Genomic DNA, 230,686 nt, shown 5'->3' with positions numbered 1-230,686 from the left:
ATCAGCAGAACCGTCGTCGCCAGGCTTCGGTCCAGGAGTGCCCTTATCGTCGGAGGGATCGACTGGGTTTGTGCCCTTCTCAACTTCCTTGCCATCGTCGACGCCGCCGCCGTCGGTATCAGCCTTGTTCGGGTTCGTTACAACGCGAGTGCCTGTGGTCGGGTCCAGCTCATCACCGTCGGTGAGAGTATCGCCGTCGGAATCCTTCTTCGTAGGATCCGTGTTGCCTGGCTTGCCCTCCGGATCAGCCTTTTCGTTCTTGAACGGGTTGCGGCTGCCGTTGACCTCGTCGCCATCGTTGAGGCCATCGTCATCAGTGTCCGGGTTGTTCGGGTTGGTGACAATCCGGCTACCCTCACTCGGGTTCAGCTCATCGCCGTCGGCGAGACCATCACCATCGGTGTCCTTATTCATCGGGTTCGTATTACCCTCAGGACCGGTAGGATCCGCCTTGCCAGGCTTATCGTTCCTCGAGCCGTTAACTTCCTCACCATCGGTAAGACCGTCATCATCCGAATCCTTGTCGTTCGGATCGGTAACAACATGGCCAGCCTTGTTCGGGTCAACCTCGTCACCATCGGTGAGACCATCACCATCAGTGTCCGGGTTCGTCGGATCCGTATTGCCGACGTTGCCGTTGGGATTGAACTTGCCTGGGAACGGGTTCTTCGTGCCCTTTACCTCGTCACCGTCTTCGATGCCGTCGCCATCGGTGTCCGGGTTGTGCGGATCCGTGCCGAGCTTTTCTTCTTCCTCGTTAGTCAGACCATCGTGGTCGTCATCCTTAATCGAGGGACCTTCCGTCGCCTTCTTGAGCACACTTTCAAGATCGATGACTAGGACGCGAGCAGGAGTGTTCTGAGCATGTCCTTTCTTCTTGAAGCCCTGCGGGACAACAACCTCGAGCTCCGGAGCACCTGCGGGAACCTCAACGTCCTTAACGTGCTGGAAATTCACCACATCGCGACCGGCCTCATCTTGGGTGGAAAGACTGTAACCAGTCCACTGCTGGAACTCATCACGACCTGTCCTACCCGGGAAGGCCCAATCAACGAGCTTCTTTTTACCATTGTCGCCCGAGCCAAGCAGGATCTGCAGAGCAACGAGCTTGCGGTTTGCAGCAGAGAAGTCCTCGTTGACATAGTCATCGAGGTACATATCGAGAAGCTTCCTCGCAGCGTTCTTCCGAGCTGGCTCAATTGAACCCCACTTCGGTGCTCCCGCAGTACCATAAGCAGTACGGGGGCCAAAGGTCTCTGTCAGAGGCTGAGAAGCTTTATCCCATAGCTTCCAGTCCTTGGAAAATGTCCCGAGGGAAGCATTTCCGTTGTAGACTTCCGGCATTTCGAAGTTGTAGTCGATCGGCAGCGCATAGCGCCCCTGCGGGATCGCAACTACGGTTCCGCTCCTCTCCAGTGCCCTGGCATAGAATCCCCACGTTTCCTGATCCTTAAAGGATGCAGGCCTGTTGAGTGCGAGTGGCGGCTCCGCCGCATCAGCCACAGTTACCACTGGGCTATGGGGCGCTACAGTCACCCCCGCAATAACTGACAATGACGTGGCTGCAGCCACAGCAATGCGGAACCCAGTGCGCTTCAGCACCTTCTGGGTTCCGCTGGATGAAGAACTCATGTTACCTCCAGTCCGACACCGGCATAAATTATATTTCAATCATGAAATTAAGTCGGCATTAAGGTTTCTTAAATTTCGCACTTAATAAAATCACATCTTCCGTACCTGCGCAACACATACAAAGGTAAGTCTATGAAATATTCAATTCGCAGGTTATTGGAGTTTGTCCCGCCAACCACACAGCCACCCCCTTACATTCCCCCATTTGACGTGTGCACTTACAGGAATCGCTACTACCTCAGGTTGCTCAGTTTCTTGTAAGTTTTCGTCGCAAAACCAATTACTTATGTTTGCCCCGAAAATTTACCCCTGTACGCCCTATTACCCCCGAATTACCCCCCACGAAGCAGATGTGCTTCACATGCACACCACAGGTACCAAATACAAGATCTCCTCAGCGGCCGTCCAGATTGGAGCTCAGGTGTGCACCACTCCCCTCAAAGCCCCACAGTGCATCTTCGCCCACACGCTAAATTCCGGTGGATGAATTCTCCTTAAGGATTACTCACCTGTCTCTTACATCGCAGGTCCTTACGCGCGATCGAATACCCCCTGTCGTTTAGCCAGACTCAGACAAGAGAGGATTCTCCGGTGAGCACGAGGACAGGATAAATTCCAACAATTTTCCTCACCAGTTAAATGTTAAGCAGCTCACCAGTTAAATGTTAAGCAGTGTGTAAATGCGGTGGATAGCGTAAGCGACTACCGCGCATTAGCGGATGAAGCGGTCAAGCTCGTACGCCGTGCGGTATGCCTCCGCTCCACCTCGCGCCCAAATATCAAAGACTCCCCTGTCCTGTCCGAGCTCACTACAGACGCGCTCGAGTTCATCACGATTGGCAGACACAGCACAGTGGCCACCTGCATCGGCTAACTCTTCGAGTGCTGTACCCGCAGCATCAAGTTGTGCGGAATTGGTGACGAATGCCAGATCGATCAGCGCCCCCTCACTTGGCATTACGTCCCATTGCGGGGCGTACCCGATCTGGTTGATTACGGGAACATAGGCTACCTGCTCGTCGACAGCGGCACGCACGGCCTCGTAAGCAGGAAACAAAACTCGCTGTAGCTCGTCGACCGGCACCGGGCGGAGAGTGTCGAAATCGGATGTCCCCGGCACTGCCCCTGCTCGGATGGACCCAAGATACGGCTCGTCGAATTGGACCACGATGCGAGAGGAGGAAAAGCGCCGCGCAATGTCTTTCGCATGAGCAACAAGACCTGCAGTAAGAGCCTCAGATATGTCAATGGTCGCCGACCTATCGCTCAGCACGCGGTGCCCGTTGGCAAGCTCCATCTTCGTGGCCAAAGACCACGGCCCGAGACAATGTACCTTCACCGTATCCGCATGGGACGGCCAGAGCTCCTCCACCGTATCGATATCTCTGTCAAGACCGTCTTTGGCCCGATTAGCAGCGCGACTGCCGCGTGGCGTGACTACCCAACCACGGGAGCGAACGTCGACGTGAAGGCCGTCGACAAGCGCGGTCGTTCGGCCGACCGGATCGTACCAGGGTCCGCGAGCGGAAAGCTGCGGGATGTGCGGGAGATCCCCCGTCTCACTAATGACGATATCGCAGGCTTCAGCAAAGGTGGCGGCGGTAACTTCACCGACCCCTAGGGCAACCATCTAGTGCACCGTCCCGCAGATCGTGCCGGAACCGAGGACGATGTCACCGGCTTGGTCTGGAAGGTAGACAACTGCCGCCTGACCACGTGCAACGCCAGACAATGGTTGCTTGAGCGTCAGCGTCATAGTATCGCCCTCAATGTGCGCAGAACACGGCACAACCTCCCCATGCGCACGGACCTGCACCTGGCACTCCACATCTCCATTGAACGCAGGATGCAGTTGCTTGAGGCGGTCAGCGATGATCGTATGGACTGCCAGGTGCTCGCGCGGACCAACAGTTACGGTTCCGGTTGCTGCATCAATGTCCGTCACATAACGCGGCCGTCCGTCAGCTGCGGGAACGCGGATGTTCAGTCCCTTGCGCTGACCGATGGTGTAGCCATAGACACCGTCATGGTCCTGGAGCTTGTTGCCGTCTTCATCCACAATTACGCCGGGGCGCATACCGATGTGCTTACCCAAAAAGGCCTTCGTGTTGCCGTCGGGAATGAAGCAAATGTCGTAGCTGTCCGGCTTTTTTGCCACGGAGAAACCGTGCCGAGCGGCTTCTTCCCGGATCTGGGGCTTCTCTGTATTGCCCACAGGGAAGTAGCAGTGTGCAAGTTCATCGGCGGTCAGCACACCAAGCACGTAGGACTGATCCTTCTTGGGATCTACCGATCGCCGCAAATAGCCGTTCTCATCGATGGTCGCGTAGTGTCCAGTGGCGACAGCATCGAAGCCGAGGGCGATGCCACGCTCCAGCAGTGCCCGGAACTTGATCTTCTCGTTGCAGCGCAAGCACGGGTTGGGTGTTTCCCCCATCGCGTAGGATTCGACAAAGTCGTCGATGACGTCTTCTTTGAAGCGGTCGGAAAAGTCCCACACGTAAAACGGAATGCCCAGCTTGTCGCACACGCGACGAGCGTCTGCAGAATCTTCAAGAGAGCAGCAGCCACGGGAGGATTCCCTAACGGATTGTGGGTCTCGCGACAGTGCCAGGTGCACGCCTACAACATCGTGGCCTGCCTCAACAGCTCGCGCTGCGGCGACGGCACTGTCCACTCCTCCACTCATTGCTGCAAGAACTCTCATGGCTATTCTCAACACTTCCCGCGTTCGTCTTATTCCCACCCGTGGACGAACGAGCAGGTTGATAATCGGCTACCAGTAAACAATCGGCTAGTCAGTATAGGACCTTTGTCCACGTGTAGGAAACGCCTACTTTGTTTAGGCCATACCAGCCAATCGTGCACGCTCAACCACGTCGGCGGCATGAGCGAGAAGGAAGTCCACGTCCTCCTGGGAGGTCGTCCGGCCCAGGGTGAAACGAATAGCACCGCGGGCAACTTTCTCTTCAACTCCCATCGCTAGGAGAACGTGCGATGCCCGGTTCACGCCAGACGAGCATGCCGAGCCTGCGGCAACCTCGATTCCAAGGGAATCGAACAGCATGATGAGAGAATCCGCCTCAGCACCAGGGAAACTGACGAAGAGGTGTCCGGGCAGGTTCGGCTCGCTCGTGTGCACGACGAGCTTGTCGACGCTTTCCTTCAGGCCGTCCCGCAGCCGTGCGGTGAGACTTTCCAACCGTGCGCGTTCGCCATCCATTTCGGTCACCGCTTCCCTTAATGCCACCGCAGTTGCCATCGCTCCGGCGGCATCAGGAGTTCCCGGGCGGATTCCCCGCTGCTGGCCTCCCCCTGTGATGACCGGTGAGGGTACCGGTGAACGCTTTGCCAGAAGAATTCCCACTCCTCGTGGCCCGCCGAATTTGTGAGCGCTGGCTGCCATCGTTGTCGCCCCCAGTGCGGAAAAATCCACGGGAAGGTGCCCAACCACTTGAACGGCATCGACGTGGAGGGGAGTTTCGGTTTCCTGGCATTTTTCTGCCACCTTGGTGATCGGCTGGATGGCCCCGGTCTCGTTGTTTGCCCACATAACCGCCGCAACGGTGGCAGGCAAATCCAGGAGTTCAAGGTCTTCGATGTGCCCCGACGAGGTGACCGGCAGGTAATCCACCTGAACGTGTGGCATCCGCGTAGCCAGGGATGACACCGTCTCTTTGACGGCCGGGTGCTCGATCGGTGTGGTGACGATACGTAGCGTTTCTTCTCGGTCCACTGCATTTTGAAGGAGTCCACGGACAGCCAGGTTATCCGCTTCAGTACCAGAACCCGTAAAGATCACCTCAATCGGCTCGCAGCTAAGCGCATCAGCGATGATCTCCCGTGCCTCAGCGAGCACCGCCTGTGCTCGCCGTCCCGATGCGTAGCTGCCTCCGGGGTTCAGGACATCGGAATTTTCTCCCCACGCATCGACCGCTGACTGCCGTATAGGCGTTGTGGCAGCGTGATCAAAATAGTGGGAAGTGGTTCGAGTCGTCCGAGTGCTCATGGTGAAAACAATACTGTCATCGCCCAGCACGCCAGCTAGTAGGGCGGATCATCCACGGTCACCCCAGAGTAGCGACATATCCAGCCCTGTAAAGGACAATCACTGAAACATGTGTCGGCTACGTCCACGCCATGTCCAGAAATCATCGCCCATCTCTCTGATTGAAGGCTGTGTGCACGTTTTCCACTTCTCTCCATCTTCCCTTCCCCATTCACTCCCCCTTTCTAAACGTTTCCCTTCCCCATTCACTCCCCCTTTCTAAACGTTTCCCTTCCCCATTCACTCCCTCCTAAAGTTTCCTTTCCCGCTTCGTTTCCCCCTTCTTACCTTTCTCATCGCTTGTCGACGCTCCACTGGTTACCCGTTACCCCGCCCCTCGGCATCGCTACGATGGGCGCACCTCTGTGGCGACGGGGTTGCTGTCCCCATGGCACTGTTATTCCCCAGTCGCACCGCTGAATACCTGTTGTGCCGCCGTGTCCCAGCTACGCCACCAACTGTGAACATCCTCGCTACCACTGCACGGCCCGATGGCATCTACCAGTCACCTTTACGTGTACCGGCCACCGTTACTAAGCCAGTTAGGAGCGCGCCCATGCACCGATGGTGCCTGGAACCATGGGTGGTACCTCTCCGAGGATCGCCTTGGTGTTGGCGTCTTGCTCCAGCTCGGAGAGGACGGTCTTCACCGGTCTGGTCGTCTTCTTGTCCTTACTCGCCCCCATGTTCATGGGCATCACTCCACGGCCATACCCGCCTGTTGCTCGACTACCAGAGGCCGGAACCCCCACGTTTCCTCCATGGGCCGTACCAGCGCGGACTGTACTACCTGTGTGAGACCCGCTGTCAGGAATTGCCGGTAGCTTGCTGAACCCCACTCCACCTAGGCCACCGGCGATATTCCTGGCAGCAGTCCCACCACTGATGGCACCAAAAGCACTACCAGCAGCAATTCCACTACCGCCCTGGTGTTTACTGCTACCTGCAGCAGATGGCAATCGTTTGCCAGCTGTGGTGCCGCGTTGACCACCGTTTCGACCCACACCTGCTGGAGCCACGGTCGACACCGGGTGTGTCTCCGACCTATCGACGCAGGATCCACCCCTAGCGTTAGCTCCTCCAACACCGCTGTTTACTGCTCCCACAGGCACCGCAGCCCCGCCCTCGATACCTTCGCGCCCGAGATCCCCAGGCACAGACGAAATCACTGGCATACCGGTCCCAGCCGGGGAGGATCCCACTGGGGTGAGCCCACCACCATGTCCACCAGCTAATGGCACGGTCAATCCCTGCGGAGCGGTATGCGACTGACCAGCTAACACTGGAGTCTCCTCAAGACGCGCACCCGGTGAAGCCTCGACCTGTTGGCTGACCGACCCATCGTCGGTGGCGTGCTGTAACGCACGAACAAGCACGGGATCCGGGTTACCAGACCGGATCCTTTCCAACTGGCCATCGAAGTCCTTCTTAGATCCACTCACCAGCTCATCCATCTCTGCCTCCCACGCCCCACCAGTAGAGGGTGGTACAACGGTATCGAGGAGTGAACCCACTCGAGGTTCTGCCAATGACAGCAATGGAGGCATTGCCACCCGGGCATACGCCACAAGTGCCAACTGCTCTTGTAGCTGACGCGCACCTGGAATCGGGTTTGCCAACACGGAACCATTGATCGCACCGGCCGCAGCAATTCCCAACTTATGTGTCAGCCCGATTCGCCCCGACCACCTGGCCATCGCTTCCGCATTCGTCCCAAAGGACTCCGTCGCCTCACTTGTAACCCGCAACTTGTCAACAATCGCATCGATAACCTCACCGCGGTTGGCGTCCACAATTCCGTTAGCAATACTGCGCAACCGACCAGTTACCTCCACCATAGAAGTGTGCAACCCCTTCCACGCCGAGGCCGCCTCTCCAATAGCAGAAGTGTGGGTGGTGAAATAATCCCGCAGCAATTCCAGCACACTCCCCGCTGGCACAACCACCTTCTGTCCCACCACAACGGGCACCGGTGCCACGTGCTCTGGAAGAGCAATCATTCCCAGCTTCTCAGCCGGCACACCACCTGATTCACCGCCACAAATTCCCGGACTAGAGCCCGCATCATGCAAGCGATCTAATGATCGAGCAAACACATCTTCCTGCGCCTCAAACCCATGCACAGTCGCCTGTAAGCCACGCGCAAGCCCACTGATCACTTCCCCCAACCCCTGAGCTACAACCCTCGCAGACCCCGGCCCCGTATCCAATACGCCTGCATGCTCCCGACCCAACTGATCTAATCCAGAAACACGGGTGAAACTACCGAGGTTGTTGTTAAGAGCAATTTTCGATGCCAACCGTGATGAGTGTTCGCCAACTTCGCCCAGTGCCCTGGAGCAATCAAGCAATTGGTCCGGATCAATTTTTACGGTACTCATTGAGTTTCTCCCCGATCAATAAATCAAAGTAATTTTCAGCCTGCGCGCACTGCTCCGGCTCCGATAGATCAACCTCAAATGAAGGTTTGAAGTGAACCTCTACAGTCCCGCGCGGGGTCTCGGCAGCTATGTTGCAAGAATCGTCTGATCCATCTTGTTTGTATGCAAGAGCCGGATGTTTAGATTCCTTAGGCGAGTAGTCGAGCGTCAACCACCTCCGTGTCACAGCTGCGAGTTTGTAAGCGCCACCAGACATGATGACCATTCCACCGTCTTCAGTGTCGAAGGAACAGGAGTCGAGACCTTCACGGTCGGGGATCCCCGTTTCATCTGGCAAACGCATTAGCCCTAGCTCCGCTAGTCTCTCCTCTGTCACATCCGCACACGGCTGAGCCAGATGGAAGTTAGGATCCCAGCGATCGAAAAGGTATGGCTCATCCTCCGGTGAGAGGCCTTGGTCAGCTCCCAGAAATTGAGCACATCCGGAGAGAAAAAGAATTGACAGCAGAGTAAAGACGAAACCGCTCCTGACGGTTGAAAAACCTGATGCTTTACTTCGATCCATACTATTCCTCCTTTCAGCAGACGTTGTGCATCTCCACTACTTAGACGCGATGAGCAGTTCATCTGGTTCCGTAACTAGCGAAGCTTTTTCCATCGCGTCCAAGCCACCAACCGCTAACAGAAAAACACGCACGCGGACACCAAATTGTGCGCCTGCTGGCCCACTGCACCGGTAGACACCTGCAGTGAACCACGCCCCGGCACTGCGCGCACTCCGTCCGTGCACAACCCAGCGTGAACTCCCCCAATATGCGGGGTGCCTCGTACCGCCAAAAAAGATCGATCACATTAAGTGGCCGCATCTGTGTAGAGCAGCTCTGCGGGCATCTACACATAACTTGTCAATATCCCACACAAAAATGTGGCCTGGTGAGAAGTTGCTCACCAGGCCACAGCGGAACGAGTCGGGTCTAACCGGCTCCTGCGGTGTTTACTTCCTGTTCTTGCAGTACGTCACCGCGTTGAGGAAGATGTCCTGCGAATAGATACCGGGGATGTTCTTCATCAAGCCCGGGCGGAAACGCTCTGGGTGCCCCATCTTGCCCAGGATCCTGCCGTCGGGAGAAATGATGCCCTCGATGGCGTAGCTCGAGCCGTTCGGGTTGGCCGGCGCCTCCATCGTCGGAATTTCATTCTCATCCACATACTGGAACGCAACCTGGTGGTGAGCAAACAGCTGCTTGGCATCTTCCTCACTGACGACGAACCTTCCCTCACCATGGGACACGGGTACAAGGTGGGTTTGGCCAGGGGTAAAGGTCGCAAGCCACGGCGAATCCACAGAGGCAACACGGGTCGTGGCAATCCTGGAGACGTGCCGTAGCTGGCGGTTGTGGGCCAGCGTGGGCGAGGTCTCTGTCAGCTTGGAGGGATCACCGTAGGGCAGGAAACCACTCTTGACCAGAGCCTGGAAACCGTTACAGATGCCGAGGACAAGGCCATCGCCAGCAACGAAGCTGCTCACTGCCTGCGCTACCTCCGGGGTGCGCAGGAATGCGGCCATGAACTTTGCGGAACCATCTGGCTCATCGCCGAGGGAGAACCCGCCGGAGAAAGCGAGGATATCGGCTGTGCCGAGCTTGTCGATGAATACCTGCGTGTCCTCCTCCAGCATCTGCGGAGTGAGGTTGCGAATGACGAGGAACTCGGTTGTAGCACCGGCAGCCCGGAATGCCTCGGACATGTCGTACTCGGAGTTCGTTCCGGGGAATACCGGCAGCAGCACGTGGGGCGCTGTGCCCTCCGCCGCGTCGGAGTGGTCACCGGAAACGGCGGTGGCCTCGGCCGGGGATTGCGCCTCGGGAAGCTTCGTGGCGAAGTCTGGCAGGTCTTCACCAGCGGCATCGTTTAGCGGGAAGACGCTGCGGTAACGCTCCTCCGCAATGTCCAGTGCCTTGTCGACGCTCAGGTGTTCAGCACCGAAGCTCAACTCACCGTCATTGGTGGTCTGGCCGAGAAGACGTGCCGATTCGGGAACGGTTACCCCCTCCGAAACAGCGAAAACGATGCCACCAAGGTGTGCCTCCACCCAGGAGATATCGGCACTGCCGGTAAATCCAAGGCCGTTACCTGCAACCATGTTGACAATCGTTGCACCGATACCGGCTTGGGTGACAGCAGAAGCAGCACGAACCTCACCACGGGCAGCAAGCGCCGTGAAGTCTGCGAAGTTGGTGCGCAGAGCCTCGTAATCCGGCTCGCCGGATTCCAGCGGAGTGTGTGGCAGGAGGTAGAGGGGCAGGCCTGCGTCGGGGATCGCCGCGCTGATAGCGTCTGCCTTATCTATCACGGCGACGGCGAAGGTAACAAGCGTCGGCGGGACGTGCAGTCCGTCACCATACGTACCGCTCATAGAATCCTTACCACCGATCGCGGCGACTTGGAAGGCATCCTGCGCTTCCAGCAAGCCGAGGATTGCCTGGGTAACCTCGCCCCAACGCTCCGGCTCCTGGTCAAGGCGCTGGAAGTACTCCTGCACCGTCAACCACGCCGTAGTGGCATCGGCACCCGCCGCGGTAAGACGGGCAAGTGCCTCCACCACGGAGTAGGCACCCATGAGGAATGGGGACTCACTAGCAAGCTCCGGGCTGTAGCCGTACGTCATCACCGAGGAGGTCGGTGTGCCGCCTGCAACAGGAAGCGACTGGATGGATGCCATCTCGAATGTCTTCTGATGCTTGCCACCGAACGGCATCAATACGGTGGAGCGGCCGACCGTGGAGTCGAACTGCTCAACCATGCCCTCTTGCGAACCGCCTGCCGGGGAAGCAAGCGCCTCAGCAACGCTCGCGGGAGCAGCGTGCGGGGCCTCCATGGGGGCGTCGACAAGCGACACGGACTGGGAACGGGCCGCCCCGTTGGTATCGATGAACGCGCGAGACAAATCGAGGACGAGATCCTCACCGTTGAACATCCGCAGGCGACCAGAATCTGTCACCTCGGCGAGCTGCGTCGCCTCCAGGTTCTCCGTCTCCGCGAGTTCGATGAACCGCGCCGCGTTTTCGGCACGCACAACGACGGCCATTCGCTCCTGAGACTCCGAAATCGCGATCTCACGGGCGTTGAGGCCCGCGTACTTCAAAGGCACGCGCTCCAGATGAATGTCGAGGCTGTCAGCCAACTCGCCGACGGCAACAGCTACGCCACCGGCACCGAAGTCGTTGCAACGAACGATCATCTGCGCAACCTCAGGGTTGCGGAACAAGCGCTGAATCTTGCGCTCATTAACCGGGTTACCTTTCTGAACCTCCGCGCCGGAGGTAGCAAGTGAGGTGTCGTTATGTGCCTTCGACGAACCTGTGGCACCACCAATACCGTCGCGGCCTGTACGACCACCGAGGATGATCACCACGTCACCATGTGCGGGCTCAAGACGCTTTACGTTTTCTACCGGAGCGGCAGCAACAACAGCGCCGAGCTCCATGCGCTTGGCCACATAGCCTGGGTGTACAAATTCGCGCACGTTCGTGGTGGCCAGACCGATCTGGTTGCCGTAACTGGAGTAACCGGCCGTCGCGCGCGCAGAGATGTCCGCCTGCGGCAGCTTGCCTTCCAGCGTCTCTTCGCGCGGGGTGTTGATGTCGCCGGCACCCGACAGGCGCAGCGCCTGGTATACCCAGGAGCGACCGGAGAGGGGATCACGGATAGCCCCGCCCAGGCACGTCGACGCGCCACCGAAAGGCTCGATCTCCGTCGGGTGGTTATGCGTTTCGTTCTTGAACATCAGGAGCCATGGCGACGGTTCGCTTCGCTCACCGTCGCCATGAAGGACATCAGATCGCTCACCGTCGCCATGAAGGACATCAGATCGCTCACCGTCGCCACGAGAGATGTCCACATAGACGGAGCATGCGTTGATCTCCTCCGAGACTTCCTGATCATCCATGACCCCCGTACGGCGAAGCTCGCGGCCCATGATCGTGCCCATATCCATGAGGGTGCGTGGCTTATGCGTCCTGCCGTTCGTCTCGCGGAGCTCATCATAACGACGCAGCGCGCGAGCAAGTTGATCCTTAAAACGACTGCCCTCATTGGCAATGTCCGTGAGCTCAGTGTTGAAGGTGGTGTGGCGGCAGTGATCCGACCAGTACGTATCAAGAACTGAAAGCTCCACATCCGTCGGAGTGCGCCCCTCCTCACGGAAGTATTCCTGAATGGTTTCAAGGTCAGCGAGGTTCATCGCCATCCCGCGCTCAGCGAGAAGTGCTTCGAGGCCAGCCTCATCAAGCTCATTAAAGCCGGGGTACTGGCGCAAGGGCTCAACGGATCCCGTAGCCGGCGCTTGGAGCACCTTCATGTCCTTCTCCCCCGCTTCAACAGGGTTAATCAGGAATGAACGGATGGCAGCGCGGGCTTCGTCAGACTGGGCAGGTTCAAATACGTAAAGAACTGCCGAATAGATTGACGCTTCCGTTTCCGGCTGGACAAGACGCAAAGCCTGGTTGGCTGCATCAGCTCGCTGATCGTACTGACCAGGAAGGGGCTCAACAGCAAGGAAACCCGAGGCCGAATTCAGAATCTCTGTAAGCTCTTCGGAAGTAATCCTGTCGTCGACACGGTCATCGCACACGATCGAGGCGCTCAGTGATTCGATGTCCGATTCCGAAGCGGAAAACACATCGTACAGGTTGAGAATTTGTACGGAATCGAGCTGAACACCCGAGAGATTATTAAGTGTTGCAAGCAGCGCGCGCTCCTCGTCGCGGAACTGGGGCTTGCGGCGAACTGCGAGACGTGCATCCATGAGATGGAGGGGCCTTCCTTGCATTAAATTTGGCTATTTCTTCCGCATTTAGTCTAGTCCAGGTCGATCCTCACTAGATAGTTCCGTGCCAGTTAACAGACGTTCTGCCGACGTTGGTCCCCGCCATCGACTCCTCCCCGTTCCATTTTCCACAACGACAAACGAAAATGCCCTCACGCACGCCCTGCTATGCTCACAGGTTTTTCAAACTACCCCGCACTTCAGAACGCAAGGACAGTTGTTATAACAGGGATTTACGTGCTTAGTTAAGTTTAAATAAGTCAACCTAGTTTTAGGTTAATTCCTTTTCGTCTCGTTTACCAGACTATATATTTTTCGACTAGACAAAGACAGAAAAACGTGTATGGTTACCTGTCGGCTCGGGAAATTGTTCAACCATTTCGGTTCTCCTCAGCCATGCTCGTTTCACGTTACCTACCGGAGGAAAAATGTCTCGTCTGTCGTACATTCTCGGTGGCCTGATGGCAGCTGGCGTACTGTTCCAGTCCGTCCTCATCATGGCAGTCCCCGCCTAACGCCCACTCATGCACTGGTGACCTTCGCCGTCACCCGGTCGGCGTAATCAGTTTCGGCTCGGATTTTTGCCAACCGCTAGTGCGTCCTAACCGCGTCGGATCAGCGCATCCGACGCGGTTTTTTGTGCACGGGTATTCCCCACCCTGACCGAAGAACGATTTGCACCCGGCAGACCGCCACACCCGTGATGTCCTGGTCGCGAAAAAGTACTCGCTGGTTCGCACTGTTCACATCTATTTTCATTCGAACATTTATGTCCAAATATTGATATTCAATGCCTTCTGCAGAGAACAACTCTGTTTTCGATAGTCGAATGTGCTTTGAGAACACAACCAGACAGCAGACAGGGATCGGCGCACTCTGCTGCTTCTACCCGCAAGAAAGCACGTTTCAGGAAAGAGACAGCGGAGCTGCAGTCATCCACCGCGTTGCCCCTACAGGAAGCATCGAATTGCGGATCCCACATACGAGAGGATCACGGGCAAGATCCCCTTTGTCCTCCCGGTTTACGCCAACCAGGAGGCTGTGACGGCACTGCCACTATTCACGCCCACGGGGACCAGCGGTTCCGTTTCCACCTCAACGTCCACACAGTGCTTAACGACATGGAACATTCGGTGAAAACGATCCGGCTGGTCCACCGGCTGGTCCATTGACTGGACCATCCCGCTCTCGCTACTGTTCTCGCTGCTACCTTGTCTCCCGAGGTTGTTGGACTTTACGTAAGGCTCTTCCAGCTCACACGTGCGATTGAGCGAGGGCAACGACGGCGACCGCGTAATCACCATCGTGAGATAAAGAGAGGGATGACGCGAAATTGGGCGAAGAAAGGCGTTGCACTTCACCGTGCAGGTGGAGGTACGGGCGGTCACAGTGGTCACTTCGAACCTCAATGTCCCTCCATACAACGCGTTCCGACGCGATGAGTGGAGGTGCCGGGGCGATAAGCCCACTCCACGCCTTGATGAAAGCTTCTTTTGCAGCCCACCGCGCGGCAAGGTGTTGAAAGACATCCCCGGTCACCGCCATCTTCTTACGCGCTTGCCGAAGCTCGTACGGAGTGAACATACCAGAGATTGTGGTGCCTGGTGCCTCCCACTGCTCACGAAAGCTCGGTATGTGAACGAGGTCAACACCCACGGATGGTGCCCCATGCACAGCGAGTGAACGCACCTGCGCATTTGCATGTGTGGAAACTGACTCGTGCATGGAATACCTCGTTCTCCTCTTTGTGTGGGTTCTCATCTTCGTATGGCGTTGTTTGTGTGCAAACCTCCTCAGCTGGAATGCGTTTAGCTGGGTCTGGTATTTTCCAGCCGGCGTATGTCAACCAGCGTTTGCCAGCCGACGTGCCCGGTGAGCCGGAAACCCCGAGCAGGAAGGAATCCACGACGGAGCGGAATTCCCAGGTAAAGGGGAAGTTCCAAACGATCGGAGTTCCTGCGCACGGGGGTGTCTGCGCACGGGGTGGCGGCATTCACGCCACTGGGGCTCTGCGGAGGCAACTAAAAGGCAGGCTTAAAACCAGCCGTCTGCGCTCAGGCGAGCATCTGGGTCAAGAAGCATGAGCTTTTCCTTCTCAGAAATAGTGTCGCCCTCACGGAACCTCCGGTTGTCGACACCCTCGAACAACGGCCTATTGCCCAGCATCCCCTGGACAAGCCTCCGCTCACCGGCTGCCAAGCGGGCGTTGGCACGCTTCTCCCAGGACGGGTCATCAACCACTGAGGCAAATGCCGCCGGGTGGACAAGAGCAACCAAGCCGGACACATGGCCGAACCCGAGGGAGGTCAGAAGTGCCGCCTTCGGGGCCTCTGCCAACTGGAGGGGCTCGCTCAGCCACGTGAACCACGTGCCGTCCTTCATTTCCGGATCGACGCAGGTGAGCGCAGCGTTACCGGGGATCCTGCCGGTGGCAAAGACATCGGCAATGCCACCAATTTGGAACACCGCTGCACCACCCTTGGCGTGGCCGGTCAGTGTCTTCTGGCTGATGACGTACTGCGGGTTGCCTTCGCTGCGGCCGAGGGCCTCCGCAATATAGGTGTGCAGCCGCGTCTCATTCGGATCGTTTGCATTGGTGGACGTATCGTGCTTCGAAATCACGGAGATATCATCGGCGCCGATGCCCAGCCCCGAAAGAGACTTGGCCAGGCGGGAACGCTGTCCACCGCGAGCCGTTGCCAGCGCTCCCAGCCCCGGGGCAGGAATGGAGGTGTGGGCGCCGTCGCCGTTGGACTGTGCAAAGGCCACCACGGCGAGGACCGGAAGACCAAGATCACGAGCAACCGTGCCTCGAGCAAGGATGACCGTGCCGCCACCAGCACTTTCCACGAAGCCGCCGCGACGGCGGTCATTGGCGCGGGAGTAGAAACGGGGGTCGATCCCCTTGGCAGCCATCGCATCCGAATCTGCGGTGGCGTTCATCATGGCGAAGCCCTGAATCGACTCGACAGAAATATCGTCGATACCGCCGGCAATAACCACATCTGCCTTGCCTAGCGCGATCTTATCCACGCCTTCCTCAACGGACACTGCTGCCGTAGCGCACGCACCGATGGGGTGAATCATCGATCCATAGCCGCCGACATAGGTCTGCATCGTGTGCGCAGCAACAACGTTCGGCAGCGTCTCCTGGAGGATATCCGAGGGAATGTCCGCATCCATGAACCTATCGAGGAAGAGCTTGCGCATGGAGCTCATTCCACCGAAGCCAGTGCCCTGAGTTGTCGCCACATCGGCCGGGTGTACCGCCCGGAGCAGTTCAGCGGGCTCAAATCCGGCAGACAGGAAGGCATCGACGGTAGCAACGAGGTTCCACACTGCGATTCGGTCGATCGACTCCGTCAGGCTTGTAGGAATGCCCCACTTCTGCGGGTCGAAGCCATCCGGAATCTGGCCTCCAACGGCACGAGCCAGAGTAGCTTTCTTTGGCACGCGGGAGGTAGCCCCTGCGCGACGATTCACGCGGATGGAACCGTCCTGGTCTACGCTGACGCTGGTGAATGCGGGATCTGCGTCAACGTACGTGTTCGCGGTTTCCAGGTCATCAACGGTGAAGGTGACATCCTTTTCCAGGAAGAACTGGATCTCCTTGCCGGAGGCACCATCGGAGATGGGGCCGTCGTCGGCAAAGGGGCGCACACCGCAGCGTGCAATGACATCGTCGTGGAAGCGGTCATAGATATCCGATTCATCGACGTAATTGCCATCCGCGTCGTACCACCCGGGGGTGGGGTTGTCTTCCCAGGTAATGAGTCCCATCATCCATGCCAGTTCCGTCACGCCTGCGGGCGTCAGGTCGACATCACCGAGGTGATCGATCCCGTACTCTGCTTCGAAGCGCGTGCGGCCGGAGCCCCACGGGGAGACCTCGCCGAGGCCCACAATGACCACCATCTCCTCCAGAGGGGTGGTTACCTCTGCAGTCCACGGCACCTCGCGGTCGGTCGGTTGGTGCCGCGGGTGTGGTGTGGGCAGTGCGGGAATGGTCGCTACGGAGCTGGTCGCTGTCGGATCATCGCTATTCGACGCTCCGCTGGTCACAGCTTCCTCTTCGGTGCGCGCTGCATCCGCGTACGCCTCAGCGGCGATGGCAGGAAGCGACACCCCGGCGAGTCCACCAGTGAGATCGGCCACCAGCGGCTTTTCTGCAGCGGCCGTGCGCGACGCTTCGCTGCACAGTCCGACAAGTTCCTTAGCGATCGTCTCGGGAGTCCACACGTGCACACCGTGCCGCTCAGCGACAGCAACGAGGCGATCGTTGTGCCCCATGAGGTTCGTCGACTTCACCCAACCAATACGCGGGTGGGCCAGACTCGTACGTTGCCCGAACGGCTCGACGGACCATTTGTTGACGATCGCATCGAAGGCCGCCTTGACCTCACCGTAGGAGCCGTCGCCACCAAAGGTGCCGCGGTTGGGCGATCCGGGGAGCACGACGTGCAGTCGGTGGTTCACGTCCGTGGTCTCGCCGAGGGCGGAGAGCCTACCGATAAGCCGCTCCACACCCCACAGCAAAACACGGGATTCGAACTCGGCGCCGGTTCCGGCATCGGTCAGGTAACCGCGGACGGGAGGTGCAGCGAACGGGAGGAGCAGATCCGGGATCCACGCATCCTTTACCTTCTTCTTGGTGGATCCGACGGTGACGAAGCGCTCGTTTCCAATCCACTCAGATAGGGCATCAATATCGCGGTACGACGCGAGGTTTGCGGGAACAAGCCAGAAAGAGGCCGCACCGGAGGCATGCTCACGGTAGAGCTTGCGAGCCCACTCAGTGCGTTCTGGGGTGACCTTTGACGAGGTCGCGATCACCGTCGCCCCGCGTGAAAGCAGCTCTGCGGCGACGCCGGAGGCAATGGAGTGCGGCGACACACCTGTGACGACGGCAATGGTGCCAACAAACTCGCCCTGATCGGTAGAGCGGGCAGCATCGGCCACATCGGTGAAGCCGTACCACTGTGCCATAGCTGCGACATCCTCTCCAGTACCGGTAAAGGATGCCGTCGCAGGAATCTCCTCCCCAGCTGCGAGGCGAGCAATGTCTTCGCGGGCGGTGGCCCACCGGTCGTCGAAAAGCACAGCCTTTGCCTCGTCGAAGGCGGGCAGAACCCGGCGCGCCCAATCGGAGCCAGCCTCTGCGGTCACCGTTGCGACAAGCTCGTCGGCGTTGTCCGGCTTGCTGGGGGCTACTCCATCGTTGTGCCCGAGGGCGCGGAGGACGTGGTGAGCAGACTCTGCAAGGATTCCCTTCGCGCCGAGGATCTTCTCGGCGAGGTCGTTGAGCGCGCCCGAGTCAACAACCTGGCCACCGGTTTCGCCACCGGTGGGCAGGGCGACGGTGACGCCGTTGTCGGAGGCGACCTGAGCCACAGCAGCGTCGATAAGATCGTTAACTTCCGCGCCGTTGGTCACAGCCGTCGGGAGCAGTGCCAGATCACCACCGCGAGCAGACGAACCCGCGCGCGTTCCCAACGCCACCGCCATGGTGACATGTGCATCCCAGCCAGCAGGTAGCGCCCACGTGCCAGTCACTCGGTTGGAAATGTCTTCCAGCTTGGCGCCGGCGGGGCCGAAGACGCTGCGTACCTGATCCTTGACAAACTTGCCGAGCACCTCGCCGAAGGGCTGGTAGTTCTTGGCGGCGGCGTTTACCGTCGCTGTCAGCGTCTTCATGTCCGCCTCCGATGCGCCTTCCACGGCGGGAAGCGACAGCTCAGCGGACATATCCATGAGTTGCTGGTTGAGACGTGAGGAAACACCACTGGTCAGCGTGCCGATGGTGTCGGCATCGCCCACCTGGTCGAGGCGCATCTTGTTCGCCTGGGCGAGCAAAGCGCGGATAGCATGACCGGCGGTAAAGGGCAGCGGCTGAGCTGTCGATCCCCCGGTAGAGACAGATGCGGCAGATGCTGCTGCGGAAGTTGCGGCTGTTGTAGCGTCGGTAGCAGCGGCGGCGGTGTTCGCGGAAGTCGCGGTGGTCGAGGTTGTCGCGGTGGAAGCTGGTGAGTCCACTCCGCCGGTCGCATGGCCCGCCGACGCTGGTCTTGTCTCCTGCACCTGTCCGTTGGTACCGGATGTTGTGTCGGTGGCAACAGAGCCAGTTTCAGCGTTGTCGGTACCCTCTGGCAGCTCACGCTCATTCACATCAGTGAGGAACACGTAGGTGGCATCACGCTGGACGTTCCTCAAAACAACATCCGAAGCGGCGAAACCGGGCAAACGCAGGGTCTTGGCTGCGAGGTTCGTCAACGTCGGGGAAGCACCAAGACCAACCTCCACGTACTGGTCAAGGTTCGCAGCACGAGATAACAGGAACTCCTGAGTCTCAATCCAGCGCACGGGAGAGGCAAACTGCCAGGCCAGCAATTCAATAAGCAGGCTCCTGGTTACCTCACTGCGGTCGCCATTGAGGTCGAGCTTTTCGACGATAGTTGAGGGCGCAACCTCAAGCACGGCGCGGCGGAACTCCTCGGTCAGCACAAACGGCTTGGCCACCAGGTTCGGAATGTAGTGACCGATGAGGATGTCCGGGTCAATATCGTGCGGTAACAGCGCGTCGAGCTTCTCGCGGAAGTCGTCCACTCCCCCACGCAATACGCGTGAGTGGAACGGGACATCGATGCCGGGAACGAGCATGAAGGGGCTCTTGCCACCGGCTTGTTTCGCCCGGCGCGAGGAATCCTCCTTCAGCGCCTCAATACCCGCAATGGTGCCGGCAATCGCGTACTGCTGATCGCGCAGGTTGTAGTTTACGATCTCCAGCATCTCTCCGGATTCTTCAGCAACACGAGCAACGTAGTCGGCCACGTCCTCGTCCCCCACGCCGAATTGGTTCGGACGCAGCGCACCGAGCAGGTAGTTGGAGTTGCCCTCCGCGTCGCGGGGAACGAGGTGGTGCATGGTGAGACCACGCTGGAAGACGAGCTCCAAGACGGTATCCGGATCGATCACACCGGCGTAGGCGGCCAACGCCGTGTATTCACCTAAAGAGTGACCGGCGAAATACGCACCCGGCACATAGACACCGGCTTCCTTCAGCTGCGCGGTCTGCGCAAGTGCCAGCGTTGCCAGGCACACCTGGGTGAACTGGGTCAGGTTGAGGACACCCTTGGGGTGCCGGTAGGTGACGCCACCAGCAACAACCTCAGTGGGATTGTCGCGAACGATAGAGATGACGGAGAAGCCGAGGCGCTCACGGGTGACGGCATCGGCACGTTCCCACACTGCGGCGGCGGCACGGGAGGCGGTCTGCTCCTGCATCCCCATGCCCTTGGCCTGAATGCCTTGTCCCGGGTACACATAAGCGGTATGGGGTGCTGCCGTCACGGCGGTCGCCTGGGAGACGAGTGTTCCGTCGATGGTGCAGGTCACCTCAATAAGGAGGCCACCTCCGTTGACCGCACCGATGCGATCGATGGTGATATCCACCGTGTCATGGAGGGCAACCATGGAGAACATGCGATACGTCCACCCCGTCAGCGGTGCCTTGACGGTTGCTTCAGCGGCGTGCTGTGCCGTGGCGGACAGCCACATGCCGTGCACGAGCGGGGCGGATAGTCCTGCTACCCGGGCCGCGCGGTGGGAGGTGTGAATGGGGTTGAAGTCCCCGGAGGCCCACGCGAAGGGGGTCATCTCCCCCGGCGCGGTCACGGTGTAGCTGCCGAGATGGGAGCGAGGAGTATCGATAAATTCCGCCGAGTACCCACCGGCCACAGCCGGCTCCTTCGGCGCCTGAGTTCCGAATGCGCGGCCGCGGATGGCGAACCGCTCGGTGAACTCAATGACAGGGGTTGTCTTCTTAGCTTCGGCTTCGTCGGAGGAAACGAATAGCTCCAACTTTACGGTGACAATACGCCCGCTGCGGGACTCTTCGATCGAATCGGCCCAGGAAATTACGGAGATGCGCTGGCCGAGCAGTGAATCGATGGGAACGTGAACGCGAGCCGAGTGGTCAAGATGTACGGCCTGCAGAAGGCCCTCAATGACGGGCATTCCGTCCACGCGACCTGATCCGAGAGCTGCATAAATAGCCGGCCAGCACGGTCCAAGAAGTGCGTCGGTAACGATTTGCTGCTGGTCTTGCCCCAGTGCGGCCCCTGTGGTCGATCCGTGGGTTACGCCGATCTGGCGGGCGCACGTGAAGGCGTAGTGGGCTTCGCCGAAGCGCGAACGCGAAGAGGTCTCGATGGCTGGCAAAACGTCGATGGTGTCGCCTTGGGCGGACACGCCGCCGACGCCTGCGATTCCTGCGAGGAGGTCAAACATTGCGGTAGACAGCCGTTCTGCATCGACGACGGGGCACCCGCCGGTGTGAATGGACTCATCAACGGTGAGCGGGATATCCAGCCTGCGCACCGCATGCGTGTCTACCGCCGTGTGATCCCACGCTGTATCCATGGTGATGCGAAGCGTCCAGGCCTGCCCGCCTTCGTGGATGAGATCCCACCCGGCATCATCCACAACGCGCGTGGGGTTGGTCATCAGTGCCCCCATCCAGCTGATGACGGGGCTGGCGATGATTGCTTCCTCCACCGTTGCGCATAGGCGATTTTCTGGTGTCCCGCTGCTAGTGATGGGCGAAGGAGCGGCGGATGCGAGCGACGATACGGCTGCGGGCGACAGGGCGGACGCGGGCGACGGGGCGGACGCGGGAATAGCGTCGCCTTTACTGTGGCGACCGCTGGATGTTGTGCTTTCCTCAGAAGTGAGCTCGAGGGGCTGTGCACGCAGACGTCCTGCAGGAAATGCCTTCGAGGGCGTACCGGAGGCGGACGCAGGCGCGTGAGCAGCACGGTCGTCGACGGCCCCGAAGGCCCTTCTGCTCACACATTCTGTAGCAGTAAGGCCGCCATCGGAAAGGACACGGGCTGCAGCATCCTCATAGGAGGCAAGAATGTCTGCTACCGGTTCGTTCATTGTGGTGACAAACCCAACGGAGACCGGGCCCGGAATCACACGCACGCTGTCCGCAGAGTAGCGCTCGTCTTGGGATTGCCACAGGCAGTCCTGACCCCACCAGCGAAGTAGATCCTCGTCGAGCGCCGGGACGTAGCCTGTGGGCTTGGGGTACTTGCGGGAGAGGTGAACAAACCACGCCTCATCCACAGGGGTGATCGTGGTCGTCTCCGCCTGCGGGTAGGCAGCGAGGAGGGCGTCCACCGCAGCGGGAGCGTCCGCAACGGAGTCGAGCTCAGCAAAGAGGGTAGGAATGTCACCGCGCTCCTCTTCTGCAAGACGGGCCTCAAAGCGCTGGAGAAGATCTTGCATACGCTGCTGCCAGGAGGGGTCCACGTAGGGGTAATCGAGTTCCACATAGCGCCGGACGACATCGGCGTAGGTCATGGTAGCGAGGTCGCCGAAGTACGGGCGCGCGGTCTTGTTCATCGCCCCAATCAGTTCGTCTTTCCGCGCGGCGATCTTCTTCGTGTCACCGTGTACAGAGGCGATGATGCGTGCACACTCTGCAGCAGCATTATCCACCTCGTGCATGTCGGCGTGCAGGTGACTCATGCCGGAGGTCATCCCACCGACGACCTCTCCACGTGGCACCCATCCACAGTTTTCGTCGATGGAGGTGCCAGGGGTGTTGACAAGAAGTTTCTTGACCGAGTCGGTTGTCTTTGCTTCCTTCGCTGTCATCGCGGGTGTGCCGATGAACACAGCATCGACGGGCATCGCGGGGAGACCATACTTTTCGGACCACGTACCACTCAGGTACGTCGCAGCAAGCGCCGGATCGCCGAGTCCACCACCAACGGTAAGTACAACGCCCGGCGTGTTACGAATCTCAAAGTAAGTGTTAATGAGCAATTCATCGAGGCTTTCCCAGGAATGGTGGCCACCGGCGCGCCCGTCCTCGACCTGGATGATGAGGTTGTCAGTGTAAGAGGCAATGGCCAGGCACTGGCGGATTTGGGCAACGGTTCCAGGCTTCACAGCAACATAGCTAAACCCTGCGTCGCGAAGCTCTGCGAACAAGGCCTCGGCCTCATCGATTTCAGGAATTCCTGCTGTGATGACGACACCATCGATCGGTGCCCCGGAACGGCGCGAGGAGGTCACAAGGTGGGAGTTACCAAAATGGAGGTTCCACAGGTAGCGGTCCATGAACATCGCATTAAATTGTGCGGTACGCCCTGGTTTGAGGAGTCCTTTGAGCTTGTCGACGTTCTGGTTCAGCACCTCGGCTGTCACCTGCCCGCCACCGGCGAGCTCCGCCCAGTACCCGGCGTTCGCCGCAGCCGCAACGATTTCTGGATCTACGGTTGTCGGTGTCATGCCCGCAAGCATGATGGGCGATAGTCCCGTCAACCGGCTGAACTTAGTATCTACCTTCGGTGCGTTGTCACCGGGAAGGGTGATGAGGCGTGGGGCATACTCGGAGTAATCTGCTGGATCCGCCGGCGTGTACCCCGGCGCTGTGAGTTCATCGATCTTTTCTATGCTTCCTGCCGGAACAACGGCTACGCCGCGGCCGCGACAGGCATCACGGGTGACCGTAGCGATGACATCACCAGGGCCGAGACAGACGATGGAGGTAGCGCCCTTGCAGATAGCCGCAAGCACGGTCTCCTGCCAGTTGAGGGGTTTAACAAGCACGTGCGCGGCCAGCTCGTGGGCATTGTACTGTGCAATATTTTCCGGCAAACCGATAACGCTGCACCACCGATCGACCTGGTCGAGAGCCGGCTGCAGGAGGGAATCATGGAAGGGGGCCGCGACCTCAAGATATTCCATGATCGGCGCGATCGTCTCGCCACAGGCCCCGGACTCATCCTGCTTCTTCTTGTGCTCGGCTGCGAGCTTTTCCAAGGCGGTACGAGCTGTCTCAAGCTCCTCCGGGGATCCGGAGAGTACGAACCGACGGAAGCCATTGACAAGTGCGATGGAGATGTTGGTCCCCCGGATGACTCGGCGGATGACGGGTTTGTCCACCCCGCGAACAGAGAGCATGCTGGATATGGATACACCCGGCCGGTGCTTCGTCGTCGCAGCTCCGATAAGGCGCGCGAGCGCAAAAATATTAGCAGCGTCTTCGGTTTCTCCTGCAACCCACCGTTCGACCAAAGCCGCACCCAGAATTCCCTGAGAGTGACCGATGAAGTCTATCGGCGGATGGGACACGATATCGAAACCAGAATTCAGCAGTACGTGAAACAGTCCGAATTGCGCGGCGGTAATGCCGGGAACGGAGTGGACCGGAGATGGATCGTTGGGGACGTCTTCGAGGCTGTAGCGGCCTGAACCGAGAGCAGCTAGCTCAGGTCCAAGCGGTGCCAGGAGGTCATCGGCACGAGAGGTAAGACGGTGGAGGTGTTCGGCGGCGACAGGATCACCGAGGACCTCCATGAGTGCTTTGTGCCATGGGGTCGACTGCCCATCAAAGCTCAGCGCGTAATTGCGGATTGTAGCGGTCATGTTCTTCTCCTTATGTTGCAAACGACCAGAAGCACCTGCGGCTTCGCTGTGAAAGTCAGCGACATATCCGGTGCTCTGCGCGGTTGCTGGTGTTCTTGTTATGTATTCCCCAGGTTGTTTTCCTGGCTGGGGCAGAATAAGAGTTGCGGGTAGTGACAGATGTTGATAGTTCTGATTGCGCCTGGAGTCCTGTGCGGTGCGGTATCCATGAGTTGCGGGATGTCGCTGAGAAAACCGTTCGTGTCGAGGACCGTTTATGTCGAGGACCGTTTATGTCGAGGACCGTTTATGTCTATGTTTTTCGGTCATCGATAAGCAACGAAAGTCTTTCGACAATCGAGGTTCTCCGTGAATTTCATCACCTGCGGATCCTCAGAAACTCTGGTGACACGATTCCGGGTTGGTACGTGACTGGACTTCTCGGCACGACGCTGCACACATGCTGCCTGCAGTTAGCAGAAGCCACATGTGCCAGAGAGCAGATTATGCCCATGCCACCACGGTTTTCCGGGCGCACGACCTCCGTGGTGTCGAGTTCTCAAGACTGCACTGTCTACGGACCGTTTGAGTGCCCTATTGCGGACCGTTGTCGTGCTTGCGATAGGCGGTCGGCTGGTATGGCTTGTTTTTGAAGGTTCGGATCGCTGCACTGATAGTCGAACGCGTTTCCTGGGGTTGGATAATCGCGTCAACAGCGCCAATCTGCACAGCATCGAACGGCCCCATCACTGTGTCGCGGTATTCACAGCGAAGTTGGTCTCGCACTTTTTGACGCTCCACATTGTCCGAGATCGCTTCCAGCTTCTTGCGGTGAATAATGCCCACAGCCGCGTCATCACCCATGACGGCGATCTCTGTTTGTGGCCACGCACAGACAAAATCCGCGCCCAAGGCTTTGGAGCTCATAACGATGAAGGCTCCGCCGAATGCCTTCCTCACTATGACAGTGATGAGTGGCACCGTTGCCATTGCGTAAGCAACGATAAGCTTCGCACCTCTGCGGATAATTCCTTGTTCCTCCTGCTCTGTGCCAGGAAGGTAACCGGGGACATCGACGAGCGTGACGATTGGAAGACCAAAAACATCGCACGTACGGATAAACCTGGCGGCTTTTTCCGAGGCATCGACATCGATGGTTCCTGCATCAACGCTCGGTTGGTTTGCCACAATACCCACAGGGGTACCGTCGATACAGGCGAATCCGGTAACAATATTTTCCGCATAATGCTCACTGAGCTGTGCGAATTCGGAATCATCTACCAGGCAGCGAATGAGATCAACGATGTCGTAGGGAGCGCGGGGATCCGCCGGAACGATTCGGTTCACGGATTCATCTGGGGATTCGACCGCTGGTGTCGCCGGAATGAAAGTTGGGGGTTTATCTTCGCAACGTGTGGGGAGGTAGCTCAGTACGACCCGCGCGTAATCAAACGCATCCCCTTCGTCGGTGGCCTCGTAATGTACTACCCCAGACACTGTCGAGTGCAGCGTGCTGCCACCTAGTTCCTCCGCAGTGACGCTTTCGCCAGTGACTGCTTTGACCACGCTTGGTCCGGTAACGAACATGTGCGATTTTCCTGCGACCATAATCACAACGTCTGTCAGCGCCGGGCAATAGACTGCGCCACCAGCGCATGGTCCGATGATGATGGAAATCTGGGGAACAACCCCGCTCGCAGCCACGGTCTTCCGGAAAATCCTTCCGTACTGGTTCAGACCACGGACACCTTCTTGGATGCGGGCACCACCCGAGTCGACGATGGAGATGATCGGGATACGCAAGGCAATCGCCCTATCCATCAGATCACAGATTTTCTCGCCTTCCATGCTGCCCAGGGTGCCTCCTCGAACGGAGAAGTCCTGTGAATAGCAGGCAACAGGCCGCCCATCGATTTCTCCGATTCCGGTCACCACTGCGGTGAGTTCTTCGGATTCCCGCGTTGCACCGTATGGTTTGCGAGGCGTACCTGTTTCCAGAAACGTCCCGGCATCAAAAAGAGACTCAATCCGCTCGCGAGCAGTGAGCTTTCCGCGCGCGTGCTGCAGCCTCTTCGCTTTTTCTTCAGTGCTGCGAACGAGAATGTCCGTAGCATTGCTATCGATAGTCGCTGTCATGCTCCTCTTTTCGCCTATCTTTTCTGCGAAAACCCGCGCAGTAGATCATCCTTGTTGTATTGTGGAAGAAACTACATACGAGCGCGCGAAGTTTCGCACCAAGTACACAAAATGGAGCGCACTCCATTTTTGTTAGGTGTGAGTGTAGCACCGCGTGAGTTAATTTCGTACACAAATCTTTTTGGTGCGTCGATTTTTCTGCGAATCCAAGCTGAAAATCCTGCCATCACCTGGCTTTATGAAAATTCCCCGAGAGTTTATTTTCTCCCCCACCGGCGTGTCTTTCTTCGCGTATTTTTTGGCGAATATCCCCCGAAGCCCACCGATCACCGGCCGCTCACTTCCCACCTATTCCACAGCCCCAAGTCGACATCGCCCCTGTCCTCACTCAAGGGGCACCCACCCACATTCACTCGCATCCGCCACGCCTGGATGACTCAAACCTCGTGTACGTTGCTCAGTGTGCGCCTAGCTAACCTCTTCCCGCGCCTACCTGCACGCACGTAGGGTCTTCTTCCTGCGCACGCGCCAGCCTGCACGTATGAGTTCTCTGCACACGCTCCGCATGAACTCGCGCTTTGACGACGTACCCGACGCATGGTGTACCAACAAAGGGGCAATTTATCTGGGCGAAAAAAGCCTAGAGTTTCATCCCGTCAGCGATGAACTTGATTTGTTCGTGCAACCGCCCACGCATGTTTTTCACCTCGGAGCTATCGATCGTGACGCGGACGAGCTCCATGTACATGATGGCATATATGCTAGCAGCCACCTGCCGGGCGGCATCCCTACCGATATCGCGCCCGCGTACGTAGGCGTAGATGCGGCGCTCAAAATCGCGAATAAGCTTGATGGCGTTTTCCCGCCGGGGCCCCGTTGACGTGCCGAACAGAACTTCCCTCTGGAAGGCGAGCATATTCCCCCGGGATTCCTCAGTCGCCTCAACGATCGGATCGATGAGCGCGTGTGCACGCTCCAATAGGCCAGCGGATGCCGGAAGGGCTTTCTCAGCAGCGAGACCATGCTCCAAAACTTCTGTGTACACCGAGATGAGAAGTTCGGCTTTAGAGCCTGCGTGCCGGAAAAACGTTCCTGTAGTCAGGCCAGCGGCCTCCGCCAGCTGTGATGTTGTTACCGACTCATAATCATGGGAGAGGAAGACATCCCGGGCTGCCCGCAATACGGCCTGCTCCCGTTTCGCCTTGTTTTCCTCTCGTTTTCCCATGATGAATGTATTCTACCTTGATTGTGACGTGTTATATACATTCGGGAATTAGTTAGTCCACATCACAACACTCGGACATAACAGAAGCAGCGGGTTGCCGAACATCCCTTGCGTGCTCCTACCCCCTTACTCCAACTTCGGATGCAAGAGCGCACTAGCAAAACCTCGACATAGCAAAACTAGACATGGATAATAGACCACAATAAACCCCCTAACCAGTTTGAACCCAGTTAGGGGGCATGCCGTTCGAGTACTGTGTGACCACTCGTGAGCTTCCTTATGCGGACACAGCATAGTCACCGCGGCCGCACCACGTGCCACGCACCACATACCGCACCACTCACCCGCTAAATAAGTACGGCTTAATCACTGCGCAGCACGAAACATGCGCAACACATGCGCACCGCGACCGCGGCCGTCGCTTAGCCTAGGAGCTCAGTCCCTTCGCTTCGCGGCGGGAGGTGATTTCCTTGATCAATGCGGGGACGATATCGTTCACGTCGCCTACCACGCCTACGTCGGCGATCTGGAAGATGGGAGCATCCTCATCTTGGTTGACCACAACAATCCGCTTCGACGTCTGCATACCCGAGGTGTGCTGAATCGCGCCAGACAGACCGAGAGCGATGTAAAGCTCAGGTGAGACTGTGGCACCGGTTTGCCCGACCTGGTATTCGGCCGGGTAAAAGTCATCATCGACAGCGTCACGAGTAGCACCCACCGCGCCACCAAAGAGGTCAGCAAGGGGCTCGACCAGTTCAGCAAATCCCTCGGCTGACCCCACACCGCGACCGCCGGAAACAACCACGTCGGCCTGCGGTAGCGCCGGACGAGCGCCCGGCGCATGGGGAGTATAGCTTTCCACCGTCGGATCGAGCGCACCCGCTTCAGGCAGGGCAAGGTCCATGAGGGTGCCAGCTGCCGGCTGATTCTGCGGTTCAACTACGCCGGCACGCAAAGTGTAGATCGGGCTCGTACCGCCAACAGCGAGCGTGGTACCAATTTTGTCACCGAAGATCGATCCGCGTGCGGTGCCATCGGAGTTGATGGCGACCACGTCAGTGAGAACACCTGAGCTGAGCCGTGCGGCGAGACGACCAGCAATCTCGTTACCCTCCTCAGACTTGGAGATAACAATGGGGCCGGGGGTCTGAGAGGCGAGGATACTGAGCGCATCCACAGCGGGAATGATGACACGCTGCCCGGTGTATGGGGCGCGAATAATGGTCGCAGCCCCCTGCGATGCAAGCGCATCCGTGGCATCGGCAGGTAGAGAGCCGACAACAACCGCAGTGACCTCGCCGAGCGCGCGAGCTGCTGTGATGAGTTCCCCGTTGATCCGCGAGGAGTCTGTTGCAAGAACGTAAACCATTTTTCTAACTCCCTTTCCTAGATCAGGTTTTCTTTCTCGAGGTAATCGGCAATGGCCGCCGCCCCCTGCCCGTGGTCAAAGATAATCTCACCCTGTTCACGTGGCGGGTGCACTTCGGCACTCTGCACGACGGTAGCGGAGTAGTTGAGCCCCACCTGCGTCGGCTCAACACCAAGATCTGCAAGGGTGAGGGTAGGAATTTCTGCCTTCTTCGCTGCAGCAAGCGATTTGAAGTTAGGAAACCTCGGAGAAGCAGCCTTGTCAGTGATAGACAAGATCGCGGGCAGTGAGGAGGAAAGAACCGTCTCACCGGCGTTGGTCACACGCTTTGCCTTCAGCTTGTCACCTTCAATGGATGACTCCACACAGTATGTCAATGCGGGAATCTGACGGTATTCCGACAGCAAACCGGGGATCACACCCATTGCGCCGTCAGAAGACCCAGAACCGCACACGATGAGTTTGGGGTCATTGATCGTGTTCAGCGCGTTGGTCAACACCCACGTGGTGCCGAGCGCATCTGCACCGGCGATTGCTTCATCGGAAACAAGGATGGCGCGATCGCACCCCATGGCGATTGCCTTACGCAGCGCCTCAGTGGAGCGATCCGGCCCCACTGATACAGCCACAACTTCGGCACCCTCAAGCTGATCCTTTAAACGTAAAGCTTGCTCAACAGCAAACTCGTTAACCTCATCGAGAACCTCATCTACTCCCTCACGCTGGAGAGTGAAGTCAGATTCCAATGACTTTTCGGACCACGTGTCCGGCACGTGCTTGACAAGCACTGCAATCGCGGGCATCTTCACACCTTTCGTCCGTTGTAATCGAATATTTTGAAAGCTTGTTGCCTTAGTGAGTGTAACGCGTCCACACACGACTCCTATTATGCACTCACCTATGAGCCGCGAGCGCGTGAACAAATGACATAGTAGACCAACCTGTTGATTTTTAATAGTCAGAGTTGTCTATTATGGCGCACAGGCAACAGCAAGGCCGAAGAGGAGACCGTTACTCACCTACGGCTTTCTATCCAAAAGCCTCTTGTAGTTGGAAGCAAATAGGCGTGTCACTTGACAGCTCCCGCATGCGTTAGCTTTCCCATATATCAGGGAGAGCCACATAACCGTCATGGTCGTCCGTACTGCTCATCCGTACCGTTCGACCGTACCGTTCGACCGTACCGTTCGAACGTACCGCTCGACCGTACTGCTCGACCGTACTGCTCGTCTGTACCGCTTGTCCGCACTGCTTAGCTGCACCACTTTCACGCGAAGACGATCTCCACCCGAAGCACTCGTCACCGTCACAGTCGCTCTCGCCACCGTCACCTTCGCCGTTGAGGTAGGAGAACACCTGTTGCCACCGTTACCCCCACTGACGTGGCGTGCAGATGAATGCATGAGCGGTCTTGCCGATGCGGGTGATGACGATAGCGGCGGGTGTATCACCCTTGAGTTTGAGCTTCTTTCGCAGACTGTCCGGGTTTATATCCACGCCGCGCACGAGGATCTCCGCACTCCCGACGTTGTAGGCACCAAGCGCTTTCTTCAGCTTCTTCAGCGGCACGTCCTCCAGGATGCGGAACCCCGAATAACCGCGTGGAATCGCATCCCCAGTGAGGTGCGCGATTCGCGGGTCGAGCATCCACTGCCCCTCGCGGGCAGCAAAATTACGGACGAGACCTGCGCGAACAATCGCACCGTCGGGGTCGAGGATGAATTCTCCTGGCGCTGCAACCAGATCCTCACCGTCCGGTGGGGTCTCTGCACTGGTCACTCGGTCTACAACGGTACCGTCGCGGATGATGATCGCTTCTCGACGCTCCCCTCCCGCCAATCCTGGCGTGTACAGGCACGCTTCTTTCACGCCTCCATCGACGCTGGCTACGCTCACCAGCCCCTCCCAAGCAGAATAGTCGATCCCCGGCGCGCACTTGATGGCGAGTTCCACGTCACCGTGGGCAGCAACGAGATCCGGCAGCGGAGGAAGAAGATCCTCTGGGCGCGGGATTCTCCGCCCGCCTGCGCGGCGTGCTGGATCCGCAATGATAACCCGTGCGTTCGTCGTGTGTGCCAAAGCGTCGGCCACGAAGACTGGTCGATGTGTATTGGCGTGTGCGCAAGCGACGCGGGTGATATCGAGGTCACTTCCGACAACGGAAGTGCCATGGAAAGGGCTAGACTCTCCGGCCTCACCGAGGTCAGCACGTGTGGCGATCTCCGTTCCAACGGAACACGTCACATCGTGAACCAGCTCATCGGGGAAGAACTCGCGAATTCGTCGTTGTCGCTGCCATACGACCGCAGGTGGCGTCGCCTGCTCGGCGGCTTCCAGCGGATAGATCCATTCGGGGGGAAGCCCCTTCCGCGCCCCAACCCGGCGCGCCCTGAGCAGTTCGCTGACACATCGACCGAAATCTCCGAAGCGTTTGCTGAGGTATGCGGTATCGGCGATGACCGTGGAATCAGTAAGGCCGACGTGATGTTCGGCTTCGTTAATTTCCGCTTGCTGCTGGACAAGGTAGGAGACCTCGGCGCGGGAGAATGCCATCGATACCTTTCTGCTTCTTCATTTCCTTCCTCCGTTACACACCACTGCGCAGCGGAGGTGTCACATTTACTGCACGGGTGAGCGGTGCGTACCGCCACGGCGCAAGCGCCGTGCAAAGTAGCGGCCGTCGATTTTGTCGATGGTAATCGGCTGGTGGAAGCAGGCGGTTAGATTCTCATCCGTCATGACCTCATCGATCGGGCCGTTGGCCACGATCGACCCTTCGTCGAGAAGCAAAGCGTTTGTGAAACCGGCGGGGATTTCCTCTACGTGGTGAGTAACCATTACCACGGCGGGAGCATCCGGATCAGCCGCAAGGTCTGCCAAGAACTGGACGAGATCTTCCCGACCACCGAGATCCAAGCCCGCGCCCGGCTCGTCGAGAAGCAAAAGCTCCGGGTTGATCATCAGAGCGCGAGCGATCATGACACGCTTCTTTTCCCCCTCGCTGAGCGTGCCCCACGTGCGCTCCCGCAGGTGGAGAGCACCGACCTGCTCGAGGATGGCGATGGCCTGGTTATAGTCCATCTCCTCGTATTCCTCACGCCAGCGACCGAGGATGGCATATCCCGCAGAGATGACGAGGTCAGCGACCTTTTCCTTCGGTGGGATGCGCTGCGCGACGGATGTGGAGCTGATGCCGATCTGTGCGCGCAGATCCCGCATGTCCGTCTTGCCGATTTGCTCCCCCATGAGGAATGCCTGCCCGGACGACGGGAATTCGGATGCGCCGGCGAGCTTCATCAGCGTGGTTTTTCCCGCGCCGTTGGGGCCGATGACTACCCAGCGCTCGTCGAGTTCGACCTGCCAGGTAATCGGTCCAAGCAGGGTCTTTCCGTCGCGAGCGAAGGTCACATCAGAAAAATCAATGACTAAGTCCGGGTTGTACTCGTTTGCACCATCAATCACACCTCTATCTTTCCCCAAAACATGTTCGGAATGTGGGTGCACCGCCCGGCCCCTCTTTAGAGCTCCACGAAGTGTAGCTCCCCCAAAGTGACAGCTCCCCCCGATATGAGTGTTCCCCGATGCGAAAACTCCCCCGAAGTGGCAGCTCGCCCGTAGTAATTTCCGTTGCACCTCACACATACATTCTGCGACCAGCCCACGCACACAACCAGCCCACGCACACAACCGGCTCATGCATCCTTCTGTGGCTGATGCCGCCCCGCACATCAACGACTCGCGATACCCCTTGCGTCAACGACCAACGAACCCCCACCCCGTGATGCCACCTCCCCTTTACCCTCCAGAACGGACTGGTTATGGCCACATCCCCCACGGCGCTCCCCCGGTGTGATCATAAACAGGCAGGCAAACACAGAAAAGTGCCCAATATACCCGTGCGGGCAGACAAATTTAACTAGGCTAATAGGCATGACTGGACGCATTGCCATTGATGACATCCGACCCGTTATTAACTGCGGGTCCTATCCAGCGAAAGGCGCTGTGGGCGAAGTGATCCCCATCTTCGCAAACGTGTGGAGGGAAGGTCACGATGCGGTAGGCGCAACCTGCGTCATCACCGATCCCCGGGGCCGGGAGACCGCCATCTCTATGGTTCCCCGCGAAGAAGAACCTGACAAGTTCAACGCCCTATTCGTTCCAGACGAGATGGGGATGTGGAGTTTCCGCATCGAGGGGTGGGATCACCCGTTCAAGACGTGGCGCCACGCGGTAGAAGCGAAGCTGGATGCCGGCCAGTCTGAGGCCGAGATGGCAAACGACATCGAGATTGGTGCACGCCTATGCAAGGAGGCAGGGCACACGGAGATCGTCGAACTCCTCCATTCAGATGCACCACTGGCGGACAAGATTCACAGGGCAATGGCCGCCACGCAGGATTCTGCCCCAATCCGCCGCTTCCTCACCCGAACCTCCGAATACCGGATTTTTGTGGAGCGCCGCAAGGCTCTGGTGAGCTCTTGGTACGAGATCTTCCCTCGTTCCACCGGCGGTGTGGACGAAAATGGTCACCCCATCCATGGCACCTTCGCCACAACTGCAGACGAGCTCCCGCGTATTAAAGAGATGGGCTTCGACACCGTCTACCTTCCCCCGATCCATCCCATCGGCAAGATAAATCGGAAGGGCAAGGACAACACCCTCGATGCGGAGCCCGATGACGTGGGTTCCCCGTGGGCAATTGGTTCCGACGAGGGTGGCCACGAGGCCGTTCACCCCGCACTCGGCACGGTTGAAGATTTCGAAGCGCTGGTCAAACGCGCCGAGGAGCTCGATATGGAGATAGCGATCGACCTCGCCCTCCAGTGCGCGCCCGACCACCCATGGGCGAAGGAACACCCAGAGTTCTTCACGATCCTCCCGGACAACACCATCGCTTTTGCGGAGAACCCGCCCAAGAAGTACCAGGACATTTACCCCCTCAACTTTGATAATGCCCGCAAGACGATCTACTCAAAGATCCTCGACATTGTCCTGCTGTGGATCCGCCGTGGTGTGAAGACCTTCCGTGTCGACAATCCACACACGAAGCCTGCCAACTTCTGGCACTGGCTCATCTCCGAGGTGCACTCGGAGCACCCTGAGGTCATCTTCCTCGCCGAAGCGTTCACCCGCCCGCCGCGTCTGTATGGCCTATCCAAGGTGGGTTTCAGCCAGAGCTACAACTACTTCACCTGGAAGACCACGAAGAAGGAGCTCACCCAGTTCGCCACGGAGATCTCCCAAATGGCGGACATCTCCCGCGCCAACCTGTTTACCAATACCCCGGATATTCTGCACGCGAGCTTGCAGTACGGCGGTCGCGCAATGTTCGCTATCCGCGCCACCCTCGCTGCCACAATGAGCCCCGTGTGGGGCATCTACTCCGGCTTCGAGCTTTTCGAGCACGAGGCCGTGGCACCCGGATCCGAGGAGTACAAGCACTCGGAGAAGTACGAACTCCGGCCACGCGATTACTCGCAGGACAACCTGTCTGGCTACATCGGATTGCTCAACCTCATCCGGCGGAAGAACCCGGCTCTCCAGCAGCTGCGATACATCCATTTCCATGATCTCACCAACGATCAAATGCTGGCCTACTCCAAGGTCGATCCAGAGACCGGCAACACCCTGCTCGTCGTGGTGAACCTCGATTCCCACTATGCGCAGTCCGGCATGCTCACGCTGGACATGGATGCATTGGGGCGCACCGAATCCGATACTTTTACGGTTCATGATCTCGTTTCCGGCGAGGAATACGACTTCTCCAAGGTGAACTACATCCGGCTGGAGCCGTATAAGAACGTAGCCCACATTTTTGAACTTCCACCTGTCGCCCCCGAGCGCCGCGCACACCTTGCGTGGAGATAGATTGAGAGGAATTTTTCACTATGCAATCACTTGCAATCCCCCAAGCCGACCTCGATCTTCTGCGCCGGTGCCAGCACTATTGCCCCCACGATCATTACGGTTTTCACACCACCGACGATGGAGCCGTCGTTCGTACACGACAAGTAGGTGCTGAAGGCGTCTTCTTGCTTATCGACGGCGACAGCGTACCGATGGAATCGCTCGGCGATGACATCTGGGCCATTCACCTCGACGATGGCACACCGCGCGACTACCGCTTCAGCGTGAAGTACCCACTTGTCGATGCTGTAGAGAAAGCCGACCCATACTTCTTCCTGCCCACCCTCGGCGATCAGGATATTTACCTCATCAGTGAAGGTCGCCACGAGCGACTCTGGGAGGTCCTCGGTTCGCACGTTCACACCTACAGGACCGAGCTCGGTGAGGTCACAGGTACTTCATTCGCAGTATGGGCCCCGGCTGCCAAGGGTGTCGCCGTCATCGGCGATTTCTGCAGCTGGAACCCCTCGCAGTATCCAATGCGTGCGATCGGCAGCTCAGGGGTGTGGGAGATCTTTATCCCCGGTATCACTGAAGGCACGGTGTACAAGTACGCCATCCACACAGAAACCGGTGAGCGCCTGGACAAGGCAGATCCCATGGCTCGCCTCGCAGAGGTACCTCCGGCAACCGGCTCCGTGGTCACGTCCTCCTCGTACGAGTGGAAAGATGACGAGTGGATCTCCTCCCGCGCGGACGAGTTTCCTACTACCGAGCGGATGAGCATCTATGAGGTGCACTTGGGCAGCTGGAAGCAAGGCCTCAGCTACCAGCAGCTCGCCGATGAACTCGTCGATTACGTCGATGGCATGGGCTACACCCACGTCGAGTTCCTGCCTGTGTCCGAGCACCCCTTCGGCGGTTCGTGGGGCTACCAGGTCACCGGCTACTATGCTCCTACCTCCCGGTTTGGTTCTCCCGACGATTTCCGGGCGCTTATCGACGCTTTCCACGCCCGTGGTATCGGTGTCATCATGGACTGGGTGCCTGCCCACTTCCCCAAGGACGAGTGGGCACTCGCCCGCTTCGATGGCTCCCCGCTGTACGAGCACCCCGACTGGCGTCGGGGTGAGCAGAAGGATTGGGGCACTTACGTCTTTAACTTCGGCCGCAACGAGGTGCGCAACTTCCTCGTCGCCAATGCACTGTACTGGATTGACCAATTCCACATCGATGGCCTCCGAGTAGACGCCGTGGCCAGCATGCTGTACCTGGACTACTCCCGCGAGGACGGCGAGTGGACACCGAACCAGTACGGTGGCCGCGAGAACCTGGAAGCCGTCCAGTTCCTGCAGGAGATGAACGCCACGGTGCACAAGAACCACCCCGGCATCGTGACCATAGCAGAGGAATCAACAAGTTGGCCCGGCGTTACCGATTTCACCTCCAACGGTGGCCTTGGTTTCACTTTCAAGTGGAACATGGGCTGGATGCATGACACCCTGGAGTACTTCGGGCACGACCCCATCCATCGCTCCTACCACCACAATGAGGTCACCTTCGCTATGGTGTACCACTACAGTGAGCGCTTCGTGCTGCCGATTTCCCATGACGAGGTCGTCCATGGCAAGGGAACCCTGTGGCAGCGAATGCCCGGCGATGCGTGGAACAAGGCAGCTGGACTGCGCACGCTCCTCGCTTTCATGTGGGGACATCCTGGCAAGCAGCTGCTCTTCCAGGGGCAGGACTTCGGCCAGGTTGGCGAATGGAACGAATCCGATTCCCTGTACTGGGCAGACATGGATGGCTGGGAAGGCGAGTACCACCGTGGGATCCAAAAACTCACCCACGATCTCAACTCTGTCTACACTGACAATGCTGCGCTGTATTCCTTGGACTTCAAGCCCGAGGGATTCCGTTGGATCAAGGCCGATGATGCAGACAACAACATCCTTGCCTTCGTCCGCACCGGTGACGATGGCTCGAAGGTGCTGTGTGTGTACAACTTCGGCGGCTACTCTCAGCCCAATTACACCGTCGGTGTCCCTGAACCCGGCGTGTGGAAGCGCATCCTCAATACCGACGAGGACGTGTACGAGGGGGCCGGCAACTTCCTCGAGTTCGAGGCGCAGTCCGACGAGCGCCCGTGGGATGGTTGCGATCACTCCGTGTGCATCCATATCCCGGCGATGAGCGCCCAGTTCTACGCTTTAGAGCAGCACTAAGATATCTCCGTCACGCGCCTGACTCGCGCGGGCGCGGGGAGATTGGACAACTGCACGCACAAGGTCCGGCTCCGGCCGGACTTTTTTGGTCTTTCACACCACAGCACGAGAAGTGCGCTTCCTTCCAATGTAGTTACGGTCCCGGTTAGCGGGGCTTTCTGGAGCCCCAACGTCCCACACTGACACGTGTCGGCCTGAACTGCCCCAACACACGACAACCGCATAGACGCGGTTCTCTCTGCCATGAACGAAGGGCTACCAGGCACCAGCAGGGCTCACCGCGCTCGTTTCTCCTACAGTTACCTCTCGATTGGAACGTCAGAAAGATTGTGAGAATTAACCGCACATGAGGGTGCAGTGGCACAGAATCCTCCCATGCAACTGGCAAAAAAGCTTTATACTCGGCAGTATGAAATCTAAGAAATTTTCAGCTAAACAGCGCATGCTTGGCCTACTCACGGCCACGTCCCTGGCGCTCACCGGTGCTGTGGTGGCTCCAGCAACGGTTCTACCTCACGCCACCGCACAAAATACAGCGAACGAAAACACCCCCGTGTGGGATGGTGTGAGCTACGCCACGACCACGCTGAAGTTGGAGGGGAAAGACACCCCCGTAGCCACCGTTCAGGCGGGCAAAGATAACGTGCTCAAGCCCACGATCACAAAGCCGCTCCCGGAAGGCTACTACATTACTTTCAATATCGGCGAGGGCGTGGATAAGAATTATCACTGGACCTCGACAACCGAAAACAACGTGGTAACGGTGACGGTTCCCAAGGGAACCGACCAAGGCATGGTGCGGCACTTTGAATTCACCGTCCGAAAGAAAGACCACAGCGTTGTGGGTAAGATTCCGGTGACCGTATACGTGGCCCAGCCGGATAACCCAATGAGTGGCCGCTTTGAACCCGCCAAGGTGGAAAAGGACGTTCAACCCGGTAAGTCGGTCACATTCAGTGTGGCGAATAAGGACTTCCCCGAGGGCACCACTTTCACTGCTGCGCAGGGCAATCTTGAGGGATGGACCTCTCAATTGTCCAAGGATGGCAACTGGACAGTCACTGCCCCCGCCGATTCCGTCGTGGGCACCAAGAAGCCCCTTGCTTTTGTTGTGAAATACCCCGACGGCACGTCGGACACCGCTCTTGCCACTATGACGGTCGCACAGCCCGATAATCCCATCGCGGACAGGGAGAACCCGAAGTACGGTGACGTATCGGTGCTCCCCGGTGGCAGCGTAAAAATTGCGCTGTCCACGCCTCTCACCAATGTACGCGAGGTTCGCGCCCCGCAGGTGAATAAAGGCTGGAAGGTATCCCCAGAAACGAGCAAGGACGGCACATTCACCATTACTGTGCCGGAAACAGTAAAGCCAAATGTGTACTACGAGTGGCATCCAGTCGTTGTCTACACCGACGGCTCTCACGAAGCCGCCACCGTGAAGGTCTCCATTAAGCAGGGCGAAACGGGAAATCTCGCTGCTGAGTACGATCCGTCCTACGGCGAGCTCATCCAGAACGTCAAGATCGGCACATCGTCACCTATCAAGCTGACGTCGAAGGTGCCGCAGGGGACAAAGTTCTCCATCAGTGGAGCCGACAAAGCGAGCAAGTTCAACTACCGCATCAACGAGAACACCGGTGAGATCACTGTCAATCCTGATAAGACCTTGGCCGCCGGCGCGTGGACCCAGCGCACTGTCACTGTCCGCTACAGCGATCACTCAGTGGACCAGATTTCGGTCAAGCTCGTTGCCCAGACTGATCTGACGAAGCCTGTTCCGCCGTACGATAAGGACAAGCCGGAGCAGACGTATGCCAACAATTACGCGCCTGCGTACCCGTCTGAGGTGCAGGTGACTGCCGGCGAAAATAAGCAGGTAAAGCTAGAGGGCGATACGGACCTCCCCGAGGGAACTTCTTTCCACGCCCCGAAGTCTTCTGATCCGACGAAGCTGGATTTCGCCGTTGAGGAGAAAACGGGCCTCATCAAGATCTACCCCTCGGCATCCCTCGGTGATAGCAGTAGCGTGACGATCCCCGTGACCGTTCACTACCCCGATAACTCGACGGACGAAATCAACGTCAAGGTCGTGGTTAAGAAGAAGCAAACAACCACAACCAAGCCGACCGAGCCCACCTCCAAGCCGACCGAGCCCACCTCCAAGCCGACCGAGCCCACCTCCAAGCCGACCGAGCCCACCTCCAAGCCGACCGAGCCCACCTCCAAGCCGACCGAGCCCACCTCCAAGCCGACCGAGCCCACCTCCAAGCCGACCGAGCCCACCTCCAAGCCGACCGAGCCCACCTCCAAGCCGACCGAGCCCACCTCCAAGCCGACCGAGCCCACTTCCAAGCCGACCGAGCCCACTTCCAAGCCGACCGAGCCCACGAGTGAACCGAAGCCTGTTGAGAAGAAGGATACAGATAAGTTTGCACCCTCCTACCCGGCGGAAAACAACGTCACCATCGGCGATAACACCACCATCGACCTTGCTGGTGACACTAAGCTTCCAAAGGGAACCACCTTTACAATCGGCACTCCCAGCCACCCCGAGAACTGGAATTACTCAATCAACCCGGTCACTGGACTCATCACTGTCTCCCCGGCAGTGAACCTCGGCGAAGGCTCCTGGGCAACCACCACAGTTGTGGTCACCTACCCCGACAAATCTACCGACATCATCAAGGTGAAGTTCGTAGCCAAGAAGAAGGACGAACCCACGTCAAAGCCGACCTCCGAACCGATGCCTGACCCCAGGCCCGCCCCAACGACGTCGAACAACTCGAGCGACAAAAATGGCTCGAGCTCCTCAAGCGAGAATGGGGAGCTGACTCCGAGTGCGATCGCAGGAATTGTGATCGGCATCCTTGCGCTTCTCGGACTTGGCGCAGGTGGTTACAACTGGGCCCACTCGCAGGGACTCATCTAGGGCTATCCACCTCAAACTAAATAAAACTGGGCACGAGATTCACCCTCGCGTCCAGTTTTATTTTTTAAAGCTTCCTAGATTTTTCAGCGTCGCATTAAAACAACGCGCTAGCCATCTTCCTCCGAGCATCATCCACTTCCGGCGAGCCCTCAAAGGCCGAGAATAGCTCAATGAGCCTCTTCTTCACGGTCTCTTTATCGTCACCGAAATTGGTCATCAGTTGCCCCAGAAGACGGGAAAACGCGGCCGAAAGATCGCCACCAGCCGCCTCTGCATCCGCCTGAATGAGCTCAGCATCCAAGCCAGTTGCCGCATCAACTTGAGCCTCCGCAACCCTGTGGATGAGGTGCGTACGCGCAAGACCTGATTTGGCTTCCTTGTTGCCAGGCTCCTCTTTGAGGATCTTTTGGAAAGCCGCCTCAGCCTCTGCCACATTTCCTGATTCCAGGAGAGCGTTGGCGTTATCAATGCGCGGATCGGAGGGCTTCTCCTCTCCTGGCGCAATCTGCGACACAAGCTGTTCTAGCACCTGACGCGGTTGTCCGCCCTGGAAGGAGCCGGCGGGGCGTCCGCCGATGAAAGCAACGACGGTGGGGATAGCCTGCACGCCCAAGGCACCGGCAACCTCTGGGGTCGCATCAGCGTCGACGTAGGCGTAGGTGAAGCCGTCGTTGTGCAGCTCGTTGAAGTTCTTCCGCATCTCGTCCGATTCGGGCGAGCGACTAGATCCCACCTGGAGGATCACCGGCTTTTCTTGGGACGAGACCAGCACCTGCTGCACGTTAGCCGCGGTAACCAGTACCTCGTGAGCACCGCCTCCCTGCGACGGCTGAGGGTCCTTCTTCAGCGAGCTGAGGTCAAAAACTCCTGCCACTTAGTTCAACTCCTTCATTGCCTTTTCCATATCCTCAACCTTGCCTGTGAGACGGTTATTCCACCCCGGACGGATGTCGGCCTTTATAACGAGGGATGCCCGCGGACTCACCTCCAACACCGCATCTGTGGCACGTTTCACAACGTCCATAACTTCGTCCCACTCCCCCTCAATGAGGGTGAACATGGCGTTGGTCTCATTGGGCAGGCCAGAATCTCGGACAATTTTAACGGCGCGCGCTACCGCTTCGGACATTTCCTCGGAAACGGGCGCGACTGAGAAAGCAATCATCATAGTTTCCAGAGTAGACTAAAAGCCATGAGTAACGATGTTTCTGGGATCGAAATCCCCCACGAGTATGTAACTTGTCTCGACCACGTTGGCATCGCTGTGCCGGACCTCGACGAGGCTATCGAGCACTACCGCAGCGTCTACGGCTGGGTCTGCCACCATGTTGAGAAGAACGAAGAGCAGGGCGTCGCCGAGGCCATGATCGGCCCGAAGAACATCTCTGAAAAAGAAGGAATGATTCAGCTTCTCGCTCCGCTGTCCCCCGACTCCACCATCGGCAAGTTCCTGGATAAGAAGGGCCCCGGCATCCAGCAGATGTGCCTCCGTGTCAACAACCTTGATGCTCTTACCGAGCACATCAAGGCTCAGGGCATGCGCGTCCTCTACCCCGAGGCCAAGATCGGAACCGGTGGAGCACGCATCAACTTCGTTCACCCAAAGGATGCAGGTGGTGTTCTCCTCGAGCTCACCGAGCCGAAGAAGTAACTAGAACCGCATGGGGAGCCCTTCGGGGCTCCTTTTTGTTTGCAGCTTCTGCCCCGGCCGGCAGCCGCATCCCCGGTAGCCGTTGAAAAAGGACCCCGTTTGCTGGTTCCAATTCCACTCTCCCCGGGCCGTGCCAGGAAACCTGGTGGACGGGTACACCGAACGTCGAAAAGCCGGAGGACAGTTCGAGTTCACCGCAGGCCATCAGGAGGAAAAAACATCCCAACAATGGCGGTGCCAGTGACGGCGATCATCGCCGTCCCGATCGGCATACCACGCCACTACATGGGCGACACCCGGTGGAATATTTTGATGACACCCGGGACAGATGTAAAACTTCGTAGCACGGGCAGAGCCGAACGGACGGACCTTATATTGGACACCGTGCACGTCCACGGTTGAGGTGGGAACAAAGCTCGAACCATCTGGAGGAAGCTGCCTCATTGGGCGGGAAGCGCGCCGGTTTTTCCTTCCCACAGTCTGCCTCCTTCTAGAAAAGGGTGAGTTTGTCTGACGGAATTCCACGCATCGCCTGGTAGTCCAGGATAACGCAGCGAAAACCGCGATCCTCAGCGAGAGTACGGGCCTGCGGCTTTATCTGCTGGGCGGCGAAAACCCCGTGAACGGGGCTCAAAAGGTCATCTCTGTTGAGCAGATCCACATATCGGGTCAGTTGCTCCACCCCATCGATTCCGCCCCGCCGCTTCACTTCCACGGCTACAGTTTCCCCGTCCGCATCCTTGCACAAGAGATCCACGGGGCCGATTGGTGTTGGGTACTCACGCCGGACAAGGCTAAATCCTTCACCGAGCGTCTCTACATGCTCTGCGAGAAGCTGCTGGAGGTGGGCTTCCACGCCGTCCTTCTCAAGCCCCGGGTCAACGCCCAAGTCACGAGAAATGTCCTCGTAGACTTCATGCAAGGTAATTCGGAGCTGCTCGCCTTTTTTGGACTCGACTACCCACAGTTTTTCCCCCGTATCCTCCCCCTCTTCGGAGGCGATGTCCATCTCCTGCAGGCTGCAGGGCGGACTCATCCAGTTCAACGGCTTATACGCTCGGTCATCGGCGTGAACAGAAACCGAACCATCGTTCTTCACAATGACGAGGCGGTCAGCGGGTTCCAAATGGCTTTCCAGCCGGCCGACGTAATCGACTGTGCAATGAGTAAGAATAAGGCGCATTCTTACAAGGTTACCTACTGCGCGCGTCGGGAAATGAATCGCCTGAAACCGGCCTTGTCCACGCTCTGTTGACGCCGGGAAGGAGCGGACTCTAACCAGGACGTAAACGCCATCTCCTCGCTTCGATCGAGGCGCATCTCCAGCTTCATTCGCTCGCTCTGGATAACGTAGATGTCGTTCTTCTTGTCAAGGATGTCGATGGTCACTCGGTTCAGCGAAATATACGGTTCAGATGTGAAAGAGGGAAAAACAAAAATTCCGGCGGTGTCATCCACGTACCTGATCCGCCCTGAGCGGAAATTCGTGTCTGTACCAACGCGCCGGAATCCTACTTGCTGACCAATTCGGTTGTGACGTAGCCACAGCAGAAAGAGAATCACGATCACGAACACACACATGATTGCCATCATTTGATTCTCACTTTCGCTTAGACATCGGAATAAGCTGCGGATCCCTATGAAATCGAAGGCGCACTGTATGCACGCCAATCAGCATAAGCAGTTTTTAATTAAAAACTTGAGCCCTTTCTAGATACTGTAGCGCACCTGGGAAGTTTTGGGAAACGCGCAGAAAGAATCCTTAGAAAGGAAGTGAGCGAAGCGTGAAAACCGCATAATTTCGGACTCCGGATCATTGACCATGTACGGGGAGCATCCACCATCCCTGGATATCGCGACTGCTCCTAACATGCAAAAAGACCCCGCAAAGCGGGGTCTTTGTGCACGTTGGGTTAGATACCCTTGTTCTTGCGTTGGATCGCCTTCACGCGTGCCTCAGCGAGGTTCTTTGTTTCCTCATCCTCGGCGCTTTCTAGCTCGCGCGTAGCCTCCGACTCATCAATGTCGTCGGCCCATTGAGCGTAGTCAGCCAGCACGATCACACCTTTGGCTGTAACCGACAAGAACCCACCCTTGACGGCCGCGACCAGCTTCTCACCATCAACTGGCTTGATGGTGACAACACCGTTTTCCACGAGCTGTCCGAGAATTGGTTCGTGACCGGGCAGGATGCCAATCTCACCTTCGGTGGTCTGTGCGGTAACAATCGAGGCCTCTCCAGACCACAACTTTCCCTCAACAGCGACCAAGTCCGTGGTGATACTAGCCATTGTTCTCGCTCATCTTCTTGTAGTTAGCCTCGACATCGTCCAGACCACCAATACCGTTGAACGCCTGCTCCGGGTAAGCATCGAACTCACCGTCACAGATACGCTCGAACGCATCGATGGTCTCTTCCAGCGGCACGTAGGAGCCGGGGTTGCCGGTGAACTTCTCAGCAACGAAGAAGTTCTGGCCGAGGAAGCGCTCGATACGACGTGCACGCTGCACGGTGATCTTGTCTTCCTCACCGAGTTCGTCCATACCGAGGATGGCGATGATGTCCTGCAGTTCCTTGTTCTTCTGCAGAATACCGATAACGCGCTGAGCAACGTTGTAGTGGCGCTCACCGACGATCGACGGCTCGAGTATGCGAGAGGTCGAGGTCAGCGGGTTCACTGCGGGGTAAATACCCTTCGAGGCAATACCACGGTCGAGCTCGGTGGTTGCATCCAAGTGGGCGAAGGTCGTCGCAGGAGCCGGGTCCGTGTAGTCATCGGCAGGCACGTACACGGCCTGCAGAGACGTAATGGAACGGCCCTTGGTGGACGTAATGCGCTCCTGCAGGATACCCATCTCGTCGGCCAGTGTCGGCTGGTAGCCCACGGCGGACGGCATACGGCCGAGCAGCGTGGACACCTCAGAACCGGCCTGAGTGAAACGGAAGATGTTATCGATGAACAGAAGCACGTCCTGGTGCTGAACATCGCGGAAGTATTCCGCCATGGTCAGGCCCGACAGAGCCACACGCATACGAACTCCCGGCGGCTCGTCCATCTGGCCGAACACGAGGGCCGTATCCTGCAGCACGCCCATCTCTTCCATCTCAAGGAAGAGGTCTGTGCCCTCACGGGTGCGCTCACCGACGCCGGAGAATACCGACGTACCGGAGAACTCACGAGCGATACGGGTAATCATCTCCTGGATGAGCACTGTCTTACCCACACCAGCACCGCCGAACAGGCCGATCTTGCCGCCCTTCACGTACGGGGTGAGAAGGTCAATCACCTTAATGCCGGTCTCGAGGATCTCGGTCTTGCCCTCCAACTCGGAGAACGGCGGCGGGTCGCGGTGGATACCCCACTGCTCACCGTCGCGGCCGAGACCGGGCTCATCGAGGCAGTCACCAAGGGCGTTGAAAACGTGGCCCTTAACGACATCGCCAACCGGAACCTTGATCGGGCCACCGGTGTCTTTCACTTCCGCGCCACGAATGAGGCCATCCGTCGGCGCCATGGCAATGGTGCGCACGAGGTTATCGCCCAGGTGCTGCGCCACCTCCAAAGTAATGGTCTTAGCAACGGCTTCGAGGGTCACGTCGACCTTCAAAGCGTTGTAGATAGCAGGTAGCTCACCGTGGGCAAATTCCACGTCGACGACCGCGCCGATAACGCGGACGACGCGGCCGGTCCCGGCCGGTGCCTGCTTTTTCAGAGCTGTGCTCATAATCTAGTCACTTTCTCCGCTATCGGCGAGCGCGCCTGCGCCACCGACGATCTCTGTAATTTCCTGTGTAATCTGCGCCTGGCGGGCCTGGTTAGCTTCGCGGGACAGCGTTTTAACCAGGTCTGTCGCGTTATCCGATGCCGCCTTCATAGCGGTACGGCGGGACGCGGACTCCGATGCAGCGGACTCCAGATACATGGAGAACAGTGTCCTCGACACGTACTTCGGGAGAAGAGCACCCAGCAGGGTGTCTGCATCTGGCTCGAACTCGTAGTCTGCGACGAAGGTGGACTGAGAATCGGAAACGATGTCCTCACCCAGCTCCATCTCTTCTTCTTTGACTTCGGTCTCCACCGGCAACAACTGCAACGCAGTGGCTGTCTGGCTGAGCATGGACTTGAACTCGGTGTAAATCACGTGCACTTCGTCGAAGCCCTGAACCGGTTCACCCTCGGGTCCGGTGAGGCCTTCGCGCCACTTGGCGGTGCCTTCCGATCCCGCCATGAACCCGTCAATCAGGTGACGGCGAACGTTGTGCGTGATCTTGTAGGTGGGCTCCTGTGAGAAGCCCGTCCACTTTCCTGCGAGTTCCTCGCCACGGAAGGTGTAGTAACCTACACCCTTGCTTCCCGTGACGTAAAGGGCGACCTCTAGTCCACGTTCTTCCAGAAGGTTGCGCAGCTCGGTTGCTTTCTTAAACACGTTGTGGTTGTAGCCACCAGCCATGCCACGGTCGCTGGAAATCACGAGAAGAGCAGCCCTCTTGGGGTTGGCCTTCTTGCTCAGGAGCGGGTGGTCAAGCGATGAGGCCGATGCCAGTTCTGAGATCACGCGGGTGATCTCTGTGGCATACGGGCTCGCTGCCGCCGTCCGCTGCTGTGCCTTCGTGATCCGCGAGGTGGCGATCAGTTCCTGGGCCTTGGTGATCTTCTTGGTAGAGTTCACCGACTTAATACGGCTTTTAAGTTCGCGCATATTAGCCATCTGTCCAGTCGCCTCCTTTCTGTCTTAAAGAACCTTGTGTGAAGATTTACTCGCCCTGCTTCGCCGTCTTGCGTGAAACAGTGATGGTGTTCTTCTTCAGTTCTTCTTCCTTCAAGGGGTCGACAGGAGCCTCGTTGATCACCGGCGTGCCGTCGGTGGTCTGGAACTGGCGCTTGAAGTCCGTAGTCTTTGTAACCAGCGCCTGCTGCGAGTCGTCCGACAGCGGAACGCCGCCGTCGATCTGCTCGTACACATCGCTGGCGTTCTGATGCAGGTACTCCAGCATCTCAGCCTCGAAGCGGCGGATATCCTCAACGGGAACGTCGTCGAGGTGGCCGTTGGATGCGAGCCAAATGGAAACCATCTGGTCCTCAACGGCCATCGGGTTGTTCTCCTTCTGCTTCAGCAACTCAACCAGGCGCTCACCACGGGCTAGCTGCTTCTTGGAAGCGGCATCCAGGTCGGAAGCGAACGCAGCGAACGCCTCCAGGTCGCGGTAGGCGGCAAGGTCAAGACGGAGGTTACCGGAAACCTTCTTCATACCCTTGGTCTGTGCAGCACCACCCACACGGGAGACGGACACACCGACGTTCACAGCCGGGCGCACGCCCTGGTTGAAGAGGTCGGACTCAAGGAAGACCTGGCCATCCGTAATCGAAATGACGTTGGTCGGAATGAAGGCGGACACGTCGTTGGCCTTCGTCTCGATAATCGGCAGAGCCGTCATCGAGCCGGCACCCATGTCATCGGAGAGCTTTGCAGCACGCTCCAGCAAACGAGAGTGGAGGTAGAACACGTCGCCGGGGTAAGCCTCACGGCCCGGCGGGCGACGCAGCAGCAGGGAAATAGCGCGGTAGGCTTCAGCCTGCTTAGTCAGATCATCGTAGATGATGAGGACGTGGTTACCCTTGTACATCCAGTGCTGGCCGAGGGCCGCACCGGAGAAGGGGGCGAGCCACTTGAAACCGGCGGAGTCAGATGCCGGAGCAGCCACGATCGTGGTGTACTCCAGGGCACCATGCTCTTCCAGCGTGCGACGCACGCCGGCGATCGTGGACCCCTTCTGGCCAATAGCGACGTAGATGCAACGGACCTGCTTGGTCTTGTCGCCCGACTCCCAGTTGGCCTTCTGGTTCAAGATGGTATCGATGCAGATCGCGGTCTTACCGGTTTTGCGGTCACCAATGATCAGCTGACGCTGACCACGGCCGATCGGGGTCATCGCATCGATTGCTTTCATACCAGTCTGCAGTGGTTCTTCCACTGGCTGGCGCTGCAGCACGGACGGTGCCTGCAGCTCGAGTGCGCGGTTTTCTTCCGCCTCGATATCGCCCAGGGCATCAATCGGCTGCCCCAGGGGGTTAATAACGCGACCGAGGAATTTGTCCCCGACCGGGATGGAGAGAACCTCTCCGGTCCTCTTGACTTCGTCGCCTTCCTTCAAGATCTCGAAGTCGCCCAAGATCACAACGCCGATGGAATCGGTATCGAGGTTCTGGGCAACGCCGATGACGCCATTCGGGAACTCCAGCAGCTCGTTCGACATAACAGAAGGTAGTCCAGATACCTGGGCAATGCCGTCTGCAGCCGAAATAATCTGCCCGACCTCCTCGCGGGTCGCACCCGGCGAGTAGCTCGAAGTGTAGTTCTCAATCGCGCTACGGATCTCATCGGAGGAGATCGTCAGCTCCGCCATGTTCTTCCTGCTCTCGTAGTAGCTTCCAGCAAAATTTATTATCGATTCTCTAATTAGCCGAGGTTCACGCGCAGACGACGCAGTTTACCTGCTGTGCTGCCGTCGATGACTTCGTCACCGACGCGAATGACCATGCCGCCGAGGAGGCTGGTGTCAACCTCGGTGTGAATGGACATCTCGTGACCGTAAATGCGGGCTAGCTTCTCGGCCAGCGCGTCGCGCTGCTCCGGGGAAAGCTCGCGGGCGGTTTCGACGCGGGCGATATTCTTTCCGCGCATCTCCGCTGCCTGCTCCGCAAGTGACCTGCAATCCGTGATGGGATCCTTCTCAATCCGCCCGATGACCTGAAGCACAAGTGCTTCGGTGGTGTGCGTGACCTTACCGTAGAGCACGTTTGCGAGAAGTTCGCGACGCTTTGCGGGTTCGGTCTTCTTGTCGCCTACCAGGCGGGTAAGTTCAGGATTATCACGGAGAATGCGGCTTAGCCTAAACAGCTCGTCTTCCACCTGGACCAGGTTGCCCTCTGCCTCTGCCCCGATAAACAGGGCGCGACGGCCAAGAAGGATGAGTCCTTGACGGAACTCTCGTGCTGTCGACCACGTCTGTCCGACTGCATCGAGCAGGACAGCAAGCGTGGATTCAGAGACCTTGTCATCCAACAGGTTCCGCGCCAGTCCCTGGCGAGCCTCTGCCGAGGTGGCGGAGTTAGCCAGGGCTACGCGAAGCGTGCGGTTATCATCAAGGCTCTCAACGACATCGAAAAGTTCCGTACCGGTTTGTGCGGCGCGCGCGACCAGCTGACCGCCCTGCTCAAGGTGGCCCTTGAGCGACTCGGTGACCGTAGTCAGCGCCTCGCGGCTAGCTGCGTGCATACCGCTCACTTCCTTACTGTGGATACGTCATCGAGGTCTGCAAGGAACTTGTCGATCGTGCCAGAGCGAGTCAGATCATCGGACAGCTGCTGTCCGAGGAGACGCTCGGCAAGGTCAACAGAGTTGCGCCCCATATCGCGGCGCAGCTCGGAGACAACCTGCTCGCGCTGAGCGGCAAGCTGCTTCTCCCCTGCTTCGATGATGCGGTTGGACTCTTCGGCTGCCTGCGCACGCATTTCCGCCTTGATCTGCTCACCGCGTTCGCGAGCCTCTTCACGGATCTGCTGTGCCTCGGCACGGGCCTCAGCCAGTTGACTGTTGTACTTCTCCAGCGCCTGCTTTGCTTCGGCCTGTGCGGCCTCCGCGCGTTGGATACCACCCTTGATCAAATCCTCGCGCTCCGATAGGACTTCCTGGAACTTCGGGAGTACAAACTTCCAGAATACGAAGAGGATTACCAGGAACGCGACGAGAGACCAGAAGATGTCATACGGCGCCGGCAGGAGGACACTGATCGAATCCGTCAGGGGCAGGTGCGAACCTGGGTCCCCGGCGGACGGTGCCTCCGCTGCGAGATATAAAACGTTCTTCATGGTGTTGCGTAACCTTCTGTTCTACTAGAACAGGAAGCCTGCAACGAGGCCGATGAGGGCCAGGGCCTCGGTGAACGCGATACCGAGGAACATCGTGGTGCGGAGCTGGCCGGCCATCTCAGGCTGACGTGCCATAGCTTCCACGGTCTTACCAACGAGGATGCCGATGCCGAGGCCAGGTCCAAGCGTTGCCAGGCCGTAGCCGATGGTGGCGAGAACACCGAGATCCAGAGCACCTGCGCCTTGTGCAAGAAGCAATTCGTTCATTGTGGGTATGTCCCTTTCTTAATGTGCTGGACGCATTTTCGTTCCTTGCGCCCAGCGGAAATTGTGTAATTTACAGGGTGTCGTATTCAGTTAAAACCGTTTTAGTGTTCGTCCGCATGCAGCGACAGTTCGATGTACACGGCCGTCAGCAGGGCGAAGATGTACGCCTGCAGGAAGATGACCAGGAGCTCGAACAGCGTGAATGCGACCGCGGCAATCAGCGTCAGTCCAGAAACAGCCATCCACCCGTTGAACTGCCAGAAGAAGAAGTTGGTCGCGCTAAACAGCAGGACCAAGATCAGGTGGCCCGACAGCATGTTGGCCATAAGACGAATGGCCAGCGTCGCGGGGCGGAGGATGAAGGTGGAGAAGAATTCGATCGGCACCACGAGGATGTGGAGGAACCACGGGATGTTCGGCACCACGACGGAACTCTTCAGGAATCTGAAGAAGCCGTAGCGCTTTGCACCTGCGTAGATCATGGCAATGTAGCCCATCAACGCCATCACCAGCGGCATACCGATGCGCGCGTTAGGTGAAATGTTGAGGAACGGAATTACCGACGGAAGGTTCATGAAGAGAGCCAGCATGAAAATGGTCGTGATGAGCGGCAGGAACCGCCGACCTTCCTTCTTGCCGAGGATATCTTCTGCGATGTGAATTCTGACGAAGTCAAGAAGCATTTCTGCCATTGACTGGAACTTGCCCGGAACCTTCTTCGGGTTCCGCATAGCAAGGACGAAGAAAACGATGATCGCGACCACACAAAGCAGTCGGACAAACATCAGACGGTCTAGTGCGAACAGGCCTCCGGCGAAATCGGACAACCATAGATTGTGAGAGTCGCCGTTGCCATCTACGAAACCCGGGAAAAATTCATGAAACAAGTCCGGGGCGTGAAACTCGCCCTTCATGGACAAATATGTAACGCTCAGCGTTCTCTCCCGTGTTCATTTACCGCTGTGAGGCAAGCGGTGCGATGGACGTCTGAATTATTACTTCAGCTACTGCGGATTCCAACGCACATCGGCACAGCAACTGAAAGGTATTGCTACCTTTTGAGTACTTTATCAGTGCTGTGATTTTTCGTATGTTTGCCTACCCCCAAATTGACCCCGTTGGGGTTTAAGTCACGAAACAGTGGTGGTTCTAGAACTAAGGATTCCCCAGCTTTCCGCTGCCAAAACAACAATTAGCGCGAGAACAACTGTGAGAAATAGCGCACTGTGGCTGTAAAACGTGAGATCTTTAATAAATGCCAAAATCACGATGAGAGCGATGAGCTTCACCAGCCACCCACCGAGTACCACCGCGGCGGTCGTTGTGGGCGAGGAATGGGCCGTCGACAAGCTCAGAGCAACGGTGATGAGGATAAAACCGCCACCGATAGCGGCTCCGATGAGTGCTCCGTAAAAGCCAGGTTCACCGGCCACGTACCACCATCCGGCGAGAGAGGCGATGGCGACAACAAGGAGTGCTATCCCACCGAAACGAAGTGCCCGGCGCAGGGGGTGTGCTTGGTCTGTAAAGGAGCCCTTCTCCACATAAGGAGTTGCACCTGCTTGTTGGCTCAATTGCTGGTTTCGTGAAATATGGCTGTCTTGGCTGTCTTTAGTCACAGCTCAAAAGTGTAACCCAGCCGGGCGCACGGTGTACCAGACGGCAAACGCAATGGCGACAGCCAGCATGATAAGCGCCCAGGACGGCGGGAAAATGGTGAAGCCAACAGCACCGAAGGCAACGACCCCCACCCAGGTGTAGAGCACCAGCACCACCTGTTTCTGACTGTGCCCCATCCGCAGAAGACGATGATGGAGGTGCTTTCGATCCGCTGTAAAGGGTGACTGTCCCCGCGCCAGCCTGCGCGTCACCGCCATAATGAGGTCCAACATCGGGATGAAAACGCTGGCGAGAACGACAAAAATCGGACTCATAGCGGCGATGAAATCGGCGGTGCCGTACAGGCTCATGTTGATCTTGCCCGATGCAGATGTCGAGGCTGCAGCAAGCAGCAAACCAATGAACATCGCACCCGTGTCCCCCATAAAGATTCTGGACGGTGCGAAGTTGTGTGGCAGGAAGCCCGCACACATACCGACGAGCCCGGCGGCGATAATCGCCGGCGGGTAGGCGGCGACAGCACCACCCTGGTCATGCAGGATGGACAGTGCGAAGGCGAGGGTGGCCAGCCCGGAGATCATCCCCACGCCCGACGCCAACCCGTCGATGCCGTCGATAAAATTGATCGCATTCATGAGCGCGACGGCGAAGACCGTGGTGAGAATGGTCGATTGCGCCCCGTCCAAAATGAGCGTCGTTCCATCACCGATGGGTAGGTACAGGATGGACCACCGGAGCCCCATGAGACTCATGGCTAGCGCCGCCGCCACCTGGCCGACGAGTTTGCTCAATGCGTCGAGTTCGTAGAGGTCATCAATGACGCCGACGAACACGATGATCGCGGAGGCCACGAGGATTGCGTCCATCTCCGGGGTGATGGGGCGGAAACCGCGCGTTAGCGCCGGCAGTTGTTGAGCCAGGTAAACGGCGATGAGGAAGCCCGTGAACATGGCGAGCCCACCCAGCTGTGGTTTACGCACCGTGTGGACATCGCGCTCGCGAATTTCGGACAGGTGCCCGGAGCGAATCACCAGTGAGCGAACAATCCCCGTTGTGAGGTAGGTGAACACGAGGGCAGTCAGAAGGACCACTCCGAGCTCTCGAAGCGGTACGCCTACGCCTGCTGTTCCCACTCGTCTCCTATTCGTTGTTCCTTGGCACCGTGTAAGGCACCGTGTCACCTGCCACAGTGGCAGTTCCACTGTGGCACTGTGTCACTGTGCTGCCTTGTGTGGGCTTTATCCTAGCCCCTCCACGCCCGGTCACCGCGCATCTCGCCCGGTGTTTCCGCTTATCGACGCGCCTTCGTACCGTTTCTACGCACTGCTCGCGCCCTCCACATTCCTGTTGGCGCGAATCGGGATGCACAAAAAGCAATCGGTGACCTCAGCGACTTGGCTGTCAGCAGCGACTCAAGCGTCCATGCCTCATTCAACCGTCGCACGTCGCCACATGTATTTATGCTTGCGCCTTGAGGACCTCAAAGATCTTCTCGCTGGGAATAGCTCCCTCACGCAGGATCGTCGGGGTTGCCTGGGTGAGGTCGATGATGGTCGACGGGGTGCCAATCTCAGCCTGTCCGCCTTCGAGGTATACACTCACCGAATTGCCGAGCTGTTCCTCGGCCTCCCGTGCGTTCAACGCCGGTGGCTGCCCGGAGATATTGGCTGATGAAACTGCCATGGGGCCGGTCTTCTGCAGGAGCTCAATGGCGAGTTTCTGCAAAGGCATGCGCAGCATCACAGAGCCATTGGTATCCCCCAGGTTCCAAGTCAAACTCGGTGCCTGTGGGACAACGATAGACAACCCACCTGGCCAGAACGCCTCGATGAGAACATTCATCTGGCGGGTGTAGTCCCGCGACAGACCGCGCACGGTGTCCCAGCTGCCAACGAGCACCGGCACGGGCATGTCGGGGCCGCGATGCTTGGCCTGCAGGAGTTTATTCACTGCTTCGGGGTTAAATGCGTTGCAACCGATTCCGTACACCGTATCCGTGGGGATAACAACGAGACGTCCAGCCTCCACCGCGTCGGCAGCTGAGTTGAGTCCTACTTCCCGCGTCTTTTCATCCAGACAGTTAAACGTACGCGACACGTGCCGCACCCCTTTTTCTATAGCTTGCGGTTGATTTCAAGTAACACCGCCATATGTTACCCCGCCACCAATCCCTCCATGCGCTCCTGCCACCATCCGCTCCTCCCGCCGTCTTCACCTCCCACTGCCCTCCCTTCCCGCCGTCTTTCCCCCTCAGACCATTGCCCCTCTCCTCACCCATCGTCCGGAAAACACAATCACAGAGGATGCAGGTCATCAAACCCAGAAAGCCCCCTTTGAGAGCACCTGCTGGTAGGAATTATCCTTCGTGGAGCTCTTGTTTTTCCAGGCGGGTGCTTTCGGGTGCACCTGAAGCCGACTCCAATTTGGTACCGGGGATGAACCTACGATACGGTTCAATCTAACATTCCATTGATTTTTGATGTTAACGAAGGAGAACGCCCCGTGCGCCATCGTCTTCTAGCAACCATTGCCACTGCAACCCTCGGCTTTTCACTGGCTGCGTGTGGTAACGGCTCTTCCGATCAGGCTGCCCCCACGACGCAGGACAGTGCGTCCACCACGCATGCCGTCACCATCGACAACTGTGGGTTCGAGACGACAGTTCAAGCGCCAGTCCAGCGCGCGACGACGATGGAACAGGGCTCCACAGACACGCTGCTGCTCCTGGGTGCCAAGGACCAGATCGCCGGATACAGCCACCAAAAAGACGCACCACCAGCGGGTTATTCCTTGGACGGGCTGACAGAGCTCTCCCCCTCCGTGGCCAACTCCGAACAGCTCCGCAATGCGGACACGGACATGATCGTCAGTCCCTTCAAGGAAAGCTGGACAGCCGATGCCGCAGGTGCCCGCGAAGAGTGGCAGAGGCTTGGTGTGGGAACGTACAACTCCAACTCCGAGTGTCCCACCTACGGCGACAATAAGGGTAAGACCAGTTTCGAACTGATCCAGAAAGATCTCACAGACTTGGGCAAAATCTTCGGCCGCGAAGAAGAAGCCAAGGAGCTCATCGCGACCCAGAACGAGGCGCTTGACAAAGCCGTGAAAGCCCCAGAAGGCACAACATTCATGCTCCTGTACTCCTCTGTCGGCGGCTCCCCCTACGTTGCAGGTGGCCCGTCGATTGTGACGGAGATGGGCGAGCACTCAGGGATGACCAACGTGTTTGCCAATCTCAACGAGGAGTGGCCGCAGGTTTCCTGGGAGGCCGTCGCAGAGGCCGACCCCGATGTCATCATCCTCGCCGATCTTCCCAAGCGCGGCGAACCCGGCGACAAGTGGCAAGAAAAGGTGCAAGACCTCGAAAACACCCCGGGAACGAAGGAGATGAAGGCTGTCAAAAACGGTGCCTACGTCGTTGTTCCTGGAGTTGCAACCTCCGCTTCTGCTCGTTCCCACGAAGTCATCGAGGCAATCTCTGCTGCTCTAGATGGCGATCTCGGTACGAAACTGGCCAAGTAGTGTCATCCGTCAAACAATCGAAGTCCCACAAAACACACCACGGCACGACTGGAAAAACGGTTGGCGTGGTGGTTGTGGGGCTGATCGTTCTCGCCGTCGCGATGATTGCATCGCTGACCGTCGGCTCAAGTTCAATGAGCTTCGGGGAGCTGCGCGCGTTTATTGACCCAGCGCTGCCAACCCCGTCTCCTCTCCGGACATCGATCCTCACCGAGCTTCGCATCCCGCGCATCCTCATGGCTGCCTTTGTCGGGGCGATTCTCGCCGTCTGCGGTGTCGTCATGCAGGCCATCACGCACAACGACCTTGCGGAACCCTACTTGCTCGGCATCTCCTCGGGCGCCTCCACTGGGGCCGTCGTCGCAATCCTCTTCTCAACGTGGCAGTACGGGATTATCGTCGGCGCGGCAATCGGTGCGTTGGCCTCCTTCTTCATGCTCATCCTGCTATTGCAGAAGAGCGCTGCGGATGCCACGCGGGTTGTGCTCACAGGTGTCCTCATTGGTTTCCTCTTCCAATCACTGACGTCCCTCATCGTCACGGCGAGCGGAAACGCCGAGTCCACGCGAGGAATCATGTTTTGGCTCCTCGGAGTCTTAAGTGCCGCACGTTGGCATACGTTCTGGGCTGTGGCGATCATCGGCACATTGGGGATTATCCTGCTCTGGTCTCTATCACGATATCTCGATGCACTGTCCCTCGGTGATGCCACAGCCCAGACGATGGGGATCCCTGTCGTTGCGCTTCGCTACACGGTGCTCATCGCTGTATCGCTCATGACAGCCGCTACCGTTGCTTCCGTCGGCGCGATCGGCTTCGTCGGCCTTATCGTCCCGCACGCTATCCGAATGCTCAACGGCCCCCGCCACGTCACCCTCATCCCCCTCTCAGCGCTGCTCGGGGCAATTTCCCTCGTCGTCGCCGACGCGATTGCCCGCGCACTATTTGCGCCACAGGAACTTCCCGTCGGAGTCATCACAGCGCTCATCGGCGTTCCCGCCTTCTTCGTCATCCTGAGGAGGAAGCGCTAATGCTGGAAGTATCCAATCTCCGCGCCGGTTTCGGCGAGCACACCGTACTTTCGGGAGTGTCTTTCACCGCAGAAGCCCCCACCATCGTCGGTCTGGTTGGTCCGAATGGTTCTGGGAAGTCCACCCTACTCAAGTCACTCGCCGGTGTGCACCACTTCGATGGTTCGGTGCTTTTCGACGGCAAACCGCTCACCTCTTACCGCATAAACGAACGCGTTCACCACCTTTCCTACGTCGCACAGCACTCAGGAGCTGCCATCCCCCTCACCGTCCGAGAGGTTGTGCAGTTGGGATGCTCGGCCGGTCGCGGCCCATTCTCCCAAACTCAAGCAGGCGACGAAGAGCGGATCACCCGGGCGTTACATCACTCGGCACTGGAGGATCTGGCCGATGCCAGGCTCAGTGAGCTCTCCGGTGGCCAGGTGCAACGCGCGATGGTGGCCCGCGCGATGGCCCAGCAGGCCTCCACCATGCTTCTCGACGAGCCGACAAACCACCTGGACCTGCATCACCAGTACCGCCTCATGGATCTGCTGTCGCACATCTCCACGCAGCACAATACGGTGATCATCCTGGCTATACACGATCTGGCACTAGCAGCCCGCTACTGCGACCGTCTCCTGCTCATTAACGGTGGGACGGTGGAAAACGACGGCCCCCCGCTCGAGGTCCTCACTGCGGACGTACTTGCTCGAGTATTCCGGGTAAACGGCTCGCTTACGCGTAGTAGCGGTGGCGTTCCTTCGCTTGTGATCGACGGTGCAATTGGCTCACAAGATACTCTTTCCGGTTAAACTACCTGCAGGAGGTAATTGTGTCTCACGAAGTTGACATCGACAGTTGGGCCGGCACGTTTAAGATCCTCGGCGACCCGACACGGCTCGCTCTACTCGCAGCCATCCACTACGCCGGCCAGAACACTCTGACTGTCAGCGAGCTTGCCGAGGAAACTGGACTCAGGGTAGCAACAGCTTCGGCGGCCTTGAGGGCGATGGAAAACAACGGAACGGTTAAGTCGCAGCGCGATGGCCGACGAATTTACTACGGGATTGCTAACGACGACGTTCATGAGCTGCTTCACTGGATCGGTTCTGGCCACAAGGTCTCGGACGATTAGTCAACCACCGCCAGCAATGTAGTTCACAACAGGAGCCAAAAGACGGAACCAGCTTTACGCTGCTTCCGTCTTTTCCTTTTTTTGGAGTCGCCACTGGCTTCCTTTGTGCTAGCACTGGCTAGTACCGGTGTAGGTCGCTAATACTGGCGTAGGTTGATTGGTCCCTGTCCCCTCGTCTTGTCCCGGACAACGTTGGCGGCTGCCTGCACAACCCGCATGAGGTCTTCCGTCCAATCACCGACCGCGCGTAGTACGAATCCCGGAACATCGATTTCTGTGACCGATGCCTTGACGCTGCCTTTACCTTCGAGATGCTGCCGGACGGCATTGCGAACGTCCGCGACAACCTCCGGTGACACATGCGGATCGACGCAGATTGCCGTCGAAAAATGCGTGTGCTCCCCGAGGAAAGAAGAGCGTACCGTGGAGAAAACGTCCTTGGTGGGCTCGATCCGAATATTATCGACGAGTACCACCTCCCCGTCAACCTTCACAGCCGTGCGCAGGTGCGCGTTCTTGTATAGGAACTGCCCACCATCTGGCGACCAACCAGGCGTCACAATATCCGAGATGAACAACGATGACTCTTTGTCCATCTCCACCAGGATTTCCTGCCGGTAATCCGCATCGCGGTAGAGGATCAACTGGTCTGGGATGTACTCCATGACCGCATCGCCGTGCAGCGTAAAAGCGATGTTCTGCACAACAAAGTCATTCGGAGTGCGGTACACCTTTGCTGCAGACTGGTCAGTAAATAGGATCGATGCGCCGGCATCCACTTCAACACCGATGCGGTAGGCGTCACCACCGACGTAGCCACCGCCGGGATTGGCAATGGTGTAGTACACCTGCCCGGAATCGTCCAGATAGTGCGGGCGAATAATCTTGAGAGCACCCTGGTGATACTGCTTCGTAGCGATGGATTTTCCACCGCTGACAGAGATTCCGAGATCGAGCTCTCCCATCTCCTGGTGCGGCGGATCATGCCTAAAAACCGGCTTAGACTCGCCCCACATGCTATTTACCACTGGCCTCGAGATCCTGCATAAGCACATCGCGGCGGAGCCACTGAAGCACCTCGTCGAGGCCCTCATCCGTCTTCAGGTTCGTGAGCACAAACGGCTTGTCACCACGGAAGACCTTGGAATCGTCGGTCATCACCTGGAGATCAGCGCCGACATAAGGAGCCAGGTCGGTCTTATTAATGACGAAGAGGTCAGACTTGATCATCCCCTGGCCTGCTTTACGAGGAATCTTCTCCCCCTGGGCGACATCAATGATGTAAATGGAGAAGTCCACTAGTTCAGGCGAGAACGTAGCGGAGAGGTTATCGCCGCCAGACTCAATGAACACGAGCTCCAGGTCTGGGTGCCGATTCAACAATTCCTCGTATGCGGCCTCGTTCATCGACGTATCTTCACGGATGGCGGTATGCGGACAGCCACCCGTCTCCACACCGATGATCCGATCCTCCGGGAGCACGCCGTCGCGTGCGAGAATGCGAGCGTCCTCAGTCGTGTAAATATCGTTCGTGATCGCCGCCATGGAGATTTCACCTTCCAGGGCGCGCGTAATGCGCTCGATCAATTGGGTCTTACCAGAGCCGACCGGTCCACCGACGCCGACTTTTACAACAGACATTTCTAAATTTTCCTTTCATGTTGTGGAACCTCCCCAGAAAAGGAGGCATCCCTCTTGTGCCACTGTGTGGCTTCTCTATTCCCGTTGGTAGGACATGAATCCCGTTGTTAGGACATGAACATGCGCGAGCGCAGGAATTCGTGTTCCATCTGGGCGATTTCCATATCGGGAGCAGCAACACCCAGGTCGTGAACGGTGTGTTCCATCGCTTGTTGGGCAAACTCCGTCACGAGGCCGTAGACCCCAACGAGCAGACGTTGGCCTGCATCCTGGCCAAGGGGAATAGCGCGGATCGCATTTTGGACCATGGACGTGGCTAACTGCATGAGATATGCCTTCGCTGCCGTGTATCCGTCAACTCCGGCAGCAGCCAGAACGAGGCCGAGAGCGATTCCCGGGTTGCCCTTGTACTCTCGAGCACGCAAACCACGGTCGTACTCTTCTACGAGCATGTCATCTGCGTCAACTATTCGCGCGACCTTGCTCATCCGCTTGCCCATGGAACGCATTGCTGCACGTAGCTCCTTGGGAGTCAACGTTGCGTGTAACAAGCGGTCCAGCTGGTTCAGCCGCGCTACCTTCTCATCCCAGCCAATCGTGGAATTGTGCAACTCCACCGCGAAGCGAACCGCGAGGGCATCATTGAAGGTAGCCTGGTACAAATACCCCTTTAACCACTCTGCGAAGGTATCTGCATCATCAACTGCACCGCTTTGGATATATGTTTCCATACCCGCTGAGTGGGCGAACCCGCCCGTAGGCAATGCGGAATCGGTCAAGTGCCAGATGACCAGCTGCGCCCGCTCGCTCGAGCTGGCTTCCTGGGGCTTAGTGGGTGTGCTCTGCATGACGGAAAGCCTTCGGCATGACGTATTGACCGCGCTCGTAGTTTGTTTCCATGTGATCCAGGAAGTGCTCGACAGTGTGGTCGTAGCGCACAACCATGACGGAGCCAGTGAAGCCAGCCTCATCCTCAAAGAACTGGGCCTGGAGGTGACGGTTACCGAGGGAATGTGCGACTGTCAGTGCTTCCTTGATAGAACCGGGTTTGATGACGAGAACGTCCGTTGGATCAATCTTGGCAACGATAAGTGAATCGCCCTCACGCCACAGGATGTCACCATCGTGAAGTTCGCGGAAGTCGGTATCAAAGCGCAGGCCGATTTCGGTCCCCCCTTCTGACGTTACGCGCTGTACTCGCTTCAGCCGGGATTCATTGTCAAACAGCACAGAGTCTATGGATAGCTCTGCAGGTTCAGATACATCGTGGACGTTTCCGAGAATCTCGGTGACGATCATGATAGGCCTTCCTTGTTTTTGAGGAATTGTCAGTTGATATTTGTGATGGCTTTATCCACGTCATTGTTTGCGTTTCAGCCTACGCCACCCTTCGTTTCCATGATCATGGATTGTCCGTCACCACGGGACGATTTTTGGCGAGGAAATCTGGGCACACTTCGCGGATGTGGGCGCACGTGAAAAAGGTTTTACTTATCGCTATCGGGGCGCAGAAAGATGACGGAGGTAGCGTTCATTACTGCTACCTCCGATCTACTTTTACGCGACGTTCGTACGCCTAGAAGAGGAAGTAGCGCTGTGCCATCGACAGCGACTCCGCATACTCAGACGTAATTTCCTTTCCGTCGACCTTCAGCACATAGGTCTCGGGATCCACGGAAATCTCGGGCGTCTCGGAGTTGTGCTTCATGTCGGCCTTGGAAATGTTGCGCATGTTCTTCGCTTCCACGAAGGCACGCTTGGTGTTCAGGGATGCGGGAACACCAGCCTCAATGGCTGCCGTCGGGAGGAAGGTCACGCTCGTGCGGCTAGCAGCATCACCGTAGGCACCGAAGGAGTAACGCATCGTTCGCGGCTGAGGCGTCGGAATAGAAGCGTTAGAATCACCCATTTCGGAGCGAGCAATGTAGCCAGACTTCAGCACGATGAGCGGCTTCACACCGAAGTGCGCCGGCTCCCACACCACGAGGTCAGCAATCTTGCCTTCCTCAACCGAGCCAACAGCGTGGGAAATACCAGCAGCAATCGCCGGGTTGATGGTGTACTTGGCAATGTAGCGCTTGATTCGGTTGTTGTCGTTATCCTCCGTGTCGCCCTCAAGCGGACCACGCTGCATCTTCATGCGGTCAGCTACCTGCCACGTGCGCAGAACGACCTCGCCCACACGACCCATGGCCTGGGAGTCTGAAGATGTAATCGACATGATACCCATGTCGTGCAGAACATCCTCGGCTGCGATCGTTTCCTTACGGATACGGGAATCTGCGAAAGCAACGTCCTCCGGCAGATCCGGGTTGAGGTGGTGGCACACCATGATCATGTCAAGGTGCTCATCCAGTGTGTTCTTGGTGTACGGCAGGGTCGGGTTCGTCGACGCGGGAAGCACGTTGGAGTGACCCGCAAGTTCGATGATGTCCGGTGCGTGACCGCCACCTGCACCCTCCGTGTGGAACGTGTGGATGACGCGACCGTCGATGGCCTTAATGGTGTTGTCCACGAAACCGCCCTCGTTAAGGGTATCGGTGTGGATCGCAACCTGGATGTCCATCTCGTCGGCAACCTTTAGGGCGTTGTCGATCGTGTTGGCGGTAGCCCCCCAGTCCTCGTGGATCTTCAGGCCAATTGCGCCGGCCTTGATCTGCTCACGCAGGGGGTTGAGGTCGGAGGCATGGCCCTTACCGAGGAATCCAACGTTAATCGGCAGATCGACCGTTGCCTGCAGCATGTGGCGAATGTTCGCCGCGCCGGAGGTGACCGTAGTCGCGTTAGTGGAATCAGCCGGTCCAACGCCGCCACCAATGAGGGTAGTTGTGCCGTTATCCAGCGCAGCTTCCACCTGCCCAGGAGAAATGAAGTGAATGTGGGTATCGACAGCGCCAGCAGTGACGATCTTGCCTTCGCCAGCAATAACCTCGGTGCCTACACCGACGGTGATATCGATTCCATCCTGGATATCTGGGTTGCCGGCGCGACCGATCTTCATGATCTTGCCGTCCTTGATGGCAACGTCAGCCACGTAAACTCCGGTGTAGTCGATCACGAGCGGACCGGTAATCACGAGGTCAGGGATAATGTCGTCACCCTTTACTCGAGAGTTCTGCCCCATGCCGTCACGGATAACCTTGCCGCCACCGAAGTTAACTTCCTCACCGGGGTTGAGGTAGCTCTTCTCTACGCGTGCAATGAGATGGGTATCTGCAAGACGAACACCGTCTCCGGTTGTGGGACCATACAGTTCGGCGTATTGACGCCTGTCGATCTCAAATGACATGTTCTACGTTCCTTTCAGCTTTTCAGTCTTCAGAGTTAGTCGAGCGGGCCGTTGACTGCGCCGTTGAATCCGTAGACCTGGCGCTCACCAGCAAAATCAATGAGTTCTACAGTTCGAGAATCGCCCGGCTCAAGACGCACAGCAGTGCCGGAAGGGATGTCAAGGCGCTTTCCCCGCGCTGCTTCGCGGTCAAATTCGAGAGCGCTATTGGCCTCCGCAAAGTGGAAGTGGGAGCCAACCTGAATCGGACGGTCTCCGGTGTTTTTCACCTCGAGAGTGATCGACTCACGACCCTCGTTGAGGGTAATCTTTCCTTCAGAAATAAAGTACTCGCCTGGAATCATGGGAAACTCCTCTTATCGGATCGGGTTGTGGACTGTGACGAGCTTCGTGCCGTCGGGGAACGTAGCCTCGACCTGCACATCAGATATCATCTCGGGAACGCCTTCCATAACGTCGTCACGAGAGAGGACCTGGATGCCTTCAGACATAAGCTCGGCTACCGACTTTCCATCACGGGCACCTTCAAGGAGGTAGTCGGTGATGAGGGCGACGGACTCAGGGTAGTTCAGTTTGAGACCGCGCTCTTTGCGACGGCGGGCAACGTCTGCTGCAACAACAATCAGCAGCTTTTCCTGTTCGCGTTGGGTTAACTTCATTTCTTCTCCTTCAATTAGGGGGAAATTTCCGGGGGATCACACGGGTGCACCCCGTTCGCTTTCAGAACGGGGCTCCCCATCAATAGCACTGCTTGAGGCCACTACCGCCGATTTAGGATTGTTCCGAAAACAATTCGAAACTCTGACCTAGTCTTTGTGGACACCTAGTCTTAGTGGAACGGTCCGTGGTTGTGCTTCTTGTAGGGGTTATTAGGTACTTCTTGGGGATCGTGGTGGGGCGCTAACCCCTCACGTATCAGTTCTTGATCAAGAGGCTCGTCTGGGTTTCCTCTCTCGTGTTTTCGTTTCGATTTTGTGAACATACTGAACAAACCGTTCTGGTACGCCACTGTACCGAGAATCAGGAAGATACCGAGGACCTGCAGCTTGGAGGGGATCTCACCGAACAGAGGGGCTGCAATGATGACGGAAGTCACCGGGGAGAGCAGCAGAATACCTGCAGACAGCGTCGGATCCAGCCACACGGTGCCGTACTGTACGAACGTCCAGGCAAGTGCCTGACCAAGCACGGCGAGGCAAATCAGGTTGAACCAGTTCCACGCAGTGAGGGGATCACCGACTGTCGTCTCGGGGTTAACAAGCGGAAGTTCGCCGTTCAGGAGAACTCCATTCTTGAAATCGAACCCCCCACGCGGGGAGAAGAAGAAAGCAATGATAGTGGGCGGGATTGCCTGTGCGGCCATCGTGTACATCATCGGCTGAACGTACAGATCCTTACGAGCCGACGTTCCTGCCTTGCGGGACAAGTAGAGGTAGAAGGAGTAGCAGATACCGGAAGTCAGGCCGAAGATGGTTCCGAGCGTAGCTGTCTTAATTCCGTAGATCGTTTCGGGGCCACCCGATGCCTCTGCAGACTCAAACACACCACCAGTGAGCAAAACACCCACGGTCATGATCGGAACCAGAATGAGGAACACTGGCGGAATCTTGTACTTATCAAATACGGCCGTGAGCATCGGGACGATGATCACCTGAAGGTTCAAGAGAATTGCTGCAATGCCGGCTCCCACATAGAAGATGGAGTAGTTCCACGCGGTGAAATCGATGCCGAGGAAGAGTCCAGCAGCGACGGAGAGCATGATGCCTTTCTTCCCCAGACGCTCCTTTTTCCGCATCTCGCGGATTCCAAACGGCACCAACAACAGACATCCGATGACTACTCGAAGGAAGGCCTGAGTGGAGGGGTCCATGTTGGTGGCCTTCACCCACAGGGGAGTTCCCGCGAGGAAGGCGGTACCAGTAGCAAGCACCAGGACGGCACGACCGTGACTAACGTGTTTTATTGGTGGGCCGTCAATAGTGACATTCATGCCCACTTCAGATGTTTTCGACATACCGTCAATCTATCCTGTATTTTATTTTTTGCAAGAAAGTTTTTTCCGCCGTTGCATACATTACGGTCCATTGCAATATTTGCGGAAAAATATATGTAATTTACGGAAAAAATACAGAAACCATTGATATTACCTACCCCCGTTCTAGGGTGACTGCAATTAACAGTATGTCCGTACTGACCAGCGTTTTTTACGATTCCGAATAAGAACTATCGATGCTTCAGTGACACGCCCGACCACTTCCGCATATTCACGTATTCTATTGAATGTTTTAAGGCCTCGAGTTCATTTCATTCCCCTTTACTGGTCAATAATTTATCCACTCTTCCCCGCTAATAATTTTCCCGACTAAAAATAAACGACCTTCTGTGCCGTCCCATATCACACAAGCCTAAAACGATGCCACGATCCAAACATTCGCCCCTAACAGACGAGTCCCCTCCTCCTAAAAACCGAAATTTTATCACCAGGCTCGGGACAGCTCGGTCATCAGACTTCCATCCTCGATTTACCCCACGATCATCCCGTTACAGCAGCGGCACCTAAGACCACCAATCACCAATGTTCAACAAGCATCCACTCACTCACATTCGTTCACCGCATACAAAGACAGGTCACACCATAAATGCCGAAGAGCTGCCCTCGTACAGCATGGGCACACCCCCTCCCGACACGCCTCTTGACTTCCTCCGCGAACACATTCCTTTTCCCACCCTCGCGCCCTCCCCTCTACCCAAAACTTTCCTGCGGTTCCACCCCCTCATCCAGGCGCTTGTAGTACACGACAGCCTTAGAGGTACTCCAAGGGAACACAGAAACAGTCCAATGGCCAACCCACCCCAAAACCCCCTTCTTCAAAGAACCAATTGACTTTTAGAAAACCCTCTCCTACCCTGAGGCCATGATTACAGCTGCGGATCTGTATTAGGGCTCAGAAGGCATCGTCGCCTAGCGACAGTTTGGCTTTTTGGGCTCACGATCGGTCTCGCCATTACTCTCGTGATCAGCGTTGGGCTGGGTTCGGTTCATGTATCCGCTACTGAAACAGTGAGCATCATTTCACATCATGTCTTCGGCACAGATTCCACTGTGGAATCCGTCAAAGACACAATCGTCTGGGACATTCGCGTCCGTCGCGCTATCCTCGGCATGGCCGTAAGCGCTGGCCTTGCCGTAGCTGGTGGCATACTGCGGACTCTGGTTCGCAACATCCTTGCCGATCCCTACATCATCGGGATCAATGGTGGAGCATCGACGGGTGCGGCTCTCGCAATCCTCTTCGGCGCAGGCGCAGCCCTTGGCGACTACGCACTCCAAGGCAGTGCTTTTATCGGGGCGGTCGTCGCGTCGTTTGTTTTGTATGGCGTTGCGCGCTCGCAGGGCAGGTTGACGTCCATTCGCCTCCTCATCGCAGGAGTCGCTCTCGGTTACGCGCTCTCTGCGGTGACGAGTTTCCTCATTTTCGCCTCAGGCAATGCCGAAGGAGCGCGGTCAGTCATGTTCTGGCTTTTTGGCCCCCTCGGCCTTGCGAAGTGGGACATAGCATTAGTGATAACCGTTGTAGTTGTACTTTTTGGGCTCGTCAACGGAGTTGTCTGGGGCCGGAACCTCGATGCACTGGGGATCGGGGACGAAACAGCACTTACAGCCGGGATAAACCCGGAGCGCTTCAGACTCCTGATGCCCATTCTGACCTGTTTAATCGTAGGGGCAATCGTCGCCATGGCAGGATCAATTAGCTTCGTTGGTCTCGTCATCCCGCATCTCGCCCGTCGCACGGTAGGGGGATCTCATCGGTTCATGCTTCCCGTCGCGGCTCTCCTTGGCGCGGTCTTACTCATGTGGGCCGATATTGGGGTCAGGATGCTTCTCGCACCAAGAGAACTATCCATCGGTATTATCACCGCGCTCGTCGGAGCCCCATTCCTCCTCATTCTTGTACGAAACATGCGCGCCACCAGTTAGAGGATCTCACCAGTCACGCTACCAGTTAAAGGATCTCACCAGTCAGAAGAATCACGTCCCGATCTCACCCCAACACGCAGAACTCCATTCACATACGCAGAACTCCGTTTACACATGGGAAATTCCGTTTAGTACGCGGAATGCTGCACATCAGACACATAAGAAAGGAAGACAGAAAATGAAGAAAGTTTTCTCCCGCAGCCTCGCTCTAGCCATCATGGCTGCCGTGAACATGAACCTCGCTGGGTGTTCGTCAGACACCACGAATTCTGCCACGTCATCGCCGGCTGCTGCAGACAGTAGTCATGGCTTTACTTTTGAGAACTGTGGACACGAAATCACGGTAGACGGCGTTCCCCAGAAGGTACTCCTAGTGAACAGGATTGGGGTTGTTCCAACTCTCTATGCCCTGGGCGTGCTATCTGATGTCCACATGCGCGCCGGTGCTTTTGCGCCGGAATATTTCGCTTCCTCCCCCGAGCTGAAGAAAAAGGTGGACTCGATTCCGAACCTTACTGAAAAGGTAGATCCGACCGGACACCTGCAGATCTCCAAGGAGGAAGTTGTCGATGGCCCCAATGCGTTTGTCAAAGCCTATTCTGGGAGCGTGATGAGTGATCTTCCACTGGCTACTGCGGATTCACCGGAACGATACGCCGACATCTTCCGCGCAGCTGGCCTGCAGGATGTGTCTGTCACGTGGCTTCCTGAGATTACTACACTGGACGACACATACGGCACCGCCCCAGGGCACGAGTCCTAGCCCCACTTCATGGTCTGCGGATCAACTCCGGTTTAGAGGGATACGGTGGAGGAAAACAACCGCGCACATCAGCGCGGTTGACTGCCTCGTTAAACGTCAGCGCCGACCGGCTTCACACCGGTGACAAATCGCGGCTTACCGGCGAAATCCTGCATGGGTTCGATGTGGGTGAAGCCTGCCTCCTGCAGGCTCATGCATACGGCGGGCTGGGTCGCATCGTCGTGCTCAACTCCAAAGCAGCCGCCTGGTTTCAGCAACGCGAAGGCGGTGTGGGCCAGCTGCGGGATACAAGACATGCCATCTTCACCAGCGAAGACAGCATCGTGGGGATCGGCTTCGACTTCCGGAGAAACCTCGGCGGCCTCCGGCACGTAGGGCGGATTCGAGACAACTACATCAAACCCATCCCCCTCCGGATCGAGAGCGGAGACACATGCTGCAGTGTTCAGCACGTCTCCACACCACAGGTTATCCACGCCGTTTTCGCGAGCGTAGCGCGCGGCTTCTGTGGACTTCTCCGCCGCAACAACGCGCGCTGCGGGCACATAGTGGGCGATGTAGGCAGCGATTGCGCCGGATCCCGTACACAAATCAGCGTACGTGGCGGCATGTTGCTTTACCGCCCAATCTGCGAGAATCTCTGTTTCCGGACGGGGGATGAATACGCCAGGACCGACGTGTAGGTCGAGGGGACCAAACGGTGCCGTGCCGAGGATCCATTGCAACGGTTCTCGTGTGGCACGTCGGCGGATGAGCTCCCAAAAGCCAGCGGGAACATCGTCGTGGAAAAAGAGCGTTCCCACATCGGTGTGCAACAGGTGAGCGGCGATGAGCCGGGCGTCGACAAGCGGAGACGCGCAACCGGCGGCGGACAGTTCGTCCGCCGCCGACCGTAACGCCTGGGAGAGCTTAATCCTCGGCCTCCAAGCGGGCCTGCCGGTCCGCATCCTGGAGAGCCATCAGGAGCGCATCCATATCGCCGTCGAGCACGCTATCAAGGTTGTTAGCCTTGTAGCCGATGCGGTGATCGGTGATCCGATTCTCCGGCCAGTTGTAGGTGCGGATCCGCTCGGAACGGTCCATGGTGCGCACCTGCGCGTGGCGACCCTCAGCAGCCTCTGCCTCGGCCTTCTCCTCTTCGATCTGCTGCAGGCGCGCCTGCAGGACCTGCATGGCGCGGGCCTTGTTCTGGATCTGGGAGCGTTCCTTCTGGCAGGTCACAATGATGCCGGTAGGAAGGTGCGTCAGGCGGACTGCGGAGTCCGTCGTGTTCACGCCCTGACCGCCCTTACCGGAGGAACGGTACACATCGACGCGAATGTCTTTCTCGTCGATCTCCACCTGGCCGACCTCATCCGGCTCCGGGTACACGAGGACACCGGCGGCGGACGTTTGGATACGACCGTTTGATTCCGTCACGGGGATGCGCTGCACGCGGTGCACGCCGCCCTCGAACTTGAATACACTCCACGCACCGTCCTGGGACGGATTCTTGGAACGGATGGATAGCGTCATGTCCTTGACACCACCGAGGTCCGACTCGGACTCGTCCAGCACCTCGGTGATGAAACCGTGCTTTTCTGCGTAGCGCTGGTACATACGCACCAGTTCGCCTGCGAACAGCGCTGCCTCTTCCCCGCCCGCGCCGGCCTTGATCTCCATGACCATGTCGTCCGGATCGTGGGGGTCACGCGGTGCGAGCATGTCGGCGAGCTTTTCTTCAAGCTCGACAACCTTCGGCTCAAGGCGCTCGACCTCGGCTGTAAACGCGGAGTCCTCGTAGGCGAGTTCCTTCGCGTCGGCAAGGTCAGCACGTGCCTGCTCGAGCTGCGTGTTCAGGTTCACGATGGGCTGCAACTGGCTGTACCGTTTGCCAGCCTTGCGCACATTGTCCGGGTCGTTAGCGAACTCCGGGTCGGCCATCTGAGCCTCGAGACCCTGGTATTCAGCAAGAATGTCGTCTACTGCGGAGACGTGGCTCGCCATTTAGATGTAATCCTCCTCCGTCTCACCCGCTGTCATCGGCGCGGACGTGGCCAGCGCTCGCATAAATTCGCGGTTCGACTTCGTCTTCTTCAGCTGCTTGATGAGCAAGTCAATCGCGGCCTGCGAATCCAGTGCGCTCATGATACGACGCAGCTTGTGCACAAGCTTGGCCTCATCGGGAGCGAGAAGGAGATCGTCCTTGCGGGTACCCGACGGGTTGATGTCCACAGCCGGGAACACACGGCGCTCGGCGATCTTGCGATCAAGCTTCAACTCTGCGTTACCGGTGCCCTTGAACTCCTCGAAGATGACGGTGTCGCCGGCGGAGCCGGTCTCGACCATAGCCGTAGCGATGATCGTCAGCGAACCACCGTTTTCGATATTGCGGGCAGCGCCAAGGAACCGCTTCGGCGGGTACAGGGCGTTGGAATCCACACCACCGGATAGGATGCGCCCGGAGGCCGGTGACGAGTTGTTGTACGCGCGGCCGAGGCGGGTAATGGAATCCAGGAGAACGACCACGTCACTGCCGAGCTCAACCAGGCGCTTTGCGCGCTCAATGGCAAGTTCCGCCACGGCGGTGTGCTCTGACGGCGGGCGGTCAAACGTGGAGGCGATCACCTCGCCGTTGACGCTGCGCTGCATATCCGTGACTTCCTCGGGGCGCTCGTCCACGAGCACGACCATGAGGTGGCACTCTGGGTTGTTTGCGGAGATCGCGTTGGCCACGGTCTTGAGCACGGTGGTCTTGCCAGCCTTCGGCGGGGAGACGATGAGTGCGCGCTGCCCCTTACCAATCGGCATGACAAGGTCGATGAGACGCGTGGTAAGAATGTTCGGCTGCGTTTCCAGGCGCAAGCGCTGATTCGGGTACAGCGGCGTGAGCTTGGAGAATTCCGGACGTTGCTTGGCGTTTTCCGGCGGAAGCATGTTGATCGCATCCACACGCTGCAAAGCGTTGTTCTTCTGGCGACCGCGATTGTTATTGCGACCGCGACCACGATTATTGTGGTTGTTGTTGGAATCCTGGTTCGCGCCCTCACGCGGTGCGCGGATAGCACCCTGGATGTAATCGCCGCGACGCATTCCGTAGCGACGAATCATCTGCTGGGGAACGAAGACATCCTGGCTGCCTGCTTGGTATCCCGTCGTACGCACAAAGGCGATGCTGGAATCGATGATGTCCAGAATGCCAGCGATTTGCTGCATCGGCTGGGATTCCTCGTTCTCCCCTATGTGATCGTTCTTGTCGTTGCGCTCGTTACGGTCGTTGCGCTCGTTACGCTGGCGACCACGTCCACCGCGACGATTGTTGTCACGGTCATTCCGATCGTTGCGCTCGTTCTTGTCCTTGTGCTCGCTACCGTTGCCCTCGTGACGGTCCTCGGCACCTTGGCGAGCATCCGAATCACGGTTGTCAGATCCACGGTTGTCGGAGGAATGACGATTGTCTCCACCGTGCGAATCATTGCGGTGAGAATCGTTCTCGTCGTTGTTCTGGTTGCGACGGCGGTTGTCACTTTTACCACCGTTGTTATCCGCATCGTCACGGCCATCACGGTTGCGACGGTGGTTCATCTTTTGGCGAACCCGGCGCGCACGACGGGCCTGTGACCTCGACTGGTGGGCACCATCGTGGCGGTCAGAAGTGTTGGACTCGCTGTTTTCTTCCTGCGCATCCTGTGTAGAAGATTCTTCTGCAGGAGACTGGTTTTCTGGCTCAGACTCTTCCACGATCGTGGCAGCGGGCTCGGACTGAGCCTTGCCCATGGACTGTGCTTTCCGTGTAGCCCGGCGTGGCTTGGACGCTTCACGCCTGGGCTCACTATCCCCGTTCAGTTCGGCTGCCAGTCGATCGATGAGCGCCTGCTTACGGAGCCCAGATACCCCTTTGATCCCCTTTTCCTGGGCGATCTGCTTGAGCTCGGAGAGCTTCAGCGTTGACAGATCCACATTGTCCGTCATAGACACATATTCCTTTCGTACCGCCTTGAGACTGCGGTAGTTAGAGGTAATTTCTTGAAAAGAAGTTCCGCGATGGGAACGACAAAACTTGGAATATTGCGGGAAGAAGTGAGAACCCGCATCTGTTTCGGGATCTATCCTAACCCATACGCCCATGCCACGACAACATTAGGTTAAAGTTTGTGGTATGCGCGCCACCATGCAAGATATCCCGTTGAATGTCGCCCGAATCCTTGAATATGGAACGACAATTCATGGCGACACGACAGTATACTCCTGGAATCGGGATGAGCTGGAGGAAACCACGTTCGCTGCGATCGGCAAGCGAGCTGCTGCTTTCGCCCATGCTCTCGAAGATGAGCTGGGAATCCTGGGCGACGAACGGGTGGGAACACTCATGTACAACTGCCCGGAGCACCTCGAAGTGCTATTCGCCGCAGCGTGCAAGGGTGCGGTGTTCCAGCCTCTGAATAAGCAGCTGCAAGCCGATCAGATCGCGCACATCATCAATCATGCCGAGGACTCTGTCATCGTCTGCGACCCTCGACTTGTGGACATTCTTGTTCCGATCCTCCCCCGATGTCCCATCGTCCGCGCTGTGGTGGTCATCGGTGACGGTGATCTAGCACCAGTCCTGGCCGAGCTTCCTGCTTCAGTCGCGGTGTACTCCTATGAGGAGCTTATCGACGGCCGACCCACCCACTACGACTGGCCAGAGCTGGAAGAACACACGGCCGCTGCTCTGTGCTACTCGACGGGCACCTCGGACGGCCCGCCGAAGGGTGTCGCCTACTCACATCGCTCCATTTATCTGCACTCGCTTTCCCTGCGCACGCAGGATTCGTTCGCGGTGTCTCACGGCACGCCATTCCTGTGCTGCGTTCCGATCTACCACGTTCTGAGCTGGGGTGTTCCGATCGCTGCTTTTATGTCCGGTGCCCCTCTGGTTCTTCCCGGTCAGGACGTGTCCCCGGCTCGGCTTGCGCGGATCATCGCCGAGGTGCATCCACGCGTAGCAACAGGAGTGCCCACACTGTGGATTTCTCTCATGGTTCACTATCTACATCACCCGCCAGCCAGGATGAGTTTGACGGAAATTATTGCTGGTGGTTCGCCCGTACCTCCTTCGCTCACGCAGATGTGGGAGGAAAAATACGGCGTCGATGTCATCCAGATGTGGGGAATGACGGAAAGTTCTCCTGTTGGCACGGTCGCACGGCCACCGTCCGGCGTATCAGGACAGCAGCGCTGGGCGTACCGCATCTCCCAGGGCAGATTCCCAGCATCCGTGCAGTACCGTGTGGTGACCGATGGTGTCGAAGTTTCCCGTACCGACCGCAACCACGGCGAAATTCAGATCCGTGGCCCCTGGGTAACGGGATCGTACTTCCATTCCGACAATGTAACGACATTCCGGGGCAAGCCTTTTTCAGATGCCGAGGATCAGTTCACAGACGATGGCTGGCTTCGCACAGGCGACGTGGGACGTGTGACCAAGGACGGCTTCCTCACTATCGAGGATCGCGCCCGGGATGTGATCCGCTCCGGCGGTGAGTGGATCTACTCCGTACAGCTGGAAAACCTCGTCATGGCGCACCCGGATGTCATCGAGTGCGCGGTCATTGGCTACCCGGATAAGAAATGGGGCGAGCGACCTCTCGCTGTCACTGTCCTGCACGAGGGTGTTCCGCCGACGAGCGAAACCGCTGAGCGCCTGCGTACCTCCATGAGGGAAACTCTGCCCAACTGGATGCTGCCCGAGTACTGGACGTTCGTCTCCAGCGTGGATAAGACAAGCGTTGGCAAGTTCGACAAGAAGGATCTTCGCGGACACCTTGCCCACCACGAGTTCGAGATCGTCAAACTTAAAGGGCCCGGCGAACGTTAGACTGCCGGACTCTCACCACCGCGATACTGATTTCACGCCACGCTGGTTAGGCGCACGCTGGTTTTTCGCCGGGCCAGTGTTTCGCCAGGCCGGTTTTGCGCACGCTGTATTCCCAAAGCACTTCAAAGGTGTTGAAACCATGCCACGTGACCAGGCGGTGACATCCTCCCCCTCCCCCACTTCCTGGTGTTTTACTGCCAACATCCTGAATGCCAGCTAAAAGCGATAATGCTACGACGAGAAACCTGGCATAACTAAAACAAATGGTAGGTGAGTCGCGACTCATCCCCCGCTTCGATGGCGTTCACGGCGGCTCTAACCCGACAGCTGTTGTTCACCTGGCACGGTTCCCAACATGCGCTAATTTAATGTTCGTTAGCCTTGAATAAAACTTTATACATCCCAGCTACTTGGTTGCTTCTAACAGGATCACGCTACGACGACTTCGTTATGAAGATCTCGTTAGAAAGAAAGCCCTAGAAAGACCGCTTATGCACCACCGTCATCTCTATGCAGTGCCACTCGTCGGCGCGGTGATGATTGGTACGCTATCGGCATGCTCAAGTAGCGTGGCTTCCGATTCCGTCATCACCCCCGAGCCGATTGCCGCCGAAGCGAGTGGCTCCGTATTCTCATCATCACCGATCGATGTGCAAGCACATAGTGGTGGCCGTGGCGAGTACACCGAAGGATCCGAGGCTGCTTTCATCAACGCTCTCGAGGTCGGGGTTACTACCCTGGAGTTCGTCATCACGCTGAGCAAAGACGGGGTTCCCGTTGTGTGGAACGACGCTCGCATCTTCGCGGAAAAGTGCTCCGACACCGCTCCAGTTACACCGGGCGATCCGCAGTTTCCCTATGTAGGTAAGCGCATCGATACGCTTGCCTACGCCCAGGTGCACACCCTGGATTGTTCTAAGCCGTTAGCCGATTTTCCCGAGGCGCATCACCCGCAGGGAAGCACGATTCTCCAGCTCAAAGATGTCTTCAACCTAGCCAAGGATGCACCGTACGTTCGTTTCAATATCGAGCCACGAACTGAGGTTGATTCCGATGAAGCAACGGCTCTACCCCAGGATTACGTCGCGGCCATCCTATCGGAAGTGGAATCATTCGACCTCAGCGACAGGGTCGCTATCCAGTCGTCGGATTGGAGCGTCCTCCCCATGGTCCGGGCTTCGAACCGCGAGGTTTTAACCGTGGCGAAGTATGACGCTGAGACATTCACCGATGGCTCCCCATGGCTAGCAGGAATTCAGTATTCTGCGGTCCACGGAGATCCGATTACAGCGGTCGTCGCCCTTGGTGCCGATGCGATTGCTCCCAATTTCGGAGGCCCGTTGGGAGTTCGCAGAGGGGACACCGGGGCTCGCCCGGAGACCATGGCAGAGTATGTTGATCGGGCTCATGAGCATAATTTACTGGTCATTCCGTGGACGGTTAATGATCCTGCCACCATGGTCGACCTGGTCAACGCAGGTGTCGATGGAATCATCACTGATTATCCGTCACGTCTAGCTGACGTACTCAACGATCAGCGCATCTCGTTGTCGTAGCACTTCTTCGTTCCCCACGGCCGCCGGTGTGAGCCCGGGATAGGTGCGTACGAGAACGATTGCCCCGTTACAACACCCGACGCCGCCCTTGGTTGCCCTAGGTCACCCTACGTCACCGAGCGTCGCCCTACGGTTAAGAAGCGGATACGTGGCGCTGACTACTGTTTTCCCGCACACGGTTTGCCTGCACATAGTTTGCCCACACTTAGTTTGCCCACACGTGGTGCGCCCTGCACATGTTGTGACAGAACTCCGCCTCACCAGCAGTCGCTCATACTCACTTGCTTTCGCTACGACGCACAAATCTCACAGGCTGGACCGGCAACGCTTAAACCCACAAGCTAGACCGGCGAGGCAAACACAAGAATAAACAAGGTCGTACATCTGTTATTAGCTACCGCAGGGTATTTCGACTAGTTTGGAGGGGACATGTCAACACACACTTTATTGGCCGACCGCTACGGCCGCGTCGCCCGCGATCTCAGGGTGTCGCTCACCGACCGTTGCAACCTCCGGTGTACCTACTGCATGCCTGCCGAAGGACTGGAGTGGATTCCCACCCCGGATACGTTGACTGATGAGGAAACGATTCGACTCATCCGCATCGCTGTGGAACAGCTCGGAATCCAACAGGTTCGCTTTACTGGTGGCGAACCCCTGCTTCGCAAATCCCTTCCGGAGATCATTACTGCCACGAAGGCCCTCACACCTTCTCCCTCCACGGCAATCACCACCAACGGTGTGAGCTTGCATCGCCATGCACGAGCGCTGAAGGACGCGGGATTGGATCGCGTTAACATTTCTCTAGATTCCCTTGATAACGACACATACACACGCCTCACCCGTCGCGACCGCCTTGACGATGTGCTCACATCTATACGTGTCGCCAGCGAAATCGGTCTCACTCCCGTGAAGGTGAACACGGTAGTCATGCCGGAGGTCAATGAAGGGGATATCGTACCGCTAGCGGAGTTCTGCCTACAGCATGGAGCACAGTTGCGGTTCATCGAGCAAATGCCCCTCGGGCCCCCTGATAAATGGGATCGTTCGAAAATGGTAACTGCCGATCACATTCTGGACACCCTGCGGACGCGGTTTACTTTGGAGGAGGCAGAAAAACCGCGCGGATCTGCTCCTGCTGCCCTGTGGCATGCCACCGATGGTGCCCTCGATGGGTACGTCGGCATCATCGCAGCTGTGACACACCCGTTTTGTGGCGATTGCGACCGCACGCGTCTGACCACGGACGGCGCCATTCGCAATTGTCTCTTCGCCCGCGAGGAGACATCACTGCGCGACCTCATGCGCACCGGCGCCACAGATGACGAGCTCGCTCGTGCCTGGAGCGAGTGCATGTCCGTTAAGAAGGCTGGACACGGTATTGATAGCCCCCTTTTCATCCAGCCGGACCGGACTATGAGCGCAATTGGAGGTTAACAAGTGACAACTATTCGCTACTTCGCTGCCGCGGCCGATGCCGTAGGCCTCGCCGAGGAACCAGCAAAGGTCGATGAAACGACCACGCTTGCAGAGCTGCGGGAGCAGGTACTACACACACACCCGCATGCACGAGCGGTGCTTGAGCAATGTGCCATTTTCGTCGACAACGCCCAGGCCATTGACCGACGGGCACCGGTCGCCTCGGCACAATCCGTCGATTTCCTGCCTCCCTTTGCAGGAGGCTAAGGCAGATCACAGTTACCCGCGACGCATGTCTTTTTCTGGATCTCGGTACGCATTCACGTCGGGTCCGTATTTCCATCACACCCGTCTTTTTCGTCGACTCACCTGTCCAACGGATCCATAATTCTCATAAATCTATAATGCGTGTTTGCTGCGGTGCATGCTCCCGCGACGGAGAAAGCTTTCATGAACGGCGAGCACTCCCGCAGGACATTTATTCCTAACAATTTATTCCTAACAAACAGGCGCTAAACCGGATGGAGCCAAGGATTGGTTCGCTGCCACACAAGCGTCACGTGCAGCCCGCTGAGCCTGTTCCGTGGCCCCTTCGAGCACTCTATTTGCCTCCTCCTGGGCGGCACTCACCTGGGCATTAACGGCGGCGACAGCCTCTGAAGAACCGAGGCCGATCGTTTCTAACGGAGTTACCACGGGTGCCGGTGGCGGCGCAGGGGCAGGATGAGGATCATTATGCACAGCGGCTACAACATCGGCAGTGTGTGCATCAGGTCCTCCGTAGGTATTGGCCGCCACCGTGAAACCCGGCGCGAATGATACCGAGGCATGGATATCACGACGATCTGCCCACCCGAACTTAGTTCCCTGAACCCCCGGAACCCGGGATGTCCCATAGTTTTGGTGGTAGCCATCGGCAGCAATCGGAGCTACTGTCTCCATCCCACGGATAATCGGTGCGGCGATAGGGTCATTCCTAATCTGTGCAGTGAAGCGAGAGACATCTTCGGTGGACGTGCGGACGCTCCCCCAGTACCCCGTGTAAAACGTTTCTCTTAGGCCAAACTCTGCAATGACACCACTGATGGCGTTCCGATATCGCTGATCGAGGTAGGAGGCGGTGCCGTCCTCGCTGTAGCGAATCATGTTCTCTACCCGCTCCTTATCAGAAGGATCACCGTACTTGAGGACCCAATACCCCAAATACAGCTTGCTCAAAGACAAAGCAGGACGCGCTTCGTGACTGTTACCGGTGGAAAAGGTCAAACCAGAATCTTGCCGGACGGTAATTTGAGTGCGTGGCGGTACCATGCGCGGATCTAGCGTCACTGCCTGCGCTGCTGGCACCACACCACAGGTGAGCACCGTTGCCACACACACTCCGAAAAATTTTTTAACCACTAAATGATTGTATGTGGCAATAAAACAATTACTGTGGAAAAACGACACGGAAGCAAGAGATAAAGATCACAGAGTCTGTCTCAGCGATACGGACGAGGTATGTATTGGTCAGCCTCGAGACCTGCAGAGGATCCAGGAACCTGTGGAGGCCCCAGGAACCTTAGATATCAGGTCACATCTTTTTCGATTCCTGTGCAGGAGCGCCCGTACAGGAACCGCTTGCAAAGGGATGACTGGTTAGGCGCAATTGCTCCACTCATAGGTGCCGTCAGAGAAGAATTGTTGCTTCCAAATAGGAAGCTGGGCCTTAATTTCGTCGACGAGCTCGGCTAACGCCTCAAACGCCTCACGCCGGTGGGATGAGGAGACAGCCGCACCAAGGGCAGTGTCGCCGATGGACAGATCCCCTGTCCGATGTTCGACTGCGATGGAATGGAGGTCGTATTTCTTCCCAATCTGTTCAGCGACCTCAGCGATGATGCGCTCGGCCGCAGGGTGAGCCGAGTAGGTCAGTTTGGTCACCGCGTGGCCGTGATCGTGGTTGCGTACCCGGCCGTCGAACGTAGCGATGGCTCCGGCCTCATCGCAGGCAACCTGCTCGGCAAGAAAGGGGACATCAATAGCGGTGTCGCGGATACGTGAGTAAATCATTCGGGTCAGTATAGTGGGCGTTGTGTTAATCCCCATGAGTGAATACCTGTCCACCATCCAGAAACTCGCAAAACCGCTGGAAAAGCGAGTAACCCTCGCCACCGAGGAGGCTGCAGGTTTCGTCCTTGCTGAGGATGTCACCGCTACATTGCCTATCCCGCGGTTCACCAATTCTGCTATGGACGGATTTCTCGTGCGCACGGAGGATGCTGACGCTACCCGACGCGTAATCGGGGATGTTCCAGCAGGAGCCACGGCGCTCTCGGTCGGCTCGGGGGAAGCCGTGCGGATTATGACGGGTGCTCCAACGGGCGATGACGAGGGGCTTGCTGTTGTCCCCGTGGAGGACACTAACCTCGAGCCTGGGCCACAAGAGCTTCCTCGCACGGTGGAGGTTCACCGTTCTCCAAAAGCACAGGCAAACATCCGTCGGAAAGCAGAAGACGTGTGCGTTGGCGACACCGTCGTCCGCGCCGGGCAGCGGCTTGATGCGTCCGCTATCGCGGCAATCATCTCGGTTGGTGTCCCTACCGTGACGTGCTACCCCCGCCCCGTTGTCGGCGTGGTCTCTTCCGGCGACGAGCTGGCAGCCGTCGACAAGCTAGAAGAAGGGCAAATACCCGATTCCAACGGCCCCATGATCGAGGCGCTTGCGCGCGCGGAGCACTGCGACGTGGTCCGCACCCACCACTCCAGCGACAACCCATCCGATTTCCTCGAAATCCTCGATGATCTTGCCAGCCGCTGCGACCTTGTCGTTACGACCGGCGGGGTGTCAGCCGGCGCATACGACGTAGTCAAGGAAGCTACCGCTGGATCTATCACCTTTGTCAAGGTCGCACAACAGCCAGGTAAGCCCCAGGGCTGCGGGTTGTGGAAGGGCATACCGCTTGTGTGCCTGCCTGGTAACCCTGTGAGCTCCTGGGTGAGTTTCCATATGTACGTTCGCGAAGTGATTGCATGTCTCACCAATACCCCGCGCGAACTGGTGAAGATTCCCATGTCCATCGACGGCCCACTCGACCCGATTGAGGAGCGCACCCGCTTCTTCCCCGTCCGCGTCGAAGGCGACCGCGTGGTGTCGAAAGGCGCGGGATCCCACCGCATTGGTTCCCTCGTTGGAATGAACGGCCTTGCCATCGTCCCTCCCGGACACACCGGCCACGATGCGCTTGTCATGCTGCTCTAGTTCTGACACAACTCCACATACTGGCACCAGTTCGCCAATCATCTCAGTTTCACTACGGGTGTCAGCTGACAGTAGCCTAGGCTGCTGTCGCACAGGAGCCGCCCGTTACCAGAATTGCCATTGGCCTTTCGGCAGATCACAAGGAAAGGACTACAGGACATGAAATTTACGCACCTCAATAACGCCGGCGAGGCGTACATGGTGGATGTCACGGAAAAGACTCCCACAATTCGCAGCGCAACCGCCCAGGGCGAAGTGTACTGTTCCCAAGACATTATCCGAGCCCTGAGAGACGGTACTGTGCCCAAGGGCGACGTCCTTGCCGTCGCACGCATCGCTGGAATTTCCGCGGCGAAGAAGGTTCCAGACCTGTTGCCCCTCGCCCACACAATCGGTATCCATGGAGCGGCTGTAGACCTCGAGATCCGCGATGACCATGTCTTTATCGAAGCCACCGTGCGTACGGCAGACCGCACCGGAGTAGAGATGGAGGCGCTCACCGCTGTATCCGTCACGGCGCTGGCAATTATCGACATGGTGAAAGGTGTTGACCGCTCGGCATACATTCGCTCATGCAAGATTACAAAGAAGTCCGGCGGGCGCTCTGGCACGTGGATTCGGGAGGACTAACAAGTGCGTTCGGGAGACGAAGCTAGCGTGCCCCCTGCATGCGATAGCCCCAGCAGCGGCGAGATTTCCGCCATGGTGCTTGCCGGTGGGCGTGCAACTCGGATGGGTGGCATCGATAAAGCCTGCGCAGTTGCTGATGGCGAGCGGCTCATCGATATTGTTCTCCGCTCACTAGGCCCCGCACCTCGCATCGTAGTCAGTTCACGGCAGCCGGAAGGCCTCCCCGCCGACGTGCAGCTCGTGGCAGAAAATCCTCCCTTCGCCGGCCCCATCGCCGCGATCGCGCGAGGAAGCGAAGAGATCGCTACTCCCTTCGTTTTCATCACCACGGTCGATGCCCCCTTCGCCTCTCGTCTGCTTCCCCGGTTAGCTCGTGTCATTGGTGACCATTCGGCCGCCGTCGTCCGCTCGAGCGACGGTTTTTTGGAGCCACTTATTGCTCTCTGGCGTACCGTTGACCTGCGTGCCGCTATTGCGGAGACAGGGACAGAGGGCGCTGCCAAGCGCCTCTACTCCGCCGCTCCTTCATTCATCGAAGTTCCGGGCGATGGCTCTGAGCGCGACTACGACACGTTGGAGGAGCTCAAATCCTTCACGCATCATTCTGCAGCCACCATTCCGTCGGTACAGAAGTAAACGACGAGAGACTCATCAGATCGTTCCGAATGCGCTGAGAAGGAATGCGTCGGTAGCACGGCGCTCGCGGGAAAATGCAGGGGTAAGTGCGTATGACACGTCCCTCCGCGATAAACAGCACGTGCCTTTGTCATCATGTTGCCTTGCCGGTATCTTTATGATTTTCCGAGCTCTGGCAAGGATAAAGGTGAGAACGCCCCGGTCCAGCTTCGCACTCTGATTCAGCGCTCAGTCAGCGTCGGCAAGCTGAGTTAGCCAGCGCACAGCAGGGGTATGCACACCAAGCGAGTGTGAACGAGTGCGATACAGCCCTATTCACCGTGAGCTTTTCCGGCAACCCCGTCCAGCTGCTCAATTAAATGAGGCAGAAGTGGAATCACAACAGACAGGACATCTTTCACTCCGCCCCTCGAACCCGGCGCGTTGATGAAAACGGACGTGCCTCCGACTCCGACGAGCCCGCGAGACAGCCCGGCCATAGGGGTCTTTTTCAGTCCCTCCAGCAAAATTTGGGTTTCCACGCCGACGAGCTCATGTTCTATGAAAATACGAGTAGCCTCCGGCGTGAGATCACGTTCGGTAATCCCCGTCCCCCCTGTAGTAAAAATCACCCGGGATCCTTTCACTACGGCATCTCTGAGCGCATTAGTAACTGAATCGATTCCATCAGGAACGACAACAGGATCACCGCAGACTAATCCGGCTTCACGGAGAGCAGTAACAGCCAGCGGCCCTGAGGCATCTTCCCGAATGCCTGCGTAGCTTCTATCACTAACCGTGATCACGGTGGCTGTGATATTCGAAGGCTCCATTTTCTACTTCACTTTCCCTTGTCTGTTCCAACGCACATCTGACGTTCACTGAGCTATCGCGAAATAGCGCAAACAACTGCACTGGTTTGCTACCAGTGTGCTTCGCAAGCAGCATCTCACTCAACTGTTGCTCTTATGTTCTCACATCCGATAAGACCGTGCCTGGACAGCTGTCACGCACTTCATGGAACGCTGCCTCGCGGTGTGTGGGTCGCGCACCAAAAGCTCCCCACGCTGAGTCGCTATGGCAGATCAAATCAGCAAGCCAAAGACACAAATCGAGGCTACGCGCCCTTGTCTTTCGACAAAATACTCATAACTCCTATTCGCAGTCCGCACTCTCAACGCGCGAACACAAATGCGCGGCCACAACGCGGGTCGGCAGACGCGGAGCCTCATACCTGCTTTTAGAGTCATGCTGAGAGGTCTAGTACACGCTCTAGAACAATCGAGATGCCCGAATTCTATTGGGAGGAAACTGAGACAAACGTAACGCACCGCGCTCTTCTCGGTTAGGATACATAGCAAAACCATTGTTTTTACTGGTCACAAGAAGCAACGACCGCAGTCCAGAAGCGCCAGGATTGTTCCCCAGTGCACGCCGGTGCGGTGCGAGAGAAGGAGGACATGTCCCGTGGGGCATAAAGCAACAAAACTAGTAGCAACGACGCTGATGGCAGCACTCGCTGTGGCGGGCTGCTCGCAGAGTGCGGAGACCACCTCCGCGTCGAATAGCAGTTCTGCCCAGGCCTCTGATACCCAGAGCCAAGAGCAGATCCTCATCATGGGCGCTGCATCCACCCGCGTGCTCAACGACGCAATCTCCAAGGAATTCCCGGTTGAATTCAACAACGCCGGCAGCTCGACCCTCATTTCTCAGCTTGCAGAGGGCGCCCCCGGCGACCTCCTGATCACCGCTGACCGCAAGGCCATGGATGAGGCAGTCGAAAAGGATCTCGTTGAGGAGCCCACCGTCTTTGCCACGAATGAACTCGTGCTTGTGACAACAGATCCGGAGATCACCTCCATCGACAAGCTGGTGGAAAAGGCCAACGCCGGTGCCACCGTTGTCGCATGTGACCCGCAGGTTCCCTGTGGCCGTGTAACGGAGGCCCTCGTCGGCGATAAGAACATCCCGTTCGCATCCCTCGAGCACTCCGTAACCGATACGCTCGGCAAGGTGACCTCCGGCGAAGCCGATGCCGGCTTTGTGTACTCCACCGATGCTATCTCCGCGAGCGACACAGTCATCACTGTGCCGATCCCCGGCGCGGAGAAGGAAAAGAACGAGTACCCGGTCGCCGTGACCAAGAACACACAGCACCCGGAGCAGGCTCAGAAGGTCAAGGAATTCCTGACCTCCGATAAGTTCGCCGAGGTTCTGGAACAGTATGGGTTCAGCCCGGTTCGTTAAGCCGCTGGCGTGGGTGGGCCTGATCATTTTGATCGGGCCCATCGTTGCGTTAGCTATCCGCGTCCCCTGGCTCCGCTTCCCGGAGATCGTCGTCCGGCCGGAGACACTGGAGATGGTGTCCATCACGCTGTCGTCTGCAGCGTGGTCGACGGTCATCACCACCCTTCTCGGTGTCCCCATCGCGTTGCTGCTGCGGGGGAAGAAACTCGTGCGGATTTTTGTTCTGCTGCCTCTGGCTATGCCACCTGTCGTGGGGGGTCTTGCGCTGACGGCTCTCATTGGTCGCCGTGGTATCACCGCTCCGATCCTTGACGCGCTGGGGTTGCAGTTCGCCTTCGCCTATCCAGGTGTGGTAGCTTCGCATATCTTCGTATCCCTGCCTTTCGTGGTTGTCGCCGTTGACGGCGCTCTACGCACGATGGACAGGGAGATTGAGCGTTCCGCTCTCGGCCTCGGTATGAGCCGGTCGACGGTACTGAACAAGATCACTCTCCCGGCAATCGCTGCTCCCCTAGCAACCGGCGCCGGACTCGCGTTTGCTCGCTCGCTCGGCGAGTTCGGTACGACGATTACCTTTGCAGGCTCCATGCCCGGGAAAACACGCACCCTGCCGCTGGGAATTTACTTGGAGCGCGAGATCGATCCGGATGCTGCCCTCGCTATGGCTGCACTGCTCATCGGCATTGCGCTTGTTGTCCTCGTGTTGGCTACTCTTCCCAGTCTCCTTCAGAAATCGTACAAGCCGACTGTCCGTACCATTGGCGATATCGATGTCGAACGCGTGCGGGCGCTTTCTACCCCTGCGGAAACGACACACGCAGGCGAATTCATCGTGATCATCGGCCCCAACGGTGCGGGAAAGACAACGTACATGCGCACTTTGGACGGTGTTCTCCTCACGCAGAACCCCGGTCTTCCCCGCACATGCACGGTGAAGAAGGCATTGGAAATGGTGACGAAGGATGCGGACGCGTGGATTTCTGCGGCTGGTTTGGCTGATCTTTCCGACGTTCCCGTCCCAGCGCTGTCCGGTGGGCAGGCGGCCCACGTCGCCTTGGTTCGAGCGCTGGCCACTCGTCCTGCCCGTTTGCTTCTCGACGAACCTCTGGCAGCCATCGATGTTGCCCGCGCTTCTGCGTGGCGGACTGTCCTCCATGCTGTTAGCAAGGACAGGCAGACGATGCTTGTTACGCACAACCCAACGGACATTTACGCGCTCGCGACCTCCGTCATCGTCATCGAAGGCGGTAAAGTCGCCGCGCAAGCACCGGTCGAGGAGATTCTGCGCGTACCCCCGACACAATTCGTTGCTGATCTGACAGGTCTGAACCGCATCACCGGGACGATCAACTCGGTACACGATGGAATTGTCACCCTCGGTGATGTCTCCGGCGTGGCAGGCGAGGATGTTCCTTGGGATACTCTTGTTCCCGGGGCCCAGGCCGTGGCTGTTTTCGCACCAGAGGCCGCGATCCTTCGTCTGTACAGCAAGGAACAAAATGGGTCCGGACCACAGGAATCCGCACGGAACCATTGGCTTGGCGTAGTCAGCGGCATCGCCCACTCCGGTGGCAAGATTAACATCAGCGTCACTATTGCAGGAGGCAACGAAGTCACCGTGCCGATCACCCCGGCAAGCTTTGCCGACCTCGCACTCGACTATGGCACACGCGTCAGCGTTGTTGCCAAGGCACTTGCGACCAGCGTCTACCCGCGATAGGCCTTCGTTTCCACTGATCTACAGGAACGCTGAAGGGACACACCGTAGAAAAAGGAAAACTACAGAGGAACGTAAAGCGAAGAAAAATCCCGGCAGTTCACGGTGCCGGGACTTTTGTATTTACCTCACTCTTGCCGTCACTGCTTCACCGCGGGATTCCTTACGGTTTCGCGCATCGTGTCACAGAGCGACATTTAACTGCCCACTGCCCTACTAGCAGTGGCACGATCACTGCCACTCGGTACGGGCACGTTCTTAGACCGTGGTGGTAACTTCCACGGGTCCTGCTACACGAAGGTCCTCCACTCGCAATCCGTCCTCACGGGCAGCGACAATAATGGACTCTGCGATCGGTTCGGTGTGGAGCACCATGACGGTGGGACCTGCACCCGAAAGGTACGCAGCGTACCCACGGTTACGTAGACGGTTAACCCATTCGGCTGTTACTGGAAGCACGTCTGCCCGGTACGGCTGGTGAAGCCTGTCACGGGTAGCTTCCCACAGGTACTCGGGGTGGCTTTGCAGCGCCACGGTAAGCAGAGCCGCGCGAGACACATTGAACCGTGCATCTTGATGGGTGACATCGCTAGGCAATACTTTCCGCACAGCATCTGTTGACGCATGGAAGCTCGGGATGAACGCCGTTGCCTCAATAGATTCGTGAGCATGAATGCCAACAGCATGGAACTGTGGCAGCGTCTGCCCGTCAACGGGGACATCAGTCCAGCTCACTACTGCATCACCAAGCACAGAGGCCGATGCGTTGTCAGGATGTCCTTCGAAGGCGCTCGAAAGCTGAACTACCTGATCCGGGGTGAGGGACATACCTACAAGACCATTTGCTGCAGAGACACCTGCCACTGCAGCAGCTGCGGAAGAACCCAATCCACGCGCCTGCGGGATCGTGTTGTAGCACGTCACTTTCAGTCCAGGTGCCGTGGCATCGGCTGCCTTCAACCCGGCTCGAATGGCCCGCACAACAAGGTGCGAACCATCACGAGGCAGAGTATCGGCCCCCTCACCGTGAATCTCGATCTCGAGACCCGACTCTACGACTTCTACATCTACATCGTCGTACATGGTCAGGGCAATGCCCAGGGTATCGAACCCCGGGCCGAGGTTTGCTGACGAGGCAGGAACACGGACGTGCACCTTCGTCCCCTGCGGAATTTCTACTGCCACAATTACTCCTCCAGGCGGATAACGGATTCAATACCACGCACGGCTTCAAGCTTCTTCAACTCATCGACGACCTCCTCGAGGTCCTGTTCACGCGCGGTGTGTGTGACCAGAATCAGGCGAGCGTGGTCGTCGCCCTGGTGCTGACGCACCGTACGAAGCGAGATGCCATGTTTAGTGAAGATCTTAGCGATATCGGCGAGTACACCAATCCGATCCTCCACCTCCATGTCAACGTGGTAACGGGTGTACACGTCACCAAAGTCTGCGATCGGCAGGTTGGCGTAGGTGGACTGGCCAGGTGCACGGCCACCGTGAACCTTGTTGCGGGCAGCACCAACAATGTCTCCGAGAACGGCAGAAGCGGTGGGCGACCCGCCTGCTCCGTTTCCGTAGAACATCAGGCGACCGGCTGCCTCAGCTTCAACGAAGATTGCGTTGAACGACTTGCTCACGCTAGCCAGCGGGTGGCTGCGCGGCACAAGTGTGGGGTGAACACGTGCGGAAACCACTTCTTTTCCTTCCTGGTTGGTAAACCGCTCGCAGATAGCGAGCAGCTTGATTACATAACCTGCAGCCTGCGCTGCCTTGATGTCATCGGGGCTGATATTGGTGATGCCCTCACGGTGCACATCCTTGGCGTACACCGGGGTGTGGAATGCGATTGATGCCAAGATGGCGGCTTTACTAGCCGCATCAAATCCCTCGACATCTGCGGTCGGATCCGCTTCGGCATACCCGAGTCGGGTTGCCTCGGCGAGCATCTCGTCGTAATCGGCACCGGTGGAATCCATTCCGTCAAGAATGAAGTTCGTCGTGCCGTTAACAATGCCCATTACCGACTTGATGCGGTCGCCTGCAAGCGAGCGGCGAAGGGGGCCAACGACAGGAATTGCTGCGGCAACGGCCGCCTCGTAGTAGAGATCAACGTTTGACTCGTCAGATGCATCTCCCAGTTCCTGGTAATGCGCGGCGATGAGAGCCTTATTAGCGGTGACGACAGACTTCCCAGCTTTGAGCGCGGCGAGGACTAACTCGCGAGGGTAGTCGATCCCTCCGATCACCTCGACAACAATATCTACGTCGTCACGTTGAATGAGGCTGTATGCATCATCAGTGAGCAGCTCAGCCGGAACGGTCTCCCTGTGTTTCTCTATGTTGCGCACGGCGACGCCTTTGACCTCAAGGGGGCCGCCAATGCGGTGTTCGAGCTCGTCCGCGTATTCGTCCATCAAACGCAACACCTGAGCTCCGACAGTGCCGTGTCCCAAAAGGGCGATACCCACCGGGGATCCCTCCCCCTTACCTGAGTTGTACTGAGGTGAAGCAGAGCGGACGTTAGCAGTCATGCTGATCTCAACTTTCTAGTGATGTGGTTAAGCCGTTCCACCCAACTATAGACCAAGCGGTCTAAATTTGCGACCGTTATTTTCCTTCAGTTCATCCCCGCTGCGTATAGCGCTTAAAGGCAGAAGACGATGAGCGAGAGGAATCAAATTCCGCACGGTAGCGAAAATTTCAGGAGATCACCCCCACCGAACCCCACCGAAAGATGAATACCCCACCGAAAAGTTCTAAAAATTCGCGCAACTCTGAGAGTTGGCTGTAAGCTATGATGGTACGCTTGCCACGCAACAGCCACCACATTCAGGTGGTTTGAACTGTTTCTATACAGCTCATCTTATGTGTGCTAGTTTTCAACCTTGTTTATTCCAACAGTCTTCCATAGGAGTTCACATGACCCGCAAAGTAGCTAACACCCTCGTCGCCGGCGCAACCGCCTTCGCCGTCGCCTTTTCCACCGTCCCCGCAGCTTCAGCTGCCGATCCTTTCGGCGGACTTGGTGGCCTCATCGGCAACTCCCTTCCTAAGCCGAAGAACGAAAAGATTGACCAGATCGGAACCCTCCTCAGCTCCGAAGGCAAGGATCCGGTAGAGAACTCCGATCGCCCGATCGAAGGACAGCTGCTCGACATCCTCAGCTCTGAGTCCGAAGCCGACAAGGTAGCAAACGAGGCCAAGAAGAAGGAGCAGGACGAGAAGCTGAAAGGCGCATCCTCCTCCGAGAAGATCGCCTACGGACTCGTCGGCGGTAAGGGCTTCTCCAACACCACTGACGATGCCGCAAAGTCGATCTCCATTCTTCTCGATGCAGGTCTAGCCATCGGCATTGTTGGCATCATCCTCGTCGTTCTCAATTCCGCAGCCTCCCTGGTCACCATTGGCCAGGCACTCCCCAGTTTCGGCCGTTAAGATAGCCTGACACCCGGAACCCGCCCTTTATAGCGGCGAGCTACCGATACGGCCTTGATTCATCAACAAAATGCTCCGGCGACGCATTGCCGGAGCATTTTTATGTACCCACTTTCAGGCCAATACCAGCCGATAACGGCACACAGACCCCCACAGTCCACGGTCACCCGGTGCCGTCGATAGTTTTTGATTCCTTACTTACCCCTCCGCAGATCTGCAGCACACGACTGAATTCGCCGAAATACCCCCAAAAATGCCACCTAAATCACACCTGAAGCATCTATGACATATCTCACACCATACGTTATTTACATAATCACGCAGGCAGCACCATTTCTCTTAATCTTTTCTTAACCATCCTTACCATTTCCCTGTGCGGTAGCTGTTTTTGCACTGCCAATAACTGTTTGATTTCGTAAAATTTAAGCTGAAACCAACCATCGATTGAAAGGAACTTTCATGAGCCTGAAACGATCAGCAATTGCTTCAGCCATGAGCGCTGCACTGGTTCTGAGTGCCGTTCCCGCTACTGCAGATGAAATCATTGTGGAGGACACCTCCAACCGCCAGGCCACGGGTTCCCAAACAGGTACCGCCGTCGCCGAAAATACCCTTAAGGTGATCTACTCTGGTGTGTCCCTGTTCGTTGGCGCTTTGAGCGCGGGTGGCTTCTGGGGAATTATCTACAACGCCCTTGTAAGCCGTGGCATCATCCCTGGTCAGATCGAGCCAAACCTTCCGGTTCTGTAACGGCTCTTAAGAAAGGAATAAACTCATGCGCTCTACACTTTCCCGCAGTTTCCTTGCAGCCGCTACGGCGTGCGCGGTCGCAGTGTCAGGTACCACGGTCGTTTTCGCAGATGAGGCTGCTCCCGCTCCAGAAACCGCAGTTCGCCAGACTGCAGATGGTTCCGCCGCAGCGACAGTCTACGAAGCCGTAGGTTGGACACTGACCGCGATCGGCATTGCAGGATGGATTGCTGAAATCTCCTACGCCTATAACTTCCTCGTTCGCCACGGGACGATTCAGGGCAATCTCATCCCGAACGTGCCGTCTGCATCCTCTGACTTTATGTAGGATCGTCACCTGTTCTTGTACGTCTGCTCAGCGTGGCTACTCCCTCGCTCGTGGGTACTATCCAACGAACAGGTGGCAAACGGAAACGGTCGGTTTCACCACCCTGTGGGTGGTGAAACCGACCGTTTATTGTTGTTGGAGAACGAGGATTCCCACCAAAAAGCTAGCTTGGAGTGTTATGCTCCAGTAGTTGTTGGACACAGAGTCCCGAGACTTTTTGGATACGGTAGGCAGCGCACGCCTTCACGCATCAGGCAAGCATGCACATGTCAGCGCAAGCCAGCGCGTGTTGGCTGATCGCTAGAGCTGGTTTTCGAGCACATCCTCGATCGTCTCGCGCTTCACCATGAGCCGTGCTTTGCCATCTTTGACGGAAACAACGGCCGGGCGCAGCATCATGTTGTAGCGGGAACTCATGGCGTAACAGTACGCACCCGTGGCTGCAGTGGCGACCAAATCGCCGGTGGCGACGTCTTCCGGGTACGCCTCGTTTGTGATCAGGATGTCTCCGGACTCGCAATGCGATCCCACAACACGAGTGGGAATTGGAGCGCCAGAAGCGCTCCTGTTCACCAGGCGCAAGTCATACTCCGCCTGGTAGAGAGCAGGCCGGAGGTTATCACTCATGCCGCCATCCACGGCAACATAGCGGCGCGTCTGTGTATCCGTCACGTGAACATCCTTCACCTGGCCGACTTCGTATACCGTCACCGTCGTAGGACCGGCGATAGAGCGACCGGGCTCCACCATGATGCGCGGGACATCGAGATTGAGTTTCTCGCAGCGACGCTGTACACGGGCGATGAGATCTTCGGCAACGTCCTCCACACGCAGCGGGCGCGAGTGAGCAGTGTAAGCGATGCCGAAACCACCACCGAGGTCAAGCGTGGTGAGAGTAACTCTCCGCTCGTCATGTAGCTTCACAAACAGCGTCAGCACACGCTCTGCAGCCTGGGAGAAACCTTCGGCATCGAAGACCTGGCTACCCACGTGACAGTGCAGGCCGACAAGGTCGAGATGGACTGCGTCCAGGGCCTTTTCACACGCTGCGTAGGCGGAACCGGAGGCCAAAGAAAAGCCGAATTTCTGATCCTCGTGGGCCGTGGCGATCATCTCATGCGTATGTGCCTCGATGCCGGGCTTCACACGCACCATGACGTTCTGTGTCACACCGGCGAGCGCGGCGCGGTCATTGAGCAGCCCGATTTCGCCTGGAGCGTCAAGGACAACCGTTCCCACACCCGAGCTGACGACCTTGTCCATGTAGGCCACGGTCTTGTTGTTTCCGTGCGCGGTGATTCTCTCGGCTGGAAATCCCGTAGCCAGCGCCACTTGAAGCTCACCGAGGCTAGCGACATCGAGGTGGAGACCCTCATCATTGACCCACCGAGCGATTGCTTTGGTGAGAAAGGCTTTAGCGGCATAGTGCACATTCTCCGCACCAAAAGCTGCAGCCATCGCCTGACACCGGGAACGGAAATCATCTTCATCCATGACAAATAGCGGCGTTCCGTACTCGCGGGCGAGATCCGGCAGCCCCACACCGGCGATACTCACCGAGCCGTCATCTTCACGGCGTGCATTCTTTGGCCACACGTGTGAGGGAAGATCGTTGAATTCTTCGAGGGACCGTGGTGCCGGCTGCTGAAATCCGCGATCGTAGGTCTCAGGAATGAGACGGGAATCAACCACGCGCTACATCCTCTCCGGAGCAGTAACGCCAACGAGGCCAAGAGCATTGGCCAGCGTCTGGCGGGTCGCCATCGCAAGCGCAAAGCGAGCAACGTGGATGGGCTCAACCTCTTCGTCCTGCCCAGGAAGGACATGGCAGGTGTCGTAGAATCTGTGGAACGTTGCCGCCAGCTGCTCGGCGTAGCGAGCGATACGGTGTGGCTCACGCAGCTCTGCCGCCGACGCTACGACGGACGGGAACTCCCCCAGCGTACGAATGAGGTCACCCTCGCGCTCGTGAGTCAACAGAGACAGGTCGGCGGAGTCCGTATCAGTCACACCATTGCCGATCCCCTCGGCCTTGCGGGCAAGCGAGCACAGGCGGGCGTGTCCGTACTGGACGTAGTACACCGGGTTATCCGAGGACTGGGCTGCCCACAGATCTAGGTCGATGTCGAGAGTGGAATCCACGCTCGAGCGGATAAGTGAGTATCGTGCGGCGTCGATACCGATAGCCTCCACAAGGTCATCGAGAGTAATCACGGTGCCTGCACGCTTACTCATCTTCACGGCCTTGCCGTCGCGCAGGAGGTTCACCATCTGTCCAATCATGACCTCGACTCGATCAGCGTCGTAGCCAAGCGCTGCCGCTGCTGCCTTCAAGCGAGCGATGTAGCCGTGGTGATCGGCACCCAGCATGTAGATAGCCAGGTCGTGGCCACGGTCGAACTTGTTGGCCACATAGGCGATATCACCGGCGATGTAGGCAGCGTTGCCGTCCGACTTGATCACGACGCGGTCCTTATCATCGCCGTAGTCTGTAGACTTCAACCACCAGGCACCGTCGGCTTCGTACAGCTCGCCGCTGCTCTTTAGCTTTTCGACGGCCTTCTCTACCGCACCAGACTCAAACAGGGAGTTCTCGTGGAAAAACACGTCGAAGTGGGTGCCGAACTCGGCCAGCGACTTCTTAATGTGGTCGAACATCATCTCCACGCCGTGGGCGCGGAAGGTTTCCTGTACCTCTTCATCTGAGCCCTTAAGGGCCGTTGGCACCTCTTTTACCACGGCTGCAGCGATGTCCTTGATGTAATCTCCGCCGTAACCGTCCTCAGGGGTCGGTTCACCCTTAGCGGCCGCGACGAGGGACCGGGCAAAGCGGTCAATCTGCCCACCGTGATCGTTGAAGTAGTACTCGCGAGTCACCTCTGCACCAGAAAACTCCAGCACACGCCCGAGGCTATCGCCCACGGCAGCCCAACGGGTGCCACCGAGGTGAATCGGTCCCGTGGGGTTCGCGGAAACGAACTCGAGGTTGATCTTGGTTCCGGAAAGGACGTCGGAAAAGCCGAACTTTTCGCCGAGTTCCAGTACCCGGGCGACGATCTCACCCTGTGCGGCCGAGTTGAGCCGGAGGTTGATAAAGCCCGGACCGGCGATCTCGGCGGACTCAATCGCAGGGTCCTCCGACAGAGCGTCGGCAAGCTTCTGCCCCAGTTCGCGCGGATTCATACCAGCCTTCTTTGCCACCTGGAGTGCCAGGTTAGTGGCATAATCACCGTGTTCGGGGTTACGGGGACGCTCGACGGTCACCTCCTCGAGCAACACACTCGGATCCGGGAGGATTGATTCTGCGGTTTTCTTTACCAAAGTAGCAAGATCAGCTGGTGTCATGGAGAGTGATCTTACCGCGTAGCTGGCGGTATGACGATTCGGGTGCCCGCCGCCCAGACGGACTCCTGCTCTACCACCGAAACCACATGAAACACGACAAAATCACCTGGCCCAACTCCAGGACTCATCATCTGGGCCACAGACCGCCGTTATTCGACCTCACAGCGTGCACCGACCCGCGCTGCCGAAGGAGTGAGCGGCAATAATTTAGCAACAAGAACGAGGCAACAAGAACGAGGCAACAAGAACGAGGCAACAAGAACGAGAAGAACAAGGGAATAAGAACGAGGCAGGAAGAACGGAGTAGGAAGGCCGAAGGAAGAAGAGCGGTGCAAGAAGAACGAGGCAACAAAAAGTGCCCCGCAACAAGCGGGGCACAGGTAGTTGACGTTTATGCCAGCGAGAAGAGGAACACGACGATGCAGATGTAGGCGAGGAGACCCATCGAATACGGGAACACCTTGCGCATGATCTTGGATTCACCGTTTTCCATGTGCACTGCCGTGGAAGCGATGGTGAGCGTCTGCGGGGAGAACATCTTGCCGATGACTGCACCACCGGAGTTCGCTGCAGTGAGGAGGACCGGGTTCGCGCCGATCTCACCCGCGGCCGTGGCCTGCATCTTGGCAAACAGCGCGTTAGAGCTCGTTGCAGAGCCGGTCACTGCGGTACCGACCCAGCCGAGGATCGGGGAAATAAGCGGGAAGACTGTACCTGCTGTTGCCAGCGCAGCACCGATGGCCGCCGTCTGACCGGAGTAGTTCATGACGTACGCAAGACCCATGACGGAAGCGATGGTCAGCGCGCTGAAGCGCATCTTGTACGCACCCTTGCCCAGGTCGCCGAAGCCTTGGCCAAAGCTCATCGGGAATGCCTTTGACGCGTAGGCCGAGTAGACGGCAACGGTAATCAGACCAGAGATAAACAGCAGCGTGCCAGGGTTGGACAGCCAGTTGAAGTTGTAGAGGGTGCCCGTAACTTCAGAACCATCCGGGTTCAAGAGGTGTCCACCGATGACCGGCCACTGGAACTTCACGTCGGTGGAGGCCAAGGCCTTAGGGATGTTGATGCCGAGCGTCCACAGCTTGGCGATAGCGAAGACAACAACCACGAGGAGGTACGGGAACAGTGCGAGGAACGTGCGCTTGCCGTCCATCTCGTTGGCACGAGAGGTATCGACCTGTGAGGCCTGATCCTCCGGCGTTGTGGGTTTCCACACGCGCAGGAAGCCGATGCCGATTGCCAGGGAAAGGAGGCAGGCGACGACGTCGGTGAGCTCGTAGGAGAAGAAGTTACTTGCCAGGTACTGACCACCGCCGAAGCTCACGCCGAGGACGAGCGCCATCGGCCAGACCTGCTTGAAGCCCCGTACACCGTCCATGACGAAGGTGAGAATGAAGGGAACAATGATCGCGATCATCGCCATGAGGAGACCCGTCATGCCGGCGACCTCACGCTGATCCAGGCCGGTCAAAAGCGCAGCCGTGGTAACCGGAATTGCCATTGCACCGAAGGCGACAGGGGCGGTGTTGGCAACGAGGGTGGTGATGATCGCCTTCATCGGCTTCATGCCGAGGGACAAAAGCATCGCCGCCACGATGGCAACCGGAGCACCGAATCCGGCGAGAGCCTCGAGAAGACCACCGAAGGAGAAACCAATGAGCATGGCCTGCACACGCATATCCCCACGACCAATCTTGGAGAAAATCAACCGGAGATCCTCGAAGCGATTCGATGACACGGTGAGGTCATACAACCACACGGCCATCCAGATGATGAACACCACCGGGAAGAGACCGAAGGCGACGCCCTGTCCCAACGAGGCGATGGAGTAGGACACCGGCATACCAAAGACGAAGATGGCTAGAACCAGCGAGACGACGACGGCACCAATCGCCGAGGTATGGGCTTTCCATTTCAGCGTCATGAGGAAAATAAAGAAGGCAACCAGCGGCAGTGTTCCGACCAGCGCGGTGAGCCACGTGTTGTTCGCCACGGCCAGTGTATCGGCCTGGAAGGTCTGCGCCAGGTGGGCGACAGAGTCCCCCGCTGCGAAGAGGGTGTGTTGCATTTCACGCTCCTTGTTAAAAGTTTCAACGGGTGTACATGATCAATGGCGTCCAACCTGGTTGGCAGCACCGGATGACGCAAATTTAGGGGGTAAGAGCAAACATCAGACGTTTCGATAGCGCGATGTTTTTCCGACTTTTCCTTACCTCCTATTAAACATCACACCAATGTAACGTGAAAGTTTTCGAGCCTAAAATGAGAGATTTTTCACATTTTGGTCTGACGAATAGAAAATTGGACTGACCTCAGACGCTATGAATACAGCCAGCCACCAGCAGTAAACCGAATTACGCAACGCTTTAGTTTCCTAATTCCCGCTGGTGAGGCGGTATATTGAGATGATTTTTTGCCCAGTTTCACACTAGAATCGGATGTGACATTCACTGCACTCCGGATGTCTGACGTACCGTCGACGATTCGCCTACACAGGGAGATGAGCGCCCGGAGTAGCGGTTTCGCTAGCAAGAGTAAGGAGCTGCAATTGCGCGTCGCTCTATTTAATACCTGCATCGGGGACGCAATGTTCCCCGATGTGTTGAAAGCTACGGCGGTCATCCTCTCGCGCCTCGGCTACGAGGTAGTTGTCCCTGAGGAACAGACCTGCTGCGGCCAAATGCATTACAACACCGGTTACCGCAAAGAAGTCGTCCCCATGGTGGAGAACTATGTGGATGCCTTCAGCGACCCATCCATTGATTACGTCGTCGCCCCCAGTGGTTCCTGCATCCACTCGGTGCGTTCTCAGCACCCGCAGGTTGCTGAGAAGTACGGCACCGCCGCATTGCGCGACGGCGTAAGCAAGGTCACCAAAAAGAGTCTGGATCTCAGCGAGTTCCTCATCGACGTAGCACAGACGGACAACGTGGGTGCATTCTTCCCCCACCGCGTCACCTACCACCCCAGCTGCCACGGCAAGCGCATGCTTGGCCTCGGCGAGCGCCCACTGCAGCTCCTGCGCAACGTGGAGGCAATCGACCTCGTCGAGCTCCCCAATGCTGAGGAGTGCTGCGGTTTCGGCGGAACCTTCTCACTGAAGGCCCCGGAGATTTCCGCAGCAATGGTCAATGACAAGACCCGCCACATCCGCGAGACCGGTGCCGAATACGTCACCGGCGGTGATCAAAGCTGCTTGTGGAACATCGGTGGCACGCTATCCCGCCAGCACGCCGGTATCCGCGCCGTCCATATGGCCGAGATCCTCGCTTCCACCAAGGAGCACCCATGGACCCCGACCTCCGCTGTGTACGACAAGGAGAAAATGCTGTGACAACCTTCCTTGGCAAACCCAAGATGCCCCCGTTCGCACCAGATAAGAACGGTGCGCTGCGTGGCGATCATAACTTCCTCGAAAAGGCGCATGAAGACCTGTACAAGGTTACCCAGCGCCGCAACCTGCACAACGCCACAACGACGATCCGTAATAAGCGCCAGCGCGTTGTAGACGAGCTCGATGACTGGCAGCTTCTTCGCGATGCCGGCTCCGCAACGAAACGCGATGTGGGAACCCGCATGGCTGAGCTGCTGGAGCAGTTCGAGGCCTCCGTTACCGCCAACGGCGGACACGTACACTGGGCCCGCAACGCGGAAGAAGCCAACGAGATCATTACCGGCCTGGTCAAAGACACCGGCGCCAAGAAGGTAGTGAAGATCAAGTCCATGGCCACCATGGAAATCGGCATGAACGATGCCCTGAAGAAGGCCGGAATTGCCGCCCGCGAAACTGACCTCGCAGAGCTCATCGTCCAGCTCGGACACGACAAGCCTTCGCACATCGTGGTGCCCGCCATTCACCGCAACCGCGCGGAGATTCGCGACATCTTCGTCCGAGAGATGCCGACCACTGATGAGACGCTGTCTTCCGACCCGCCGGAGCTTGCAGAGGCGAGCCGTCTCTTCCTGCGTAAGCAGTTCATGGAGGCAGAGGTTGCCATTTCTGGCGCTAACTTCGGTATCGCCGAGACCGGCCACGTCACGATCGTTGAGTCCGAGGGCAACGGCCGTATGTGCCTCACCCTGCCGAAGACCCTCATCTCAGTGATGGGCATTGAGAAGATTCTCCCCACTTTCCAGGACCTCGAGGTATTCCTGCAGCTCCTGCCCCGTAGCTCCACGGGTGAGCGCATGAACCCCTACACGTCGCTGTGGACGGGTGTAACCGAAGGCGACGGCCCGGAGAACTTCCACATCGTCCTCGTCGACAACGGCCGCACCGCCGTTTTGTCTAATGAGACTGGCCGCGAGGCACTCAAGTGCATCCGCTGCTCTGCCTGCCTCAACGTGTGCCCGGTGTACGAACGCATTGGTGGCCACGCCTACGGTTCCATCTACCCGGGCCCCATCGGCGCCATTTTGTCCCCACAGCTGACGGGCATCAAGGATCACAACGATCCGAACGCATTCCTCCCCTACGCGTCTAGCCTGTGCGGACGCTGCAACGAGGTCTGCCCCGTCCGCATCCCGATTGTGGAGACGCTCCTTGACCTTCGTAATAAGAAGGTAGAAAAGGACGCACCGCCGATCGAAAACGCTCTCATGCAGATGATGAAGCTGGTGTGGGGCAAGCCACAGCTGTGGAACGCGGTCACGGGAGTTGTCTCCTTCGGACGCATCCTCGGTGGCTTCGACGGCAAGATCAAGCACCTACCGAGCTTCCTGTCCGGTTGGACGGACATGCGCGACAGCGCAGTTCCGCCGAAGAAGTCGTTCCGCGAATGGTTCGACACCGAGGAAGCCCAGGAACTGCTCCGCTCTGAGCGTGAGCACGGCTCAAAGGAGGAGTCTAAGTAATGCAACGCCATCTTGATGCCGCCAAGAACCAAGAGGCAAAGAAGGAAATTCTGAGCCGCATCCACAACGCGAACAAGCTCGCGGGCAAGGCCGAAGAGGCCTACCCCATTCCCCGTGAGTACCACCGCACGTGGGACAAGCCAGCTGAGGAACTGCGCGAGATTCTCATCGGTCGCCTGGACGATTACAAGGCAATCGTCCACGAGGTCAGCGAAGCTGATCTTGCCTCTGAGATTTGCTCCGTGCTGAATGAGCGCGGTGCAAAGGATGTCCGCTACGCACCGGGCCTGGATGCTTCTCTCTTTGAGAAGTTCGACGGCTCTGCTACCCCGGACAGCAAGGACACGGATCCGCGCCTCCTCAACGAGGTCGATGCCGTCATCACCGATTCCAAGGTGTCTGCTGCCCAGACAGGCACCATCTGCCTCGAATCCGGTGACCTGTGTGGCCGTCGCGCGCTGACACTTGTTCCCGACGTTCACCTGTGCATTGTGCGCCCCGACTCGGTTGTGTACTCGGTGCCGGAGATGATCGATCGCCTCGATCACCGCACCCCGATCACCATGGTGTCCGGCCCGTCGGCCACCAGTGACATCGAGCTCTCCCGCGTGGAGGGTGTGCACGGCCCACGTACCCTCATCGTGTTCGTGGTGAAATAGGTTCTCGCACTCTTGCTCCAAGCCCCCGCTTAATGAAGCGGGGGCTTTTGGGTGCCCGGTGGCGCACCCCGCCTGACGTCCACCTCCCTTTCACTCCGTCATCGTGTACCCGCATGCTTGTCTTCTCGGCGCATCAGCACACGTGCCCTCTCAGCGCATCAGCACACGTGCCCTCTCAGCGCATCAGCACACGCGCCCATACAGCTTCATAGGCACTCAGCTACTCGGAACGTGCCACTCTAACCACAGGTACACCCCGCGAAACTCCTCTCCAACTCCCTTGGTGGCGTTTCACCATATTCAATTACTGCCCTCGTCCTTGCTAGCTCTTGCGAATTGCAGAAGCTCAGTCCTAAGAGCATCCCTAGTTCTGTCCGTAGCGCTCCCACCGGGAGCATCTCTTCGCCCCTTTCCCGTGTGTCGGAGACGTCCACACTCTCCTCTTCACCCTTTGGTTGCCTGCAGGCAGCCGAACACTGTCACATGGGTACGCCAGTACAATGGATAAACAGAACCCCCTAACCGACATGAAAGGAATACCTGTGCTCCGTAAACTGGTAGCAACTCTCGCCAGCGCCTCTGCAGCGCTCGCACTCACAGTTTCCGCCTTTCCTATCGCCTCAGCTTCCCCTGTATCGTGGGAAAACTGCCCGGAGTCTGTGATACGCGAAGATGCAACATGCGGACGCACCGATGCTCCACTGCAACGGGAGAATCCAGACGGACCCCGGATCTCAGTGGGCTTCATTAAGCTCCCCGCAACCGGAGCCAAGAAAGGAACTATCTTCTATAACCCTGGCGGTCCAGGCGGGTCTAACTACGCCACACTCGGCGGCAAAGTCTTCACATTCCCCAACGAATTACGCGAACACTATGACATCATCGGCGTGGAACCTCGCGGTTTAGAGGGATCAACGCCGGTCGAGTGTGACTTGCAGGCTGCAGCAGCTGCGCCTATTACCGACCAGCTCAGCTCCAGTGGCGCCATCTCAAGAAACATCTGCAACCCGGACTATGCAACGTCTCTTACCACGGACAACAACGCGTCCGATTGGGAAGCCGTACGGTCAGCCTTGGGTGTCTACCGAATTGATATCATTGGCCTGAGCTACGGCACGGTTCTGGGAAGCCGCTATGCCACGCTGTACCCCGAGCACACGGGGAAGGTCGTCCTTGACTCTGGTTTGCCACCGGAAAAGTTCTGGGGCGATATCCTCCTTGCCCAGTCACCCCGCTACCTCAGCAATCTGAACGCTTTCTTTAGCTGGGTTGCCGAAAATGACGAGATGTATCACCTCGGCGATACACCACTCAAGGTGTACAACGCCTGGTCCAAGAAGGTGTTTAACGAGTCCGGTACCACTCCAACTGTAACTCCACCTCCTGCACAGCCAGGAGATATGGATCCGGCGTGGATCCCGGTGAATAACACGGTCGCACCGCATAAAGCCGTCGCTGACAACTTCTTCAACCAACTGGTAAATGGTGGAAATCAGTCCCAATCGCCAACTCTTGGGCTGTCCCGCATCCTTATGCCCGAGTCGTGGGCATGGCCGTATCTGGCATCCATGATCGGCGGATTCACTCCCACGCCCTCGATGACAGAACTCCAAGGCACCGAAAAAGCCAAGGAGCTTGCTGTTCAGTCACAGCTGGTGCAGGGCTTGATGATCTGCAATGAAAACATGTCGCCCACAGATCCGACCCGCATCCCAGCGTTCCTCTGGAACAGCTTTGTCAACGGGGACATTTTCTGGCTCGCCGCGAATTCCGTTGCATCGGGTATGAGCTGCAATGGGGCAGCCCCCGTAGTCTCCAAAATCCCCATCGACGGCTCGAAGCTGAAGGAACGTCCTCTCCAGATCCAGGGTACAAATGACCCTCAGACACCGTTTGATGTGTACGGACCTCTGGCGCAGCGTATGAATAGTCAGGTAGTTACCGTTGACGGATACAACCACGGCTGGCTCGGATTCAACCACCCGGATGTGGACAAGGTCGTTGTGGATTACTTTGCCACGGGTAAGCCGTCCACGGATCACATCACTGTGGGGTTGCCTACTCCGCTCATCGCTCAGGATTCCTTGGAGTCTTTGCGCGCCCAAGAGCGCTAACAGCCGCCTCATCTCCTCCCCGGGCGGAGGCGCGAAAGGATAACCGTTTGCCTCTCGTCCGCTGGAGAATACGGCTTTTTCCCCCCGTCATTGCGCGAGGATTTTGTTGGCTCCATGGTGGCGACTACAATTTCAAGACGTTGCCCTCGTAGCTCAGGGGATAGAGCGTCGGTTTCCGGTACCGAAGGTCGCACGTTCGATTCGTGTCGGGGGCACAAAAAAATGCACCGCTTTTACGCGGTGCATTTTTGTCTGCCGGCAGAATCACGCAGCGCTTCCCCCTCAATCCAGAACACTTATTTAGCTACGGAATTCCCGGCCTTTGGGTTCCCGACCTCTAATGATGCTGTGGAAAAGGCCCCGGTCGCTGGTGTCGAGACGATTGCACACAGGCATGCGCAGGGGACGTCAAGCATAGAAAGGCGGATCCCGCTCAGCTACTGGAGCGTGAGACCCGGCTATGATGAGGTTGAGGCTTACCCACTGCCTCAGCTATTCCGCGCAGTCTTTTTCCTCGCAGGTTTTCCCCCGCACGGGCGCGCCTGGTCGCGTGTAGGAATCGCGTACGCGGGTGAAGAATCGTGTCAGCACATCGATGTCCTGGTCATCAATATTGTCAAAGATGACCCGACGAACGCTTTCAACATGATCGGGAGCAGCAGCCTCTAGGCGCCGCATTCCATCTTCAGTGAGCTTGACCTCGACACCCCGCGCATCGCCTTCACACTTGCATTTCTCGACAAGCCCGCGACGTTCCATCCTCGTTACCTGGTGCGACGTGCGACTCCGATCCCATCGAAGCTGGCAGCACAAATCGCGGAGGCGCAGCATCCGATCCTCCGCTTCCGACAGCGCGACCAACACTGAGAACTCTGGTGCTGTGATCTGATGACCGGACTGGAGTGTTTCTTCTACGCAACGGTTCGCAGCACGTTCGGCGTCAAGAAGTAGACGCCACAAGTGCTGCTCGTCGTCTGTAAGCCAGCGGGGTTCAGTCATACCCCATACCTTAAGGTCACACCTCACGAAAGCAAAAATTCTACAAATCATTCACTTTTTGTTGATATGTCCCTCTTTTTGTATAAACTTGGAACCACCGCACAGGGAGCCACCGAGAGCGGTACGAACTGCACGGCTCTCTATGCGATGCGAAAAACGTCAATACACCTCAAACACACCAACCGAAGGAGATAAACCATGTCCAATCTGAATGGCAACTACACCATTGACCCTGTTCACTCCACCGTCGGATTCACCGTTCGCCACGCAATGGTGACCAAGGTTCACGGCGTATTCAAGGACTTCGAGTCCAGCTTTACCGTCGCCGATGACACCGTTGAGGGGTCCGCCACTGTCCCCAAGCTGCCTCCATCGATACGGCAAACGAACAGCGCGATGAGCACGTCAAGAGCGCCGACTTCTTCGATGTGGACAATCACCCGGAGCTCACTTTCACGATCACTGGTGCTGAAGTCGGCGATGGCACCGAGGGCACTGTTTCCGGCGACATCACCATCAAGGGTGTAACCAAGCCGGTCACTTTCGATGTCGAGGTTCTCGGAATTCAGGAGGATCAGAACGGCGACACCCGCCTGGGTTTCGAAGCTTCTACCAAGCTCAACCGCAAGGACTTCGGCATTGATTTTCAAGCTCCGCTCAACGGCGGTGGCGTCCTCGTCGGAGAAAAGATTAACATCGTAATCGAGGGTTCTGCGCTCAAGAACGCCTAGCGGCATCATTCCTCGGAGCAGTCGTCATGACTGTTCAAAGGAAAAACACAAGGGGTGGCCTGCAATGCAGGCCACCCCTTTCTGTCTGCGCAAAGCGTTTCCCACGATCACTTCGTCATCCTCTTCACAAGGACAAACAACGCCACCGTTCCCTGTTACCGGTTAGCGCACTTCCCTGTTACCGGTTAGTGCACTTCCCTGTTACCGGTTAGCGCACTTCCCTGTTACCGGTTAGCGCACTTCCCTGTTACTGGTTAAAAGGTGATTTCGGGAGTACGCGCCGTGAGCTCATCGATCGACACGGTGCGAGCATTTCTGACCCCACTGAAGCGTGAGGGGAAACAGGTGAGGATGAAAATTTGGTGTCGGGATGAGATGCGGTTAATCAAGGCAGCCATATCATCCAAACGCTGTTGGTCCGAATGGCCAAGAAAATCATCGATAAAGATCGGTACTTGCTCACCATTGCGCGCAGCAACCTCGGCAAGTGCCAATCGGACGATGAGTGTCAGCTGTTCCCTCGCACCGCCAGAAAGCTGCTCAATACCAATCGCAACTCCGTCTTCAACCCGCTGAGCCAGTTTCATGTTCTCATCCAACGTGAAGTGCACATCAGGACCGAAAATGACGGTGGCTAGGTCGTTGATAGCCTTGGTAAGAGGCTCAGCATACGCATCGTAGGCTTGCTTTTTATGCTGCTCGAGCACGGCAAGCAGGCGGGCGTACACGGTGGCGCGGAAGGAAAGGCGTGCGCTCTTGTCTTCCGCGGCCTTTGCCTCCGCTTCCGCCTCATCGACCTCCTCTGCGAGTCCGCGGGCGCTTTCGACCTCGCTTGTCTTCGCTGCCAATTGGATTTCTGCCTGTTGGCAGCCCGACACGGCATTTTCCACCTTTGAGCGGGCGACGTCCAACCGACCGTCGATGAGCTCAGGTTGAGCGTCGGAAAGCTCAGCCTCCTTGACCCGAACGAACTGTTCGGCCTCGTAGGCTTCCGCAGCTACGGTCGCCGACGACTTTTCCAGATCCGGCAGCGACTGTGCCTCTTCTTCTGCGGCTACCTGCTGCGCAATCCGCTGGTATTCAGCTTCCGAGCGCTCCACCGACTTCTTGTGTACCGCATAATCAACCGGCGCCGTCGAATTTTGCAGGGCGGAAAGTGCAGCTTCTGCAATTTCCAACTGTCTGTCTGCTTCATCGGCTTCGTCGCGCAGCTCCTCAATGCTTTTCTCTGGGCTTGTTTCCCCTCTATCCGCCGCAGCTTTGGTGGTGTCATCAGCGCCACCAGCATCTGTGCCACCTGTGCTCATCGTGGACTCGTCTTCTTCACGCAACACGCGGGTGAGCCTGTCAAGTTCGGCTTGGCTCTGGTCTAAAGGAGAATCTCCGACGATTTCCTTCCTCTGCAGCTCCAGCTTCTCGATCTCACGCAGCGTCGCTTCATCGCGATCATGGATTGCGCGGGCTTCCTCGACAGTGGCACAGTTCACGGATTCCAAAAGCTCAGCGAGCTTTCCCTCCGCCTTCTCGACTGTTGCATTGAGACTGTCCGCCCCGCGTGCCGGTTGCACGCTCGCACGCAGCCCCCGGTAGCGAATAGTCCGCAAGGAGGCGACGGGAAGCGACGAATCTTCTGCGTCGAGGGTAACGTCCTCGTCATCAATGCGAAGCGATAAGGGCTCATCGGTCTCGTTATGTAAGGTCACCGTGGCGGCGGCTGCCTCGCGTGTCGCGCGGGCAACCTCTGCATCGGACTCAGCCTTCTCCAGGGCTCGAAGGTTCGCCGTGGTCACACTAACGGCAGCCAACGTCGCCTTCTTCTCGGCAATGGATTCACTGATTTCGCGAGCCTTTTCTACCACTCGCGCGAGACGATCCCGCTCCTCATGCAGATGTTTCCTTTCGATAGCGCGCTCGGCAACGCGCACTGCGGCACGGGCTTTCTTCGCGCTTTCTTGAGCTCCGGTTTTTCTCTCCTGAGCAGCCGCAACCTTTTCTGCAATGCTCGCGGCTTTCTGCTCCAGATCGGTCAGGATCTCACTGTCCTGGACAAGTGTCTGCTTGCGTTCCTCGGCCTCGGCGATAGCTTTTCGACGCTGTTCACATGCGTTCTTCACGCTATCCGAGCGGTGACGCGCCTCCACCGCCACAGCAGTAGCATCACGGACTGCTTTTTCAAGCTCTGCGAGAGCCTCCTTTTTCTCCTCCCACCCTCGAACATCCTTCTTCAGCTTGGGAAGCGTCTCATGAAACTCGTCGATGGAACGGCGCAGGCGGGCAATCCCTTCAACGGTCTCGTCCATAGCGCGGGCTTTTCGCTTCAACTCCTCGCAGTGCGCCCGCGCGACATCGGCATTCTTTTCCGCATCCTTGACGAATTTTTTAGGCGAACCGGAGGGAGTGAGGTATTCTCTGGCTTCCTCCCACACCGAGGCAACAAGATCAGTCTCCCCTGAGGCAGGCTGTTCTGCGCCACTATCCAACGCCTTTTGAACAGAGGAAATCGCCAACGCATCCACCTGCGTATCAATTGTCCCCTGCTCGATAAACAGCTCGTGGGCGAGGTCTAGGTCAACGTTTTCCTGCAGCAGTTTCTGCAACTCGTCGTGGACATCAGTCCCTGTCGCAGTCGGGCGCAGAGTTCCCGGAAACGCAAGACTCGCCTTGGCACCGCCATTCAGCTTCTTCTTTACAATCGTGTCGATGCCATCAATGTTCATTCCCAGTTCAATACGAATGGACTCCCCCGCACCAGCTGTTGCGAGCGCCTTAATCCAGCCCTTAGTAGAGGTGTGCTTTTCTGTTAGCGCAATCTTTACTGCCTGCATGATGGATGACTTGCCTTTTTCGTTGTCCCCATGAATGATGGTGACACCGGTAGGGCTAATACCGTCCAGTTGAAACGAAGTCAGCGGACCCAGGTACTGCGCCGCAAGTGACGTTAAATACATGTTTTTACCTCGCGTTTGTCAGCCTGTACAGAATTTTCAATGCCTGAGCGTCAACACCATCGCCGAGGCGTGCGCCTTCACGAAGCTCATCAAAGGCTCCACGTGTGTATCCCTTCAGTTCCACCGCATCCATATCTTCAGCGGTCGGCTCAACTGCTAGGTCATGGAGTCGTTCACGTTCATATAGCGCAGCAAACTGTGGAGTCAAACGTTCCAGGGACGTAGCTAAATAGTCGTGATCCGCCAGCGATGCTGCCCCAATGAGGGCGTACTTGATGACGGTATGAGGCTTGTCGGGATAAGCCTCTAGCTCTTCGACAAAGCTTTCCACGTCTGCTGTTCCATCCACGTGACGGGTGATGGCTTCAAAAGTCCACGTTCCTATCGGGATTGTCTCTACTTCCACGTTGACGACCTCAGCCATAGAGCGAGTCCCCGTGGCGTTCGTCGGGTCGTCGGGAACCTCGACGGTGATGAGCAGCACATTGCCCGAGTTGTTCTCCCCGCCTCCGCCAGGCACTTCCTTAAAGTCTGTGGGTTCCGGTGAACCGCTGAACCAGACTCGACCGCGACTGTCTAGCTGGGTCGTGGAGTGGGTATCGCCGAAGGCCACATAGTCCACAACGCGCCTCGATACGGCATCCTCTACAGCGTGCAGGTCAATGAGACCGACATCCTGCTCATTACTACGCGATTCCACCTGCCCATGGGCGAGTAACACGCGGGATAGACACGTACTGCTCTCACCACCCACCGGAATCAGCGCGGAGCATGCTTCGGCAACGAGATCTGTCGCCGCTGCCTTAGATTTCAACGGTGCCCCTACCACTTCGACCCCAGGAATGACTTCCACAGGATCGGCAGAGTCCAAAACAATGACGGCGGTGTTACCAATACTCTCTGACGTGGACAGACGGGCGAGAATTGAGTCCGGGGACGCAGGATCGTGATTTCCAGGAAGTAACAAGAGAGGCACCCCCAAACCGGCGAAAACGGCTTCAGCGCGCCTAAAGGTCATGTCCGACACCATATTTGAGTCGAAGTTGTCGCCGGCGGCAACGATAAAATCGCATCCTCGTTCTCGCGCCAACCTACCCATCTTTTCGATGACATCGATGCGTGCTTGTCCGTAGCGGGCCTGCCCCTCCTCCCCGAGGAACCAGCGTCGCATTCCCAGCTGCCAATCCGAGGTATGGATAAACGAATATTTCACTGCCATCTCCTTTCTCCAGTCTCGCAGTAGCACAGTGGCACAGTGGCACAGTCACACAGTCACACAGTGGCACAGTTCAGAAGCTTCCATCCCACGCCTGTTACTCATGCAATCCACGGGGATGGCACGGGGATGACACTGGTCGTGCACATACGTACACATAAAACACGTACATACAAATAGTAAAGTCCCAAGGCAACTGGGCTTCTGCAGCGTCCGGGTGAATCAGTTTCTGTCCTCCACTACAACTAGTGATCATTGTCTATGTTCAATCGCATTCGGATCTGTGCTTTCCACACTACGCACCGTGTACACGCGACTGCTCGACTTTTCGAACACAAACTGTTTATCTCCCACCCCCTTTACTCCCAGCTACACCACGAGAGATATCGGAAAAGTAAGCAGTGAACGAAATCAGATAAGAACGTGCCCTGGCCCGTCACATTGCGGAACCATACCCACCGCCTATGGGCATCACCGGCAACCCAATCCCTGGAAAACAACCCCCCAATCGGTGGGGATAACACGGGGTCGGCGCGTGCGCACCATACTCCATAGCAGCTTCTGTTCCCCACCAGCTAGAGGGAAATGAGGCAGAAGCAGAGTGCTCATCTGTACCGTCAGTACGGATCGCATTCCTATTCTCTCGGTAAAGACTTAATCCATATCCTTTGTAAGCACGTAGTAGAGATCTTCTAGGTCACTGACCGCCCGCATCTGATCGATGCTGGTATAGGAGATCGCTTTGAATGCCTCACGGAGGAATGTATCGTCACCATCACTGACAGCAGGAGCTTTCCGCGGACGTGGAAGATCTGGCAGTGCGCCACCTTCCCAAAAGGTCTCCGTCGACTCCACGGCTCTCCGCTCAGACAACGTGGCAACAGATGCGGAAACCGATTGTTCGAGCTCACGAACGTCCACTCCGCGGATGTCAAAAACCTTCTTCGGATCGTCATCGAGAATGAGCGCCAGCTGGTGCGCCACCGCGACGATGTGCTTGCAGACGCGGGCAGAATCAGGGCACGTGCATCGGTAGACAAATTCTGAGCTATCCCTGGCTGCAATGATGCCAAGAACCTCACCTTCTAAAACGCCCTCATGCAGCAGCGTGGGACGCGACGCCAAGATTTCAACAAGTCGCGCAATCTCGTCTGGGGAACGGCGAGGGAAAACTATCGCGACATCAAACGGCTCATTCTGGGAGCCCGCTACATACGCGTGGACAGCGCCTGTGTCCAAGCGAATATTCGGGAGAACGCGCCCCTGTTTGGAATAATCCATGCCGCGGACAAAACGGCCTGGTTCGGCGTTCGACTGAACTGCGTCCATAATGAACCGGGCGATCGGCTGGCTCAACTCGTTTTGCGGTGAAGCAGATTTCGCCTCCGCGTACTTATTGGCCAATGCGCGTGCTCGATCGAGAGCCCCATTCTTGCGGAAATTGGCGTAGATGACGTTATCCTGGGACCGTCGATTCCGCCTCGAGCCTGGTCGATTTGCAGAGTAAGGCGGTTCACTAGAATCGTGTGACATCGTGGGCGGTCCTTTCTGCCTCAGAGCGATAGGCCATGAGCTGGCTGAGCTGTTGCGGATCGAGCTCTGTAATCCATCCTTCACCCGTTCCGACGACGGAACCAGCAAGTGCTGTCTTCTCTTCCAGCACCTTCTGGATTTTCTCCTCCAGGGTACCGGCGGCAACCATCTTGTACACGTGAACGTCGCTCTCTTGGCCAATGCGATAGGCACGGTCGGTGGCTTGGTCCTCCACGGCGGGATTCCACCAGCGGTCCATATGCACAACTTCCGTTGCAGCGGTGAGGTTCAACCCCGTTCCGCCTGCCTTCAGGGAGAGAATGAAGATGGGTGGGCCACCCTCGCTCTGGAAGTCGGCAACCATCCGTGTTCTCATCTTCTGAGGCACTCCCCCATGTAAGAAAGGAATGTCAATCCCGGTTCGCTCAGCAAGGTAGTGCTGCAGCATCGTGCCGAACGCCGTGTATTGAGTGAAGATGAGAACTCGCCGTTCACGCAGTAGAGCTGCGTCGACGATCTCCATCAGTTTCTCTACCTTTCCGGACCTGTGCTTCCCGTGATGTGTCATTTCTGAACCATCGCCAAGGAAGTGAGCAGGGTGATTGCAGATCTGCTTAATACGCGTGAGTGATGCAAGAACGATTCCGCGGTACTGGATACCACCCATCTTCTGCTCTTGGAGCTTACGCTGCACATCGTCAACGTAGCTCTTGTACAACGCAGCCTGTTCCGGGGTCATCTTCACGGTGATCACCTGTTCACGTTTCTCCGGCAATTCGTCGATAACGGCGGTATCGGTCTTCAACCTACGCAAAATAAAAGGCTGGGTGAGTGCTTGGAAGCGCCGGGCGAGATCGGAATCCTTATCTCTTTCAATCGGTCGGGCGAAGTGGTTGCGGAAAAAAGTTGCAGATCCGAGGATGCCAGGATTACAAAAATCCAAGATAGCGCGCATCTCCGAAAGCCGGTTCTCCACCGGGGTACCTGTGAGAGCAATCCGCTGTCGTGGATGGATTGACCGCACTGCGCGATGAGTTGTCGTTGACGTGTTTTTGATCGCTTGCGCCTCATCAACGATGACGTGGTCCCACTCTAGCTTTTGCAATTCAAGGAAATCCCGCACCACCGTTCCATAGGATGTGACGAGGATATGCAGGTCCTGAACCTGACGGGCCAGCTCTTCCCCTTTCTTCCTCGAGGAACCGTGGTGGAGAGCCACCTTAAGGCTGGGAACGAATCGCTCAGCCTCCGCTTTCCAGTTACTGATCACACTCGTAGGAGCGACGACTAGCGTGGGCGGGCGCTGCAGATCCTGCTCACGCTCGTAGGCAATAAGACTCAGTACCTGAAGAGTCTTCCCCAGCCCCATGTCGTCGGCAAGCACCGCCCCGAGATTCCTCGAGGACATCCAGGCGAGCCAGGCCACGCCACGTTCCTGGTAGGGGCGCAACGTAGCGGTGACAGTTGGAGGGAGATCGACAGGCTCGGGTGCGACCTGGAAACCTGTACCAACGAGAGACGCAGTCCACGAGTTACCGGTGAACTGCAGATCCTTGTTGTTCGCCTCTTGGAGTGCAAGCGCACGAATTCTCTCGATGGAGCTTTCACCCTCAACGTTGTCTGCGGTGAGCAGATTCTCCAGTTCTTCCTCGGCCTTGTCACGCTCCTTCAACAGGCCTTCCAGCACCGGATTGTGACCGGAGGGGGTCACATTGTCGGGTTTTTTCGCCTCAACAATTTTCCAGTTGAGCTTTTCAATCTTGGCTTGCAAAGCGTCAATATCATGGCCGGCGAGTTCCGCCATATATTCACGTACTCGCCTCAGCGATGCGCCGTCCACGTGCACCCACGAGCCACGGATTTTTACAAGATCCGTGCTCGAATGGATGAGCTCCCGCATCTCCGCATCCGTGAGCTCAGTGTCTCCCACAGACAGATGCCAATCGTAGGCGACAATGTTATCTAGACCGAACTTCGCCGGGCCTGTCACGCGCGCCTCGTCCGAGCTCTGCGTACGAATCTTCGCCTTCACAGATGCACTCGTCCAGGCGCGTGGGAAAAGCACCTCGAACCCGGCCGCCTTAAGCTCGTCTACATCTTCATTGACAAAAGCGAGGATCTCTTCCGTTGTCAGCTGCAGGTCCCAATCGCCATCATCAAGAGTCCGGGCAGTCCCGCGACCGTGTGCAGTGGGGTCCAACAGCGAAGTGATGGCGGTTGCCTTCGAATGCAGTTCTTTTATTTTGCGCTTTGTCCCCTGATCGTATTGGCCGATGCGGACGGGTGAGAGAACTGCGGTCCCCTCCCTCACTTTCGTACGCACGATCCATGGACTGTCACTGAGAGAATCATCCGCCCCCTCTTCTACGAGGAACACCAGTGAGACCGCAGTGGAAGTGAGGGTATCCTTCCACTTATTCAGATTGGTAATGACGTGCGGGCTGAACCGTCCCAGGGGACTGCTTGTGAGAAGCGACTGCAAAAAAGGGTGGAGATCATACGGACGCGCTTTATCCACTTCGTCTGCCAAAGCCGCATTAGTGATCCAGTGGACCCAGTGGCGCGCCACAGTCTCGGCGGCGTTAGTTGGTGTGTTCAAGACGATGATTCCTGGTGCAGCAGCCTGCATGGCGGCAAGCCAGGTGCGTTCTTCGACAGACCTAGTCAGCTCCCATTCTGGCCACCATGCATCGTCTTGGAATGAACACCGAATAACAACGCGGCCTGCATCAACAAAGCGGCCAAGTCCCGCAACCATCGTGGCTAGCCACCACAGGTCAGGTGCCAGCGAATCCTTCTGATCCTTCGGGATGCCTCGGCTTGTCCCCGCCGAGTAGACCTCCTCTAGGAGGAGGATTGCTTCCTTCGGAGCGAGAGCTGCTGTGGGGATCCGCAAACTAACTTTGTTTTCTTTGGGGGTAAGAAGAACCGCGCTGTACAGTCTCGTAAAGGCGTGCCTGGAGACAAGGTTTTCAATCGCTGGCGGAAAAGTCTGGTCTGGAACCTCATCGGGCCTTACCACCTTGTGCCCAATCACCCGTTCAATCCATAGACGGAGCCCACCGGAAGGCTCGAAAAGTCCGTGCAATTTAAAGGCGACCATAGACTCCTTTTTACCAGGCGCGCATCTCACGTCCCGTATCGGTTTAGAACGAATGTACACCGAAGCCATAGTTGGGATTGCCCACATGTGATGCAAGCATTGAGAGCGCTGTTTATCGTGGCGGCTTCCTACGTGCCTGGTATTTGCCATACGTGATCGCTAGGGACCGCACGGTGACTACTCGTGTGCCTGGCTATAGGTCGTTTCCTCCACATACCAAACCGTCGGCTTCGCATACACCCAATGTGGCGTGGCACATGTGGTTGAATTCCCCGCTACGCACTTTGGCCCATGTCCATCATTTATGAACAGAAAAACATGCGGCAGAATGCTTCTTTCCGCATCTTCCCCTTTTTTCCGCAAAACAGTAACAACAGCTGGCGCATCTTGGTCACAATTTGGAAACTTCATTTCACTTAATGAAACTTTCGTGGTTAGTTAGAGTTCTAGAGATCTCTTGTACCCACCAGTAACAGGTGCGCCGCCGAGGAAAGGTTTAGACCCCTATGAACGTCTCAATAACCGAACACACATGGTTTATTATCGCAATCATCCTGTATATGCTCCTCATGCTCGCAATTGGGTATTGGAGCTACCGGCAGACGGATCGCTATGACGAATACATGCTCGCCGGTCGTTCTCTCGGCCCGGTTGTCGCCGCTCTTTCCGCAGGTGCTGCGGATATGAGTGGGTGGCTCCTCATGGGGCTACCCGGCGCGCTTTTTGTCACAGGCTTGTCCGAGATCTGGATTGCCGTCGGTCTCTGCATCGGCGCAGCGGTGAACTGGCGGATGGTAGCACCGCGACTACGCGCGTACACGGAGGTCGCCGGCAACTCGATTACGATTCCCAGCTTCTTGGAGAATCGGTTGCGTGATTCATCGCATGTGTTGCGCATCGTCGCGTCCCTCGTCATCTTGGTGTTCTTTACGTTCTATGTTTCCAGTGGCATGGTGTCCGGCGGTAAGTACTTTGAATCTACTTTTGGCGGGTCGTATCTCGATGGCATGCTCATCATCGCGTTCGTTACGGTGGCGTACACATTTATCGGTGGGTTCCTTGCTGTTAGCTACACCGATACCGTCCAGGGCATGATTATGTTCGGTGCGCTGGTGCTTGTTCCTATCGGCGCGTACGTCCTCATCGGCGGAGATTACGATATCTTCAGCTACGCGACACAACACCCCTACGGTCCGCATCCGAGTGGGAACCCGACGTACTTCTCTTTGTTCAGTGGCATTTCTGCGGCGGCAATCATCGGTAACCTCGCTTGGGGCCTCGGGTACTTCGGCCAGCCACACATCATTGTCCGGTTCATGGCTCTGCGCTCCCCCAAGGAGGCACGCTCCGGGATGTTCGTGACAGTGTTCTGGATGGTCATCTGCGCGCTGGGAGCCGCTGGTACGGCTCTTGTCGGCACGGTCTTCTTCGGTGCATACCCTGACCACACGGTGACGGATCAAACGTCTTACGAGACTATCTTCCTTGACATGGGCCGGATGCTTTTCCATCCGTTGATTGGCGGTCTGGTGCTCACTGCAGTCCTCGCAGCTATCATGTCGACGATGGCCTCACAGCTCCTGGTCGTCTCGTCGGCCCTCATTGAGGACCTATACAAAATCACCACAAAGCGTACGCTTTCCGACGGTCTCCTCATGAACTTGTCTCGCACCGCTGTCGTTGCTGTGGCAATCATCGCAGCCTTACTCGCTATCAATCCCAGCGATTCGATTCTGAGCCTCGTTGGGTTCGCCTGGGCTGGCTTTGGTTCAGCTTTCGGCCCTGTTATCCTCGCATCACTGTTCTGGAAGCGACTGACGGTTCCGGGGGCTATTGCAGGGATGATCACAGGAACGGTTATCGTATTCGCCTGGGGAAATTCGGTTCTCAGCGACTGGCTATATGAAATCGTCCCGGGTTTTATCGGCGCGGGCCTCGTCCTTATCGTCGTGTCTCTTCTCACCAAGTCTCCGTCAACGCACATTCTTGACGAGTTTGACCAGGCTAAGACGCTGGCAGTGTCGGGTGATTTTTGAGGCTTAACACTGCAGCACAGATTCGGTCGCGGAAGGAAAAACTCTACCGCGCGTAGCTCTCGCTGAGCGGGATGGTGGAATACACCACCCCGCCGGAGGGAACCGATAGGTGCCCGCGCATCGTCTAACCGGTGTGAAGATTTTCCGACGCATTTTGCTTACGATCACGCTGGCGCTGACTCTCACTTCATCCGTTCCCACTGCTGTGGTCTTCTCACCGCTTTTCGACGATTCCAACATGGCCACCATTGCTTCTACCAAACAGCAACACAGATTCGATCTTGTCCGTCATCTACCACCCGTACAGGCGACAATAGGCACAGTCAGCACGACACCACCTCGTGTGCATGTCCTTGGGTATTCCCGTGATGAGTTTGGGCATGGCTGGGCTTCAGCGAGAGCCTGCACAACCCGTGAACTTGTCATTGCTGTTTCTATACCCGGCGCTCGTCTCAACAAAAAGACGTGCCAACTCGACGGTGGCAGTAGTGTCGACCCCTATTCGGGAGACCACATTACATCGCGGAGTGCTCTTGAACTCGATCACGTCATTCCTCTATCGGCAGCATGGGACTTGGGGGCCTTTGCGTGGAGCGAACAAAAACGCATCGCATTTGCCAACGATCCCCTTAACCTGGTTATAGTTTCGAAACAGCAGAATCAGGCTAAGTCAGATCACCTCCCGAACGAGTGGCTACCACCAAACAGATGGGCACGATGCTGGTACGCGCGGAGAGTGTCAGCCGTTGCTTCCTCCTACGGTCTTCCCCTCCCGGAAGCAGATAAGAATACTCTTAAGAAGCAGTGCATTATTCGAGATTTTTTACAAATGTCGCTAGAGTGATGGGGTCCAAAACCCACGAGCGTTTTGGGTTAGCAAAATGGTCCAGGCGGAAAACAATGTCGCTCTGGGCTCACAAATCAGAACGAAAGGCCTCTCCGAGTGACCACACTTTTCACTATTCTGCATGTTGTCGCCGCGATCCTATTTCTGGGTCCAGTGACCGTCGCTGTTTCAACTTTCCACAAGTACGCGCTCGAGGCTGACAACGGCAAGGACCGCGCCAAGGGGACTGCTAGTCTCCTGCACCGCATCACCCGCGTTTACGGAATGGGGTCTCTCCTCGTTCCTCTTCTTGGCTTTGCGGTCATGGTCAGTGACTGGGCGACGTACAAGTCCTACTACCTGATCCACACAGGAATTCTGCTCTCTCTTATCGCTTGGGCAATCCTCTTCTTCCTGATACTCCCCCTGCAGACGAAGTGCATTCACCAGCTCGGTCTTGCAGAGGCCGGTTCGGATCCCATTGACCTTTCGGGCTTCCACCTTACGAAGGCTGCGAAGAAGCTTCCGATGTATGGCGGAATCTTCTCCGCTCTCTGGCTCATTACCGCGATCCTGATGTTCTTCTAAAACACACGAATCCATCATGCGGCACGCGCGATGCGTGCCGCTTATTTTTTGCCAGCGTTGAGCCCAGCTACCACTCACCCCAACCATGTCATCGCTGGACTGTGCTCCACCACGCGCACTCTACAGCCACGTGCATGACAGGCCAACCACACAACGGCGAAGTCACAACGGCCACAGCCACGTGAGCAGTGGACCTGCGACTTGCTAGAGACTTGCTAGCTAGTTATGAGCTGTTATGAGCCTGCTCTTACCCGAAGCTACGCATGAACGTTCGTGGGCATTCCTCGTTAATCAGCCACATAGGAGCATGAAGCCTCACGTTTGTTCGGTAGTCTGAATGTGCAGAACGTGAACACAGATGGATGACCTTTCACATTAAACTCGTAACGCGAAGGTAGACATCTACAGGTTCCCGATACGTCCCACTGTGGAGGTAGCTCCTATGGTTACGTGTCGGTCGATAACATAAGCAATCAACGCTCCCACAGCAAGACGCGTACTGTTCGCTTTAGAAACACGCGAACCCACGCATAGGAAAGGATTACGGTGGCTTTTCGTCTCGTCGCCTTGGACATGGATGGCACTCTGCTAACGCCAGAAGGTGATATCCCCGCTGAGTTTCCCGAGCTCGCCCACGAGCTCATTGGCAAAGGAGTAAAAATTGTCCCGGCTTCAGGCCGACAACTCGCAACCCTCCGAGGCCAATTCGAGGGGATTACCGATTCGTTCATTGCCGAAAACGGTGCCGTGGTCGCAGTCGGCGGGCGGATAATCGCCACCCATACAATTCCCGTTGAGTACACACAACGTTTGCTTGCTGCCGTGGAAGACATGGACGATCCAAACTTCGGACTCGTCTTATGCCACCCCTCCACCGCCTATGTCACCCGTAGCGACGAGGAGTTCCTCGCCGAATGCTCCAAGTATTACCGTTCCCTCGAGCTCGCTCCGGAGCTGTCTCGCTACGCTACCGACGATGTCATCAAAATCGCCGTCTACGACTTTGACTCTGCCGAGGACAACACCACCCCACTGATGTCCGAAATTCTTCCAGAGCTGACAGTCGTCACTTCCGGTCAGCATTGGACCGATATCATGACGCCCGGAGTTCACAAAGGAATCGCTATTGCTGACCTATGTGACGCATTGGCTTTGAAGAAAGATCAGGTCATCGCCTTTGGTGACTACCTCAACGATTACGAACTCCTGGCTGCTGCGGGAACATCATATGGCATGGAAAATGGGCACCCGGAGGTCAAGGAGATAGCGACGCACATCGCTCCTTCGAACGCCGACAACGGAGTGATCACTGTTCTACGAAAACTCATGAAGGACGGCGAACTGTGAAGCTTCTCGCCTGCGATATGGACGGCACCCTCCTGACGCCATCGGGGAAATTACCAGATGGGTTCTGGGATCTCATGGACGACATTGCAGAAGAAAACAGGAGCCGCCGTTCAGAAGATGCAATCATTTTCCTCCCCGCCTCCGGCCGTTCCCTGCCTACGTTGAGAGGTTTGTTCACCCCTCCAGGGCAGTCCCCTGCTCTCGACTATTTCCTTGCAGGAAACGGCTGTGTCCTCTCGTCCCATGGAGTTGTGGAAACCGTAGCGAGGATTGAACCTGAAGTCGCCACCAGAGTGCTTGAAGCAGCGGCCTCATACCCTCAGAAACTCTGGGTGATCATGCACTTTCCTGAACGCACCGTAGCCCCCCGCGATCCTGAATTCCTCGAATTTCTCACCCACTACACCACACACCTAGCGGTTGTAGATTCTCTCGCTGATGTCGACCTGAATAACGTTGTGAACATGTCCATTTACCAGCCAGAGGACCCCTCCCATGGTCCGTGGGACTACATCCGCAATGAGTTTCCTGAACTCGAGGTGCTTGAATCCTCCGGAGACTGGTGCGACATCATGCCACCAAACGTAGACAAAGGTACTGGTCTCGAGTTCATCAAAGCGAAGCTGGGTGTGACAACGCAGGAAACCTTCTGTTTCGTGGATTATTTTAACGATGTCGGACTCATAGCTCCCTCCGGAAGATCCTTTGCGATGTCCAATGCGCATCCAGACGTCAAAGCCGCGTGCACCGACATCATTGGTTCCAATGCGGAAGGCGCAGTCATAACCACTATTCGTGACGGAATAAAACAAGGGTGGCTGTGACTCGTCAGGCTTGAGTAACCTTTACACCTTCTCCACATCCCCTCCAATTTTCGCCTGAGCTCGTTTTTCATCTGCATTACCAAGCACCCTCAGTACAGAGTGCCCACTATGCTGAGCAGCACCACATTTCCAGGCGTACAGATTGGAAGAAATTGGTCAAGAAAAGTCTCTGGCGCAATCGATGAATAACCACCGATTACATCCACAACTGAGGTACATCCACCACTGAGGAAAATTCCCTCGAGCGCACGGGACTGGAAGCGCCGGTGGCATCCAACAGCAAAAAGGATCGACTAGTTCAGAACGATGATTCCAGCGGAGGTGGCGGTCTTTATCTTACTTCTGTCCGTGACCGGCGCGGTGCTTGATCACCCGCGCTGATTCTTCCAATTTAGTTTGTACCTCGGCGTATTTCTGGGCGGCTGTGCTAGAACGAGGAGGAGCTTGGATAAAGCGTTCGGAGTCATAACCCATCTGCAGTTCCTTGGCCCGAAGAACCTCAGCATCCAATTTGATGCCGATAAGCAGGAGGATATTCATAATCCAGCAGGCGAAGATCACAGCAATAATCGTTCCGATTGCACCGTAGGCACTTGATCCTGCAAAAAATTGCAAATAGAGGCCAAGCAGCCACCAGGTGATGCCGATCGTTACGACTGAAACAGCGGAGCCGACAGTTAGCCAGCGGAAATGCTGAGGTCGTACATTCGGCGCAAAGTAGTAAAGGACTGCGACGAGGGTAAGAGCGATAAGAGCAATCACTGGAATGCGAATCCACACCCAGATAGGAAGAAAAATTCCGGTGAGAAAATCAAGTTCTTCAACGAGCCCCAGGGGATCTGCAATGGGTTCAAAAACAGCCAGAACCACTGATTGCCGCAAAAGAAGTGCACCAACTATGATGACGGCACCGATGACCATAAGAAATGTGATGCCCCACATCGTCAGCCATGTAGGAATGACGGTCCGTCCCTCTACCCTGCCGTAGATGAAGTTTGCACTGCGCGCAAATGCTCGCACCCAGGCAGACGATGAGAACAGCGCGATAAGAACAGCCAACACCAGGGCCCACGTGCCTTCGGCAGCTGAACCCACAATGACATCCACCACAGCTCTTACATGGTCTGCGATCTCCGACGGCACATACCTTGCGATGGCCTCCTGTGTCAGATTGGTTACCTGACGCTCATTACGAGCAAATATGAGTGTGGCAATGGAATACGCGGCGAGCACAGTCGGAGCGGCAGTGAGGAACATGAAGAAAGCAAGCACAGCCGCGCGGTCCATGATCGCATCGAGGATAAAGTCGCTCCACGTCCTCCTCAACACGAGCTTCCAGCTGTCCTTTGTCAATGTGTTACCGCGCGTTAGAGGGTTACGCCCGGGATCCTGCGGCTCAATCGACTCGACCCTATTGCCGCCCATTGGGACGACAAACTCTAACCGTTGTGTAGTGCCTCTATCAGGCTTGCCGTCCTCACTCGTCATACCTCGTAACACTAGTGGACAGTGCTCGGCCCTGGGAAATGTTTTGCCCAAATCCGCCATTTTAGAAAGCTGGATGGCTACGCATTCCTCATTCACAAGCACTCGGCCAGATGTTAACTGGTCTTAGTACATGGTTCTACTTCGACAACCTTGATGCCCGTGCGCTTTGCGCGCATTTTTGATTGCGTGCAGTTATAAGCGCCAAAAAGACCACAGAGAGACGGCATATCCACCGGCACCTCTGTGGCCCTGAGTTTTTTACTTAGTAGCGATCCCGACCGCGACCGCCTCCACGGCGATCGTTGCGATCACGCCAATTTCCACGACCGTTGCGCCGATCGCTACGCCCGTAGCCACCGCGATCGTTGCGATCTCCGCGGTCACGGCCACCTCGGTCACGACCACCGCGACCGTAGCCACCGCGATTGCCTCGGCCACCACTGCGGTTACCACGAGAGATGTAGCCATCTGGATCCCGACGGATCTCGATGTTGCGACCACCGATTTCTGTGTCAGCCAAGCGATCCAGGACATCGTCGCCAAGCCCCTTGGGAAGCTCTACCAACGAGAAGCTCTGCTGGATGTCGATCCGACCGAAGTCGCGGTTAGACAGTCCACCTTCGTTAGCAATAGCGCCAACGATTGCACCCGGGCGTACGTGATCGCGACGACCCACCTGAAGACGGTAGATTTCAAAATCACTGTCCGGACGTGCAGGTCCGTTGTCACGCTGCCGACGTCCACCGTCGCGGTCTCTATCGCGCCGTTCCCGTCGCTTGTCCTTCGGAGGCTCCTTCATGAGGAATTCCTCGTTGGACTGAGCCTGCGCCGCCAACGCTGCAGCAATGTCCTCGAGTGGCACATCGTGCGCATCCGAGTACTGCTTCACGAGGCTACGGAACAGACCAAGCTGGGAATCTTCCAGCGCCTCCGTGATGGAGTCTGCGAACTTCTCCTTGCGGGACTCATTTACCTCGTCCACTGTAGGAAGTTGCATTTCCTCAAGGGTCGCGTTGGTCACGCGCTCAATCGAGCGGAGCATACGGCGTTCACGTGGCGTGACGAACAGAATCGCCTCGCCGGTCCGGCCAGCGCGGCCGGTGCGCCCAATGCGGTGAATGTAGCTCTCCGTGTCATGCGGAATGTCGTAGTTAAGAACGTGGGAGATGCGATCCACATCCAGACCACGCGCCGCGACATCGGTTGCAACAAGGATGTCCAGGCGACCGTCGCGCAGCTGGTCTACCGTGCGCTCACGCTGCTGTTGCGCGATATCTCCGTTGATTGCCTGTGCGGAAAAACCACGTGCACGAAGCTTCTCGGCGAGCTCCTCCGTCTCGTACTTCGTACGGACGAAGATGATCATCGCCTCAAATTCAGTGACCTCGAGAATGCGGGTCAGTGCATCCAGCTTATTGCGATGAGCGACATTCAAATACCGCTGTGAGATGTTCGTGTTGGTTCGTGTCTCTGCCTTGACCGTGACCTCGTACGGATCATCCAGGTACTGCTGGGAGAGTCGACGAATCGCATTCGGCATGGTCGCCGAAAACAGCGCCACCTGCTTCTTGTCTGGGGTGTCCTCCAGGATGCGCTCAACATCCTCTTGGAAGCCCATGTTGAGCATCTCGTCCGCTTCGTCGAGGACGAGATAGTCCAGGTGCGAAATGTCGAGGGACCCCTTCTTCAGGTGGTCGATGACACGGCCCGGGGTACCCACGATGATGTGCGCACCACGACGCAGGCCTGACAGCTGGATGCCATAGGCTTGCCCGCCGTAAATCGGCAGGACGTTGATTCCGCCTACGTGGTCAGCGAATTCCTGGAATGCATCCGCCACCTGGAGAGCAAGCTCACGGGTCGGTGCCAACACGAGCGCCTGAGGCGATCGGTTGGATTTGTCGATACGGGCAATGATCGGCAACGCGAAGGCCGCCGTTTTGCCCGTACCGGTTTGTGCTAGGCCCACAACATCGCGCCCGTCCAGGAGAGCGGGAATCGTCCGCGCCTGGATAGGTGACGGTGTTTCGAAGCCAACCTTCCTCACGGCTTCGAGGATGTCTGAAGGCAGACCCAGCTTGTCAAAGGATAGGTCAGTGGAGTCGGTGCCCTCAGAATTTTCCGCAGCCCTGGCATCTTCATCATCTGCAGACTGTGTGGAGGAGGCATCATCGGTGGTTTCCGATTCAGTAGATGCCTGGCCCTCTGCGTCCCGCGTATCCTCATTCCCTTCGACGTTCTCAGAAACGATAACGTCCTCCGCAGACACGTCTGCGGTAGGAACATCGTTCTCGGAGTAGTCGGTGGAAGAAATGGTAGCGGTGTCGTCTGCGACGCCATGCGAAGTTTCCTGAGTGTCCGACGAAATTACGTTATCCGGCTCGTTTACGCCGCCGGAGGCGTTTTCGGGATTACTCATTGCCCGTTCACTGTAGTCGTTTGCAGGAAAAATTGAAAGTACAGAGGCGCTCTTGTCATTTTTCCACGAGCCAGCCAACGCTGTGATCCCAACCACCCTGGTGCCGCGCCTTTCATATTTTAGGTGCCGACCAGTTAAGATAATCTCCACGTTTGTCACTTCACAAAAACTTAACTTGGTTGTGATCGCGTTCCTCCCGGCATCGACCAAGACCAAGCTGCACAGGCAACGGCACTTGTGAGTTTTTGGAGATGTAGGAACCAAACGCATGACAGCCAGTTTTTGGATACAACTACGAGCAAGAAAGTGCTTATATGAACCGTAAGGACTCGTCCTCAGTCGGCACATCACGCAGGTATGCGCCTGCCACTTCCATCACGCGTGGATTGAATGCTCGTCATATCCATTTCATCGCGTTGGGCTCCGCCATCGGTACAGGCCTGTTTTACGGATCTGCAGGTGCCATTCAGGCAGCGGGACCATCAGTGCTCCTCGTCTATCTCCTCGGCGGAATCGTTGTTTATTTCATGCTCCGCGCGCTCGGCGAGATGGCCGTAGCTCTTCCCGTATCTGGCTCTTTTGCTGAGTACGCGAGGAAGTATCTCGGTGGCTGGGCGGGCTACATCACTGGGTGGATGTACGCCTTCGAAATGATCATTGTGTGCCTAGCGGACCTCACAGCAATCGGCACGTACATGAAATTCTGGTTTCCCCAATCCGACGCATGGATCTGGGTCGCCGTCACCCTCCTCATCGTTGGTGCTGCCAACTTGGCGAGTTCCCGATGGTTCGGTGAGCTGGAGTTTGGCTTCACGATCATAAAGGTTACGGCCGTAGTGGCCATGATCATCGGTGGCGCACTCATTCTCATTTTCGGCCTCGGCAACGGAGCCCACAATGTTGGCATCGACAACCTCTGGAACGATGGAGGATTTTTCCCCAACGGTGCCAGTGGAATGATCAGCGCATTCATTCTCGTTCTGTTTGCGTTCGGTGGAACGGAAATCATCGGTGTCACTGCTGGCGACGCTGAGCACCCGGAGAAGCACATTCCTCAGGCAGTTAACACTGTTCCTGTCCGCATTCTGCTTTTCTACGTTCTGACTATTTTCGTAATCGTCACGATCAATCCGTGGCGAACCATCACCGGCGAGGAAAGCCCCTTCGTGCAGATCTTCTCCTCACTGGGGGTCAACTGGGCTGCTGCACTACTCAACGTAGTCGTCATCACTGCAGCTCTGTCCGCGATCAATTCCGATTTGTTCGGCGCAGGAAGGATCATGACAGGCATGGCCAAGCAGGGTCTAGCACCTCGCTTTATGGCAAAGGAAAGCCGAGGCGTTCCGGTAGCCACCGTCGGTACGCTCATTGCTGTCCTTATCGTTGGCGTTGCGTTGAACTACTTCGTTCCCGAGTCGCTCTTCTCCAAGATCGCAGCACTGGCAACGTTCGCCACAATTTTCGTATGGCTCATGATTCTTCTCGCACACGTTGCTTCCCGCCGACAGATGTCCCCCACAGAGGTAGAACAGCTAGCATTCCGCGTACCTTTCTGGCCATACGGGCAGTACTTCTCCATTGCATTTATCGTGTTCACCTTCGGCATTATGGCGTGGGAACCCGAATTCTGGAGCGCCCTCGCCGCCGGTGCAGCGTTCATTGTCATCATGACCATCGTCTACTACGCCACTCGCCACAACCACGACGCAGAAGGAACGGAGGATTTCGCCTTCCCAACTGCGTAGGGATACGAATTTCGAGGCGTGAATAGATAAACGATAGACAATCCCCGCCACAGAACCTCTCAGGCTTGAGAGATAGAAGGCGGGGATTTCTCTATCTCTCATGCCCGGATAGTCTTCCGAATGAGCCCTCTTGATGGTTTTTCCTCATAGTGGTGTGCACTCAACCGATGAGGCCGAAAACTTGTGTCGGGGAAGCAGGGTAAGGCGATCCCGCATGAGACATCCCATCACAAATGTCCGCCATGATGGTCCGCCACAATTGCCCGCCGTAACATTCGGTCTCCCCAATCAATTTCCCCTCCGCCCCCTCGTCGTTTGTCCACCTAAAACTAGCAGGCGCCACTGGCGAGAGCGCCGGAGACGCAGTGGTGGAAAAACATAAGCGGCTCGGCAAAACCTAACAGGCTACAGTTGGGTGGAGGAAATGCCCCCTCGTCGAGTTTGATGTGGGAGTGCACAAAACGGGTTTAGAAAGGCTAAGGACCGATGAAGCACACATCTCCTCTCGCTGTCGTCGGCGGGGCGATCCTCCGCGAAAACAATGGTGACATCGAAGTCCTTGCCGCTAAGCGAGGGCCAGGGCGCGCAATGAGCGGCTACTGGGAATTCCCCGGAGGCAAGGTTGAAGAAGGCGAGACAGAAGAGGAAGCACTCTCCCGTGAGCTGCTGGAGGAACTCGACATCACCGTAGCGGTGAAAAGTCACATTGATACATCGCTCTACTCCTATGATTTTGGGGAGATAGCGCTGTCTGTTTACGTGTGCACGATCACCTGTGGCGAGCCGACTGCATCTGAACACCAGTCATTGGATTGGATCCCCGTTCCCGATCTCGTAAACCTCACGTGGGCGCCGGCAGACATACCGGCGATGAAAAAACTCACCGATACTCTCGGTAGTTAAATCTCGACACCGGCCGGGCACTGGAGCAGGCTTACCTACGGCTGATCCGCTTGGATGCAAGTGTCTCTTCGCCCCACATCCACGCCACTGTTGCCAGAACTCCCACGATCGCGCAGGATGCGAACGCCGCCTTATAGCCACTGATGTCCACCAATGTTCCGGCGAGAACTGGCCCAATGATGGAGCCCAAATCTTGAGACATCTGGAAATTAGCTAACACTTTTCCGCCTGAGCGCTTGTTCCCTACCACGTCGGCCAGCACTGCTTGCTGCGATGGATTGAGCATTCCTGCGCCTCCACCGGCGAGAAGCGAGAAAAGAAGGACCTCCCACGATGCTATCGACCAGCCCAAGAGACCAGTAAAAATCAGGTTAACGAGGAGTCCGGCGATAATAAGTGGCTTGCGCCCTATCCGATCCGCACCGCGTCCGGCGAACTGTTGTGCGGTGGCATTCCCAAGCGCGAAGGTGGCAAGAGCGATTCCGGAGACAGCGGCCCCGCGCTCAAATAAGCTCGCAGCAAACAGTGGAAGGATTGCAACCCTGCATCCAATGTTGATCCATCCATTAGCAAATCCCGATGCCAATGATGCCCGATAAGCTGAACTTTTAACCGCCTCTTTGAACTTCATGGGCGGATAGTCGTTGGCGTGTTCTACTGCAGAGATCTTATTCGGATCCAAGAACTTCCACACAACTCCCGCTGCGACGAGAACTCCTACCCCATAGATGAAAAATGGAGCACGCATCCCGATCGCAGAAGCCGCTGCGCCAATGACCGGGCCAAGCACGTTTCCGAGCAAGAAGGCAGTGGCATATAGCGAGCTCGCGCGGCCACGCTTGGATGGCGGTGCCAACCGGACGATGAGCCCCATTGCGGAGACAGTAAACATTGTGGAACCGAATCCACCCAATGCACGGCATAACAGCATGTGCCAGTAATCCTGGGCGAATGCGATGGCACCTGTTGTAACTCCAACGATGATAAGTCCGGTGAGATATACCTTTCGAGAACCAAAGCGATCGATGATCCCTCCGGTTGCCGGAGCGAAGATTAAGCGGGACAGTGCGAAAACACTGATGATGGCGCTGGCAGCAGCCATAGAAACGTCGAAGGAGCGAGCGAACTCGGGGATGATCGGCGCAATGAGTCCGAACCCCAGGGCGATGATGAAAGCTGCGACGACGAGAATCCAGATCTCTTTGGGAATGTCCCCTGAACTCTTCTTCACCCTCGTATCGCTCATGTCTCTCACAATCATTAAGGATAACCAGTTAAGCGGTAAAGCCCAATCCTCATAGCTAAGACCTCAGTATGCAGTGGTGCGACCCTTTGCAGGCGCATGGTCGCATGTTCGCATGCTCATCGCGACTAAGCATTCTCATCATTGCCCCCGTGCTGTCACCCCGTGACAGCGAACCCTTTTTTCGCATTTCCTTTCCCTCAAAAGTCACGCGCGTACCGCAAAGCTCCTGTATATAATTGCAACGCAGCTCCATTTTAGTACATTTGTTCGCATTTTCGACTTCGTCTACACGTTCGTGTGGCTCCTCTCTCCTACTGTGAGAGCCATGTTTAGAAACACTCACGCCGAATCATTGCACTCTGCAACACCGCACGCTATCACCATCCCTAACAAACGCCCCCTCACCTCACTATTCAGCCGCATTCGTGACTGGGGACTTCCATCCGCCGAAGAGCGCCCGGATTCTCACCGAATTGGATACCCCCACCCGCTGAAGAGTTCCCCTCCTCCTCAACCACGAGGAGATTCTGGTAATGACGACGCGCCATCACCCCCTCTACAGGCACGTCGGTCCACGAGCACCCCACAAGACCTCGTGAACGATCTCTACAGTGCGGGCACTGGCAAAGATCTCAATGACGCACTCGATGAAGTGCGCGGCACGATTCATCATCCCCGTTCACTCGCCAGAGCAATAGCGACATGGCGTCCACCGCGCATCCGCCTGCCACTCACCGCTGATTCTCCGGAATTTATTGTGTCCGTTTCGCGCCACCGTGCGGGTGCACGCGTACGCGAATTCGTGCAAGCCTTCGGCGAAGATCGTGAACCTGCCTACCTCATCACCGTGCGCTTCTCTGATCCGACGGGGCGACCAGTACACACGCACCAAGCTGACGCGTGGGTGCGACGTTTCACTCCCGGCGCGCCTGAGCACTGCATCCACGAGCTTCGGGGCGAAGCTACTCCCACGTACTGCTGGCTTGTCGACGGAGCTTTTGCACCCCTTGCTTCACCATCTTCTCTTTTCAAAGAAGAAGGATTCGCTGCTTAGCTCCGTCGAACGGATGGTGCCGGCAACCACTAACCGGAGGCCATGAGATGCCCCGATCAGTTGAACTGATGATGCACAGTCTGACCAGCGAGGTAGGGCTAAAACTCGTCGGAATTAGCGGAGTAATCGCCGTCCTCGTTGCCATCGCCACCGAAGTCGATGTCTTGATAGTCATCAAAGTCGTCGTCATCGAAGGTGAGCAACTGCGATTCCCAATCCTCTGCCTGATCGGCGGCTAGGGACAGTGCCTCGAAAAGCCGATCGAAGTCGGTAAATTTGCCTAGCTCGAGGACCTCAGCGTCTTCGTCGATGTCCTCATCGCTTCCAATCGGCGAGGCCACGAAAAATACCTCAGCGACGGGAATCACATCGTCCTCCGCCTCCACCTCCACGCGGATGACGGAATCTTGGCCGACGGGAGTTGTCACCACGTGCGGGTCGCGATAGCTCTGCTCGAAGTCTAGATCGGCAATTCGTTCGTCGGTTCCTCCAATGAGATCGCGGAGGATGGTAATGATCTGGTCCGTTGCCATGTGACGGCCTACGGCCTTCACCGCATCTTCCACGGAGAACACAACACTCACGAGGACAGCGTCAAAAGAACTATCGCCATCGTCTACGTCTGCATCCGCAATGTAGACGTTGGCCGCAGGTAGCAGCGGATCGATCTCCACAAACTGGATTTCTAGTTCGGAAGTAATAGGTACAAAAAGGGTATCGCCGTCACCGCGGGATTCGATGCCCTCAGCATCAAGTGCTGCAGCTAGATCCTCAAAGAAAGCCATGCCAATTCCTTTCCCAGCCGGGCATATGCCGACATCGGAGTGGTGTGTTGTGGTTTTTGACCCGGAACATTTCCCGTGTCCTCATCGATGGTAGACGAAATGGGACGAACGCATGCGTTTTACTAAACCAGCAGTTGTCATTCCAAAATTCTCTACGCACCAACGGACCTTTTGGCCCAACCAGGAATACTGTATCGGGGCCCTGCACGCATGTCTGCTGGACGGAATACCACACGCTCAGCCCTCCTTTTCCGCGTTTTCACACACTTTCCCCGCTCTCGCGTGTGCCCAGACGGGGGCACATACTCACGGTTGTTACGTGCTCACGGAGGTCACGTGCGTATCTGCTATCGCGCCATGGTTCCAGGTTGCCTTCTTGTACAATCCCCGGACGACCAGCGGAGCGAAGGTGCCGTCTAGGGAGGCGCAGAGCAAGTGACAGGTGTCGAGCTGCGATGGCATCTAGGCGAAAATGCCCCTAAAAGTCCTAAAAGTACTGTGCACGCGCCTGGGCTTCTCGCCGGCGGGTTTTTGCATCCCGGCGCGGGCAGTCCGAGCACAGATCTGCGTCCGGTGACCGGAAGATCTTGCAGCAGGAGCAACGATGATAAAGAAGGAAAACATCATCGTCATCTGAACGTACGTCTTCTTCCGTCCATTCTCCTTCGCGGAGTACCTGGACCGTAAGATCAGGCAAACGGCGACCAGAAGCGTCGACAAGCGCACTGTGGAAGGCACGAGCAAGCGCGTAGCCTTCCCCGGAAGCAAAGTCACGCATGCCGTACCGGATTAAACCATCGACGGGAGAATCAACTGCTAGTGCCCACAACGGCGCCGGCCTAACCTCAGAGACATCTGTGAGAACATCGATGACCGCCGCCACCGTCGACGCGTACGTGCGGGCAGATTCCTCCACGGTAGCGACAGTGTCTTGCGGTTCTATCGTGTACCACAGTGGATCCATCCACGTGATTAAGCAGGATTCGAGGCTCAGGTCAGCGCACACCTCATCTTCGACCATGGCGGCACACGACGGCAGGGAAAGTGCATTGACAAATCGGTAGAACCACACCTGGGTGGCATCGCGAGTGCCGTTCATATGCAAGCTGTCCCCGGTCGCTTTCACCGCAGATGAAAGACGGTCTGGTTGGCAGAAAGCAGAAGGGGAAAGCACATCCCCGCCACGTGGCGCTGTGATGTAACTAGCCAACTCAGGGTGTGCTCCCGCGATGGCCGATAGAAACGACATCGGCTCCAGGCTCCTTTCTTCTTAAACGCTCCGTGCTACTAGCTGTGTCCATCACTGGAGGCTGAGGGGAGGATGGAGTATCTCAGATTTCTACCGCACTACTCGTAGTTGCGCTCACGACTCATGCCCTTTCCACGCGCCTCCGCCTGCTATGTGACGTTGTTACTTCTAGACTATCCGGAAGAGCCTTGTGGCGGGGACGGATCCCAAACCGAATAGTTTTTCTTGCTCACTGATATTTTTGCTGCGTTTTTGCTGCGGTGCATGGCACCCCGAGTGGGTGATTCTCTACAGTGGAAGTCACTATGAGTACACTTCAACGCCCGGTCGCAATCGTCGACAACGAAACCACCTTGTGCATTTCCTTGGCTACCCGCCCCTCCAACCACGGCGTGCGGTTCCACAATTATCTGTACGCCAAATACGGACTGAACTTCCTGTACAAGGCAGTGGCACCACGCACTATTGAAGAGGCTGTGGCAGGCATCCGCGGTCTGGATATTCGCGGTGCAGGGGTGTCAATGCCCTACAAGCAGTCAGTCATCCCTCTCCTCGACGCTGTCGATGCATCGGCTTCCAGGATCGAAGCTGTGAACACGATCGTCAATGACAATGGCTACCTCACCGGGTTCAACACGGATTACATCGCTGTTTCCACGCTAGTTGTGGAACGAGGTATTGAGCCGACAGATGCCGTCGCTGTGCGGGGAAGTGGCGGCATGGCGAACGCGGTCGTCGCAGCCCTGACAGACACCGGCTTCTCCGGTACCATCGTCGCACGTAATCACGAGACTGGTCCGCGCTTGGCCACACGCTACGGGTGGAAATATTCGCCCACCGTGCCTGAAGGTGCTCGAATGCTGGTCAACGTCACACCCCTGGGGATGAAGGGGGAGAATGCGAACGACATGTCTTTCACCACAGAGGAGATTTCGGCTGCTGACATCATCTTTGATTGCGTTGCGTATCCGGTAGAAACGCCGCTTGTCTCCTACGCTACGCAGGCAGGAAAGACCGTTCTTAATGGCGGAGAAATCATCGCGTTGCAGGCCGCCGAGCAGTTTGAAAAATACACCGGAATACGGCCCTCGGCAGCAGATGTCGAGGAGGCAGAAAGCTACACCCGTAACTCAACTGTGGGCTAATCCAGCACACCGCGTCCATCGTATTCGACCTCCCTCTGGAACAGTGTGACACGAGGTATCCCTGCGGGGAAAGCCGGTCCACCGGAATTGATCTCCCGGTTGTAGGAGTGGAGTATGAGGCGCCGGGTTGTGATCACGACGCTACATTATCTATGCGCCAGGCAGCCCCGGAGACATGAGTGGAGAATAATTTCACGTGGTGCGGTGTTGTACGTGTGGAGGTTCACTCGGAGTTGGCACACTAGCTGTAGAAATGACCGCACCGGATTGTTTCCTCGACGCGGAAACAGAAAGCCGTGCAGAACACGATGGCGACGTGCGACACATTGGATGAGCACGGCCGTGGAGGGAAGCTATACGATTGGTCGGAACTGATAGCGTGCCGACCGGGTTCGAACCATGCAACTAACAAGAACGACATAATCCTGCGATAACCTAATAAACTAGCAATAGCTGATAGCGACAGTAAGGACACAAAATGGGCACAATGGATGCAGTAAGCAACTTTTTTTCCAAAGACGACAAGGTCACGGCGAAAGATGGGTCCCGGACAGCCGAGGATCTTACGCATGCTCCCACAGACGCCGCCGTCCTCGAAGAACGCGCCGGCGCTATCGGTCGCATTGTGATTACTGCACTGGATAAGGCAGTGAAAATCCAGGGTGGTGCCATTAAGCAGTATGTGTCATGGCTGAAGAAGAAAAATCCTGATGCCACCCCAGAAGAGCTGCAAGATCTGCTCGACAAACACTTTAAGAGGGTCGCTACTGCCACCGGCGCAGGTTCTGGAGCTGCCGCCAGTATTCCTGGAATCGGTATGGTCTACGGAGCTGTCGCTGTTGGCGCAGATTCGCTCGCCTTCCTCGATGCCGCCGCCGTGTACACCATGGCCAGCGCACTGATTCGCGGGGCAGACATCAGCGATCCGGAGCAGCGTCGCAGCCTCATCCTCATGGTTTTGGCAGGATCCTCAGGCACTGCCATCGTGGACACGCTTCTCGGTGACCTATCCCAGGAAAATGGCGCATCGACGGCGGCTCTCCTCACCCGGTTCTCAGCCCCCAAGCTGAGCGAAGTGAACGAAAAGCTCATGAAATCAGCACTGAAGTCTATGAATAAGCGCTTCCGCCGGGCGTGGCTGGGTAAGCTCATGCCCCTGGGGGTTGGCGCGGTTCTCGGCTCCGTTGCCAACCGGAAGCTCGCCGACAACGTTGTGGACAGCGCCCATGCCTCCCTCGGAGCGCTGCCCCGCGATTTCGCAGATATAGACCCCGTCATCGACGGCGAAGTTCTTTCAGAAACCGTTGTCGAAAACTCCAGTGAGTAATTTTTGCCGCTTGCGGTGCCGTGGAACCCGGCGCTCGTACAGTCCGTGCACTGAACACAAGGGCACCGTACTGCGGTAGACCCACGTGCTGCTCATCTCCCGTTGTATCGGTGTCTCCTTCAGCCGGTGTTCCATCGCTCTTTCACGGTTCATGTGGCACACGAGGATGTCCGTTAGGGATACTACTGATCGCGCAGGCGATACTTGCCGTGAGTGCCTCCCTACGCTCACCTTTGCCGTCGTTCTACCTCCATTTATTTCCACTGCTATTCCCCCCGCCCCATCACCAGTCTCCTGTGCTTTCCTGCTCCAACCGTTTGTTTCTGTATCCCCGATTCAGTCGAGGGCGGACCGCACACGGCACGCAGAAACGCCAGTTCTTCCCCTGGTCGAATCCAGGTAAACAGCGCAATGCTGCTGAGCTCGCGTAGCGTTAGATGCTAAGGCCCCATCAAGAAAGGTGTTCATACCTTGGCAGATGAAACCCAACAGCAATCTGGCAGAATTTCACAGCTCTTCGCCACCATGTGGCAGCGCCCGGTGGTGGCGTTTCTCGCTTTCGCTTCTGCCGTAGTCACAGTGGCGATTGAAACCATTATCCCCTTGTTCACCCGCGATGCCGTCGATGTGGCTACAGGGCAAAAGACATCCGCGTTAGCGACGGATCTTTTGCCCTCACTCCGACCAATTACGGCAATCATTGTGCTGCTTTTGGCATGCGCGGCGGTCCGTTTCTTCTTTCAGGGAGGACGGCGGCTGGCTGCCGGCTTCCTGGCACACGACACCCAGCATCGGATGCGTGTGGCTGTTCTAGATACTCTGCAACAACTGGACGGGCGGAAGCAGGATTCGATCCGAACTGGCCAGGTCGTTTCTCGAACGATCTCGGATCTGACGATGGTGCAGGCTCTCCTGGCGATGTTCCCGATGGCCTTCGGCAACGTAGCCAAGCTCATTTTCACCTTAATCGTGATGATGTTCATTTCCCCGCTGCTTACCGTTGTCGCGCTGGTGAGCGTGCCCATCCTTGTCTGGATCACGGCACACTCGCGTTCGGCGGTTTTCGCCGCAACGTGGTCAGCACAGCAGAAGGCGGCAGATCTCGCGGAACATGTCGAGGAAACGGTGACAGGTGTTCGCGTTGTCAAGGCATTTGCCGGCGAGGAACGGGAAACCGATGAGCTTGAGCGGCGTGGCAAAGAGCTGTACGCCCACCGGATGCGCAACGCTTTTGTCAGCGCTCGCTACATGCCGGCACTTGAGCAGGTGCCCCAGATTGCGCTCATTTTCAACGTCGTGCTGGGTGGTTTCATGGCGATGACCGGATCGATCACCATCGGCACCTTCGTGGCATTTACCACTTACTTGTCCGCGTTAACCATGCTCACACGCAGCTTGGCCAACATGGTCCTACGCCTGTCCATGGGGCTCGCCTCCATCGATCGTATCTACGAGGTCATCGATCTCGCGCCAGAAATGTCAGAGCCCGAAGAGCCCGCTGAGATACCACAGGGTCCATTCGGAATCCGCGCAACTGACGTGGAGTTTTCTAACCCCGATAACGATGTGCTGAACGGCTTCAGCCTTGATGTCCGACCCGGGGAAACTGTTGCCCTCGTTGGTCCCCCTGGAGCGGGAAAGACCATGTTTGTTCAGCTGGCATCCAAGTTTTACGAGCCAATAAATGGTTCGCTTTCACTGACAGTTGCCGGCTCTGATCATGTGTCTGCTGGACGCACAGACGCTCTGACGACACTTCCGTACGACTCGATCCATTCGCGTGATCTGCGCGAAAAACTGACTACCGTCTTCGATGATCCATTCCTCTACTCCGCCACGATCCGACAAAACATCGCGATGGGCGGGGATTACTCCGATGAGGAAATCGAGGCTGCCGCGCGCGCAGCGCAGGCGCACGATTTCATTATGAAGTTAGATGATGGGTACGACGAAGTCGTCGGCGAGCGGGGTCTGACACTATCGGGTGGCCAGCGCCAGCGTATAGCACTGGCTCGCGCGCTCCTCTCGCATCCGTCGATTCTGCTTCTCGACGACGCAACCTCCGCCATCGATGCCAGCACCGAGGAAGACATTTACTCGGCGCTGGAAAAGATGGGAGATGTCACGATTATTGCTGTCGCGCACCGTACCTCGACTATTCAGCTGGCTGATCGAGTTGCGCTTGTAGAAGGCGGGCGGGTGACTGCGATCGGTACGCCGGAGGAAATGGCACGTCACCCGCGCTATGCGGAGCTCATGGACCAGGGATTTGCCGAAATCGAAGCGCCAGCAGATAATCCACTGTGCGTGGACTGCGATGACTCCGATATGCCAACGATGGAGGACCTGTGGCCAGAGTCCAGCCCGGCCAGCGAAGGGGCAGATGGTGGCTTTTCCTCGCGTACCGCCGGCGCGTTATCAGGCATGAACGCGATGCGTCGCGGTGGTGGCATGCGGATGGGTGCCGGCGGTGGTATGGCCGCGTTGGCACCACCGTCGAAGAAGCTGCTGGATGATGTCGCGGCTCTGCCCCCGGCGAAGGAGGATCCCAAGGTGGATTCGGCTGCGGCACGACGAGAGCAGGACGGATTCCGTCTCGTGCCACTGTTCGCATCGGCGCGGTGGCTGATCATCGCCGTCATTGCTCTCCTCCTCGTGTCGGTTGCAGCCGATCTCGTGTTCCCTCACCTTGTCCGTGTTGCGATCGACGATGGCATCGTCGGCAACAACGCCACCAGACTGTACGCCGTCGCCGGTGCAGGCCTCGTCATCATCGCTATTGCTTGGGTCGCGGGTTACCTGCGCCAGATTCTCACGGCGCGTACCGGTGAACGACTGCTGTACACGCTCCGTCTCCGCAGCTATGCACATCTGCAGCGGCTATCTATGGACTTCTTCGAGCGCACGTTGTCGGGCAAGATCATGACACGTATGACCACCGATATCGACGCGCTGAGTTCCTTCCTGCAGACGGGTCTCGCACAAGGTATCGTCGCCATCGCGACCTTGTTCGGCATCATCGGCATGCTCGTTGCCACAGATCCATCTCTATCCCTCGTCATGGTGGTAGTGATCCCGATCATCGTCATCGCCACGCTGGTCTTCAGAGCCGTTTCCTCTCGTCTGTACGGCGTGGCTCGCAGTCAGATATCAGAGGTAAACGCGGAATTTCAGGAATCCATCAATGGCCTGCGCACGGCACAGGTGCACCGAATGGAGGACTACACTCTGAATTCCTTCACTGCGGCCTCCCGCCAGTACCGGCAAACGCGGATCAAAGCACAATTCGCCGTTGCAACGTATTTCCCCGGTATTGGCTTCATCTACGAGGCGACACAAGCAGCAGTGCTCTTCTTCGGTGCCCAGGCGGTCCTGTCCGGTCGGCTCACCGCCGGCGTGCTTGTCGCTTTCCTCATGTACATGGGACTACTCTTCGGCCCGATTCAGGAACTGTCTATGCTTTTCGACGGCTATCAGCGAGCCAAGGTGAGCTTCGGGCGCATCCATGAGCTTCTGACGACAAAACCAACGGTTCGCGATACAGGCACCCTCTCGGTGGAGGAAGTCTCCCAAGCCTCCCACGGGGCAATCGAGCTCCACGATGTGGACTTTGGCTATTCCGAAACGTCTCACCTCGTTGCAGAGGATCTGTCAGTCCGGATTGCCCCGGGCACAACAGTTGCTGTTGTCGGATCAACCGGCGCCGGCAAATCCACGTTGGTTAAACTCCTCGTACGTTTCTACGACCCAGTAGCTGGGACGGTCACCGCCGGCGGAACAGATATCCAGGATTTCCCACTTCGGGTGTGGCGCAAGCACATCGGTTTCGTTCCTCAGGAGGCGCACCTGTTTTCCGGAACAATCGCTGAAAATATCGCTTACGGTAAACCCGACGCAACGCGCGAAGAGATCACAGACACGGCGCGCCGTGTTGGCGCACTAACGGCTATCGCTGCAATCCCAGGTGGCTTCACTCACCACATTGGCGAGCGTGGCCTCGGCCTAAGTTCTGGTCAGCGTCAGCTCATCGCTCTCGCACGAGCGGAAATGTTGCGTCCCCAAATCATGCTTCTCGACGAGGCGACTGCGACGCTGGATCCCGCAACCGAGGCCGCGTTCCTTGAGGCCTCGGATCGTGTAACTCGTGGGCGCACATCAATCGTTGTCGCCCACCGCTTGGCCACTGCAGAGCACGCCGACCGCATCCTTGTAGTCGATAACGGTGTGATCGTCGAGGACGGGACCCACGAAGAGCTCCTACGACACGGTGGCGAGTACGCACGGATGTGGAAGGCGCAAACCCACATCACTGTGTAGCGCTGGCCCCCCTGCACCACGACCCGCTGCCATGCTCGGTGGAGGAAACCAGTGCCCCACCATCTGCCGGCCCCGGACAAGGAACCACGCGGCCCGGCCACGAATGGACAGGTCTATCGCGGACCGTGTCCATCGCGTGCCGTGTCCATCGCGTGCCGTGTCCTCTCCTTTGCGCCTGCAACGACCGAAGAGTGCTAACCCCCCGCCATCGGCCTTCTAGAAAAATGTGACCTCCGCTACGGCCGGGGCTGAAAGGAGCGATTTGTCTCCTGCGTGTCTGTAATTTGAGAAAATCGGACTGACATTTATCTCCTGGAGATAGCCCTCATACGCTTTCACGCCAATTACGACAGCGCAAAAACCACATCAATACAGCGGAAATAATAGGCACTGGGGGTACAGGAGGGGTAAAACCTTACCACACCACCAGATTGACCGCGGTCGAAGTCTCGTGTTTTCTCTCCAGGTTAACCCCCGTTCGCGGGCGGGTGGGAGTTTAAAAAAGGGGCCAAAACTGCCACAATGAAAGGTACACGGATGCGCGTACTCCATTTGTGGTCTTGGCTGCTACAGATCCACCACAGATATCGTTCCGGCGCCATTACACTGGACGGGAAGTACACCATCAAAATTTATCCGCTAGACAAATGAGGCGAGGTTCCTACTGCCGTGACAACCCAAGACTTCGGTGCTAATCAATGGCTAGTCGATGACATGTACCAGCAATACAAGAAGGACCCCACGTCCGTCGATGACGAGTGGAAGGCCTATTTCGAAAAGGGCGGCAATCCCTCCGCTGGTCTCACCGACTCCCCCTCCACCCCCTCGACGACCCGCAAGGCTGACACGCCTGCTGCTGCGAAGGCTTCGTCTGAACAGCAGGCCTCCTCGCCTGAAAACGCCAAGGACGGGCTCGGCATGGAGGAACAGGAAGAACACGTTCAGGTTGCGGAGCACGCATTCGACTCTGCCCCTGAGATTAAGCGTCTCAGCGATGCAGAAGAGGCGCTGTGGAAGAAGAAGCTCGAGCATTCCCCGCTGAGCAAGATCGGCGAGAAGCCCGAGCCTGGCGAACAGGTGATGAAGGGTATCGCCAAGGCAACAGCCAAGAACATGGACATCTCCCTGGAAGTTCCTACCGCGACCTCGGTTAAGGACATGCCAGCGAAGCTCATGTTTGAGAATCGCTCCATCATCAACAACCACCTCAAGCGCACGCGCGGTGGGAAGATCTCGTTCACCCACATCATTGGCTGGGCCATTGTCAAGGCTGTACAGATCCATCCGGCGATGAATGTTAGCTACGAGGAAAAGGACGGCAAACGCTACTTTGTCACTCCTGAGCACATCAACCTCGGTTTGGCTGTAGACACCACGCAAAAGAATGGCGATCGAGCTCTTGTTGTCGCTGCTATCAAGGAGTGCGAGTCTCTCAGCTTCCACGAGTTCGTCGACAAGTACGAAGACATCGTTGCTCGCTCGCGTACAGGTGAACTCGGGCTTGACGATTTCCAGGGAGTGACGATTTCGCTGACCAACCCCGGCGGAATCGGTACCCGGCACTCTGTTCCTCGCCTGACCAAGGGGCAGGGAGCCATTATTGGTGTGGGGTCGATGGATTACCCCGCAGAGTTCCAGGGCGCATCCGCTGACAGGCTCGCTGAGCTCGGTGTGGGCAAGCTCGTTACTATCACCTCCACCTACGATCACCGCGTGATCCAGGGGGCAGAGTCCGGCGAGTTCCTCACCGACCTGTCGAAACTGCTCGTTGACGACGCATTCTGGGACGAGATCTTCCGCGAGATGCAGATCCCTCACTCCCCGATGCGCTGGGCCCAGGATGTTCCAAACATCGGCATCGACAAGAACACTCGCGTCGCCCATCTCATTGAGGCCTACCGCACCCGCGGTCACCTCATTGCAGACACGAACCCGCTGCACTACATCCAGCCCGGTGTCTCCGCTCCAGACCACCGCGACCTCGATATCGAAACCCACGGTCTTACGCTCTGGGACTTGGATCGTACCTTCAACGTCGGTGGCTTTGCTGGCAAGGAGCGGATGACGCTGCGTGAGGTACTGGACAAGCTGTACGCTGCTTACACCCTCAAGGTCGGTTCCGAGTACATGCATATTCTCGACCACGACGAACGCACGTGGCTGCAAGACCGCATCGAGGCCGGCCTCAAGCGTCCGTCCCACGCCGAGCAGAAGTACGTCCTGCAGAAGCTCAACGCTGCAGAAGCCTTCGAGAACTTCCTGCAGACGAAGTACATCGGTCAAAAGCGCTTCTCCTTGGAGGGTGCCGAGGCGCTCATCCCGCTTATGGATGCCGTTATCGATACTGCGGCTGGCCAGGGCTTGGACGAGGCTGTCATCGCCATGCCACACCGTGGTCGCCTCAACGTCCTAGCGAATATCGTCGGGAAGCCTCTGCGCACAATCTTCAGTGAGTTCGAAGGAAACATGGATCCGGCAGCTCCGGGTGGCTCGGGGGACGTAAAGTACCACCTCGGCGCCGAGGGCGAGCACATCCAGATGTTTGGCGATGGCGAGATTAAGGTCACGCTGGCAGCCAACCCGTCTCACCTCGAGGCTGTTGACCCTGTCCACGAAGGCATCGTCCGCGCTAAACAGGACATACTGAACAAGGGTGAAGGCGAGGGTGGCTTCTCTGTCATCCCGATCCAACTCCACGGCGATGCTGCTTTCGCTGGCCTCGGAGTTGTTCAGGAGACGCTCAACCTCGCCCAGCTGCGTGGCTACACGGTTGGTGGTACCGTCCACATCGTGGTGAACAACCAGATTGGCTTCACCACCACGCCGGATTCAGGTCGTTCCAGCCACTATGCCACTGATCAGGGCAAGGCCTACGACTGCCCCGTCTTCCACCTCAACGGCGACGATCCCGAGGCTGTCGTGTGGGTCGGCCAGCTGGCTACGGAATACCGTCGTCGCTTTGGCAAGGATGTCTTCATTGACATGATCTGCTACCGCCGTCGTGGCCACAACGAGGCAGATGATCCGTCCATGACACAGCCTCGCCTGTATGAACTCATCGATAACCACGAGTCCGTTCGTACGACCTACACCCGCGACCTTATCGGCCGTGGTGAGCTCACCGACGACGAAGTGGAAAAGGTCGAGCAGGACTTCCACGACCAGATGGAGACGGTGTTCGACGAAGTCAAGGCCGAAGGCAAGGAGAAGGCGAAGGCCCAGGAGGGCATCACCGATTCTCAGAAGCTGGCTCATAGTCTGGACACGTCTATTACCAAGGAAGAACTCCTCGCCATCGGCCATGCTTACTCCAACGTCCCAGATGGGTTCGAAATTCACCAGCGAGTGAAGAACGTCGCTAAGAAGCGCACCGAATCTGTGGAAAAGGGTGGCATCGACTGGGCTTGGGGCGAACTCATTGCCTTCGGTTCTCTCGCAGGGGAAGGCAAGCTCGTTCGCATTGCTGGCGAGGACACTCGCCGCGGTACGTTCACCCAACGCCACGCTGTTCTGTTTGACCCTAATTCCGGCGAAGAGTGGAACCCGATCGATACGTACGCCCGTAGTCGCGAAAAGGGTGGCAAGTTCCTCGTTTACAACTCTTCCCTGAGCGAGTACGCGGGTATGGGCTTCGAGTACGGCTACTCGGTGGGCAACCCCGATGCTGTTGTCGCCTGGGAAGGCCAGTTTGGCGACTTCGCCAACGGTGCCCAGACCATCATCGATGAGTATGTATCCTCCGGCGAGGCTAAGTGGGGCCAGTTGTCCAAGGTTATCCTCCTCCTGCCGCACGGTTACGAGGGTCAGGGTCCGGATCACTCCTCCGCCCGCATCGAACGTTACCTGCAGCTGTGCGCCGAGGGTTCGATGACGCTCGCCCAGCCTTCCGAGCCAGCAAACTACTTCCACCTGTTGCGTCGCCACGCACTCGGTGAGATGAAGCGTCCACTCGTCGTATTCACACCGAAGTCGATGCTGCGTAACAAGATGGCGGTGTCCAAGCCGGAAGACTTCACTGACGTGAAGAAGTTCCGCTCTGTGATCAACGATCCCCGCTTCGTCGATGTTGATGGCAACGTCACTGGCGAGGTAGACAAGATCAAGAAGGTTATTCTCTGCTCCGGTAAGGTCTACTGGGATCTGGAAAAGGAACGCCAGAAGAAGAAGATCGAAGACATCGCGATCATCCGTATCGAGATGCTGCACCCGCTCCCCTTCAACCGCATTCGCGAAGCTCTCGAGGTGTTCCCCAACTACGAGGAATTGCGCTACGTGCAGGACGAGCCGGCCAACCAGGGTGCTTGGCCATTCATGCAGCTGTATCTCCCCGAGCTCATCGAGGATCTTCCGCGCATGCGTCGTATTTCCCGGCGCGCCCAGTCCTCCACCGCTACCGGTGTGGCAAAGGTGCATCAGTTCGAGCAGAAGGCACTCATCGACGAGGCTCTCAGCTAGCGCGCAGGACATTCGGTTTAGCGCGCACCACTAAACCTGGTCGCCTGCCGTAACAACAAAAGCTCCCTCATCCGAAGTGATGAGGGAGCTTTTAGTTCTATAGTGGAAGTATGTACGAAGAATCGCTTCCCTACGAACAAGGCCATCTAGACGTCGGTGACGGCCAGCACATCTATTACGCCCTATCGGGCAATCCGGATGGAAAGCCGGCCGTGTTTGTCCACGGTGGCCCCGGCGGCGGCGCGCCGCTTGCAGACACGTGCTTCTTTGACCCAAAGAAGTACAAAATCATCCGTTTCGATCAACGTGGGTGCGGAAATTCCACGCCGAAGATTAGCGCCCGTGATGTCGATCTCGAAGCCAATCTCAAAGTCAATACCACCCAACATCTCATTGCTGATATTGAAAAGCTGCGCGAGTATCTCGGCATTGATCGATGGCTCGTCTTCGGCGGCTCTTGGGGTTCCACACTGTCCCTCGCCTACGCAGAAGCACACCCGGAACCCGTGACCGAACTTGTTCTACGCGGTATCTTCCTTCTCCGCCGCACGGAACTGGATTTCTACTACAACGGCGGTGCCGCCCACCTCTTCCCCGATAAATGGGAGAGCTATCTCGAACCTATCCCCGAAGATAAAAAGCCACCGCAAGACGATATCCACGGGCGCACGCACCTTGACGGGGTGGATCTCATCGCTGAATACCACCAGCTGCTCATGTCCGACGATTATGAGAAGGCGCTGCGAGCCGGTGTCGCCTGGTCCACATGGGAAGGCGCGACAAGCCATCTCCTTGTACCAGAGGAACCAGACTACGCGGAACCTGAGTTTGCTCTCACGTTCGCGCGGATCGAAAACCATTACTTCTACAACGGCGCGTTTATGGAAGACGGTGAGCTCCTGAAGAAGGAAAACATCGACAAGATACGCCACATCCCTGCTACTATTGTCCAGGGACGATATGACGTAGTTTGCCCGGCTATTTCTGCATGGCAACTTCATCAGGCATGGCCTGAAGCCGACTTCCACCTCTCCCCTGCAGCCGGGCATGCATCCCGCGAGGAGCAAAATCTCGCTGCCTTGGTGGCCGCCACTGATGCGTATGCAGAACGGTAAAGCCGTCTAGGCTTACAAACTATGAACGCCACCTTCCTTGTTGTCGGCCTGGGCAATCCCGGCGCAACGTACGAATTAACCCGCCACAACATCGGCTTCCTCGCTGCCGACGAGGTAGCCGACGCGCTTGCTCCTGTATACGTGGGTGGCAGTAACTGGAAGGTGGTGTCTAAAATGCGGGCTGTCCTCGCTGAGGAATCTCGCGGAGGAGCCAAAGTACTCGTAGCAAAGCCCCAGACGATGATGAACCTGTCAGGCGAAGCCGTTGGCCTTATTAGCCGGTTCTATTCAATTCCACCGTCGCGTGTCATCGTCATCCACGATGAGCTTGAACGCGATTTCGGTTCGGTGGAAACAAAGATCGGTGGTGGCTTTTGTGGTCACAACGGGCTGAAATCCATCGCCCAGCATCTCAAGACCCCGGATTTTGCGCGGGTTCGTGTAGGAATCGGACGACCACCCGGCCGTATGCGCCCCGCCGATTACGTGCTGCAGAAATTCTCCGCAAAAGAACAAACAGAGCTGCCATTCATTTGCGCTGATGTGGAAGACGCTGTCTCTCGTTGGCTTACAGCAGCGTCGTAAACGGTATCCCGCGACATGAACCGCTCTCGTCTGTATCTACTGCTCTACGGGCTCGACGTGCTCTACGCGCACGATATGCTCGTAGAACTCATGCATCGAAATAGGTAACGGTAGTCCGCTTAGGAGCGAGACGCGTCTCGTGCTCCGCGGATGACAACGTACAGGCGCGGTTCCACGCACAGTGCGTGAATTGTTAAAGTGACAGCTCCGCTACATGTCGTGTGCGCGAAGGTAATCTTGCACCACAACCGATAGGTTCAGGTCTCCATGGGCCTTTTCGGTCAGTTTTTCCACGTCCTGGGTGTCGATCGTTCCCGAGACCCGATTGAGAAGCAGACGCTCATTGCGGTCGAACATCGACGATCGGAAAACGGGAACAATATTCTGTGGAAGAGGCGGGTCGTTGACGTCTTCGCAACCTGTGGCGCTAGACGGATTCCCGGCGGTCGCGTGTTCCGGTAGGTTCGCGACCATGGTTTCGTAAACCTTGTCACGCCACGTGCCGCTATTTTTATCTACTTTCCCAGCTTCCTTATCTGCAAGGTATTCCTGAGAAAGACGTTCCGCTTCCTTTGGGTTCAAAGAAGTGAGTAATTCACCCGTACACCCGAAGATCAGGTCTGCCCGATGCTCGGACAGAAGACGCACTCGGTCGGAATTATTGTACATCCTCTCCACTTGGTACAGCGCGGGAATCTTCGCATTGTTCATCGCGCCCTCGTACAGACCACCAAGCATGATCTGCTGGGGGCGGGTCTGATCGACAATCACGGTCACCGGATCCTCGGCTGTCGGATCGCGATGCGAATGTGGTTCCTGCGCACACGAAGCAGTAAGAGCCGCCACTGTCAATGCGGTGGCGACAGGTGCAATTCGCCGCTTCCAGAAAGTCTGAGACACGGATTGAACTCCTTTCATTCCACCTGCATGCGCTCGTCACGTCACGTGTTTTCCATCCTACAGCGCAGAAAGACATACACTTAAGTTTCACTGGAAGAATAGAGCGGGTACCTTAAAATCCGGACGAAGTAACCTAGGACTAGAAGGGGAGGCCTCATGACCGAACCAGGAAGCAAGATCCATGTCCCCGTGGAGCGAGCCATCGAACGGTGTACGGTGTACAAAAATGGGCATCCTGTTCGTGGCCGGTTTAACCACAAAGAAGCCTTGGAAGAAGTTCGTTCATCCGGGGAGGGCTACGTATGGGTATCCCTTAATGCCCCGGATCAACAGCAGATGGTGTCGTTGTCTGAGACGTTCGGTGTACACGAACTCATCGTCGAGGATGCTGTTTTCGCTCGTCAACGCCCGAAAGTTGAGCGCTACGAGGATCAGCTGTTCATGGTCATCCGTAGCATCGAATACCAAGACATCGACGAGGTAGTCGATACCCGAGAAGTCATTTCCACCGGCGAGATTCAAATGATCATCGGAGCCGATTTCATCATCACCATCCGTCACGCAGCGGCCAACGTGGTTAAAGACCTCCGCCGGCGGGTGGAGGAAGATCCTGAGCTGAATGCATTGGGGCCGGCATACATATCCTGGCTTGTCTCCGATATCCTCGTCGATTCGTACCTCTCCATCTCGCATGAGCTATCCACCGAGGTTGACGAACTTGAAGAGACAGTGTTTACCCCCAACAACGATTTTGATATCGAGGATATTTACACTCTCAAACGAGAGATTCTTGAGATGCGTCATGCCATCGACCCCCTGGCTCCTGCGTTGAAGTCCCTTATCTATCGGCAGAAAGACCTTCTCCCAGAGGAGCTGCGTTCCTATTACCGTGATGTGATGGACCACGAACTGGTTGCGATGGATCTCACCTCGTCGTACGACGAGCGCCTCAGTTCTCTCATTAACGCCGCCGTGGCGAAGGTCCAGATCCAGCAAAACTCCGATATGCGTAAGATTTCGGCTGTGTTTGGCCTCTTGGCTATCCCCACCGCAATCGCCGGCATCTATGGAATGAACTTCGATGTCATGCCCGAGCTGCACTTCACGTACGGATATCCTGCAGTTCTCATCGTCATGCTCTTGACGATCATCATCGTCTACATTTATCTGCGAAAGAATAAGTGGTTGTAGAAGAGCAGCTGGCTGGCGGAAACTAAGCCCCGAAAAGCATAAGTCCGAAAATCAATCTGCCGCTGCACACGAATCACGAAAGCCGTGTCCCTACCTGTGGAAAAGGACACGGCTTTCGCTGTGCGCATCCGCGCACGGATGTCAGCGTTACTGGGTCAGTCGGAAGCTACCGATCCGTCGCCGGTTTCGTTACCAGGTGCACCATTCTTCAGCGCATCCGTAGCCGTCGCGTGCTCCTTGGCCACAGGATCCAGGACTGTTCCTTCGATGTCGTCTCGAGAAGCATCAGAATCCGTGCTCTGTTGGTGCGCAGTTTCATTGTCGTGCGCTACCTGAGGTTGATTCTCTTCTGGCAGCTTCCCTGCTGTTGTCCGTGGACGGACCTTTCCGTACGCCGAAGCGATGAGGTCGCGAGCCTGGGGAGCATCCTTTTCACTGCACAGCACATCGTAACGGGTAGCGACGATGGATGTCGTCGATGTGAAGTCACGCTTGCCATTCGACGCTCCATAGGCAATGGCAGCAAAGACCGCACCGAAGATCGCACCGATCACGAGACCTGATACCAGTGGTGCCAGGAACGTCGCCGAGAACATTCCCATCAGGAGACCGAAAAACAAACCCATCCATGCGCCAGAAGCCGCACCGGTGCCGAGCACCTTGCCCCACGTGAGCTTTCCATGAACATTTTCCACCTGCATCAGGTCGACACCGACGATGGTGAGTGCTTGTACTGGGAAATCCTTGTCCGACAGCATGTCTACCGCTGCTTGGGCTTCAGCATAGGTCTTGAAACTGCCAACTGGCCACCCCGTCGGTGGCATTGGGGCGATGGTTCGTTGAGATCCGGGCATCAGAAAATTCCTTTCAGCTTTACGTAGAAATAGCTTTACTTAGCGAAACACATGTATCGAACTTTTTGTTCCGCTCAATCTGGGCACCGAGCGAACTCCGTGCGTTATCGCTCGATGTATTAAACGCGGAATTTTCCACTGGTCCCTTCCTCCACGCGTCACCGCAGTGCGACTCCGCGTGCTTGCCGTCGGAATGGGAGGAGCATGATTTTCTTACTCCCCATGCGTGTACTTGAGGCATACCGTGGGCACACGCTGCTTCCCACCGACCACTGACAGCCGGTGCTAGCAGGTGCCAAACGTACCAGCTGGATCCAACTGCGGCTCCGGCCTTCATACCGGCTCCCGGCCGGCTCCCGGCCAGCTACCTTGTCCGCCTTCGTTGTCATGAGCAAAGATACGTGCGATGGCTGCACAGATCTCGCTTGTCCTTTAAAAACACCTCCATCACGCACCGATACAACTGCTCGGTATGGTCAGTTACGGTCTGCGTTTTAGTTTTACTTTTCGTTTCTTTCCCGGTAGCCGTAGACTGATCACCATGACTTCTTCTACCCGGGTTTATGCTGGCAGGCTGTCTGGCATGGTCGTTCGAGATCCCGACGCGGATAGCATCGGCCGCGTCCGCGACGTTGTCCTTATGATTCGCCCCGACGGCCAAGATTCCCGGGCTCTTGGGTTGGTCGTGGAAATGGTTAACAAACGGCGAATCTTCGTGCCGATGCTTCGGATCGGAGAGATCACTCCCCAGGACATTATCCTGGTCACCGGATCCGTTTCCATCCGTGCTTACAAGTCCCGGGCCGGAGAGATCACTGTGTGGGACGATCTCATCGGTTCAAAGGTGTCAGTCGATGATCCGGACTACCCCCACCTCCACGGAAAACCCGTGGAAATTGCAGATGTAGAACTCGAACGCACCCGCACAAGGGACTGGATTGTGTCCTCTGTCGCCGTGTTTTCTAAACGCCCGAAATTCGGCCGCCGCCCCACGCTGACAACTGTCCCTTGGATGTACGTTCACGGTGTCTCTGCCAGCGGTGTCGGCCCCCGAGATGAAACGGCGGAGCACATCGCCGAACTCGATGACCTGCGCCCTGCAGATGCCGCCCAGGTATTCAGCGATCTACCTGCTGAGGAACAGCGGGATGTCGCAGATGCACTCAACGATGAACGACTCGCGGACATCCTTCAGGAGCTGTCCGAGGACCATCAGGCGGAGCTCATCGAGGCGCTGGATCTGGAACGCGCAGCCGATGTGTTGGAAGAAATGGATCCAGACGATGCTGCTGATCTCCTCGCCGAGCTGGATGACAACACCGCTGATGTCCTCCTCGAGCTCATGGATCCGTCGGAGTCCGCTCCGGTTCGCCGACTCATGACGTTCTCCCCCGACACGGTGGGTGCTCTCATGACCCCGGAGCCACTTATTGTCACCCCGCAAACGAGTGTGGCGGAAGCACTGGCAATGGCACGTAACCCCGACCTCGCAACGAGTCTGTCCTCTTTGTTGTTCGTCGTCCGCCCTCCTACAGCTACCCCGACAGGCACGTACCTCGGCTGCGTACACCTCCAAAAGCTGCTACGCGAGGCACCAGGGGCCCTCGTCGCCGGAATTCTTGACCCCGACCTGCCACCGCTGTACGCGAACGATTCTCAGGAAACTGCGGCACGCTACTTTGCTCTTTATAACCTCGTGTGTGGTCCCGTGCTCGATGAGGCGGGGCACCTCCTCGGTGCTGTCGCCGTGGACGACCTCCTCGATCATATGCTCCCCGAGGATTGGCGCGAGGGAGGTATCCGCCCTGAGGCCGCGCAGACGACAAAGCCGCAAGTGGGCAAGCTGATTACTGAACGCGCACGCGAAATTCTAAACTCAAAGTCTGCACAACATCCACAGAAGGGAGGCTCGGATCGTGGCTGATCTCAACAGCGATGACCTGTCCCGCGGTGACCTAGATACCCCGGTTGCCGGTCGGCGCAAGAGGTGGTTCCGCATGGATGCCGATGCCGTCGGCGCCGTCGCGGAAAAAGTTGCACGGTTCTTTGGAACAGGCGAGTACCTTGTGTGGCAAACGATCATCGTCGTCACATGGATCCTGCTGAATATCACCGGCCTTGCATTCGCCTGGGATCCTTACCCATTTATCCTCCTCAATCTCGCTTTTTCTACGCAGGCCGCATACTCCGCGCCGCTCATTTTGCTGGCCCAGAACCGCCAGGAAGTCCGGGATCGCCACAGCTTGCAAGAGGATCGGCGACGTGCACAACAAACGAAGGCAGACACGGAATACCTGGCCCGCGAACTGGCGAGCCTTCGTTTGGCCGTGGGCGAAACAGTAACGCGCGATTATCTGCGCGACCAATTAGAGGACTTGCAAGCCGTGCTTGAGCGCTTGGAAGCAAAAATTGATGACGAATCGGCTGCACGCCGTTCGGAGCTTTCTTCCCTCCTCACCGATCCTACTCAGGGTGATCTTGCTCTACCCCGGCGAAAGGATGACTCCCCGACACAGGACAATTCCACCCCCAATTCCCCTACGCGGTAGACCGCGTTGCACCGTGGCACGCCGTTTGTGGATACGTCACAACCATTACGTACAATAGGCCTGACATAACAGAGACGTAGAGCGCCCCACGTGGTGAGGAATCGCCGTGTGATCCAATTGTGCAAGGGCAAAGCGTACTTTCCGCACCGGGCGCCACTATCTAGGAAGTGAAATTACTAAGGCATTTTATGGCTGCTATCACTGAAAATGACGTGCTTCAGGCACTATCTCACGTTGTCGATCCTGAGCTCGATCGCTCCCTCACTGAGCTCGACATGGTCAAGTCTGTTCGTATCGACGGTGCCGACGTCCATGCAACTATCCTCCTCACTATCGCTGGGTGCCCCCTGAAAGGGACGCTTGTCTCCAATTCCGTCGAGGCTATCGAGAAAATCCCTGGCGTAGAAAACGCCTTTGTGGATACTGAACCGATGACAGATGACCAGCGACGAGAACTGCGCATCAAGCTGCGGGGACACGAGCCGGTCATCCCGTTTTCTCAACCGGATTCCACCACTCGGGTGTTGGCTGTCGCCTCTGGAAAAGGCGGCGTAGGTAAGTCGAGCGTTACCGTCAACGTGGCGACGGCACTAGCTAAGCGTGGCTTGAATGTCGGCGTTCTCGATGCTGATATCTACGGTCACTCAATTCCCCAGATGATGGGAGACACCAACGGTCCACACCAGGTCGACGACATGATCATGCCACCGATTTGTCACGGTGTGAAGATCATCTCTATCGGTCACTTTGTCAAGGGCAACTCCCCCGTCATTTGGCGTGGCCCCATGCTTCACCGAGCTATCCAACAGTTCCTAACTGATGTTTTCTGGGGCGACCTCGATGTGCTCCTCCTAGATCTCCCTCCCGGAACGGGTGATGTTGCGATCTCAGTAGCACAGCTCATCCCCGGCGCGGAGCTCCTGATTGTCACCACACCGCAGGCTGCGGCGGCGGAGGTCGCTGAGCGAGCCGGATCAATCAGCCAACAGACGAAACAGAAGATCGCGGGTGTCATTGAAAACATGTCTGCGATGATCATGCCGGACGGAACAACAATAGAGATCTTTGGTTCAGGTGGTGGGCAGACAGTGGCCGACCGGCTGACACAGATCACCGGTGCACGTATCCCGCTGCTCGGTTCCATTCCGCTGGATCCTACCCTGCGCACGGGAGGCGATGCCGGCGTGCCGGTGGCCATTTCTCAGCCTGATTCCCCCGCTGGTAAGGCTCTCAATTCGATTGCCGAAAAGCTTGTCAAGCGCAAGGACTCGCTCCTGGGCAAGACCCTCGGACTCGGTATCGCTCACAAGTAGATACGCTTGTCCTGTGTCCATTGCTGGACGGATCGACACAGTGAAAACGGGAGACCCCGGTTCGTTATCCGGTGGTCTCCCGTATTTTTATCCTGATTACCTGGCCTCACCTGGTACCCATGGATGTCACGAGCGCTTCTAGGCGCACGCGCGCTCGGGGAGTCGGTATCTAGAGAACGTCACTGTAGTCGACGGTTCCCGTACCAGCTGGCCCCTCTCGACCTATCCGGGTGCTCCCGGTCTGATCATTGTCACTCGGTTTTTTGCTTGTCGACGCTGTCGGCGACTCCGTGGAGGATGCTTCACCTTGTGTTCCTGGGGTGGATGGGGAAGCAGCATCGGGAATACGTGTTGGTGCGGACGCACGATTAACCGATGCCGGGTCAGTGTCGTTCCAAAACTTTTTCGGATCTAACGCATCGAGGTACGTGTCATCGCCATCAAAAAGAGTCTTCGTCAGTGCAGCTTTGGGCCCCATTGCCCTCAGTTTTGCAAGCTCGCCGAGAGGTTTACGGAATTCGTCAAACTCCGGGCCCAGGTCGTCGCTCAGGCTCATCTTCGTGCGGTTGATAGCGTTACGTGCCGCCAGGATAGCTGCCTTGATATCCTCCACAGCTTTCGGAATCTTTTCCGGGCCGATGAGAAACACCGCGACGATGAAGATAATAAGAATCTCCACCCATCCAACATCGTTAAACACGAATTACACTCTACTTGTTTTCTCCGTACTTCGGAACTTAGTCGGTGCGATCTTTATATGTCCTACGCGCCGCCCAGTAAATGGAGGTAAGGCGACCAAAAAGCGTGTCCGACCGGAGGATATCGCCAGCTGCGGGCCCCTCCTCGCACGTATCAGGATTCATACTGGCTAGCTTGGCAACAAGCGACGAAGGAACATGAATGTCGTTTCTCGTCTCCTGCTTCAAAGTTAGCGATGCTTCCCTCTGCTCACGCACCTCCTTGCGGCATATGGAGCAGTGCAGAAGGTGCGCTCGTGCGCGCTTCTGTGCCTTGAGAGTGAGCTCACCATCTACGTACCCTGCAACAGCCTCTGCTGAGAGGTGCTCAACGGAAGAGAAGGTTTCGTCTCTATCAGCGACTTCTTCCCGCAACATCGTGGAGATCGCTTCTTGGAGCTTTTTGGGCGATACTGACCGGGGAAGACGGTTAACGCGACGGGCACGCAACGTTTCAAACGTTGGAGTCGACTCCTCGCTCTTGTCTCGACTCGTGCGCTCACGAATGTCATTCCGAATCAGAGAATCGACTCTCTCTAAGAATTTTCTCGTCCTCGTGACGGAGGATTCTCTAGGAGCAGACTGACGGGATGAACCCTCTGCATGTTGGGCAGAGGTCACATGAGAATCCGGAACTCCGCCTGCGTGGTCGTTCTCGGGGGCTGAACGATGCTGCACCGTGGGAGCCTCCTCTCCTTCATCTCACCGAACCTGAAACCAGATGCGACATTGGCACACACGTGGCTGGCGCGCAGCTACCCTGTCACTTCCACAGGTATGACCTTAGCCTTCTGACCCCACTCTATACCCAAATGAGCGGGAACGGCGTGAGCGCGTTGCTAGTGCTGGGGAACGAGAGCTTTCGCTGCATCCGATTCCTCGGCAGCAGCGAGAATGTACTCCCTCAACTGTTTTCTTCCACGGTGGATCCGAGATCGCACGGTTCCCATCTTTACGCCCAAAGTTTCAGCGATCTCCTCGTAGCTCAGTCCCTCCATGTCACAGAGCACGACGGCGACACGATAATCAGGACTCAGGTTAAAGAGAGCTCGTTCCAATGTCGGATCCAGGTTCGAGTTAATGTATGCCTCATCTGGTGTCGGGTCTGATCCCGGGTACCGGTCGTAAGCCGTTTCATTCAGCGCTTCCATCCGAATAGCCGAACGGTGACGAACCATATCAAGGAAGAGGTTAGTGGTAATTCGGTGCAGCCATCCCTTGAATGCACCAGGCTTGTAGCTTTTCAGCGACCGGAACACTCTCATGAATGTCTCCTGCGTCAAATCTTCAGCATCCTGTTTGTTGCCAGAGAGGCGATACGCAAGCCGGTAAACTCCGTCTGCATGTTCGGCGACGAGATCCGCCCAGGACGGCATCTCGCCGGTACCCGCGTCAAATGCGCTTGTACCGGTGAGCTCGTCAGCCACTGGTCCTTCCTCCGTGCGGGGGGGCTGGTCGGTGGGCTTCCCATTGCTTTTATCCTTCCGGCGGGAACCGAAACCAATCGCTCCGGAGAGGGAAAACGAGGAAGTCGCGTTCTTCATAGCTTTAATCCAAACATACGGTGATGAAAATGAGCCTAACATGATATTGATTTCCGCTGTGAGTTTCAACGAAATTATTCTTGTGTTTACCCCCACGTTCATCCCCCTTCGGTGTTGAATCGGACACGATGCGTGTGGCCTGCCCCAAAGCCCAGCAAAGCCACTAGACTGATGTCCGTGACTGAGGAACTAGTACGCTACATCGAACAGACGACGGTCGACGACGACTTCCATGTCCGAGCACGAAACGACGCCCGGGAGTTCGGACTGTCCGCCCCAGATATATCCTCCGGCCAGCTTCTCTCGCTCCTCGCGGCGCTCGTAGCAACGGACTCCAACCGCAGCGGTGTCGCGGCTACTCCTGCCGCAGGAATCGTCGGACTTTACTTATTTGACGGTCTCGGACCCGATGGGCACCTCACTTTTATCGACCCCGAGCATGAGCATCAGAACCAGGCAAAGGATGTGTTCCGTGCCGCCGGCCACAGTCACTATCGTTTCCTCCCCTCCCGTCCACTAGAGGTCATGGGACGTCTGGCGCCGGACTCTTACCGCATCGTCGTTGGCGATGTGCCCGCTCTTGACCTCCCAACATTCATTGATGAAGCCTGGCCGCTTCTGCAGTCTGGCGGCGTGCTCGTTCTCCTCGATGCGCTATTCGACGGACTCCTCGGCGACGAGACACGTACAGATCGGGAATTTGTCAGCGCCCGGGAGGCTGATGAGAAGCTTCGCAGCTTCGAGGACGCTCTCATTACCCGCCTCCCGCTCGGGGCCGGTGCGATAATCGCGTTCAAGAAATAGACTCCCCGATTCCTTGGGGATCGCTTCTGGCATCTCACATGACGAAAGGACGTCGGAAAGCCCCCAACAAAGGGGACGTGCGGGAGCTAAAGGCAACCGAAGAGCTGCTCTAAAGAAAGGAAAAATCCCCGGAAAAAACCGGGGATTTTTCGTGCACATGAATGAGGGTCTAGACCACGTGGTTCTTCCCCACCACGACAACGCCGTTGGCGGAGACGTTAAACCGCTCCGCGTCCCGGTCGTTGTCAACACCGATAAACTCGCCGTCAGAGACCACGACGTTCTTATCCAGGATGGCATGTCGCACAACAGCGCCACGACCGATGCGGACGCCAGGCATCAGGACTGCACCTTCAACGGTTGCACCTTCTTCGACGATGACGTTGGTGGACACCACCGAGTTACGAACCGTTGCACCAGAAATGATGGACCCGTTGGCAACCATCGAAGACTGAGCAATACCTCCCTGGACGAACTTCGCCGGTGGCAAGTTGCCGTCATCCGTCGAATGGATCGGCCACTTCTGGTTGTACAAGTTGAACACCGGATTGACGCTGATGAGATCCATATGCGCGTCGTAGAACGCATCGATCGTACCGACATCGCGCCAGTAACCCTTGTCCCTTTCCGTCGAGCCAGGAACCTCGTTTTCAGAGAAATCGTAGACGTGGGCTTCACCCTGTTCGACGAAGTGCGGAATGATGTTTCCACCCATATCGTGGGAGGAATTTTCGTCCTCCGCGTCAGCCTGCAGAGCCTCAATGAGCTTGTCGGTGGTGAACACGTAGTTGCCCATCGACGCGAAGGTCACGTTCGGATCGTCCGGGGTGCTCGGAGGATCCGCCGGCTTCTCCAGGAACTCCGTGATGGTTCCGTCATCGTTGGACTGGATACAGCCGAACGCTGTCGCCTCCTGCCGCGGAACGCGGATACCAGCAACCGTTGCCGCTTTGCCCGATTTGATGTGCTCCTCCACCATCTGAGCTGGATCCATGCGGTAAACGTGATCTGCGCCGAAGACGATGACGTACTCAGGGTTCTCATCGTAGATCAGGTTAAGAGACTGAAGGATCGCGTCGGCTGAACCGTTGAACCAGCGCTGCCCCAGGCGTTGCTGTGCGGGTACTGGGGCAATGTAATTTCCGGTCAGTCCGGAAACCTGCCAGGCCTGAGAGATATGGCGGTCAAGGGAGTGAGACTTGTACTGCGTAAGCACGCAGATTTTGAGGTAACCGGCGTTAACCAGGTTGCTCAACACGAAGTCGATGAGTCGGTAGCTACCGCCGAAAGGAACGGCGGGCTTTGCGCGGTCAGCTGTAAGGGGAAAGAGCCGCTTCCCCTCGCCGCCTGCCAGGACAATGGAAAGAACGGACGGTTGGTTTCTCATACCTCCAATTTATAGCGGAACGCGACTTTTGTCTCGGAAAGTGATCTCCACCACCGATGCTTCTCAAAAAAGAGGCATGTACCAGCGATTCTCCTGGAGGAACAGGTCTTACACCCGCCCCAAGGAACCACCCCCTAATGGTGGTATCTTCAAAATTAATTACCGATCCAAAACTATGTGCAGGCTCCTCCCACCGAGAATTCATCCATCTGCACGGTTACCCATGCCCCCACTCATCTGCAGAGTTGGCGCTAACGCACCCTGTCCGTGCGCGCGCTCCTCGTTGCAATCCCCGCGGTCGCTCCCCCACGCACATACGTGCAACCGCACGCACGTACAACCGCACGTACACGTCGGTAGGTACATGTCTGCGCATCTGTGGGTACGCGTCGGTGGGTACATGTCTGCGCGTCTGCGGGTATACGGCGATGGGTACGTGTCTGTGCATGTCCGTGCGCATCAGGAGCAAGAAGACCTGCAGAATAAATATATTCCAGCTAGATTAGTTGGTATGCGAGTAGGAATGATGACAAGAGAGTACCCGCCAGAAGTCTACGGAGGCGCCGGCGTACATGTGACGGAGCTAACCCGTTTCATGCGCGAAATCGACTGCGTCGATGTCGACGTGCACTGCATGGGCGCTCCCCGCGACGAAGCAAATGTCTACGCCCACGGCGTGGACCCGGAGCTGGAGAATGCCAACTCCGCCATTAAGACCCTGTCCACCGGCCTGCGGATGGCTAACGCAGCTGACAATCTTGACGTTGTGCATTCGCACACGTGGTACGCCGGTCTCGGCGGACACCTCACGGGAAAGCTCTACGGAATCCCCCACGTAGCCACTGCCCACTCCCTCGAACCACACCGCCCGTGGAAGCGTGAACAGCTCGGCGGCGGCTACGACGTCTCCTCTTGGAGCGAGAAGAATGCGATGGAAAACGCAGACGCTGTCATCGCTGTGTCCGCGAAGATGAAGGATTCCATCCTTGATGCATACCCCAACATCGATCCGGACAAGGTTCGCATCGTTCTCAACGGTATCGATACCGAGTTGTGGCAGCCACGCCCCACTTTCGATGAAGCGGAGAACTCCATCCTCAAGGAACTCGGAGTCGACCCCACCCGTCCGATCGCTGCATTCGTCGGCCGCATCACGCGCCAGAAGGGTGTCGGCCACCTTGTCAAGGCAGCCAGCCACTTCGACGACGGCGTTCAGCTCGTTCTCTGCGCGGGCGCGCCGGATACCCCCGAAATTGCAGCCGAAACGGAACGCTTGGTCAAGGATCTGCAAGAACAGCGCGACGGCATCTTCTGGGTGCAGGAATTCCTCCCGAAGCCGAAGATCCAAGAAATTTTGACGGCAGCCGATACGTTCGTCTGCCCGTCTATCTACGAGCCGCTCGGAATCGTCAACCTCGAGGCCATGGCCTGTGGCGCAGCGGTGGTGGCTTCTGACGTGGGAGGCATCCCCGAGGTTGTTGTCGACGGCACGACCGGTTCCCTCGTCCACTACGACGAGAATGACACGGAAGCTTTCGAACGCGACATCGCAGCAGCCGTGAACAAGATGGTCTCAGACCGTGAGGCCGCTAAGGCATTCGGAGAGCGCGGACGCACCCGCGCCGTCGAGGACTTCTCCTGGGCTACTATCGCTCAGCAGACGATCGACGTGTACAAGTCTCTCATGTAGGCACTTTTTCCAACGGCCAAGAGCCAAAGGGCGTGACGCTTTTCCGTCACGCCCTTTTTGTATTTCACACGGCTCCCTCACTCTGCTCCTCCCCGACCCGGCGCATTCATATTCCCGTCTTTTCCAGTTTCTCTAGACTTTCAGTCTCTTCGAGTTGTATTAGCCGCGGGGTGGAAGATCCCGACTAGATGATTTGCCGGCGCATGACACACGCTATGAGCCAACGAATTCTCATGGTGGAGGTTCGCGTTGTACTGCGTTGGGTGGCTCCCCCTATGCGCGCACCCCTTGTCGGTGTCCGTTTTGGGTACACGCACTCGCGGAAGCGCATGTCCACTGACGCGTGAGACCACAAGTCACGTGCAAAAGCTGCTTTTGTCTCTAGACAGAACGAATCTTTTGGTTTTGAAAACGGTTAGGAAGCGCGGCCTACCACTCTATGGCCAGGCGAAACAGCACGTGGTTGCAGTTTCCGGGTACTCTCGGAGGTAATCCTGAGCCGGATGCCTGCAGCTCGCTGCAAGGGACACGGCTTTGTGCACGAACAGTGCAGCCTATTCCGCAGGGTGAAGAAAAACTTTTGTCCACACAGATAGGAAAGTAAACATGGTCACTCACCGCCCAGAACTGCACATCACCGCCCCCGCAGGCGTGTTAGAGGCACCGGCGGGGTCGCTCCTCAAGGACGGCACGTGGCACATCATGTACCAGTACGAACCCCAGGCTGACGGACACGGCCACTGGGGGCACGTCACCTCCCCCCACTTCTCGCCCTTTCATTGGTCAGAGCAGCAAGATATCCTTGCCCCGACGGAAAACGAAACGGACTTGTGGGCCGGTTCCGTTATTAGTGATGCCGGCCAGGTAAAGCTCTTTTTCACTTCCGTCTTCGGCACGAAGACGGAAGTTCACCGCGCGGACATCGTGGATGGGACAGCACAACGCAAGGGCTGCGTTGTCGGAGACGGTGAAGGGGGGTCGAATTTCCGCTCTCCATGTGTCATCGGGCGGGGAGCCGGATGGCTCATGCTCGCGGTTAGTGGACCGGAGGATGATCCACGACCTGTGATCCTCGAGTCGCTCGACACTGCTAATTGGAGTCTCATTGGTGATCTGGAATTCTCCGGTAAATCGGGTCTCGAGGGAATCCCGCAGCTTGTAAGCCCCCGTATCATTGTGCTCGCTGACGAGTTCACAGGCGATTACCACGACGTGCTTCTTGTCACCGTCCAATTCGGTGAAATCGACATCTGTGGTTACCTTGTCGGTCACTTGCATGGAGCAACTTTTGAGGTCGAAACACCGTTCACCCGCATCGACTACGGTCATGACTTCTCCCGCCCACGTACAACCAACTTTGATGTTACTGACACGACATCTCTTGAGGGAGCAATCATTTTCGGACTTATGGACGGTGGCGGCGCTCTCCATGATTTGGATACCGATCCCTCGTTTAGCTCCGAAGATTGGGTGAATTGTCTGTCCGCGCCGCGACTGGTCACGCTCCAAGACGGTCATCTGTTTCAGACACCGTACCCAGGTCTTACATCGGAAATTGAAAAGACGGAGCGCGCCTCTCTGTGGAGTGGTTTGTTCAGTGTGGGAGAGGGGGAAATTTCCGTCGCACTCGTCGATCACGACGACAACATTTACGCGACCATCTCTCATACAAAGGATGCCGTATTCCTCGATCGCTCCGAGAGCAGCTTCTTCCCAGAAGATGAGATGGCAGAGGCTCCCGTTACATGCAGCGACACCCAATCTATGTCGATTCTTGTCGACGGTTCCACGGTCGAGGTTTTCGCCGATGGTGGTGCCGCTACGCTCTCCTCACGTGTGTATTTCGACCATGACTTCTATCGTTTTACAGTCCGCACAACTGGTGGTGCCGTCCTGGAACAGGTGGTCGCAGACTAGTCCGACGATGCCGGGTACGCCTCTCACGGCACGCCTGGGAACAGGGAAAACCGGACTTACGTCAAAAACTATCCACCGCACTCTCTTTGCAGGAAAGACAAAAGATGCCGTACGTTCGCGCTTGTGCGACGTACGGCATTCTAATAATTGTCCATGTGCATCAGCTATGTGTGGCTTCCCTGTTTCCGAAGCCCTCTATTGGTGGTTCGTCTAACACTTTGGACAATCTGGGCGCTTTTACTTCTTCTGCAATCGAGTGATCGTGGAGCGAGCGGTGACAGTCATGGTGTCTGGTAGGCGACTGGCTCTGCGAGCGAGTTCATCCTGATCGATCACCTGCGCAGACGGGCTCATCGCGATCTGAGCGAGGATCGAATCGTGATCCAGCGTCATCGGGAACTCCACAAGTTGGGGAGCATCGATGGCCTCGAAGAACTCTGCCACTTGATCGATAATCTCCTCGACCTTGTGCGGGCGAACATCCGGAATTTCCAACGGCGCACGCAGCTCGCCAAGATGCCCTTCATGGGAAGTAAGAACCACGAGCTCTCCTCCGTCCTTAAGGACACGGGCGAATTCAGCAGGATTACGTGGCGCAAAAATGGCAGAGATAACATCAACGGATTCGTTGAGGAGTGGCAGGGTGCGCAGCGCATCGGCAACTACGGCGCCTACACGCGGATGACATTGAGCAAGCTTTTCCGCCGCAGGCAGGGATACATCGATGGCAACACCGACGGATTGGTCAACGCTATCCAGGGTGTGGGAAAGGTAATACCCGGTGCCGGCACCCACCTCACAGAGGGCGACTTCTTGGGTAACCGGAATATCAGCATCATTCACGGCCTCGCCTACCGAGCGTGTGACGGCCTCCACGAACGGCGCAAAGTGGCCGTTGGCCAGGAAGATATCTCGCGCTTCCACCATCTTTTCGTCATCTCCAGCGGGGAGTTCCCCGTCTGAGAGGATGACGTACCCCTCTTCACTAATCGGGTATTCCCGCCCATGTTCGGAAATGAGGGCGGTCCAATCCTCGTTGCCCCGCAGAGTTACCCCATGAGAGCTCTCGCTGGGATCCTGCAGTAAATGGATGACATCACTCAGCATGTGTGTGCGCGCTCGTTTCTACTTCGACAGCAGTGCGTTTTTCTTTACAAAAATGGTAGTACAGACCTGGTCACGTAATCTACCTATTGTTCTACATTTGTAGATTTCCTAGTTAAAACAAAAATCCCCGGACAGTAGTCACACTCGTCCGGGGGAAGGAATCGTCGCGGTTTAGCCGCGAAGCGAAATCCGTATGGCCGCAGCGCGTTACGCCTCAGCCACATCGGTCAACAGGCTGCCTAGTTCGCCTGCCTCTTCCTTATTCAGCTCAATGACGAGCCGACCGCCTCCGTCGGTGGGGATGCGCATCACGATCTTGCGCCCCTCTTCCACCGCTTCCATAGGACCATTACCAGTCCGAGGTTTCATCGCTGCCATGGTGTAGAAAACTCCTTCTCCAAAGTTCGTGACTACAGCTCAGTCACGCTATACTTTGCAATTCTACCCAAATTTTAGACGTTCAGGGCAGGTTCCATGTCCACGATTCCACGTTTTCGCAGCTAGATACGCCCCTGCACCGCAGGGTCTGGCTCGCTTCCTGTGGGGATTCCGGTCACCCGAGATGTCGAATTGTCCTGTTCCCCACTTTTGTAGATAGCCATCAGCGCCGCATCGACTTGGTCCTGCCGATACCCACGTGGCGCGAGTTCAAACCGAATATCCTGCAACCGCCCCTCGGCGATAGCTTTCTCATTATTCGCGATGACATCACGGTGCTCAACGGGCGGCAGTGGCTCTCCCGTGCCGAAAACGCGGTAAAAGATATATCCGAATGCTGCGATGACAAGGGCAAGAATGAGGACTACCACTGCCCACATAATTAGAGAGCCGTTCATGCTTTCTTCGCGTTCTTCCTCTTCTTATGCTGTTTCACAATGTGTTGGACGGCATCGTCAACGGAATCGGTCGTGATAAACAGGTCGAGATCGTCCTTGTTTATCATTCCTTCTGCGACGAGCTTGTTCTTCATCCAGTCTACGAGACCAGCCCAGTACTCTGTCCCCAGCATCACAATCGGGTAGTTGGTCATCTTGCCGGTTTGCACCATGCACAGGACTTCACACAGCTCATCCATCGTGCCAAAACCACCAGGCAAGCAGACGAAGGCCTCAGAGTACTTGAGGAACATGGTCTTACGCACAAAGAAGTAGCGGAAGTTCAGCCCGAGGTCTACCCAGTCGTTGAGATGCTGCTCGTGAGGGAGCTCAATGCCGAGTCCGATAGATAGTCCATCAGCCTCGCACGCACCGCGGTTGGGGGCCTCCATGAGGCCAGGACCACCGCCGGTGATGACGGCGTATCCGGCCTCAGCTAGCTTGCGCCCTAGTTCCACGCCAAGCTCGTAATAGGGGTGCCCCTCCTCCACTCGGGCAGACCCGAATACCGTGACCGCCTCTGGGATTTCAGCAAGTGCCCCGAAACCGTCGACAAATTCACTCTGAATTCTCAGTACACGCCACGGGTCTTCGTGCAACCAGTCGGTGGAGTGTTGAGTATCGAGGAGGCGCTGATCCGTGGTTGAACTCTGCGTCCCGCCATGGCGCATAAGAACCGGACCACGAAGAAACCGGGCCTGCTTATCTGAGGACGGGGTACGAGTTGGAGCCATGAAATATCACTTTCTTTCTAATATGGAACGTTCATAGTAACGCGAACCCGGCTTGCCTGCAGGGTTTGTACAAACGGGCTAGCCTTCCGAAAGCTGCAATTCTTGTGAGACGCAAGCGAAAGGGCAGTGAAAGGTCAGCGAAAGGTCACGGTGCCAGCACGGGGCGAGACTGTCAGAACGACACACGATGCGTTACGCGCAAACGCCGATGTGCGACGCCAGCATGCGTCGACCGTCCAGCCCGCCGGTGGCGAGCCGAGCGATTTTACTGTGCGCTGTCTTGCGATGTGAGAAAAGCCGTGATGAGCTCGGAGACCTCCGTAATCTGACTAACAGGGCACTGCTCTTCCGGCTTGTGGCACAACGATGGATCTCCTGGCCCGCAGTTAACCGAGGGGATTCCCAGGGTGGCAAGTCGCGCGACATCCGTCCAGCCGTATTTGGCGCGGACCTTTCCCGCAAGCCGGACAAAATCTGCAGCTACCGGATGGGAAAGTCCGGGGGCGGCAGCAGGAGACACATCATCATATTCAATGTCCACGAGGTCTTCGGCATGATCGGGGTCGCCACCGCCAATGACGGTACACATGTGCGCCTTCGCTTCCTCGACGGTTCGATCCGGGGCATACCGGAAGTTAACGAACATGACGGCCTCGTCGGGAATGGTGTTTTTCGCAACACCAGCTTCCGCGACAGTGGCGTTAAATCCCTCCCGGTAGGTGCACCCATCGATGTCCACCTCGCGCGGTTCATCCGCCGCGATACGAGTAAGGATCGGCCCCAACTTGTGCAACGCATTCTCCCCCAGCCACGCCCGCGCCGAGTGAGCGCGCGTACCCCGGGCAGTGAGCTTCATCCTGATGGTCCCCTGACAGCCGGCCTCCACGTATCCACCGGTAGGTTCCCCGAGAATGGCAAAGTCAGCGTCCATCCAGCCCGGGTAAGCATCGATAAACTTCTGCAGCCCCGAGTACTGGGCGGCAATTTCCTCGCACTCGTAGAAGATAGCGGTAATGTCCGCGGTGAGCTCATCGGAATCTGCAAGGAGAGCAAGTGCGTGGAGGAAAACGGCATCGCCTGATTTCATGTCCACGCTTCCCAACCCGTGGATGACTCCGTCTTCCACGATGGCGGGGATATTCCCGGCGGCGGGAACAGTATCCAGGTGGCCGGCGAGGATGACTCTGCGCCCAAGGCCACGCTTTGTCCGCGCACCGACGGTGTTGGCTATCCGCACCGTCTCTAAGCCCAGACCACGCAGCGCCTCCTCCACGGCATCGGCGATGGCCTTTTCTGATCGCGATTCGCTGGGAATGTCGACGAGCTGTTGGGTAAGCAACACAGGGTCAGTGAGATCGAGGGCGGTATTCATGCCGTAATGTTACCGCAGCCTCAGATGTGGACCGATTGCAAGCGCCTCAAGCCTCGTCAGATAAGCTAGAACCCATGACAATTCAAGGGGCACGAGCCGTAGGGATCGCTAACATCGCAGCAGATGGGACAGTCCTCGACACGTGGTACCCGCAGCCACAACTGGCGCAGCCCAAGCGCTCCGAAACGCGGCGCCTCGGGGCAAGCGATCTTTCCCCGCGGCTGCTCAATCTTGTCTATATCGACCAGGATCGGATGGTCGAACAGGTCGCCGTCGAAACGTGTATCGCAGATCTGAGCAAGCCGGTCGTTGATGCCCACGATGCGTACCTTCGTTTGCATCTTCTTTCGCACCGCCTCGTCGTTCCCGGATCCATCAGCATGGAGGGGCTCATCGATGCCCTCGCGCTTGCTGTGTGGACAAATAAAGGTCCGTGCCTGCCCGATAACTTCGAATTCGTGCGTACGACGCTCCGCGCCCGTGGTCTCATCCACGTTTACGGCGTAGAGAAGATCCCGCGCATGCTGGATTACGTTGTTCCTTCGGGCGTGCAGATCGCCGAGGCCGAGCGTGTCCGCCTTGGCGCCTACCTCACGGAAGGAACGCTCGTTTTGCGCGAGGGATTCGTTTCCTTCAACGCCGGCACATACGGGCCGGATCGCATCGAGGGGCGCCTCACCTCAGGGGTGACGATTGGCGAGGGCAGCATCATGGCGCTTGGCTCATCCGCGCTCTCACCGGCAGTGAACGGCGTACGCCCCCTCATGTATGTCGGTCGCAACTGTCGCGTCGGAGAAAACACCACAATCATTGGTGTCTCCATCGGCGATAACTGCACGATCGCGCCGGGCTTAACGATTACCCCGGAGACGCTGGTGCAATTCGGTGATTCTTCGTCTCCGCGTCCCCTGGGCCCGGTTCTCGAACCTAACTGGTCGATTTCTCACCCTATGGGAGCTAACGTCCTCGCCGCTACACACGTCTAGAGTTCATCGTCACGCGTGCCACACCCCAATTGCCAGCGCAATTGCGGTGACAATACCCTTACCACAAATGGACTATTTTCGAACGTTAGTTTCCCCCTCCCCGCTACCCCCGTCTGTAGTGTGAGATGATTCAAACGCTTAGAATCCCACCATGGCTTGGACTAATAAAAGACAACGAACCGCCACGGATGGCAGTTCTGCCGGCAGTGCCGGCAGTGCCGGCAGTGCCGGCGCACCACATACCTCTGATTCCTCACGGCTAGGATCGGGGCTCCAGGTGCGACACCTGACCATGATGGGCCTCGGCTCGGCGATCGGCGCGGGCCTCTTCCTGGGCACCGGTGTCGGTATCCAAGTCGCTGGCCCTTCCGTCCTCCTTGCCTATATCGTCGCCGGCCTCCTCGTCATCGGGGCCATGCAGATGCTCGGCGAGATGGGCGCAGCCCGACCTGCGTCCGGTTCCTTCTCCGTCTACGCCGAAATGGCATTCGGTCGCTGGGCAGGTTTTTACCTCGGCTGGCTGTACTGGTTCATGCTCATCATGGTCCTCGGCGCTGAGATGACCGGCGCATCTGCCATTATGGCCTCCTGGTTCGGTGTCGATCCGTGGATTCCAGCACTGGTCTGTGTCGTCTTCTTCGCAGTGGTGAACCTCATGCAGGTGAAGGGCTTCGGCGAGTTCGAGTTCTGGTTCGCCTTCATCAAGGTCGCTGTTATCGGCATCTTCCTCTTCATCGGCGTGCTGCTTATTTTTGGTCTTCTTCCGGGGACGGAGTACATCGGCGCGCAGCACATCCGGGAGTCCGGCTTCCTCCCCAACGGCCTGCCAGGCCTAGCCGCGGGGCTACTTGCCGTCGCCTTCGCTTTCGGCGGCATCGAGATCGTGACGATCGCAGCCGCAGAGTCCGCTGACCCCGTGCGGTCCATCTCCCTGGCCGTGCGCTCCACCATCTGGCGCATCTCCGTGTTCTACCTCGGCAGCGTCTTGGTCATCTGCTTCCTGCTCCCCTTCGGCGACATCGCCGGAGCGGACACGGCAGCTGAAAGCCCATTTACGCGCATCCTTGCGATGGCTAACATCCCGGGTGTTGTGGGCATTATGGAGGTTGTCATCGTCCTCGCGCTGCTCAGCGCCTTCAACGCGCAGATTTACGCCTCCTCTCGCCTGGCCTACTCGCTGGCCACCCGCGACGATGCTCCCGCTATCCTGGGGGTCACCAACCGCCACGACGTGCCTATGAACTCGGTAATCCTGTCCATGATCTTCGCCTTTGTCTCCGTTGGCCTGCAGTTCTGGAATCCGCCGGGACTGCTGGAGTTTCTCCTCAATGCTGTCGGCGGCATTCTCATCGTCGTCTGGGGCACGATCGCACTTTCCTGGATCAAGCTTCACCCGCAGTTCAAGGCCTCGGGCGAACTGACGGAGGTGCACATGCCAGGCCACCCTTACACGGGCTGGGCGACATTCGGCATCCTCGTCGTCATCGTCATTCTCATGCTGTTTGATGCCGGTGCCCGCCAGCAGCTGTTCGCACTGTGCGTCATGTCCGCCCTTATCCTGTTCATCGCTTTCATCACCGGCCGTTGGTCACGAGATTCCGAGCCGCGCTACCGCAAGCGTCGCCGACAGGCGTAGCGCCAGGGTGTTACCCTTACATTTCTGTGTACATGTTCTAGACCAAAAAGGAGATAGTCCACCGTGACCATGAGTTCCGCCCACGCGTGGGGCATTGCCACCGTATCCACCGCTGAGAAGTCCAAGGGCACTGTCCTCGACGTGTGGTACCCGGACCCGATCGAGGGCGGTGACCGAGCAACCGTCGAAAAGCTCACGTCGACTGATGAGGATCGCCAGGTTGAGCGCGTCGTCTACGAGTGCACCATCGACGACCTTTCCCAGCCCCCGGCCGATACATACGATGCTTTCCTCCGCCTGCACCTTCTCTCCGCCCGCGGGGTCAAGCCGAACGAGATCAACCTCGACGGCATTTTCGGCGTGCTGAACAACGTGGTGTGGACCAACTTCGGCCCCTGCCTGCCGGAAGGCTTTGAGCTCACCCGCGCCAAGCTGCAGGCACGCGGCGAGGGTCAGGTCATCATCTTCCTCATCGATAAGTTCCCCCGCATGGTGGACTACGTCGTCCCCTCCGGCGTGCGCATCGGTAACGCGGACCGCATCCGCCTCGGCGCGCACCTCGCCGAGGGAACCACCGTCATGCATGAGGGGTTTGTCAACTACAACGCCGGCACCCTCGGGGCCTCCATGGTCGAGGGTCGTGTCTCTCAGGGGGTCATCGTCGGCGACCAAACCGACATCGGTGGCGGTGCCTCCACCATGGGCACGCTATCCGGCGGTGGCAAGGAGCGCGTCAGCTTAGGCAAGCGCTGCCTCCTCGGCGCCAACTCCGGTCTCGGTATTGCGCTTGGCGACGACTGTGTGGTCGAGGCTGGCCTGTACGTCACCGCTGGTTCGAAGGTGCTTGTCGACGGCGAGCCGGTCAAGGCCGCAGCCCTTTCCGGCAAGTCCAACATGCTGTTCCGCCGCAACTCGCTGAACGGTGCCATCGAGGTCGTCCCGTGGAAGACGTCCGCCGTTTCGCTTAACGATTCACTCCACAAGAACTAAAGAAAGTTACATTCATGTCCACCCCTGCTCACGACACTGAAGCAGCTCCACAGCTCGGTAGCGGCCTGAAGGTCCGCCACCTCACGATGATGGGCCTCGGCTCCACCATTGGCGCTGGCCTCTTCCTCGGTACCGGCGTTGCGATTCAGGCCGCCGGCCCCTCGGCACTCGTTGCCTACATCCTCGCCGGCATCATGGCTATCCTCATCATGCAGATGCTCGGCGAAATGGGAACGGTCATTCCCGCTTCCGGTTCCTTCTCCGAATACGCGGAGCACGCCATTGGCCGCTGGGCCGGGTTCACGCAGGGGTGGATCTACTGGCTGGCGACGGTCGCTGTGCTCGGCGCGGAGATTACCGGCGCATCCGCCTTCGTCGCCTCGTGGTTCGATGTCTCTCCGTGGGTCCCGGCGCTCATCTTCGTTCTCTTCTTCGGCGTGGTGAACCTCCTGCGCGTGCGCGCCTTTGGCGAGTTCGAGTTCTGGTTTGCTTTTGTGAAGGTCGCCGTCCTCGTCGCGTTCCTCATCATCGGCGTGCTCCTCATCTTCGGGCTTCTGCCCGGTCACACGTTGATTGGTTTGCACAACGTGCAGGAATCAGGGTTTACCCCGAACGGCGTGGCCGGCATCGCCAGCGCCCTGTTGGCCGTCGCTTTCGCCTTTGGTGGCATCGAAGTTGTCGCTATTGCGTCCGCAGAGTCTGATGACCCGAAGAAGTCGCTTGTGAACGCCGTGCGTTCCACGATTACTCGCGTGTTTGTGTTCTACCTCGGTTCCGTGGCCATCATCACGCTGCTGCTTCCTTACTCGGAGATCGGTGCCGCTGACTCTGCTGCCGACAGCCCCTTCACCAAGGTACTGGCTCTGGCGGGAATCCCCGGTGTGGTGACGTTCATGGAGGTCGTTATCACTCTTGCACTGCTCAGTGCCTTCAACGCGCAAATCTACGCGTCTAGCCGCATGATGTTTTCTCTGGCACAGCGCCACGACGCACCGTCGATCTTCACCAAGGTCAATCACCGTGGTGTACCGACGGCTGCGATTACCCTTTCCATCATCTTGTCGCTCATCATGGTGGTACTGAACTACATCGATGCTGCAGCCGTGCTCACCTTCATGCTGAATGCCGCCGGGGCCTCGTTGCTCATTGTGTGGGTGTTTATCACGGTTTCGGAGCTGCGCCTCCGCCCGCGCCTCGAGGAAAAATACGACCTGCCCATCCGGATGTGGGCGTACCCGTACCTTAACTGGGCGGCACTGGTGGCCTTTGTGTTGCTTGCCATCCTCATGCTCAGCGATCCGTCTGCACGTGTGCAGCTGATTTCCGCCGCCGTCATGTTTGTCATTCTCTTCGTAGCAGGCCTCGTCAATTCGAAGGCGCGTGGCCTCAGCCCCTGGGAGAAGGCACCACTGCCCGAGCACATATAACCGCGTTCGCGGCTTACCACCAGAGAAGAAAAACTACCCGCATTGGTGAGGCGTACTCCGCCCCAACAATGCGGGTTTTCACCTCTTAACACTTCGTTTGCGGGCTTCGTTTGCGAAGTACGCTTGCGCCCCAGCCAGCTGGCGACTCTCCTGAAGCGCTCTTGTGATGGTGCGAGCCGCCACGCTCGCAGACGGTGTTCCGTGACCGCCCCAGATTGGACTGCTGCCTAGCTAAAAATCCGCCGTGAAACGACCGGTTGGCAGCCGCTGCCACGACGTTTCTGCAGGAGGCCAACGTGTGTGTCACCATGCGCAGCACCTCCTCACGCGGTTAGCGCGTAGCTGGTGCAGAAGCCGCTGTTTTTTAACACCTAATAGTTTTGTTCTTCACATTCTATTGTCGTGGAGGGGGGGAGCCGCTTATCCTCGGGACGTACATTGCCTATTCCCACGCGGATGCGCTCCTGCCACACCATGGGCAGCTCCATACTCTGCAGCAGCGCATCCGTTTCGGACCCCTGATCGAATTTCAGACGCTACATCCGGATTCACCGCGCAGGTGCGATCTGCTGAGCATACCAAGGAGGAAAACATAGTGAACACGTCCAGCATCTCCCCCAACGCCATTGCCGTTGCGCTGTGCGGTCTAGCCATCTCAGGGTATGTTGCTGTAGCACATGAATCCGTCTGGGGATTCGTGATCCTGCTTGCGCTGACCCCAGTAGGTGCCTTCCTCGTCAACCGGGCAAAGACCAACGGCACGAGCGAAACGTAGTTTCTATAGCAAAGGGCGACTGTGGTACCGCCTCCTGGAGGCGGTACCACAGTCGCCCTTTGTTTTTTGTGTCGCACAGGAACCCTTCGCTCCCTCATCGCTGGCGTGAGGGGGACACGGGAAGGGAGGAGCGTCGACAAGCAAAAAGAGGAATAGAGTACTACTGGGGAGCTTCCGTGTGCACGACCTTGATCGACTTGTTCCGGAAGGTCCACAACTTGTTGATGATGAAGTTGATCGGCATCGCGGCGAGAACGGAAATGGCGTTAGCCCAGTACACGCGGGTACGGAAGCCGGTTGTATCGTCGAAGATGTGGGTGGGTAGGGCGATCGGCGAAGTCGGATTCATCAGTAGCGTCGCCACAACCTGGCTTACCACCAACGCGCCGATGCCGGTAAGGAGGAACTTCCAGTACCCGCGGAACCACCCCACGGTCTTGTCTTTGAACGTCCAGAACCGATTGAGTTGGTAATTCCACGTGTTAGCAACGAGGAACGCAATCGTAATCATGACGTGGTACCAGCGGATATTAAATGGCGTGCCAAACAGATTGGCCACCACCTGATCCTGATCCAGCGAACCAAACCGGTGCAGCACCCACACAACGAAGAAATTGACGAGGGTACCCGAGCCACCAACAATGCCGAATTTCAGGAACTCACGAATGTTGGTAGTTACACGTTTACTAGGCATGCGGCATCTCCTCCGGTTATGCCTGCAGTCGCTTCGCAGCGGCGATCGCGTCCTCGTCGGTGATAGTCATCGCAATGCGGACGTGCTCAGCGCCAGCGGGACCGTAGAAATCACCAGGCGTGACAAGGAGCCCGCGCTCAGCGAACCACCGTGCCGTGTCCCAGCAGTTTTCACTGCGGGTGACCCACAGGTACAGGCCGGCATCTGAGTGATCGATGGTCAGCCCCGCAGCCGTTAAAGCCTCAGACAGTACTTTCCGACGGGCGAAGTAGCGGGCCTTTTGGAAAGACTCCTGCTCATCGTCGTTAAGGGCGGCAATCGTCGCATACTGCACCGGGTACGGCATCATGAAGCCGCCGTGCTTGCGGATGAGAGTGAGCTCGTCGATCAGATCCTTGTCCCCCACGACGAAACCGGAACGGTACCCCGCAAGGTTCGATGTCTTGGACAGCGAGTGAACGGCGATGAGGCCGGTATGGTCGCCATCGCACACCGCCGGATCGAGGATCGACACGGGCTTCTTATCCGTCCACCCCATCCCCAGGTAACACTCGTCGCTGACGAGGATCGCGCCACGCTCCCGCGCATCAGCCACGTACTCACGCAGCTGCTCCACGGTCAGAACCTCGCCGGACGGGTTGTTCGGGGAATTAATGAAGGTGAGATCCGCGCCCTCCTTCACAATCTTCGCATCGGCGAAAATCGCCCCGATTTCGTAGGTGGGGTAGGCAAGTTCCGGGTAGGCGACGCTCTCCACGCGCAGCTGTGCGGGCAGGTTCGCGATGAGCTCCTTCGTGCCGATGACCGGCAGCACCCCCGTGATCCCCTGCATGTTGTAGCGGCGCTCGAGGGAGGAGACAATGGCCTCGCGAAGCTCGGGGACCCCGATGGTGGGCGGGTAGCCCGACAGCGCGGCCGCTTCCGACAACGCCACCTGGATGGATGGGAAGACGGGGTCGACCGGTGCCCCGACGGTCAGTTTGACCATGCCGTCGGGGTGGTTCTTCGCGGTTTCTTCCAGCGGGGCGAGTTGATCCCACGGGAATACAGGGAGCTTAATGGGGTGTCGCACGTTCAATCACCGTCTCTTTTCGCAATATACAAACGGGCTGCGGTTTACCGCAGCCCGCACGGAGGTTCCAGCGTTTTTCCTACGCTAGGTTCCTATTCGCCATCCTTCTTGGGGAGCTTTGCCACCAGTGGCGGATCGAAGTCCTGCGCGCCGAGTTTTGCTGCCCCACCCGGGGATCCGAGATCCTCGAAGAACGCGGCGTTGGCCTCGTTGTAGTCGATCCACTCGTCCGGAACATCATCCTCGTAGAAGATGGCCTCTACCGGACACACCGGCTCGCATGCGCCACAGTCAACGCACTCGTCCGGATGGATGTACAGGCTTCGTGCACCCTCATAGATGCAGTCCACGGGACATTCTTCAACACATGCCTTGTCCTTAACATCAACGCATGGTTCAGCGATTGTGTATGTCATTTACCTCTCCACATCTGGGTTATCTTCCGCCATTGTAATAAGGGGCCATAGTCCACCACAAACCCCCGCGCCGATAAGCGCGATTGTGCGTGGGCCAACAGGCAACAAAATGTCCGGGCGCTGGGGTGCCAGCCACACGAGGATGCCGACAACGGCGAGCCACACAACGAGGGGAACCCCAGCGACAAGGCGGGAGGAGGTCCACAACCGCGAGGTTCTGCTCAGCACCATGGTGAACAGGAAGGCCACCACCACGGTGTACGGCACTTTCGCCCCGAGGTAAACCACCTCGAGGAGTGCGGAAATCGCCGCGAACAGCGAAAGCCACACATACGCTGTACCGATTCCCTTCCGGTTTCGCATCCTTTCTAAACTGCCTGGTAGTCGGCGGGTGCGACCTGGTAGTGCTCACGCCGACGAAGCGGCTGGCTCATGAGGTTGGACAGGCAGAAAACGTAGCCGTCGGCCTGGGCGAAGGCCTGATGGGGGTTGACGTCACTGACCGAGCCATCGGCGATCCACAGCTGCGTCGCGTGTGCCTTCATCGCCTCTGCCTTCGCGTTGTAGGCTCGTTCGTCCAGCTCAATGACCTTGTCGGAGTGCTCGACAGTGACGATCTCCTCGGGGGTGGGGATCCGCCACGGGGACCGCACGATTCCGGCGAGCCCGGCCCGGACGTCGTCGGCAAGCTCAACAGCCCACCACACGGGAACATCCCCGGCAACGGCATGCGTGAGTTTGTGGGCGGCGATATGGTCGCGGTGGCCGTACGTTCCGAACGGATCATACGTCACCAGGAGGTCAGGATCTAGCTTGTCGACGAGCTCCCGCAGCTTTTCTGTCGCCTCACCCAGCGAGTTGATGAGGGCATTCGGGCGTGCGTCGCCCTCCATCCCCGAGTCACGGAAACGTCCGGCACCGCCGAGAAAATGCCCCGTGCACCCGAGGATAGAAAGCGACCGCTGCAACTCATGGATCCTAAAACCCCCGAGCTGATCGGTGTGATCTACGGTCAGGAGCTGGTACGGTTCGCCGATGACCTCGCCTTCCTCACCGAGCGTGCAGGTGATCACGTGCACATCCGCGCCGGCATGGGCAGCCTCGTACAACAGACCACCGGTAAACAACGCCTCGTCGTCCGGGTGGGCGTGAACCGCAACGACCGTTTTTCCCGACCACTTTTCCATTACAGCTTCCTCCATTCTGGTGCCGTCGGAATCGACCCGGCGGCGAACAATACCGGCCACTGGTCAAGGCTAGCAGCGGGCGTGGTGATCTGTGGCGTGAGGATATCGACGCGTGTATCTGCAACAATCGGCACGCTCACCACCTGATTTCGCTCAATCTGGTCCACTTTCTCTTCTACCGAGGCGCGCTCCCCCGTCATGAACTGACGGAAGGCGAAATCCACACGCTCATCGCAAAAACCAGACAAATTGGATGGACTGTCGCACTGGTAGCGGGAGATCTGCGCAATCGAGTCGCCGGTGCGCTCCCAGGCGACGAAGATATCCGCCTGCGTGGTCTGCGGATCCCCCTGGACGAGCTTGGCCACGAACCCCTTGTTATTTAACGTATCTACAACGGCCTGGGCGAGAGTCGCCGCCTGACTGTCGCGGGAATCGGCGGCAACGTCGATCCGCGTGGACACGAAGTCAGTGCCCACGGAATCCGGTTTCTCCTCGACGTGTGGATTGCGCTTCATGGGGTCGAACACATGCAGGTGCGACGACCTGCCAAGAGCAATCTTGGCAAGCAGATGCGGATCCATCGCGTTGGCAACCACCGTCCGCTGCTCCGGAGTGGTGATGGCAGGCGAATCCATGTTGAATACGAGACTGAGCCTGGCCTCCCGGTCGCGCACACGCACCTGCGTCTCGTTCATCAGTGTCGCCACATCCACCGTGGTCTCCTCGGGGGCCACATCGGAGTAGCTGACGGCACCGCTGCGCATGAGTTGGTACGTGCGGTCGCGGACTTCTTGGAAGGCGAGGATGTCTACCTCTGCCGGGTGCGCGCCCCAATACCGATCGTTGCGGTTGAGAGTTACCACTCCCCTCCCGCGGTCAACCGTCTTCAACATGTACTTTCCCGCCGATGCCGGGATCGAGCTGATGAGCACTTGGTTGAAGGGGACGGTGTCATTAACAAACAGGTGACTGGGGAGCATGTTGTCAAACAGCTGTTTCCACTGCACATACGGGTGTGAGAAGTCAACCTCGACGGTCTTTCCCCCATCAAGCACACGGATCCCCGAGATCGCCTGGTAACCGGCCGCACCAATGACACCGGGCGTGGACACCATGTTTTCCCATAGGTAGCGGAAATCGGCACCCGTGATGGGGGTGCCGTCGCTCCACTGCGCGGCGGGTGCGATGACGTAGCGGATCGTCTGTTTGACCTCTCCTACCGGCTCCACGGGCTCCGCGCTGACGAGCAGATCCGCATTCATCTCGCCGTCGATGAAAGCGGACGGCAAGACAAGGGCGGCCAGCGACTGCGTGAAGGCGGACTCGTCTGCGCGCAGGTGCGGGTTGAACCCCGCTTTAATGGCATCGATACCAACGGTGATCTGCGTGCGCCCCGGGGTCTGTTCGACGGGGACGACGGGGTTTGCCGGTGCCTCCCCACCCCGCACGTCCACTTCGGGTTCTGCCACCGGTGGTGGGCCGGGATTTGCCTGGCACGATGTCAGTATCAGTCCGGCGCTGAGCCCCAGAGCAATAAGAAAAGCGCGCATAAGAATGTATCTTACAGCGCGCTTATCTGCCTGATTGGCTACTTTGCTTTCTTCGCCCGGTTACGAGCCTTGCCACGCTCGGCAGCATCCAACACTGTCTTGCGCAGGCGGATGACATCGGGAGCCACCTCGACGCACTCGTCGTGGGCGCAGAACTCCATCGCCTCATCAAGCGACAGCTTCCGAGCCTTGTTCAGCGTCACCGTCGCGTCAGCCGTGGCGGAACGCATGTTGGTCAGCTTCTTTTCCTTGGTGATGTTGACGTCGATGTCCTCATCACGGTTGGTCATGCCGACAACCTGTCCCTCATAGGACTGAGCACCGGGCTCGACAAAGAACGTACCGCGATCAGAAAGCTGCATGAGGGCATAGGCAGTCACCTGGCCGGAGCGGTCGCTGACGATGGAACCCGTCGTGCGGTCCTTAATCTGGCCAGCCCACGGCTTGTAGCCGCAGGAGTAGTGGTTGGCGATGCCGTTACCCTTCGTCTCCGTGAGGAAGGTCGTGCGGAAGCCGATGAGGCCACGGGCGGGCACCTCGTACTCCATCCGGATCCAGTCCGCGCCCGTCGTGTCCATGCTGAGCAGGACACCCTTGCGGGCGGCCATGAGCTGGGTGACGTTGCCCTGGAACTCGGACGGGATATCGATCACCATGTGCTCGAACGGCTCGTAGGTCTTGCCGTCGATCTCGCGGGTGACCACCTGGGGCTTTCCGACGGTCAACTCGAAGCCTTCACGACGCATCGTCTCAACGAGAACGGACAGCGCCATCTCGCCACGACCCTGGACCTCCCAGGTATCTGGGCGCTCGGTAGGAAGGACACGCAGGGAAACGTTGCCCACGAGCTCCTGCTCGAGGCGTGCCTTCACCATGCGGGCGGTGAGCTTGTCGCCACCGTTGCGCCCGGCCAACGGAGAGGTGTTCACACCGATCGTCATCGAGATAGCCGGCTCATCCACGGTAATCCGCGGCAGCGCCTTCGGGTTGTCCGGATCGGCGAGGGTATCGCCTATCATGATCTCGTCGATGCCGGAGATCGCCGCGATATCGCCTGCGATAACCTCCTCTGCGGGAACACGCTCCATACCGACGGTGCGCAGCAGCTCGGAGATCTTGCAGTTCTTAATGTGCTCGTTGCCCTCGGAATCGTAGTGAATCCAGGCAACCTGCTGCCCCTTCTTTAGGGATCCTGCGTGAACGCGTACAAGGCCGATACGGCCGAGGAAGGAGGAGGAGTCCAGGTTGGTCACGTGAGCCTGCAGCGGGCCATCGTGATCGGCGGAGGGCTCGGGCAGGACGTCGTAGAGAACGTCGAAAAGCGGCTGCAGATCCTTGTTGGCGGGGGCGTTGCCGTTGCCGGGGTTCTCCGTGGAAGCCGTGCCAGCGCGACCGGAGGCGTAGAGCACCGGAATGTCCAGGAGCTGTTCGGCAGCCTCGGCGGCCTCGGGATCCTCGATGGTGGCAGCGAGCTCGAGCAGAAGGTCCTGCGTCTCAGTGACAACCTCCTCGATACGGGAGTCGGGGCGGTCGGTCTTGTTCACGACGATGATGACGGGAAGCTTGGCAGCCAGCGCCTTACCAAGAACGAAGCGGGTCTGTGGCAGGGGCCCCTCGGAGGCATCGACAAGCAGGATGACACCGTCCACCATAGACAGAGCGCGCTCAACCTCGCCACCGAAGTCGGCGTGGCCGGGCGTGTCGATGACGTTAATAATAAGGTCTTTGCCGTCCTTGCCCGCACCCTTGCGGCGAATGGAGGTGTTCTTGGCCAGAATGGTAATGCCCTTCTCACGCTCCAGATCGCCGGAATCCATGACGCGGTCTACGACTTCCTCGTGATCGCCAAACGCGCCGGACTGGCGCAGCATGGCATCGACGAGGGTGGTCTTGCCATGGTCGACGTGCGCGACGATGGCAACGTTACGAAACTCGGTGTCGAGATCGGAATCATGAATGGCTTGAGTCACAAGATTTTCCCTTCGGTAATTGGTCAACCGTAGACACAATACTCCCCGGTAACAGTCTTCGCACGTTAGGTGAGAAATTACACATTTCTCTTTTCAAACGTAACGGATAAACCTCACGACACGACATGAAGAGTGAAAGCGGTGGCACGTGCGTTAGACGTAAGAGTCAAATGCAACTAGAGTTTCTAGTGTCAACCAGAGTGAAAGGTGTTAAATGAGTTACGGGAGTCTCGCGCGACGGATGGCAGCGGCCATCACCGCCATTGGTTTAAGCATCACTGGGGCGACCGCGGCTACCGCTCAGTCGTCCTCTTCTTCCACCGATAACCTCGGGCGCCCGAACCAGGACATCCTCAACGCCGCGACGAACTGGGCAGAAACCCTTCCTGCTCCACTCAAAGACCAGGTACTTGCCGCCGTAGGCTTCTTCGGAGATAACGGAGAGGGCAAGGTCCCCCAAAACGGACCAGTCATCTCCCAATTTCTTTGGCCCACCGTCTCCCGCGGATGTATCGCCGGTGGCGGTGACTCGGTCGGCTCCGCCGTCGCGGTTCCCGGCCCCGCAGATCTCCCCCTCCCCGGCGTAGAACCGGGCAACACCGCATTTGTCTTCACCGCCCTCGGAACCGACGGCGCGCGCGACACAGACATGACGGTGCAGTGGATCAATCTGACAACGCTTCACACCGAAACGACTCGTCTCGAGGCCTCCCCTGACCTCAACCCCGACGGGCCAGCAACGGTAACGGGCACGGCTGCAACGGGTGGTGGTCCCGTCCTTGCCCTTATCCACGGCCACGTTAATGGCTGCTATTTCCCACCGACTGTCGCTTCGTTTTCCGTAGCGTAAAAAGAGGTACTTCGCATGACTGATTTACACCCAGTAAAAAATGAAACCTTTGACACCGCAGCAGGTATCAACCTCGACCCGAAGGGCATCACCCGCCAGGTAGACACCTACCGCGAGGAAGGCCCCGGCCTCTACATGGCCCGCGGCGCAGACCACAAGAACTTCGGTTACCTGGAAAGCTGGCTCCTCCCCGAGTTGAATCTCCGCTTCAACATCTTCCACTACCGCCCCAGCGCCGGAATCCCCGACGGCATCTACATCGACGTTGCGGATATCACCAACGAGGACGGCGTGTGGCACACCCGCGATCTGTACGTCGACCTGTTCCTGCACGACGGCAAGCCCGTCGAGGTACTCGACATCGACGAGCTTGCAGCTGCTACCTCCGCGCACTACATCACGGCAGAGGAGGCGGAACTCGCCATCGAAACGACGCTGCGCGCGGTAGAGGGCATCACCCGCCACGGGGACGACCCGATGGCGTGGCTATCCTCCCTCGGTGTCGACATCCAGTGGGCTGACAAGGAATCCATCGAGCTCACGCCGGCACCTTAGCAGCGTTTACACGAGTCCACGCGCGCACGATCATTTATCGTGGGCGCTACTTTTTTCTCAGCCGTTGATAGACTTCATAGAAAACACACCTGGAATAAATTTTCCATCCCCGACATGAAAGTGGTGACCCCATGGCTGGTGGCCTAGCTGCCCTCCTCGACGACGTAGCGCTCATTGCCCGAGCCGCAGCATCCAGTATCGACGACGTGGCAGCGGCAGCCGGCCACACATCTGTCAAGGCAGCCGGCGTTGTTGTTGACGACGCAGCCGTGACACCACAATACGTGCAGGGTGTCACCCCGGCGCGAGAGTTGCCCATCATTTGGCGCATTGCCAAGGGATCCCTCTTCAACAAGCTGGTTCTTATTTTGCCCTTCGCTCTGCTGCTGAGCTGGCTCGCACCGGCGGCGCTCACCCCCATCCTCATGTTGGGTGGCTGCTTCCTCACCTATGAGGGCATGCACAAGGTCATCGCCAAGATCACCGGCACTGACGAGCAGACCGACACCGTGCAGGTGCAGGGACCCGGCGCGGAGGACGCGCTGGTGAAATCCGCCGTCACCACCGACCTCATTCTGTCGGCGGAGATCATGGTGATCTCCCTCGGCGAGGTCACCGACCAGCCGTTCTTCATGCGCTTGACTGTCCTCGTCCTCGTGGCGATCGGCATTACTGCCCTGGTGTACGGCGCGGTCGCGCTGCTGGTGAAGATGGACGACCTCGGCATGTCCATGGCGAAGTCCTCATCGGAATCCACGCAATCTTTGGGGCGTGGGCTCGTCTCCGCGATGCCCAAGGTGCTGAACGTGATTGCCGTTGTGGGTACGGCCGCCATGCTGTGGGTCGGTGGCCACCTCATCGTCAATGGTGCCGACACCCTGGGGTGGCACGCACCTGCCGAGTACATCCACCACCTGGCCGCAGGGGTCGGCGGTGGCTTCATTGGTTGGCTCGTCGATACGGCCTGCTCCATGGTCGTCGGCGCGATCGTCGGCACCATCGTGGTGATTTTCATCAGCATCTTCCACGCCCTCACAGGAAAAACCGATGAGGAAGAGCACGAGGGCGTGAAGTACTACCTCAACGAGGAGGAGCAGCGCATGGTGGAGGCCTACCGGTCCAACCAGGACAACAACCCGTACACGTACACCATCGCGGCTCCGCACATCGATAACTCCCCCGAAGGCAACGAAGAGGTGCAAGAAAAGCCCACCGACGGGGCGTCGACAAGCAAAAACTAGAGGAAGAGAAGCAGGCTGAGCGCCATGACAGCCATGCCCACGATGACCCCGTAGACGGCGACGTGATGTTTCCCCGTTGCGATGGCCGTGGGAAGAAGCTCGTCAAGAGAAATAAACACCATGATGCCGGCGATAGCAGCAAAACACAGGCCAAGCGTCGCCGGAGTGATAAACGGGTACAGCACAAGGAAGCCGATGAGCGCGCCCGCCGGCTCACTCAAACCGGAGATAAGAGCCCACGTAAACGCTTTGCGGCGAGACCCCGTGGCCTGCCGAATCGGCGCAGCCACAGCAATCCCCTCAGGAATATTGTGAATGCCGATGGCGACAGCAACGGGGATCGCGATCGTGGCGTCTTCCAGCCCCGACAAAAATGTAGCGAACCCCTCCGGGAAGTTGTGGATTCCGATGGCCAGCGCCGTCATAACCCCCATGCGCAGCAACCGTTTGCTGCTCGGCGTGCCGATCATTTCAGGCTCGTGCGGATTGACCTCTTCCGGCACCAGCCGGTCAATTCCCGCGATGATCAACACACCGAGGAAGAACGCCCCCACAGCCGCCCACACCCCGGCTTTTCCCCACGCCTCCTCCAGCTGGCTTATCCCCTCGGGCAGGATCTCCATGAAAGAGACATACAGCATCACACCTGCGGAGAGCCCGAGTGCGCCGGCGAGGAACCGGTCCCCCGGATTGCCCTTGAGCACAGTGATCAGCCCGCCGATGCCTGTTGCGGCACCGGCAAACAGGGTGAGGGCGAAGGCCCCCAGGAAGGTCATCGCGCCGATGGCATACCTTTCGTCGTCTCGTACAGGCGGCGCGCGCCGGGGTGTGACAAGCTACACGGGATCACACGGTGACCCCGCTGCTCAGCGGCGCTCCTACACGTTGAAGTTGAATTCGACCGAATGTCGTTGCAAAGTTACTTTACCGTTAGAGTGCGACAATCAGAAAACAGTAATTACGTCTGCGCAAAGAGAGCATATTAGGCGCACGGAAACACTTATATGTTCTGCGGAAGCCATATGGGGCGTACTCGCAAATACCGCTACTCGCGGAAAAATACCGGGTGAACTCTAGCCCCCTTTACAACTCTGAGCCTAGGAGGGATCCGGCCCCTCTGTCCGGCTCCATAACTCCTATTGTTTCCACATCGCTCCCGTAGAATCCGCATACCCCATATGCATTTCCTAAGAGCCGATGTATGTCTCTCCCTTTTTGACGTGAAGCAATACTGTCCGGCGCAGAAGCACCCATCCAGTCGCAGCAAGTGAGAAACGCCTGAATGCAAGTGCTCCCCGAAATGCAGCCCACGACTGGCACTCTTTGAAAGAGTAGCCTGGTGTGGTCGTGCTTATTACGCTCTGATGTTGGTCTGTCGACCACGCGGGTTCATATCCACGCCCAGAGTGACCCCAAAAGATGCTGACTATCTTGCACGGCCCTGTCATCCGACCTGCGTACAACGAGACGGGCGTGTCGTTGAGCTCTGTGAGTCGGCGTGGGCCCTTTGGCACCACCTTGGGGGTAAGCGTGCTGGCCTAATCCAGCGTCGAGAAGCACCTACAGCAGATCCTTGAGCAGTGCGTTAGCCTCGCCACAACCTATGATGACACAACTCGAAACACTACCCCAGTTATTGATATGTCACTACAAGGAGTGTTCTCCCATGAAAGCGTTCGGATTCTTCAGCTTCGGCCATTATGCCTTCGGTGGCCAGCGCGGGCCGTCTGCAGAAAAGAACGTCACGGACGGGCTGAACCTAATGTCGTCGACCCTGGTCGCCGAGACCACCGCCGAACCCCTGGGCGAAAATGCAGGCGGATCAGATCAGCCGCTACCGCGCCACATGGAAGGGGCGGGCCGCGCTTGGACGCCACGCGATCAGCGTCCCGCCCCATCTTCCCCATCGTCAACGGCCCGGACCTGCAGATGTTCGGCTTGCAGGACTCCGGCTCCGACCAGGTAGGTGCGCTGCCTGATGTAGACTCCACCACCTTTGTCTGCACCTCCGCCGCCGAGACGGACAGGCTCATTGAACAGCTCAAAGCCGACGATACCGTTATGCCCGTCGCCCCCTGCTCATCACCATCCCCACCGGGGTGGGCGTGCACGTCAACGTGAAGATTTTGGACAACTTCGCCAACCATGCCTCCCCCGCGTTGGGTTGGCACCCGGACAGCGAAGGCCCAGCCGCAGGCAATCTCATCGACTAATTCCTGCCAGCCGCAGCATCTTCATGCTTTTGTCAGTTCACTCGATGGTGTATAGTTCAGCACATGCTGACCATTGCTTCGCGCCTCGACGTCATGAACCGGTTCGGCCGGGCCCTGGCGGATCCGACGCGCTCCAGAATCCTGATGACCCTACTAGACGGCCCGAGCTACCCGTCCGTACTTTCGCGCGACCTGGACCTGACCCGCTCGAACGTCTCGAACCACCTGACCTGCTTGCGTGACTGCGGCATCGTCGTCGCCGAGCCGGAGGGCCGCAAGACACGCTACGAAATCGCCGATCCGCACCTCGCGACAGCGCTCAACGCGCTAGTGAACGCGACGTTGGCTGTCGACGAAAACGCCCCGTGCATCGACCCTGAGTGCTCGGTGCCCGGCTGCGGCGGAAAAGGAGTGGACGCATGACTTCAGCATGTGGATGCGACCACGAACCAGCCACGGAAATCGAAGATCTCGATCGGCCATGGTGGAAGGACCCCGAGTTGCTACTGCCGATCTTCTCCGGCGTAGCCCTCTGCATAGGTCTGGCGCTGGGCTGGTCTGGGCTAGAGACACCCGCGACAGTACTGTTCTGGGTCGGCCTGCTGCTAGGGGCGTATACGTTCGCGCCCGGCGCTATCCGGAACCTTGCCACAAAGCGTAAGCTCGGCATTGGCTTGCTGATGACAATCAGCGCGGTCGGCGCGGTAATCCTCGGTTACGTCGGAGAGGCCGCGGCGCTAGCGTTCCTGTACTCGATCGCCGAGGCACTGGAAGACAAGGCGATGGATCGGGCCCAGGGTGGACTGCGGGCACTGTTGAAATTGGTACCACAGACCGCGACGGTGCAGCGCGACGGTACGGCGGTCGAAGTCGCAGCGAAGGACCTCGTGGTTGGCGAGCTGATGCTCGTTCGCCCCGGGGAGCGGATCGCCACGGACGGCATCATTCGTTCCGGACGCTCCAGCCTTGACACCTCAGCGATCACCGGAGAATCCATTCCGGAGGAGGTTGCACCCGGCGACGAGGTGCCTGCGGGAGCGATCAACTCCGCCGGTGTGCTGGAGGTCGAGACGACCGCAGCTGGAACGGACAACTCGCTGACCACACTCGTGGACCTGGTCGAGCAGGCGCAGGCGGAAAAGGGCGACCGCGCACGGATCGCCGACAGGATTGCCCAACCCCTAGTGCCCGGGGTGATGATCCTGGCGGTGCTAGTCGGCGTGATCGGCTCACTGCTCGGCGACCCCGAGACGTGGGTCACCCGCGCGCTGGTGGTCCTGGTCGCAGCGTCGCCGTGCGCGCTGGCAATCTCCGTTCCGCTGACGGTCGTAGCCGCGATCGGCGCGGCCAGCCAGTTTGGCGTGGTCATCAAGTCCGGCGCGGCGTTCGAGCGGCTCGGCGGCATCCGTCACCTGGCGGTAGACAAGACCGGAACCCTCACCCGCAACCAGCCCGAGGTTACCGGTGTGGTCCCGGCGGTGGGATTCGATCGGGCGCAGGTGCTTGCCTTCGCGGCGGCAGTTGAGCAGCAATCGACGCACCCCCTCGCCGCGGCGATCGCGGCAGCGGGGCCCGAAGCGCCCGCCGCTCTGGACATCAGAGAGGAAGCCGGGCATGGCATCGGCGGCACCGTCGAAGGTCGACGGGTGCTGGTGGGCAGCCCCCGGTGGATCAACGCCGGGCCACTGAATGCAGACGTTGAGCGCATGGAGTCCGAGGGCCAAACCTGCGTACTGGTCACCGTCGATGACGCCCTCGCCGGGGCGATCGGGGTCCGCGACGAGCTGCGGCCCGAGGTGCCCGAAGCTGTGCAGACCCTGCACGCTAACGACGTGAAGGTGAGCATGCTCACCGGCGACAACACTCGCACCGCCCGGGCGCTGGCTGAAATCGCCGGGATCGACGACGTGCGCGCCGAGCTACGCCCAGAGGACAAGGCAAGCATCGTCGCCGAACTCTCCTCCAAGACGCCGACAGCCATGATCGGCGACGGCATCAACGACGCTCCGGCACTGGCGGGCGCAACGGTGGGTATAGCGATGGGAGCGACCGGCTCTGATGCCGCGATCGAGTCCGCTGACGTCGCCTTCACCGGCCACGACCTCCGGCTGATCCCGCAGGCACTGCAACACGCCCGCCGAGGCAGCAGGATCATCAACCAGAACATCGTGCTGTCTCTGGCTATCATCATCGTGTTGATGCCGCTGGCGATCAGCGGCGTGCTGGGTTTGGCCGCCGTCGTGTTGGTTCACGAGGTCGCCGAAGTCATCGTGATCTTGAACGGCCTGCGGGCTGCGCAAGCGAAGCGCTGAGCCACACTTTCGTCCATCGTGCCAGCTCTCCGACGCGGATCTTGGAAGGATCGATCTGCTCAGGGACCAAGCGTCATCTCAAAAACTTTTGATGTCGAGCTTCGTCGACACGGCCCGCGACAGCTTGGGCAGTGTGTTTGGCAAAGGGCCCCACGCCCATCAGCGTTGCCGAGCCGTCGCCGGTCCAGTTGCCATAACCGACTAGATGCAGATTCTTCACCGCAGTTTCACGGCCGCGCATGCGGTGGCGGAATGGACCGAGGGATGGACGGAAACCAGTGCACCAGATCAGATGGTCGTGGTCGAGCTCGCTCAAGCTATCGAAGATGGGGGTAGCGGTGAGCTGACCGGAGTTGCGGAGCTCACGTAGATGAGGCAGTGCGACAATGTCCCCGAGGTTCGGGCCGGCATCGCCACCGAGAATTCGGCGGCGGCTGCGGAGAAACAGATCGCGACCATCGACATCATCAGGCATCCAGCGTGGCCGCTCAAGTGTGAACCATGTGACCTCCGACGTCCCGATGAGGTCCGCGGCGATCTGGGCACCCGAGTTCGCCCTACCGACCACAGCGACCTTCGCACTGCGGAATGGTTCGGGGCCGGGGTAGGTCGACGAATGCCACTGGCGTCCGCGAAAAGTGCCGGGATAGTAGGGCACGAAGGGCGCGGACCACGTGCCTGTGGCAGCGACAACGTGTTCCGCCGTGAATTGACCGGCGGTCGTACTGAGGTAGAACATCCCTTCCTCATGGGACACGCTGTGGACATGCACTGGGCGCCCGACCGGAAGGTCGTAGCTTTCCAGATAGTCGATGACATGGCTTGCCGGCGGGTATCCCGGGTAGTGCGGCATGGGCCAGCCGGGCAGATTGGAGAATTCCGCAGCGGAGAAAAGCGTCAATGACGTCCACGTATGCAACCACGCTCCGCCGGGTTCCTCTTGGTTGTCTAGGATCAAGAAGTCCACAATGAAGCGCCGCAAGTAATATGCCGTAGCTAGGCCGGACTGGCCACCCCCTACAACGATGCCAGTGTGATACTCAGTCAATGGAGATCACCTTCTCAGACATCATTCCTCCTATCGCCCGGAAGCGACGCCACACGCAGACAGGACAACACCAGCAACCCCACGACCCTGCTAGACAGACGCTTCATATCCGCAAGTCTAACCAGCGCAGTCAGAAAACTGCGGAACCCACCACTCCGGCCTTTAGCCTGGCGAAGTGCGGAAAAGCACGATATCGAACTGGAATTCTCTCTTAATGCAGCCACCTCGGGATATGTATATAAAGCGCCACTCGATGATGGTGCGGAAGCAGTACCTTGACCTACTGGATTGAAAATGCAGATCTAGGCGAGCCTGGGCCGGTAGCGAAGTCGCTTTCCGGGTTGATTGCTGCCCATCATGACCAAAGTTTCTTTGTATGGAGAATGCACGTAATGAACTGGCTTTCCTGGCAGACGGTAAAGGATTGCTCATCCTTAGCGAGGAAGACCGCTTCCCCTCCACCGCCGCGTCCGAGTTCGAGCCTATGTCCCCGCAAGTCCTTTTCCGCGCCAGCAATGTGCTGAGCTCGATATCCGACCGCCAGTTTAAATCTGGCAAGTACTACAAGGCGACTGACGAAACCGCGATGATGCTCCAGCACCGCACCTCAAAGGGACCGGTTTCCGGAGTCCTGCGTCGGGGTGATCTTGGGCTCGCTGACAATCCAGGTCAGTTCTTTAAACACGCATCTTTTCAAGAGGTGAAGTTTTCGCCAGCCATGACTTCGAATGCTGCCGGCATTGCCGCACAGGCGGCAATTGAGGCAGCGATCGCGGAGATCAAGGAGTATTTGGAGATTATCGATGAGAAGCTCGATGTTCTCCTTCGCCAGCGCAGAATTGATGCGCTGGCCCAGCTTGGCGGTATCCAGTACACGATTGAAGAAGCTGACGAACTCTACCGACGCAGTAACAGCGTTTCGGCAACCACTTGGTCGAAGGTCGACCACCTAGGGTCAGCGCTGAATGGCATCGAGTCTTACGTCATCGAACAACTCGATGACGCAGTTGATCAACTTCGGAAGCATCAGAACAATTCCAAGAAAATTGAGGCCCTTCTTGAAGGCCTGAAGGATGATCTGCGGCTTTGGTTAGGTGTCGCTGCTCGGAGCATCTACCTACATGATCGGATATATGTCATAGAGATCGCTCACGTGAACGAGTTTGAGCCAGCCCAGCTGGATTCTCATCGGGAAGGAATCGTCGAAGCGCGCAAGGATCGATTGGAATCGACCACCCGCCGTTTGCTCGCGATGGATTCAGCCATCCGCGATGCAGCCAAACTGAGCAATCAGGTCTGGGTGACCAAACCGATTCGCGCACGCCACATCACTGCACACGCGAACGATATTCACGACATCATCAGCGCGTTCGCGCAGCATGTTCGGATGAGAGTGGAGGATGCGGAACGTCTCCAGGTCCAGGGCTGGCGTCAATCTGTGATGTCGCTAGCGGGAGACACGGTCAATGCTGCGAAAAGCGCCCGTCAGTCTGTGGTGGATCAGGCTCAGAAGGCCACTGAGAAAATTCGCGATATGAGCGAAGACCGGCTGCTTGCGAAGGCCGCTGAAATCGAAGCCAGACGGGAGAAGGAGGAGCAAAAAGCGCTCGAATCAACCGGTGACGAGGATAATACTGAGGCTGAATCCCTTCCGTCGCGACGCGGTCTCCGCTTCCGCCGAGACGAGAAACGGTTGTAGGGCACCTAGGCTGGGTAGCATGAACGACCTGACCATCGCGCCCGGCCCGGGGATCCCCGACGGTGCGGTCATCGCCGCCGCCGATCTCGCGGAGCGTTTCGCGAAATCGTCGGCTCCGGGTGTCCAGGGCACCAACACGACGGACAGCAAAGTCCAGCTTTCCATCGATGTCGCCGAATGCGCATCGCATACCGACACCCAACGTCACCGTATCTCGCGCAACCTCGAGCACCGCCTAGACGGTTCCGTCTTTGGATAGGTCGGGCGCACGTGCATCTGTGTTTCGCTCCTGGTCCTCTCGCTTGCACCTGTGACACAGCCTCGTGCCTCCGAGTCGTAGCGTTCGGGGGAGCACAATAGCCCCAGTCCTCATCACGTCCCGGGATCAAAGAGTTCAGCGCAGAGGTTAAGCGCTACACGTTGAACTTGAACTCCACGATGTCGCCATCGCGCATAATGTAGTCCTTGCCCTCCTGGCGCACCTTGCCGTGGGCGCGGGCCTCAGCCATGGAGCCAGCCTCGATGAGCTCGTCGTAGGACACGATCTCGGCCTTGATGAAGCCACGCTCAAAATCGGAGTGGATGACACCGGCGGCCTGCGGGGCTGTCGAACCCTGCTTAATCGTCCACGCACGTGATTCCTTCTCCCCGGCGGTGAGGAATGTCTGCAGTCCAAGGGTGGCGAAACCGGCCTTGGCCAGGGTGCTCAGCCCCGGCTCGTTCTGGCCGACGGAGGCCAGCAACTCAGCGGCCTCGTCGGGCTCGAGCTCGAGAAGCTCGGTCTCGGTCTTGGCATCGAGGAACACGGCATCGGCGGGAGCGACGAGCTCGCGCAGCTCTTTTTTCTTCGCCTCATCGGTGAGCACGGCCTCGTCAGAGTTGAACACGTAGAGGAAGGGCTTCGCCGTCATGAGGTGTAGATCGTAGAGAAGTGACAGATCGATCTCGTCCTGTGCACTGAAGAGGGTGCGATCATCCTCGAGGATAGCCTGCGCCTTCTTCGTCTCCTCGGCCTGCTCCTTGATTTCCTTGCTCTTGCGGCCTTCTTTTTCCAGGCGTGGCAGGGCCTTTTCGATGGTCTGCAGGTCCGCCAGTATGAGCTCCGTGGCGATCGTCGCGATATCCGTTGCAGGATCGACGCGACCGTCGACGTGGATCACGTTCTCATCGGAGAAGGCACGCACCACCTGGCAGATTGCGTCGGCTTCGCGGATGTTGGAGAGGAAGGCGTTGCCCATCCCCTCCCCCTCGGACGCGCCCTTAACGATGCCGGCGATGTCGACGAAGGACACGGTGGCGGGGAGGATCCGCTCAGAGTGGAACATCTCGGCGAGGACCTTGAGTCGCTCGTCCGGGAGTTCGACCATGCCTTCGTTCGGGTTGATCGTGGCGAACGGGTAGTTCGCGGCGAGGACATCGTTTCGCGTCAGTGCGTTAAAAAGGGTTGATTTGCCCACGTTGGGCAATCCGACAATTCCAAGTGTAAGGCTCACAGCTCATTATCCTAGCAATGTCCCTTTTGCGGAATGTGTGGGCCATTGGGCAATCGTGCCGCAGGGTTGTGTCGCACAGTCTCGAGTGCTCTGACACAGCGGTTTACTTGCCGGGCCCAGTCATCCCGTCTTCGTAGACGAAGGTCGATGTCTCACCGTTATCTCGGATGAAGGTGACCTCCAGTTCCCCTTGCTTGCCAAACCGGACAAGGTGGCGCGCCACGACTCCCTCGATCCTGCCAATGCCGGGAGCTGGGCCAGTGAGCGTGAGTGTGAGCTTATCTTCTCGCGCGTCCATGTCGCACCGGACCACGTCCTCTTGATTCTCTGGCTCCGCAAGGGCGAAGATGACATACCCCATCTTGTTTTCTTCGTCCCATTTAGCCTCGATCTTGTGGCTGAAGTGGCTGGCAAGTTGCTTCCCGTACCGTTCCGCACGAGCGGACGCAACGTGGGCAATAGATACCATTGTTTCAGCATACCCTTTAGCTTAGCCAAGACTAACCAAAGTTTTCTATAGCTGGGGAAACACCGGAGTGTCATCGTGGCCATCTTTTAGGGCACAATAAGGGTGTGACAAAAACTCCTTCATCCGAGCCTGTCGACGACGCGACCGAGGCTAATTCTCCGGTCGGAGAAGCCGTCGCCGTCGGTTCACCGCAGTCAGCAGAGACGCAGGAGGCCATCGCAACCTTCAAGGAACTGCAGGAACGGGACAACATCGATCGCTCCACGATCCTCGCCGCAGGTGTCATTACGTTCTCCCACTGGTGCCTCCGACTGCTCGTCATCGGCGTCACCGTGTACGCAGGATGGCGCATCCTCGGCGCCCTTTGGCAAGGAGTTCTCCCGGTCGCTCTCGCGCTGCTTATCTCCTCTGTTTTGTGGCCACCGGCAGCCTGGCTCAAGCGTCATCGACTTCCAGCGTGGCTCGCCGCGCTCGTCACAATGATCACCGTACTCGGCGCGTTCTCGGCGATTATCGCACTCATCGCGCCCGGTGTCGCACGGCAATCTCAAACTTTGTACTTTCAATCAGTCGACGCGATCCAGCGCCTCCAGCTATGGGCCCAGGAACCCCCGCTGTCGCTCAAGGGAGAGGATTTCAACCGCATCTTCGGCGAGGCGGTGGCATGGATCCAACAGCAGGCTGGGAACATCGCCGGCGGGGTTTTCGCCGGCCTTGGGGCAGCCTCGTCGCTACTCGTCCTGGCCACCATCACACTCATCATTACCTTTTTCGTCCTCAAGGACGGGGAGCGCTTCATGCCATGGGCCCGCGCCTTCACCGGCCGCCAGGTCGGCTGGCACCTGACCGAACTCCTCACCCGCTGCTGGAACACCCTCAGCAACTACATCCGCGTCCAGGCCCTCGTCGCACTCATCGACGCCGTTCTCATTGGGCTCGGACTCGTTGTCATGAAGATCCCCATGGCCCTGGCACTGGCCACGCTCACCTTCGTTGCCGGGTTTGTGCCCATCGTGGGCGCATTTGTTGCGGGCACAGTGGCTGTCGCCATCGCCCTCGTAACGATGGGGCTTACCAAAGCGCTCATGGTGCTCATCCTCATCCTCATCGTGCAACAGCTCGAAGGCAACGTCCTATCTCCGATGCTGCAGTCCAAGGCAATGAATTTGCATCCGGCCGTCGTTATTCTGGTCGTCACCGTCGGCGGCGGGTTGTTCGGCATCGCCGGAGCACTGCTCGCGGTACCGATCACAGCGACCGTCGCTGTGCTCCTGCGTTACCTTTCTGACATTGTGGCACTGCGCTCCGGCGAAAAGACTGCCTCCGAAATCGAGTTCGCCACCGTAGCCGGATCCATCACAGGGTTACGGGGAGAAGAAGCGGCACGGGAAGCCCGGGAAGCGCAGCGCAAAAAAGCCGAAAGTAGAGGACTGAGCGACACCGATTCACTCCTTTCTCGAGCGCAGGAAGCCACCGCATCTCTCGCACACTTGTTCCATAAAACCGACGATTAAGACTCCTCAATCGACTACGGTTGGACGATATGAGTGCAACCGGCTTCATTTTCCTGCTGATCGGAATAGTCATCGGCATCCTCGTAGGGTTCTTCCTCCGCGACCGCCAAGCTTCATCGTCCCCCGTCGCACAGCTCCCTACTGCCAATCAGCTTGCCGATGCGATGGATGGAATCTCCTCCCGGCTGCACGCACTCGATGTCTCGCGCGCAGAAACATCTGCACGCCTAAATCAGGAAATGCAGCACCTTACACAGACAAGCCTGGCTCTTGCCGGAAAAACAGATAAGCTCCTCACCACGCTCGGAGGCCCGGGTCTTCGTGGTCAGTGGGGAGAAATGCAGCTCCAACGCGTGGTTGAGTTGTCCGGAATGATCAAGCACTGCGACTTCGACACCCAGGTTTCCACCACCTCCCATTCATCCCGCGTTCGCCCTGACCTTGTTGTTCACCTGGCAGGAGGACGGGATATCGTCGTCGATTCAAAGGTGCCCCTATCCGCCTACACTGATGCGCTGGAGGTCAACGACTCAGAGGAACAGGCAGGCTATCTCCGCCGCCACGCATATCTCATGCGTCAGCACGTCACGCAACTCTCCGCCAAGGATTACGCGCGCGGGTTTGCACATACACCCGAATTCGTTGTCATGTTTATCCCCGCAGATTCGTTCCTCGATGCAGCACTGAAATGCGATTCAGAACTCCTTGAGTTCGCCTTTAGCCGGAACATAATCATCGCGACACCGTCAACTCTCATGGCGCTCTTGCGCACCGTTGCGCTGGGTTGGCAATCCGCCGACGTAGAGGCCAAAGCCGGTGAAATCCACGCATTGGGCACACAGCTCTACCGCCGTCTCGCTACGCTCAACGAGCACTACGCAAAGCTAGGGAGCCTGCTAGACAAGACCGTCGAACAGTACAATGTAATGATCGGCTCCATGGAATCACGTGTTGCCGTCACCGCTCGGCGTCTGGCAGAACTCGAGCTCGATGGCGGAACGCAGGGCGAGCTCCCAGTGATCGAGCATCTGGAACGCCATCCACGGCACGCGTCTGGCCACAGCGCAGAGAACACGTGGGACATATAGCAGATCTGATTAATGCAATCTCAGTTCCCGTTCTGCACTTTGGCTAGGTAACATTAGGTTTCGTGTCCGATCAACCGCTGCAGAACAATCGACGTCCCGCCTCTAATCCTGGCGAGCGACGCCACCAGCCGAGCGCCTCGCACCGCGTAGACGCCTCTTCGGTATCCGCAGGGCAAGCAGACGACAATGAACCTCGTGGCCGGCAGAAATACTCGTTCACCCCCACGGCGTCGGCCCGCGTGTCCAATAAATGGGACTATCCGACGACAACAACGAAACGCTCTCCGCTGCCTCAGCCCGGGTCGGGCACCCCAGACCATGATCGCTCCACGCAAAATCGCAGGCGCCGACACACACACACGACGCCGTCTACCGACGCTGCTACGACCGCCACGAAGGTCAGTCGGTCGGCGCGCCCGCGCCCACCTCGGCGAGCAGAGGTGGGTGGCCATGAGAGCATTCATGGGATCCCACTATGGGCTGTTCCGCTCCTGCTCATCGCTGCTCTTCTTACCGGTGCAGTCATCTCCATGGCAGGAGGAACCCTGGGATGGATCTACCTCTTTTCCTTTGGCCTTATCAGCCTGTGCATAGCTCTGTTTGTAGAGCCACGAGGCATTTTTTTGGCTGTGGCACAGATCCCCCTCGTTTTTTCTATCGTCACGCCCTTCGCTGGCTGGCTCGTTGCGCAGACACACAGCGACAATAATTTTTCAGCCACCGTGCTCATCGGGGCGGCCTATCCGCTGTTCCAACAATTCCCCTTCCTCCTCATCATCACTGCGGGAGCTGCAGCCATTGGCTATCTGCGACTGGCACAACTCCGTCGCGCCGAACGTGGCGAAGTCCGGCAACGCGAAGAAACCTCCCGGCGGCAGCGTTCCTCAGATGAAAAAAATCGTCAGGTAGCACAGCGAGCACGCCGGATTTCCACATCCACGTCAGCACCAAGAAGCAAAGGACGCGCCCGAACAACGGGACACAGCGGCTCGACCGTAACGGTCCAGGATCTCTTGCGGCGCCAGGCCAAGGGGGGTTCGACGCACCACTCCTCGGCCAACCGCTCCGTCGACGACGACCTGTACCAGTAGGCGTCGACAAGTAAAAAATTCCTAGCGCTTAGCCCGGTTCGCAGGGCGAATCTCACGGGGAAGCCCGAAAACGAGCTTCTCTGTGGCGGTCTGAACCGTTTCCACCTCCGAAAAGCCGTGCTCATCGAGCGTCGCCAACACGTCTTTCACTAGAATTTCCGGAACAGATGCGCCGGAGGTCACCCCGACTGTGTTCACGCCTTCGAGCCAGGAATCCTCAATTTGGCTCGCGTAATCGATGAGGTAGCCAGCCTTCGCACCGGACTCCACTCCCACTTCCCGCAAACGCTTCGAGTTGGACGAGTTCTGCGAACCGACAACGATGAGCAAATCACACTTCGGCGCAATCGCCTTCACCGCACTCTGACGATTCTGCGTGGCGTAACAGATATCGTCGCTCGGCGGATTCTCCAGCTGCGGGTAACGCGCATGGAGCTTATTCACGATTTCCATCGTCTCGTCCACACTCAGTGTCGTTTGGGACAGCCAGATGAGTTTTTCCTCCGGGCCGAACTCCGGCAGCTCATCTACACCGGCAGGACCATCGACGAGGTGCGTTGTGTGGGGAGCCTCACCCATCGTGCCCTCCACCTCTTCGTGGCCCTTATGCCCGATGAACAAGATGGTGTAACCATCCCGGTCGAAGCGCTTCACCTCGTTGTGGACCTTGGTCACCAGCGGGCACGTTGCATCCAGCGTGTTCAGGTTCAACGATTTCGCCTCGCCACGAACAGCCGGGCTCACACCGTGGGCCGAAAACACCACGTGGGCGTCTTCTGGAACATCGGTTGTTTCATCAACGAAGATTGCACCGCGCTCAGCGAGCGTATCCACCACGTAGCGGTTGTGCACAATCTCCTTGCGCACATAGACGGGGGCACCGTATTTCTCCAACGCTCGTTCCACCGTTTCCACCGCACGGTCTACACCCGCGCAGTACCCACGCGGAGCTGCGAGAAGAACTTTCTTACCTGACTGGGCCTCGTTATCTACTGGCATGAATCCAAGGCTACCGTCTTTCGTCTTCGCCGTCACACGCGGGGCGCGGTAGGCTTCAAAGGACGAGCAATTGCAATGGAAAGGACGTAGGAGCCCCGATGGCGAAGCAGACGACAAGCCCTGACCACCCGTTTTCCGTATCCACCATCAACACTTTGGTGGGGAATTGGGTTGGGCGTCTCGGCGATGCATGGGTCGAAGGTGAGCTCATTCAAGTCAATATCAAACCCACGTGGTCCTTTTCTTACCTCAGCCTTAAAGATCTCAACGATGATATCTCCATGCAGCTGACTTGCCCCACGAACATCGCCACCGCCGCGAACATCACCAGCGGTGACCGCGTCATCGTCCACGGTAAGCCCCGCGTTTACCAGCGCAACGGCCAGTACTCGCTCATGGTATCGGAGATCCGGCATGTTGGTATCGGTGAAGAGCTAGCCCGCATCGAACAACTTCGTCGCGATCTCGCCGCAGAAGGACTTTTCCGACCGGAGCTGAAGAAGCCTCTCCCTGTCCTGCCCCGGTGCGTCGGTCTTATTACGGGTCAGGGCTCGGCTGCGGAGAGAGATGTACTCAAGGTGACCCACGATCGCTGGCCCGCTGTCCAGTTCAAAATAATCAACACCGCAGTCCAAGGACAACGCGCGGAACCAGAGATCATCGCGGCTCTGGCTCAGCTGGACACCGACCCCGATGTCGATGTCATCATCATCGCCCGCGGCGGCGGTTCCGTAGAAGATCTTTTCCCCTTCTCTCGCGAAGGTCTCGTCCGCGCGGTCGCCGCTGCGCAGACACCCGTGATCTCTGCCATCGGCCACGAACCGGATCAGCCAATTTTGGATAACGTCGCGGACTTCGCGGCGAAAACTCCAACGGATGCGGGCAAGAACGTCGTTCCAAATGCCATGCAGGAGGCACTCATGATCCAAGAAATGCGGAGCCGCGCGGCGAACGCTCTTCGGTCTTGGGTCGTGCGCGAGGAAGAAGGACTGGCGAACATTCGCTCCCGCCCCGTTCTTAAAAATCCCTATACCATCGTCGAGGAGCAGGAAGCCATCATCTCCGACTACACGCAGCGAGCGCGTCGTTGCGTGGCGGCGGTTTTCGCCCAGGAGGACCGCGACATAGTCAGTCTGCGCGCACGCGTGACTGCGCTTGGACCTGCAGCCACGCTGCAGCGAGGATATTCTGTGGTGCAGGTCGTCCCCCGGGATGGATCCGACACTCACGTAGTCACGACGATCGCCGAGACCCCACCCGGGAGCCAGCTGCGGATCCGAGTCACCGACGGATCCATCACTGCCGCAACGATGAGCACTACCCCCGCGGACTAAAAGCAAGACATTTTTACAACTACGAAAGGACCTTTCATCATGGCAGGAGAGACCATCGGCGCGGGAAACCGGCCGGAGTTTGAACCCGTTGAAAACCTCAGCTACGAGGAGGCCCGCAGCGAACTCGTCAACGTCGTCCGTGTACTCGAACTGGGACAAATGGGTCTAGATGAATCGCTCGCCTACTGGGAGCGAGGAGAGGCATTAGCAAAGCGGTGCGAGGAACATCTCAACGGAGCGCGAAACAAAATTGAGGCGGTATTAGGAACATCAGAGGACGATTCCTCTCTCCAGGCCTAAGAGAAACTTTTACTTGCGTGCCTCAATCGCGGCTGCCAGAAGTTCCTCCAACTCAGGTTCGTCAGCAGAGCCAGTGACTACCAGGCGATTTTCGCCGGTGTCTGCGATATACACATCACGCTCACCGTCAGCCGCATAGTGATGAGCCACCACGCCACCCACCGTGGGTGAACCGGTCTCTTCGTAGGCTGCCGCGTAGGAAGCGAGAATGTCATCGACCGATGCACTGGTTTGCATCAATTGTGCGTAGCCACCGGCTGGAGTCACCCACCCCACCGTCGGCGCGATGCTTTCACCGAAAGCTGACCGCCTGGCCGAGTTAGTCACCCACCCCTCCGGCATCTCAGGTAGCACCACCGGAAACGGCGAATTAGCCTGTTCCTGCTGGATGAAATTGGTGGCATCTACCTCCTGCACGGGACCGTTTTCAGGCGCGCCAGGGTTAAACGAGCACAGGCCGGTGAAACCCACTGAGATGACCATGATGACCACGATCACCGCCATGGACAGCGCCATATCGGACATTCCTTGAAATACACGAGGTTTCTTTTCAGCCACGGCATCGATTGTGCCAGATTACTTCTTTAGGAGACACATGAGGCTGTGCAGCATCCAAAGACCAGCAACCGTGCGGCCGGACCGAATAAGAAAAACGGACACCCCCGATTTAGTTGCTTCATCTTTCCGCCACGACCGCTTTACCTGGCGTTTCACTCCACACATCCGTTTTCGGCTGTGTGGTCATAACCATATGCCCTTTTAGGGAAGCGACAGTAGTACTCTGGGAAATAAGAAATTATTGACTGCAACTCCATATCCTGGCCTTTTGGCTTAGGCAGGTGCGGAGTGCAGTGTGTTCATACGCCTGTAGGAGGCCCAACCATATGACTGCTAACCACCCCGAAGCACCGGATCGTAACCTTGCTCTCGAACTCGTACGCGTGACGGAGGCGGCTGCACTCGCAAGTGGCCGATGGGTCGGCCGCGGCGAGAAAAACTCCGGCGATGGTGCCGCCGTCGACGCCATGCGCAAGCTCATCAATTCCGTTGAAATGCGAGGTATCGTCGTGATCGGTGAGGGCGAAAAGGACGAGGCCCCGATGCTGTTCAACGGCGAGGAAGTTGGTACTGGCAAAGGCGCTGATGTCGACATCGCCGTAGATCCAATCGACGGCACCACCCTGATGGCCGAGGGGCGTCCGAATGCGATTTCCGTTCTGGCTGCTGCTGAGCGCGGTTCCATGTATGACCCCTCTGCCGTTTTCTACATGAAGAAGATCGCGGTGGGCCCGGCTGCTGCAGGGCTCATCGATATCGAGGCTCCTGTCAAACACAATATTGAAGTGGTTGCCAAGGCGAAGGAAAAGCCGGTTTCCCAGATTGTTGTCTCTGTGCTGGACCGCCCGCGCCACGTTGACCTCATCAAGGAAATTCGCGCTGCGGGTGCCAAGATCCGTCTCATTCATGATGGCGATGTCGCAGGTTCCGTTGCCGCTGCCCAGTCTCAGACGATGAACTCCGTCGATATCTGCATGGGTACTGGCGGAACCCCGGAAGGCATCATCACGGCATGCGCAATGAAGTGTATGGGCGGCGAAATCCAGGGCATCCTGGCACCTCGTGATGAGGCAGAGCGCGAGAAGGCACGCAACGCCGGCCTTGACTTGGACACAGTTCTCACCACCTCGGATTTGGTCAAGTCCGATAACTGCTTCTTCGTCGCAACCGGTGTGACGAACGGCGATATGCTTCGTGGCGTGACGTACAGCCCTGACGGGGCCATCACTCGTTCCGTGGTCATGCGCTCGAAGTCCGGTACGGTGCGCTACATTGACTCCATCCACCAGCTCAAGAAGCTGCAGGAATACTCCGTAGTCGATTACGGCCCGAAGGATAAGTAGTCCTCCTTTTCCGCCTCCGGTTTCCCCTTCGCACGTGGCGCTTTGGCCTGACGAAAGGGACCGGGGGCGTTTTCTATGCGTTCCTTGGCTCACTCCAGACGTTGAGGTATGACAAATACCAAATCTTTCACGTTTTTACTCCAATCATCACACCACTGCTCGAGCGAACCGGCTAAGGTAGAAGGTGTTTACATACTCCGAGACAAGGAAGTGAAATGTCAGACCAGGAATACAGGATCGAACATGACACCATGGGCGAAGTGAAGGTGCCCGTCAACGCGCTCTGGCGCGCTCAGACGCAACGTGCAGTGGAGAACTTCCCCATTTCCGGCCGTGGGCTGGAGTCCCCCCAAATTTCTGCTCTTGGCCAGCTCAAGGCTGCGTGCGCCAAGGTGAATAAGGCCTTGGGGCTTCTCGATGCAGAGAAGGCCGATGCAATCATCGCTGCAGCGAAGGAAATCGCTAACAACGAGCATGACGATCAGTTCCCCATCGACGTGTTCCAAACTGGCTCTGGCACGTCATCCAACATGAACACCAACGAGGTTATCGCCTCCATCTGCCACAACAACGGCGTAGAGGTACACCCGAATGACCATGTCAATATGGGACAGTCCTCCAACGACACGTTCCCCACCGCAACGCACATTGCTGCCACGGTGGAGACGGTTAACGACCTCATCCCCGGTCTCCAGGTTCTCCACGATGCGCTGGCGGAGAAGACTGAGGAGTGGGAAGAAGTGGTAAAGTCTGGCCGCACTCACCTCATGGATGCCACGCCGATCACCCTCGGACAGGAATTCTCCGGCTACGCTCGTCAGATTGAGGCCGGTATCGAACGTGTTCAAAACGTTCTCCCCCGCCTCGGCGAACTTCCGATCGGTGGTACTGCCGTAGGAACCGGCCTCAACACCCCCGCCGAATTCGGCGAAAAGGTGACGGCCGAGCTCGTCAACCTCACCGGTGTCGATGCGCTTCGTCCCTGCAAGAACCACTTCGAGGCGCAGGCTGCCCGTGATGGCCTCGTTGAATTTTCGGGTGCCATGCGCAGCGTTGCCGTTAGCCTGAACAAGATCGCTAACGATATTCGTCTTATGGGCTCCGGTCCGCTCACCGGTCTCGCTGAGCTCCGTCTCCCCGAGCTGCAGCCGGGTTCCTCCATCATGCCGGGCAAGGTTAATCCGGTTCTGTGTGAGACCGCCACGCAGGTGGCGGCGCAGGTCATCGGTAACGACGCTGCTGTTGCTTTCGGTGGCGCCCAAGGCCAGTTCGAGCTCAACGTCTTCATCCCGATGATGGCTCGTAACGTTCTGGAGTCTGCTCACCTGCTGGCAAACACCGCCCGCGTATTCGCAGAACGCCTGGTCAAGGGAACTGAGCCGAACACCGACAAGCTGCGTCACTCCGCAGAGTCCTCCCCGTCCATTGTGACTCCGCTGAACTCTGCTATCGGCTACGAGAACGCAGCAAAGGTAGCAAAGACGGCTCTCAAGGAAGGCGAGACCATCCGCCAGACCGTTATTGACCTGGGCTTCGTTGACGGCGAACAGCTCACCGAAGAAGAGCTGGACAAGCGTCTCGATGTCCTGAGCATGTGCAACACGGAACGCGACGCATAGTTCCTCGCGTAAAAATAAAACCCCGTGATTTCAGCTTCCGTTGAACTCACGGGGTTTTTAGCGCCCCCATGCGCATCAGTCACGTCGGTTGGCGTCCTTATCAAACCCCAAACCGATGAACAGCTCGTTATGTGCCTCCACGAGGTAACTGTCAAGCAACGTCACGGCTTCCTTGAGGTCCCTGCGCTCTACTACTGTGAGAATCTGGCCATTCACTTTGGAGAAACGGCTGTGCAGTCCAGGCGTATCGGAGTATTCCAGAAAGGCGATACGAGACCGTGCATTGATTGCCTGCATTGCTTCGCTCAGTGTAGGGGAGCCGGCGGCATCAACGATTGTTTGGTGGAATCTGCCGTTGGCCGAACCGACAACCATCCAATTAGCTTCCCGGATAGCTTTCTGCTGATCTGCGTACACGGACCGAAGTTTTTGCAGCGAATCTTCGTTTCTGATGAGTGCTGGCAGGGCTCCGATTTCGACGGTGCGACGGAAAGAATAGATATCACGCAGGAGAGATGCGGTTGTCTTGAGAACAAAGACACCCCGGTTCGGGAGATGTTCGACAAGGCCCGCGTGAGCCAGCAAGCGGAAAGCTTCCCGGAGTGTGTTGCGAGAAATGCCGAGTTCCTCTGCGAGTGCGACCTCTGCGAGGCGCGCGCCTGGTTCGAAATGGCCATTGAAAATCTTGAGAGTCAGCGAGTCTGCAGCAATCTCCGCTGTCATGCGGACCGCCGACCCATCGGGGGCAACACGACACCGCTCGGGATCCGGCGACGATGTGGCAAACTCGGGCCGGTGAAGAAGGTACTCATCCCCACTTTCAGGGGTGAATTCGGGGGTATGTGTGAGGTCGCGCATAATAACTTTTTCTCCTTCAAGTTCAAGCAGCTTATGCGCCCTAAAATCTCGTTTACGCCGATTAACGCATCAGAAAAAGCTTGTCTGAACTTTATGCCTTATTTATACTTCGATTATAAAGCTTCGTTCAACAACAATGCTACATACCCCCGGAAGTGCCCCACCCGCCCCTCCACCACTTGATACCAAGACGCTGCTTAAAGCGCCATCGGCACATCGAATCGGTTATGATCCCAAGCTTCCGGCTCTAACAATAACAACACATTGTTATTCAAAGGTAAGTATATTTTTCACCGCTTCGGTGTTCCGTACCCACCAGCGAAAGGAGGCGGATGTGACATCACCTACACCCCGCGACACGAACGAAAACCACATATTTTCTTCAACCCCAGCCACTACCACTCCACACCAAAAGGATGAATCGGACAAGAAGGCTTCATCAGCCATCCTTGGCGCAATCTTCCTCATGGCCACATCGGCTATCGGGCCGGGATTCCTCACCCAAACTGCGGTGTTCACGGCAAAACTCGGAGCGGCCATGGCGTTTGCCATCTTCGTTTCCATTCTCATTGACGTGTGCATCCAGCTGAACGTGTGGCGCATTATCGCCGTCTCCGGCAAGCGAGCCCAAACACTCGGCAACACCGTCCTCCCAGGCCTTGGATGGCTTCTCACCATCCTCATTGCGATGGGTGGCATTGTCTTCAACATTGGCAATATTGCCGGCGCAGGTTTGGGAACTGATGCCATGATGGGGCTCGATGTGAAAATCGGCGGGGTCATAACAGCCGTCATTGGCTGTGTTCTGTTCATGTCAAAGAGAGCCGGAATGGCTTTGGATCGCGTGCTCGTCATCCTTGGCTCCCTCATGATCCTCCTCACCACCTACGTGGCGATCGTGTCTGGTCCCCCGGTTGGTCAGGCTTTGAAAAACGTTGTTTTACCGGAGACGATTGATGTCGTGGCGATCACGACTCTTGTCGGTGGCACTGTTGGCGGGTATATCACCTACGCAGGTGCCCACCGCATGCTTGACGCGGGAAAGACGGGGCCTGAGGCAGTAAGCAGCGTCACCAAGTCCTCCGTCACCGGGATTTTGGTGACAGGTGTCATGCGAATCTTGCTCTTCCTCGCGGTTTTCGGAGTCGTCGCTGGCGGTGTCGTCCTCAGCACCGATGGGAACCCCGCTGCGGAGGCTTTCCAGGCGGCAGCAGGAGATATTGGGCTTCGATTCTTCGGCGTTGTTCTGTGGGCTGCAGCCCTATCTTCGATTGTCGGGTGCTCCTACACGTCTGCGACCTTCATCGTTTCTTCTGGTGAGGAGCACAGAAAGAAGCAGAACATCATCACGATCATCTTCATTGTCGTTTCGTGCCTTCTCTTCATCGTTCTCGGTACTGCTCCCGCCAAGCTGCTCGTTTTTGCTGGTGCTTTTAACGGTCTCGTCCTCCCCATCGGTTTCACGCTCATGCTCTACATCGCGGTGTTCCGACAGAAGGATCTGCTCAAGGGCTACCCGTACCCCAAGTGGCTGGTTTTCATTGGCCTGTTCGCGCTTGTGGCCGCGTGGTACTTGGCGTTCCGCAGCTTCTCGGGAATTTGGAGCATCCTTTAGTCGCCGCTTCAGCGATAGCTAAAATTTACAATTAATACCACCTATATTTGACGCGACGTGTACCATTCGCGGCACAAGGTTCGACGTACGGAAAGGAACGTTCGGTGACCTCGATCGATCTCAACTGTGATTTGGGAGAAAGCTTTGGCAATTTCCACATCGGCAATGACGAGGAGGTGCTGGGGCTTGTCACTAGCGCTAATATCGCCACGGGGTTCCACGCTGGTGACCCGCTAGTGATGCTCACCACTGTCCGACGGGCGAAGGAAAACTCGGTGCGCATCGGTGCCCATGTCGGCTACCGAGATCTGCCGGGCTTTGGACGTCGCTTCATCGATTACGACCTCGACCAACTGACAGCAGAAGTGCTCTACCAGATCGGTGCTCTCCAGGCAGCCTGCCGTGCAACCGGAACTGAGGTGGAGTATGTGAAACCACACGGAGCGTTGTACAACCGCATCGCGAGGGATGCCAAGCAGGCCCAAGCCGTTATCGCCGGCATGAAACTCGCAGACCCCCAGCTGGCACTCATGGGGCTCGCAGGATCCCCTGTCTTGGGATGGGCGGAGGAGGCAGGCCTTCCTACTATCTCCGAAACATTCGCCGATCGCGCGTACGAGAAGGACGGCTCCCTTGTTCCTCGCTCTCAACCCGGCGCGATTCACGATTCCGACGAGAAGGCTACAGAGCAGGCTCTCAATTTTGCGTTAGACAAGCCCATCACGGCCGTTGATGGCTCGGATGTCCAGGTGGTGGCGGATTCTATTTGTGTCCACGGCGATAACCCCCACGCACTACATCTCGTCCGCGCTATTCGCGATACGCTATCGCACAACGGAATTGCGGTGAGTTCGTAACAATGAAAGCACGTCCATGCGGCGATGCCGCTGTATTGATCGATATCGATGACGCTGAATCCATCGAAGCCGGCTTAACTGTTCAGGACGGTGTCCTTTCCATCCACCAGCGTCTAAAGGACGCTCAGCAACGGGGTTTAGAGGGCATTGTCGATATGGTCCCGGCAGCTCGCACACTCCTCGTCATGCTGGATCCGAAGATTCAGCCACCCCGCGACTTTGTCGCCAAGATGGAATCGCTACACCTGGAAACTCCAGCGGCGGGCAACCTCTCTTCAGGGGAGGATATCGTCACGGTACCTACCGTGTACGACGGCCCAGACCTGGGCACTGTCGCCGAGCTATGGGGTGTCAGTGCTGATGATGTGGTCTCTATGCATTCAGGGATGACGTGGAAGGCCGCGTTTGGTGGCTTTGCTCCCGGATTTACGTATCTCCTTCCCACCGGCGATTTCCCGACGGTTCCGCGTTTGGATTCTCCGCGCCCCCGTATTCCGCAGGGCTCCGTGGGCATGGCTGGCGCATTTTCCGGTGTGTACCCGCAGCAGAGCCCGGGCGGTTGGCAGCTTTTGGGGCACACCGACCTCGCCATGTGGGATACGTCCCGCACTCCCCCGGCGCTTATCCGGCCAGGCCAGCTCGTCCGTTTTGAGGTGAAGAATGACTAACCATGAAAAGACTCCCGCGCTGACTATCCTCAATCCCGGCATCATGGCTCTCATCGAGGATCGTGGCCGGTTCGGTTACGCGGGCATGGGTGTGACCCCGTCTGGTTGCTTCGACCGAATGAGCTATGCCCGCGCCAACCACGTTTTGGGCAATAGCCAGGACGCTCCGATGGTGGAGATTTTGCATGGTGGCTTCGAGGCGGAGTTCTCGTGCACGACTTCGTTTACGATTCTCGGTACTCGAGCCCCTGTGGAGGTGACGTACCCAGGGAAACGGCCACGGATGGAGTACACGCAAGCTGTCATCGATGTTGTACCCGGCACGACCATCAAGTTGCTCGGCGCGGAAGCAGGTATGCGAGCCTACTTCGCGATTCGTGGTGGCTTCGACGTGGAGACGGAACTCGGGAGTGCCTCCCGCGACACAATGAGTAACCTCGGCCCTGCGCCACTACAGGCAGGAGATGTCCTTTACGCCGGTTCTTTCGTGGAAGAAGATCCATGGGTCCCCCGCGTACGGAGTATTCCGCCGGTTTGGCCGCAGCGTTCCCAGGAATTGCTCACGGTCATTTTGGGGCCCCGCTCGCAGTGGTTCACAACGAATGCCATCTTTGATTTCCTCTGGCAGGAGTACATCGTCAGTGGTAATTCCGACCGCATCGGCGTCCGCTTGGAGGGACCGAAGCCACTCAAGCGGGCAGTAACTGAGGAGCTGGCCAGCGAGGGGACAGTCCGTGGCGCAATTCAGATTCCAGCGAACGGACAACCGGTTATTTTCGGTCCCGACCATCCCGTCACCGGTGGCTATCCAGTCATCGCGGTGTTGTCTGCGCGGTCTGCCGACCGCGTTGCCCAGCTGAGACCGGGGGATTCCGTCAGGTTCGCTGTTAGATAGTATTGGCTTGTCGACGCCCATTTTTGGGCGTCGATTTGCTCATTCTTGGAGCGTGCTCAGTTGCGAATTTTTCCGGAGGGCGTAGTATCACTTCGTCACGCGTTACCTATTATTTGGTAGCACTTAAGTTTTCTACACGCGGCAAGTGAGGATACGTGGTAAACGAACAACAAGAAACAGAAAGTGTAGCGAACCATTCCGATAACCGGCGGGTGTGGTTCGCCTTCATCGCCCTGATGCTCACCATGTTGATGAGCTCCTTGGGATCGATGATCTTCTCCACCGCCCTGCCCACCATTGTGGGCGACTTGGGCGGCGTCGAGCTCATGAGCTGGGTCATTACCTCCTTCATGCTGGCACAGACAATTGCCATGCCGATCTTTGGCAAGCTGTCCGATCAGATGTCTAGGAAGTACCTGCTCATCGGCGTAATCGCCGTGTTCATTGTCGGATCGATTGTCGGCGGTTTCGCCCAGTCGATGACAATGCTCATCATCGCCCGGCTCATTCAGGGTGCTGCCGGTGGCGGTCTCATGATCCTGTCGCAGGCCATCACAGCCGAGGTTGTCTCCGCACGTGATCGTGGTAAGTACATGGGCATCATGGGTGCCGTGTTCGGTGTGAGCTCCGTGCTTGGCCCCGTGCTCGGTGGCTGGTTCACCGACGGTCCGGGCTGGCGTTGGGGCCTGTGGCTCAATGTCCCGCTGGGCCTCATTGCCATTGCAGGCATCGTTTACTTCCTGCATAACAGCGGCTCCCACAGCCGCGTCAACGTAGACGTCTGGGGCATCCTCACTATGGCTGTGGCCACCTCGACCCTCATCCTGATGTCCACGTGGGGGGGTAACACCTACGAATGGTCCGACCCGATCATCATCGGTCTCGGCATCAGCGCGGTAGTTTTCTACGTTCTGTTCTTCTTTGTCGAGCGAAAGGTAAGCGCCCCCCTCGTACCGCCGTCGGTATTCGAGGTCCGCAACTTTAATCTCACCACCCTGGCGGGTATCGCCACAGGCGTGTTTATGTTCGGCACCCTCGCCTACCTACCTACGTACATGCAGATGGTGCACATGATGACCCCGACTAAGGCGGGCCTCATGATGACCCCGATGATGGTTGGCTTGCTCATGACGTCGACACTGGTGGGCAACTTGGTTACTCGCTATGGTCGCTACAAGTGGTTCCCTGTTGTCAGCATGGTCGGAACGTTCTTCGCCATGGTTGTCCTCAGCTTCATGGAACCAGACACGCCACTATGGGTTGTCGGCATCATGCTTCTGGCACTCGGCGCAGTGCTCGGTATCGGTGTGCAGATCCTCGTGCTCATTGTGCAGAATTCCTTCTCCCTGAACTTGGTGGGAACAGCTACCGCCGCGAACAACTTCTTCCGGCAGATCGGTGGCACGCTTGGTTCCGCACTCGTCGGTGGTCTCTTCACGGGTTCGCTGAAAGATCGCCTGGAGGGGAAGCTGCCACAGGCCATCGCACAGCTTCCGCCTGAGGCCCAGCAGCAGATGGCGCAGGCCGGAGGCGGATTCACGGATAAGCTCACTCCGAGTATGCTGGCACAGCTGCCCGAGGTCATTCAGACTACTATTCAGCAGAGCTACTCCGACGCGCTGACTCCTATCTTCCTCGTCCTGTCGCCCCTCGCACTTGTCGCCGCTCTGATTCTTGCTTTTGTTAAGGAAGAACCACTGAAGACAGAAATTGCTTAGACCCGAAAAGGATCTGTACACGGCCTTTTCAGATCTAACTAATGGCGTTCTAGAAGATCTGTAACAAGCTCTGCAATGGGCGATCGTTCTGAACGGGTCAGCGTGATGTGTGCGAAGAGGTCATGCCCCTTCAGCTTCTCGATCACTGCCTGGACGCCATCGTGGCGACCCACGCGGAGGTTGTCACGCTGGGCTACATCGTGGGTGAGAACGACCCGGGAATTTTTGCCCAACCTGGAGAGAACGGTGAGCAGGACGTTGCGCTCCAACGACTGCGCCTCGTCCACGATGACGAAGCTGTCATGTAGGCTTCTGCCACGAATATGCGTGAGGGGCAGCACCTCTAGCAGGCCTCGGGACTCGACTTCCTCCAACACGTTGTCGGACACCAGCCCCTCCAAGGTGTCATAGACGGCCTGCGCCCACGGGTTCATTTTCTCGTCCTCCGAACCGGGGAGATAGCCCAGATTTTGTCCGCCGACGGAGTAGAGCGGCCTAAAGACGACAATCCGCTTATGTTGCCGTCGCTCGAGAACACTTTCCAACCCTGCACACAGCGCCAGCGCTGATTTGCCCGTGCCTGCGCGACCTCCGATGGAGACGATGCCCACCGACTCGTCGGAAAGCAAATCGAGCGCAATCCTCTGCTCAGCAGAACGTCCAGAAATACCGAACGCCTGTTGGTCGCCTCGGACAAGCCGCACCAGACCGTGGGGTGTCAGGCGCCCCAGAGCCGAGGTGCTGCCCGATGTCAGCGAGATACCACAGTGGACGGGAAGATCCGCGACGTACTCCTCTGACACTGTGTCGATCGCGTCGACCTCCACCACGCCGTCGCGATAAATGGTGTCAATCGTGGCGCGGTCGACTTCTGCGTGTGCCATTCCCGTATACCCCGATGAGACGACATCCTGGGCGTGATATTCGTCGGCTTCGAGTCCCACTGCGCCTGCTTTCACGCGCAGCGGAATATCCTTCGTTACCAACGTCACCCGGTGGCCTTCTTTCTGCAGATTCAGGGCACAGGCGAGAATCCGGTGATCGTTTTGGAAATCCTTGGCGAAAGCAGAGGGAAGAATAGAGGGGTCCTGGTGATTCAACTCCACGCGGACGGTGCCACCCTCCTTGCTCACCGGTATCGGCTGGTCAAGCCGACCGTAGGTGTGACGAAGATCCTCAAGGAAGCGCAGTGCCTCGCGCGCATACCAGCCAAGCTCCGGGTGATGGCGTTTCTGCTCCAACTCACCGATCACCACGAGGGGGACAACGACATCATGCTCAGCGAACTTTCGCAACGCCCACGGGTCAGAGAGCAGCACTGATGTATCCAACACATACGAGGTTGTCGGGGTTGGGAGGTGGCCGTCATGTGCAGGGTCCTCGGAGGACTTTCCGGTTTGCCCCGTCGAGGTCGGGCTCGCGGCAGGTGATGTATGCGGGGTGCGGGTTAGTGAAACCATCGCGGACAATCCCTTTCCAACTCGGTGCCTAATCGATGCTCACGCACCGAGTCGTGTGTAGTGCAGGCAATGAACTGCCGAGCGGACGTGTCCTTTCCTTCATACCGAAGGGGTGGGGCGCTCATTGCGCCTATCCGCTCGGTCACCACCCACGCTAACAACCGCAGGTTAAAATTACAGCGCTGTAAGTTGAACATTGCATTAACCCCCAGCTAGGGACGAGCCCCTGTCCCTCACGATTCTCTCCCCCGTGTACCCCCATTTTCTCAACTACCAGTTGAGCAGCCCTCTGAGCTGAATCTCAATTTCAGCGGGTACAAGAAAGCGCTACGTGGCATGCCACGTAGCGCTTTCTACGATCATCAGTATCTCACGCTAACCGCGTAACAGGCGAATCTGCTTCCCGGTCGTTGCGATTGGAGTGATGCCCTTACTTGGTCTCGACGTCAGCAGTGAAGGCACCTGCTGCATCCTTCACCCACGAGATGGAACCGTTCTGGAAGGCCTGCTCCCAGCCGGAGCCGTCAGTGAGAGCAACTTCCTCGTCGGTCGGAGCAGCAACGCTCGAGTCGAAAGCACCAGCGTTCAGCCACTGCTTTGCGATCTCGCCGTGGATGAGAACCGCACCGGTCTCGGGGGTGTAAGCCAGGTAGTGGTTGTAACCCTCGCGCTCGAAGGTTGCCAGCCAGCGATTCTGTCCGTAGTCCTTGACATCATTGACGTGGCCGAGCTTGGACTCAGCGCCACCCAGTGCCTCGTATTTGTCAGCGATAGCCTCGGGGACCTTGACCTCGTTGCCATTAGCATCGGTCAGAGTAGTCGTTGCGACCTCAGCGCCTGCGGCACCGTTTGCACTTTCAGCGGTGGCGGTCTCCGTGACCGTACCCGTAGTGACGTTGGTCTCGGTCACCTTAGCACCCTCTTCGCGAGCCTCCTGTGCTTCAGATGCCTTCGCATCGGCGGACTCAACAGCCTCACTGGAAGCGGGGTTCTCGTGGGCCGGGGAGCATGCAGCCAGACCGAGGCCGAGCATAGCGGTAGCGGTGAGAGCGGTGAGCTTCTTAACAGTCGTCGTCTTCAAAACGATTCCTCATTTCTAACAGTTAATAAATTGCTTATTACCTCAACCATTATGGGGAGTTTTACTGAAATTTTCAATTAATTGCCCAAACGTTAACTGGGAGGAACCGTGTTTACCTGCGGAAATCTCCAAAAGCGAACACTAAATACATGTCAATTTCTCTTCCTACCACGATTGCCGCGGTCGTTTTTCCGTCGTCTTACCTGCGCGGAACCTCGTGAATGATGGGAGGAGGAGCCACTGTGAGACCCGCGCGCTTTCGATGTCTGCGGCTTCGTCTTCTTACCCGCAGCCTTTCCTGTACCTCTATTCTGCCCCGCCTTTGCGCTGCCCCTCGACGATGTCCGGGTGCGACCTTTCATTGTCCCAACAAGGTCCTGGATCGCATCGCAGTCATCGTCGATAAGCCAGACAAGGGCGATATCCGTCGTCCGCTCGCTAGCAAAAGAGAAGTGTTTAATCTGCTTCTTGGACAGCACCTTAAGGAGAGGCCGGGGCGCGAGGACAATTCCAACGCCCGCGGCAGACACCGCCAGACCATCCCGAACCGCCTGCACGTCAACGGCCCGATCCTCGCCGATTGCCCAGTTGACAATCTCCCCTTCGATTTCAGAAGGATAAACCTTGTCTGGGGAAATTTCCGCAAGCTCCGTCTCCTTCCCCACCGCGATCCCTGGCTCTTCTGTGTACAGGACGACCCTGTGCATCCCCTCGCTAAGCCGGGGATCAGGAAGGCGCGTCAACGCAACCGGGACGGGCAGCTCTTCACCGTGCGCACGACGAGTGACCCGCTTGCCGAAACATGCGAAGGGGTCGTCCACCCTCGACGTAATGAGTTCCGGGTGCGTTGTGTTCTCGTGGTAACGGTCAAACCACTTTCCTGGTTCCGCCCCAGTACAGAAGAAAACTTCCACGCTCATGGAGCAAATGATACCGTTAACCTCGTGAGTGAAAGCGATAGCAGCGTGCGCCGTGAACCGTCCGCGCAAGCGATGAAACCCCAAACCGCAGCCAACAAGCTCGGCCTTTACCTGCCGGCAACGCCCGAGGAGTTCCAGGCTTCGGCGCTGACACACGATGAGTTTGTGGCGCTACAAACCAATCCGCCCGAGTGGCTACAAACCCTCCGCCGTGAGGGACCGCACCCGCGAAAGGTGGTGGCACAGAAACTCGGTATTTCGAATACCGCTCTGAAGAACAGCGAGATCTCCGCGCCATTGACTACTGCACAGATCAAGGAGCTCCTCGCTGACCAGCCCGAGTGGCTTGCCAAGGCACGCAAGGATATGGCACAAAAGCGTGCAGAGCATTCCCCGAAGAATGAGGAGGAAAAGTGACGTTCGACCCGACAGCCAGGGACCCCGAAGAACGGGGTAACCACGTTCATTCCTCGCCTTTTAACCCGCACCGGGACGAGGCACAGGATACTGACCGCTCCTCTGATGACCAGTTCGACGAACACGGTGGGGTATCTAAGTTGACCATCGCTATGTGGGTCATGATCTCCCTCATCGTAGTTATATCCGCGACCTGGATGTTCGTCAGCTACCTTCGTGGTGACCTCATCATCGGCTAGATCAGCCAGCCGTATACAAACACCTCACATTCACCAGCACATTGTCACGGTCACGCATGACTCGACGCGACGCGGTTACTGACAGTGGACGGGGCATCATCCGTCGTCAGCACCCAGTATGCCCGCTCAGGCCAATGCGTGAGAAACAACCACATGTGCAGGAAAATCCCCCAGCTCCGCCATCACATGGCGAAACCGGGGGATTTTCGGACTTTAGCTAAGCATACAAAGCCAACCCAGCGAACCTAGCAAATGGTCCAGTTCTCGTAGCCTTCGTACAGCGGGTAGGAATCAGCGAGCTTCTTCGTACGCGCACGCAGTCCCTCGATATCGGCGGACTCGCCCGCTGCAAGAGCCGTGGCGATGATATCGGCGACCTCGCGGAAGCCCGCCTCGTCAAAGCCACGGGTTGCTAGAGCCGGGGTACCAATACGGAGACCAGAAGAAACCGCCGGCGGACGCGGATCGAAGGGCACGGTATTGCGGTTAATCGTGATGCCTACCTCGTGGAGAAGGTCCTCGCCCTGCTGGCCGTCCATCTTCGAGTTGCGGAGGTCAACCATGACGAGGTGAACATCTGTTCCTCCCGTCAGCAGCTCAATTCCAGCCTTCTTGCAGTCCTCACCACTGAGGCGCTCGGCGAGGATCTGTGCACCGTCAAGAGTGCGCTGCTGGCGATCCTTGAACTCATCAGTTCCAGCGATTCCCAGAGCGACGGCCTTTGCCGCAATGACATGCATGAGCGGTCCGCCCTGCTGCCCCGGGAAGACGGAGGAGTTGATCTTCTTTGCCCAATCCTGCTTGGCAAGGATCATGCCGGATCGTGGTCCGGCCAAAGTCTTATGAACGGTTGTGGATACGACATCCGCGTACGGCACGGGGCTCGGATGCAAGCCGGCAGCAACCAAACCGGCGAAGTGAGCCATATCCACCCACAGCTTTGCGCCCACTTCGTCAGCGATGTCGCGGAAAGCCTTAAAATCGAGGTGACGCGGGTAGGCCGACCAACCAGCGATGATCACAGCCGGGCGCTCCTTCAGAGCCATCTCCCGCACCTGATCCATATCAAGGCGATGTGTCTTCTCATCCACCCCGTAGGCTACAACCTCGTAGTTCTTGCCAGAGAAGTTGAGCTTCATTCCGTGGGTGAGGTGACCGCCGTGATCAAGCTTCAGACCCATGATCTTGTCACCGAGGTTCGCCAGCGACATCAGCACGGCTGCGTTGGCCTGCGCACCCGAGTGGGGCTGGACGTTAGCGAACTCAGCGCCGAAGAGCTCGCGCGCGCGGCTGCGAGCAAGATCCTCAATCACATCGACATTCTCACAGCCACCGTAGTAGCGACGGCCGGGATAGCCCTCCGCGTACTTGTTGGTGAGAATGGAGCCTTGAGCCTGGAGGACGGCACGCGGGACGAAGTTCTCCGAAGCGATCATTTCGAGCATGTCGCGCTGGCGACCAAGCTCATCCATAATTGCCTCATGAACCTTCGGGTCGAGCTCCTTGAGCTCCCGATAGCGTACGTCGTGGGAATTCGGGGCTGTCATAACCGTATCCGAAACCTTTCTTGAGCGTAATGGTGTCTTTCCAAGTCTGAGATGCAAGTCACGTGCATCGGCCTTGGGCCTTTCTGTCACTTATTTTAGAGTCTCACGAGACCAAACGTCGCGAAAAATACTACGTTTTACCTCACACTGGTTAAGACCAGTGAATTATTCACTTATACCAGATTTCCGCCAGGTAATATGCATAGTTCTATGCATTAGCGAAATCCTTTTCCTTTAACAGGTTCGAGATCCACCCCCAATTGGAGGTGCTATACAGTCATAGTGCATTATTTTTCTTTCTTCTTTTCCTTCCACCTACCCCAAAGGTTTCCGGGTTGGCTCACCACGGGCAAAATAGAGCTATGGCGAAACGATCCCCGGACCCCAGCCCCTATATAGACTTTGGGCGCGATGAATGGCGCGAACTGCGGCGAAACACCCCCCAGGTGCTCACAGCTGAGGAAGTTGAGAAGCTCCGTGGCATTGGAGACATGATCGACCTGGAAGAGGTGGCAGATGTCTACCTACCTCTTTCTCGCCTGATTTACATGCAGGCGAAGGCGCGGCAAAAGTTGACAGACGCTACCGCCGACTTCCTGGGTACCCCTACGTTCCGTGTACCGTTCATCATCGGCATCGGTGGATCCGTGGCTGTGGGAAAGTCCACCACCGCGCGCGTCCTCCATGTCCTCCTCCAACGATGGACGTCCACCCCGCGGGTTGACCTCGTCACTACCGACGGTTTCCTTTATCCGAGTGCCGAGCTGGAGCGTCGGGGAATGATGAACCGCAAAGGCTTTCCGGATTCCTACGACCAGAGAGCTCTCCTCCGCTTCGTCACCGACGTAAAATCAGGCAAAGAAGATGTCATGGCACCGGTGTACTCCCACCTCAAATACGACAGGCTTCCGGATGTCTATACCCATGTGAAGAAGCCGGATATTCTCATCCTCGAGGGGCTAAATGTGCTCCAAACTGGCCCTACGCTCATGGTTAGTGACCTGTTCGACTTCTCCGTTTTCGTCGACGCCGCAGCGGAGGATATCGAGCGGTGGTACATTAATCGCTTTCTCGCTCTCCGCTCAACGGTGTTCTCCGAGCCTGATGCCCACTTTGCACATTATTCCCGGCTTTCCGAAGAGCGGGCGCGCGCAGAGGCGCGGGAGATTTGGCAATCAATCAACCTCCCGAACCTTGTTGAAAATATTCTCCCCACTCGTGTCCGCGCCTCTCTTGTGCTTCGCAAAGGACCAGATCACCGCGTTCAACGCGTTCGCATGCGCAAGCACTAAAAGCGACATACCGCCATTTTTCCAGTTCTTCGCCCGACTTACGTGTACGAGGTGTTCGTGAAGGTAGCCGAGGAGTGGACACAATCGGAACAGCGGAAGCAGATACGGGATCGTTTCCTGGGACGATGGCAACGGTAGGAGTGTGAGGCCCAGGCAGGCGCTTCGTCTGTCTAACGCGCCTGTGCCCACCGCACAACCGGCCGGATTTTCTCCGTGTCCACCTTGTCGAACCCCACCCCGCCTGAAGCGACTAGCTCTTTTTCAAAAGCGGAGGTGCCCGGCTTGGTGGAGTAGTACAGCAGCATTCCCTTGATGGCTGTGCGGTGAACAAGGCGAAGATCTGGGTAGTGAAGCCGTCCAGGCACGTAGAACCGGCGGATGCGATCCTTCTCCTCCCCGAAAAACTTTGCTGAGCTATCTTTCGCCGCCGCCTTCTCCGGATCCGTCAACCCAACGGTGACAAAAGCGACGTCTTGACCGGCGGAGGTGGTATCCACTTTCCGCGCCGCCTGCGCAGCATACTCGGAACCGAGGAGCTTCACTCCGTACACAGGTCCCACAAAAATAAGCGGGGCTGCTTCTTCATTCCACACCTCGCCTGCAGGAACACCATCTGTGATATCGACGATTCGCCGCCCCAAAGCTGTCGCGAGCGCCTCAGCATACACTCGGGTGGAGCCGTAGACGGAAGAAAAGTACACAGCCGGTTTTTCCTGCACGATGGTCCTTTGCATGATGGTTAAAACATTGACAAGTCTGGGGGCTGCCCATGGCAGAGCCTCCCCAGAGAGTAATGAAAAAGCGCTACTTTCCAAATCGGCGACTACGCGAAGAGAAGTCACGCAACGCGCGAAGAAAATCAATGCGACGGAAGGCAGGCCAGTACGTGTCCGTAAACCAAATTTCAGAATAGGCAGCCTGCCATAAAAGAAATCCAGACAGACGCTGCTCACCAGAGGTCCGAATCACGAGGTCGGGGTCCGGTTGATCCCGGGTGTACAGGTGTCGGGATAGCGATTCAATCGTCACCGCATCGGCTATTTTGTCAGCGGGAGTACCTTTTTCTGCTTCCTCGTTGACGAGCGCCTGAACCGCGTCAACGATTTCTTGTCGGCCACCGTATCCCACAGCGATGTTTACGACCACTCCCGTGTGATCTGCCGTTTTAGCTGCTCCACGTGCCATTCTCGTCGAGATCTTCTCGGGCAAAAGATCCATATGTCCCACAAGCCGAATGCGGCAATTCAGGTCGGTTGCGGAAAGCTCGTCCACGACATCTGCGATGATATCGAAGAGCAGCCCTACTTCTTCGGAACTGCGCTTGAGGTTCTCTGTGCTGAGAAGGTAGACGGTGACGATTTCCACCTTGGTGTCTTCGCACCAGCGGATGAGCTCCCCGATCTTCTTCGCCCCCACACGGTGGCCATGCGAGACATCGGCAAATCCAGCCTCTCGCGCCCACCGCCGGTTGCCGTCGCACATGACTGCGACGTGCCGGGGTTGAGGCCTGTCTTTGATGACACGCCTCAAATGGTTCTCATACAGCGGGTACAGCAATGTCGGGAGCAAGTTCACACTAGCGATTTTAACTGTGCGACTTCACCGCGCGCTAGATGTCCCCCGTGTTCGCTCAGATAAGTGGCCGACGAGCAGGAATGTCCATGCCAGCCTCCCGCATCGCTTTGTTCAACGTTTCCTCGTCGAATACGTCGATTCCATGCTCCTCGGCGAATGCGCGCCGACGGTTTAGCCGAGCGATGCGACGGGCAAGGCGCCATCCAAGAAACAAGATGGCGACCATCATGGCTGCCACAACTAGGAGACCAATAGGCGATGCCTGGCTGGAATCAGCGTTCTCCGGTGACGGACCACCTGACTGGGCGATGACAGTCTGCGTCGCCTCCATCAGGTTTTCCCGAACCAATGGGAGAAATCCAGTGATGACCATCTCTATTTTTCCTTCCACGACCATGTATGCGCACGGCGCGCCACAAGCTTTACGTATATCGTAGTAGCTCCTGGGGCGCGGGGGTGCTGTGGGTTAGGACAACCCTGCCAGAAGATCGTCCTCCGGCAGGTCGGTCTTCACTCGCGTCTGCGCAAGTTCAAATTCCTCCGTCGGCCACAAGCGCTTTTGCATCTCCAAGGGCACCGCAAAAAAGGTGCCCTCCGGGTCGATCTGCGTGGCGTGGGAGAGCAGAGCTTGATCCCGGTTCTCGAAGTAATCCGCACAAGGAACCTGCGTAGTGACGCGTCGCATCAGATCGAAGTTCCTGCTACGCATCCTCTCCACGTAGTCGGCTAACGGGCTCGGTTTTCCCTGAGCGAGGAACTCCTCGTGGAATTTCTCGACGCGTTGCCGGATGAAACCGTGCGTGTAGTACAGCTTCTTGGGCTCGTAGGCCTCCCCGAGTTCCGGCTTGTATCCCGGGTCACCCATCCTTTCCCAAGCGATCATCGTAATGGTGTGCACCATAATGTGATCCGGATGTGGGTACCCACCATTCTCGTCATAGGTGACGATGACGTCTGCCTTCTTTTCGCGCAATACTGCGATGAGCTTATCCGCAGCGTCCTCTGGATCTTGCAGGGCAAAGCAGCCCTCGGGAAGCGGTGGGAGTGGATCACCCTCAGGCAATCCGGAATCGACGTAGCCGAGCCACACGTGATCGGCACCGAGTGCCTTGATAGAGCCGACCATTTCTTGCTTTCTCACTGCGAGCATTCCGTCGGAAACAGCAGCTGCGTCGAAATGGGGGTTGAGAATATCCCCGCGTTCGCCACCCGTGCAGGTAACGATGCACGTGTGATGGCCTTCGGCGGCGTATTTCGCCATTGTGGCAGCACCCTTACTCGCCTCGTCATCCGGGTGAGCATGAACGGCGACTATTGAATAGCGCTTCATCTGTCTATCCACTCTTCTTTCCATATCTCCATCAACGTTGGTGCATATCCTACATTCCCCCTTTCCGCAGTTAAACACGAAAGGCAGAATGCAGTCATCGCACCACCGCAGGATCAAAAGCCGCTGGTGGACTTTCCCGGCATGCCCTGCCCATAGCAACGCCGTAGCAGTATCCCCGCATGACAGCATCCCAGCAATTCGTGGCAGCATCGCAACCACACTGCAGCAACAACACGCTGGAAGGGCACAATGCAGTAGTCAACCACCATTGTTTATAGCCCCTCCCGATTTCCCCCGTATTCTGCAGCCAGCTAAACTTTGATGATATGACTACGCAAAGCCGGCTGGATTCTCGCTACAACCGTCAGCGCACTGACAACAACCTGGCGGGAAAAATCATCGTTATAGGCGCGATTTTGTTTCTTATCGCCGGCGCATACGTGGTGTGGCAGTACAGCCAATACCAAGAACGCGACAAGGTCAACGCGGAAAAGGTCGAGTACACGAGGCTGCAGGACAACACATTGCGGCTCACGTTCGATACGATCCGCGACAATCCAGATTTGGATTCCTACTGCATCGTGTTGTCCTCGGACTACAACCACGCAGAGTTAGGGCGCCGAGAAGTGCTCATTCCTGCGGGCGGGGACAAGAAGACGCGACACACCGTGGATATCCCGAGCCGGGGCGTGCCCGTTATGGGCGGGATTTACGGCTGTTCAACGACGCTTCCGTCTTACCTCACAGAGGAACCAGAGGAGCTCTCCACTGTGCCGGTGGACGAATCGGCACACGAGCAGTAAACCGGTTATTGAGTGGCAGTGGTAGAATTCACTCGAATTGTGGCATGAACTGTCCTCGCACGGACGCGACACTGTAAACTTTAATTTTTACGTATGCGATCACTGAGGTATCGACCCAGCCCGTGGCTGTTACCTCGGGAGTGATCACGGAAGGATATCAATGGCTGAGGTACAAAAGACCTACATCACCCCGGAATCTAAGGCTGCTCTGGAGCGTGAGCTCAAGGCCCTCATCGATAACCGTCCGGCCATCGCCGCGGAGATCAACGAGCGCCGCGAGGAAGGCGACCTCAAGGAGAACGCCGGTTACGATGCTGCTCGTGATCAGCAGGCGCAGGAGGAATCCCGCATCCGCGAGATCGAGGAGATGCTGAAGAACTCCACCACCGAGCGCACCGCTCTCAAGGAGGGTGAAGCCCAGGTCGGCTCCGTCGTCCACGTCTACTACAACGATGACGAAAACGACAAGGAGACCTTCCTCATCGGTACCCGCGCTACCGCGTCGGATAACCCGGATCTGGAGACCTACTCTGAGCTGTCTCCGCTGGGTGCCGCTGTTCTCGGCGCTACGGAGGGAGAAACCCGCCAGTACACCGCGCCCAACGGTGTGACTGTCTCTGTCACCCTCGTTTCCGCTGAGCCTTACGATTCTGCAAAGGCTGCTGCTCTCCGCGCACAGCGCAAGCAAGACGACGAAAAGTAAGCTTCCTCTCCTCGCCCGCCGGCACCATCCGGCGGGCTTTTTCATGCTTGTCGACGTCTCCCCCTGCGGTTAGTATTCAACGCGCGCTGAGCTTGGGGCATAAGGAAACCGCCGAGCAGAGGCGGAAGGTTCTGCTCGGCGGCCACGTCTATTCGTTATGCGCTAGCTCCTGTTGAAGTAGCTGAGGAAGCGCAGGATCTCGGTGTACAGCCACACGATGGATACGGCCAAACCGAGGGCGATTCCCCAGGCGTACTCTGCCGGGGCACCCGCACGAACCATCTGGTCAGCGGAATCAAAGTCCATGAGCAGAGTGAACGCACCAAGTGCAATGACAGCCAGGGAGAAGATAATGGCGATCATGCCACCGTCGCGCAGTGGGTTGAACCCGAAGAAAATGGATCCAATCAGGTTACCCAGAACAAGTGCGAGGACACCGAAGAGCATCGCGGTGACAATGCGCCGCATCTTGGGGGTCACTTTCACAGCACCGGACTTGTACACGTACAGCATGCCCGCGAAGACACCGAAGGTACCAAGGATTGCCTGCCCGATGAGAACGCCTGCATCTGTCCCATTCCCGACGAGATCAAAGCCCGCGACCATGCCGGAGAAGCCACCAAGGAACAGCCCTTCAAAAACTGCGTATGCGAGGGTCACTGCCGCAGAGCCGTACTTTTTTCCGAACGTGGAGATGAGCACAGTGACAAGGCCACCGATGGCACCCACGAATGTGAGGAGCATCGTCGGCCCTGCCGTGCCGAGGATCGGCACGAGCGCGAAGTTGATAGCGGCGAACAGGACGATAACACCAAGGGTGATACCAGTCTTCGAGACGATATCGTCAACCGTGATTGGGCGACTTCCCTGGTATCCCATGGGTGAGTTCTGCATCGGGGAGGTTGGCTCGCCGTAGCCGACTCGGTAGCCTCCCCTAGACTCGCTGCGTTCAAGGGAAGTAAGAACTGGGTTGTTACTTTGCACTGTGTTAAATCTTCCTTTTGGACGTGTCACGTTTACTACTTATCGTAGCGCCACTTTGTGTGGCTCTCATTTTGTCCAACGCAACACCTCGCCAAATAGTTCCATCTGCGACAGTTTGTTGCCGAAACTTTATAAACCATTCCCTACTCCTGTCGAAGATATGGGCTAACGAGCCTTCTGCGTCACGGCAGTGCGCTGCGGCGGAGCGTCGCGGTGCCATGCGGCGCCTTGCGAAGCGGTGCCATACGATGCGATTCGTAGCGGTGCCATGCGATGCAAAGCAGTGCGAGAAGATGTGAGTCTGTGAGTCTATGAATTCTCGTGCGTCCTTCCGCGCAGAAAAGAACAGGAAACTATCCCCAGGCAATCTTTTCTGCACGGAAAGCGCACCAGCGGTTGCTTCCCAGCAATCAAGTCCTGGCACAGGGCCCCGACAGCGCTTTCCTCTGCCCCTAACTTTTACAGTGCGGTTCTTCTATAAAGATGAAGAAAGCAAACGCTATCCCTCCAGCCAGCTAGCGCACGCAGAAGCGGACACAACAGACCCCTTTTAGGGGAGTATGACTTCACCTCACCCCACGTCTGATCCATCACGCGGGTCGAGATGTCTCTGAGGTAAGAAATTCTTACCGTGTTAAGTAGCACCCCTGCGTTGCACTACAACCTTTTTAACCTGCAGTAAAAGCAGTTCGCATGACAAGCGTGCACAACATAGCGTGCATTACCCCTATTTGCGGGATTAAGCAAACATTAAGTAATGTTCGAAAGTTTGAAACTTGTAATTTTGTACATCTTTTCGGCCGCGCCCAACTTCTCGAGGTAATACCCTTAGCCTTCCACTTCCCCAACAGCTGGATCGTTCGATACCGAGAACGAGCAAGGGGAAGCGTCGAGAAGCATCTATCGACGTGGACAATTGATTTCTCTCAGATTAGTACTCTTTTTGCCGTCGGCCCCCAGCGACATGAAAACGCAAAAAGTCCCCCTGGTGGGACTCGAACCCACACTGAATCGATTTTAAGTCGACTGCCTCTGCCGATTGGGCTACAGGGGGACACCACTCACGCGGCTACCGTTTAAGAATAATCGACACTATATCCGGAGAGGAAATTAGGGTCTGCGCCATACACGCAAACCCAATCTCCAGTGCGTCTACCGCTAGCTACCGCACCTCTTGCGCCAAACCAGCGATGATCCCGTCGAGAATGTCATGCTCAGAGATCGTGATCGTGTCCAAACCCGCACGGCTACGCATGAAGTCTACGGTCTCCTCCACCACAATGGAACCACCGCCAATGACATCGGCACGTCCCGGGTGCATGACCGGAAGCATCGCACGCTGCGCACCCGTCTGACCGAGCAAATCGTGGGTCACCATTTTCAGCCCCTGCGTGCGCATCGTGGACATGTGTATCGCCTGCTCGTCATATTCCTCAAGTCCCTGAGCGATGGCAGAAAGCGTGGTAAACGTGCCCGCACACCCCACGTAGGACGTGGCCTTGTTGACCGGCACGGTAGCTTCTACCTCGGCGAGCTGTTCACGTACATAGGCACGAGCGGCAGCAATCTCGTCGGGTGTCGGCGGCTGCGTGTGAAGGAAACGCTCCGTCAAACGGACGCACCCCATCCGCGTGGAGTAAGCGCCAAGGATCTCACCGTTTTGCTTGCCGACAATAAACTCCGTCGAACCACCACCAAGGTCAATGACGAGGATCGGCTCGTTGGTAGGAGGCAGGTCCTTCACGGCACCGATGAAGCTCAACTTTGCTTCCTCGGTGCCATCGATGACCTCGGCGCGCGCGCCGGGCTGGACTTTGGAGAGAACCCGCTCTGTCATGTCGAAGAACTCATCGCGGTTTTCTGCGTCACGAGACGCGGACGTGGCAACCATCCGCACGGCGCGAACATTCTCGCGAACCATGTGGTCCACGTATTTTTCCAGGACGACGCGGGCACGCTCAATGGCGGCCGGGCTGATGTGCCCTGTCTCATCGACCCCTTCCCCCAAACGAATGATCTCCATCGTGCGGGTAACCTGCCGAATGTCCTCGCTTCCCACATCAGAAACGAGGAGGCGCAAAGAGTTGGTCCCGCAGTCAATCGCTGCAATACGCTGCATGATTGTTTTATGCCTCCGCGTGGATGAAGTCGAACTGGGTCGGGTCGATGCCGAGTTGTTCTACCGTCGGCCAATCTTCGGGGATCGCCGTACCACGTAGCGACTCATCGTGCCACGCAGCCAGCGCGACGGCTTCTGTCCCCAGCCGCACTCGTTTCGGCCCCTCAGCGAGCGCGTAGGCGATGAGAACGTGCAGACATTTGACGCGGTCCGGCATTCCTCCGCCGGAGAAGGTCGTCCCCAGATCCTCCATCGCGTTGCGAGTGTCCAAGTAGTGCTTGTGAGCCGCCCGGTAATCGGCGGCAAGTTCCTCGTCCTCGCCTAGCCGAGCAGTCATCCAACGCATGACGTGAGCCACTTCCAGCTTGCTAGCCTCCGCAGTCAGGCGCGGATCCGTGAGGTAATACAGAGTGGGAAACGGGGTGCCGTCGGGAAGCCTCGGGGACGTAGTGATCACGGCGGGCTCGCCATCCGGAGTGCGGTAGGCGATGGCCACCACACCACGAGGCTCGCGACCCAGCTGCTCAGTTACACGTGCTAGGTCGGCTGCAAGGGGGGTAGATGTCATGGCACTTATTGTGCCACATCCTCCTGCTCCTCCAACTGGTCTGGGTCAGGTGGAACCGTCACTGAGCGCCACAGATCCTCGTACCAGGGGTACTCAACGATGAGGTCCTCTGCGACACTGGTGAGCGAGTTGTCGTCCGTCATACGCGGGTCATTGATGCGGTACGCAAGTTCCCCCGGCTTCGTCGTGCCAAAGCGGTTACGGGCGAGCTCATCCTTGTACGCGTCATTGGAGTATTTATCGATTTCGGCGGCGATATCCTTCTGGCGTTGTTCCTTCGCCGCGATGGATGTTTCAAGTCGAGCAATTTCCCCCCGTTGCTGGAAGTAGTTCTTCAACGGGATAGCTATAGCCACGAGAACGATAATCACTGTGAGGATGACAACCACCCAGTGACCGGGCGTAAGCTCCACTCCCGCGCCACGGCGTCGGACACCTCCAGAGGCACTCCCCCCGCCTCTCGTGCCCGCTGTTCTCGCACGTCCCGCCGTTTGGCGCGTTTCATCGACCATTCGGCGAGTGACGGGAACAGAGCGTGAAGGTTTCATCGACAAATCTATCCTCAGGGTGGGAACAACAACTACAACTCCACCATAATAGCCCGCAGCGTCGTTTCGGGGATGCCCCGTGGATGAGAAAAACCGCGCCCCAGGAAAGGGGCGCGGTCGTTCTAAAAAGCCTTAGGCGGGCGTATGAATCCCTGCCTTACTTGTTGTGGCGCGGGAATGCCTCTGCACCGGCGTAGTGCGCTGCAGAGCCCAGCTCCTCCTCAATGCGGAGAAGACGGTTGTACTTGGCGACGCGCTCGGAACGAGCCGGAGCACCGGTCTTGATCTGGCCACAGCCGAGGGCCACAGCGAGATCGGCAATGGTGGTGTCCTCGGTCTCACCGGAACGGTGGCTCATCATGGTGTGGTAGCCAGCGCGGTGAGCCATCTCGACGGCATCGAAAGTCTCGGTGAGGGAACCGATCTGGTTCACCTTCACGAGCAGAGCGTTCGCTGCTTTCTTCTCGATGCCCTCCTTGAGGCGAGCCGGGTTGGTGACGAAGAAGTCGTCGCCGACGATCTGAACCTTGTCGCCGATGGTGGCGGTCAGGGTGGTGTACCCCTCCCAGTCGTCCTCCTGCAGCGGATCCTCGATGGACACTATCGGGTAGTTAGCGATGAGGTCCTCGTAGACCTTGGCCATCTCCTCGGCAGTGTGCTCGCCACCCTCGAAGTGGTACTTGCCGTCCTTGTAGAACTCGGAAGATGCAACGTCGAGAGCCAGGGCGATATCCTTGCCAGGCTCGAAGCCGGCCTTCTTGATGGCCTCAACGATGAGGTCAAGTGCAGCCTTGGTGGAGTCAACGGAGGGAGCGAAGCCCCCCTCGTCGCCGAGGCCGGTGGACAGGCCCTTCTCCTTAATGACGGACTTGAGGGTGTGGTACACCTCGGCGCCGGCGCGCAGTGCCTCACGGAAGGAGTCGAAGCCGATCGGGGCGATCATGAACTCCTGGACGTCCACGCCAGAATCGGCGTGTGCGCCACCGTTAAGGATGTTCATCATCGGAACAGGCAGGATGTTTGCGGTCGGGCCACCGATGTAGCGGTACAGGGGCAGGTCTGCAGACTGGGCAGCAGCGCGAGCAACGGCCATGGACACACCGAGGATGGCGTTGGCACCGAGGTTGGACTTGTTCTCGGAACCGTCGAGCTCGATCATGGCATTGTCGACGAGGCGCTGATCGGTGGCATCGATGCCGACGATGGCATCGGCGATCTTGTCGTCAACGTTAGCGACAGCCTTCTCTACGCCCTTGCCCTGGTAGCGGTCGCCACCGTCGCGAAGCTCGTGAGCCTCGTGAACACCGGTGGATGCGCCGGACGGAACGGCAGCGCGACCAAAGGCGCCATCGGCGAGGACAACATCTACCTCGACGGTCGGGTTACCACGGGAATCCAGAATTTCACGAGCGGTGAGATCCTCAATGTAAGTCATCTGACAGGCCTCCTAGCCTTGAATTCGTTTCGTCGACACTTCCTGCCTTTTAACACTGTGGCGGAAAGTGCGGGTCTTGCTTTGTACCGTATCCCAAAATGCACTTCCACGCTGGTAGCGCGGAGACATTTCGATCTGGATGCGCAATCCGTCCCCTATCCTACCTGACATTTTCAGCCAGAACGGACATAAACAAACATTTTTTCGTGGGATTGCTCACATTCGGGCGGTAAACTCGATGTTTACCGAGGTCACAAAAGCCTGACGACAGACCCAATCGGACGTGGCGACGGAGAAAATTCCTCCCACACACCTAAAAAATGTGAGAAATCGATCCTGTCTTGTACGCCGGTTGCCCCAAAGCGTAGGACGCAGCCGCGTCGCGGACACTCATCACATATTCAGTGGACTGGTTGTAGGATCGGACGGCCTTCGTCCACCCTTCCGGCGTGGAGAGATCGCCACCATTTGCGCAAAGCATGACGGCGGTTGTCAGCGCCGCATCGTCTATCTGCTGTGGATTGGGGACACCATCACCATCGGCATCGCGGGAAAAGCGCCGCCACGTTTCAGGGATAAACTGCAAGGGCCCCACAGCGCGATCGAGCTCGGCATCGCCATCCATTTCGCCATTGTCCGTGTCTTTTACCAAAGCAAAGCCAGAATTACCGTCCAACTGAGGACCAAAAATGGCCGGCTGGACGAATCCGTTCTCGTCGATTGCTGCGCCGTCGAAGATACGGCCGGTGTAGGTTCCGTGACGGGTTTCCACAAAACCGATTCCGGCGAGAGTGTTCCAAGAAAGATGGCAGTCTGGATACGATTCGTTGGCGATAATCTCGGCATTCCCGTATGCGCGGAGCGCGGCCGAGGAGAAGCCAAGGTCCTTGGCCAGCGGATCTGCCCAGAAACCCAACTTATCTGAGGTCCGACCCGGCGCGTTTGTGTCGATCTTCGGCGCCGGTTCTGCAGCGGCAGGTGGCACATCATCGGGAATAGGGAGGCGAGGTTGCAACGGCACGGGCACCCCCATGAGCTGCACCAAAAGCCCCACCCCGATGATCACAGCGATGAGCGCCACCGCGAGTCCACACCCGCATCCTGTCACTGTCCTCACGCTTTTCGCCATAGCCCGAAATTTTACATGTGCCCGCTCCAGGTGCTGTTCCTTCCCACTCAACATAGACAACACTGTCAGGTAATTCCCATCTTAGAAATCCCATGCGTCACTTCAGTACCAGTAGTAACATGAAAGCTGTCCTATATACTATCGTTTTACGAAAGGGCTCACCATGAAAAAGACAATTGCTACGCTGCTCACTGCGGCGGCTGCATGTACTGCGGGAATCATCTCCGCACCTGCCGCAAGTGCCGAGGTCACGCCACAGGAGTGCGACGCTCTGCGCGCCGGCCTTCCACTCATCGTCTCCATCAACCCCCAGACCACGCGCGCCGATTTGCAAGGTCAGCTCGATGCGAAATCAAATCTCCTTACCCAGGGGATTCTCAAAAATGTCGATGGCCTGAAGCTTCTCCAAGCAAAGACCACCACTGATATCAGTGGTAAGGCTCAGGAGTGTGGCATTGTGAAGCCGGATCCGGTGGAGAGCTTTCTCCAGTCCATCGGCTCGAGCCAGCTCGCGCAGTACCTTCCGATGGTGACCTCTCTCAGCTCCTAGTAGAGAAACCCGCCCAACCCGGCTACCCCGAGTCGGCAGGTTAAACCCTGTGTCTCATTCACACGCATGTGATGCTTTCACATGCGTGTGATGCTTTCGTTCGCATGTCATGCTTTCGCTTGCATGCCATGCTTTCGCTTGCATGCCATGCTTTCGCTTACATGGGGGTGATGCAGTCTTCGTGGGTAACCTGGTTTCTGCCTCCGTGATCCCGATGTCCCAATGGGGAAAGAATGATTCCGCTCGCAGCGGATGTCTTCCTTACTCGGCGGGGTGGGCTCGGTCCTGCTAACCGGGGTAGCGGGCTGGCGCACGGCAAAACGTCATCACGCTCGCCTGCGATTCTCTTATCATTTCCCTTCACCCGCTCTTCGGGTGTCCCACCGGATTTCCCCGTGGCGTGTTTTGCGGTGTCCTACTGGTGGAAAAGTGACGTGCGTGACTTACTTACTCGGCTTCTTACTCACTCTTACTTACTCGGCTGCTTAACAGGCCGACTTCTTATTTATTCGGCATCCTTCTCCGAAGCCCGCGCAGTGGCATCTGCGCTTTTCTTTTCTGCGGTGTCCGAAGCTGTACGGTTCCCGCTAACAAACTTCGACGATGTCGATGTGGACGTAGATGTCGTCGTTGTTTTTCCGACGGTTTCCGCAGATGGAACCTCGGGATCCTGGTCTGGTTCCTGCTCTTGTCTTTGTTCCTGCTTTTTGCCGTCCTGCCACAGCTTGTCCTGGAACTCAGTGGTTACGCGACCGGTTGAACCGTCGAAAAGATAGGGTGCACGGGAGTGCATCTTTTCGGTGAACGCGTGGGCCACGTCCCCGAGGTCGAAAGCGCCACGCTCACTGGCGATCTGAGCATGGAAAAGAACCTGCAGGAAGATATCCGACAGCTCCTTTTTGATCTCCTCGTCGCTCGCCCCGGACTCGACCGCCTCAATGAACTCCTCCGTCTCCTCTTTCAGGTAGGGCAAGAGAGACGTGTGCGTCTGTCCAGCCTCCCACTCCCCTCTTTTGCGGGCCTGGGCCATGACCTCAGCAGCATCAGTCACCTCGGGGTACTTGAACTTCGCGGTGGGAACTTGGAACAGCTCATGCCCTGCAGCAAGCCACTTTCGCACCTGCTCAACGGAAAGATCAGTGGTGATGAGGAGCTCCGCTTCCTCATCACGTGCTGTGGGGAACGTATCGCACAGCGCCCAGCGCACACTGATGGGGACCTCCGCAGTGTATGCCACTTTTGTCCCCTCCATCTTGGCCACGGAGAACGGCATAACATCGGGGAACCGAGGATCAAGCAGAAGCACAGCCATGGGACTAGTTTAAACCACCCGCTACTTTTTGCTACTACGTCCACCGCCGACGGAAATAACCTTTTTCTTTTTGTTATCTTTTCCGCTATGGGCGCCCGTCACATCGATCTCTTCTTCATCGCATAGCGCGGCAATGACATCAGCCACCCACTGGACCAGTTCCGTGTCGCGCAGCTCCTTGTCATTCACCCGTCCCGCACCAGACTTTGGCACTTTCACCTGCACTGCCTTAGCTGCTGGCCGGTAGGAGGATCCTGGATACAGGCGCTTGAGGCGCACCTGCTTGGAATCCGGAAGCTCCAGCGGATGCAGCTTCACGCGGGTGCCCTGCAGGGCGATATCCACAATCCCCGCGCGGCGCGCCAGGTGGCGCAGGCGAGTGACGCTGAGCAGCCTGAGAACAGGTTCGGGAAGCGGACCGTAGCGGTCGGACATTTCCTCCATCACGCCACGGAGGTCCTCCTCCGTGCGGCTCGCCGCAAGCTTGCGGTAGATTTCCAGACGCAGACGTTCCGAGGCGATGTAGTCGTCGGGGATATGGGAATCCACCGGGAGGTCCACGCGGATCTCAGCAGACTGCTGGTCGGTCGCGTCGAGAGGCTTGCCATCGGCGAGCGCACGGAACGCCTCCACAGCTTCCTCCACGAGGCGAACGTAGAGGTCGAACCCTACTCCGGCGATATGGCCGGATTGCTCCGCACCGAGGACATTGCCGGCGCCTCGCATCTCAAGATCTTTCATGGCCACGGCCATGCCGGCACCCATATCGTTGTTCTGGGCGATGGTAGTCAACCGCTCGTACGAGGTCTCCGTCAAGACCTGTCCCTTGGGGTAGAGGAAATATGCGTAGGCACGCTCACGGGAGCGACCGACACGACCGCGCAGCTGGTGCAGCTGCGACAGTCCCATGTGGTGCGCATTTTCAACGATGAGCGTGTTGGCGTTGGCGATGTCCAATCCGGTCTCCACGATCGTCGTGCACACGAGCACGTCGAATTCGCGGTCCCAGAAGCCCTGTACCGTTTTTTCCAGCTGCTCCTCGCTCATTTGCCCATGGGCAACGACGATGCGCGCCTCAGGAACGAGCTCGCGCAGCTGGCGGGCACGCTCCTCAATGGACTTGACGCGGTTATGCACATAAAAGACCTGGCCGTCGCGCAGCAGCTCACGCCGAATCGCCGCCGCCACCTGCTTGTCTTCCTGCGCGCCGACGTAGGTAAGCACCGGGCGGCGATCTTGCGGCGGGGTGAGGATCGTCGTCATCTCACGGATCCCGGACATGCTCATTTCCAGCGTGCGGGGAATCGGCGTGGCGGACATGGTGAGCACGTCGACGTGTGCGCGCAGGGCTTTGATGTGCTCCTTGTGCTCGACGCCAAAGCGCTGCTCCTCGTCGACGATGACGAGGCCGAGATCTTTCCACTGCACACCAGTCTGCAGCAAACGGTGGGTACCGATGACGATGTCCACCGAGCCGTCGACAAGCCCCTTGATAATCTCGCGGGCCTGCTTGTCGGGGGTGAAGCGCGACAACTGGCGGATGGTGATGCCAAAGCCATCCATCCGCTCCCTGAACGTCGCCTCGTGCTGCTGCGCGAGAAGCGTCGTGGGCACAAGAACCGCGACCTGCTTGCCGTCCTGAACCGCCTTGAACGCCGCACGGACAGCAACTTCCGTTTTGCCGTATCCCACATCACCGATGATCACGCGGTCCATGGGCACCGGCTGCTCCATGTCGTGCTTCACTGCGTCGATGGCGAGCATCTGGTCCTCGGTTTCGACGTAGGGGAAGTTATCCTCCATCTCCGCCTGCCACGGGGAATCAGGCGCGAACGCATGCCCTGGCGCGGCGCGACGTTTGGCGTACAGATCGACGAGCTCCGCTGCGATCTCCTTGACCGCACTGCGGGCTTTCTTCTTCGTCTTCTTCCAATCGGCGCCCCCCATCTTGGACACCGTCGGCTTCTCCCCGCCCACGTACTTGCTGAGCAGGTCGAGGGAGTCCATGGGGACGTACAGCTGATCGGGAGGGCCACCGCGCCTGCTGGGTGCGTACTCGAGCACGATGTACTCGCGGCGGGAGGTGTCGTCGCCGGTGCGCACCTCACGTTCGGTCATCTTCACAAACCGGCCAATGCCGTGCGTTTCATGCACGACATAGTCGCCAGCGGTCAGCGCCAGTGGGTCCACACGGTTGCGCTTTTTGGCTTTGCGACGCTTCGCCCCGGCGATGTCGCCGACACGGTTACCGGTCACGTCCGTCTCCGTCACCACAACCAGCGGTGTCTCGCTATCCTGTGGGACGAACACTACACCGTTGTGGGAAAAAGCCTGGTAAATGGTGACCGCTCCGGCCTTCGGCTTCATGCCCTCTGTGCCCTGGACATGCGCGATGCCTCGCTCGTGGAGCTTGTCTCCAAACCGGGCACAGTTGGCTTTCTGTGGGGAGATGTAAACCGCAGCGCCTCCGGCTAAGGTGTGTGCGAGAAGCTGCTCCATGAGCTGGGAGATCTTCTTTTCATCTCCGCGTGGCCGTACGAGGTCTCCGAAGCTGAGGGGAAGAGTCTCCGCATCGTCGCTGGCCATCATCCCCGGTGGGGTCAACGTCCACAGCGGGATTTCGTGCTCACGCGCGGTTACCTCAAGGGATTCGAGGGAGCGGTAACTCGAGGGCTCGAGGTCAAGATCCTTGTGGTCGACGGGGCCGTCGCCTCCCATCGCCGCCAATTCCCACCCCGCTTCGAGGAATTCGGTGTCTGTTGCTTTCAGGTCGCCCACGCGGGTCCGGATCCGCTCTGGATCTACAAGCAGGACGTGCGCGCCTTCCGGCAGTTTGTCGACGATTGTTACGAGCGGTGAATCCGTCAGCACCGGGATGAGGGTCTCCATCCCGTCCGCCGATATGCCCTCGGCAACCTTGCCGACGATCTGTGCAAGCGCCTGGTTGCCGCCGTAGGTTCGCGCGAGCGCTTCCGCTCTCTTTTTGATTTCATCCGTGATCGGCAACGCGCGCGCCGGGTAGAGATCAACTTTTTTCAGTTGGCCATCCGAATAGGTGCGCTGATCAGCCACCGCAAAGGTGGTGATCTCGGTTACCTCATCGCCCCAAAATTCCACGCGCACTGGGTTATTGGCGGTTGTGGGGAAAATGTCGATGATGCCGCCACGCACGGCGAACTCACCGCGAGCAGCAACAAGGTCGACGCGGGAGTAGGAGCGAAAGACAAGGGAATCGATTAGCTCTTCAAAGGGGTAGTCCTCCCCCACTGTAACTGTCACCGGATCCCGACCCGTCACCTCGTTTACCAGGGGTTGGGCGAGTCCTCGTGCGGCGGTAACTACCACGTCTAGGGAATCCAGGTGGTGAAGCACTTTCGCCTGCTGGCCGATGATATCCACACCGGGGCTCAAGCGCTCGTGTGGCAGCGTCTCCCATGACGGGTAGTACATGACCTTGTCTCCCATCATGGCTGTAAGCTCCGCAGTGAGGTCTTCTGCCTCCCGGCCACTGGCCGTCACAACAAGCAACGGCACATGCGCCGACAGCGCACCAACAAGCCACGGGCGCACCTCATCAGGCGCGGTGATGTGGAGAGTTTCCTCCCCGAGGTTTTTCACCGCCCCCGCGATCGCCCGATCTTTGCGTGCAACGGACAACACACCGCTCAGCGTCGGCACAGCTACATCTCCCCTTCTCTTATTTGGAAACCACGCCACTATACGCGCGGATGCACCGACTATGCACTATACGGCAGCATCCGGCGCGGAGATGTGGCCTTCCCCGCTCTTGGTGTCCGAGGCCAATAATTTCAGCGACGGAGCAGCCTCCATGTCTTTCAGCCCGTTCCAGCACAGGTTGACGATGTGGGCGGCCACCACTTCCTTCGCTGGCTCCCGCACGTCCAGCCACCACTGGGCCGTCCCCGAAATCATGCCTACCAGTGCCTGCGCGTAAAGGGCGGCAAAAGAAGGATCCAAGTTCGTCCGTTTAAAGGACTCTGCTAGGTAGGCCGACGCACGGTTGGTGACCTCCCCCAACAGGGTGGAAAAACTCTTCTCTTCCTCCAGCGGAACGTCGCGTACAAGAATGCGGAACCCATCTGGGTGTTCTTCCACGTAGGTCAGCAGAGTCAGGGTCACCTTTTCGATGCGGTACCGTGAACTGCCCTCGACCATGGCCTCTTCAGTCAGCTCTTTGAGGTGTGTCACTTCGCGCTTGACTACCTCGGCGTAGAGCTTCTCCTTTGACCCGAAGTGTTCGTAGACCACAGGCTTGCTTACACCGGCCCGGGAGGAGATTTCTTCCATCGATGTCCCGTCGAGCCCCCGCTCAGAAAACAACGACAGCCCAATGCGCAGAAGCTGCTCGCGCCGTTGCTCACCTGTCATCCTCTTTCGTGCCATGCAATAAATCATAGCCGTTCCATTCGCCCCCGTTGCCCTCCCAACGGGCGATGTGCATTCCACGGTTGTCATGTTGTAATGTGTAAAGACGCTGTAGTTCCCCGTGGTGTAATGGCAACACTTCGGTTTTTGGTACCGACATTCTAGGTTCGAGTCCTGGCGGGGAAGCAAGTATCCGGCCCCGCTCACACAGAGCGGGGCCGTTTTTTCACGATCACTAGAAATCGAGGGGGCTTAGGTAGGAAAAGTCGCCCCGACACCGGGTTACGCGCGCACTGCGCAGGCGCGTGCGCTGGCGCGCGAACCAGCAAAACCGCCTAATAAAAACCGATTAATGCCTACCGACTAATGCCTATGGCGCGCGTAGTCAGACTGACCCGTGCGGGCTGCGTCCTTGGAGTTGCCCTGATCGCCGTTACCCATAACTGAATCCGGGAGTTCGCCCGGCTTAGTCACCAAGAACTGCCCCATCATGCCCATGTCCTCGTGATACAGCATGTGGCAGTGGTACATGTAGGGCCACCGCGTTGAGGTGTATTTATTCGTAAAACGAACGGCGACCTTGGCATACGCATTCGGCGGCAAGAGAATAGTGTCTTTCCACCCACGTGTCATAACAAGCGACTTCGTATTCTTCAACGAGAGAATACGGAACTGCGTATCGTGCACGTGCATGTTGTGAAGCCAGTCCGTGTCATAGTTTGAGAACGTCCACACCTCCCAGTGGTCATGGTCAACGGTGAAATCCACCCGTTGCATATCCATGACCTCATCGTTGATGCGGAACCCCTTCAACCCGAACTCACGAGTCGGCGCACCCGACAAGTCAGGTATCTCCTCTGCGCTGGGATTCATGTCCCGTGGCAGGTCACCGGGGACAGGCGCATCCTCAGCCGGGCCCGTAATTGTCAAGAGAGTGAAAGCATCCTTCAGGCCGAAGTCCGGGGTCCCCTCATCATCCGGCACATCCAACTTATCCGGGAACGGGGTCGCCTTCAGCGTCACCTTCTCCCCCGGCTCAAGATCAACAACAACTTCCACGCGCTCGCCGGGGCTCATGGGAATCCGCTCAACCGGCAGGGGGTTATTGAGGTACCCACCCTCTGAAGCAATGACAGTGAACTGCTTCTTCCCGGACAGTTCCAGGTTAAACATGCGCATCGTCGAACCGTCAAGGATGCGGAAGCGAACGCGACGACGAGGCGCGTCAAAGTGCGCGTTGGTAATACCGTTCACCAGGGGCACATCCCCTAGAAGGCCCAAGTCCGGCAAATCGGTCTCGTCGCGGGTGCCATCTTCGTTAAAACGAATATCTGTTAACACCAACGGGATGTCATCCACCCCGTAGTCATGCGGCAACTTTTCCGCTGCGGGGTTGTCATCGTCGATGATGATCATCCCCGCCAACCCCCTATACGCATGCAACCCCGTCACACCGTGCGGGTGCGGGTGGTACCACAAGGTGCTCGCATGGTTTTCAATTTCCCACGAGGGTTCCCACGTTTCCCCCGGCTCGATGGGCAAGTGCGGTCCACCGTCGCACTCGCCGGGCACGATCATGCCGTGCCAGTGGACCGTGGTCATCTCGTCCAAGGAGTTGGTGACCTGCACACCGACCTTGTGTCCGCGGGTGAACCGGAGCGTAGGTCCCAAGAATGTCCCGTTGAAACCCCACGTAGGAGTCTGAACATCCGGGAGAATATTTGTCATTCCGGCTTGCGCCTCGATGGCCGACCATTCCACACCATCACGCATTTCTGTTTGCGCCAATGGGGGGATGGGCAACGGGCGCGGCTCACCACCGTAACCACGCACAGTGGGGGTACACCCCGCCCCCACTAAACCAACCAGAGGGATCGCACTGAGAGTTTTCAGCACCGATCGACGAGAGACCATAGTTTTACCGGCGGCCGAGCTTACGCCCGCACCGCCGCGTCGATCACCCGTATACCTGGGGTTTTTAAATCTTCGTGCCATAACTACTACACAGTCTAAACCTTTTCTTTCACATTAGGGGTACCGCCATGGTGGTGAAGGCACCACCATGGCGATGAAGACTGGGTTCCTCCAAATGTAGGACTATTCCGTGCCCTCTGTAGTCAGGTCGTACAATGGGGTGGATTTTGTTACACACGTGAATGAAAGGCGCACCGTGACACAGACCGCCGTAATCATCCTGGCCGCAGGACAGGGCACTCGTATGAAGTCCGCACGTCCCAAAATGCTGCACGAGGTCGGCGGGCGCAGCATGCTGTCGCATGCCCTCCACGCCGCCAACGGACTACACCCCACCCACCTTGTTACCGTCATCGGGCACGGAAGGGATCAGGTAGAGGCGGCCATCGAAGCCATCGGTATTCCCACAACGACGGTCGTGCAGGAGGAACAAAAGGGCACGGGCGATGCCGTCCGCATCGGGCTGACCGCGATTCCCGATGACTTCTCCGGCACCGTCATCGTCACCACCTCGGACGTTCCGCTGCTTGACACCGACACGCTTACTACTCTTGACGAGGTGCACGCCTCCGGCGCAACGGTCGTCACTACGACCGCCCCCGATCCGCACGGATACGGTCGCATCATCCGGCTTGCCGACGGCAGCGTCGACCGCATCGTTGAGGAAAAAGATGCCACTGACAGTGAACGCCAGATCAACGAGGTGAACTCCGGCGTGTACGCGTTCGATGCCGCATTGCTGAGGGATGCCGTCGAAAAGCTAGACACCAACAACGCGCAAGGAGAGCTGTACCTCACCGATGTTGTTGAGCAGACTGCGGACGCGCACGCCTTCCATCTCGACGACGAGCTCCTCGTCGCCGGTGTTAACGACCGCGTGCAGCTGGCCGCGATGAACAAGGAATTTAACCGCAGGCGCTGCGAACAGGCCATGTGCGACGGAGCCACCCTCATCGACCCAGACACTACCTTCATTGATGCCGATGTCACCATTGGCAAGGATGTCACGATCTACCCGGGAACCCAGCTGCGCGGCACAACGAGTATCGCAGACAACTGTGAGATCGGCCCTGATACCACCCTCACAAACATGACTATCGACGAGGGCGCCTCCGTTGTACGGACCCACGGGTTCGACTCCCACATCGGCCCCGGTGCCACCGTGGGGCCGTTCACCTACATCCGACCTGGCACTGACCTTGGCAAGGATGCCAAGCTCGGCGGGTTCACTGAGGCGAAGAAGGCCACCATCGGGGAGGGCTCCAAGGTGCCACATCTGACCTACATCGGTGACGCAACCGTCGGCAAGTTCTCCAACATCGGCGCCTCCAGCGTCTTCGTGAACTACGACGGCGTCAACAAGCACCACACCACCGTTGGTGACCACGTCCGCACCGGCTCCGACACCATGTTCGTCGCACCGGTCAACGTCGGTGATGGAGCATATTCCGGTGCGGGTACAGTGATCAAGGAAGACGTGCCAGCAGGGGCCCTCGTGGTCTCCGGTGGCAAACAACGCAATATCGAAGGTTGGGTGCAGGCCAAACGACCCGGCACCCCAGCCGCCGAAGCTGCCGCACGTGCCAACGCACGCAAAGCAGAGAACTAACGAGGAAGGCAACCCCCACAACCATGTCCGGTTCCAGCTGGAGAGAAAACAAAAAGGCCCTCATGCTCTTTTCGGGCCGCGGCAACCCCGCACTCGGCGAGGCAGTAGCCAAGGAGCTCGGGATTGAGCTCACGCCAACGACCGCCCGCGACTTCGCCAACGGCGAAATCTTCATCCGCTTCGAAGAATCCGTCCGCGGCTCTGACGCGTTCGTGATCCAGTCGCACACGCAGCCCATGAACAAGAATGTCATGGAGCAGCTCATCATGATCGATGCCCTCAAGCGAGGTTCTGCGAAGCGCATCACCGCGATCGTTCCGTTCTACCCCTACGCCCGCCAGGACAAGAAGCACCGCGGCCGCGAACCCATTTCTGCCCGCCTCATCGCTGACCTCCTCAAGGTTGCAGGCGCCGATCGCATCGTCGCGGTCGACCTCCACACCGACCAGATTCAGGGCTTCTTCGACGGCCCTGTGGATCACATGCACGCCATGCCGATCCTCACGGATTACATCAAGAAGAACTATGACATGGCCGACACCATCGTCGTGTCCCCTGATGCTGGCCGTGTGAAGACCGCCGAAAAGTGGGCTAACACCCTCGGCGATCTCCCCCTCGCTTTCGTTCACAAGACCCGCTCAGTCGATGTCGCTAACCAGGTCGTTGCTAACCGCGTTGTTGGTGACGTTGCAGGTCACACTTGTGTGCTTCTCGACGACATGATTGACACCGGTGGCACCATTGCCGGCGCTGTTGGTGTGCTCAAGGAAGCCGGTGCCAAGGATGTCATCATTGCGTGCACCCACGGTGTGTTCTCCGGCCCCGCCCGCGAGCGCCTCAACGCGTGTGGCGCCCGCGAGATCATCACAACGGATACCCTGCCGCAAAACACGGAGGGGTGGGACAACCTGACGGTTCTCCCGATCGCCCCGTTGTTGGCACGGACCATCCACGAGATCTTCGAAAATGGCTCCGTCACCACGCTGTTTGAAGGCCAGGCCTAACCTAGGCTTGCCTGTAGGGCTTTGCGGGTTTCCCGCAAGGCCCTTTCTTTTTCCACCGGGCAACCACTAAGGTTTTCTTCTCCCCTGCCACCACCACAATGACGTTTCCGAAACAGGTTTCCGAATCAGGTTTCTGAAACAGGTTTCCGAAACAGGTTTCTGAAACAGATTTCTGAAACCTGTGGATAACGGGCGCTTTCAACTAGCGGTTTCCTTCAACTAGCGAATTCCGTTCTTTGTTCTGGTTTAGCTGTATGTTGCTTTTTGAGAGCCCCGATGCTGGGAGAAAATCATTGGTAGTCTGGTGCTATGACAACACGTGATTTTGTAATTATCGGTGGTGGCATCAACGCCCTGGTGGCAGCGGCCAACCTCGCGGAGTCCGGCCGGGATGTGCAAGTGCTGGAGCGCAACGATCAGGTCGGCGGCGCGCTACAGTCCACGGAGATCCTCGGCGAAGGCATCGAGGCGGACCTGTACGCCACGAACCTGAACCTGTTTCTTGCTAACCCCGGCTACGAGAAGTGGAAAGATGAGCTCCGGAAGCTGGGCTTCGAAGCTGCTCACACCACCAAGCCGTATTGCAACGTGTTCCCCGACGGGAAGGCAATTAAGGTCTACGGCGACATCGAGAGGACCCGCTCGGGTCTGCGCGAGCATTCCCCGGAAGATCTTCGTGGATTTGATGAGTTGTACAGCGAGTACAAGATCTTCAATAAGGCCATGTTCCCTCTCTACAGCTCGCCGATGCCCACGGCGGAAACTGTAAGTCTTCTGACTTCGGGAGTGACGAAGGTAGGCTTCAATAAGTTCATGGAAGTCGCCCAGATCGTCCTGAGTTCCACCCGCGAGCTCGGTGACCAGTACTTCCATTCGCAAGAGATGAAGGCTCTCATCTCCACGTGGGGCCTCCACATGGACTACGGTCCGGAGGTATCCGCCGGTGCCATGTTCCCCTTCATGGAAACCTTCGCGGACATGGAAAACGGCATGACGCTGGCTAAGGGCGGCGCCCAGAACCTCATCAAGGCCATGGTTGCACTCATCAAGGAGTTCGGTGGCGTGGTCACCACTGATGCCGAGGTCGTAGAAGTGCTCACCGACGGCCAAAAGGCAACGGGTGTCAAGCTTGCTAATGGCGACATCATTGAGGCTCGCGAAGCGGTCATCGCCGGCACTGGCCCCAATGCCCTTTACAACGAGCTGCTAGGCAAGTCCAGCGCAATCGATCACAACGTGCGCTCAAAGGCCGCCCGCTACCAGTACGGACCCGCGACGATGATGGTTCACCTTGCACTCGACGCGCCCGCACCGTGGGCTGCCGGTGAGGAGATCCAGGACTTCCAATATGTCCACATCGGCCCGTACGTGGATGACATGTCACGCACGTACACGCAGGCAATCCAGGGCATCCTTCCGGACAGCCCCACGCTCATCGTCGGTCAACCGACAGCAACCGATCCGACGCGCGCACCCGAGGGCACACATGTCCTGTGGGTCCAGGTTCGCTGCCTTCCGTTCGAGCCGACCAGCGATGCCAAGGGAGAAATCACCCCAGGCACGTGGGACGAGATGAAGGAGGCCTACGCCGACCGCGTCGTCGACAAGCTGGAAGAGTACGCACCGGGGTTGAAAGACCACATCATCGCCCGCGACGTACGCTCCCCCCTCGATCTACAGCGCCACAACCCGAACCTCGTGCGTGGCGACTCGGTCGGTGGTTCCCACCACATCCGCCAGATGTTCCTGTTCCGCCCGTGGCTTGGTGGCTCGACGTACAAGACTCCGGTGAAGAACCTGTACATGATTGGTGCGGCGACGTGGCCGGGCGGCGGTTTGAACGGCTTGTCCGGGTGGCACCTGTCTGAACATCTGCTCGGAGATTCCATCCAGGATCGAATCTCCGACAAAGTGGTCAACGGCGTCAACCGCGTCAGGGAGTTTGTCCGCCGCTGGTAGTGTGGTAGAATTTCGCTCGTCTCGGCGAGGGCTGCATTGTACAGCCGTTATCGACGCGATGAGCAGAGTATGTAACCTGCGAAGACTCGACGAGAATGTCTTCGCAGGTTTTTTCATTCCTCGCGGAGATGGTACACATCTACGACTTTTAAGGAGACTTTTTCATGGCAAACAAGGCCCTGGATCTTTCCGCC

General features: G+C 57.6%; 183 protein-coding genes, 3 tRNA genes and 5 pseudogenes (2 of these 191 cut by a window edge). 85 read left to right on the top strand and 106 right to left on the bottom strand.

Annotation, left to right across the window (positions count from 1 at the left end; all coding sequences use genetic code 11):
* The 15 genes from CGLUCO_RS05300 to CGLUCO_RS05230 all read right to left on the bottom strand — a co-directional run.
* Positions 1 to 1,632, bottom strand: the start of a protein-coding gene (locus CGLUCO_RS05300) for a hypothetical protein (protein WP_198481421.1). It extends 4,155 nt beyond the left edge of the window; 1,632 of the gene's 5,787 nt are visible here — the first part of the coding sequence; it begins with the start codon at positions 1,630 to 1,632; its stop codon lies beyond the left edge, outside the window.
* Between the two features lie 712 nt (positions 1,633 to 2,344).
* Positions 2,345 to 3,262, bottom strand: a complete 918-nt coding sequence (locus CGLUCO_RS05295; RefSeq protein WP_005396069.1) for a uroporphyrinogen decarboxylase/cobalamine-independent methonine synthase family protein — start codon at positions 3,260 to 3,262, stop codon at positions 2,345 to 2,347.
* Entirely contained in the window at positions 3,263 to 4,339 is a 1,077-nt protein-coding gene (gene mnmA, locus CGLUCO_RS05290) for a tRNA 2-thiouridine(34) synthase MnmA (RefSeq protein WP_081446554.1), read from the bottom strand. It lies immediately after the preceding gene.
* 135 nt (positions 4,340 to 4,474) lie between these two features.
* A complete protein-coding gene (locus CGLUCO_RS05285) occupies positions 4,475 to 5,641 on the bottom strand; it encodes a cysteine desulfurase family protein (RefSeq protein WP_034989618.1) in 1,167 nt (388 codons plus the stop codon).
* A gap of 581 nt (positions 5,642 to 6,222) precedes the next feature.
* Positions 6,223 to 7,701: a hypothetical protein gene (locus CGLUCO_RS05280; RefSeq protein ID WP_239171027.1), complete on the bottom strand. Its 1,479-nt coding sequence runs from the start codon at positions 7,699 to 7,701 to the stop codon at positions 6,223 to 6,225.
* A 340-nt stretch (positions 7,702 to 8,041) separates the two neighbouring features.
* Complete coding sequence (locus CGLUCO_RS05275; protein ID WP_084036261.1) at positions 8,042 to 8,626, bottom strand: DUF3558 family protein; 585 nt, start codon at positions 8,624 to 8,626, stop codon at positions 8,042 to 8,044.
* Between the two features lie 429 nt (positions 8,627 to 9,055).
* On the bottom strand, positions 9,056 to 12,868 hold the full coding sequence (locus CGLUCO_RS05270) for a phosphoribosylformylglycinamidine synthase (protein ID WP_084036262.1): 3,813 nt from the start codon (positions 12,866 to 12,868) through the stop codon (positions 9,056 to 9,058).
* A gap of 1,275 nt (positions 12,869 to 14,143) precedes the next feature.
* The gene (gene acpS / locus CGLUCO_RS05265; protein WP_198481423.1) at positions 14,144 to 14,614 is read right to left on the bottom strand and encodes a holo-ACP synthase AcpS; all 471 of its coding nucleotides are present in this window, start codon (positions 14,612 to 14,614) and stop codon (positions 14,144 to 14,146) included.
* A 309-nt stretch (positions 14,615 to 14,923) separates the two neighbouring features.
* Positions 14,924 to 24,328 carry a type I polyketide synthase gene (locus CGLUCO_RS05260; protein WP_232621860.1) on the bottom strand — a complete coding sequence of 3,135 codons (9,405 nt, stop codon included), beginning with the start codon at positions 24,326 to 24,328 and terminating at the stop codon, positions 14,924 to 14,926.
* Between the two features lie 573 nt (positions 24,329 to 24,901).
* Complete coding sequence (locus CGLUCO_RS05255) at positions 24,902 to 26,443, bottom strand: acyl-CoA carboxylase subunit beta (protein WP_005392171.1); 1,542 nt, start codon at positions 26,441 to 26,443, stop codon at positions 24,902 to 24,904.
* 640 nt (positions 26,444 to 27,083) lie between these two features.
* Positions 27,084 to 27,668, bottom strand: a complete 585-nt coding sequence (locus CGLUCO_RS05250; RefSeq protein WP_005392169.1) for a TetR/AcrR family transcriptional regulator — start codon at positions 27,666 to 27,668, stop codon at positions 27,084 to 27,086.
* 427 nt (positions 27,669 to 28,095) lie between these two features.
* Positions 28,096 to 29,040 carry an electron transfer flavoprotein subunit alpha/FixB family protein gene (locus CGLUCO_RS05245; RefSeq protein WP_005392167.1) on the bottom strand — a complete coding sequence of 315 codons (945 nt, stop codon included), beginning with the start codon at positions 29,038 to 29,040 and terminating at the stop codon, positions 28,096 to 28,098.
* Positions 29,041 to 29,057: 17 nt separating this feature from the next.
* Positions 29,058 to 29,843 (bottom strand): electron transfer flavoprotein subunit beta/FixA family protein, encoded by a 786-nt coding sequence (locus CGLUCO_RS05240; RefSeq protein ID WP_084036264.1) that lies wholly within the window; start codon positions 29,841 to 29,843, stop codon positions 29,058 to 29,060.
* 565 nt (positions 29,844 to 30,408) lie between these two features.
* The gene (locus CGLUCO_RS05235; RefSeq protein ID WP_084036265.1) at positions 30,409 to 31,593 is read right to left on the bottom strand and encodes a THUMP-like domain-containing protein; all 1,185 of its coding nucleotides are present in this window, start codon (positions 31,591 to 31,593) and stop codon (positions 30,409 to 30,411) included.
* Between the two features lie 66 nt (positions 31,594 to 31,659).
* Positions 31,660 to 32,502 carry an ABC transporter ATP-binding protein gene (locus CGLUCO_RS05230; RefSeq protein WP_005396042.1) on the bottom strand — a complete coding sequence of 281 codons (843 nt, stop codon included), beginning with the start codon at positions 32,500 to 32,502 and terminating at the stop codon, positions 31,660 to 31,662.
* Positions 32,503 to 32,970: 468 nt separating this feature from the next.
* Here CGLUCO_RS05230 and CGLUCO_RS05225 point away from each other — a divergent pair, with 468 nt between their 5' ends.
* The 3 genes from CGLUCO_RS05225 to CGLUCO_RS05215 all read left to right on the top strand — a co-directional run bounded on the left by CGLUCO_RS05225 (position 32,971) and on the right by CGLUCO_RS05215 (position 40,044).
* Positions 32,971 to 34,908, top strand: coding sequence for a maltotransferase domain-containing protein (locus CGLUCO_RS05225; protein ID WP_084036266.1), 1,938 nt, complete (start codon positions 32,971 to 32,973; stop codon positions 34,906 to 34,908).
* 20 nt (positions 34,909 to 34,928) lie between these two features.
* Positions 34,929 to 37,112, top strand: a complete 2,184-nt coding sequence (gene glgB / locus CGLUCO_RS05220) for a 1,4-alpha-glucan branching protein GlgB (RefSeq protein ID WP_084036267.1) — start codon at positions 34,929 to 34,931, stop codon at positions 37,110 to 37,112.
* Positions 37,113 to 37,521: 409 nt separating this feature from the next.
* The gene (locus tag CGLUCO_RS05215; protein ID WP_198481425.1) at positions 37,522 to 40,044 is read left to right on the top strand and encodes a Rib/alpha-like domain-containing protein; all 2,523 of its coding nucleotides are present in this window, start codon (positions 37,522 to 37,524) and stop codon (positions 40,042 to 40,044) included.
* A gap of 94 nt (positions 40,045 to 40,138) precedes the next feature.
* Here the strand turns inward: CGLUCO_RS05215 and CGLUCO_RS05210 are convergent, their stop codons facing one another.
* Both CGLUCO_RS05210 and CGLUCO_RS05205 read right to left on the bottom strand, forming a co-directional pair.
* The gene (locus tag CGLUCO_RS05210; protein ID WP_084035798.1) at positions 40,139 to 40,918 is read right to left on the bottom strand and encodes a tetratricopeptide repeat protein; all 780 of its coding nucleotides are present in this window, start codon (positions 40,916 to 40,918) and stop codon (positions 40,139 to 40,141) included.
* Complete coding sequence (locus tag CGLUCO_RS05205; RefSeq protein WP_005396035.1) at positions 40,919 to 41,212, bottom strand: thiamine-binding protein; 294 nt, start codon at positions 41,210 to 41,212, stop codon at positions 40,919 to 40,921. It abuts the gene before it with no gap.
* Between the two features lie 24 nt (positions 41,213 to 41,236).
* Between CGLUCO_RS05205 and mce the strand changes: the two genes are divergently transcribed.
* Positions 41,237 to 41,695, top strand: a complete 459-nt coding sequence (gene mce / locus CGLUCO_RS05200) for a methylmalonyl-CoA epimerase (RefSeq protein WP_005396033.1) — start codon at positions 41,237 to 41,239, stop codon at positions 41,693 to 41,695.
* A gap of 204 nt (positions 41,696 to 41,899) precedes the next feature.
* Here the strand turns inward: mce and CGLUCO_RS05195 are convergent, their stop codons facing one another.
* The 14 genes from CGLUCO_RS05195 to CGLUCO_RS05130 form a co-directional block, all read right to left on the bottom strand.
* The gene (locus tag CGLUCO_RS05195) at positions 41,900 to 42,172 is read right to left on the bottom strand and encodes an Rv1322 family protein (protein WP_081446553.1); all 273 of its coding nucleotides are present in this window, start codon (positions 42,170 to 42,172) and stop codon (positions 41,900 to 41,902) included.
* A gap of 13 nt (positions 42,173 to 42,185) precedes the next feature.
* A complete protein-coding gene (nucS, locus tag CGLUCO_RS05190; RefSeq protein WP_005392152.1) occupies positions 42,186 to 42,878 on the bottom strand; it encodes an endonuclease NucS in 693 nt (230 codons plus the stop codon).
* A gap of 14 nt (positions 42,879 to 42,892) precedes the next feature.
* Positions 42,893 to 43,288, bottom strand: a complete 396-nt coding sequence (locus CGLUCO_RS05185; RefSeq protein ID WP_084035800.1) for a DUF2550 family protein — start codon at positions 43,286 to 43,288, stop codon at positions 42,893 to 42,895.
* 320 nt (positions 43,289 to 43,608) lie between these two features.
* A complete protein-coding gene (locus CGLUCO_RS05180; protein WP_005392149.1) occupies positions 43,609 to 43,986 on the bottom strand; it encodes a F0F1 ATP synthase subunit epsilon in 378 nt (125 codons plus the stop codon).
* Positions 43,979 to 45,421: a F0F1 ATP synthase subunit beta gene (gene atpD / locus CGLUCO_RS05175; protein WP_005392147.1), complete on the bottom strand. Its 1,443-nt coding sequence runs from the start codon at positions 45,419 to 45,421 to the stop codon at positions 43,979 to 43,981. The genes CGLUCO_RS05180 and atpD overlap by 8 nt, the downstream gene beginning before the upstream one ends.
* Before the next feature lie 3 nt (positions 45,422 to 45,424).
* A complete protein-coding gene (locus CGLUCO_RS05170; RefSeq protein WP_005396030.1) occupies positions 45,425 to 46,405 on the bottom strand; it encodes a F0F1 ATP synthase subunit gamma in 981 nt (326 codons plus the stop codon).
* A 46-nt stretch (positions 46,406 to 46,451) separates the two neighbouring features.
* A complete protein-coding gene (gene atpA / locus CGLUCO_RS05165) occupies positions 46,452 to 48,101 on the bottom strand; it encodes a F0F1 ATP synthase subunit alpha (protein ID WP_005392143.1) in 1,650 nt (549 codons plus the stop codon).
* 53 nt (positions 48,102 to 48,154) lie between these two features.
* On the bottom strand, positions 48,155 to 48,973 hold the full coding sequence (locus CGLUCO_RS05160; protein ID WP_005396029.1) for a F0F1 ATP synthase subunit delta: 819 nt from the start codon (positions 48,971 to 48,973) through the stop codon (positions 48,155 to 48,157).
* Positions 48,974 to 48,978: 5 nt separating this feature from the next.
* Positions 48,979 to 49,566, bottom strand: coding sequence for a F0F1 ATP synthase subunit B (locus CGLUCO_RS05155; protein ID WP_005392139.1), 588 nt, complete (start codon positions 49,564 to 49,566; stop codon positions 48,979 to 48,981).
* A 24-nt stretch (positions 49,567 to 49,590) separates the two neighbouring features.
* Complete coding sequence (locus tag CGLUCO_RS05150; protein ID WP_005392137.1) at positions 49,591 to 49,833, bottom strand: ATP synthase F0 subunit C; 243 nt, start codon at positions 49,831 to 49,833, stop codon at positions 49,591 to 49,593.
* A 101-nt stretch (positions 49,834 to 49,934) separates the two neighbouring features.
* Positions 49,935 to 50,747 (bottom strand): F0F1 ATP synthase subunit A, encoded by an 813-nt coding sequence (gene atpB, locus CGLUCO_RS05145; protein WP_005392135.1) that lies wholly within the window; start codon positions 50,745 to 50,747, stop codon positions 49,935 to 49,937.
* Positions 50,748 to 50,963: 216 nt separating this feature from the next.
* Positions 50,964 to 51,377 carry a Cg1360 family ATP-synthase-associated protein gene (locus CGLUCO_RS05140; protein WP_005396026.1) on the bottom strand — a complete coding sequence of 138 codons (414 nt, stop codon included), beginning with the start codon at positions 51,375 to 51,377 and terminating at the stop codon, positions 50,964 to 50,966.
* Positions 51,378 to 51,455: 78 nt separating this feature from the next.
* The gene (locus tag CGLUCO_RS05135) at positions 51,456 to 52,586 is read right to left on the bottom strand and encodes an MraY family glycosyltransferase (protein ID WP_196793976.1); all 1,131 of its coding nucleotides are present in this window, start codon (positions 52,584 to 52,586) and stop codon (positions 51,456 to 51,458) included.
* A gap of 325 nt (positions 52,587 to 52,911) precedes the next feature.
* A complete protein-coding gene (locus tag CGLUCO_RS05130; protein ID WP_005392129.1) occupies positions 52,912 to 53,550 on the bottom strand; it encodes an L-threonylcarbamoyladenylate synthase in 639 nt (212 codons plus the stop codon).
* 405 nt (positions 53,551 to 53,955) lie between these two features.
* On the opposite strand from CGLUCO_RS05130, the gene CGLUCO_RS05125 reads away from it, so the two are divergent.
* Genes CGLUCO_RS05125 through CGLUCO_RS05110 form a run of 4 tightly spaced genes read left to right on the top strand, consistent with a single transcriptional unit; the run spans position 53,956 to position 57,123 of the window.
* Positions 53,956 to 54,975 carry an ABC transporter substrate-binding protein gene (locus tag CGLUCO_RS05125; protein ID WP_232621862.1) on the top strand — a complete coding sequence of 340 codons (1,020 nt, stop codon included), beginning with the start codon at positions 53,956 to 53,958 and terminating at the stop codon, positions 54,973 to 54,975.
* Positions 54,975 to 56,006, top strand: a complete 1,032-nt coding sequence (locus tag CGLUCO_RS05120; RefSeq protein WP_005392125.1) for a FecCD family ABC transporter permease — start codon at positions 54,975 to 54,977, stop codon at positions 56,004 to 56,006. Before CGLUCO_RS05125 ends, CGLUCO_RS05120 begins: the two co-directional genes overlap by 1 nt.
* Positions 56,006 to 56,800 carry an ABC transporter ATP-binding protein gene (locus CGLUCO_RS05115; protein ID WP_005392123.1) on the top strand — a complete coding sequence of 265 codons (795 nt, stop codon included), beginning with the start codon at positions 56,006 to 56,008 and terminating at the stop codon, positions 56,798 to 56,800. The genes CGLUCO_RS05120 and CGLUCO_RS05115 overlap by 1 nt, the downstream gene beginning before the upstream one ends.
* A 20-nt stretch (positions 56,801 to 56,820) precedes the next feature.
* A complete protein-coding gene (locus CGLUCO_RS05110; protein WP_005392121.1) occupies positions 56,821 to 57,123 on the top strand; it encodes an ArsR/SmtB family transcription factor in 303 nt (100 codons plus the stop codon).
* Positions 57,124 to 57,260: 137 nt separating this feature from the next.
* Here CGLUCO_RS05110 and CGLUCO_RS05105 read toward each other — a convergent pair whose 3' ends face one another.
* The 8 genes from CGLUCO_RS05105 to CGLUCO_RS05070 form a co-directional block, all read right to left on the bottom strand.
* A complete protein-coding gene (locus CGLUCO_RS05105) occupies positions 57,261 to 58,139 on the bottom strand; it encodes an urease accessory protein UreD (RefSeq protein ID WP_005392120.1) in 879 nt (292 codons plus the stop codon).
* A gap of 1 nt (position 58,140) precedes the next feature.
* Positions 58,141 to 58,764, bottom strand: a complete 624-nt coding sequence (gene ureG / locus CGLUCO_RS05100; RefSeq protein WP_005392119.1) for an urease accessory protein UreG — start codon at positions 58,762 to 58,764, stop codon at positions 58,141 to 58,143.
* A 107-nt stretch (positions 58,765 to 58,871) separates the two neighbouring features.
* On the bottom strand, positions 58,872 to 59,612 hold the full coding sequence (locus tag CGLUCO_RS05095) for an urease accessory protein UreF (RefSeq protein ID WP_005396004.1): 741 nt from the start codon (positions 59,610 to 59,612) through the stop codon (positions 58,872 to 58,874).
* Positions 59,593 to 60,063 carry an urease accessory protein UreE gene (locus tag CGLUCO_RS05090; RefSeq protein WP_005392117.1) on the bottom strand — a complete coding sequence of 157 codons (471 nt, stop codon included), beginning with the start codon at positions 60,061 to 60,063 and terminating at the stop codon, positions 59,593 to 59,595. Before CGLUCO_RS05090 ends, CGLUCO_RS05095 begins: the two co-directional genes overlap by 20 nt.
* Positions 60,064 to 60,340: 277 nt before the next feature.
* On the bottom strand, positions 60,341 to 62,053 hold the full coding sequence (gene ureC / locus CGLUCO_RS05085; protein WP_005396003.1) for an urease subunit alpha: 1,713 nt from the start codon (positions 62,051 to 62,053) through the stop codon (positions 60,341 to 60,343).
* A gap of 35 nt (positions 62,054 to 62,088) precedes the next feature.
* The gene (locus CGLUCO_RS05080) at positions 62,089 to 62,397 is read right to left on the bottom strand and encodes an urease subunit beta (RefSeq protein WP_005392113.1); all 309 of its coding nucleotides are present in this window, start codon (positions 62,395 to 62,397) and stop codon (positions 62,089 to 62,091) included.
* Positions 62,398 to 62,409: 12 nt separating this feature from the next.
* Positions 62,410 to 62,712 carry an urease subunit gamma gene (locus CGLUCO_RS05075; RefSeq protein WP_005396002.1) on the bottom strand — a complete coding sequence of 101 codons (303 nt, stop codon included), beginning with the start codon at positions 62,710 to 62,712 and terminating at the stop codon, positions 62,410 to 62,412.
* Between the two features lie 170 nt (positions 62,713 to 62,882).
* On the bottom strand, positions 62,883 to 64,067 hold the full coding sequence (locus CGLUCO_RS05070) for a DMT family transporter (protein ID WP_070739741.1): 1,185 nt from the start codon (positions 64,065 to 64,067) through the stop codon (positions 62,883 to 62,885).
* Positions 64,068 to 64,991: 924 nt separating this feature from the next.
* On the opposite strand from CGLUCO_RS05070, the pseudogene CGLUCO_RS05065 reads away from it, so the two are divergent.
* Both CGLUCO_RS05065 and CGLUCO_RS05060 read left to right on the top strand, forming a co-directional pair.
* Positions 64,992 to 66,032 (top strand): annotated as a pseudogene (locus CGLUCO_RS05065) (FecCD family ABC transporter permease); the annotation flags it as partial.
* 178 nt (positions 66,033 to 66,210) lie between these two features.
* A complete protein-coding gene (locus CGLUCO_RS05060) occupies positions 66,211 to 66,795 on the top strand; it encodes a TroA family protein (protein ID WP_005392099.1) in 585 nt (194 codons plus the stop codon).
* An 89-nt stretch (positions 66,796 to 66,884) separates the two neighbouring features.
* Here CGLUCO_RS05060 and prmC read toward each other — a convergent pair whose 3' ends face one another.
* The 3 genes from prmC to rho are packed head-to-tail and all read right to left on the bottom strand — an operon-like array spanning position 66,885 to position 70,746.
* A complete protein-coding gene (gene prmC / locus CGLUCO_RS05055; protein WP_084035804.1) occupies positions 66,885 to 67,742 on the bottom strand; it encodes a peptide chain release factor N(5)-glutamine methyltransferase in 858 nt (285 codons plus the stop codon).
* Positions 67,705 to 68,781 carry a peptide chain release factor 1 gene (gene prfA / locus CGLUCO_RS05050; protein ID WP_005392094.1) on the bottom strand — a complete coding sequence of 359 codons (1,077 nt, stop codon included), beginning with the start codon at positions 68,779 to 68,781 and terminating at the stop codon, positions 67,705 to 67,707. Before prfA ends, prmC begins: the two co-directional genes overlap by 38 nt.
* On the bottom strand, positions 68,782 to 70,746 hold the full coding sequence (rho, locus tag CGLUCO_RS05045) for a transcription termination factor Rho (RefSeq protein ID WP_143336823.1): 1,965 nt from the start codon (positions 70,744 to 70,746) through the stop codon (positions 68,782 to 68,784).
* A gap of 187 nt (positions 70,747 to 70,933) precedes the next feature.
* Here rho and CGLUCO_RS05040 point away from each other — a divergent pair, with 187 nt between their 5' ends.
* The 4 genes from CGLUCO_RS05040 (at position 70,934) to CGLUCO_RS05025 (ending at position 75,876) form a co-directional block, all read left to right on the top strand.
* The gene (locus tag CGLUCO_RS05040) at positions 70,934 to 72,634 is read left to right on the top strand and encodes a long-chain fatty-acid--CoA ligase (protein WP_005395999.1); all 1,701 of its coding nucleotides are present in this window, start codon (positions 70,934 to 70,936) and stop codon (positions 72,632 to 72,634) included.
* A gap of 491 nt (positions 72,635 to 73,125) precedes the next feature.
* Positions 73,126 to 74,190 (top strand): glycerophosphodiester phosphodiesterase family protein, encoded by a 1,065-nt coding sequence (locus CGLUCO_RS05035; protein WP_084035808.1) that lies wholly within the window; start codon positions 73,126 to 73,128, stop codon positions 74,188 to 74,190.
* Positions 74,191 to 74,619: 429 nt separating this feature from the next.
* Positions 74,620 to 75,627, top strand: a complete 1,008-nt coding sequence (moaA, locus tag CGLUCO_RS05030) for a GTP 3',8-cyclase MoaA (RefSeq protein WP_084035810.1) — start codon at positions 74,620 to 74,622, stop codon at positions 75,625 to 75,627.
* A 3-nt stretch (positions 75,628 to 75,630) separates the two neighbouring features.
* Positions 75,631 to 75,876, top strand: coding sequence for a MoaD/ThiS family protein (locus CGLUCO_RS05025; RefSeq protein WP_084035812.1), 246 nt, complete (start codon positions 75,631 to 75,633; stop codon positions 75,874 to 75,876).
* A gap of 231 nt (positions 75,877 to 76,107) precedes the next feature.
* Here the strand turns inward: CGLUCO_RS05025 and CGLUCO_RS05020 are convergent, their stop codons facing one another.
* Both CGLUCO_RS05020 and CGLUCO_RS05015 read right to left on the bottom strand, forming a co-directional pair.
* Positions 76,108 to 77,010, bottom strand: a complete 903-nt coding sequence (locus CGLUCO_RS05020; protein ID WP_232621863.1) for a hypothetical protein — start codon at positions 77,008 to 77,010, stop codon at positions 76,108 to 76,110.
* Positions 77,011 to 77,247: 237 nt separating this feature from the next.
* Positions 77,248 to 77,697 (bottom strand): molybdenum cofactor biosynthesis protein MoaE, encoded by a 450-nt coding sequence (locus CGLUCO_RS05015; protein WP_084035814.1) that lies wholly within the window; start codon positions 77,695 to 77,697, stop codon positions 77,248 to 77,250.
* Here CGLUCO_RS05015 and CGLUCO_RS05010 point away from each other — a divergent pair.
* The 3 genes from CGLUCO_RS05010 (at position 77,696) to mobA (ending at position 80,116) form a co-directional block, all read left to right on the top strand.
* Positions 77,696 to 78,850: a molybdopterin molybdotransferase MoeA gene (locus tag CGLUCO_RS05010; RefSeq protein ID WP_232621865.1), complete on the top strand. Its 1,155-nt coding sequence runs from the start codon at positions 77,696 to 77,698 to the stop codon at positions 78,848 to 78,850. The two genes, CGLUCO_RS05015 and CGLUCO_RS05010, sit on opposite strands and share 2 nt — an antisense overlap.
* A gap of 159 nt (positions 78,851 to 79,009) precedes the next feature.
* Positions 79,010 to 79,480, top strand: coding sequence for a cyclic pyranopterin monophosphate synthase MoaC (gene moaC, locus CGLUCO_RS05005; protein ID WP_084035818.1), 471 nt, complete (start codon positions 79,010 to 79,012; stop codon positions 79,478 to 79,480).
* A 3-nt stretch (positions 79,481 to 79,483) separates the two neighbouring features.
* Positions 79,484 to 80,116 (top strand): molybdenum cofactor guanylyltransferase, encoded by a 633-nt coding sequence (gene mobA, locus CGLUCO_RS05000; RefSeq protein WP_143336824.1) that lies wholly within the window; start codon positions 79,484 to 79,486, stop codon positions 80,114 to 80,116.
* A 311-nt stretch (positions 80,117 to 80,427) separates the two neighbouring features.
* On the opposite strand, the gene CGLUCO_RS04995 is transcribed toward mobA, so the two are convergent.
* Positions 80,428 to 80,928: a MogA/MoaB family molybdenum cofactor biosynthesis protein gene (locus tag CGLUCO_RS04995; RefSeq protein ID WP_084035820.1), complete on the bottom strand. Its 501-nt coding sequence runs from the start codon at positions 80,926 to 80,928 to the stop codon at positions 80,428 to 80,430.
* A gap of 634 nt (positions 80,929 to 81,562) precedes the next feature.
* Here CGLUCO_RS04995 and modA point away from each other — a divergent pair.
* Both modA and CGLUCO_RS04985 read left to right on the top strand, forming a co-directional pair.
* Positions 81,563 to 82,342 (top strand): molybdate ABC transporter substrate-binding protein, encoded by a 780-nt coding sequence (gene modA, locus CGLUCO_RS04990; protein WP_143336825.1) that lies wholly within the window; start codon positions 81,563 to 81,565, stop codon positions 82,340 to 82,342.
* Positions 82,320 to 84,062: an ATP-binding cassette domain-containing protein gene (locus CGLUCO_RS04985; RefSeq protein ID WP_084035822.1), complete on the top strand. Its 1,743-nt coding sequence runs from the start codon at positions 82,320 to 82,322 to the stop codon at positions 84,060 to 84,062. Before modA ends, CGLUCO_RS04985 begins: the two co-directional genes overlap by 23 nt.
* A gap of 255 nt (positions 84,063 to 84,317) precedes the next feature.
* Here the strand turns inward: CGLUCO_RS04985 and thrB are convergent, their stop codons facing one another.
* Both thrB and CGLUCO_RS04975 read right to left on the bottom strand, forming a co-directional pair.
* Complete coding sequence (thrB, locus tag CGLUCO_RS04980; protein WP_070739712.1) at positions 84,318 to 85,244, bottom strand: homoserine kinase; 927 nt, start codon at positions 85,242 to 85,244, stop codon at positions 84,318 to 84,320.
* 2 nt (positions 85,245 to 85,246) lie between these two features.
* Positions 85,247 to 86,590, bottom strand: coding sequence for a homoserine dehydrogenase (locus CGLUCO_RS04975; protein WP_084035824.1), 1,344 nt, complete (start codon positions 86,588 to 86,590; stop codon positions 85,247 to 85,249).
* A gap of 388 nt (positions 86,591 to 86,978) precedes the next feature.
* Between CGLUCO_RS04975 and CGLUCO_RS04970 the strand changes: the two genes are divergently transcribed.
* The 3 genes from CGLUCO_RS04970 to CGLUCO_RS04960 all read left to right on the top strand — a co-directional run bounded on the left by CGLUCO_RS04970 (position 86,979) and on the right by CGLUCO_RS04960 (position 88,572).
* Positions 86,979 to 87,494, top strand: coding sequence for a hypothetical protein (locus tag CGLUCO_RS04970; protein ID WP_005392058.1), 516 nt, complete (start codon positions 86,979 to 86,981; stop codon positions 87,492 to 87,494).
* Between the two features lie 459 nt (positions 87,495 to 87,953).
* Positions 87,954 to 88,244 (top strand): hypothetical protein, encoded by a 291-nt coding sequence (locus CGLUCO_RS04965; protein ID WP_232621866.1) that lies wholly within the window; start codon positions 87,954 to 87,956, stop codon positions 88,242 to 88,244.
* Positions 88,245 to 88,269: 25 nt separating this feature from the next.
* Positions 88,270 to 88,572, top strand: coding sequence for a hypothetical protein (locus tag CGLUCO_RS04960; RefSeq protein WP_084035826.1), 303 nt, complete (start codon positions 88,270 to 88,272; stop codon positions 88,570 to 88,572).
* A gap of 300 nt (positions 88,573 to 88,872) precedes the next feature.
* Here CGLUCO_RS04960 and lysA read toward each other — a convergent pair whose 3' ends face one another.
* The 3 genes from lysA to CGLUCO_RS04945 all read right to left on the bottom strand — a co-directional run bounded on the left by lysA (position 88,873) and on the right by CGLUCO_RS04945 (position 93,988).
* Positions 88,873 to 90,246, bottom strand: a complete 1,374-nt coding sequence (gene lysA, locus CGLUCO_RS04955; protein ID WP_198481519.1) for a diaminopimelate decarboxylase — start codon at positions 90,244 to 90,246, stop codon at positions 88,873 to 88,875.
* A 21-nt stretch (positions 90,247 to 90,267) separates the two neighbouring features.
* Positions 90,268 to 91,917, bottom strand: a complete 1,650-nt coding sequence (argS, locus tag CGLUCO_RS04950) for an arginine--tRNA ligase (protein ID WP_084035830.1) — start codon at positions 91,915 to 91,917, stop codon at positions 90,268 to 90,270.
* Positions 91,918 to 92,308: 391 nt separating this feature from the next.
* Positions 92,309 to 93,988 (bottom strand): L-lactate permease, encoded by a 1,680-nt coding sequence (locus tag CGLUCO_RS04945; RefSeq protein ID WP_005392053.1) that lies wholly within the window; start codon positions 93,986 to 93,988, stop codon positions 92,309 to 92,311.
* 480 nt (positions 93,989 to 94,468) lie between these two features.
* On the opposite strand from CGLUCO_RS04945, the gene CGLUCO_RS04940 reads away from it, so the two are divergent.
* The 5 genes from CGLUCO_RS04940 (at position 94,469) to CGLUCO_RS04920 (ending at position 99,762) form a co-directional block, all read left to right on the top strand.
* A complete protein-coding gene (locus CGLUCO_RS04940; RefSeq protein WP_034989575.1) occupies positions 94,469 to 95,254 on the top strand; it encodes a (Fe-S)-binding protein in 786 nt (261 codons plus the stop codon).
* Positions 95,251 to 96,774, top strand: a complete 1,524-nt coding sequence (locus tag CGLUCO_RS04935; RefSeq protein ID WP_084035832.1) for a LutB/LldF family L-lactate oxidation iron-sulfur protein — start codon at positions 95,251 to 95,253, stop codon at positions 96,772 to 96,774. The genes CGLUCO_RS04940 and CGLUCO_RS04935 overlap by 4 nt, the downstream gene beginning before the upstream one ends.
* Positions 96,774 to 97,433 (top strand): LutC/YkgG family protein, encoded by a 660-nt coding sequence (locus CGLUCO_RS04930; protein ID WP_070739692.1) that lies wholly within the window; start codon positions 96,774 to 96,776, stop codon positions 97,431 to 97,433. Before CGLUCO_RS04935 ends, CGLUCO_RS04930 begins: the two co-directional genes overlap by 1 nt.
* 542 nt (positions 97,434 to 97,975) lie before the next feature.
* Complete coding sequence (locus CGLUCO_RS04925; RefSeq protein WP_143336826.1) at positions 97,976 to 99,547, top strand: alpha/beta fold hydrolase; 1,572 nt, start codon at positions 97,976 to 97,978, stop codon at positions 99,545 to 99,547.
* Positions 99,548 to 99,689: 142 nt separating this feature from the next.
* Positions 99,690 to 99,762: transfer RNA gene (locus CGLUCO_RS04920), tRNA-Arg, on the top strand.
* 277 nt (positions 99,763 to 100,039) lie between these two features.
* Here CGLUCO_RS04920 and CGLUCO_RS04915 read toward each other — a convergent pair.
* Positions 100,040 to 100,546 (bottom strand): MarR family winged helix-turn-helix transcriptional regulator, encoded by a 507-nt coding sequence (locus CGLUCO_RS04915; protein ID WP_221389518.1) that lies wholly within the window; start codon positions 100,544 to 100,546, stop codon positions 100,040 to 100,042.
* A gap of 198 nt (positions 100,547 to 100,744) precedes the next feature.
* Between CGLUCO_RS04915 and CGLUCO_RS04910 the strand changes: the two are divergent.
* Positions 100,745 to 101,277: pseudogene (locus tag CGLUCO_RS04910) on the top strand (YceI family protein).
* 254 nt (positions 101,278 to 101,531) lie between these two features.
* On the opposite strand, the gene CGLUCO_RS04905 reads toward CGLUCO_RS04910, so the two are convergent.
* The 4 genes from CGLUCO_RS04905 to CGLUCO_RS04890 form a co-directional block, all read right to left on the bottom strand.
* Positions 101,532 to 104,225, bottom strand: a complete 2,694-nt coding sequence (locus CGLUCO_RS04905) for an AAA family ATPase (RefSeq protein ID WP_005395962.1) — start codon at positions 104,223 to 104,225, stop codon at positions 101,532 to 101,534.
* A 4-nt stretch (positions 104,226 to 104,229) separates the two neighbouring features.
* Positions 104,230 to 105,444 (bottom strand): metallophosphoesterase family protein, encoded by a 1,215-nt coding sequence (locus tag CGLUCO_RS04900; RefSeq protein WP_005392026.1) that lies wholly within the window; start codon positions 105,442 to 105,444, stop codon positions 104,230 to 104,232.
* A gap of 651 nt (positions 105,445 to 106,095) precedes the next feature.
* The gene (locus CGLUCO_RS04895) at positions 106,096 to 106,974 is read right to left on the bottom strand and encodes an SWIM zinc finger family protein (protein WP_231286160.1); all 879 of its coding nucleotides are present in this window, start codon (positions 106,972 to 106,974) and stop codon (positions 106,096 to 106,098) included.
* Positions 106,958 to 110,077, bottom strand: coding sequence for a DEAD/DEAH box helicase (locus CGLUCO_RS04890; protein WP_084035836.1), 3,120 nt, complete (start codon positions 110,075 to 110,077; stop codon positions 106,958 to 106,960). Before CGLUCO_RS04890 ends, CGLUCO_RS04895 begins: the two co-directional genes overlap by 17 nt.
* Before the next feature lie 506 nt (positions 110,078 to 110,583).
* On the opposite strand from CGLUCO_RS04890, the gene putP reads away from it, so the two are divergent.
* The 5 genes from putP (at position 110,584) to CGLUCO_RS04865 (ending at position 115,698) form a co-directional block, all read left to right on the top strand.
* Positions 110,584 to 112,113, top strand: coding sequence for a sodium/proline symporter PutP (gene putP / locus CGLUCO_RS04885; protein ID WP_005395960.1), 1,530 nt, complete (start codon positions 110,584 to 110,586; stop codon positions 112,111 to 112,113).
* A gap of 238 nt (positions 112,114 to 112,351) precedes the next feature.
* On the top strand, positions 112,352 to 112,957 hold the full coding sequence (locus tag CGLUCO_RS04880; protein WP_231286186.1) for an HNH endonuclease family protein: 606 nt from the start codon (positions 112,352 to 112,354) through the stop codon (positions 112,955 to 112,957).
* 99 nt (positions 112,958 to 113,056) lie between these two features.
* A complete protein-coding gene (locus CGLUCO_RS04875) occupies positions 113,057 to 113,527 on the top strand; it encodes a hypothetical protein (RefSeq protein ID WP_005392019.1) in 471 nt (156 codons plus the stop codon).
* A 546-nt stretch (positions 113,528 to 114,073) separates the two neighbouring features.
* Positions 114,074 to 114,874, top strand: coding sequence for a Cof-type HAD-IIB family hydrolase (locus tag CGLUCO_RS04870; RefSeq protein ID WP_005392018.1), 801 nt, complete (start codon positions 114,074 to 114,076; stop codon positions 114,872 to 114,874).
* Positions 114,871 to 115,698, top strand: coding sequence for an HAD family hydrolase (locus CGLUCO_RS04865; RefSeq protein ID WP_005392016.1), 828 nt, complete (start codon positions 114,871 to 114,873; stop codon positions 115,696 to 115,698). The genes CGLUCO_RS04870 and CGLUCO_RS04865 overlap by 4 nt, the downstream gene beginning before the upstream one ends.
* A 336-nt stretch (positions 115,699 to 116,034) precedes the next feature.
* Here the strand turns inward: CGLUCO_RS04865 and CGLUCO_RS04860 are convergent, their stop codons facing one another.
* Together CGLUCO_RS04860 and CGLUCO_RS04855 are read right to left on the bottom strand one after the other, a co-directional pair.
* Positions 116,035 to 117,186: a YihY/virulence factor BrkB family protein gene (locus CGLUCO_RS04860; protein ID WP_084035943.1), complete on the bottom strand. Its 1,152-nt coding sequence runs from the start codon at positions 117,184 to 117,186 to the stop codon at positions 116,035 to 116,037.
* A 262-nt stretch (positions 117,187 to 117,448) separates the two neighbouring features.
* Positions 117,449 to 119,605: a DEAD/DEAH box helicase gene (locus CGLUCO_RS04855; RefSeq protein ID WP_084035944.1), complete on the bottom strand. Its 2,157-nt coding sequence runs from the start codon at positions 119,603 to 119,605 to the stop codon at positions 117,449 to 117,451.
* Between the two features lie 314 nt (positions 119,606 to 119,919).
* Between CGLUCO_RS04855 and CGLUCO_RS04850 the strand changes: the two genes are divergently transcribed.
* Complete coding sequence (locus CGLUCO_RS04850) at positions 119,920 to 121,350, top strand: amino acid permease (protein ID WP_005395957.1); 1,431 nt, start codon at positions 119,920 to 119,922, stop codon at positions 121,348 to 121,350.
* Between the two features lie 486 nt (positions 121,351 to 121,836).
* Entirely contained in the window at positions 121,837 to 122,253 is a 417-nt protein-coding gene (locus CGLUCO_RS04845; RefSeq protein WP_005391999.1) for a (deoxy)nucleoside triphosphate pyrophosphohydrolase, read from the top strand.
* 31 nt (positions 122,254 to 122,284) lie between these two features.
* On the opposite strand, the gene CGLUCO_RS04840 is transcribed toward CGLUCO_RS04845, so the two are convergent.
* Entirely contained in the window at positions 122,285 to 123,514 is a 1,230-nt protein-coding gene (locus tag CGLUCO_RS04840; protein ID WP_005391998.1) for an MFS transporter, read from the bottom strand.
* A gap of 580 nt (positions 123,515 to 124,094) precedes the next feature.
* Between CGLUCO_RS04840 and CGLUCO_RS04835 the strand changes: the two genes are divergently transcribed.
* Entirely contained in the window at positions 124,095 to 124,553 is a 459-nt protein-coding gene (locus tag CGLUCO_RS04835) for a hypothetical protein (RefSeq protein WP_143336827.1), read from the top strand.
* A 98-nt stretch (positions 124,554 to 124,651) separates the two neighbouring features.
* On the opposite strand, the gene CGLUCO_RS04830 is transcribed toward CGLUCO_RS04835, so the two are convergent.
* Together CGLUCO_RS04830 and CGLUCO_RS04825 are read right to left on the bottom strand one after the other, a co-directional pair.
* Positions 124,652 to 125,338, bottom strand: a complete 687-nt coding sequence (locus CGLUCO_RS04830) for a hypothetical protein (protein WP_005391994.1) — start codon at positions 125,336 to 125,338, stop codon at positions 124,652 to 124,654.
* A 487-nt stretch (positions 125,339 to 125,825) separates the two neighbouring features.
* Positions 125,826 to 126,587 carry a (2Fe-2S)-binding protein gene (locus CGLUCO_RS04825; RefSeq protein WP_232621867.1) on the bottom strand — a complete coding sequence of 254 codons (762 nt, stop codon included), beginning with the start codon at positions 126,585 to 126,587 and terminating at the stop codon, positions 125,826 to 125,828.
* 305 nt (positions 126,588 to 126,892) lie between these two features.
* Here CGLUCO_RS04825 and CGLUCO_RS04820 point away from each other — a divergent pair, with 305 nt between their 5' ends.
* A complete protein-coding gene (locus CGLUCO_RS04820) occupies positions 126,893 to 127,732 on the top strand; it encodes a shikimate 5-dehydrogenase (RefSeq protein WP_084035840.1) in 840 nt (279 codons plus the stop codon).
* Here CGLUCO_RS04820 and CGLUCO_RS04815 read toward each other — a convergent pair.
* A complete protein-coding gene (locus CGLUCO_RS04815; RefSeq protein ID WP_198481427.1) occupies positions 127,729 to 127,869 on the bottom strand; it encodes a hypothetical protein in 141 nt (46 codons plus the stop codon). The genes CGLUCO_RS04820 and CGLUCO_RS04815 overlap by 4 nt on opposite strands.
* A 341-nt stretch (positions 127,870 to 128,210) precedes the next feature.
* Between CGLUCO_RS04815 and CGLUCO_RS04810 the strand changes: the two genes are divergently transcribed.
* The 5 genes from CGLUCO_RS04810 (at position 128,211) to pth (ending at position 139,531) form a co-directional block, all read left to right on the top strand.
* A complete protein-coding gene (locus tag CGLUCO_RS04810; protein ID WP_084035842.1) occupies positions 128,211 to 129,059 on the top strand; it encodes a hypothetical protein in 849 nt (282 codons plus the stop codon).
* Between the two features lie 525 nt (positions 129,060 to 129,584).
* Complete coding sequence (locus tag CGLUCO_RS04805; protein ID WP_198481520.1) at positions 129,585 to 133,376, top strand: ABC transporter ATP-binding protein; 3,792 nt, start codon at positions 129,585 to 129,587, stop codon at positions 133,374 to 133,376.
* A gap of 714 nt (positions 133,377 to 134,090) precedes the next feature.
* Positions 134,091 to 137,831, top strand: coding sequence for a multifunctional oxoglutarate decarboxylase/oxoglutarate dehydrogenase thiamine pyrophosphate-binding subunit/dihydrolipoyllysine-residue succinyltransferase subunit (locus tag CGLUCO_RS04800; RefSeq protein WP_232622035.1), 3,741 nt, complete (start codon positions 134,091 to 134,093; stop codon positions 137,829 to 137,831).
* A gap of 110 nt (positions 137,832 to 137,941) precedes the next feature.
* Entirely contained in the window at positions 137,942 to 138,946 is a 1,005-nt protein-coding gene (gene pip, locus CGLUCO_RS04795; RefSeq protein ID WP_084035848.1) for a prolyl aminopeptidase, read from the top strand.
* A gap of 21 nt (positions 138,947 to 138,967) precedes the next feature.
* Positions 138,968 to 139,531, top strand: a complete 564-nt coding sequence (pth, locus tag CGLUCO_RS04790; protein WP_084035850.1) for an aminoacyl-tRNA hydrolase — start codon at positions 138,968 to 138,970, stop codon at positions 139,529 to 139,531.
* A gap of 210 nt (positions 139,532 to 139,741) precedes the next feature.
* Here pth and CGLUCO_RS04785 read toward each other — a convergent pair whose 3' ends face one another.
* On the bottom strand, positions 139,742 to 140,431 hold the full coding sequence (locus CGLUCO_RS04785; protein WP_231286158.1) for a hypothetical protein: 690 nt from the start codon (positions 140,429 to 140,431) through the stop codon (positions 139,742 to 139,744).
* Positions 140,432 to 140,587: 156 nt separating this feature from the next.
* On the opposite strand from CGLUCO_RS04785, the gene corA reads away from it, so the two are divergent.
* A complete protein-coding gene (corA, locus tag CGLUCO_RS04780; protein ID WP_005395933.1) occupies positions 140,588 to 141,622 on the top strand; it encodes a magnesium/cobalt transporter CorA in 1,035 nt (344 codons plus the stop codon).
* A 155-nt stretch (positions 141,623 to 141,777) separates the two neighbouring features.
* On the opposite strand, the gene CGLUCO_RS04775 is transcribed toward corA, so the two are convergent.
* Entirely contained in the window at positions 141,778 to 142,476 is a 699-nt protein-coding gene (locus CGLUCO_RS04775) for a general stress protein (protein WP_231286157.1), read from the bottom strand.
* A gap of 541 nt (positions 142,477 to 143,017) precedes the next feature.
* Between CGLUCO_RS04775 and CGLUCO_RS04770 the strand changes: the two are divergent.
* The 3 genes and pseudogenes from CGLUCO_RS04770 to CGLUCO_RS04760 all read left to right on the top strand — a co-directional run.
* Positions 143,018 to 144,298 (top strand): annotated as a pseudogene (locus tag CGLUCO_RS04770) (magnesium transporter MgtE N-terminal domain-containing protein); the annotation flags it as partial.
* A 94-nt stretch (positions 144,299 to 144,392) separates the two neighbouring features.
* Entirely contained in the window at positions 144,393 to 145,025 is a 633-nt protein-coding gene (locus CGLUCO_RS04765) for a DUF1003 domain-containing protein (RefSeq protein ID WP_005391965.1), read from the top strand.
* 188 nt (positions 145,026 to 145,213) lie between these two features.
* Positions 145,214 to 146,338 carry an Mrp/NBP35 family ATP-binding protein gene (locus CGLUCO_RS04760; protein ID WP_084035852.1) on the top strand — a complete coding sequence of 375 codons (1,125 nt, stop codon included), beginning with the start codon at positions 145,214 to 145,216 and terminating at the stop codon, positions 146,336 to 146,338.
* A 169-nt stretch (positions 146,339 to 146,507) separates the two neighbouring features.
* On the opposite strand, the gene CGLUCO_RS04755 is transcribed toward CGLUCO_RS04760, so the two are convergent.
* From CGLUCO_RS04755 to sigE, 3 genes are all read right to left on the bottom strand, one after another.
* Positions 146,508 to 147,038, bottom strand: coding sequence for a twin-arginine translocase TatA/TatE family subunit (locus CGLUCO_RS04755; RefSeq protein ID WP_005395927.1), 531 nt, complete (start codon positions 147,036 to 147,038; stop codon positions 146,508 to 146,510).
* A 37-nt stretch (positions 147,039 to 147,075) separates the two neighbouring features.
* Complete coding sequence (locus CGLUCO_RS04750) at positions 147,076 to 147,753, bottom strand: anti-sigma factor family protein (RefSeq protein WP_232621868.1); 678 nt, start codon at positions 147,751 to 147,753, stop codon at positions 147,076 to 147,078.
* A 161-nt stretch (positions 147,754 to 147,914) separates the two neighbouring features.
* Positions 147,915 to 148,619 (bottom strand): RNA polymerase sigma factor SigE, encoded by a 705-nt coding sequence (sigE, locus tag CGLUCO_RS04745; RefSeq protein WP_005395923.1) that lies wholly within the window; start codon positions 148,617 to 148,619, stop codon positions 147,915 to 147,917.
* Between the two features lie 171 nt (positions 148,620 to 148,790).
* Between sigE and CGLUCO_RS04740 the strand changes: the two genes are divergently transcribed.
* On the top strand, positions 148,791 to 149,423 hold the full coding sequence (locus CGLUCO_RS04740) for an O-methyltransferase (RefSeq protein WP_005395914.1): 633 nt from the start codon (positions 148,791 to 148,793) through the stop codon (positions 149,421 to 149,423).
* A gap of 169 nt (positions 149,424 to 149,592) precedes the next feature.
* Here the strand turns inward: CGLUCO_RS04740 and glgC are convergent, their stop codons facing one another.
* Complete coding sequence (gene glgC / locus CGLUCO_RS04735; protein WP_005391951.1) at positions 149,593 to 150,810, bottom strand: glucose-1-phosphate adenylyltransferase; 1,218 nt, start codon at positions 150,808 to 150,810, stop codon at positions 149,593 to 149,595.
* A 511-nt stretch (positions 150,811 to 151,321) separates the two neighbouring features.
* On the opposite strand from glgC, the gene glgA reads away from it, so the two are divergent.
* Positions 151,322 to 152,500 (top strand): glycogen synthase, encoded by a 1,179-nt coding sequence (gene glgA, locus CGLUCO_RS04730; RefSeq protein WP_084035854.1) that lies wholly within the window; start codon positions 151,322 to 151,324, stop codon positions 152,498 to 152,500.
* A gap of 606 nt (positions 152,501 to 153,106) precedes the next feature.
* Positions 153,107 to 154,417 (top strand): glycoside hydrolase family 32 protein, encoded by a 1,311-nt coding sequence (locus tag CGLUCO_RS04725; RefSeq protein ID WP_084035856.1) that lies wholly within the window; start codon positions 153,107 to 153,109, stop codon positions 154,415 to 154,417.
* A 237-nt stretch (positions 154,418 to 154,654) separates the two neighbouring features.
* Here CGLUCO_RS04725 and CGLUCO_RS04720 read toward each other — a convergent pair whose 3' ends face one another.
* From CGLUCO_RS04720 to dapE, 5 genes are all read right to left on the bottom strand, one after another.
* The gene (locus CGLUCO_RS04720) at positions 154,655 to 155,524 is read right to left on the bottom strand and encodes a methyltransferase domain-containing protein (RefSeq protein WP_084035858.1); all 870 of its coding nucleotides are present in this window, start codon (positions 155,522 to 155,524) and stop codon (positions 154,655 to 154,657) included.
* Between the two features lie 207 nt (positions 155,525 to 155,731).
* Positions 155,732 to 155,902 carry a DUF3117 domain-containing protein gene (locus CGLUCO_RS04715; protein WP_070739648.1) on the bottom strand — a complete coding sequence of 57 codons (171 nt, stop codon included), beginning with the start codon at positions 155,900 to 155,902 and terminating at the stop codon, positions 155,732 to 155,734.
* 122 nt (positions 155,903 to 156,024) lie between these two features.
* Positions 156,025 to 156,360 (bottom strand): hypothetical protein, encoded by a 336-nt coding sequence (locus CGLUCO_RS04710; protein WP_005391941.1) that lies wholly within the window; start codon positions 156,358 to 156,360, stop codon positions 156,025 to 156,027.
* The gene (locus CGLUCO_RS04705; protein WP_034989567.1) at positions 156,357 to 157,133 is read right to left on the bottom strand and encodes an LOG family protein; all 777 of its coding nucleotides are present in this window, start codon (positions 157,131 to 157,133) and stop codon (positions 156,357 to 156,359) included. Before CGLUCO_RS04705 ends, CGLUCO_RS04710 begins: the two co-directional genes overlap by 4 nt.
* 265 nt (positions 157,134 to 157,398) lie before the next feature.
* Entirely contained in the window at positions 157,399 to 158,505 is a 1,107-nt protein-coding gene (dapE, locus tag CGLUCO_RS04700) for a succinyl-diaminopimelate desuccinylase (protein ID WP_005391938.1), read from the bottom strand.
* A 74-nt stretch (positions 158,506 to 158,579) separates the two neighbouring features.
* Between dapE and CGLUCO_RS04695 the strand changes: the two genes are divergently transcribed.
* From CGLUCO_RS04695 to CGLUCO_RS04675, 5 genes are all read left to right on the top strand, one after another.
* The gene (locus CGLUCO_RS04695; protein WP_005395906.1) at positions 158,580 to 159,491 is read left to right on the top strand and encodes a DapH/DapD/GlmU-related protein; all 912 of its coding nucleotides are present in this window, start codon (positions 158,580 to 158,582) and stop codon (positions 159,489 to 159,491) included.
* A 151-nt stretch (positions 159,492 to 159,642) separates the two neighbouring features.
* Complete coding sequence (locus CGLUCO_RS04690; protein WP_084035860.1) at positions 159,643 to 161,127, top strand: amino acid permease; 1,485 nt, start codon at positions 159,643 to 159,645, stop codon at positions 161,125 to 161,127.
* 69 nt (positions 161,128 to 161,196) lie between these two features.
* Positions 161,197 to 162,117 (top strand): 2,3,4,5-tetrahydropyridine-2,6-dicarboxylate N-succinyltransferase, encoded by a 921-nt coding sequence (gene dapD / locus CGLUCO_RS04685; RefSeq protein ID WP_034989606.1) that lies wholly within the window; start codon positions 161,197 to 161,199, stop codon positions 162,115 to 162,117.
* Positions 162,118 to 162,131: 14 nt separating this feature from the next.
* Positions 162,132 to 163,544 (top strand): amino acid permease, encoded by a 1,413-nt coding sequence (locus CGLUCO_RS04680; RefSeq protein ID WP_084035862.1) that lies wholly within the window; start codon positions 162,132 to 162,134, stop codon positions 163,542 to 163,544.
* A gap of 595 nt (positions 163,545 to 164,139) precedes the next feature.
* On the top strand, positions 164,140 to 164,319 hold the full coding sequence (locus CGLUCO_RS04675; RefSeq protein WP_005395902.1) for a hypothetical protein: 180 nt from the start codon (positions 164,140 to 164,142) through the stop codon (positions 164,317 to 164,319).
* Between the two features lie 160 nt (positions 164,320 to 164,479).
* Here the strand turns inward: CGLUCO_RS04675 and CGLUCO_RS04670 are convergent, their stop codons facing one another.
* The 7 genes from CGLUCO_RS04670 to typA form a co-directional block, all read right to left on the bottom strand.
* Positions 164,480 to 165,013, bottom strand: coding sequence for a GtrA family protein (locus CGLUCO_RS04670; RefSeq protein ID WP_005391926.1), 534 nt, complete (start codon positions 165,011 to 165,013; stop codon positions 164,480 to 164,482).
* 16 nt (positions 165,014 to 165,029) lie between these two features.
* A complete protein-coding gene (gene dapC / locus CGLUCO_RS04665) occupies positions 165,030 to 166,091 on the bottom strand; it encodes a succinyldiaminopimelate transaminase (RefSeq protein WP_084035864.1) in 1,062 nt (353 codons plus the stop codon).
* A gap of 86 nt (positions 166,092 to 166,177) precedes the next feature.
* A complete protein-coding gene (fdxA, locus tag CGLUCO_RS04660) occupies positions 166,178 to 166,501 on the bottom strand; it encodes a ferredoxin (protein WP_005391923.1) in 324 nt (107 codons plus the stop codon).
* Complete coding sequence (locus CGLUCO_RS04655) at positions 166,502 to 166,864, bottom strand: hypothetical protein (protein WP_005391922.1); 363 nt, start codon at positions 166,862 to 166,864, stop codon at positions 166,502 to 166,504.
* A 5-nt stretch (positions 166,865 to 166,869) separates the two neighbouring features.
* Entirely contained in the window at positions 166,870 to 167,688 is an 819-nt protein-coding gene (locus tag CGLUCO_RS04650) for a PIG-L family deacetylase (RefSeq protein WP_231286155.1), read from the bottom strand.
* Positions 167,688 to 169,241, bottom strand: a complete 1,554-nt coding sequence (locus CGLUCO_RS04645) for an ABC transporter family substrate-binding protein (RefSeq protein ID WP_005391920.1) — start codon at positions 169,239 to 169,241, stop codon at positions 167,688 to 167,690. Before CGLUCO_RS04645 ends, CGLUCO_RS04650 begins: the two co-directional genes overlap by 1 nt.
* 38 nt (positions 169,242 to 169,279) lie before the next feature.
* Entirely contained in the window at positions 169,280 to 171,211 is a 1,932-nt protein-coding gene (gene typA, locus CGLUCO_RS04640; RefSeq protein ID WP_005391919.1) for a translational GTPase TypA, read from the bottom strand.
* Between the two features lie 214 nt (positions 171,212 to 171,425).
* Between typA and CGLUCO_RS04635 the strand changes: the two genes are divergently transcribed.
* The 3 genes from CGLUCO_RS04635 to CGLUCO_RS04625 all read left to right on the top strand — a co-directional run bounded on the left by CGLUCO_RS04635 (position 171,426) and on the right by CGLUCO_RS04625 (position 173,857).
* Positions 171,426 to 172,061 (top strand): Rv1157c family protein, encoded by a 636-nt coding sequence (locus CGLUCO_RS04635; RefSeq protein ID WP_005395894.1) that lies wholly within the window; start codon positions 171,426 to 171,428, stop codon positions 172,059 to 172,061.
* Between the two features lie 15 nt (positions 172,062 to 172,076).
* A complete protein-coding gene (locus CGLUCO_RS04630; RefSeq protein ID WP_005395891.1) occupies positions 172,077 to 172,616 on the top strand; it encodes a ribonuclease FAU-1 family protein in 540 nt (179 codons plus the stop codon).
* A 131-nt stretch (positions 172,617 to 172,747) separates the two neighbouring features.
* On the top strand, positions 172,748 to 173,857 hold the full coding sequence (locus tag CGLUCO_RS04625) for a DUF808 domain-containing protein (protein WP_005395888.1): 1,110 nt from the start codon (positions 172,748 to 172,750) through the stop codon (positions 173,855 to 173,857).
* Here CGLUCO_RS04625 and zupT read toward each other — a convergent pair.
* Together zupT and CGLUCO_RS13115 are read right to left on the bottom strand one after the other, a co-directional pair.
* Positions 173,854 to 174,633: a zinc transporter ZupT gene (zupT, locus tag CGLUCO_RS04620; protein WP_084035866.1), complete on the bottom strand. Its 780-nt coding sequence runs from the start codon at positions 174,631 to 174,633 to the stop codon at positions 173,854 to 173,856. The genes CGLUCO_RS04625 and zupT overlap by 4 nt on opposite strands.
* Positions 174,634 to 175,241: 608 nt before the next feature.
* Positions 175,242 to 175,395: pseudogene (locus CGLUCO_RS13115) on the bottom strand (IS256 family transposase); the annotation flags it as partial.
* A 328-nt stretch (positions 175,396 to 175,723) separates the two neighbouring features.
* Here CGLUCO_RS13115 and CGLUCO_RS04615 point away from each other — a divergent pair.
* The 3 genes from CGLUCO_RS04615 to CGLUCO_RS04605 all read left to right on the top strand — a co-directional run bounded on the left by CGLUCO_RS04615 (position 175,724) and on the right by CGLUCO_RS04605 (position 178,382).
* Positions 175,724 to 175,978: a hypothetical protein gene (locus tag CGLUCO_RS04615; RefSeq protein ID WP_005391912.1), complete on the top strand. Its 255-nt coding sequence runs from the start codon at positions 175,724 to 175,726 to the stop codon at positions 175,976 to 175,978.
* A 155-nt stretch (positions 175,979 to 176,133) separates the two neighbouring features.
* Positions 176,134 to 176,493: a Cd(II)/Pb(II)-sensing metalloregulatory transcriptional regulator CmtR gene (gene cmtR / locus CGLUCO_RS04610; protein WP_005391911.1), complete on the top strand. Its 360-nt coding sequence runs from the start codon at positions 176,134 to 176,136 to the stop codon at positions 176,491 to 176,493.
* Complete coding sequence (locus tag CGLUCO_RS04605) at positions 176,490 to 178,382, top strand: heavy metal translocating P-type ATPase (RefSeq protein ID WP_005391910.1); 1,893 nt, start codon at positions 176,490 to 176,492, stop codon at positions 178,380 to 178,382. Before cmtR ends, CGLUCO_RS04605 begins: the two co-directional genes overlap by 4 nt.
* 73 nt (positions 178,383 to 178,455) lie before the next feature.
* Here the strand turns inward: CGLUCO_RS04605 and CGLUCO_RS04600 are convergent, their stop codons facing one another.
* Complete coding sequence (locus CGLUCO_RS04600) at positions 178,456 to 179,430, bottom strand: NAD(P)-binding domain-containing protein (RefSeq protein WP_084035868.1); 975 nt, start codon at positions 179,428 to 179,430, stop codon at positions 178,456 to 178,458.
* Positions 179,431 to 179,806: 376 nt separating this feature from the next.
* Between CGLUCO_RS04600 and CGLUCO_RS04595 the strand changes: the two genes are divergently transcribed.
* The gene (locus tag CGLUCO_RS04595) at positions 179,807 to 181,129 is read left to right on the top strand and encodes a hypothetical protein (RefSeq protein WP_005391908.1); all 1,323 of its coding nucleotides are present in this window, start codon (positions 179,807 to 179,809) and stop codon (positions 181,127 to 181,129) included.
* A 19-nt stretch (positions 181,130 to 181,148) separates the two neighbouring features.
* A pseudogene (locus CGLUCO_RS13045) lies at positions 181,149 to 181,539 on the top strand (peptide chain release factor I).
* Between the two features lie 3 nt (positions 181,540 to 181,542).
* Here the strand turns inward: CGLUCO_RS13045 and ychF are convergent.
* Positions 181,543 to 182,622 (bottom strand): redox-regulated ATPase YchF, encoded by a 1,080-nt coding sequence (gene ychF, locus CGLUCO_RS04585; protein WP_005391906.1) that lies wholly within the window; start codon positions 182,620 to 182,622, stop codon positions 181,543 to 181,545.
* 103 nt (positions 182,623 to 182,725) lie between these two features.
* A complete protein-coding gene (locus tag CGLUCO_RS04580) occupies positions 182,726 to 183,091 on the bottom strand; it encodes a DUF2218 domain-containing protein (RefSeq protein ID WP_005391905.1) in 366 nt (121 codons plus the stop codon).
* Between the two features lie 104 nt (positions 183,092 to 183,195).
* Between CGLUCO_RS04580 and CGLUCO_RS04575 the strand changes: the two genes are divergently transcribed.
* From CGLUCO_RS04575 to CGLUCO_RS04565, 3 genes are all read left to right on the top strand, one after another.
* Positions 183,196 to 184,605, top strand: a complete 1,410-nt coding sequence (locus tag CGLUCO_RS04575; RefSeq protein ID WP_005395872.1) for an AI-2E family transporter — start codon at positions 183,196 to 183,198, stop codon at positions 184,603 to 184,605.
* A gap of 29 nt (positions 184,606 to 184,634) precedes the next feature.
* Entirely contained in the window at positions 184,635 to 185,693 is a 1,059-nt protein-coding gene (locus tag CGLUCO_RS04570) for a DNA recombination protein RmuC (RefSeq protein WP_005395870.1), read from the top strand.
* Positions 185,694 to 185,755: 62 nt separating this feature from the next.
* Positions 185,756 to 186,784, top strand: a complete 1,029-nt coding sequence (locus tag CGLUCO_RS04565) for a DUF6542 domain-containing protein (protein ID WP_231286154.1) — start codon at positions 185,756 to 185,758, stop codon at positions 186,782 to 186,784.
* A gap of 21 nt (positions 186,785 to 186,805) precedes the next feature.
* Here the strand turns inward: CGLUCO_RS04565 and CGLUCO_RS04560 are convergent, their stop codons facing one another.
* On the bottom strand, positions 186,806 to 187,783 hold the full coding sequence (locus CGLUCO_RS04560; protein WP_050762634.1) for a 4-hydroxy-3-methylbut-2-enyl diphosphate reductase: 978 nt from the start codon (positions 187,781 to 187,783) through the stop codon (positions 186,806 to 186,808).
* 98 nt (positions 187,784 to 187,881) lie between these two features.
* On the opposite strand from CGLUCO_RS04560, the gene xseA reads away from it, so the two are divergent.
* Positions 187,882 to 189,117, top strand: coding sequence for an exodeoxyribonuclease VII large subunit (xseA, locus tag CGLUCO_RS04555; RefSeq protein ID WP_084035872.1), 1,236 nt, complete (start codon positions 187,882 to 187,884; stop codon positions 189,115 to 189,117).
* Between the two features lie 39 nt (positions 189,118 to 189,156).
* A complete protein-coding gene (locus CGLUCO_RS04550) occupies positions 189,157 to 189,417 on the top strand; it encodes an exodeoxyribonuclease VII small subunit (RefSeq protein WP_005391899.1) in 261 nt (86 codons plus the stop codon).
* Positions 189,418 to 189,426: 9 nt separating this feature from the next.
* On the opposite strand, the gene CGLUCO_RS04545 is transcribed toward CGLUCO_RS04550, so the two are convergent.
* On the bottom strand, positions 189,427 to 189,975 hold the full coding sequence (locus CGLUCO_RS04545; protein ID WP_231286153.1) for a DUF4245 domain-containing protein: 549 nt from the start codon (positions 189,973 to 189,975) through the stop codon (positions 189,427 to 189,429).
* A 326-nt stretch (positions 189,976 to 190,301) separates the two neighbouring features.
* On the opposite strand from CGLUCO_RS04545, the gene glpX reads away from it, so the two are divergent.
* Positions 190,302 to 191,318, top strand: coding sequence for a class II fructose-bisphosphatase (gene glpX / locus CGLUCO_RS04540; protein WP_005391893.1), 1,017 nt, complete (start codon positions 190,302 to 190,304; stop codon positions 191,316 to 191,318).
* A gap of 215 nt (positions 191,319 to 191,533) precedes the next feature.
* Positions 191,534 to 192,937, top strand: a complete 1,404-nt coding sequence (locus tag CGLUCO_RS04535) for a class II fumarate hydratase (RefSeq protein ID WP_084035874.1) — start codon at positions 191,534 to 191,536, stop codon at positions 192,935 to 192,937.
* Between the two features lie 75 nt (positions 192,938 to 193,012).
* Here CGLUCO_RS04535 and CGLUCO_RS04530 read toward each other — a convergent pair whose 3' ends face one another.
* Positions 193,013 to 193,795, bottom strand: coding sequence for a GntR family transcriptional regulator (locus tag CGLUCO_RS04530; RefSeq protein ID WP_050765606.1), 783 nt, complete (start codon positions 193,793 to 193,795; stop codon positions 193,013 to 193,015).
* 334 nt (positions 193,796 to 194,129) lie between these two features.
* On the opposite strand from CGLUCO_RS04530, the gene CGLUCO_RS04525 reads away from it, so the two are divergent.
* The 5 genes from CGLUCO_RS04525 to CGLUCO_RS04505 all read left to right on the top strand — a co-directional run bounded on the left by CGLUCO_RS04525 (position 194,130) and on the right by CGLUCO_RS04505 (position 199,548).
* Positions 194,130 to 195,410: an NRAMP family divalent metal transporter gene (locus tag CGLUCO_RS04525; protein ID WP_084035876.1), complete on the top strand. Its 1,281-nt coding sequence runs from the start codon at positions 194,130 to 194,132 to the stop codon at positions 195,408 to 195,410.
* A gap of 104 nt (positions 195,411 to 195,514) precedes the next feature.
* Positions 195,515 to 196,267: a 5-oxoprolinase subunit PxpA gene (locus CGLUCO_RS04520; protein WP_005395864.1), complete on the top strand. Its 753-nt coding sequence runs from the start codon at positions 195,515 to 195,517 to the stop codon at positions 196,265 to 196,267.
* 2 nt (positions 196,268 to 196,269) lie between these two features.
* A complete protein-coding gene (locus tag CGLUCO_RS04515) occupies positions 196,270 to 196,935 on the top strand; it encodes a 5-oxoprolinase subunit B family protein (protein WP_084035878.1) in 666 nt (221 codons plus the stop codon).
* Positions 196,928 to 197,830, top strand: coding sequence for a 5-oxoprolinase subunit C family protein (locus CGLUCO_RS04510; protein WP_084035880.1), 903 nt, complete (start codon positions 196,928 to 196,930; stop codon positions 197,828 to 197,830). Before CGLUCO_RS04515 ends, CGLUCO_RS04510 begins: the two co-directional genes overlap by 8 nt.
* Before the next feature lie 155 nt (positions 197,831 to 197,985).
* Positions 197,986 to 199,548, top strand: a complete 1,563-nt coding sequence (locus CGLUCO_RS04505; protein WP_084035882.1) for an MDR family MFS transporter — start codon at positions 197,986 to 197,988, stop codon at positions 199,546 to 199,548.
* A 38-nt stretch (positions 199,549 to 199,586) separates the two neighbouring features.
* Here CGLUCO_RS04505 and phoH2 read toward each other — a convergent pair whose 3' ends face one another.
* The 3 genes from phoH2 to CGLUCO_RS04490 all read right to left on the bottom strand — a co-directional run bounded on the left by phoH2 (position 199,587) and on the right by CGLUCO_RS04490 (position 203,009).
* Positions 199,587 to 201,008, bottom strand: a complete 1,422-nt coding sequence (gene phoH2, locus CGLUCO_RS04500; protein ID WP_232621869.1) for an RNA 5'-3' helicase PhoH2 — start codon at positions 201,006 to 201,008, stop codon at positions 199,587 to 199,589.
* Positions 201,009 to 201,438: 430 nt separating this feature from the next.
* Positions 201,439 to 202,089 carry an LGFP repeat-containing protein gene (locus CGLUCO_RS04495; protein ID WP_005391881.1) on the bottom strand — a complete coding sequence of 217 codons (651 nt, stop codon included), beginning with the start codon at positions 202,087 to 202,089 and terminating at the stop codon, positions 201,439 to 201,441.
* A gap of 152 nt (positions 202,090 to 202,241) precedes the next feature.
* Positions 202,242 to 203,009, bottom strand: coding sequence for a hypothetical protein (locus tag CGLUCO_RS04490; protein WP_232621870.1), 768 nt, complete (start codon positions 203,007 to 203,009; stop codon positions 202,242 to 202,244).
* Positions 203,010 to 203,033: 24 nt separating this feature from the next.
* Here CGLUCO_RS04490 and CGLUCO_RS04485 point away from each other — a divergent pair, with 24 nt between their 5' ends.
* Together CGLUCO_RS04485 and CGLUCO_RS04480 are read left to right on the top strand one after the other, a co-directional pair.
* Positions 203,034 to 203,426 (top strand): DUF5997 family protein, encoded by a 393-nt coding sequence (locus CGLUCO_RS04485; protein WP_196793973.1) that lies wholly within the window; start codon positions 203,034 to 203,036, stop codon positions 203,424 to 203,426.
* Positions 203,423 to 203,665, top strand: a complete 243-nt coding sequence (locus CGLUCO_RS04480) for a hypothetical protein (protein ID WP_005391869.1) — start codon at positions 203,423 to 203,425, stop codon at positions 203,663 to 203,665. Before CGLUCO_RS04485 ends, CGLUCO_RS04480 begins: the two co-directional genes overlap by 4 nt.
* Before the next feature lie 245 nt (positions 203,666 to 203,910).
* On the opposite strand, the gene glyA is transcribed toward CGLUCO_RS04480, so the two are convergent.
* The gene (gene glyA, locus CGLUCO_RS04475) at positions 203,911 to 205,212 is read right to left on the bottom strand and encodes a serine hydroxymethyltransferase (protein ID WP_005391867.1); all 1,302 of its coding nucleotides are present in this window, start codon (positions 205,210 to 205,212) and stop codon (positions 203,911 to 203,913) included.
* A 362-nt stretch (positions 205,213 to 205,574) separates the two neighbouring features.
* Here glyA and coaA point away from each other — a divergent pair, with 362 nt between their 5' ends.
* Positions 205,575 to 206,504 carry a type I pantothenate kinase gene (coaA, locus tag CGLUCO_RS04470; RefSeq protein WP_005391866.1) on the top strand — a complete coding sequence of 310 codons (930 nt, stop codon included), beginning with the start codon at positions 205,575 to 205,577 and terminating at the stop codon, positions 206,502 to 206,504.
* Positions 206,505 to 206,674: 170 nt separating this feature from the next.
* Here the strand turns inward: coaA and CGLUCO_RS04465 are convergent, their stop codons facing one another.
* From CGLUCO_RS04465 to mca, 4 genes are all read right to left on the bottom strand, one after another.
* Positions 206,675 to 207,238, bottom strand: coding sequence for a flavodoxin domain-containing protein (locus CGLUCO_RS04465; protein WP_084035886.1), 564 nt, complete (start codon positions 207,236 to 207,238; stop codon positions 206,675 to 206,677).
* Between the two features lie 70 nt (positions 207,239 to 207,308).
* Positions 207,309 to 208,079, bottom strand: a complete 771-nt coding sequence (locus CGLUCO_RS04460; protein WP_005391862.1) for an isoprenyl transferase — start codon at positions 208,077 to 208,079, stop codon at positions 207,309 to 207,311.
* A 55-nt stretch (positions 208,080 to 208,134) separates the two neighbouring features.
* On the bottom strand, positions 208,135 to 208,476 hold the full coding sequence (locus CGLUCO_RS04455) for a hypothetical protein (protein WP_005395858.1): 342 nt from the start codon (positions 208,474 to 208,476) through the stop codon (positions 208,135 to 208,137).
* A 69-nt stretch (positions 208,477 to 208,545) separates the two neighbouring features.
* The gene (gene mca / locus CGLUCO_RS04450; protein WP_034989560.1) at positions 208,546 to 209,409 is read right to left on the bottom strand and encodes a mycothiol conjugate amidase Mca; all 864 of its coding nucleotides are present in this window, start codon (positions 209,407 to 209,409) and stop codon (positions 208,546 to 208,548) included.
* Positions 209,410 to 209,735: 326 nt separating this feature from the next.
* Between mca and CGLUCO_RS04445 the strand changes: the two genes are divergently transcribed.
* Positions 209,736 to 210,212 (top strand): DUF4307 domain-containing protein, encoded by a 477-nt coding sequence (locus CGLUCO_RS04445; RefSeq protein ID WP_005395854.1) that lies wholly within the window; start codon positions 209,736 to 209,738, stop codon positions 210,210 to 210,212.
* Positions 210,213 to 210,372: 160 nt separating this feature from the next.
* The gene (gene greA / locus CGLUCO_RS04440) at positions 210,373 to 210,915 is read left to right on the top strand and encodes a transcription elongation factor GreA (RefSeq protein ID WP_005391854.1); all 543 of its coding nucleotides are present in this window, start codon (positions 210,373 to 210,375) and stop codon (positions 210,913 to 210,915) included.
* Between the two features lie 162 nt (positions 210,916 to 211,077).
* On the opposite strand, the gene CGLUCO_RS04435 is transcribed toward greA, so the two are convergent.
* From CGLUCO_RS04435 to CGLUCO_RS04405, 7 genes are all read right to left on the bottom strand, one after another.
* On the bottom strand, positions 211,078 to 211,899 hold the full coding sequence (locus CGLUCO_RS04435) for a Bax inhibitor-1/YccA family protein (protein WP_034989558.1): 822 nt from the start codon (positions 211,897 to 211,899) through the stop codon (positions 211,078 to 211,080).
* A 980-nt stretch (positions 211,900 to 212,879) separates the two neighbouring features.
* Positions 212,880 to 212,953 (bottom strand) — tRNA-Leu (locus tag CGLUCO_RS04430).
* Between the two features lie 108 nt (positions 212,954 to 213,061).
* On the bottom strand, positions 213,062 to 214,018 hold the full coding sequence (locus tag CGLUCO_RS04425) for a Ppx/GppA phosphatase family protein (protein WP_084035888.1): 957 nt from the start codon (positions 214,016 to 214,018) through the stop codon (positions 213,062 to 213,064).
* 7 nt (positions 214,019 to 214,025) lie between these two features.
* Positions 214,026 to 214,586, bottom strand: coding sequence for a DUF501 domain-containing protein (locus tag CGLUCO_RS04420; protein WP_084035890.1), 561 nt, complete (start codon positions 214,584 to 214,586; stop codon positions 214,026 to 214,028).
* A gap of 5 nt (positions 214,587 to 214,591) precedes the next feature.
* Complete coding sequence (locus tag CGLUCO_RS04415) at positions 214,592 to 214,957, bottom strand: septum formation initiator family protein (protein WP_301387140.1); 366 nt, start codon at positions 214,955 to 214,957, stop codon at positions 214,592 to 214,594.
* 334 nt (positions 214,958 to 215,291) lie between these two features.
* A complete protein-coding gene (gene eno, locus CGLUCO_RS04410) occupies positions 215,292 to 216,569 on the bottom strand; it encodes a phosphopyruvate hydratase (protein WP_005391845.1) in 1,278 nt (425 codons plus the stop codon).
* Between the two features lie 313 nt (positions 216,570 to 216,882).
* Entirely contained in the window at positions 216,883 to 217,698 is an 816-nt protein-coding gene (locus CGLUCO_RS04405) for a lytic transglycosylase domain-containing protein (protein ID WP_050762632.1), read from the bottom strand.
* Positions 217,699 to 217,861: 163 nt separating this feature from the next.
* Between CGLUCO_RS04405 and CGLUCO_RS04400 the strand changes: the two genes are divergently transcribed.
* On the top strand, positions 217,862 to 218,248 hold the full coding sequence (locus CGLUCO_RS04400; RefSeq protein WP_084035896.1) for a hypothetical protein: 387 nt from the start codon (positions 217,862 to 217,864) through the stop codon (positions 218,246 to 218,248).
* 505 nt (positions 218,249 to 218,753) lie between these two features.
* On the opposite strand, the gene CGLUCO_RS04395 is transcribed toward CGLUCO_RS04400, so the two are convergent.
* The 3 genes from CGLUCO_RS04395 to CGLUCO_RS04385 all read right to left on the bottom strand — a co-directional run bounded on the left by CGLUCO_RS04395 (position 218,754) and on the right by CGLUCO_RS04385 (position 223,964).
* A complete protein-coding gene (locus tag CGLUCO_RS04395; RefSeq protein ID WP_084035898.1) occupies positions 218,754 to 219,560 on the bottom strand; it encodes a MazG nucleotide pyrophosphohydrolase domain-containing protein in 807 nt (268 codons plus the stop codon).
* A 21-nt stretch (positions 219,561 to 219,581) separates the two neighbouring features.
* Positions 219,582 to 223,238: a transcription-repair coupling factor gene (gene mfd, locus CGLUCO_RS04390; protein WP_084035900.1), complete on the bottom strand. Its 3,657-nt coding sequence runs from the start codon at positions 223,236 to 223,238 to the stop codon at positions 219,582 to 219,584.
* 66 nt (positions 223,239 to 223,304) lie between these two features.
* Positions 223,305 to 223,964, bottom strand: a complete 660-nt coding sequence (locus CGLUCO_RS04385; protein ID WP_198481430.1) for a TetR/AcrR family transcriptional regulator — start codon at positions 223,962 to 223,964, stop codon at positions 223,305 to 223,307.
* 97 nt (positions 223,965 to 224,061) lie between these two features.
* On the opposite strand from CGLUCO_RS04385, the gene CGLUCO_RS04380 reads away from it, so the two are divergent.
* Positions 224,062 to 224,132, top strand: a tRNA-Gln gene (locus tag CGLUCO_RS04380).
* Positions 224,133 to 224,309: 177 nt separating this feature from the next.
* Here CGLUCO_RS04380 and CGLUCO_RS04375 read toward each other — a convergent pair.
* The gene (locus CGLUCO_RS04375) at positions 224,310 to 225,719 is read right to left on the bottom strand and encodes a multicopper oxidase family protein (protein WP_084035904.1); all 1,410 of its coding nucleotides are present in this window, start codon (positions 225,717 to 225,719) and stop codon (positions 224,310 to 224,312) included.
* A gap of 445 nt (positions 225,720 to 226,164) precedes the next feature.
* Here CGLUCO_RS04375 and glmU point away from each other — a divergent pair, with 445 nt between their 5' ends.
* The 4 genes from glmU to CGLUCO_RS04355 all read left to right on the top strand — a co-directional run.
* Complete coding sequence (gene glmU, locus CGLUCO_RS04370) at positions 226,165 to 227,529, top strand: bifunctional UDP-N-acetylglucosamine diphosphorylase/glucosamine-1-phosphate N-acetyltransferase GlmU (RefSeq protein ID WP_232622036.1); 1,365 nt, start codon at positions 226,165 to 226,167, stop codon at positions 227,527 to 227,529.
* A gap of 23 nt (positions 227,530 to 227,552) precedes the next feature.
* Positions 227,553 to 228,533 carry a ribose-phosphate diphosphokinase gene (locus CGLUCO_RS04365; protein WP_005391835.1) on the top strand — a complete coding sequence of 327 codons (981 nt, stop codon included), beginning with the start codon at positions 227,553 to 227,555 and terminating at the stop codon, positions 228,531 to 228,533.
* A gap of 309 nt (positions 228,534 to 228,842) precedes the next feature.
* A complete protein-coding gene (locus CGLUCO_RS04360) occupies positions 228,843 to 230,492 on the top strand; it encodes a phytoene desaturase family protein (RefSeq protein ID WP_005395835.1) in 1,650 nt (549 codons plus the stop codon).
* Between the two features lie 164 nt (positions 230,493 to 230,656).
* On the top strand, positions 230,657 to 230,686 hold the 5' portion of the coding sequence (locus CGLUCO_RS04355) for a 50S ribosomal protein L25/general stress protein Ctc (protein ID WP_005395833.1). 612 nt of this gene lie beyond the right edge of the window; only the first 30 of its 642 coding nucleotides appear in the window; the start codon lies at positions 230,657 to 230,659; the stop codon falls past the right edge of the window.

It is taken from the genome of Corynebacterium glucuronolyticum DSM 44120 (assembly GCF_030440595.1).
In the GTDB taxonomy this organism is placed as follows: domain Bacteria; phylum Actinomycetota; class Actinomycetes; order Mycobacteriales; family Mycobacteriaceae; genus Corynebacterium; species Corynebacterium glucuronolyticum.
The sequence above is the reverse complement of the archived record's forward strand: the minus strand, read 5'-3'. Positions and strand labels throughout refer to the sequence as shown.

Coding starts and splice junctions, on each gene's coding strand:
- CGLUCO_RS05075 (WP_005396002.1), bottom strand. CDS start 62,712: ATGAAGTTAACCCAACGCGAACAGGAAAAGCTGCTGATTGTTGTTGCA.
- CGLUCO_RS04890 (WP_084035836.1), bottom strand. CDS start 110,077: ATGGTCGCCTTTAAATTGCACGGACTTTTCGAGCCTTCCGGTGGGCTC.
- CGLUCO_RS04810 (WP_084035842.1), top strand. CDS start 128,211: ATGGGCACAATGGATGCAGTAAGCAACTTTTTTTCCAAAGACGACAAG.
- glpX (WP_005391893.1), top strand. CDS start 190,302: ATGACTGCTAACCACCCCGAAGCACCGGATCGTAACCTTGCTCTCGAA.
- CGLUCO_RS04705 (WP_034989567.1), bottom strand. CDS start 157,133: ATGGCTCCAACTCGTACCCCGTCCTCAGATAAGCAGGCCCGGTTTCTT.
- mca (WP_034989560.1), bottom strand. CDS start 209,409: ATGAAGCGCTATTCAATAGTCGCCGTTCATGCTCACCCGGATGACGAG.
- CGLUCO_RS04905 (WP_005395962.1), bottom strand. CDS start 104,225: ATGTATTTAACGTCACTTGCGGCGCAGTACCTGGGTCCGCTGACTTCG.
- CGLUCO_RS04515 (WP_084035878.1), top strand. CDS start 196,270: ATGAAAGCACGTCCATGCGGCGATGCCGCTGTATTGATCGATATCGAT.
- mnmA (WP_081446554.1), bottom strand. CDS start 4,339: ATGAGAGTTCTTGCAGCAATGAGTGGAGGAGTGGACAGTGCCGTCGCC.
- CGLUCO_RS04385 (WP_198481430.1), bottom strand. CDS start 223,964: ATGGCACGAAAGAGGATGACAGGTGAGCAACGGCGCGAGCAGCTTCTG.
- mce (WP_005396033.1), top strand. CDS start 41,237: ATGAGTAACGATGTTTCTGGGATCGAAATCCCCCACGAGTATGTAACT.
- moaC (WP_084035818.1), top strand. CDS start 79,010: ATGAAATTTACGCACCTCAATAACGCCGGCGAGGCGTACATGGTGGAT.
- xseA (WP_084035872.1), top strand. CDS start 187,882: ATGGCGAAGCAGACGACAAGCCCTGACCACCCGTTTTCCGTATCCACC.
- CGLUCO_RS04580 (WP_005391905.1), bottom strand. CDS start 183,091: ATGGTATCTATTGCCCACGTTGCGTCCGCTCGTGCGGAACGGTACGGG.
- CGLUCO_RS04840 (WP_005391998.1), bottom strand. CDS start 123,514: ATGATTGTGAGAGACATGAGCGATACGAGGGTGAAGAAGAGTTCAGGG.
- pth (WP_084035850.1), top strand. CDS start 138,968: ATGAACGCCACCTTCCTTGTTGTCGGCCTGGGCAATCCCGGCGCAACG.
- CGLUCO_RS05275 (WP_084036261.1), bottom strand. CDS start 8,626: ATGGATCGAAGTAAAGCATCAGGTTTTTCAACCGTCAGGAGCGGTTTC.
- CGLUCO_RS04405 (WP_050762632.1), bottom strand. CDS start 217,698: ATGGCGAAAAGCGTGAGGACAGTGACAGGATGCGGGTGTGGACTCGCG.
- CGLUCO_RS05115 (WP_005392123.1), top strand. CDS start 56,006: ATGCTGGAAGTATCCAATCTCCGCGCCGGTTTCGGCGAGCACACCGTA.
- CGLUCO_RS04395 (WP_084035898.1), bottom strand. CDS start 219,560: ATGGCTGTGCTTCTGCTTGATCCTCGGTTCCCCGATGTTATGCCGTTC.
- acpS (WP_198481423.1), bottom strand. CDS start 14,614: ATGCACGAGTCAGTTTCCACACATGCAAATGCGCAGGTGCGTTCACTC.
- CGLUCO_RS05105 (WP_005392120.1), bottom strand. CDS start 58,139: ATGTGGGGCGAGTCTAAGCCGGTTTTTAGGCATGATCCGCCGCACCAG.
- eno (WP_005391845.1), bottom strand. CDS start 216,569: ATGACTTACATTGAGGATCTCACCGCTCGTGAAATTCTGGATTCCCGT.
- CGLUCO_RS04710 (WP_005391941.1), bottom strand. CDS start 156,360: ATGAACGGCTCTCTAATTATGTGGGCAGTGGTAGTCCTCATTCTTGCC.
- CGLUCO_RS04985 (WP_084035822.1), top strand. CDS start 82,320: ATGGGTTCAGCCCGGTTCGTTAAGCCGCTGGCGTGGGTGGGCCTGATC.
- CGLUCO_RS04695 (WP_005395906.1), top strand. CDS start 158,580: ATGACAATTCAAGGGGCACGAGCCGTAGGGATCGCTAACATCGCAGCA.
- CGLUCO_RS04970 (WP_005392058.1), top strand. CDS start 86,979: ATGACCCGCAAAGTAGCTAACACCCTCGTCGCCGGCGCAACCGCCTTC.
- CGLUCO_RS04715 (WP_070739648.1), bottom strand. CDS start 155,902: ATGGCAGCGATGAAACCTCGGACTGGTAATGGTCCTATGGAAGCGGTG.
- nucS (WP_005392152.1), bottom strand. CDS start 42,878: ATGCGCCTTATTCTTACTCATTGCACAGTCGATTACGTCGGCCGGCTG.
- CGLUCO_RS05295 (WP_005396069.1), bottom strand. CDS start 3,262: ATGGTTGCCCTAGGGGTCGGTGAAGTTACCGCCGCCACCTTTGCTGAA.
- glgB (WP_084036267.1), top strand. CDS start 34,929: ATGCAATCACTTGCAATCCCCCAAGCCGACCTCGATCTTCTGCGCCGG.
- CGLUCO_RS04945 (WP_005392053.1), bottom strand. CDS start 93,988: ATGCAACACACCCTCTTCGCAGCGGGGGACTCTGTCGCCCACCTGGCG.
- CGLUCO_RS04855 (WP_084035944.1), bottom strand. CDS start 119,605: ATGAGTAATCCCGAAAACGCCTCCGGCGGCGTAAACGAGCCGGATAAC.
- CGLUCO_RS04850 (WP_005395957.1), top strand. CDS start 119,920: ATGAACCGTAAGGACTCGTCCTCAGTCGGCACATCACGCAGGTATGCG.
- CGLUCO_RS05250 (WP_005392169.1), bottom strand. CDS start 27,668: ATGGGAAAACGAGAGGAAAACAAGGCGAAACGGGAGCAGGCCGTATTG.
- CGLUCO_RS05185 (WP_084035800.1), bottom strand. CDS start 43,288: ATGATGGCAATCATGTGTGTGTTCGTGATCGTGATTCTCTTTCTGCTG.
- phoH2 (WP_232621869.1), bottom strand. CDS start 201,008: ATGGTTTCACTAACCCGCACCCCGCATACATCACCTGCCGCGAGCCCG.
- CGLUCO_RS05270 (WP_084036262.1), bottom strand. CDS start 12,868: ATGGATGCACGTCTCGCAGTTCGCCGCAAGCCCCAGTTCCGCGACGAG.
- CGLUCO_RS04650 (WP_231286155.1), bottom strand. CDS start 167,688: ATGGAAAAGTGGTCGGGAAAAACGGTCGTTGCGGTTCACGCCCACCCG.
- CGLUCO_RS04365 (WP_005391835.1), top strand. CDS start 227,553: ATGTCCGGTTCCAGCTGGAGAGAAAACAAAAAGGCCCTCATGCTCTTT.
- CGLUCO_RS04550 (WP_005391899.1), top strand. CDS start 189,157: ATGGCAGGAGAGACCATCGGCGCGGGAAACCGGCCGGAGTTTGAACCC.
- CGLUCO_RS04535 (WP_084035874.1), top strand. CDS start 191,534: ATGTCAGACCAGGAATACAGGATCGAACATGACACCATGGGCGAAGTG.
- CGLUCO_RS04915 (WP_221389518.1), bottom strand. CDS start 100,546: ATGACTGAACCCCGCTGGCTTACAGACGACGAGCAGCACTTGTGGCGT.
- CGLUCO_RS04645 (WP_005391920.1), bottom strand. CDS start 169,241: ATGCGCGCTTTTCTTATTGCTCTGGGGCTCAGCGCCGGACTGATACTG.
- atpA (WP_005392143.1), bottom strand. CDS start 48,101: ATGGCGGAGCTGACGATCTCCTCCGATGAGATCCGTAGCGCGATTGAG.
- cmtR (WP_005391911.1), top strand. CDS start 176,134: ATGCTGACCATTGCTTCGCGCCTCGACGTCATGAACCGGTTCGGCCGG.
- CGLUCO_RS05155 (WP_005392139.1), bottom strand. CDS start 49,566: ATGAAGAACGTTTTATATCTCGCAGCGGAGGCACCGTCCGCCGGGGAC.
- CGLUCO_RS04880 (WP_231286186.1), top strand. CDS start 112,352: ATGGCCACCATTGCTTCTACCAAACAGCAACACAGATTCGATCTTGTC.
- CGLUCO_RS04965 (WP_232621866.1), top strand. CDS start 87,954: ATGAGCCTGAAACGATCAGCAATTGCTTCAGCCATGAGCGCTGCACTG.
- CGLUCO_RS04775 (WP_231286157.1), bottom strand. CDS start 142,476: ATGCCCGGATCTCAACGAACCATCGCCCCAATGCCACCGACGGGGTGG.
- putP (WP_005395960.1), top strand. CDS start 110,584: ATGAACGTCTCAATAACCGAACACACATGGTTTATTATCGCAATCATC.
- zupT (WP_084035866.1), bottom strand. CDS start 174,633: ATGACCTTCCTGGGGGCCTTCGCCCTCACCCTGTTTGCCGGTGCCGCA.
- glmU (WP_232622036.1), top strand. CDS start 226,165: ATGAAGTCCGCACGTCCCAAAATGCTGCACGAGGTCGGCGGGCGCAGC.
- CGLUCO_RS04895 (WP_231286160.1), bottom strand. CDS start 106,974: ATGTCACACGATTCTAGTGAACCGCCTTACTCTGCAAATCGACCAGGC.
- CGLUCO_RS05225 (WP_084036266.1), top strand. CDS start 32,971: ATGACTGGACGCATTGCCATTGATGACATCCGACCCGTTATTAACTGC.
- CGLUCO_RS05240 (WP_084036264.1), bottom strand. CDS start 29,843: ATGCCCGCGATTGCAGTGCTTGTCAAGCACGTGCCGGACACGTGGTCC.
- pip (WP_084035848.1), top strand. CDS start 137,942: ATGTACGAAGAATCGCTTCCCTACGAACAAGGCCATCTAGACGTCGGT.
- CGLUCO_RS05215 (WP_198481425.1), top strand. CDS start 37,522: ATGAAATCTAAGAAATTTTCAGCTAAACAGCGCATGCTTGGCCTACTC.
- argS (WP_084035830.1), bottom strand. CDS start 91,917: ATGACACCAGCTGATCTTGCTACTTTGGTAAAGAAAACCGCAGAATCA.
- CGLUCO_RS04400 (WP_084035896.1), top strand. CDS start 217,862: ATGAAAAAGACAATTGCTACGCTGCTCACTGCGGCGGCTGCATGTACT.
- CGLUCO_RS04510 (WP_084035880.1), top strand. CDS start 196,928: ATGACTAACCATGAAAAGACTCCCGCGCTGACTATCCTCAATCCCGGC.
- prfA (WP_005392094.1), bottom strand. CDS start 68,781: ATGGCGAGCCACGTCTCCGCAGTAGACGACATTCTTGCTGAATACCAG.
- CGLUCO_RS04625 (WP_005395888.1), top strand. CDS start 172,748: ATGGCTGGTGGCCTAGCTGCCCTCCTCGACGACGTAGCGCTCATTGCC.
- fdxA (WP_005391923.1), bottom strand. CDS start 166,501: ATGACATACACAATCGCTGAACCATGCGTTGATGTTAAGGACAAGGCA.
- glgC (WP_005391951.1), bottom strand. CDS start 150,810: ATGAGAAACCAACCGTCCGTTCTTTCCATTGTCCTGGCAGGCGGCGAG.
- corA (WP_005395933.1), top strand. CDS start 140,588: ATGACCGAACCAGGAAGCAAGATCCATGTCCCCGTGGAGCGAGCCATC.
- ureG (WP_005392119.1), bottom strand. CDS start 58,764: ATGTCTGTTGTAAAAGTCGGCGTCGGTGGACCGGTCGGCTCTGGTAAG.
- CGLUCO_RS05245 (WP_005392167.1), bottom strand. CDS start 29,040: ATGGTTTACGTTCTTGCAACAGACTCCTCGCGGATCAACGGGGAACTC.
- CGLUCO_RS04995 (WP_084035820.1), bottom strand. CDS start 80,928: ATGGAGCCTTCGAATATCACAGCCACCGTGATCACGGTTAGTGATAGA.
- CGLUCO_RS05170 (WP_005396030.1), bottom strand. CDS start 46,405: ATGGCTAATATGCGCGAACTTAAAAGCCGTATTAAGTCGGTGAACTCT.
- CGLUCO_RS05060 (WP_005392099.1), top strand. CDS start 66,211: ATGAAGAAAGTTTTCTCCCGCAGCCTCGCTCTAGCCATCATGGCTGCC.
- CGLUCO_RS05070 (WP_070739741.1), bottom strand. CDS start 64,067: ATGTCGAAAACATCTGAAGTGGGCATGAATGTCACTATTGACGGCCCA.
- CGLUCO_RS04680 (WP_084035862.1), top strand. CDS start 162,132: ATGTCCACCCCTGCTCACGACACTGAAGCAGCTCCACAGCTCGGTAGC.
- CGLUCO_RS04605 (WP_005391910.1), top strand. CDS start 176,490: ATGACTTCAGCATGTGGATGCGACCACGAACCAGCCACGGAAATCGAA.
- dapE (WP_005391938.1), bottom strand. CDS start 158,505: ATGAATACCGCCCTCGATCTCACTGACCCTGTGTTGCTTACCCAACAG.
- glgA (WP_084035854.1), top strand. CDS start 151,322: ATGCGAGTAGGAATGATGACAAGAGAGTACCCGCCAGAAGTCTACGGA.
- CGLUCO_RS04725 (WP_084035856.1), top strand. CDS start 153,107: ATGGTCACTCACCGCCCAGAACTGCACATCACCGCCCCCGCAGGCGTG.
- greA (WP_005391854.1), top strand. CDS start 210,373: ATGGCTGAGGTACAAAAGACCTACATCACCCCGGAATCTAAGGCTGCT.
- CGLUCO_RS04425 (WP_084035888.1), bottom strand. CDS start 214,018: ATGCAGCGTATTGCAGCGATTGACTGCGGGACCAACTCTTTGCGCCTC.
- CGLUCO_RS04830 (WP_005391994.1), bottom strand. CDS start 125,338: ATGGCTTTCTTTGAGGATCTAGCTGCAGCACTTGATGCTGAGGGCATC.
- CGLUCO_RS04670 (WP_005391926.1), bottom strand. CDS start 165,013: ATGCCTAGTAAACGTGTAACTACCAACATTCGTGAGTTCCTGAAATTC.
- CGLUCO_RS05235 (WP_084036265.1), bottom strand. CDS start 31,593: ATGGCATTCTCCCGCGCCGAGGTCTCCTACCTTGTCCAGCAGCAAGCG.
- ureC (WP_005396003.1), bottom strand. CDS start 62,053: ATGTCATTTGAGATCGACAGGCGTCAATACGCCGAACTGTATGGTCCC.
- atpB (WP_005392135.1), bottom strand. CDS start 50,747: ATGAAGGGCGAGTTTCACGCCCCGGACTTGTTTCATGAATTTTTCCCG.
- CGLUCO_RS04805 (WP_198481520.1), top strand. CDS start 129,585: ATGTGGCAGCGCCCGGTGGTGGCGTTTCTCGCTTTCGCTTCTGCCGTA.
- CGLUCO_RS05205 (WP_005396035.1), bottom strand. CDS start 41,212: ATGATGATTGCTTTCTCAGTCGCGCCCGTTTCCGAGGAAATGTCCGAA.
- CGLUCO_RS04595 (WP_005391908.1), top strand. CDS start 179,807: ATGGAGAATGCACGTAATGAACTGGCTTTCCTGGCAGACGGTAAAGGA.
- CGLUCO_RS04800 (WP_232622035.1), top strand. CDS start 134,091: ATGTACCAGCAATACAAGAAGGACCCCACGTCCGTCGATGACGAGTGG.
- CGLUCO_RS04825 (WP_232621867.1), bottom strand. CDS start 126,587: ATGTCGTTTCTATCGGCCATCGCGGGAGCACACCCTGAGTTGGCTAGT.
- CGLUCO_RS04900 (WP_005392026.1), bottom strand. CDS start 105,444: ATGGCAGTGAAATATTCGTTTATCCATACCTCGGATTGGCAGCTGGGA.
- CGLUCO_RS04465 (WP_084035886.1), bottom strand. CDS start 207,238: ATGCAAAGGACCATCGTGCAGGAAAAACCGGCTGTGTACTTTTCTTCC.
- glyA (WP_005391867.1), bottom strand. CDS start 205,212: ATGACAGCCCCGAATTCCCACGACGTACGCTATCGGGAGCTCAAGGAG.
- CGLUCO_RS04635 (WP_005395894.1), top strand. CDS start 171,426: ATGAGTTACGGGAGTCTCGCGCGACGGATGGCAGCGGCCATCACCGCC.
- coaA (WP_005391866.1), top strand. CDS start 205,575: ATGGCGAAACGATCCCCGGACCCCAGCCCCTATATAGACTTTGGGCGC.
- CGLUCO_RS04420 (WP_084035890.1), bottom strand. CDS start 214,586: ATGACATCTACCCCCCTTGCAGCCGACCTAGCACGTGTAACTGAGCAG.
- CGLUCO_RS04655 (WP_005391922.1), bottom strand. CDS start 166,864: ATGCGAAACCGGAAGGGAATCGGTACAGCGTATGTGTGGCTTTCGCTG.
- CGLUCO_RS05160 (WP_005396029.1), bottom strand. CDS start 48,973: ATGCACGCAGCTAGCCGCGAGGCGCTGACTACGGTCACCGAGTCGCTC.
- CGLUCO_RS04860 (WP_084035943.1), bottom strand. CDS start 117,186: ATGACGAGTGAGGACGGCAAGCCTGATAGAGGCACTACACAACGGTTA.
- CGLUCO_RS04975 (WP_084035824.1), bottom strand. CDS start 86,590: ATGACTGCTAACGTCCGCTCTGCTTCACCTCAGTACAACTCAGGTAAG.
- CGLUCO_RS05180 (WP_005392149.1), bottom strand. CDS start 43,986: ATGGCTAGTATCACCACGGACTTGGTCGCTGTTGAGGGAAAGTTGTGG.
- moaA (WP_084035810.1), top strand. CDS start 74,620: ATGTCAACACACACTTTATTGGCCGACCGCTACGGCCGCGTCGCCCGC.
- sigE (WP_005395923.1), bottom strand. CDS start 148,619: ATGAAGAACGCGACTTCCTCGTTTTCCCTCTCCGGAGCGATTGGTTTC.
- CGLUCO_RS04760 (WP_084035852.1), top strand. CDS start 145,214: ATGGCTGCTATCACTGAAAATGACGTGCTTCAGGCACTATCTCACGTT.
- CGLUCO_RS04960 (WP_084035826.1), top strand. CDS start 88,270: ATGCGCTCTACACTTTCCCGCAGTTTCCTTGCAGCCGCTACGGCGTGC.
- CGLUCO_RS05285 (WP_034989618.1), bottom strand. CDS start 5,641: ATGAGCACTCGGACGACTCGAACCACTTCCCACTATTTTGATCACGCT.
- CGLUCO_RS05035 (WP_084035808.1), top strand. CDS start 73,126: ATGCACCACCGTCATCTCTATGCAGTGCCACTCGTCGGCGCGGTGATG.
- CGLUCO_RS04930 (WP_070739692.1), top strand. CDS start 96,774: ATGCAACGCCATCTTGATGCCGCCAAGAACCAAGAGGCAAAGAAGGAA.
- CGLUCO_RS04490 (WP_232621870.1), bottom strand. CDS start 203,009: ATGAGCGTGGAAGTTTTCTTCTGTACTGGGGCGGAACCAGGAAAGTGG.
- rho (WP_143336823.1), bottom strand. CDS start 70,746: ATGACGGACAATGTGGATCTGTCAACGCTGAAGCTCTCCGAGCTCAAG.
- CGLUCO_RS05150 (WP_005392137.1), bottom strand. CDS start 49,833: ATGAACGAATTGCTTCTTGCACAAGGCGCAGGTGCTCTGGATCTCGGT.
- CGLUCO_RS04360 (WP_005395835.1), top strand. CDS start 228,843: ATGACAACACGTGATTTTGTAATTATCGGTGGTGGCATCAACGCCCTG.
- CGLUCO_RS05015 (WP_084035814.1), bottom strand. CDS start 77,697: ATGGGGATTAACACAACGCCCACTATACTGACCCGAATGATTTACTCA.
- CGLUCO_RS04690 (WP_084035860.1), top strand. CDS start 159,643: ATGGCTTGGACTAATAAAAGACAACGAACCGCCACGGATGGCAGTTCT.
- atpD (WP_005392147.1), bottom strand. CDS start 45,421: ATGAGCACAGCTCTGAAAAAGCAGGCACCGGCCGGGACCGGCCGCGTC.
- CGLUCO_RS04570 (WP_005395870.1), top strand. CDS start 184,635: ATGAGTGCAACCGGCTTCATTTTCCTGCTGATCGGAATAGTCATCGGC.
- CGLUCO_RS05010 (WP_232621865.1), top strand. CDS start 77,696: ATGAGTGAATACCTGTCCACCATCCAGAAACTCGCAAAACCGCTGGAA.
- CGLUCO_RS05080 (WP_005392113.1), bottom strand. CDS start 62,397: ATGATTCCAGGCGAGTACTTTATTTCTGAAGGAAAGATTACCCTCAAC.
- CGLUCO_RS04530 (WP_050765606.1), bottom strand. CDS start 193,795: ATGCGCGACCTCACACATACCCCCGAATTCACCCCTGAAAGTGGGGAT.
- CGLUCO_RS04375 (WP_084035904.1), bottom strand. CDS start 225,719: ATGCGTGATGGTGTGGAATGGTCGGCCATCGAGGCGCAAGCCGGAATG.
- CGLUCO_RS04845 (WP_005391999.1), top strand. CDS start 121,837: ATGAAGCACACATCTCCTCTCGCTGTCGTCGGCGGGGCGATCCTCCGC.
- dapD (WP_034989606.1), top strand. CDS start 161,197: ATGAGTTCCGCCCACGCGTGGGGCATTGCCACCGTATCCACCGCTGAG.
- CGLUCO_RS05040 (WP_005395999.1), top strand. CDS start 70,934: ATGCGCGCCACCATGCAAGATATCCCGTTGAATGTCGCCCGAATCCTT.
- CGLUCO_RS04560 (WP_050762634.1), bottom strand. CDS start 187,783: ATGCCAGTAGATAACGAGGCCCAGTCAGGTAAGAAAGTTCTTCTCGCA.
- CGLUCO_RS05255 (WP_005392171.1), bottom strand. CDS start 26,443: ATGACAGCGACTATCGATAGCAATGCTACGGACATTCTCGTTCGCAGC.
- CGLUCO_RS05090 (WP_005392117.1), bottom strand. CDS start 60,063: ATGATCGTCACCGAGATTCTCGGAAACGTCCACGATGTATCTGAACCT.
- CGLUCO_RS04740 (WP_005395914.1), top strand. CDS start 148,791: ATGTCCGTGACTGAGGAACTAGTACGCTACATCGAACAGACGACGGTC.
- prmC (WP_084035804.1), bottom strand. CDS start 67,742: ATGCGGACCGGCAGGCCCGCTTGGAGGCCGAGGATTAAGCTCTCCCAG.
- CGLUCO_RS04720 (WP_084035858.1), bottom strand. CDS start 155,524: ATGCTGAGTGATGTCATCCATTTACTGCAGGATCCCAGCGAGAGCTCT.
- CGLUCO_RS04630 (WP_005395891.1), top strand. CDS start 172,077: ATGACTGATTTACACCCAGTAAAAAATGAAACCTTTGACACCGCAGCA.
- CGLUCO_RS04455 (WP_005395858.1), bottom strand. CDS start 208,476: ATGGTCGTGGAAGGAAAAATAGAGATGGTCATCACTGGATTTCTCCCA.
- CGLUCO_RS05260 (WP_232621860.1), bottom strand. CDS start 24,328: ATGACCGCTACAATCCGCAATTACGCGCTGAGCTTTGATGGGCAGTCG.
- CGLUCO_RS05095 (WP_005396004.1), bottom strand. CDS start 59,612: ATGCAGAGCACACCCACTAAGCCCCAGGAAGCCAGCTCGAGCGAGCGG.
- CGLUCO_RS04445 (WP_005395854.1), top strand. CDS start 209,736: ATGACTACGCAAAGCCGGCTGGATTCTCGCTACAACCGTCAGCGCACT.
- CGLUCO_RS04820 (WP_084035840.1), top strand. CDS start 126,893: ATGAGTACACTTCAACGCCCGGTCGCAATCGTCGACAACGAAACCACC.